Below are 230,686 nucleotides of genomic sequence, written 5' to 3'. Positions count from 1 at the left end.
CCTTTCGCACGGCCTTCCGCTATTCCCTTCGCACGGCCTTCCGCTATTCCCTTCGCATGGCCTTCCGCTATTCCTTTCGCACGGCCTTCCGCTATTCCCTTCGCACGGCCTTCCGCTATTCCCTTCGCATGGCCTTCGGCACGGCCTTCCTCCAGTCCCTTTTTCCATCCGGCCTCGCGGGCATCCTCCTCTACAATCCGGCTCACCCGGTAGCGGTCGAGTGCCTTGTCGTAGGCGATGCGGTCTTCCAGCGAGAGGTTGGCCACGGCAGCCAGTTCCTCCAGACGGTGGAACACTTGCTCCTTCAACGCGTCTGGCATTCGGTTCCAATGTTGCATATTCTTCAATGTATAAATCAGTTTGTCATAAAGTGTCTCACAATCCTTGAGCTCCTTGTGGAAATACGGGAACTGCAAGAAAATCTGCCGGAAATGCGGATTCACCACCTTCCCGCTTTCACGGTCGGCAATCACTGTGTCCGTACGAAACTTTTCTTCCAGTCCCGGCTCGCGGAAGTTCATCAGGAAGATACCGTACACGGTCGAGAGTTTGTACCTGGACCCATAGTTTTCCTGAGGCTCACTCAACAGGAAATCGTCCTCTTCCGTCTCCGCCTTTCCGGTCTGCAGCTCACGTTCCTTTCTCCGCTTCTCGCGCAGGTTCTCCACCTGCCGCCCGATAGCCCGGCACATGTAAAACAACGTCCGGTCCAGGAAATTGCTGTGGAAACGGTTCTGCATCTCCACGATGATGTATTCACCCGTCTCAGTCAGGCAGTACAGGTCGTAGATAATCCCCGCATCCGCCATGCTGTCCGAGTGGTTTTCCTTGTCCAGAAAAATCAGGTTCGCAATACGGTGCTCACCAGCCAGCAGCTCGTTCAACAACGTGATAAGCAGCTCCTTGCTGGCTGGCTGCCCGAAGATAATCTTGAATCCGATGTCGGTAAACGGATTCACAAAGTGGCCGCAAGTTAAATCCATGTCGTACAGTTCCTTTCAATGAATAATTAATAATGAACAATGAAAAACGGAGTCAATGAATAATGAATAATGAATAATGAACAATGAAAAAACGGAATAATCCACATTTCCTATTAATCACCCGCTATCCGCTATTCGCTATTCATTATTAATTATTCATTATTAATTATTAATTATTAATTATTTCCACCAGCTGCTTCAGCACATTGTCTTTTTTGTTCTTCATCTGCAGCACCATACGGACCTTGGTTGTTCCTTCCGACTCGATGGTCAGGTAGTCCAGCATGCCCACGTAGGGAAGCTGCGGCAATGCGGTCGCAATGGCCTGGAAGTTCACGTTCATATAGAACAGCTTACCCTTCACGTCCTTGGCCCAGCTGCAATCCTCCAGCGTCTGTCCCTTCACCTCGCTGCCGATCAGGCTCTCGCGGTTGGTCAGGTAGAAACGCTTGTCCTTCACGCCCAGCCAGATGGATGCCGGTCCGCGTCCCATGCCCAGTGCCGAGCCGTCCACAGCCACAAACTGATACGCATCCTTGCCCTTGTCCAGCAGACGCATCTGTCCGTTGGTCATCGCCAGCATCGGTTTCAGGTCCTCAAACGTACGCATGAACTCACTGTTCTTCACGTCGGCATACAGGATGAATCCCGGTGAGAACGACATCTCCGGCATGGCCAGCGCCACGTCACCGTCCACCGCCTTGAAAATCGCTTCAAAGTCGAGCGGCATCATCGAGTTGTCCAGCTCCTGACGCACCGTCGGGTTCTCGCGCAGCAGCTCGTACGCCTTTGCCCCGTCCACATGCGCGCTCAGCCAGCCCACCGTATTGGCAGGGAAGGTCTCCAGATACGCCCCCTTGATCGGGCCCGTCACCTCCTCCTGCTTCTTCAGCAAGTCCTTGTACACCTTGTTTTCGGTCATCATTTCCACCTCCAGCACCGCCTTTCCGTCCTGGAAATCCAGCGTGGAGAACGTCTTCAGGTCCTGCAGCTTCAGGTCGGCCGGCAGTCCCATGGTCGCCATGGACAGATACTGCTTCGGCATGATGTTCAACGAAGCCACCACGGCGATGTCCTCGTCGGCCTCCTTCAGCTTCTCAAAGTCGGGAGTGCCCGAATAGCCCTCTCCGTCCTTCTGCCGGAGCCACATCGAAGCCTGGTGCTGCAAGTCCTTCGGATTCCCGTTGGCCGCCAGCATCAGAAACGCATGCTCCGTCCATGCCATCAGCGCATCGCCTCCCACCGTCCAGCGGCAGCCGTCGCCGTCGGCCGGAGCCTCACACTGACCCTGCTCCTGCAACAGCCCCATCAGCTTCTCCAGCTTGTCCTTGTCGGCCATACGCACCAGCAGGCCGCCCATTTCCGACTGAGGCATCGCAAAGAAATACACCCGGTCGGTCAGCCGCAGTCCGCTTTCCTCCGGGTTCTCCATAATCTTGTCTACCAAGGCATCCGCCTTTCCCTTGAACGACGATTTCATCACCGCGGCCATCGACTGCTGCGTCTGCTTGTCGAGCGCACACTTCTCCGCCATTTCCTTCACATCCAGCGAAACCACCGTGGCCGCATCCTTCGGCAGCGCATTGGTGTACGGATTTTTTTCGCCACACGAAGCCAGCATCAAGGTCATACCCAGTGCCAGACCTCCCATCCATTTCCACGTCTTTTTCATACTCACTTATTTTTAAAGTTACACAATAATAGATAGTTCCTGTTTTTCATTCGCTGTGCGCCAGGTTCATCAGGTGCACGGCCACCAGCGCCGCCGTTTCCGTGCGCAGGCGCGACTTGCCCAGGCTCACCGCCTGAAAGCCCTTTTCCGCCGCCAGTGCCACTTCCTCCGGACTGAAGTCCCCCTCCGGACCAATCAGCACCACGGCATCCTCGTCGGACCGCAGCACGTCGCGCAGCAAAGGTTTTTCCCCTTCATAGCAATGGGCAATGAATTTCTGCCCCGTAAATTCCCGCTCCATGAAACGGCGGAAATCCGTCATCCCGTTCACCACCGGCTTGCGTGCCTTGAGCGACTGTTTCACCGCCGAGACCACGATTTTCTCCACGCGGTCGGTCTTGATGACCTTCCGTTCCGAGAAGCGGCAGTTCAGGAAAGTCAGCTCGTCGAAGCCGATTTCCGTGGCCTTCTCCGCCAGCCATTCCATGCGGTCCATGTTCTTCGTAGGCGCCAGTGCCAGGTGCAGATGCCCCTTCCAGAAAGGCTCCTGCCCCGTCTTTTCCAGCACCTTCACCACACACCGCTTCTGGGTGGCCGCCGCAATCGCCGCCCGGTAAAAGCAGCCCTTCCCGTCGGTCAGCGTCACTTCGTCGCCCACCCCGAGGCGCAACACCCGCAGGCAGTGGCCGGCTTCCTCTTCCGGCAACTCCTGCGTCTGTTCAATATCCGGTGTATAAAATACGTGCATATCGTTCTTGAATTTAGTCCGTTAATTCCCTTCCGCCTCCTGCTTCCGGGCGTCCTGCACCCGTTTCACCAGTCCGGCATACTCATAGTTCTCCGTGCGGATGGCCTCTTCCATCTCCTTCTCGAGCATCCTGTCGGTCATCATCTCCAGCAGCAACAGTTCCGCTCCCACATCCTTTCTGGAGATGCCCTTGTATTCAAACCCTTGCAGCAACTTCCTGTTCACGTAGAACGGAATTCCGGCCAGCATCGAAACCAGCAAGCCGTCCTCCAGCTGCAGTTCCATGTCGAACGGCGTGCCGTCTGCCTTCCGCATGTACAGCTTGGTCTGCAGCACACAATCCTTTTCGTCCCACACCACCACCTTTTCCTGCGTCAGGCCCAGCTGGCGGAAGGTCTGGATCATCCGGTAGGCCAGCGAGTCCTCCGTCTGTTCCGGGTCCTCACCGGCCAGCTGCAACAGCACGGCAGTGTCGGTTCTCACCATCGCCAGGATTTCCCGTGTGCCGCCTTTCTCCACCAGCATCACGGGACGGTTGTCGAGAGTGAACAGCAGATGTTCCATTTTTTCCTCCTGGCTCACAAAGTCTTCAAAAGACCCGTCCTCCAAAATCTTGTCCGGCTCAATGGCCTTCACCTCCTTGAGCTCCATTTCTATCAATTCCTCTTTCATACCATCTTAAAGTTAACGTTTAACGATTTCATGCTTATACTTGAAAATCAATGCAAAAGCCACAGCCACCACCAGTGCGTAACCCGCGAACACGAACCACGCACAGCTCCAGCCTTCCACCTGCGGCGCCGTAGAGTTGAAGTCCACGAAACGGTTCACCACCGCCTGTGCGCTCAGCGTGCCCACCGTCGCCCCGATGCCGTTGGTCATCAGGATGAACAGTCCCTGCGCGCTCGAACGGATGGAAAGGTCCGTCTCCTTGTCCACGTAGAGCGAGCCCGACACGTTGAAGAAGTCGAACGCCACGCCATACACCAGCATCGACAGCACGAACATCCACACCCCGCTGCCCGGGTCGCCCAGTCCGAAGAGTCCGAAACGGAGCACCCATGCCACCATGGCGATGAGCATCACCCGCTTGATGCCGAACCGTCCCAGGAAGAACGGGATGAGCAGGATACAGCACGTCTCACTGATTTGCGAGAGCGAGATCAGCAGGTTGGCATGCTGCACGCCGAACGTGTCGGCATATTCCGGAATGGCGCTGAAGCTCGTGATGAACGGATTGGCAAACCCGTTGGTAATCTGCAGCGACACGCCCAGCAGCATCGAGAAGATGAAGAACGTGGCCATCTTGCGGTCCTTGAACAGCAGGAACGCCTTCAGTCCCAGCGCCTCCACCAGCGACTTCTTCTCCCCCTTGCGGCGGCTCACCGGACACTCCGGCAGCGTCTGTGCATACACCGCCAGCACCACGCCCCACAGCGCACACGTGAAGAACTGCATGTAGTTCGACTGGAAGCCCAGCAGGTCGACCAGCCACATCGAGCAGATAAAGCCGATGGTGCCGAACGTACGGATGGGCGGAAACGCCTTGATGGTGTCCAGTCCCGCCTTGTCGAGCGCCGTATACGCCACCGAGTTCGACAGGGCCAGCGTAGGCATATAGAACGCCACACTCATGGAATAAAAGGCGAACAGCGCCGGAAACTCCACCTGCGACCCCGTGGTCATGGCATAATAGCCGGCCCCCGCCATGAACAGCGCCGCCAGCAGATGGCTCAGCCCCAGCAGGCGCTGCGCCGGAATCCAGCGGTCGGCAATGATGCCCAGCACCGCCGGCATGAACAGGGACACAATGCCCTGCATCGCATAAAAGATGCCGATATGTCCTCCCAGTCCTACCCCGGCGAGGTACGTTCCCATTGAAGTGAGATACGCTCCCCACACGGCAAACTGCAGGAAGTTCATGACAATCAGTCTCATTTTCATATTCATATACTCATCGATTAAAGGTTATTTCATCATCGTCGCCAGTGAGGCCAGCATCGTTGCCAGTGAGGCAAACGAAGTCGCGTTCGAAACCACGGTAGCGAAGTTGAACTTCTTCGTCTTGTTCGGCACCACGATTTCACATCCCGGCTCAATCTGTTTTCTGCCGCTGCCTTTCACCTCCGCCACCTGTCCGTTCATGTAAATGATGAACTTCTGGTTCTTCTTGGCGTTGGCCGAATAGCCCCCGGCCTGGCTCAGGTAATACTTCACGCCCTTGCCCTGTGCATACGACACCGTGTTGGGCATCATCACCGCTCCGTTCACCTTCACCGTATTGTTGTATTCCGGCACCATCAGCACGTCGCCCTCGCGCAGCACCACGTCGGCGTCGCCCCCCGGATGAGCCAGTGCCTCCTCCAGGTCGATGCCCACCGTGAACGTGCTGTCCACCTTCAGGCCCAGCGCGTTGGCCAGGTTCTCGCCGATTTCCCGGCGCACCATCCGCACCACGTCCTCCATGCGTCGCAGCTCCTCCTCGTTGGCCACCCGGCGCAACTTCGCCCCGCGCACATACGCATGGCGTGTCACCCCTCCGGCCCGCTGCACCAGACTGCTCAGGCGTTCACTCTTCGTGTTCAGCGCATAGTCGCCGCCGTAGAGCACCTCGCCCTCCACCGTCACGTTCAGCTGCTCCGCATAGCTCGGACTGCGGCGCACGTACACCTGGTCGTAAGGCTGCAGCTCGAAGCCCGGCTGCCCGTCCACCACGAAACCGTCCTTCAGGCCGAACGAGAAATTCTGCCCTATCCTTTCCGGTTCCTCCGTGCTCTTCGGGTCGCGGATACGGCGTGCCACATCCACCCGCACCAGCGAAGCCGACTCCTTCAGTCCCCCCGCCGTAATCACCAGGTCCTCCAGGGTCAGATGGTCCGCATACGGGTAACTTCCCGGCCGGTTCACCTCGCCGCTGATGCTCACCCGTCCCAGATCCTGCAAGTCGTGGATGCTCGGAATATACAAAATGTCATTCTTCTGCAAGGCAATGTCGGGCGACGTCCCGTTCAGGATGCCCTCGATGTCGACCGGCAGCACCTCCCGCGTCAGGTTTTCCCGCTCGCGATACAGCACCGCGCGCCCCGTGAAAGCCTCGCCCAGCAGTCCGTCGGCCTTCTCCACCAGCTGCCGCACCGTGTTGAGCGAACCGCTCAGCTCGTACAGCCCCGGGTGATACACCGCCCCTTTCACCTCCAGACGGTTGTCGAAACGGTTCAGGATGGAATCCACCGTCACCACATCGCCGTCTGACAATATAAACGTCGAAAGATTCGTATCGTCTACCGTCTTTACCGAAAAATTTTTTCCGTTTTTCCGTAACACGCTGACACTCTTCCGGTAAGCATCCGAAGAAAATCCTCCGGCATATTTCAACAAGGTAGCCGCCGACTCGCCGTGCTTCATCTCGTACCACATCGGCCGCTTCACCTTACCCTTGATTTTCACCAGTTCCTCGAAGGTAGGCACCATCACCACGTCGCCGTCCTGCAAGCGGATGTCGTCGCGAATCTGCCCCTTCAAAATATAGTCGTACACGTCGAGCCGTGCCACCGTCCGTCCGCCGCGGGCCACCTGCACATTGCGCAGGCTGCCGATGTCGCTCACCCCTCCGGCCACGTACAAGGCATAAAACACCGTGGAGAGCGACGACAGCGCATACGTGCCCGGCGCCACCACCTCGCCCATCACGTTCACCTGGATGGTGCGGATGTTGCCCAGCGTCACCTGAATCTGGTTGCCCGCGTCGGCATAAATCCGGCCCAGCTCCTGCTTCAGCACCCGCCGCGCCTCCTGGATGGTCATCCCCGCCAGGTACACCGGTCCCACGTTGGCGATGTTCACGTAGCCGTCGGGCGAGATTTCCAGCCGCATCGTGTTCTGGCTGGCCCCCCACACGTCCACAATCAGTTCGTCGCCCGGTCCCAGCGAATAGTTCTCCGGCGTGGCCATGCTCAGGTTCGGCTGGAAAGTCAGCTTCTCCTGGTTGAAGATGTTCCGTCCGAATACCTCGTCCTCGCCCGTGGGAGCCGCCTTCAGCGATTTCCGCCGTTCCATACTCTGCTTCATGCCGTCGGTCCACAGGCTGGCACCCGCCTCGCCGGTCTTTCCCTGTGCCGCCGCCGGAGCCGTCTTCCGTGTCCGGCTGCCTGTATCCGTGGCCGGAGCAGCTTCTTCCGTGGCACCCGACGCCGAGTCCCCCGCCGCACCCTCGTACTGCGATTTCAACCGCAGCAGCTGATCCTGCGTGGCACCCTTGGCCAACAGTTCCATGGCGATGGTCTGCTGGTCTTTTCCCGCCTGAAGCGCCTGCTGTACATATTCTATCACTTGGCTGTCCGTCATTCCGCTCTGGGCATAGGCATGGGCCGTCCCCAGCAGAAAGAAGCACAGCGCCAGTCTAGCGAAGTGTTTCTTCATTCCGTCTATTTTTTAGTTTTATCGACAAAGATACAGTTTTCCCCCTAACCACCAAACCTCAGCCCCTCTCTAATTTGCAAAAAAAACGCGGTTCAAAGGGGCTAAATCGGCCTTCGCGCGGGAGAAAGTATAAATAGTGTTAATACCACGCAGATTCTTGTGCAATTTATATGTTTCATAACATAAAACCCTTACCTTTGCACTGTGTTTTTCATGGTATTAGATTTAAGGTTAATGAAGATTGGGAGTCTGGGAAGATTCCCTTTTTTTATGCCCGCTTTTCAGACAGAAGAACAAAATAATGAATAATGAAAAATGAATAATGAATAACGGGAGGGGGATGCACGCGCACAAAAAAACTTATGTTCTTTTGTTCTTATGTCTAAAAAAATTACTCACGTTTTTTTATCACCCGGTTGAACCACACATTCAGCAGCGTCCAGAGCGCGATATCCGCCAGCAGCACCAGCGTGTTGTCCAGGTAGCGGATGGCCACCATCGTAAACACGAAGAAGCATGCCGACATCAGCTGGATGGTCACCATGGCCCCGCGGGGAGAGAAACCCATCGCCAGAAACTTATGATGGATGTGCGTCTTGTCCGGCAGGAACAGCGGCTGCCTGTTGCGCGCACGCCGCAGCACCACCCGCACCACGTCCAGACACGGCACCAGCAGCACACTGAACGACACCAGCAGCGGGTTGTCCTTCAGCGCCGGCAGCATCACCGGGTCGTACATGCAATAGCGCACCACGAAGAAACTCAGGATGAAGCCCAGCGTCAGGCTCCCCGTGTCGCCCATGAAAATCTTGCGCCCCATCTCCGCCCGTCCGAACACATTGTACGAGAAGAAAGGAATAATCACCCCCACCGTCACGAAAGCCAGCATGGCATATATCCACTGGTTCAGCTCCACGAAGAGCACCCCGAACACCAGCAGCGCTACCATGCTCAGCCCCGACGCCAGTCCGTCGATGCCGTCAATCAGGTTCACCGCGTTTGTGATGAACACCGTGAGCAGCATCGTCAGCGGAACGCCCACCGCCGCCGGAATCATGCCCAGACCGAAAAGCCCGTAGAAGTCGTTGATGTACAAGCCCGACAGCGGAATCATCGCCGCCGACAGAATCTGAATCACGAACTTCCGCCGGTAGCGCACCCCCACCAGGTCGTCGCCGATGCCCACGATATACAGCAGCGTGAGGCCGCCCACCAGGAACATGAACTCGCAGGCCACCCGCTCCACGTGCATCTCGTCCGGACCGTTGCCCGTCACCACCCGCAGCGCCGTGAACACACACATCGCGAACAGGATGACCGGGAAGAACGTCACTCCCCCCAGCCGCGGCACCGGCCTTTTGTGCACCTTGCGCGCGTCGGGCACGTCGAACAAGCGTTTCCGCATTGAGATAATCAAGATATTCGGGATAATCATCCGCCCCATGGCCACCGCCGATACAAAAGCAAGAAGTACGATATACAGATTCTCCATAAAGAACTAGAAGTGAATATTTTTGCAAAGATACACCATAAAATTGAATTTGCAACAAAAAAAACGGGAGCCATCACAGCTCCCGTTCCACATCAAAGCAAGGACAAGCCTTGGTCCATTCCTCCGGTTCCACCACTCCGTCGCCGTCCAGGTCCGGGCTCAGGTCGCGATGCCCCACCACCCTTGTAATCGTGGGGAAATCCTCCTTCAGCACCCTCACCAGCACCCGCAGCGAGCGCTTCTGCAGCTCCGTCCGCGTGTCCGCCGGCCAGCCCTTCTCGTCCAGTCCCCCTTCGTAGGCTATGCCGATGCTCCGCGCGTTGTAGCCCCTGGCGTGCGCCCCCTCACGCTCCACCGGCCTCATGGTACAAATCTGACCGTCCCTGCGCACATAATAATGATACCCGCAACACTTGAACCCCCTTTTCCGGTGCATCCTCGTCAGCTCGGCAGGCGAGAGCGGGGAATCCGCCCTCGTAGCCGTGCAGTGGATGACAATCATGTCAATTTTTCTCATCACAATCCAGTTTTTTGCCGACCAGGATGCAAAGCAGACACTTCAGCACCCTGATTACAATCCATTTCACCCTTGTCACTCTCATCGTTGCCTCCTAAGATTAAGCCCCCATGCCGTCTTCTTCCTCATCTTTCTTGGCATACTTCACCGGCACCTTCTCGAACGCCAGGTTGTTGATGGCCTCCTGCATCACCGTGCCCGGACGGAACAGCACACGCACCTTCTCAATCAGCGAGTCGGAGAAAGTCTCTTCCGTGTCGGCCCCCTCGCCGCTCAGGCTCAGCTGCAACGAGCCCAGACCGCCCAGGCGCACGATTTCGCCGCCCTGCAAGCCTTCCGACACAATTTCCTCCATCGCCGTGAGCACCGCCATCACGTCGGCACGGGTCACGGTACACATCTGCTGGATACGTTCCGAAATCTCGCGGATGCCCATCTCGCCGCGTGCCTGCGACTGTGCATAATATTTCACTTCACCACTTTCACGGTCTGCCGGGTTCACACGTCCTACTACTGAATAAGTCACTGTCTTTTTCATAAATCAAACAATTAAGAGTTAATAGTTAATAGTTAAAAATTAAAAGCGAAAAGTCCAGAACAAAGAACAAAGACTGAAGAATCAATAAAACCAGGAAACGCGCGCCCATTCCTCATTATTCATTTTTCATTCTTCATTATTCATTATTTTTCGTTTCTGAGACAAAGATACGACCTCCCTTTCCCGGCAAGTAGAGATACGACGACCTGTGAAGACATTCGAAGAAAAAAAAATCCGCAACCCGTCAGAACAAGTCCACTTCCACGCTCGTGTTCGGCTGGCTCGCCTCCCCGTGACGGTTTTTCGCCACAATCAGCCCGCAGCGTTTCGGGTCGCCCCCACGCTCGTTGCGGTGCAGCATAATCACCAGGTCGGCATCCTGCTCAATGGCCCCGCTCTCGCGCAGATGCTTCAGTTCCGGCCGGTGGTCGAACGTCTGCTCCACCTGGCGGTTCAACTGGCTCGCCACGATGACCGGACACTCCAGCGAACGGGCCAGCGCCTTCAGCCGGCGCGAACACTCCGCCACCTCCTGCTCGCGGGTACGTCCCGTCCGGGCCACAGTGCCCAGCAGCTGCAGGTAGTCCACCACCACCAGATCCAGTCCCCAGCGCGACTTCACCGTCTGAGCCCCGGCACACAAGCGGTCGATGCTCACATACGGCGTGTCGTCCACCATCATCCGGCATTCCGCCACCTCGTCGCCCACGCGGCACAGGTCGTCCACCTCCTGCTCCGTCGTATATCCGCCCTTCACCTTCCGGTAAAGCTCCGGCGCCCGCATCATCAGCACCCGTTCGCCCACCTCCTCGCTCATCATCTCCAGCGTGTAGAAAAGCACCTTATACCCCTTTTCCGCCGCGTGCAAGGCAAACTTCAGCCCCAGCTGCGTCTTTCCCATCCCCGGCCTTCCCGCCGTGAAAATCAAGTTGCCCGGCTGCCATCCGCCCGTTATGCGGTCCAGTTCCGGAACCCCCGTCGGGATGCCCGTCACTCCGTTCACGCTCCGGCCCACCCGTTCCCTGATGCGCCCGCACGTCTTTTTCATCACCCCCTTCATGTCCAGCAGATGCTCCTCCAGCGGCGAATTCTCCTCCAGCTTCTCCAGGTCGGCCATGAGCCCCAGGAGCACCTCATACACATCCTGCGTCCGGTCGGTCACCTCGCCCAGCCGCCGCATCATGCATTCCGCGATGGAGCGTCTCAAATAAAACTCATACAACACCCGCACGTGCTCCCACAAGTGCGCCGAGCTGGCCAGGTTCGCCGTCTTGAGCGTCACCTCGTAGGCTCCGCCCGCCTCTTCCAGCTTGCCCATTGCCGCCAGCTCCTGCGTCACCATGATGATGTCAGGCTCCAGCCCCTTGGCCGACAGAGACTCGATGGCCCTCCATATATACCGGTGCTTCTGCTGGTAAAACATCTCCTCGCGCACAAATCCCTCCACCTCGTGAAGCGACACCGGCTCCAGCATGACCGCGCCCAGCACGGCATTTTCCACCTCTTCCGCATGCAACAGGTTCAATTCCAGACCTGTCATTTCCTTTTTCTTGAAATCCTTCTTTTCCATCACACATTCTTTTTTAAATAATCGTCAATATTTTCCGGCATCAGAAACGCCTTGTACTTCAAATAATTCGGGGCCGACTTCACGTACTGCACGTCGTTCAGCGAGCGGAAATAGCCCACCATGTTCTCCATGGCCATCCTCCGTTCGGCCCCCGTCATCCGCGCCCATTCCAGGGTTGTGGCATAATAGTCCGTGGCCTCCCGTCCCAGCAGTCCGTAATACTTTTTCCAGAAGGCATAGCAGTCCTTCCGCTCGCCCGTGGTGAGCGGCTGCCCCTTTCCGCCCGTCAGCGCCTCGTAGAAACACATCGTCAGTTTCGACTTCACGCCCGGCACCATTTCCAGTTCCACCACTCCCATCCTGCGCAAGTTGTAGAGGAAGCGCCTCACCAGCCACTGCGACCATTTGAAGCGTTCCGCCAGTTCGGCTGCGGTAAACACCAGCTGCCCTCTTTTCAGCCCCTCCTTCGGCTGGTCGCAGAACGCACTGTGCACGAACAGATACAGATACGCCTGCGCCAGTGTGAACGGCTGTTCCATGTTAAGCACTTCATTCAGCAAAGCCCTCGGCACCACCAGATAACCCTCGGTTCCGATTTTCGTAAACCTCGAGTACAAAAAGTTGTTAATTTTCATTTTGTTTATTTATTTTTAAGACGAAATATTCCCTACCATCGAAATGTGCTGTGTTTTTCTTTTTTGCAGATATATGTCACAAAACGATATGCCAAAAAAGATAATCAGTTCTATTTCGAACTTCAAAAAGCATTTTTGCAAACACTTTCATACAACGCGGAAACCAGTTGATTTCCGTTTGCGCTTGCAAAGATTGACAAACTTTTTCTAATACGAAAATATTTTTGGAGTTTTTTTCAAGAAAAATTTTACTTTGCGACAAGAGGCCCGCAGCTCCTCCGGCCGTCCGTTTTCCCCTCCGAAAAAACCTGCAAGGGTCCGCACAGAAGTCACCCCGAGTCAATTCGCTAACCCACAAGGCATTAACTTACGTATTAACAAATTTTGGGTCAGGGTTCGCTCACAGGGGCCCGCGCCCTCCATTATTATAATAATTAACTCCTCCATTTAAAAAGCCTGGAAATTTTGAGAGAAAGGCCGTAAAAGCCGCCTTGCGACTTTTTTTACGGCTCGCCTAAAAATTTTACGATGAGCGCCACTTCCGGCTTGAGATAAAACTTCCGGTTCTTGTCGTAGCCCGCCGCTTCGAGCGCCTTTTCCAGTTCCGCGCAATGCTTTATCCAGCGCGACAATCCCTGTAAAGCCCCCTTTTTGTCCGCCTGCGGAAAATAGAGCCGGGCCAGCTCGTTTTTGCGGTACACCCGGAGGCGGAAACCCGTCTCCTCGTCCGCGCCGGCCTCCCTGTTCAAGTTCTGTTGCATCCTGTTCATGTCATTATCCGTTTTTGATTTACAGTATAAATTTACTTATTTTCTGCCGGATAGACAAATTTTCAGTCCGGTTTTTCGGCCGATTTTCCCACTTTTTTCCGCCCTCCGGACCCCCGGAAAACGCCAGTACGTTTCCCTTCAAACGCCCGTGCGTTTTCCCCGAAACGCAAGTACGCTTTCTCCCAAACGCCAGTGCGTTTTGACACAAACACAAAGAGGTTCAGGCCATTCCCTGGCCATTTTTTTCAAAAATCCGTCATTTTTTGTTCAGACATCAAAAAAGAAGCAGAAAAGTGTCAAGAAACGTTGCACAACACCGAAATATACCCTATTTTTGCAGGGTTATTACTCACACTGTGGATTACCCTCCCGGAACAAGCCAACTGGGACAGGTAACGGCGAAGCACGCCCCACAGGCACCTATACATCATTAAAAAACAAATTAGTTACACAAGCGAATATGAGATTACACAAAATTGCCTGCCTGGCAGTGGCCTTGACCCTGACAGCCGGTTGCACTTCCTACAAGAAAGTGCCCTATCTGCAAGACCCTGAAGTGGTAAACAACTACGGAAAAGAGATTCCGCTCTACGATGCCAAGATCATGCCCAAGGACCTGTTGAGCATTACCATCAACACCACCGACCCGCAGGCATCCGCTCCGTTCAACCTGACGGTGCAGACCCCGCTGAACGCGGCGCTTACCAACATCAATACCACCACCCAGCCTACCCTCCAGCAGTATCTGGTGAACAACAAGGGTGAAATCGACTTCCCCGTGCTGGGACGTCTGAAGGTGGGCGGACTCACCAAGAACCAGGCGGAAGACCTGATTCGCGAGAGACTGACTTCTTACTTGAAAGAGGCCCCCATCGTGACGGTGCGTATGGCCAACTACAAGATTTCCGTGCTGGGTGAAGTGTCCCATCCGGGTACCTTCACCGTGAGCAACGAAAAGGTGAACGTGCTGGAAGCCCTGGCCATGGCGGGCGACATGACCGTGTATGGCGTGCGTACCAATGTGAAGCTGATTCGCGAGGATGCCGACGGCAAGCGCGAAATCAAGGAACTCGACCTGACGAAGAGCGACCTGGTGCTGTCGCCCTACTTCTACCTGCGGCAGAACGACATTCTCTATGTCACTCCGAACAAGACCAAGGCCAAGAACTCCGACATCGGTAACACCACCACCACGGTGATTTCGGCCACTTCCATTCTGGTGTCCATTGCCAGCTTGATTGTTAATATTCTCCGCTAACCCATTCTCAAACTTCTTATAGAAATTTCTGTTATGACTGAACAAACAACCTCCCATAATCTCACTCCGGAGAACCCGGAAGAAAAGCCTTTCAACCTTTACGAACTTATTTTCAAATACCTGGCCTACTGGCCCTGGTTCGTAGTCAGTGTGATAGCCTGCATGGTGCTGGCCTTTGTGTACCTGCGCTATCAGGCTCCGGTGTATAATGTAACCGCCAGCGTGCTGATTAAGGAAGAAGATTCCCGCAACCGCTCAATAGGAGCAGCAGGTGATGCCTTGGAAGCCCTACAGAGCATGGGCGGCTTTTCCATGAGTAATAACTTCGACAACGAAGTGGAAATCATGAAATCACGCACCCTAATTAAGAAAGTAGTCACCCATCTGGGGCTGTATATTTCCACCGGTGAAAAACGCTTTTTTGGCTATAATGCGCCTCTCTACAAAACTTCACCATTAGAAGTGTATATGTCACCTGAAGAAGCTGACAAACTGGAAGGAGGAATTAAACTACATCTTACCTATACCCCCGACAATCGACTGAATGCCAAAGCAGAATACATACTCAATGAAGAAAAAGAGGAAATTGAGAAGAGTTTCGACAAACTGCCGGTCGTCTTCCCAACCCCAGTCGGTGTAATTAGTGTAACAACAAAAGATTCTCTGTTGACTGAATGGCGAAAAGATAACGATGGCGAAATTAAATTAATTACAGCAATAAACTCTCCTACCGCCGTAGCCAAGGCATACGGAGAGATGCTAAACGTAGAATCTACCTCAAAAACAACCACCATTGCCCAGATAGCCGTAAAAAACACGAGTCGCCAACGCGCCATCGATTTTATCAACTGCCTGGTGGCCTTCTACAACCAAGACGCCAATGATGAAAAGAATGAGGTTGCCATGAAGTCGGCAGAATTTATTGAAGACCGCATCCAGATTATCAATCAGGAATTGGGAACTACCGAAACCCAGCTGGCCGACTTTAAACAAAAATCCGGCTTGACCGATTTGACCAGCGATGCCAAACTGGCCTTGGAAGAAAACTCGAAGTACGAACAAATGCGGATTGAAAATCAGACGCAAATCCGGCTGGTAGAATTTCTGCGCGAATATATCAATAATCCGGCTAATGCCCACGAAGTGATTCCTGCCAACGTAGGTTTACAGGATCAGGATTTAAGTAAACTAATTGACCAATACAACTCCATGCTGATTGAGCGCAAACGCCTGTTGCTCACCTCTTCCGAAACCAATCCGGCAGTGGTAAATATGAACACCGGCATTGAAGCTACCCGCCACAATGTGCAGACCACCGTAGCCAGCGTCTTGAAAGGACTTCAAATCACGAAGGCCGATTTGGAACGCCAAGCACGGAAGTATGAGGGCCGCATCAGCAGTGCGCCCCAGCAGGAAAAGGAATTTCTGAGCATTGCCCGCCAGCAGGAAATCAAGGCCCAGCTTTATATCATGCTGCTGCAGAAACGGGAAGAAAATGCCATCACCTTGGCAGCTACCGCGACTAATGGCCGTATCATTGAAGAAGCCTTGCCGGATAAATCTCCTGTTTCACCCCAAAAACAAATGATTGCGTTAGCTGCCCTTGTGTTCGGCCTTGCCATCCCGGTAGGTTTTGTGTACCTCCGCGACTTATTGAAATACAAGATTGAGAACCGTGAGGATGTGGAACGCATCACCACCGTAGGCATTCTGGCCGAATTGCCCAAATGCGCCACTCCCGAAAAAGGTGCCATTGTGATTCACGAAAACAAGAACGACATTATGGAAGAGACCTTCCGCGGCCTGCGTACCAATCTGCTCTTTATGCTGGGTAAAGACGACAAGGTCATTCTCTTCTCCTCTACCCAGCCGGGGGAAGGAAAATCTTTTGTGGCAGGTAATACGGCAGTCAGCCTCGCCTTCCTGGGCAAGAAAGTGATTGTGGTCGGTATGGATATCCGCAAGCCCGGTTTGAACAAGGTGTTCAACCTGAGCCGCCGCGCCGAAGGTATCACCAACTACCTGAGCGACCCCGACAATGTGAACCTGTTCGACATGATTCAGCGTTCCGACATCAGCCCGAATCTGGATATCCTGCCTGGTGGACCCGTACCTCCTAACCCGACCGAACTGGTAGCCCGCGATGTCTTGGTACACGCCATCGACCAGCTGAAATCCCGTTACGATTACGTAATTTTGGATACTGCTCCAATTGGTATGGTGACCGATACCGCCATCATTGGCCGTGTAGCCGATATGTGCGTCTATGTCTGCCGTGCCGATGTCACACCCAAAGCCGGTTACGAATACATCAATGTATTGAAAAACGAACATAAGTTCCCGAAACTGGCTACCGTCATCAATGGTATTGATATGAGTAAGCGTAAGAATAGTTACGGATATGGATATGGTAAGAAATATGGTTATGGGAAAGGATATGGATACGGATATGGATATGGATATGGATATGGATATGAAGCAAAAGGAAAAAAGAACCAACAACATAAATAAGAGAAAAAACAGTTTTTCCATCTAAACTCTCAAAATAGAATGCTAACTAAAACAATCAATGAATCAAAATACTTCTGTTAATAACAAGCGCATAGCCAAGAATACACTACTACTCTACATCCGCATGTTTATTACAATGGCGATAGGGTTATTCACCTCGCGTGTTGTCTTAAACGTGCTTGGAGTATCTGATTATGGAATCTACAATGTAGTAGGAGGCGTAATAACCATGGCCTCTTTTTTAAATAGCGCAATGGTTGCTTCCACCCAAAGATTCATATCATTTGAATTAGGCAGAGGAAATATAATGCGCTTGAGCAGGATATTCTGCACTTCCATAAATATTCATGCTGCAATAGCTTTTATTTCTGTAATTTTAGGTGAGACTTTAGGTTTGTGGTTTGTAAACACCCAACTAAACCTACCAGTAGAACGTATGTACGCTGTTAATTGGGTATATCAATGTTCAATTTTAACTTTTATATTTACTGTCATCAGTGTACCATACAATGCATGTATTGTTGCTCATGAAAAAATGAACGTGTACGCATATATCAGTATTTTTGAAGTCATAATGAAACTTGTAATTGTCTATGCATTACTCGTTTCCTCCATAGATAAACTTATTTTGTATGCCATTTTATTAGCTTTCGTTGCCATTACCGTCCGATTTTTATATTCAATGTATTGCCAACGAAAATTTGAAGAATGTAAATATCAATTTACTTTTGATATGGAACTATCAAAACAAATGTTCTCATTTGCAGGATGGAGTGTATTAGGCAACATGGGAGTCTCATTAAAAGATCAAATATCAAATATTATTTTAAACTTATTTTTTGGACCCACCGTCAATGCGGCTCGAGGGATAGGAATAAATGTTTCTTCACTAATAAATACTTTTTCCACAAATTTTGCTATGGCTATAAACCCACAAATAACCAAACAATACGCCAGAGGGAATTTACATGAAAGCCAGAAACTTGTTTATGCGGGTGCAAGATTCACTTTTTTCCTGTTAAGTGTAATTTCTATTCCTGTGATTGTAAATATAGATTATTTGTTGAAGTTATGGCTTGGAATTGTTCCTGAATATACTTCCGCTTTTATGGTGTTATCCATATTAGCGTGCTTACTTTATTCATTATCGGGCTCTGTGACTACAGCTATTCAAGCAACTGGAAATATAAAATGGTTTCAGATTGGAGTGTCTATCATTATGTTTTCTGAATTACCTGTCGCTTACATTCTACTACAACTTGGATGTAAGCCCTATACCGTAATGTATCCTACAATTTTAACTTATACAATAGCCGTTTTCTTCCGATTTTTCCTACTTCATCGGATAATACCTTCGTACAATATCCACACATATCTGTTTGATGTTGTTCTACGGTGCATTTTGATATTCTTAACAAGTTGGGGTATCTCACAATCTATAGCTGATAATCTTACCGACAATCTACCCAATTTGCTTATTACGACTTCTAGCTCTTTTATCATCACTGCTTTACTTGTTCTATTTTGTGGACTGAAAAAGAATGAACGTAGTATGCTAATTCAAAAAATAAGGAATATAAAGTTTAAATAAATTAACATGCTTAAGTCCTCTAAACAAGATAGTTTTGTCTTACAATTCTTTCTGCTCATTCTTGCATGTACGAGTATCTATGGTATTTATGAATATGTAGGTGGAGTTTTATCAGGAAAACTGATTTGGTTTTCTGCTTTGTTTATAATTTATTTTTATTTGAAAAAATATAAAATACCTACTACTTCAATGGTTTATATTTTATCAATAGTAATAGGTTTCTTTTTTCAAAAGATGGCACATGTCTCTACTGAAGACTCTTTCAATAACACTATTTTAATCCGCATAATTCCTGTTATGCTTTTAGCTGCTGCCCAACAACAAGCGAGAATTCCAAGACCTCTCATATTTTTATTTTTTATATTTTTCTTTGTGGAATGTAGCATTGCGTTATATGAAAAAGCCACATTAACACATTTTATTAATTACAAAAGTGCGGAAAATAATGCGGCAACTTCAGCAATCATGTTAGATGAGTCTACATTTAGAAGTTTTTCTTTAATGTTTCATCCTCTTTACAATGCAAATACTATTTCTATAATCTTGGGGTTTTTATTATGTTCAAATTTTATAAAACCAATATACAAATATTTTCTGATTTTTATGGGTCTTGCTTCCTTATGGGCATTTAACTCAAGAGGCGCTTTAATTATATGGGGAATAATTTTAGTTTATAGAACAATCTTATATAAAGCTAAAATATGGTATATCTTGGTGATAGTAGGTATCTTATATTTCGCATTACCACCATTAATAGAATGGATTGCGTATTCTGGACTACTGGGAAGATTAACAGATTTTGACTTTTCGGATAGTTCAACAATTACTCGTTTTGAAGCCTTTGATACCTTTTTTAACAGGCAATGGTCTCTTTATGAAATCTTATTTGGAGGACAAAAGATATGCTACCCGGGAACAGACCTATTATTGGAGAATGGTATTTTACTTGATCTTGGATATTGGGGTTTCATCGTAGGAACAATAAAAGTAGTTTGCGAAATTATGATAACATATCATGCCGTAATTAATTATAATTTACGTGATAGAATCCTTATAATGATAGCAACCTGGGGAGTAGCATTTATGAATAACAATTCATTTCAAACATGGTTAATGGTCATGTTTGTGATAGCATGTGTTGCTTTAAATAATTACATGCCGTATAGGATGGTTTCAAAGAATAATAGATAAACATAAAAAATTTGAACTTATAACATGAATATTTTTTTTTATATCCAGCATGTAATGACACGTCTGTCACAGTTTTCTTTTAAAGTCTTTTTTAAAGTTATACAGAAACCTTTTTACAATGCAAGTTATAATTATGAAAACAAATTTTCGTGCCATGGACTCCTAATAAATAGTTCTATAAGACTTAGCGGAAAAGGAAATAGGATTATGATAGAAGATGGCGTTATTCTAAAAAATGTAAAAATTAAAGTATCAGGTAAGAATAACTCACTTGTTATTTGTAAAAATGTAAAATTTTATAATAAGTCAATAATATTGATAGAAAACGAAAATAACATGTTAGAAATTGGTAGAGATTCCGATTTTCAAGGATGTTCCTTCATTTTAAGAGAATACGATACAAAAGTAACAATTGGAAAGGACTGTATGTTTTCATCAAATATATTTGTACGCAACGGCGACTCACATACTATCTATAACGCTCATGGAGTTAAAATTAATTATGCTAAGGATGTGAAGATTGGGGATAAGGTATGGATTGGCTATGGGGCGACAATTTTAAAAGGTAGTGTTATTGGCAATAATTCAATAATTGGGACACAAAGTGTTGTTGCTGGATTAAAAGTCCCGAATGGAAGCATAGTAGCTGGAAATCCAGCAAGAATATTAAAACAAGAAATATATTGGGGAAGAGAACGAATTAAATAAATTCATATTATTGATGCTTATGAATGTTATAAAACTCATGTTTACCGATTTCTCTAGATGGAGTAAATTCCGCACAGAATTGATGGGAATAACAATGTGTGGCATTATTATTGACCATATAATGGGGCGGTTAAATGCCCACAATGTAGTCTTGGATTTTATTTCCAAAGTCTTACATGTAGAAACTTTTCTTTTATTATCAGGCTTCGGACTGTTTTATTCCATGAATAAAGGATGTAAGATTATCCCTTTCTATCTTAAGAGATTTCAGCGTGTTTTATTTCCATTTATGGTAATGGTCTCACCATATCTGATATATGAATTCTTTATCGAGAAATATTCGTTATTGAGATTATTTCTTAAGGTAACAAGTTTGGACTTTTGGTTTAATGGCAATTATATTGGAGCATGGTATGTGGCTTTTTCTTTAGTTCTTTATTTGCTTTTTCCTATTTTTTATAAATGTGTGAACAGGAAAAGATTATTATTTTCTTCAATAAACACTCTTGTCTTAATATTTACTCTCATTGCAGTAAATATTTTAATTGAATATTATTTTCCCCTAAAATATTCTCAAATTGAAATAGCATTAAGACATTCTCCCATCTTCATTGTTGGAATTTATATTGCGAGATTTTCTCTTGGAAATATTAGCAAAAAAACTATTGCATTATATTGGTGCGGAGTTGTCTTCATTATATTGATATTAAAACTATTAACATTGAAATATGGAGAATGGATTAGTGGTTCTTATTACAGTGATATGAAACAGTTATTTTATTTACCATTAATTTCAATGATATTCTTTTTGCTATATAAGTTTAATTTGGAAAACATACTAATGAAAGGTTTTAGATGGATGGGGCAGTATTCATTGGAAATTTACATACTTCACATTGTTGTTTACAGATTCGCTGTAAGTCTTACAGGATACCAATATTTGGAAAATATCGTAGGTGACACTGCTGCTGTATTATCGACTGTAATAGTGTCTTTAATAATTTGCGTTCCCATACATAATTTTATAGAAAAATTAAAAAGTAAAATATGAAAGAAGAAAATTTTAATATAACGTGCAGTACTGATGACAAGTATGTCCAACATTGTATGGTTATGCTTTGTTCACTTTTTGAAAATAATACAGAGAAAAATTTTTTCGTACACATCTTAATAAATTGTTTATCGGAGAATAATCAAGAGCAATTACGTTCACTTGCTACTCGTTATGGTAATGAGGTCTATTTCTACAAAGTAAACGAAAATATTTTAGATGGAGTGAAGTTTAGAAATAAACGTCCATTAACAAAGGCTGCTTATTACAGACTATTATTACCGTCAATTCTCTCAGAACTGAAAACCGTTTTATATTTAGATTGCGATATTGTTGTATTGGGAGATGTCAGTGAGCTATTTCACATTGATTTATCAGACTTTGCATTGGCTGCCTGTTTAGATCCTATGCCGTTTTCGGATACTCATCGTCGTCAAATTAACCATCCTGTTGGTACAAAAACTTTTTGCTCAGGAATGATGTATATAAATCTTGATTATTGGCGTAGTCATGACAGCGAAAGGAAATGTCTGGACTTTGCAAAAAAAGAACGAACGCCAGTATACCTACACGATCAAGATGTGTTCAATTACGTTTTTAGAGATCAATGGTTTCTATTGCCTCCCAAATGGAATGTATCGCCAATGGCAAAAAATATTTTTTGGGAAGGTTATAAGATGTTTGATTACGTAGAGTATTATACTCAACCACAAATATATCATTATTGTGCCCATATAAAACCATGGCAGAATCTTATGTCTTTAAAAAGAAGTTACTACTTAAAATACCTTAAATTATCAGGCTTTAAATCTCCCAAAATTGAAGAAACGACCTTAAAGGAAAAATTGAAAGCCTTGTTTTGGTGCATCGATGTAGTTTACTGGAAAAATATAGATCCCTATTTACCTTTCATTATTTCAGGCTTGATTAAAGAATTCATAAATATGTACAGATTGATGAAAATTTGCCTTTTTAAAATAACAAACAATAGACAAAAATGGATAAATCAAGTAAAATATTTTAGATATGAAAAATTCTTAAGATAATTAACATTAATAATAGGCATAAATACATACGAAATGTAACAATTAATATACAATGAGACTTTTATTTGACTTCATCACTACCCAACATTTCATAGGTGGCGCCGCAGAGTATATACGCAAAGTGTTTTATTCTCTCTTAAAAGAAAGTAAAGTATCAACATCGGAAATAACTTTTTATGGCTTAATAGACTCTTCAATAGGGAAATATGCTTATGATGATTTTTCTCCTAAAGCTTTACAAGCTTTAGGAATTTATGTCATTGACATTAAAAACCATACGTTGGCAGAGATTATTCAAATAAATAAAATTGACAAGGTTTTTATTGGTGCAGGGCAATATTGGACAAAATATGATGTGAAAAGTTTGACATGTCCAGTTATTTGTGTTATACACGACTTATGTGATGAAGAATATTTTTATAATAAGTTATCTCATTTAATATTCTTCCAACACATTATTAAATATATGCTTTTCAAAATTCGTATTCTTCTTAGTGGAGGTAAGCCACGGAGGATTAAAGGAGTTGAGTGCCTATTAAAGACATTAATATCCAACCCAAATGCGAAAATAATAACGGTGTCAAACTTCTCAAAATATTCAATAAAATACTTTTATGATATCCCTGACAATAAAATATCCGTGTTATATAGTCCGCATCGTATTTCAAACTTAAATAACAACATAGAAAATGAAGTATTAAGAGAATTGATAAAAAGCAAAAAGAGATATTATCTGATGATAAGTGCTAATAGAAAAAATAAAAATGCTTATAAAACAATTGCTGCTTTTAAGCGTTTTGCCGAAAATGATGGTTATAACAGTTTACTTATCACTGTAGGTTATCCCAAATCCGAGTATACCAATCATGTCGTTCTTCCATATTTGAGTGAATCAGATTTAGCTAATGCTATGAAATATTGTTATGCATTTATATTTCCTTCTTTTTTTGAAGGCTTTGGTTATCCCCCCCTTGAGGCTATGATGTATGGTAAGCCAATATTATGTTCAAATGTAACATCTATTCCTGAAATTGTAGGCGATGCATCCATATCATTTTCACCATTCTATACATCAGACATATATAGGGCTTTATGCTCATTAAATGAATTAAATTACAATGAGGTTGCTGAAAAATCAAAAAAGCGATATGACATCATAAGTCTAAAACAACAAAAAGATTTGCAAAAACTTTTAGATTTAATACTTCAGCGTAATAAATGACTTTTGAGATAATAAGTTATACAGAATTTAACAATTTAAATAAAACAAATAAAAATGGAAGTAAAAGCAAGGGTAATCGCAATGTATTTACCTCAATATCACCCTATACCAGAAAATGATAAATATTGGGGTAAAGGATTTACCGAGTGGAGAAATGTAGTCTTAGCAAAACCGTTATTTAAAGGGCATTACCAGCCACGAATACCGGCGGATTTAGGCTTTTATGATTTGCGTATTCCTGAGATTAGAGAGGCACAAGCAGAAATGGCCAGAGAAGCAGGCATAGAAGGTTTTATGTATTGGCATTATTATTTTGGTAATGGTCGTACGTTACTGGAGCGTCCATTTCATGAGGTTCTAAACTCCGGGAAACCAGATTTTCCATTTTGTTTAGGGTGGGCAAATCATTCGTGGCAAACGAAAACGTGGCAGCATAAATCTTTCCAAAAGCAAGAAATGATCATGGAAATGCTTTATCCTGGAAAAGAAGATTATATAAACCATTTTAACTATTGCCTTCCTGCATTTAAGGATTCTCGCTATATCACAGTTGATGGTAAACCTTTATTTACTGTCTTTGCTCCTACATCAATTCCTAATTCCAAAGAATTTATAGAAATCTGGCAGAATTTGGCTATACAAAATGGATTACCGGGAATTCATTTTGTAGGAAACCTTGTAGGACGTACAACAACTTTACAGCAATTGCTAGATTTAGGGTATGATGCAGTAATAGACAATAGAATGTGGCAAGCCGAGGCTGCAGTAATGGGTGCAAGCTGGAGACGTCGCTTAAAAACATTGTTTTCCTACAAACTGGGAGCATCATTAGCCAAATTTGATTATGCTAATATTATCAAATATTGGGAGACTGATGAATTTTATGATGAAAATGTATATCCAACAATCCTTCCTGGATATGACAGATCTGCTAGGGCTGGTAAACATGGTGTAATTTATTATAACTCCACTCCAAAACTTTTTAAAGAGCATGTGCATAATATTCTTAAATATGTAAAAAACAAGCAGGATGAACATAAAATTATTTTCTTAAAATCATGGAATGAATGGGGAGAAGGAAATTATATGGAACCTGATTTAAAATATGGGCATGAGTTCATTAAAGCGTTAGCCAGTGAAATTAAATGACAATGACGAAACACCCCAATATATCGTATACCCTTACACACAATTTGTGTTTAGGGTGTGGTCTCTGTGCAGACGTTTGCCCAACTAACTCAATAACCATAAACACTGATAATGGTGAATACCGCCCCCAAATTAATTCAACAACCTGCATAAACTCTAAAGGTTGTCATAAATGTAGTATGGTTTGTCCTGGTGTAGGTTGCAGTATTATGTCTATTTCAAAACAACTCTATGGGCAGGAAAGGACTATTTACGATTACAAAATTGGCTATTATTTATCTTCATATTATGGTTACGCAACTGACACCGAAACACGGTGGCATGGAGCCTCAGGAGGATTACTTTCTGCTTTTATTGCATTTTTGCTTGATAAAGGTTACATATCAGCGGCAGTTGTTTCAGAAAATGATTTAAAGTCACCTTTTCTTAACAGAACAATTCTTATACACAAAAGTAGTGAGTTGTATAGAACACGAAGTTCCAAATATTGTCCTGTAAAATTTAACGGTATTATTAAGCAAGTTAAAAAGGAAAAGGGAAAAGTTATTATTGTCGGCTTACCTTGCATAATGCAAGGATTTCGCAAATATGAGATGCTTGATAAAGATTTTAAAAGTCACATTTTAGGCTATATAGGTTTATATTGTTCGTGTGGAAGGACATTCAATCTTACAGAGTATGTATTTAAAAAAAATAAAATTGATAAGGCTTCTCTTTCTTATTTTCAATATCGAGATGAAGGGTGTTTGGGATCAATGGTAGCTATTGATAAAATGGGCACAACAAAGATTCCATTTCAATTATATTATCATCCTCTAAAGAGTTTCTTTATACCAAATAGGTGTTTGTTTTGTACAGATCACTTTGCAGAAATGGCAGATATCGCTTTTGGAGATATTCATGTAGGTAAATTTAAGAAAGATACTGTAGGAGTAAACTCAGTAGTCATTCGAAAATCCTTATTTGATAACTTGTTAAAAGAAGCGAATTTAGCCGGATATGTTGAAATATCACCATTAAGTAAAGATGAGCTGATAAACTGTCAAATCGCAATACGATTGAAGAAAGGACGAGTAAATGGAGTTTTTGCATTTTGTAGAATGTTGGGTATAAAATTGCCTAAATATGATGTGACATTAGTTCCTACTATGCGATTAAAATCTGCTCTATATTATTTATTTGCAAAATTTCAAATGTTTATTGGTAAACATAGATATCTTTGGCCAATTATCTCATTATTTACAAAAAAAGGAAAGATATGTTAAGAAATGAAGAAAAAAAATGTAAAGTAGGCGCTGTGATTATCATGCACCCAGGGCATAATAATTATGGAACTTCATTACAAGGTTTGGCTACAGTTAAGTTCTTGCAAAAGGAAGAAATCTCTTTTGATATCATTAGATATAACAAAAAACGTACGTTGTGGGATATAATAAGTACAGGCCCTTTTCTGTTGATGAGTGGTGCTTTAAAAAGTATTCAGCGTAGAAAATATAAAGAAAAGAGTATAAAAGAACATCCCGTTTATAGAGAACTGCTGAAAATAAGAACAACTAAAATTCAAATATTTAAAGATAAATACTTTGAACCATTATGCAAATATTATACAGGATATAAGAATTTGCACAAAGGCTCATTGAATTATGATGTTGTGTTTGTGGGTAGCGATCAGGTATGGAGCCCGCTCAGTTTATATTCTAAATTTTATAACCTACTTTTTGTCGATAAATCGGTCCCTACATTTTCTTATGCTTCGAGTTTTGGGGTATCAAACATTTTAAAATGGCAAATAAAAGGTACACGAAGGTTTCTTAATAAGTTGGACTTAATTGGTGTCCGTGAAATTCGTGGAAAAGAAATTGTCGATAGCTTATCCAATAAAAAGGCTACTGTTGTTGTTGATCCTACATTGCTCTTATGTCGTAAAGATTGGGATGAGATTGCAGATATGTCTTTGAAGAATTATTCAGAACCTTATATTTTTTGCTATATTTTAGGTCAAAGAGATAGTATCCGAGAACAAATTAATAAACTAAGAAATAAAACAGGCTATAAGGTAGTTTTCTTGCGGCATGTGGATGATTATTATGAACCAGATGAGAAAATGGGGGATTATGCTCCATACGACATTGATCCAATAGATTTTATTAATTTAATTCGTAATGCAAGTTATGTAATTACCGATTCTTTCCACTGTACCATTTTTTCAATTATATTTCATAAGCAATTTAGCGTATTTTATAGAGTAGATCCATCAAGTCCCAGATCAACACATTCACGAATTCAAAGTCTTTTAATGACTTATGGCCTGATTGATAGATTGGGGGAGAACGGAATGCTAGATAAAATTGACAATCAGATAGACTATAAATATGTTGATAATCAAATAAATAGACTGAGGGAGAATTCTATATATTTTTTTAGAAAAGGTCTTAATCTTCCATACATAAATTAATAAGTGATAAGTAATGACACATTTTAATCGCAACCTTGTACAAAAACTTTTTATTGGGATTGCAAAAGCACTTAATTTTATATATCGAGCTATCGATAGGTCACTAATGTATCTTCAGAAACCAAGATTTAGGCGAATTGGACATAACGTTACCTTTTACCCATTGTCTTCATATTTTATATATGAAAATATTGAAATAGGTAATGACGTACAGATAAATCATGGTGCTAACTTTGAAACATGGATAGCAAAATTGTATATAGGAAATAAAGTCCTATTTGGCCCTAATGTAACTATCCGCGGAGGAATCCATCCTTACTATAAAGTAGGTCAGTTCATTTTTGATATTCCTGAATCTGAAAAAAATCCAGAAGATGATAAAGATGTTCATATTGAAGATGACGTTTGGATTGGATGTAATGTCACTATTTTGAAAGGAGTCACTATTGGTCGAGGAGCAATAGTTGCAGCAGGTGCAGTTGTAACCAAATCAGTTTCACCATACACCATTGTCGGTGGTGTTCCTGCAAAGAAACTAAAAAACCGATTTGCTTCAATCGAAGAAACTATTGAGCATGACAGTAAATTATTTTCTAATAACAGAATAAACGATTGTGACTTAATTTCTGAATATAACAAGATCGTAAAATGAAAATCGTATTAGTAAATTATAGATATTTTTTCTCTGGTGGTCCTGAACGTTACATGTTCAACATCAAGCAACTACTTGAGGAACGTGGTCACGAAGTGATACCGTTCAGTGTTAAGCACAATAGAAATGAGAAGACCCCTTACGAGAAATACTTTCTGTCCCCGATAGGAAGCGGTGACGAAGTGTACTTCAGCGATGTGCAGAAAAGCAGGAAGAATTTAAGAGACATGTGGAAAGGTTTTAGCCGCATAACATATTCTTTCGAGGCAAAAAAATGTTTCAAGAAACTTCTGAAAGATGTCAGACCAGATATTGTATACGTGCTGTATTTTCAATCAAAAATATCATGCAGCGTGATACAGGCCGCTTATGAGATGCACATACCAATAGTACAACGCATTTCCGACTACTCTTTGTTGTGTCCTTGTGGCATGTATTTTAGACAAAGTACGTGCAGTATATGTGAGCTATGTACGCAAAAATCGAAATGGAATGCGGTGAAAAACAAGTGTGTCTACAACTCTGCGCTATATTCGTTTATAAAAGCTCTGGCAATAAAGGTACAAGACTTTGTGGGCATACGCAGAAAGATTAGCAAATTTGTGTTTCCATCTACCTTCACAATGTCCAAATTCATAGAAAACGGATTTGACCGCAACAAGCTTGTACACATCCCCACACTGTTCAACGACACCACGCTACGTTCCGACTTGGAAATACAATATAAACCTTTCGCACTGTTCATCGGAAGGACTGACCCTGACAAAGGGTTGAAGACTTTGCTGAAGGCATTTATCGGAACTGACTACAATCTGAAAGTCATAGGCTTCTCAAGTGTGACAGGTTATCAAGACAAACTGAAAAAATACCTGCAGGGCAAAAAGCACAACATTGAATTTCTTGGGAAAAAGAACTTCTGTGAGATACAAGAATATCTAAGCAAATGTCTGTTTACAATTATACCGTCAGAATGGTACGACAATCTACCAAACACTCTACTTGAAAGCTACGCAATGCGAAAATGTGTAGTTGCAACAGACATCGGAAGCCTGACTGAAAATGTAGAGGAAAACAAGACGGGGTTGCTATTCAAGTACAAGGACGTTGAAGATCTGAAGTCAAAAATAGAATATCTTTTCAGATATCCAGAAAAGGCTGAGGAATTTGGCAAAAATGCTAGAACCTTGATTGATACCAAATTCAGCATCAATAGTCATGTGGATTCATTGCTAAATCTCTTCAACGACGTGTTGAATTATAACAAAAAAACTGAGGTACGCTTACCTCATAATCACTGAAAATAATGATAACAGGCGTTTTATTAAATTAATTGAAGAGCTAAATCATCAATGATTAAATATATGAATGATAAAACAATATTATAGCCATGCAAATTAGCTGTATAACAACGTTATACCTAAGTTTATCTGCATCATATCCCTTAATATCATTAAAACCCAATCAACTTTATTTATGAAGATAGCATTTATCAGCACTCGAGGTATCCCCAATAACTATGGAGGCTTCGAACAATTTGCAGAATATATATCAGTAGGATTAGCCCAACGTGGTCATGAGATTGTTGTCTATTCCCCTCATTTCCATCCCTACAAGGAAAACAATTATAAAGGAGTACGTATCAAACACATTTACAGCCCTGAAACATGGATGGGAAGTTCTGTTGGTAGTTTTTTCTATGATTTTTTCTCACTGAAAGATGCATTGAAAAATGAAAAATTTGATATTATCTACGAGGCTGGATATACAAGTATTGTACCAGCATACATCTGGTTCAATGTAAAAAATATAAAATCCCCTATCTTTACGACCAATATGGATGGACTGGAATACAAACGTACGAAATTCAACAAATGGGTACAGAAATTTGTATTTTGGGAAGAACGGATGACTGTAAAACATAGCCATTATCTGATAGCTGACAACATGGGGATTCATGACTATTATAAGGAAAAGTATGGAAAGGAAAGTAAGTTCTTAGCATACGGAGCAGATATTCATAATAACTATAATGAAGGATTCTTAAAAGATTTTGGTTTAGAAGCAAACAACTACTATTTACTTGTTGCCAGATTGGAACCAGAAAACAATATCACAATGGCAATAGAAGGTTACCTTGCTTCTAAAGAAAATGGGAAACGCCCACTCATTATTGTAGGAAAGACTAACACACCACACGGAAAAGAATTGGTTGCAAAATATGGACATGAAAAATCCATACACTTTGTTGGAGGAATTTATGATTTTAATAAACTAAATTCTATCCGTCATTTCTCTTATGCCTATTTCCATGGACATAGTGTAGGAGGAACAAATCCATCATTATTAGAAGCCATGGCTTCTGACTGCTTTATCATAGCCAACGACAACATTTTCAATAAAGCTGTTTTAGGAGCCAACGCACTATATTATCCAAATGAAACCACTATAACAAATCTACTAAATAACATTGATACACTGACACAAACACATAAAAAGACTTTTATTGAAAAGAATCTTGAAGTTATCCGCAAAGAATATTCTTGGGAGAAGCTTGTAGATGAACATGAAAAATATTTCTTTGAATTGCTAAAAAATCAATAATATGACATCACCTAAAAAATATTTTTATGAAATAAATATAGCAAAAGGGATTGGCATGTTACTTGTTATCATAGGCCATGCTTTTCCTGATGCTGAAAAAGAATTTTATCTTGTAGGAGGGAGAGACTCATTTGCTTCTTTTATAGAAAATCTTATTTATTCTTTCCACATGCCTCTTTTTATGCTATGCTCAGGTTTTCTTTTCCTCCCTAAATTAACAAAGGAGATAAATATTAGAGTAGAAATATCAAAAAGATTTCAACGCTTAATGATTCCATATTTCTTTTACTCCATCATTGTTTATATCCTTAAAATTTTTTTTAATCAATATGCAAATCACCCTATCCAAATACAAGATATTTGGAAAATTCTCATTTGTGAAAGTCCAAGTGGGGGAGTGTGGTTTTTATGGACACTATTCGTAATAACCTTATTTTGTGTTATTATGAAACGAATAGGAATAATATATATCAGCATCATAAGTATATTAATATATATAGCTCCATATCCAGAAAAATGGATGGAATTCAAAGCTATACAACATTTTTCACAATTTTTATTGTGGTTTATTGTAGGAGGGTTATTAGCAAAATACTATGACGCCGTTAAATATCTCTTACAAAACAAATACATATATATAAGTTCATTCATTCTACTAATAATATTCCAATTCTTTTCATCAAATAAAGAAATCTTAAATATATCTTTTGATGCAATAACTACCCTTTCGGGAATTATTGCAAGTCTAGGATTTTCTTATCTAATAGTTTCTTTTTCAAAAGAGAATAAATTATATCAAATATTTGATACTATTGGGAAATACAGTATGGAAATATTCCTTCTTAGCTATTATATTCAGGTACCTCTTCGAGTCTTATATATAAACTTTGGAGTTTTAAACTATGTTCCGTATTTCATTTTTGTCATTATAAGTACTATTGCAGGTATTATTATCCCTATTATTATAGCACAAAAATGGATTTATAGAAGTAAAATATTAAGTAAATTACTTTTAGGTAAATAAAGATAATAAACAAAGCTTTATCAACATCAAAAGATTGTATGATAATACTATCTTTAAATGTTATAAATCAAATAACAATATATTATGAAAGGAATTGTATTAGCCGGCGGCAGCGGCACACGCCTCTACCCCATCACCAAGGGAGTGAGCAAACAGATGCTCCCCGTATTTGATAAACCGATGATTTACTACCCCATCTCGGTACTGATGCTGGCAGGCATCCGTGAGATTCTGATTATCTCTACGCCCTACGACTTGCCGGGATTCCGCCGCTTGCTGGGTGACGGCAGTAATTTCGGCGTGCGTTTTGAATATGCTGAACAGCCTTCACCCGACGGACTGGCTCAGGCTTTCATCATCGGGGAAAAGTTTATCGGCAATGATTCTGCCTGCCTAGTATTGGGCGATAACATCTTCCACGGAAATGGTCTGAGTGCCATGTTGCGCGAAGCGGTTCGCACCGCAGAAGAAGACAAGAAAGCCACGGTATTTGGCTACTGGGTAAGTGACCCCGAACGCTACGGTGTGGCAGACTTCGACAAGGATGGTAACTGCCTTTCCATTGAGGAAAAACCGCAGCATCCGAAATCAAACTACGCGGTGGTAGGTCTGTATTTCTACCCGAACAAGGTGGTTGAGGTAGCCAAGAATATCAAACCATCTGCGCGCGGAGAACTGGAAATCACCACGGTGAACCAGCGGTTCCTGGAAGACGGAGAACTGAAAGTACAGACTTTGGGACGTGGTTTTGCTTGGCTAGATACAGGTACGCACGACTCACTGGCAGAGGCTTCTACTTACATTGAAGTGATAGAAAAACGCCAGGGGCTGAAAGTGGCTTGTCTGGAAGGTATCGCTTTCCGCAAGGGATGGATTACAGCAGACAAACTGCGCGAAGAAGCACAGCCGATGTTGAAGAACCAGTACGGACAATACTTGCTGAAAGTGATTGACGAAGTGGAACGGACGGGGAAAGAAAACCTAGACTAATGAATAATTAATAATGAATAATGAAGAACGTGCCTAGTTCTTCAGTAAAAGACTTATCTATTGAAATGGAAGTAATTAAAACAGCTATAGAGGGCGTGGTGATTATTGAACCGCGTATCTTCAAAGATGCCAGAGGTTATTTCTTCGAATCATTCTCGCAACGGGAATTCGAAGAGGAAGTGGGCAAAATCAATTTTGTGCAGGACAATGAGAGCATGTCATCCTACGGGGTGATGCGGGGATTGCATTTCCAGCGTCCGCCTTATACACAGAGCAAACTGGTGCGCTGCGTGAAGGGTGCCGTGCTGGATGTGGCTGTAGACATCCGCAAAGGAAGTCCGACCTACGGGCAGCATGTAGCGGTAGAACTGACGGAAGAGAATCACCGCCAGTTCTTCATTCCTCAGGGCTTCGCCCACGGATTCGCCGTGCTGAGCGAAACGGCTGTGTTCCAGTATAAGTGCGACAATTTCTACCATCCGGAAGCAGACGGGGGAATCAGCATTCTGGACAACTCACTGGGCATTGACTGGCGCATTCCGACCGAACATGCCATCCTGAGCGAGAAAGACACGAAACATCCGCTGCTGAAGGACTTTGATTCTCCATTCGAATTCGGAGCTTTCTAAAAAGGATAATTGATACATTATTTTCATTCTTAATTCTTCATTAAAATGAATATATTAGTGACAGGCGCCAACGGACAATTGGGTAACGAAATGCGCCTTATCAGCAAAGATATGACCGACCACTTCATTTTCACGGATGTGACGGAAGTGGAAGGTGTGGAAACTACCCTGCTCGACATCACCAATCTGGATGCCGTAAGGGAGATGGTAAAAACCCACAAAGTAAACTGTATTGTGAACTGTGCCGCCTACACGAATGTGGACAAGGCGGAAACGGACGTGGATTTCTGCCGGACGCTCAACGCAAAGGCGCCGCAAAATCTAGCCCTCGTCATGAAGGAAGTGGGAGGTCTGCTGGTACACGTGTCTACAGACTATGTGTTCGGCGGTGACCCGTACAACGTTCCTTGCCGGGAAGACCAGAAGGGTACTCCTACCGGGGTGTACGGACTGACCAAGCTGGAAGGAGAAGAGAACATCAAGGCAGCCGGATGCGACTATGTGATTATCCGCACGGCGTGGCTGTATTCTGAATTCGGCAAAAACTTCGTGAAAACGATGCTGAACCTGACAGCGACCAAACCACAGCTGAAAGTGGTGTTTGACCAGGCAGGTACTCCGACCTATGCCTACGATTTGGCAAGAGCCATCGAAGCCGTACTGAAGGACTATGCCAAGGAACAGCCGGCATCGGCCTACAGCAAAACGGGCATCTATCATTTCAGCAACGAAGGGGTTTGTTCGTGGTATGACTTTACCAAGACGATTGCCGCCATGGCGGGCCACACGGAATGTGACATCCAGCCTTGCCACAGCAACGAGTTCCCCAGCCCGGTGAAACGTCCGGCTTACTCCGTGCTGGACAAGACCAAAATCAAGGAGACTTTCGGTTTGCGTATCCCCTACTGGACGGATTCGCTGAAAGTATGCATCGAGCACCTGACAAAGAATAACTAACCCTTAAACCATCTTTATTATGAGTACATTCAAACGCAACATACTGATTACCGGCGGTGCCGGATTCATCGGCAGCCACGTGGTTCGCCTCTTCGTGAACAAATATCCGGAATACCGTATCATCAACCTGGACAAGCTGACGTATGCAGGTAATCTGGCGAACCTGAAGGACATCGAAGACAAGGAAAACTATGTGTTCGTGAAAGCAGACATCTGCGACTACGAGAAGATGCAGGAAATAATGCAGCAGTATCACGTGGACGGCATCATCCATCTGGCAGCTGAAAGCCATGTGGACCGCTCCATCAAGGACCCGTTCACCTTTGCACGCACAAACGTGATGGGCACGCTGTCCCTACTACAGGCGGCCAAAGTGTACTGGGAAAGTCTGCCGGAGAAATACGAAGGCAAGCGTTTCTATCACATCTCTACCGATGAAGTGTACGGTGCCCTGAAACTGACGCATCCGGAAGGCGTGGAACCGCCGTTCACTACCACAGCTTCCTCAGCCACTCATCATCTGGCCTACGGAAAGGATTTCTTCTATGAGGACACGAAATACAACCCGCACAGCCCCTACTCTGCCAGCAAGGCCAGCAGTGACCATTTCGTTCGGGCCTTCCACGATACATACGGCATGCCGACCATCGTGACGAACTGTTCGAACAACTACGGACCGTATCAGTTCCCGGAAAAGCTGATTCCGCTGTTCATCAACAACATCCGTCACCGCAAGCCGCTGCCGGTATACGGCAAGGGCGAGAACGTACGCGACTGGCTGTATGTGGTGGACCATGCACGGGCCATCGACGTGATTTTCCATAACGGCAAGATTGCGGAGACATACAACATCGGCGGTTTCAACGAATGGAAGAATATCGACATCATCAAGGTAGTCATCAAGACAGTAGACCGTCTGCTGGGACGTCCGGAAGGAGCCGACATGGACTTGATTACGTACGTAACCGACCGTCCGGGACACGACATGCGTTATGCCATCGACTCTACGAAGCTGCAAAAGGAACTGGGCTGGGAACCGAGCCTGCAATTTGAAGAGGGCATCGAAAAGACAGTTCGCTGGTATCTGGATAACCAGGAATGGATGGACAACGTGACGAGCGGGGACTATCAGAAGTATTATGAAAGTATGTATCATTTAAAATAAAATGAGTATGCTGACAAACAATATTAACTTAAACGGAAAAACTATCTTTATAACCGGTATGGCCGGCTTTATAGGAAGTTATTTGGCATTAGAGCTTTTAAAGAGAGAAAACAATATTCGTATTGTAGGTATTGATTCTATTACGGATTACTACGATACCTCTTTAAAAGAAGAAAGACTGAAAAAACTGGAAGCATACACCAACTGTACTTTCATTAAAGGAAACATTGCCAACAAAGCATTAATTGAGAAAATCTTTAATGAATACAAGCCTAACATCGTGGTAAATCTGGCTGCCCAGGCAGGAGTCCGCTACAGTATTACCAATCCGGATGCCTACGTGGAAAGCAACCTGATTGGCTTCTATAATATTCTGGAAGCTTGCAGACATTCGAATCCACAAGTAGAACATCTGGTATACGCTTCTTCATCGAGTGTATATGGAAGTAACAAGAAAGTTCCATACAGCACAGATGACAAGGTAGACAATCCGGTCAGCCTTTATGCCGCTACTAAAAAGAGTAATGAACTGATGGCGCATGCCTATTCAAAACTGTATAATATACCTTCTACTGGATTGAGATTCTTTACTGTTTACGGCCCAGCTGGAAGACCGGACATGGCTTATTTTGGATTTACCAATAAATTACGTGAAGGGAAGACAATCCAGATATTCAATTACGGTCATTGCAAACGTGATTTCACCTATATTGATGATATCGTAGAAGGGGTAATCAGAGTGATGCAACATGCACCGGAAAAGAAGAATGGCGAAGACGGTTTGCCTATTCCTCCCTATAAGGTATATAACATCGGAAATAACCAACCGGAAAATCTGCTGGATTTTGTCACAATTTTACAGGAAGAACTGATTCGCGCAAAAGTATTGCCAGAAGATTATGACTTTGAGGCTCACAAGGAACTGGTTCCTATGCAACCAGGAGATGTGCCTGTAACCTATGCCGACACAACTCCGCTGGAACAGGATTTTGGATTCAAGCCGTCGACTTCATTAAGAAACGGATTAAGAGCTTTTGCTGAATGGTATGCTTCTTATTATCTTAAAAAATAATGAACTATGAGAGATTTTAAAGATCTTCAAATTGCCGTAGCAGGTACAGGCTATGTAGGCTTGTCCATCGCTACCCTATTATCACAGCATCACCACGTGACAGCTGTGGATGTAATCCCTGAAAAGGTAGAGAAAATCAATAATCGTATTAGCCCGATACAAGATGATTACATTGAAAAGTATCTGGCAGAAAAAGAACTGAACCTGACAGCTACACTGGACGGAGCTACAGCATATAAAAACGCAGACTTCGTAGTGATTGCGGCACCTACCAACTATGACCCCGTGAAGAATTATTTCGACACGAGCCATGTGGAAGAAGTAATCGACCTGGTGCTGGAGGTGAACCCGGATGCAGTGATGGTCATCAAGAGTACCATCCCGGTGGGATACTGCCGGAGCCTGTACGTGAAGTATGCGGAAAAATTCCGCAACACTCCTGCCCTCGCCGGAAAGAAATTCAACCTGCTGTTCTCGCCGGAGTTCTTACGCGAAAGCAAGGCGCTGTATGACAACCTCTACCCTAGTCGCATCATCGTAGGCTATCCGAAATTCATTGACGGACGGGATGCAGAAAACGAAGCTATCAAAGCCATCGCAGGAGAACATCTGGAAGAAAAAGCCAAAGAATTTGCAGCCCTGTTGCAAGAAGGTGCCATCAAGGAAAACATCGACACGCTGTTCATGGGCCTGAAAGAGGCAGAAGCGGTGAAACTTTTTGCCAACACGTATCTGGCACTGCGTGTGAGCTACTTCAACGAATTGGATACGTATGCCGAAGTGAAGGGACTAGACACACAGGCCATCATTCAGGGTATCTGTCTGGACCCGCGTATCGGTACGCACTACAATAACCCGAGTTTCGGATACGGTGGTTACTGTCTGCCGAAGGATACCAAACAGCTTCTGGCCAACTATCAGGATGTACCGGAAAATTTGATTCAAGCCATCGTAGAAAGTAACCGTACACGTAAAGACTTCATTGCAGACCAAGTGCTGAAAAAAGCCGGATATTATACAGAAAATGCACAATGGAATGCCAACAATGAGCACGAAGTTGTTGTAGGTGTATACCGTTTGACCATGAAGTCAAACAGCGACAATTTCCGCCAGAGCAGTATTCAGGGAGTAATGAAGCGTATCAAGGCCAAAGGTGCTACGGTAATCATCTATGAACCGACACTGGAAGATGGAACGACCTTCTTCGGTTCGAAAGTGGTAAACAATCTGGAAGAATTCAAAAAACAGAGCAATGCCATCATCGCCAACCGATATGATGCTTGTCTGGATGACGTGAAAGACAAAGTCTATACACGTGATATCTTCAGAAGAGACTAAACATTAGGGAACCATATCTTTAACAATCAGAAGTGTCTGTATTTCCAACGGGGAAATTCAGGCACTTCTGTGGTTTTAGCAATAATAAAAATCTTGTTTTAACGGAAGTTATGACACAAGAAAACCCTACTCCCCAAGGGGAACACTCCACCGAGACAACAGACTCGCCTTTAATTTCCCTTATACCTATCCCCGATCTGGCAATTAACCATGTGAAGGTTGATTTCCTAGAAGCTGATGACGGGAAACTTCCATCGCGGTGAGAGCTGCGTCGCCATGGTCGTTTAGAAAGGTTTAACACAAGTAGTTACAATGATAACAAAGAAAAAAACCTATTCATTAGGAAATGCAGAAATAAATTTGTTTTTTTGCACGAGAACCAAATCAAAAAAAATAAAGCATTATGGGAAGAATTTCACAAAAACTGGATTTTCAATTGGATGGTAACGGCAATGGAGAAGTCACTTATTCTAAGTACACGTTCGGAATCACCATTCAAGCGCAAGCCGAGATTCTCCAACCGAAAGGGAATTATCAAGTAGAACTGTTTGTCAACGGCAAATCCAAATTGTCCAAAGACATTTCGGACAATCAAAGCATCAGTGCCAAGATCAAGACATCTTTCTGGAAGACAACCCAAATCAAGGTCACGATTCATTCGGACAATGTGCGCAATCAAAAGGGTTCTATCCAATTGGACGCAAGTTATTGACGCCTGTCCTGGCTTTTATATAGGGAAAATGTAAGCGGACAAATACACCTTTTACACCTTGAGGTTTGATTGTAGCTTTGCGACAGCGAATACAATCAAACCTCAATTATTATGAATAGACTGGAATTTGAAGAATTGGAATTGCAGGTACAACAAAGCGGCCTGCCGTTGAAGTCGTACCTGCAGCAAATAGGTGTAAGTTATTCAACCTATCATTACTGGCGTAGAAAATGTTCAGTTGACAGGAACAGTGTTAAACAGGAGCTGGCTCCCATCAGTCTTAAACAGTCAGTCATGGAATCGTCCCCTGAAGGACAAGTGCCGCATGGCGTGGCCGTTCTGTTTCCCAACGGTCTTCGTGCCCACTTCGGAAACGGGTCAGAAGAGATACTGATGGAGCTGTTCACCCAAAGTCTTCGAGGACGGAAAAATTACCTCTTCTGCGGCAACCATGAGGCAGCGGCTAATATGTCGGTCATCTGTTCCCTGCTGGCCACCTGTAAGGCACATGATGTAAACCCAAGGGATTATCTGAATGATGTCATCGCCCGAATGCCCTATCACAAAAAGGCTACTCATGAGGAACTGCTGGAACTGCTTCCACATAAATGGAAGCTGCAACATCCGGAAAGTGTACTGACAAAACAAGGGGAGGAATCCGGAAACCACTGCTGACTGCAACATATAGGTTCAACAAAATAATAGCGACTGCAACTATTAGGTTTATAGTGACAGTCGCTATTGTTGTATATAAAGTTCAATACCTGTAGTTTAACGAATGCTTACAAAGTATCATGATCAGCATGATTTCTGCCTTTGACAGGGTTGAGACACAGTGATATGGGTGTTTCATACGGGGTTTAAGCGTATATTTTAACATCATTGCATCAAAAAAAACTGCAAAATCATCTGCCATACAAAATAATTTTATAACTTTGCTTTCGGTAATCACTGCGATTATTGTTTGTAAAACTCTATAAATCAGTATTATAAAGTTACAACAATTTTCACCAATCACCAAATTTACAACAACTTACATTTCGTCGAACTCACGTTAACATTATAGAATATCATCAATATGAAGAAAATTAAAGATTTATTATCCGAATTAGTTGTTGCTAAAGGTCCAGTGGCAGGAGACTATTCCGAGCATGTATTCGATGACCTACAGAAATTTTACGACCAAAGTTTTTTGCCGACAGGTGTGTGGGTACGTCAGGGAGACGTTATAGACTCCATCGAACTGACATATGGAAAAAAGGACTTTGCCCGTGGGAAAAGTCCTTTTTTCCATGGTGGGCCCAATGGCTATGATGCCTATTTTGAGCTGCCTATTGGTGATTTCATCCGTAAAATTGAGGTGGAATATGGTAAGTATCCTTTTTCACTGAGGCCGTCTCAGAGAACTAAAGATCAGATTATTCGTATTCGTATCACGACCAGTTCCGGTCTTGTTTCTAGCTGGTATGGCAATATATGTGGTAAAGGGGAACGCTTAAAAGGTAAACTCTTTACTATTGATGCAGGTGAGAATAATGTTATCTGTTGCTTATATGGCAGCACCGGTTTAAAAAACATGGAACTGCATAACTATCTACAGTCTGTGGGTGTACATTACATTTCATTCCTTGACGCAAAAAAAATACTTGGTCAATGATAAGATTCTTATCTGATATCAGATTCATAATACTGTTTGCGTTGCTGGTCGTTCCTTTCGGACAACCAGCAGCACAGATTGTTCGTGACACTCTGGCTATTATCAGCCTGAACGACTTTCATGGGTCTTTTGTCGAAAACAACGATATTCCTGGGGCGGGCAACGTATATTCTGCTATTAACGACCTAAAAAAGCGTTATCCTGCCAATATAGTTCTTTCAGATGGTGATAACTTTGGCGGAAGTTATTTCTCAGTTTTAACTAATGGAGGCTTACTACCTTCCTACTTCTCTACCCTTGGCATAAAATACTCAGCCATTGGCAACCATGAGTTTGACAATGGACAGGATTTCCTTAGCACCCTCGGCCGTGACACGATTCATTATCTTTGTTCAAATATTTTCTACGATGATACAGAAAAACTTCTTTCTTGTGCCAAGCCGTCAGCACTCATTGAAGTGATGATGCCTGATGGCAGTATAGGAAAGATAGGTTTGATTGGTCTCGTTGAAGCTGAGGCTAAAAAACAGTCAAAGGCCCAATACGTGAACAACCTGATTTTTTCTGATGCGTATGAGGCTTTACTAAAACGTGCTTCTGATACCCTCACCGCACAAGGAGCGGATTTTCAGGTATTGTTGGCTCATGTCGGTACAGCCATGGGACCTGACAAACGCCCGCAATGGACAAACACGTCAGTGGGGAAAAAATTACGTTCACTTCCACAAGCCATAAAAGGTATAGCTAGCGGTCATTCCCATCAGGTCGTTTGCGGTTATATGTATGATAACATTCCTGTAGTGCAAGGAGGAATCTCTGGCAAGTATATCGGTGTCCTTCGTTTTGCTTATGACAGGCAGAGCCACACATTTAAACCTGTCGACCCAATGGTGGTAAAGACAGGAGAACGCCCGGATGACAGTGCGGGTAGAATCAATATAGACAATACTCTTAACAAAATATGTTCTCACACGAAAATTGAGACCATAGACCTTTGCCTTAATGACACGCTAGCCCTCGTAAATGATACGATAATCCATAGTCGTAATGACAATAAAAGGCAGACAATGCTTGGCACATATGTCTGTATGGCGTATGCTGATGCATATCGTCGTGCAAAAGGACTGACAGACGATGTCCCAGTTCTGGCTTTCAGTCATTTCGGTAGTATCCGCCGTTCTCTTTACCCGGGTTATGCCACTGCATTGACTATAGGAGAACTTCTGCCCTTCAGTAACCATCTGCGAGTATACATGATGAAAGGGAAGGAAATATTCAAGCTCATAGAAGCGGGAATTCATAATTCTTTTGGATGTATACAGATGAACAATCTGGTAGTAGACACCATGTATTATGAAAATAAGACAAGAGTATTGAATGTTTATTATAACGTGCCTGACAGGGAATCGATAGCCTTGAGCAAGAATAAATTTTACCCAGTAGTAGTTGACGAATATATAGCTAACGGGGGAGACAATTACCCCAAGGCACTGTTCCCAGAAAACGAATGGGACAAGACGGTCTCTTTAGACGGGACGACCGAGGCTTTTCTAAAATTCATGAAGAAGATATATTACGATAAAAAAGAATCTTTGTCTTCGCAATCGCCTTATAAGGCTCGACTAAAATATTATCAAAATGGCTACTGACATCCGAAATTTTGACGCATCATTTCTTTTACCATTGGTTTTAACTGAAATCAAAGACATCAACCAGCCCACAAGTCAGATTTACTCTCTTGACCAATATGTAGACCTTGTCAGAAAGTACAATGTTTTTACGCTTTGCGACTCAAGCCTGGCTTTAAGTACAACGGAAAGAGAGTTGGAGAAGTGTGTCTATAACATAAAAGCTTCAACTATCGACTATACGTCACTGTTGAATAATCTCAGAAATCTGCAGACACGCTTATTGAACGAGAATGGCTATTGGATAGAAGTGTTTTTTCCAATCACCTCAATGATTATATATTATCTATACCGTAATTGGTCAACCAAAGATTCAGAGCGTGACAAAAATCTTGACGTTCTTTCATCCCGACAGGTCCTTAAGATGATAGGCGCAGAACTGGAAGTGCTTTTGAAAGGGGAACAAGCAAGATTCTGTAAAGCAATGAGACCGAAAATTAAAACCGGTCGAATAGCTATTCCCGAAGAGTTCATTTTTGCATATAAATACTATTATATCGACTTGGATGGCAAACGTCATTCACAATATAATAGCGAGAAAGAAAGGGATTCGGCTGTTGACAAATATCTTGCAAAATGCTATCTCAATTCTTGTGATTCTTCTAATTCGCTATCCTATACTAGTAATCTTATTGTTAAAAGACTTGTTGATGTAAATGTTTATGCAATTTAACGTGAGTTCGACGAATTCACAATAATGCAAGCTGTGTGTCAATAGTGCTCATAACATTGATACACGGCTTCTTAGGGAAGCAGCAATATGCAGCAATTGCACTCAAGAGGTTGACAATAAAATTATCAAAAGTTCTATACCTTGAATGCTCAACCTGTGCTATCTTTTTAAGTTCGTCATTAACGGTTTCTATAATGGCCCGTTTCCTGAGGAGTTGTTTGTCAGAAAGTGACAGCAATGCTCCTTTCATGTTGCTTTTCAAATTGGTTATAAGGTAAGCATCCGATAAAATAAGCAAATCGGACATAGATACCCAGAATCTCTTTTGACTCCCTGAAAGGTATAGGAAACGCCGTTCCCAGTGTAACTTTTGACTATGCAGGCGGGGATATTTGGCCATACAGTGGACCATACCTTTGTGGGGAACGTGGATCCCGTCATGGACGAGATTGAAGCCATCAAGGAAGTGCAGGCAGAGAAGCAGAAGAACAACGTCAAAGAACAGAATGTAGCACAAAAGAATTGAGATTTGAATAAAAATAGCGGTATCTTCTTTTGGTTTCGTTATTTTTCTTAGTATAATGGTAAATAATAGAATTTTATTATTATTTCTGTAAGTAGACTATCACAAGTAGTAACAGAAATCGACCGACAAAATGCTCGTGAAGCGCATCTGCGAGAAACTTCATTGTCGGAAGGAGATGTGAAGACCGCTATTGTCAGCCTGAGCAACATGGTGTAGATGAATGGAACCGAGTACCACTACCCTAAGAAAGATACGGCTTCCAGAGACAACAATGAAGGCGGAGAAGGCACGTTCGGCTAAGCCGAGCATTAAGAGTGTGGTCGCCATTCGGGTGGCTGCTCTCCAAAGAGGTTTAATTGAGTAATAATCTTAAAAAATTGATGGATATGTACGAGGCAAGACAAAATAAGGAGAAGGTTAGTAGGAGGATTGATAGTGCTGATGGTAGAGCGAGGCAGAGAGTGAAAATAGATAACAAAAGAATTTTGCGCGTTCAATTGATGCCTTCCTGTACCACTTTACAAGCAAAAAAAGATTTGACTTGTCATACAACAATATTATATGTTAATAAGGGGATTGGAATATTCTCTGCTTCTGCAGATGGTATGAACGATCCTGATGACTGCAAAGTAGTAGTTAATAAAATCAAGAATCATCCTCAAACGAAAGATTTAAAAGTAGACCAAAGGGCAGATCATTCGAATCAACCTGGGCAATGTGCAGAGCCACATTCTTTAGCGAATGCGTTAGAAAAATTGGAAGAAACCGATAAGATTATAGAAATTACACAAGGTCCTGCTAGATTTATAAAGGATTTTTATGATTATGGAGAAAAAGAAAGACTTGACGATCAGGAATTTAAACAATTACAGGCTAAATTTGGATATAAAAATCATCAATTTTGGAATGAAGTAAACAAAAGGAAAAAGTTGCAAGCAAGAAAGAGAGGAGAAAGAGTATTTGCAAAGAATAAAAAAATTGATGATACTTATCCACCTTGCGACACATGTAAGCAATGGTTACCACAATTATCAGACATCGGGAAAAAAGAAAAAGAGGAGTATTATAATGATATTAGTGCAAATGAATATAGTGCTGAAAGCGATAGATATGAAAAATATTCCAGTTCCGTTGTGGCGGATTTGTAATCCGGCGGTAATGAGTATAAGGATTTGCAATCCGCAACCATAAAGCAACCACATCTTTTGATAAAAACGGCTGCGTCTCGGCAATCTGCAAATTCATGCAAGCATGATTTGTCGTTGCTCTCGGCTTGTGTATTTTTTTGACATGCTGAAAGGGAATTTTCACTCTCTGCGAATGCATCAAGTGTCAGCCCGTTTTTTCCGAAGAGCGAAGGCTTACCCTTATCTCGCCCCAGCGACCGTATAACGGAAGTGAGCGTTCATAATGTAACAGAAATGTAACATCTACTCCGATTATTCCATTCAAATTGAAGGTATCATACGTTTTTAATTATTTATCGCTGTTTTTTCTTTGTCTAATTAGAAATAATATTGACATTTGCTCATGGAGATACTTCTGAATTGAAGATGTTATAGAAACATAATTAAAACAAGATATATAAATCTTATCAGGAGGGGTTAAAACAGAATGATGAATATTATCTTAGAATACCAATTAATTATTCCTAAATAGAATTAGGAATATCGTGAATATTTAATTTATTAATTAACTTTTAAACTTAAAATCGAATTATGAAAGTAGGTGAAACTTTTACAATTGAACGTGAGTGTAATCCAAGTACGGGTTTTTATTCAGTTCCAGTCCGTTTATCGGGTAATGTAGCCCTATTGGGAATTGATGTGATTAAACCAGACTTTCAAAAATGTGGAGAGCCTAATATACATCGCTATACATTCCAAGTCATTGCTCCGGGTAAAGCGGAAATTCAGTTTGCTCAGTATTGTCTTCATAAAGTTGAAAATGTTATTTATGAAGATGTGAAGTCTTTTGATGTTGAAGCAGATGGTTTAAAAAATAGCACTTGCGGAGGATGGTCTGATTATGAAGATCTCACAGACGAGGATATCAAAATGTTCAATGAGGCAATGGCTGGACATCTGGGAGTAACTTATACACCTTCGAAAGTTTCCAAACAGATTGTGAATGGAATTAAATGCCGTTATGTATGCATAGGTCGTCTTGCTACATTGGGCAAAGAGACATTCCCTGCAATAGTAGAGATTTATTATCCTACTGATGGTAGTAAGCCAAGTGTGGAAATTAAAAGAGTTCTGCTGTAACCAACAGTTTAACTAATTTAAAGTATACATTTATGCAGCCGCTGTTATAAATTTATAGCAACGACTGCTGTATAATTATCGGAGGCTTACATATTTTAAGATCGGCTCCTTATAGTTAACTGATACTTATGTTAAGAGATTCGGAACTGCAATCTTTGACCTGTCACATTAACAAACACCAAATCTCCGGTAATCATCAAATCGTCTTCCATTCCATAACCGTCGAGAGCATTGTCAAGCATAATGTAAGCGTCTGAACCGTCGGTAACCACGGTGTCCTGTACTTCTCTTGTGGCAAATACTTTGGAGAAATTCTTTTCGGCACCACCATCAGACTGTCTTATAGACAAGTTCTGAGCGTATTGAATTTCAATACCTCCCCTAAGAGTAAGCATCCGATAAAATACACATTGTAAAGCCCTCCACCCTTCCGTTACTTTGCCAATAAAAAAGCCATGAAACGAATAATGAGTAAAGAAGAGTTCCTGTCTGTTTATGAGTAAGCATTCGGAAAATCTGAATGATGTCATCGCCCGAATGCCTTATCACAAAAAGGAGACTCAGGAGGAACTGCTGGAACTCAAGAGGAGGAAGCCGGCAACCGGTGCTGACTACAACATATAGGTTCAACAAAAGAATAGCGACTGCAACTATTAGATTTATAGTGACAGTCGCTATTGTTGTATATATAGGTTTAACACCTGTCGTTGGCCGAATGCTTACTACTAACGAAACATTTTTTAAAAGAAAAACAATCAGATTAATTATTTTTTTCTAACTTAGAAACGTAATTAAAGCAAAACTACAACTTTGAAACACTAATAACCATATGAGAATACGTAGAAACAAAACACAGGCTGAACCAAGGTCTTCTGAAATCCGTATATTTGATGTCGCCGAGTTTTCCAAATATGACGGTCCCGGAATCAGAGTGGTCGTATTCTTCCAGGAATGCCCGGTACGCTGTGACTGGTGCCATTCACCACATTCGCAAAGTTACCAATCTCCTTTACTATACAATGAAAACCTCTGCTCGGGATGCCGGCGTTGCGAATCCGCCTGCCCCCATCAGGCGCACTCTTTTCCACAAGGAAAGCACAAAATAAACAGAAACTTATGCACTCAATGCGGCGCCTGTATAGAAAGCTGTCCGGCCAGCACAAAGGGGGTGAAGGGAAGCGCATTGCACCTGCCTACACAAACTCTTTTTGTGAATGATTTGTTTGAGCAAATAGAACCATACCTTGCTTTTACCAAAGAGAAAGGCGGAATCACACTATCAGGAGGAGAAGCACTCATGCAACCGGAAGCCACAGCAGAACTGCTTTCTTTATGTAAGGAAAAAGGAGTTCATACAGCAGTGGAAACCTCCGGCCTGCTTCCTTTGGAACGTTACAGAAAAATATTGCCACTCGTAGATCTCTGGCTTTTTGGAATGAGGGTTATCGTAGGAAAAAATGAAATACGTCATGACCAGCAAATAGAACAGGTACTGAAACTTCTGAAGTCTGGAAATGCCAGAATCCTGCCTCGGATTCCCATGATTCCCGGATTCTTTGACCGGGAAGATGTGTGGAACAGTATCGGGAAATTATTGCTGCAGTACGATATAAAAGAAATAGCCCTGAATCCCTGGAACCGGAATTATACGCATTACTATCAGGAAAGCGGTTTGCCTCTACGCATGGCACCTCCGACTGAAGAGGAAATTAAATCGTGCGAAAATAAAATGAATCTTTTTACGAACCATTATAAACTACAGATTTATGAAAACTGAATTCGCTCACGAAATGTCACCCAGAGTTAAAAAACTCTATGACCAACTGATTAATCGTGCCCTCAACGACCGTTCTGAAGAATGGTTTACACCTGAAATGTTTCAGAACGTTATTGAAGATAAAGATCCGAACGAACGTTTCCCGCTTTGGGATCCCATTGAAAAGTGTTCGGTCATTGTACGTAGAGCCCTGGCCATAAACCGAATGCTCATTGCCATGACAGATGAGCAAAACAGCCGAAAGACACACACTGCCGAAATTGCCGACGGTGACCTGTTGTTAGGTAATATGCCCATGGGATCCAACGGACTGGGCAAAATGTTTCCACGTTTCCTTACTGAGGACGAACTGCGCGCCGGATCAATTACGAACCGTAATGCCGCTTCTCTGTTCGGACACAACACCATGAACTATGAGGAACTCTTACGAGACGGACTGCAAGCAAAAATCAATGATTGCATCAAAAAACTGGATCAGCTCGCTCCGACCATCAATAAAATGAAAGAAGAAGAGGCCGAAGCAAGAAAGGTATACGAAGATATAAAAAACAAGGTACCGAAAGAAAATACTGAGCGTAAAAATGCCTTACGCACCTTGCGTGAAAAAGACACGGAACTGATTTCACAAAAACGTAAATTCGATTTTTACTGGGCCGTAAAACTTTCCTGCAAGGCCGTTCTTGACTACGCACAACGTTTCGCGGTCCTGGCGGAAAAGAAAGCTGCCCAGTATCCTGACGGAACAAAAGAGCAAACGGAATTACTGGAACTGGCTCGCATTGCCCGTAAGGTTCCGGCACAGCCTGCTGAAACATTCCATGAGGCAATGCAAAGCATCTGCTTTTTCCACATTGCGCTCCATGCCTCCATGAACTTTATTTCTTTGGGAAGACTGGATCAGGTTCTGAATCCTTATCTGCAAAAAGAAACAGACAAAGAAAAGGCTCTGGAAATATTTGAATGCTTTATCCTGAAATGCGCGGCACGCCTGAACCTGACTTCTAATTTTCTGATCAAACAGGATCATGTGGATTATGCAACCGTATTGGGTACCCATCCTTATTATATCGACCAGAAAGCCGGAGTAAACAACTTTCTGCAGAATATAATCGTTGGTGGAAAAAAAGCAGACGGATCGGACGCTACCAACGAATGTACTTATTTTATATTACAAGCTATCGAGAATGTTAACCTGCCGGCACCGGGTATCTATGTACGCATTCATAAAAACAGTCCTAAGGAACTGATCAACAAAATAGCCCGGTCGCTGTTCCGTACCAGGAACAATCCTTCGGTACTTAATGACGAAGTTATGATACCGGCTCTTTACCATGCACTGATGCAGGACGAAAAGAATGTACCTGAAGTACAAAAGAATATGATGGAACTGGCTAACGACTATTGCGTAGACGGATGTTGGGAACCGATCCTAAACGGTAAATCTGACTGGACCTTTACCATGTTGGTAGGACTACAGGCCGTAGAATCTGCCTTGAACCAGGGAGCATCCCTGAAAAAAGACGAGGCTCTGTTCCGAGGAGCAAAAGTATCGCCCACAACCCCCGTACCTAAAAGCTTTGACGATTTGATGAAATACACAGAACAGCATCTGCAGTTTTTTGTAGACCAGGCCGTCATGTCGCTCTTTATGTATTACATGATTGATGAGAACGCTGCTCCTTCTCCTCTATTCTCCGCATATCTTGAGGGATGCATGGAAAAAGGAGCCGACAAAGCCTCTGGCGGTGCCAACCATAATCTGGCCGGAGTGGTACTCGGAGCTGTACCGGATATGGTCAATGAACTGGCAGCCATCCAACTCTGGGTATTTGAAAAGAAGAAATATTCTTTAGAACAGGTGTGTGAAGCCATCCGAGAGAATTTCGGAGTTGACAATAATAACCTTTCACCGGAAAAACTGGAACTTTACAAATCGATCCAAGTGGACTTTGATACAAACTCTCCAAAATTCGGAGATAATGATGTAGATGCAGACCGAATAACCTGTGATATTCTGGATATGTTCTACCGATGTGTGGAGAAATCCGCTTCCTTCGGCAAAAAACTATTCCAGGATGAAGCCCCGGAACGGGAATGGAGACGCATCGCTTCCTTACGAGCCTTGGCCGGATATTATGGTTTGCCATTGGGCATGACCTTCAATATCAAAATGAAAATTACAGCCGGATTCGGAACCTTCGAACAATATAATTGGCAAGGCCGGAGTGCGGCCGCTTCTCCCAATCGGCTTACGGGAATGCCTATAGCCCCCAACTTCTCACCGGTTCCCGGTACAACTCATGCGGGAATCATGGGAGTAATAAACTCTTTGTCTAAATTCCGACTGGAACGCTTCGCCGCAGGAACCATTACGGACATCTGTCTGGAAGAGGACAATACGACACCGGAAATCATCTCTGAAATACTTTGGGACTTCATACGCAAATATGGAGCGATGATGACAATAGCTGTCGGAAGCAGCGAAAAATATAAGGAAATCTATGAAGCCGTAAAAGAATCCATGAACATGGATGGAGCAAAAGCAGCCCAAAAACTGGCTCCTTATGCCAATATCAATGTACGCATCGGAGGTTGGCAGACACCGTTTATCACACTGCCTCTGGATCATATGGAAAACTATATCAAACGGCCTGTAGAAAAATAAACTCTTTTAAAAAAAACAATAAATTTACAGAATCATGAAAAAAGGAACCAACAAAGTATGGGCGATATTGTTCGCAACCGCAACATTGTTCGCCTGCCAAAACACTCCGAAAACAGATCCTCTGCCCTCATGGAACAACACCGAAATCAAACAGCAATTGATTGAATTTATAGGTGATAAAGCCTCCGCCATACCGGAAGAGGACCGGATCGCCGTATTCGATATGGATGGAACAATAGCCTGCGAGACACCGCTCTGGTTTGAAATAGCCGTAGCTGCTCAGAAAATGGCAGAAAAGGCAAAAGAAAATCCTGCCTTACTGAATCTGACCGAATACCAATACGCACAAAAATTATCGGAGAACCCCAACGATACTACCGTCCTGAATCATTGGAATGTTAATGGTGTCAATTATATGGATTCCGTGATCATGAAAGCTTTTGAACAAATAGATCACGAAACGTATATCCAATATGCCCATAAATTTCTGACCGAAAACAAACCATACAAATATGGAAAGCATTACGCGGACCTGTTCTATCAACCCATGCTGGAACTCATCGATTATCTTAAAGAGAAGAAATTCCAAATCTACATCGTATCCGGATCTGTTCAAGGAGTGGTATGGAGTATCTGCCCGCAAACAATAGGACTCGACCGGCAACATCTGCTGGGAACAAACCAGACCATACAACCGGTATATACACAGAACGGAACAGAATACCGCATCCAGAAATCTATCTACCAGCCTAAAAATGACGGCAATGGAAAAACTTGTAATATTTACAGCCATCTGGGGAAAACACCGGTTATGGCAGTAGGAAACACCACTGGAGACTTTGGTATGTTCCATCTGGTTTCTACCAGCAAATATCCTCATCTGGCCATGATGATCAATCATGATGATGCCGAACGGGAATATGCCTATGAACCTTATCACGGCACCGCCGTACCACATTGGAAGGATTCTCTTCGAATCAACCACTGGCTTCAGGCTGACATGTCTAAAGAATTCAAGACTGTATGGATGAACCGGTCTAAATAAGCCGGACAAAATAGAGCGAATAACTTTACGCAAGCTTCCGGTAAAGTACGTATTGCAAAATAGAAATAATCAGTCCCGATTCGGTACGATTCATTCAGATTCGTCTCCGAGTCGGGACTAATGGAATAAAATGATCCCATTATCCCCTACTTTCTCAATCACCAATCAAATAATTTTCTTAACCAGTTTACAAAAGTCATACACAATTCTCCATCTGTACTTAATATCTGTTTCGTAATCGCTGTCCCCATGGCTGTACCAGGTTCATCTTGCCATGCCAGCCACGATGAATACGAGCTTTGGAATGATGTGCCTTTTTATAATTGTTTATTCCTTCCGTTTCAATCGCAGACAATACTTCATCAGCTTTGGTCAACAATACATCTTTTTCCGGCTCTGGAATCATAAAAGATATAAAATCCTCCAACATGCCGTTCAATAGATTGTTTGGCATTATCCGTAATCCGAATATAATCTGCTCTTCATCATCGGGAACACATATCAATTCCTTCTCTGGCAAATTCTCCGTAACAGATGAGTAGAATCCGCTTTTTGACAAGATATTACGTATCGAAGTAATGCCCTTCTAGGTTTTCATCAGCATCCACAATTACTCCCAATCGTTTCAGAGTATTCGTGCTTTTCAACATTGTAGGAAGTGATAATATAATTTGGCTATACGAGTTTTTGGCTATGACTTCAAATGTCTCTTTTAGACTTAGCTTTTGAGCCAGATTCCAGATTACGTGTTGGTCGTTCTTTCCCTCTATGAAATACAAAATTGTCTATTAACTTTGCATCATCACTTCTAAGGCAAACTGGCCTCAGACACACTCTAGCGACTGTAACTATTAGATTTATAGTGACAGTCGCTATTGTTGTATTATATATAGGTTTAACACCTGTAGTTTAACAAATGCTTATGTGTAGCTTACTGGAGGCTTACGCTTCATTTCATATACAGCTTTGTCTGGTTCCACGCTCCCGAAACGTCGTCGGGTACGAAATCCTTTTCCGGGTCGTCCTTGTATTCCGCCCACTGCGACTTCGACCATACGAAATTCTCGCCCTTGAACGGGGCCACGCCATAGCGCATCCAGAAAGATACGCACCCGCCTTGCTCGCAAGAAGTGAACGTCAGACTGTCGAGCAGTTCGCACACCTTGTACGCAGAAAATGCCTTTGCGTCAACAGCACCGTCAGGAATTGTCTTCGGGTATTCCGTGGTGCCTGTGCCGATGTCCCAGCGACCACAAATGGAAAGCGGCTCGTCATCCGAAATGTAGGTTATCAACTCCTTGGCATCCTCCATATTCTTCACTTTACCAATCATGTTGAAGAACTGGACACGGCGCATGGGCCTGTTGTCAGTGGATGCCAAGTCGTATGCGATTTTCTTAATGACAGGGTAATTCACCCCCAAGATGTACTCACCCGTCATCAGGTGATTGTCGTAATCAAGGTTCATATCGAACTCTTCGCCGGTAGAGAACATACCTGTCAACGATCCGTCTTGTCCGCTCCTCAACATGCCGAACCGCTTGTAACTCATTTCAATCAAGGCCATCTCCTTTTTCCTTGCGTCTATGACCATGTAGCCGTTCAGGTAGGTGCCTGTGTTGTCGGCTGAAAGGTATTCATAAAAGTCGTCTATGCTTTGGGCGAACATCTCAGCGGCGGCAGAACGCCAACACAACCACACGCCCTCTGCAGTCGGCTTGTTGTAAGAGTACCTGTGCGTGGTTTCGTTGAAGCATATCCCATGACCGTTGAAACCAAAGTCCATGTTGCTGCCCACTTGACCGAAGCAGTAAGAGTTCTGGGTGATAAACTCGGGATTTTCATCGCCAATGACGTATGATATTGTATGCGATTGCGAGAGGAAACCGCACCAACTGTTATGCGTCCAGACGATGTCGCCGCCCAAGGTACGTTTGGCAAAGGCCGAACAATGGTCAGGCTTTGTCAGGCCGTATGTGCTTTCCAATGAACTGGCCGCAACATCCATCAAGTCCATCTGCGTGTTGATGAAATAGAGATCGCCGAAAGTCACCTCATCGTCGCCGTAGCCTAACTTCATGCCTTGCTGTGGCGTGTACACGTCTTTTTTCACTTTGTCCAAGTCTCTGTAATGTTCCAATGTCAATCCGTCAAAGACACCCCACAGGCGGAAGAACAATCTCTCTATCGCCATGGCACATCTGCCCTTTAACGGATCAAGCCTGTTCCCTTCAATCCATTTGATTGTATGGTTATAATTGACCGTCAACAGGCCTGAGGCTCTCTCCAGCTCGGTAGTTGGCGGAAGTTGCTTGGGAAATGTGTGGCCCGTGTCACATAAAAACGAGTTCTTCCATGTGTTATTACGTGCGGCCTTTATCATGTCAACGCCTTGCAGCTTGCCCTGAATGAAACCGGCGTAATATTCGTTCAGAAGTACCAAAAAGGGATGGCGACATATAATACTGAAATTCCAGCAGTTATCTGTCATTGCTGCATAGCCGACGCAAAAAGCATTCAGCATGTACTTTCTTTCTTGTAATTTCTTCTCCATATTTTATAGAATTAAGTTATTAACTAATACTTATGTTAAAAGAGTCGGCACTGCAATCTTTGGCCTGTCACATTAACAAACACCAGATCTCCGATAATCATCAAATCGTCTTCCATTTCATAATCGTCGAGAGCATTGTCAAGCATAATGTAAGCGTCTGAACCGTCGGTAACCACGGTGTCCTGTACTTCTCTTGTGGCAAATACTTTGGAGAAATTCTTTTCGGCACCACCATCAGACTGTCTTATAGACAAGCCCTGACCGTATTGAACTTCAAGACCTCCTCGAAGAGAAATCTTCAGGTTGTTACCAATTGCTTCAATCATGATATGTGAGTTAAGGTATAATGGCTTATCAAGCATTCTCTTGGTAAAGTAACCAAGACATGAAATAATTCCTGAGCCACCATTGGAACATTGTGTTTCGTAGGATGTAGGGGATGAAGTAAGCCCGAATCTTGTTGCATTATATTTAGCGGCTTTGTTGAAATCTTCTGTTACATCAATTTTAGAGAAAGGTCTCAACAGAATCTGCTGTCCGGCAAGGTCTTTGCCTTTACAAGGCAAGTTCAGAGTAAAAGATTCGTTAAGAGATGGGTTAATTACATATAAATGACCGTCCTCGTGTGCAAACTGTATCATTGATTCCTCTCCATTGTCGTTCGTTCCAAGGCTTACCTTATAACAGCCTGAAGAAACACCATCGTTTGCAGAATTTCCGAATACAGCTTTAAAAGCTCCCATTGCTGCTTTACCTATTGTGGGTTGTGCAGATTTAATCATGTCAAATACACCATTGGCGATAGCCTCATTGTAGCGTAATGTTTTAAAATCCTTTTTTCCCATTTTTTTAGTTTTTAATGTTCAAATAATACTTGTTGCAAGCTTATGCATATTCCGGCGGATACCCGTTCAATCCCCAGTTAGTATTCAGTATCATTGGCAAATTTAAGATTTATTTCTTAAGCTTCTCCTTTGAGGTGAAATTTTATTGCCTTATGCAGGCTTCTGCAATGAGTTCGCTTTGGAACACATCATATCAAGTGCAACGAGAAGCTGGCTGGTCAAGATAAATGCTTTCCGGTTGTAGCGGTCATCTATGATCTGTTTATTGCTTGCCACCTGCAAGGCAAACTCTTCCTGTCAACTTTATACTGGCTGACAAGAAGAGTTTGCTGTTTTATGAATCTACAATGTTACTTTATCGGAGGCTTACAGAAAAGGTATCGGCCTCACTTATTTCACTAACCCCGTCATGCAATAAGGGTTCTCATTGAAAGCTTTCCAGTCTTTTTCCAATTGTTCTTTACACTGGAGTAATATTTTAGCGTTGCTTCCGTTAGAGAATTTGATGTCGGCTTCAATCTTTCTTACATACTTAAGCAGATTCATGCACACCGAATACTGTCCTGCGGCAATCAGAACTTCTGGAATATTATTCTTGAAATCCTCGCTTGTGAACCATAGAGTGGTGCCGAAACCAAGAGCCTTGGCTGAATTTTCCTTAAGCTTATCCGACGGATTGAACATATCACAGTTCTGTTGGGCAACGGTAGAATTGATAATATTGGCAATAACCCTTCCGTTCCATTTGTCATCTCTGTAAACCCTGTCATAGCTCAGTCCCCTCACGCGCTTCATGAAAATGGACTGTGTAAGAAGCATCAGGCAATTCAGCCTGTTGGCCAGGAGAGTGACAACCTCCGAAATTCTCAAATCCATCAGATAATCGGTTTTCCCTTCCATGACAGTGCCTTTCAGAAGATTGTCAATCCACTTTCTCATAGATTTGAGAGGGAAAAGCCTTTTAAGCTTGATTCTTCCTATAAGTTTTGGCATAGAAACTGTGGAAGGTGAGTATGGAGTAAACTTTCCGGTAGATACATCAGAAATTATAATAAGGTCGATTACCGCTCTGTCGTCAGGAGAATTAAGTTTCTTTTCCAACTGCTGTTCTGCAAGAAGAATTGAGTCAATGCCCTGGTTGTCATCTATACCGCCATCCATGATGCCGATTTCAGGCAGTTTATCCACTCCCTCCACACCGACAAGATTAAACGTATCCGGAAACATCATAGGCTCAAAACCACCCGGAAAACAAGAAGAACATGCCAGAATATCCCCCAGTTTGATGCGTCTTGCTATATTACGCGGAATACTGTACTTTCCATTACCTACAAAGCCATATTCAAATTTCTCGGTAGAATCTACCTTATCGGTAAACTGGAATCTGAAAGGCAGGCCGTTGTTGAAATCGGTGGCATTTGCCGCAATCTGATGCAAGTTGTCATTTCTTTCTACATAATCCATCAGCAAACCGGCCTCTGCACCGTGAAACAGTTTATCGTTATATACAGCGGCCATAGCCTTGATAAGAGAGTCCGGATTGGAAGATAGCCGGGAAAGTCCGTCTGTTACCAAATCTTCATTTGTAAGAAAATGATACAGTTCGCTCCAGATTTCAGAGTTTTCAACGTTTCCGTTTTCTGCCTTTTTCATCATGTAGAAGAGGCCTGTAATGGAACCGCCTGAAACTGTAGAAATTGCTATAATAGAATCTATAAGAGATTTTCCACCTATTTTAATGGAATCCATGTACGACAGGACCCCTAAGTGGAATGTAGCTGCCCTATATCCGCCTCCCGACAATGTAAGGGCAACATTCAGTCTGTTGCATAATGTATTGTCCATAATAAATGTATTAATCAGGTTTAATATATAATGACGTGTAAATATAGTGTTTTTTTATTTTCGTAATATCAGAAAATATTTTGTTTAAAAAGAAAGAGGCTTCGATCATGATATGTGAGTTAAGGTATAATGGCTTATCAAGCATTCTCTTGGTAAAGTAACCAAGACATGAAACGAGAGCTGACGAAATAGATTGGGAAAATTTGAAACCGCTTTTCAACCTTTGTAGTGTCAGGACAACGGTCGTCCCGTCATGCAATCCGCTTAATGTGTGGGTTCACTACCTTATAAATGAGTGTTTATATATGGATATACGGGTTTATCGGAGGCACACGAAAGAATGGATATATAAAGAGAAGATAACTGAGAAAGTAAGATAAAAAGCGAGAAGGTAAAAGCAAAGGGACAAGAAGGAAATTAACTCTTCACTTTTATTTTTCAATAAATGAAAAGTATGTTTCATTCCGTATTTTTATTACCTTTGTGAATAATCGTAGAAAATAAAAATGCAACTTACTCATTTCTTTTATAAAGAATCTCTCATCGGGACAAGGGACAGTGAGAACTTCTACCTTATTTACAACGTAGGAAATGACCAAACCGTAATGAGCAAGATGCTGAAAGAAGCTCCACGCCTCCTGAACAACGGATATGACTTGATTGTGGGACTGAATGACATGTACTGTGACAATTATCATATCTGCGTAAAGAACAGACAAATTGACTCAAAAGTAAATGAAAAATTCAAAAACACGCGAAATGATATTATTCATAAACAGGGACTTGACAAAGTGATGAAATCGCACTTTGCCATCATGGAGGTGGAAGCTTGGTTCTTAGGCATGTACAGTTACCTGCAAAAGATAACGGACGTTTCTGACAACAATCGTACACGTTAAATATTTAAATAGAGAACAATATGGGAGAATATAAGACACCCGGCGTTTACATCAAGGAGAAAAACGCTTTCGGAAACTCCATAGTGGTAGCCGAAACCGCCATCCCGGTATTCATCGGGCTGACCGAAAAAACACAGAATGGAACGGAATCCTTACAGAACAAGCCTGTCCGGATTTCATCGATGCTGGAATATGAACTGTATTTCGGAGGACCGCAGATACACCGCTTTGACATAGCTGTAACGGATGCAGTCACGGAATCGGCCACAGCTTCAGTGAAATTTGGAGAAAAAATACTTCAGGCGACACTGAACAACAAACATTGTACGCTGTACTATCACATGAGGCTGTTCTTCGCAAACGGCGGCGGCACCTGCTATATTGTGTCGGTGGGCGATTATGCCACGGGTACCCTCGACAAGGATATCGTGAACAATAGGGTATTGCCTGCGCTGGAAATGGAAGCGGGAATTACCCTGCTCGTCATTCCCGAAGCGGTGGAAACAAACGGATATGCCGACTTCTACACGACCATGCTGTCACACTGCGCCGCAAACAACCGTTTCGCCATTCTGGATGTGCCCCAAAACGGGAATATGGAAGACTTCCGCACCAAGGTGGGGAACAATTTCCTGGCCTATGGAGCCGCCTATTATCCGTGGCTGGAAACAACGGTTTTGTCGGACAACGACATTGACGGGGAGGTGATGAACCTGGATATCTCCAAAGATTTTAAAACCGGCAATGACCAGCTTGATGCTTATATACAGGGAGAAACCGACGAAATAAAGAAGAATGACAGCGACGGGCCTTTGCATCGCAACAACCTGCACAATGCACTGATGCAGAACCTTCCTGAATACAGGGCGCTGGCAAAGAAAATCAAGGACTACCTGAACCTGCTTCCGCCTTCGGCAGCCATGGCCGGACTATACAAAATGGTAGACCAGACCCGCGGCGTATGGAAAGCGCCGGCAAACGTCTCACTGAACTACGTGGACAGACCGGCGAAAGACCTTGACGATGACGAGCAGGCCAACCTGAACACCCCGATGACGGGAAAGGCAATCAACGTGATACGCATGTTCCGTGGAGAAGGCGTAAAGGTGTGGGGAGCACGCACACTGGACGGCAACTCGCTGGACTGGCGGTATATCAACGTGCGACGTACGGTGAGTTTCCTGGAGATTTCGGTGAAGAACGCCGCACGTGCCTACGTGTGCGAGCCGAACGACGCGAATACCTGGAGCAACATGAAGAGCATGATAGAGAATTTCTTGCGCATTGTGTGGAAATATGGCGGACTGGCCGGAGCCACTCCAGAAGACGCATTCGAAGTACATGTGGGATTGGGCGACACGATGACGGGTGATGACATACTGGAAGGTATCCTGCGCGTCACCGTACTGGTGGCAATGACGCATCCCGCCGAATTCATCGAAATCACTTTCCAACAGCAAATGCAGAAGAGCTGATAAAAACAGATAATCAATGGTATGACCGATAACGAATATCTATCTCGAACGTAGACGACATTTCCTGCAGCGAGGTGTCGGGCCTGGAAACGGTATTCGAGGAAATCACTTATCGCGCAGGCGACAGTCTGGTGTTCACCCTGCTGAAAATGCCGGGACTGAGAAAGACGGGCGACCTTTTATGAGAGATTCTTGTTCTTGGAAGATGGATTTCTCCGCGAAAAGGTGTAAAAATCAAAGAAAAAAGCCGATATTCGCAATTACAAACTTCACAAAGAGAACAAGGTTATACACAAATATGGAAAGAAAAACAGCACTAATCACGGGTATCACAGGACAGGACGGTTCCTTCCTGGCTGAGTTTTTATTGGAAAAAGGATATGACGTACACGGCACCATCCGCCGCTCGTCGGTAGACTTCCGCGAACGTATCGCGCATCTGGAGGGGAAACCGAACTTCCATCTGCATTATGCGGACCTGACGGACTCGATGAGTATGCTACAGGTGGTGAGCAAGGTGCGGCCTACGGAAATATACAACCTGGCGGCACAGAGCCATGTGCAGGTGAGCTTCGACTCGCCGGAGTTTACGGCCAACGTGGATGCCACGGGGGTGCTCCGGGTGCTGGAGGCGGTCCGTCTATGCGGTCTGACGGACACGTGCCGCATTTATCAGGCGTCTACTTCGGAACTTTATGGGAAGGTGAAGGAGGTACCGCAGAACGAGAACACGCCGTTTCATCCGTACAGCCCGTATGCGGTGGCCAAACTGTATGGTTACTGGATTGTGAAGGAATACCGCGAGGCGTATCACATGTTCTGCTGCTCGGGTATCCTGTTCAACCATGAATCGGAACGCCGCGGGGAGACGTTCGTGACGCGTAAGATTACACTGGCAGCGGCACGCATCGCACAGGGAAAGCAGGAGAAGCTGTATCTGGGCAATCTGGATTCGCTGCGTGACTGGGGGTATGCCAAGGATTACGTGGAATGTATGTGGATGATTCTGCAACATAAGACGCCGGAGGATTTTGTCATCGCGACGGGCGTGCAGCATTCGGTACGGGAATTCTGCTACCTGGCTTTCAAATATGTGGGCATCGAACTGGAATTCAGGGGTAAGGGTATCGACGAAAAGGGATACGACAAGGCGACCGGCAGGTGTCTGGTGGAGGTGAGCGAGGATTTCTACCGCCCGACGGACGTGGTGAACCTCTGGGGTGACCCGACCAAGGCCAGAGCGGAACTGGGATGGGACCCGAACAAGACTTCTTTCGAACAGCTGGTGAAGATTATGGTAGACTCGGATATGGCGAAGGTGGCCGTGGAAAAGGCGGGAGAGAAAATCCGCACGAACCTGGCAGAATATCTGGAGAAAGGAATCGTGAAATAATTAATAATTAAAAACGGGATTTTTCTACTGAGAAAGGGAGGCTTTTGATTATGTTGGACAAATCGGCAAAGATATATGTGGCGGGACACCATGGACTGGTGGGTTCTGCCATCTGGAACAACCTCAAGCAGAGGGGATATGACAATCTGGTGGGCCGCTCGCACAAGGAACTGGACTTGCTGGACCCGGTGGCGGTAAGGGAATTTTTCGACCGGGAGAAGCCGGATGCGGTGATTCTGGCGGCGGCGCATGTGGGGGGCATCATGGCCAACCTGCAATACCGTGCGGACTTCATCTACCAGAACCTGCAGATTCAGCAGAACGTGATTGGAGAGAGTTTCCGCCACGGGGTGAAGAAGCTGCTCTTCCTGGGAAGCACGTGTATTTATCCGCGCGAGGCGCCGCAACCGATGAAGGAGGAGGTGCTCCTCACCTCTCCGCTGGAGTATACGAACGAACCGTATGCCATCGCGAAGATTGCGGGGCTGAAGATGTGTGAGAGTTTCAACCTGCAATATGGCACGAACTACATCGCGGTGATGCCGACGAACCTCTATGGTCCGAACGACAACTTCCACCTGGAGAACAGCCACGTGCTGCCGGCCATGATTCGCAAGATTTACCTGGCCAAATGCCTGAACGAGGGCGACTGGGAAGCAGTGCGCAAGGACATCAGCCTGCGTCCGGTGAGCGTAATGCGCAACGGCGAGAAATTTGTGGTGGACGGCACATCGGACGAGAAAGACATTACGGAGGTGCTGGCGCACTACGGCATAGCTGCCGAAGCGGTGACCCTCTGGGGTACCGGAAAGCCGCTGCGTGAGTTCCTGTGGAGCGAGGAGATGGCGGACGCGAGTGTGCATGTACTGTTGAACGTGGACTTCAAGCAGACGTACGACGGCTCGGTGAAGAATGCCGACGGCATCACGGAAGTCCGCAACTGCCACATCAATGTGGGTACGGGCAAGGAGCTGTCCATCCGTGAGGTGGCGGAAAAAATCATGAAGGAAATCGGCTTCAAGGGGGAACTGCGCTGGGATGCGTCGAAACCGGACGGCACGCTGCGCAAGCTGACGGATGTGAGCAAGCTGCACAGCCTGGGGTGGCACCACAAGGTGGAAATAGACGAGGGTATCCACCGCCTGTATGAGTGGTACCTGAAGGGAATTTGCATTAACCATCAAACGGTTTGAATAAAAAAGATGAAAAGATATTGTCAGACACTAGAGCTCTATGACGACAAGGAGCTGATTGAGGCCTACGTGGCAGCACATGCGCACGTGTGGGAGGAAGTGAAGGCGGGCATCCGCGAAGTGGGTATTACCGACATGCAGATTTACATCGACGGGAACCGTCTGTTCATGATCATGGACACGACGGACGATTTTGATATGGAACGGGATTATGCGCGGCTGGCTACCCTGCCCCGTCAGGCAGAATGGGAAGCGCACATGGCGAAGTTCCAGAAAGCCGCGCCGGGTGCCACCTCACAGGAGAAATGGAAACTGATGGAACGGATATTCAAGCTGTAAGTCAATTAATAATTAAAAATTAAAAACGAGTGGGTGTTTTCCATTCACTATCATTGTTAATTCTTCATTATTAATTATTCATTCTTCATTCTTCATTATTAATTGGCTAAAATGAAAAAGTTACTGTCATTGCCACCGAATCTGGTGGAATGTTTTCACGATATCATGCACGCGGACCACAAGGAGTGGTTCTGCACGTCGGACCCGGTGGGAAGGAAACTGGGTTCGGGAGGAGGTACGGCCTGGCTGCTGGATGCCTGCCGGAAGGAAGAAGGTGACGAAACCGGACTGGCTGACTGGCTGGCGAAGGAGAAACGTATCCTGCTGCATGCGGGGGGACAGAGCCGGCGGTTGCCGGGCTATGCGCCTTCGGGAAAGATTCTGACGCCGATTCCGGTGTTCCGCTGGGCACGGGGGCAACGGCTCACGCAGAACCTGCTGTCACTACAGCTGCCGCTGTACGAGGAAATTATGGACAAGGCGCCGGAACGACTGCACACGCTGATTGCGAGCGGCGACGTGTACATCCGGGCTACCCAGCCTTTGCAGGACATTCCGGACGTGGACGTGGTATGTTACGGCTTGTGGGTAGACCCGGAACTGGCAAAGAACCACGGGGTGTTCGTGTCTTCGCGAAAGGAGCCGGAGAAGCTGGACTTCATGCTGCAAAAACCGAGCGTGGAGGAAATGGCGGGGCTGATGCAGGACTACCTGTTCCTGATGGACATCGGCATCTGGCTGCTGAGCGACCGCGCCGTGGAACTGATGGTGAAACATTCCACAGATAAAAACGGGGACGTGACGTTCTACGACATGTATTCGGAGTTCGGACTGGCACTGGGGGCGCATCCGCGCATCGTGGATGAGGAGCTGAACGGCTTGAAGGTAGCTATCCTACCCCTGCCGGGCGGTGAGTTTCACCATTACGGTACGAGCCGGGAGATGATTTCGTCGACACTGGCGGTGCAGAACTGCGTGGTGGACCAGCGGGCCATCATGCATTACAAGGTGAAGGCGCATCCGGCCATGTTTGTCCAAAATGCGGAACTGCAGCTCAAACTGACGGCAGAAAACGCAGAGACTTGGATTGAAAACAGCTTTATTGCCAAGGGGTGGCAGCTGCACAGCCGGAACATCATCACGGGGGTGCCGCGCAACGACTGGGCGTTGAAGGTGCCGGAAGGGGTGTGCATCGACGTGGTGCCGATGGGCGAAACGGAGTTTGTGGCCCGGCCCTATGGTTTCAACGATAAATTCAAGGGAAGTCTGAAGGAGGCCTCTACCCTCTTCCTGGGCCGTCCGGTGACGGAATGGCTGGCGGAAAGGGGGCTGGCCGCGGAAGATATCAGGGGGTATGAAGACCTGCAATCGGCGGCCGTCTTCCCGGTGACGGACTCAATAGCAGACCTGGGCACGGTGCTGCAATGGATGACGGACGGCGGACAGGGTGAAGCCGGGCAGGCCATCTGGCTGAAGGCCCGGAAGGTGTCGGCCGACGAGATTTCAGCGTACGCCAACCTGCGACGCCTGTTCGCCCAGCGGGAGGTGTTCCGCAAGGAGAACTGGAGCCTGCTGGCCCGGAACGAGGAACGGAGCGTATTCTATCAGGTGGACTTGCAGGAGGCAGCCGAGGAATTTGCCAAGGGGGGCATCGCCTTGCCGGGAGAACTGCCGGAGGGGTCTCCCCTGCTGAAACGAATCAGCGACGCGATGTTCCGCGCGAAGGTGCTGGAACTGGAAGGGAAACCGGAGGCAAAGGCGATGGAGGAACGGGCGTTCGGACTGATGCGGCAGGGACTGACCGGCACGATGGATTACCGCCAGCAGCCGAAGCTCTCGGTGTATGCCGACCAGATTGTGTGGGGCCGAAGCCCGGTGCGCATCGACATTGCGGGGGGATGGACGGACACCCCGCCCTACAGCCTGATGGAGGGGGGAAACGTGGTGAACCTGGCCATCGAACTGAACGGACAGCCGCCGCTGCAGGTGTATGTGAAACCATCGAGGGAACACCGCATCATCCTGCGTTCCATCGACCTGGGAGCCATGGAGGTGGTTTCTACCTACGAGGAGCTGAAGGATTTCTGCAAGGTGGGATCGCCGTTCTCCATTCCGAAGGCGGCACTGACACTGGCTGGGTTCCATCCGGATTTCTCGACGGAGCATTTCGACTCGCTGGAGGCGCAGCTGAAGGCGTTCGGCACGGGCATCGAGGTGACGCTGCTCTCGGCCATCCCGGCGGGTTCGGGACTGGGCACAAGCTCGATTCTGGCGGCCACGGTGCTGGGGGCGCTGAATGACTTCTGCGGCCTGAACTGGGACAAGCAGGGCATCGGCAGCCGTACGCTGGTGCTGGAACAGCTGCTCACCACGGGCGGCGGATGGCAGGACCAGTATGGAGGGGTGCTGCATGGCGTGAAGCTGCTGCAGACGCAGCCGGGCTGGCACCAGGAACCGATGGTGCGCTGGCTGCCCGACTATCTCTTCACGGGCGACGAGTACCGCAAATGCCATCTTTTATATTATACGGGGCTTACGCGCACGGCCAAGGGAATCCTGGCGGAGATTGTGCGGGGAATGTTTCTCAACTCGAACCGCCACCTGCACCTGCTGGAGCAGATGAAGGGGCATGCCATGGATATGTACGACGCCATCCTGCGGAACGACTTCGAGGGCATGGGCCGGCTCATACGGAAGACGTGGAAGCAGAACCAGCTGCTGGACGAGGGTACGAACCCGCCGGCGGTACAGGCGCTGACGGAGCGGATTGACGACCTGTGTCTGGGCTACAAGCTGCCGGGAGCCGGCGGAGGGGGCTACCTGTACATGGTGGCCAAAGACCCGGATGCGGCGCTGCGTATCCGCCAGCTGCTGACGGAAAACCGCCCCAACGACCGGGCACGCTTCGTGGAAATGAGTTTGTCGGACAAAGGGCTTGAAATCAGTAGAAGCTGACATGGAAAAGATTGGATGGGCGCTTCACTCCGGCAGGGACTTGCTTTTCTGCGAATTATTCGCTTTCTTTGTGCAACTATTATGACCTAGAAATATGAGCAACTTACATATCGCTGTAGCCGGTACAGGCTACGTGGGCTTGTCTATTGCGACTCTGCTGGCACAGCATCATCGGGTGACGGCAGTGGACGTGATTCCGGAGAAGGTGGAGAAAATCAACCACCGTATCAGTCCGATTCAGGACGAATATATCGAGAAATATCTGGCGGAGAAGGAACTGGACCTGACGGCTACTCTCGACGGGGCGGCGGCCTACAAGGACGCGGACTTCGTGGTGATTGCAGCACCTACCAACTATGACCCGGTGAAGAATTATTTCGACACGAGCCATGTGGAGGAAGTAATCGACCTGGTGCTGGAGGTGAACCCGGATGCGGTGATGGTCATCAAGAGTACCATTCCGGTGGGATACTGCCGGAGCCTGTACGTGAAGTATGCGGAAAAGTTCCGCAACACTCCTGCCCTCGCCGGAAAGAAATTCAACCTGCTGTTCTCGCCGGAGTTCCTGCGCGAAAGCAAGGCGCTGTATGACAACCTCTACCCCAGCCGCATCATCGTGGGGTATCCGAAACTGATTGCGGGACTGAAGAAGGAAAATGAGGCCATCCAGGCCATCGCGGGAGAAGATCTGGAGGGAAAAGCGCATGAGTTCGCGGCATTGCTGCAGGAAGGAGCCATCAAAGAGCACATCGACACCCTGTTCATGGGCCTGAAGGAGGCGGAAGCGGTGAAACTGTTTGCCAATACGTATCTGGCCCTGCGTGTGAGCTACTTCAACGAGCTGGACACGTATGCCGAGGTGAAGGGGCTGGACACACAGGCCATCATTCAAGGTATCTGTCTGGACCCGCGCATCGGCATGCATTACAACAATCCGAGCTTCGGCTACGGAGGATACTGTCTGCCAAAGGATACCAAGCAACTGCTGGCCAATTATGCGGATGTGCCGGAGAACCTGATTCATGCCATCGTGGAAAGCAACCGCACGCGAAAGGATTTCATCGCAGACCAGGTGTTGAAGAAAGCGGGATATTATGATTACTACAACCGGGGGGATTATAATCCGGCCAGGGAGAAGGAATGTGTGGTCGGAGTGTTCCGACTGACCATGAAATCGAACAGCGACAATTTCCGTCAGAGCAGTATCCAGGGGGTGATGAAGCGCATCAAGGCCAAAGGGGCTACGGTGATTATCTATGAACCGACGCTGGAAGACGGCACAACGTTCTTCGGCTCGCGGGTGGTGAACAACCTGGAAACTTTCAAGAAACAGGCGGATGCCATCATTGCCAACCGCTACGATACCTGTCTGGACGACGTGAAGGAGAAGGTGTACACACGGGATATTTTCAGGAGGGATTGAGCCACGGGTCTCACAGCCGCGTGCCGACGCTGGAAAATATATTTTTTGCAATGTAGGCATTTTTTATGTCAAAACATATAAAGAAGCACCTCTCAATAAAAATTCTGCAGTAAATAGATATGTTTTACGGCTTTCTTTCCTACCTTTGCTGGCGAATAGTAGAAAAAATATGAATTTATCTAAATCTATTTTACTTCTTTTTCTTGCCACCCCAGTACTGGCGCAAGAAAATTCCCAGGAATTCCAATATCGAGTAGAGATGTCGGGAACAGTGTCGACGGGCACGTATGCACCACTCTGGCTGACGGCCAACCGGTTTGGTATGGAAAGTGAGAAACCTAACAGCGGGTACTTGAGGGCTGGATTGGAATGGCACAAGCCTCTACGCAAGGGATGGCGGATTGATGCCGGACTGGACTTGGCGGGAGGAGTGAAACAAACCTCGGACTTCTGGATTCAGCAGGCATACGCGGATTTCTCATGGAAAATGCTGACTCTGAGCGTAGGAAGCAAGGAGAGAATGGGATTTCCGCTGGAAAAGAACAGTGAACTGACCAGCGGCTGGATGGCTGAAGGCCCGAACATGCGGCCGATACCACAGATTAGAGGGGAAATCAAGGACTATCTGTCCATACCGGGCACCCGCCAATGGCTGGCTTTCAAAGGGCACCTGGCGTATGGTATATTTACCGACGGACACTGGCAGGAGGATTTCTGCGGAGTGAACCAGAAATATGCCAAAAAAGTGATGTATCACAGCAAATCATTGATGTTCCGGCTGGGAAACAAGGAGAAGCTGCCCGTAGAGTTTGAGTTCGGTCTGTTCATGGCCACCCAGTTCAGTGGCGACCAATACCAGAAACTGGCCGACGGAAGCTCCAAGCAGATTACTGACATGCCCGACGGACTGAAATCGTACTGGCATGCCTTCTTCCCTACCGCGGGGGGCAGTGATACCCCGGAAGGTGAACAGGTGAACGTGGAAGGGAACATGCTGGGAAGCTGGAATTTCGGCCTGAACTTTTACGCAGGCGACTGGAAAATCAGGGCTACTTTAGACCACTACTTCGAGGATCATTCGCAGATGTTCTGGGAATACGGACGATGGAAAGACGGACAGCTGGGCATCGAGGTGTATCTCCCGAAAAACAAATGGGTATCGGCGGTGCTTTGGGAAGGTATCAGCACGAAGGATGCTTCCGGCCCGATTCTGTATGACGGCTTCTGGGGGTCTTTCTCCGACTCGCAGATGAGCGGCGGAGACGATTATTACAACCACTATATTTATCAGGCATGGCAGCACTATGGACAAGGAATCGGAAACCCGCTGCTGGCAGGGCCTGTCTATAATCAGGACGGAAGCATCTGCTTCAAGAGCAACCGGATGAAAGCGCAGCATGTGGGCATCTCCGGCAATCCGTCGGAAGAATGGAAATGGCGGCTCATCGCCTCGTATGCACGGCATTGGGGAAGATATTCCAGTCCCCTGGACAAGGTGCGCAAGCAGTTCAACAGCATGGCCGAAGTGACTTACCTGCCCCAATGGGCCAAGGGCTGGAGCGTAAGTGCCGCACTGGGAATAGACCGTGGAAATTACTTGGGAAACAGCACAGGGGGAATGATTACACTTAGAAAAACTGGAGGACTTGGCAAATGAAAAGAGGAACATATATTATAATCATGATGGCCATCGGACTGGCAATGGCCTTTAGCGGTTGCAAAAAGGCACCGATAAACTCCGATGTGGAAGGACTCTGGATACTGGAACAGTTCACCCTAACGGAAACCGGGGAAACCGTGAAGTGCGAAAGATTGTACTACAGCATTACGCGCATGGTGACGGAGGTAGCCGAAAAGCAAGGCAGTAAAGGCTATGGAGCCTATATCGGACGCACAGAATACCGGAACAACGAAACGCAGCTGGTGGTGAAAGACTTCAAAGTACGAAAATCGACCAGTGATACGGGAGAGGATGCACCGGTAGAAAAGCTGAAGCATTTCGGTATCGACAACCAAAAGGAAACAGTGTTTGAGATTGTTAAATGTAACGGGGAAAAAATGACACTGGAATCAGACTATGCACGTCTGGAACTGACCAAATTTTAGAATTTTCTCAAATTTCTTTTCGCAAACATGGAGGAAAAAAGAAAAATGTTTTTATTTGTAGAATAAACCCTTAAACTATTCAAATGATATGAAAACAAGGTATGATTCATACAACGAATGGGTAGGCCTATTCGTAACAACTTTCGAAACACTACTGGCAGGAGTGCTTTTCTTCTTTTTTAATGAGTGGGTAAAGGATACCCCATGGCATAAAGCCCTAAATGTGCCGCATTATCAAGCTATTCTTACCATAATGCTATGCTATTTCATCGCCTCCCGTCAAATCGGAGTCATTCTCTATAGACGAAAGATTTACATCTATCAAATCATCACCCGAATATTTAAAACGGTGGTCTTATTCGGAATCATTTCGGGTATCGTGCTGGAGATAGGAAAATTCATGGATACCCTTTCACTCTTTTATCTGATTTATATACTGATTCTGTTTCTATGCATTGGCATATTTAGACTTTCTCTACGTGCGATGCTGAAAAGATATCGTTCAAAAGGTGGAAACGTACGATACGTGGTACTGGTAGGTAGCGCAGACAACAACTTGGAGCTATACCATGAACTGACCGACCAGGATTGGACAGGATATCGGGTAAACGGATATTTTGACTATCAGCCGAATCCGAACTTTCCCAAGGAATGCCCGTATCTGGGTACCCCCACAGAAGTGATGAAATACCTGAATGAGAACAAAAACAACCATTACCTGTTCTGCTGTCTGCCTTCGAAAGACCATGAGATAATACGTCCCATCATCGATTACTGCGAGAACCACTTGGTACATTTCTATAGCGTGCCCAATATCCGTACATACCTGCATAAGCGAATGTATTTCAACATGATAGGGAGTGTGCCTTACCTGAGTCTGCGGGAAGATCCGTTGAGCCAGACAGGCAACAAGATGCTGAAAAGGGCGTTCGACATCGTATTCTCATTGCTCTTCCTTTGCACTATCTTCCCCTTCATCCTGATTATCGTAACGATTATCACGAAGCTGACCATGCCGGGACCGGTGTTTTTCAAGCAGAAGCGAAACGGATTGAACGACAAGGAATTCTATTGCTACAAATTCCGCAGCATGAAGGTGAACGCGCAGGCGGATACCTTGCAGGCCACCAAGGATGACCCCCGAAAGACACGCTGGGGAAACATCATGCGAAAGACGAACATCGACGAGCTGCCGCAGTTTATCAATGTGCTGAAAGGTGACATGAGTATCGTCGGACCACGACCGCACATGCTGAAACATACAGAAGAGTACTCCAAGCTTATCAACAAATACATGGTGCGTCATTTCGTGAAACCGGGTATCACAGGATGGAGTCAGGTGACAGGTTACCGCGGCGAAACCAAGGAGCTGAAAGACATGGAAGGCCGTGTGAGAGGTGACATCTGGTACATCGAACACTGGAGCTTCGGACTGGACCTGTTCATCATCTACAAGACGGTGGCCAACGCGATACATGGAGAAAAGAATGCATACTAATAACTACTAACTATTTTATTAAATAAAAACCGATATGATTATAGCTGTTGATTTTGACGGAACGATTGTGGAACACCGATATCCAGAAATCGGAAAAGAAATTCCTTTTGCAATAGATACTTTAAAGATGTTACAAAAGGAAGGCCACAGATTGATTTTGTGGTCGGTCAGAGAGGATGAGCTGCTCAATGAAGCGGTGGAATTTTGCCGTCAGCGAGGATTGGAGTTCTATGCCGTAAATACAAACTATCCGGAGGAACAAACCGGACATCAATATTTCTCCCGAAAGTTAAAAGCGGATGTGTTTATCGACGACCGCAATGTGGGGGGACTCTTCGACTGGAACAGTATTTATCGTATCATCCATTACCGCATCAAATTGGCCGACCTGGTGGATGAAACACTTGACGACAAGCTCGGTGAGGCTGTGGAAAAGAGAAAACAAGAAAAGAAGAAGAAACAGAGCCTGCTAGGGAAATTGTTCGGATAACTGCAGGTTGTCACACTGCACAACAATCGCCCTGACCGACCTGGCGATGATATGAATCATATAAAAAGCTGTTTCCTGCCTGGAGCCATCCGGCAGGAAACAGCTTTTTCTTTCCGTTTTATATGAAATTCATTCTACATAGAGCACCAGTCCCTTGAGGTATTCTCCTTCGGGATGGTAGATATTGACCGGATGGTCGCCCGGCTGTGTGAGCTGGTGAAGGATGCGCACGCTGCGTCCGCTCTGGGCGGCGGCGGTGAACACGGCATTGCGGAAATCCTGCTTGCTGACTACCTGCGAACAGGAGAAGGTGAAGAGAATGCCGCCCGGACGGATTTTCTCGAAAGCCTTGGCATTGAGCTTGGTGTAGCCGCGCAAGGCATTGCGGAGGGCGTCACGGTGCTTGGCAAAGGCCGGCGGGTCGAGAATAATCAGGTCGTACTGGTCGCCCATGCGGTCGAGGAACTTGAAGGCATCTTCCGCAAACGCCTGGTGACGGGTGTCGCCGGGAAAGTTGAGGGCCACGTTCTCGTTGGTCAGGTCGATGGCCTTGGCGGAACTGTCCACGGAATGTACCAGATTGGCTCCGCCGCGCATGGCATAGAACGAGAAGCCGCCGGTGTAACAGAACATGTTGAGCACATTGCGGCCCTTGGCATAGCGTTCCAGCAGGGCACGGTTCTCACGCTGGTCGACGAAAAAGCCGGTCTTCTGCCCCTTGAGCCAATCCACGTGGAACTTCAGGCCGTTTTCCATCGCCACGTTCTCCGGACTGCCTCCCTTGAGGAAGCCGTTTTCTGTGGCCAGCAAATCCGCCTTGAAAGGCAGTGTGGTTTCCGATTTATAATAGATGTGCTGGATGACGTCGCCCATCACCTCTTCAAGGGCATCGGCCACCGCCATACGGTCGAGGTGCATGCCGGCAGAGTGTGCCTGCATGACGGCGGTATGGTCGTACACGTCGATGATGAGTCCGGGGAGGTTGTCGCCTTCGCCATGTACCAGACGATAGGTGTTGTTGCGGGGATTGCCCATCAGGCCCAACGCACAGCGGAGGTCCTTGGCCACCCGCAGACGGCGTACCCAGTAGTCATGGTCGATGGGTTCCTGGCGGAAGGACAGCACGCGCACGGCGATGCTGCCTATCTGGAAATGTCCGCAGGCAATGAACTCCTTCTTCGAGGTATAGACATCGACCACCTCACCTTCTTCCGGTTCACCTTCCACACGGGCAATGGCGCCGGAGAAAACCCAAGGATGGAAACGCTTGAGCGATTCTTCCTTTCCGGGTTTGAGAAATACTTTCTTATAGCTCATTTGTATGGTTTAAGTTATTAATCGTCGAGAATATTTTCGGGGGCTTCGGGGCGTATCACCCGGTATTTTCCTGTGCGGCGAAGCTCTTCCAAGTACTCATAGATGCGCACACAGGCCCAGGCATCGGTCGCGGCATACAGCTGCTGCGCCTCGGTCAGGGTGTCGGCCTCCCAGTTGGACAGGCGCTGGCTCTTGGAAATCTTTTCGTGGAAAAGGAGGGCATAAATCTTCTGCAAGCTCTTCTCCTCCAGTCCGAAAGCCGTGACATAATCCTGCAGCTCCACCCAGTTGCCGGTACGCGGGTCCTTGCGGTTGCGGCGGCGCAGCATGGCAAAATCGTCCTTCAGCGAGAGACCGATTTTCAGCACGTCGTTCTGCAGGAACTCTTCCAGGAAGTCGGGCAGGCCCAGATGGTTCAGACGGAAAAGGAAGCACGTGTCGTAGGTGGACACCTGCAGCAAGGCCACCTTGTTGACGGCACCTTTCCGGAACGACGGGCGGGTTTCGGTATCCACCCCCACCAACACATGGGTATTCAGGTAATCAATGGCCTTGCGGGCTTCCGCCTCCGTGTAAATCACAAATATGCGGCCGGGAAAGGACACTTTGGGCAGTTCGGCAACAAACTTCTTGTCTATTTTGCTCTGTAGTTCTACCATTTCAATTCGCACATTTTAGGGTTATTCCTCCTCGCCCATGTCCAGGCCTTCATACAGTTCTTCTTCGGTACAGTGGTCTTCATACAGCGGGGATTCGTCTTCCGCCTCCTCATGGGCCAGCTGACGGTATTTCACGTCGTGCAGAGCCCGCATCACGTTCACCAGGCGCTGTCCCCAGAACTCGGCAAACAGTTCGCGGCAGATGGCCAGCGAGTCGTTCATGGTCTGCTCCAGTCCCAGCTGGAATACGCAGATGAAATCCTTGAGCGGCTGATAGATATCGGCCAGGCACTCGGAGATGTTCTGATGGATGGGCGTATCACTATAGGCCATGTCGTCGAGGAAAACTTCGAGATAATCGTCGTATTCGCCCAAAAGGGAGGCCACCGAGCCACGCAGCACCTCGTAGTCGGTTTCGGTCACGAAGGTTTCAGGGTCGGAATCATCCATCCGCTCACACGCGGGAAGCAACGAAGCTTTCAGGTATAAAAGAGGAAGGAGTTTCAGGGACTTGTCTACGAAATCGCGGCGCTTCATGTCGGAAACCCGCTCCATAAACCCACAAAACTCGGCGGCCACTGTCACGAACTCGACCGCATTTTTATCAAATATCACTTGAGAGTTTTTTTCTTCCATAATCACGCTAATTGAAGTGCAAAGGTACAAAAAAAATTTCTCAGTTCTAGTTTTATTCGTACATTTGCATGAATGTTTAGCTAATTTGAATCACCATGCAAACTAAAAAAACAGATACGAGCAAAAGTGAAAAAGCGGTAGCCATGGCCGGAAAAACATGGACAGTGCTAAAAAGTGAAACCACTTCATTCATCATAGGGTTATTGTGCGTCATCTTCGGCGTGTACATGCTACTGGCTTTCAGTTCCTTCTTCTTTACCGGGGGAAACGACCAGAGCATCCTGACGCATCCCAACCCGTCGGAACTGCTGGAAACGGGCAACCGCATCCAGAACTATGCGGGGGCCAGAGGGGCCCAGCTGGCACAGTTCCTCATCAACGACTGTTTCGGGTTTTCGGCTTACTGCATCATCATTTTTCTGGTGGTGGCGGGCATGAAACTGATGAAAGCGTATCAGTTCCGCATCCGCAACTGGTTCCTGGGCTGTGCCACGGTGATGATTTGGTTCTCAGTCACCCTGGGATTCGCGTTCGGCGGCGTAATGGAAGATTCCTTTATTTATCCGGGCGGACTGCACGGCTACAATGTGAGCCGCTGGATTTGTTCGCAAATCGGTACACCGGGACTGATTCTGGTGCTGCTGGCGGTAGCGATTCTCTTCGGGGTGGCCCTCACCCAGCAAACCATGGGCGTGGTGCGCAAGGCCTTGCATCCTAGCTTGAAGAAAGGTGAAAGCATCGCTGATGCAGGAACTTCACAGCCCGACACGGCTTCCCGCCAGGAGGAGGTGAAAGCAGAAACCGTCACGGCTCCGCTGACCGACCCGGAAGAGGAGAAGAAGGAAAAGAAAGAAAGTTTCTGGAAGAGCTGGACGCACCGGAAACAGAAAGAAGATAAGAAGGAAAACGAGGCCGGAAAGAAAGAAGAACCGGCAGCGGAAACGAAAGAGGAAACGGAACCGGCTCCGGTGAAGGAAACGAAGAAAGAAACGCCCGTAGCTCCACCGAAGGAAGAAACTTCCCATGCCATCGACCTGCCCATTGAACCGGAAGAGAAAGAAGAAGCACACCCTTTTGAGGTGGAGCCGGTTCGGAAGGAGGAAGAAAAGGAAGAAGAACCGGCGTTCGAGGTGAGCAACGATACCAAGGAAGAAGACCAGGCCTACAAGGGCGACATCACCCAGCCGTATAACCCGCGACTGGACCTGGAGTTCTACCGCTTCCCTACTCTCGACTTGCTGAATACCTACCAGAACGAAGACCCGGACATCGACATGGAGGAACAGAATGCCAACAAGAACCGCATCATCAAGGTGCTGCGCAGCTTCGGCATCGAAATCAGTTCCATCAAGGCCAGTGTGGGCCCCACGATTACCTTATATGAAATCACGCCGGCCGAAGGGGTACGTATCTCGAAAATCCGTAACCTGGAAGACGACATCGCCCTGAGCCTTTCGGCACTGGGTATCCGTATCATTGCCCCGATTCCGGGCAAGGGTACCATCGGTATCGAGGTACCGAACGCCAACCCGCACATCGTACCGATGAGTTCCATCCTGACGAGCAAGAAGTTCCAGGAAACCACGTTCGACCTGCCGGTGGCGCTGGGAAAGACCATCACCAACGAGGTGTTCATGGTGGATTTGGCCAAAGCGCCCCACATGCTGGTGGCCGGTGCCACAGGTCAAGGTAAGTCCGTCGGTCTGAATGCCATCGTGACTTCCCTGCTCTACAAGAAACACCCGAGCGAACTGAAGTTCGTCATCATCGACCCGAAGAAGGTGGAATTTGCCATCTATGCGCCAATTGAGCGTCACTTCCTGGCCAAGCTGCCCGACGGAGACGACGCCATCATCACCGACGTGACGAAGGTAGTGCAGACGCTGAACTCGCTGTGCGTGGAAATGGACAACCGCTACAAGCTCCTGCAGAGTGCGGGATGCCGTAACATCAAGGAATACAATGCGAAATTCATCAACCGCCAACTGAATCCGGAGAACGGGCATCACTTCCTACCCTACATCGTCATCATCATCGATGAGTTCGGCGATTTGATTATGACCGCCGGCAAGGAAGTGGAACTGCCTATCTGCCGTATCGCCCAGCTGGCCCGTGCGGTGGGTATCCATGCCATCATCGCCACCCAGCGTCCGACCACGAACATCATCACGGGTACCATCAAGGCGAACTTCCCGGCGCGTGTGGCCTTCCGTGTGGCTTCCATGATGGACTCCCGTACCATCCTCGACCGTCCGGGGGCCCAGCAGCTGATTGGTAAAGGTGATATGCTCTACCTGCAAGGCAACGATCCGGTGCGTGTGCAGTGTGCCTTCGTCGACACGCCGGAAGTGGAACGCATTGCGGCCTTCATCGGCAAACAGCAGGGATATCCTACGGCCTTCATGCTGCCGGAATACGTGGACGAGAATGCCGAGGCCAGCGGCAGTACGGCCGATGTGGACATGAACCGTCTCGACCCGCTCTTCGAAGAGGCTGCCCGCCTGGTCATCTACCACCAGCAGGGGTCTACTTCCCTGATTCAGCGTAAGTTCTCCATCGGCTACAACCGGGCCGGCCGTATCATGGACCAGCTGGAGAAAGCGGGCATCGTGGGACCGGCCAACGGCAGCAAGGCGCGCGACGTGCTCTGCCTGGACGAGAACGACTTGCAAATGAGAATGAGCAGCCTGAAAGACTGACACAGGCTGCCCTTATCCGTACAACCTAATAAACTGATTGGATATGAGAAAGATTTTTCTGGTCGTCCTGCTCATGGGAATCGCCTGGCTGCAGGCAGCAGCCCAGCAGGATGCCAAAGCGGAAAGTATTTTAAATAAGATGGCCGACACGTACCGCAAGGCGGGCGGCGTCAGCCTGAGTTTCGGAGGCACACAGCGCGGCAAACTGTTGCTGAAAGGCGACAAGTTCTACCTCGAAAGCGGAGGTATCCGGACGTGGTTCGACGGCAAGACGCAATGGAGCTACGTGGAGCAGAACGAAGAGGTGAACGTGTCCACCCCTACCCCCGAGGAGCTGCAGAGCGTCAATCCGTATGCCCTGCTGACTTCCTACAAGAAGAGCTTCAACTACCGCTATGTGGGCGAGAAGACCCGCCAGGGCAAGCGGGGACAGGAAATCCTGCTCACCCCCAAGGCTTCACAGGATGTGAAAAGCATCACGCTGAATGTAAAGGAAAACGGTTCGCCGGTCTACATTGCCATCCAGCTGCACAACGGCGAGAAACAGGAATTTCAGATTTCGTCGTACCAGACGGGCGTGAACCTGCCCGATGCGACGTTCCGCTTCAACAAGCAGAAATATCCGGAAGCGGAAATCATTGATTTACGATAACATTCACATCCGAGTCGTTCAGAATGGAACTCTGAGCCAGGTAAGAGGGGGTTTCGGCATAGATATACATGACGCTGCCCCCTTTTATCGTATCGATAATCGGACGTGCCACGGAGGTAGGGAGGGCCGGACAGCCGAAACTGCGTCCCAGTCGCCCGCCGCGCTGAGCCACTGAAGGGTCGGCATAAGCAGCCCCGTGCACCACGATGGCCCGCTCACGGGCCCGGTCGTTGATGCCTTTCTCCAGTCCGTCGAGCACCAGCGAATAGCCGTTCTTCCCCTGATAGGTAGAGGCCGTCAGGTAGAAACCCAGCGAACTTTTATAAGAGCCATATTCATTGGAGAACGAAGTGGCATAATTCCCTCCGCTGTTCTTCCCGTGCGAAACAACCGACGAATAGAGCATCCGGCGATGCTTCATATCGAACACGTAGAGCCGTTTTTCCGTGGAGGGTTTCGAGAAATCAATCAGCGTCAGCACCTCGCGTTTCCGCCCCTTGATGCGGTTGTAGCCCGTCACTGCCAGCTTGAACGCCTTCCAGTTGACCACCCCCTCCAGCTGCATGGCGTGATAAAGCGACGTCACCTCGTCGGCTGCCTTCACCGCAGCTGCCGGATTTTCAGGAGAAACACACTCCCCCTCTGCCGTGAAATATGCGCAGGGGAAAGACAGGAAAAGTGCCGAAAAAAGAAATTTCAATATAGAATTGTGCATGATTTTGACCACCTAAGAATATTCGGCGGCAAAGGTACGGATTTTCCGGGCAACCTCTCCCTGAAAGAGAGTTAATTTTATAGAAATCACTCGATTACAATCACCAGCGAGCGTTCCGTCGGGGCCCAGTCGTAAACAAACTTGGCATGCGAGGTGGCATTCCGCACACACATGTGCGAACGGGGCGTGGTGCCCAGCGACCAGCTGTACTCAATCATGGCCGTCCGCGGCACATTGACCGGCACGCCGTGGATATAGGCTCCGTTGGTGAAACGGCTCGCGTAGGGCGCATAGCCTCCGGTGGCCGAGGAACCGTCTTTCAGAAAGACCATGCGCGACTTCTTCTCCTGCACCACGAACATGCCGAGAGGTGTTTCCTGCGCATACGGCGGACGATGCATGCCCGTAGTGGCCGGATTCATGCTGCGGATGGCCCAGGTACCTTCTTCCAGCCGTTCCAGCGTGGCGATGTTCTGGTCGCCCCGGTCTACCACCACCACCCGATGAAAGGCCGTGCTGTCGGCCAGCAGCTTGACATAACGGCGGGGCACCAGCCATTCGCCCTCGATACTCACCGGCGACACGCGGTAGAATCCTCCGCTCTCGCCCCGCAAGGAAGCCAAGGCCCCGTCGCGTCCGTAGCGTTCGGGCACCAGCGTATCGGTCGGCAGGTAAAGCGGCACCGACTGGTAGCGCTCCACGCCCTGCGTATCGGCAATGCGGCGGTACACGTTGCGCACATAGCTCCGCACCAGCGCCGCTTCCTGGTTCCGGTTCTTGTAGTTCTGGAAAACGGCCCAGCGGGCAGCCTCATGTTGCAGGTTCTCAATGAAGGCCAGACACTTGCGAATCACGTCCCACTTGAACGAGCGCACCGTGTCCTGATACGGATATTCATCCTTCAACGTATATTTGTCGAAAAGCAGTTCCTTGACCAGAATAATGTCGGCACCCGTCAACGGTTTGCGCTCAAACGGGAGCACCGCTTCCACACTGTCCGGCGCAGCCTCTTCCGACACCACCGACTGTTCCACTGGCTGAACCAAGCCACGGTCTGCTTCCTCCTTGCATCCGAAAAGGAGGCACACCAAGCAGAAAAGGCCGACCAAACGTTTCATAAGATGAAGATTACAGGTTAGTAACAAAGGTAATAAAATTTATTAAAAAACCACAGGAAATGGCCAAAAATCAGCACTTTTACCGAAGAAAAAAATTCCGGTTTCAATTCCATCCACCCGTTATCCGTCCACGGGACGGACGGTTTCCATTTCCTTCCGCCGCACGCGGAGTGCTCTCCTCATTGACGGACGGATGCGCAGCCGCAGCAGGCAGTCACTCGTCCACGAAACGGGCCGTCTCCACTTTTTCCAGCCGCGCACGGAGCTTGCCCATCATCGACTTGCGGATGCGCAGCCGCATCAGGCAGTCCATATCGTACGACTGTTCCAGAATCTCGGGCGATTCCTCCTTGACGATGCGCATGATATCGTTCATGAAAGGATATTCGAAAGCCACGGCCACCTCCTCGTCGACGGTCTTCTCGAGCACCGGAGCCTCCTCCAGCGCCAGGGCAGCCGCCGTGCGGTAGGCCACAATCAGTCCGCTCGTGCCCAGCTTGATACCCCCGAAATAGCGCACCACGATGACCAGCACGTCGGTCAGCTCGTGCGAGTTGATTTGTCCCAGAATCGGCTTGCCCGCCGTTCCCGAAGGCTCCCCGTTGTCGTTCGCCCGGAAATCCTTCCGTTCCGGCCCCAGCATGTAGGCATAACACACGTGGCGCGCGTCGTAGTATTTCTTCTGGTACTCCTCCAGGAGCGACTTGACTTCGGTCAGGGTACGCACCGGCAACGCGATGGCGATAAACTTGCTGCGCTTCTCGGTATAAATGGCCTCGGCACGCGCTCCAATGGTCTTATAGGTATCGTCTTGCATGGCTTTTGTCTTTTTTCAGGACGCAAATTTAGTGATTTTTCGCTCATCTTTGCCCCGAAAACACTATCTTTGTCCACACATTAACCCCTATAAGAAACTAATGGCATGAAAAAATTACAGAAACTGACTTACTGCATGGGGCTGGCGGCCCTGGCTGCTCCTCATGCACAAGCTGCCACTCCCGCTTCCGAGAAACCCAACATTATCTTTATTCTTTGCGACGACATGGGCTACGGCGATTTAGGCTGCTACGGACAACCTTTCATCCAGACTCCCTGCATCGACCAGATGGCCCGCGAAGGCATGCGCTTCACCCAGGCCTACGCCGGAAGTCCCGTGAGTGCTCCGTCGCGCGCCAGCCTGATGACCGGCCAGCACAGCGGACACGGCCACGTGAGAGGCAACAAGGAATACTGGAGCGGCGAGGTGTGGTACGGACAGAACAAGGAATATGCCGTGACGGGACAGGAGCCCTACGACCCGCAGCACATCATCCTGCCGGAAATCATGAAGAAGAACGGTTATACCACCGGCATGTTCGGCAAATGGGCGGGCGGCTACGAAGGCTCTACCTCCACTCCCGACAAACGCGGCGTGGACGAATACTTCGGCTACATGTGCCAGTTTCAGGCTCACCTCTACTACCCGAACTTCCTGAACAGTTACAGCCGGGCCGCAGGCGACACTGCCGTGACCCGCATCATCCTGGAAGACAACATCCGCTATCCGATGAGTGGCGATGACTACTTCAAGCGTACGCAGTACTCGGCCGACATCATCCACCGCAAGGCCTTGGAATGGCTCGACAAGCAGGACGCTTCCCAGCCTTTCTACGGTTTCTTCACCTATACCCTTCCGCACGCCGAACTGGCCCAGCCCAACGACTCCCTCCTGAAGAAATACAAGCAGAAATTCTTTGAAGACAAGACCTGGGGCGGACAGGCCGGTTCCCGCTACAATGCCAGCGACCATACTCACGCCCAGTTTGCCGGCATGATCAACCGACTGGATACCTACGTGGGCGAAATCCTGGCCAAGCTGAAGGAAAAAGGTCTCGACGAGAATACGATTGTGATTTTCAGCAGTGACAACGGTCCTCACGAAGAAGGCGGGGCCGACCCGACATTCTTCGGACGCGACGGCAAGCTGCGCGGCCTGAAGCGCCAGTGCTACGAAGGCGGCATCCGCATCCCGTTCATCGTCCGCTGGCCGGGCAAGGTGAAAGCCGGCACAGTGAACGACCATCAGCTGGCCTTCTACGACATTATGCCGACGTTCTGCGAGCTGCTGGGCGACAAGCGTTTCCCGAAGAAATACCTGAACAAGAAACTGGAAGGCGACTGCTTCGACGGCATCTCCTTCGCCCCCACCCTGCTGGGTAATGACGCCACCCAGAAGTCGCACGACTTCCTCTACTGGGAGTTCCACGAAACCGACCAGATTGGTCTCCGCATGGGCGACTGGAAGATGGTGGTCAAGAAGGGCGTGCCTCATCTCTATAACCTGGCCGACGACATCCACGAAGACCACGACGTGGCTGCCCAGCATCCGGAACTCGTAGACCAGATGAAGCAGGTCATCCTGCGCGAACACCGTCCGAACGACCTGTTCCCCGTGACCTTGCCGAAATAAGACTATTTTGAAAAAGAAGAGCCTCCCCGAAACCACGTAAGGCTCACTTTCCCGACCCTAAAAAAACGCCTTGACGTTCCGACTCAAACGCACTTGCGTTTCAATCCAAACGCCAAAGAGTTTCAGACAAAACGCACTTACGTTTCAACCCGAACGCAAGTGCGTTTTTTTCATCTCCTTTCCGACGGATTCTCCCCGCATATCCGCAAAAAAATCCTCTTGTCTTTAGCCGTCTTCACGAGATACAAGACTAAAACAAGAGGATTAAAAAAGATAACGTAATCACATCAGGGCTGTTCCTCTTCCACGAGGCCACAGCCCTTGATTTCTTTCCGAGGGAGCATCTCACTCCAGCTTGTGAATCACCAGTCCCGAACGCAGTTTCGGTTCGAACCAGGTGGTTTTCGGCGGCATGATGTTGCCCGTATCGGCAATGTCCATCAGCTGCTTCATGGATACAGGATAAAGAGCCAGCGCCATCTTCATTTCGCCGCTGTCCACCCGTTTCTTCAGTTCACCCAGTCCGCGGATACCGCCCACGAAATCGATGCGCTTGTCCGAACGCAAGTCCTTGATGCCGAGAATCTCGTCCAGAATCAGGTTCGAGGAAATCGTCACGTCGAGCACCCCAATCGGGTCGTGGTCGTCGTACGTGCCCGGTTTGGCCGTCAGGCTGTACCATTTGCCATCCAGATACAGCGAGAAATTGTGCAGGGCCGCCGGCTTGTAGATGTCCGTTCCCTTTTCCTCCACCACGAAGTTCTTCTTCAGCGCCTCCAGGAACTCCTGCGGCGTCAGTCCGTTCAAGTCCTTCACCACCCGGTTGTAGTCGATGATGGTGAGCTGCTCGGCCGGGAAACACACCGCCATGAAGTAGTTGTATTCCTCATCGCCCCGGTGATTCGGATTCTGGGCCGCCTTTTCAGCCCCCACCAGTGCCGCCGCCGCACTCCGATGATGTCCGTCGGCAATGTAGAGCGAAGGCATCTCCTTGAACGCCTCCGTGATTGTGGCGATGTCCTTGTCGTCGTCAATCACCCAGAACTGATGGCCAAAGCCGTCGTCGGGTGCCACGAAATCATACACCGGCTTCTGTGCCGTATATTTCGCCACCACCGCATCGAGCACCTTGCTTTCCGGGTAAGCGAAGAACACCGGTTCGATGTTCGCATTGTTCACCCGCACATGCTTCATGCGGTCCTCTTCCTTGTCGCGTCGCGTCAGCTCATGCTTCTTGATTACTCCGTTCATGTAGTCGGGCACGTAAGCCCCCACCACCAGGCCATACTGCGTCTTGCCGTTCATGGTCTGGGCATAAATATAATAACACGGTTTGTCGTCCTGCACCAGCCAGCCCTTTTCCTGGAACATCCGGAAGTTCTCCACCGCCTTGTCGTACACCCGCGGGTCGTGCTCGTCGGTACCTTCCGGGAAGTCAATCTCCGGCTTGATGATGTGATACAATGATTTCTCGTTGCCTTTCGCTTCGGCGCGCGCTTCTGCCGAGTTCAACACGTCGTAAGGACGGGAAGCCACCTGCTCCACCAGCTCCTTCGGCGGACGAATCCCTTTAAATGGTTTAACTGTTGCCATAATGCTTGAAATTTCGTTTGAAAAACAATACTAACGTCCGAAACGCATAAAGGAAACATACCAGTGCCATGCCGCACAGGAATCCTTCCCAGAAATCATCCAGAAACGACCTGCACAAAGAGTTCACCAGCAGCAAGGAACTGCCCATTCCCAACGGAATCAGCAAATGCCGTTCGTCACTCGTCAGTTTCATTTATGCGTAAAACAGAAGTTATTTTTTATTTACACGGAATTTCTCACAACCATCCTTCAGGAAGCCCACAATCTGACGGGCCGCTGCGATGCCGGCATTGATGTTTGCCTCTGCCGTCTGTGCACCCATCTTCTTCGGCGTAGAGAAATAACGTCCCGGGAATTTGGCTGCAAATTCTTCATTGGCCACCGGCATGATGTCCGTCACATACTTCAGGTCCGGACGGTCTTCCATCAGCTTGATCAGTTCCGCCTCGTTGATGACCTCCTTGCGGGCCGTATTCACCAGCAGCCCGTTTTTCGGCATCCGGTTCACCAGCGCATAATTAATCGAGTTCTTGGTTTCGGCAGTGGCCGGAATGTGCAGAGACACCACGTTGCAAGTGGCATACAGTTCTTCGGCTGAATCCACCGGTTTCACGCCGTCGGCCTCCATCGCTTCCTTCGGGCAGTAGGCATCATACGCATAGATGTCCATGCCGAATCCCTTGGCGATACGCGCCACATTGCGTCCCACGTTGCCATACGCATGAATACCCAGCTTCTTGCCCTTCAGCTCCGTGCCCGACTTGCCGTCGTAGAAGTTACGCACCGCCATCACCATCATGCCGAAAGCCAGTTCGGCCACCGCATTCGAGTTCTGACCCGGCGTATTCATCACGCAAACCCCGTGCGCCGTAGCCGCCTCCAGGTCCACATTGTCGTATCCCGCGCCGGCACGCACCACGATTTTCAGTTCCTTCGCCGCATCCAGCACCTCCTTGTCGATGATGTCACTGCGGATAATCACCGCATTCGCATCCTTCACCGCATCGAGCAACTGCTGTTTGTCGGTATATTTCTCCAGCAAAGCCAGTTCATAGCCTGCACCTTCTATCTCTTTCCGGATACCGTCTACTGCCACTTTGGCAAACGGTTTCTCTGTCGCAACCAATACTTTCATAATATTCGATTTTAAAGAAAACAAGGACGTGTTTTTGTATCTCCCACGCCCTTATTCTCAGATATAACAACAATTAATGCATTTTCTCAAATTCCTGCATGCAGTCGATGAGCGCCTGCACACTTTCTACCGGCATGGCATTGTAGCAAGAAGCACGGAAACCACCTACCGAACGGTGACCCTTGATGCCCACCATACCTTTTTCGGTAGCGAACTTCAGGAAGTCGGCCTCCAGTTCCTTGTATTCATCCGCCATGACGAAGCAGATGTTCATGTACGAGCGGTCTTCCTTCACCGTCACCGTACCCCGGAACAGCTTATTGCGGTCGATTTCCGCATACAGCATGTCGGCACGCTGTTTGGCACGGCGCTGCATTTCTTCCACACCGCCCTGTTCCTTCAGCCAGCGCAATGTCTGAAGAGCCGCATAAATAGGCACTACCGGCGGCGTGTTGAACATAGAACCTTTGTCCACATGCGTCTGATAGTTCAGCATGGTCGGGATATGACGGGACACCTTGCCCAGTGCCTCGTTCTTCACGATGACGAAAGTCACACCCGCAGGCGCCAGGTTCTTCTGCGCACCTCCGTAGATACAGATATACTTGGACACATCCACCGGACGGGAGAAGATATCCGACGACATATCAGCCACCATCGGCACGTTCACATCCAAGTCGGCATGCAGTTCCGTACCATAGATTGTATTGTTCGTCGTGATATGGAAATAATCCGCATCGGCCGGCACTTCGTAATTCTTCGGGATATACGTGTAGCCATCCTTTTCGGAAGAAGCCACCTCAATCGTCTCGCCGAAAGCTTTGGCTTCCTTCATGGCCTTCTTGGCCCATGTACCCGTGTTCAGGTAAGCCGCTTTCTTTTCCAGGAAATTATAGGGAACCATACAGAACTCCAAGCTTGCACCTCCACCCAGGAACAATACCGAGTATCCTTCCGGAATATGCAGCAGTTCCTTGAACAGCGCAACCGCTTCGTCCACCACCGGCTGGAAGTCTTTCGCGCGGTGACTGATTTCCATCAACGAAAGTCCTGAACCATTAAAATCAAGAATAGCCTGAGCTGTCTTTTCTATCACTTCGCGAGGCAAAATAGACGGTCCCGCATTAAAATTATGTTTCTTCATTGGAAGTTTGTTTTGGTTAAACAATCATTTTAGCTAACACTTGCGAATTTAGTGATTATTTTTAGACTTCCAAAAGAATTCGTGATAATTTTACACGCTTATCGGATTTTAACTTTCAAATTATGCAAGTAAAGGTTATTTTGATAACATATTGACACGAGAATGGAAAGCCATGGCAGGGAGGACACTCGCGCGACATAGCAAAATGCGAAGCAGCCCTCACCGCCGGAGGGCTGATGTGACACAAAGTTATTATTTTGCCAGTTCTATCAAAGTTTTTACCCCCTTAATCTTTTCATTTTGTATGAGTTTTAACGTTTGCTTGGCCTTTTTCCGTGAAATAGCCGCAAACGCATAGTGATCTTTCACGTCTACACGGCCCACGTCCTCCCGGCCCAGTCCGCCTTTTTTGGAGAGGAAACCCACGATGTCAATCTTGTTGATCTTGTCCTTCTTCCCCTTTCCTATATATAAGGTGACAAATTCCGGCAAGGCAGGCTGCGGTGTCTTTTCCGGCAAGGCGAACTCTTCGAGCGGCTGCGGCACATAGTCGGGGATACGTTCTTCGGCATGCAGAATGAGGAAGGCATTTCCCTCCGCCTCCCAGCGCGCCGTACGTCCGTTGCGATGAATGAACCCGTCCTCGGCCACCGGCAAGTGATAATGCACCACGTGACGGATGTCCGGAATATCCAGTCCCCGGGCGGCCAGGTCGGTCGATACGAAGATATGGCAGCTCCCGTTGCGGAACTTATACAACGCTCGTTCGCGGTCGTCCTGCTCCATGCCGCCGTGGAACGTCTCGCAATACACCTTCATGGAGTGCAGGTACTTCCCTACCCGGTCCACACTCTCCCGGTGGTTGCAGAACACCAGCGTCGATTCGTTGCCCAGCGTACACAGCAGCTTGTAGAGCGTCTCCAGCTTGTCCTTCTCCGGCGAGGTGACCCTATAGAGCCTCAACCGCTGCGATACCGTCTCCTCCGGATTCAGGAAATCCAGCTTCTGCGTGCGGTTCATCCCCGTGAAGCGCGGAATCTCCTCCGCATCGGTGGCTGACAACAGGAAGCGGCGGCGCAACGACGGCAGCTTGCCGATGACCTCGGCCATCTCGTCCTGGAAGCCGAACTCCAGGCACTTGTCAAACTCGTCGATGACCAGCGTACGCACCGTGCCGGCCTCGAAATTCTCCTTGTTCAGGTGGTCGTTCATACGTCCCGGCGTACCGATAATCACGGCCGGCGAGATGCCCTTCATGGTGCGGTGTTCCTCCATGGCCGGGCGACCGCCGTAGCAGCTCATCACTGGGAAGCCGGTTCCCATGGCCTTGAACACCTGCTCAATCTGCAGGGCCAGTTCGCGCGAAGGCACCAGCACCACGGCCTGCACGCCTTCCACTCCCTGCTTCAGCGAGCTCACCAGCGGCAACAGGTAAGCCAGCGTCTTTCCGGAGCCGGTGGGCGAAAGCAGAATCAGGTCGCTGCCGTCTTTCCAGGCATCGATGGCGGCCTCCTGCATGGTGTTCAACTGGTCAATCTTCAGGTTGGATAGTATTGTTTGTATGTCCATAATTCTTGGGGTTTTGTGGGTTAGTTAGCAAAGATACGGAAATTTGTATTATACCGACATTTATACCGTCATTTAAACCGACATTTAAACCGTCACTCCTATTGTTATTATCTCATCCACCTTCTCCAAGGGATTCTAAAGAAACGTGAACACCAATTTATGACCGGCCGCAGACAATCCCAGTTCCGACTTTGTACGTCCGCCACATGGCTCGCTACGAAAATTGGATACATCCTTCTGAAAACGCTGACGTTTGAATTTTAGTTTCATTCTGATTTTCCTTTCTTTTTCAAATTGTCCAACATCTTGATTGAATCAAGATAATTCTGTTCTACGTCACTGATTGTACGCTGTTTGTATTTACGATATTCATTCGTAGCATGTTCCATCGCTTCTGCATGTGAAACTAATCATGTCCAGATTATAAAATGGCATCTCTCTTTCTACCTGTCTGGAACCTTCGATGCGAACCTGTCGGAAATTCCGACAGGTTGAATTTTCGTCGAGCTCCTGCTCTTCGTAGATATGTTTAATATGTTCCACTACATTGGTCCTCGATGTCTGATATAGTTCAGCAATCTGTTGCTGTGCAAGCCACAAGGTTTCATCTTCCATCCTGACATTTATTTTAGTTTACTCATCACTGGATGTATAAATAATGATTTTATTTTCTTCCATACGCATTTCTTTAGATACCCTGCTTATTGACATCAGATGTCTATCATCACTTATGAAGAATCAGTTGTCAAAAGCAAGAATATAAAATTAAAATCTCATCCACCTTCTCCAAGGAATTCTAGAGAAACGTGAACGCCAATTTACGACCGGCTGCGGACAGTCCCAGTTCCGGCTTTGCACGTCTGCCACATGACTTGCCACGACGACCGGATCCTCTCCGTTGCGCACGGCTTCACGAAGCACACGGGCCACTTCCCTCTTGTCTGTATATTCCGCATCGCCAAATCCTTTTACGGTTTCCAATATCTTCATTATATTGCAGGCATAACCTACAAACGTGCCAAACTCCGGATAGGTGATGTCTTTCAGCGTACAATCCCCGTCAAACAAGACGATGTTGTAGATGGGTAGTCGGGCAATCTGCTCCGACTGCTCTTTCAAGGCTCTAATATGCCCAGCATTCTGCATGATAGGATTATAGAATCGGTATTTCTCCTGACCGTAATTTAGAATCTGCGTCCAATAGCGTTGTCGGGCATTTCCAAACAGCCAGCCACTGTAGTCTTTCACTTCTATCACCACCAATCCCTGTGGAGTAGCCACCACAAGGTCTATCTGGGAATATCCCCCACCCTTTTTCTTCACATACAAGTCATGAAAGATGGCTTTGGGATGCACCCCTTTCTTTAACATCTTGACGATGAGTTTCTGCTCTGATCTTGTCCCTCTTGTGGGAGAAGAAACGGAACAAAGCAGCTTCCTGTCTCTTCGGTGATTGAGATAGGAAACGATGGCAACGACTATAATTAATAAAAGTAGTAGATATTCCATAAACAGCTTATTTTTAAAGGTCTTCTATTATTCATCGATTTGTATTTTTCTTTACTAATCATTTCTTTAAAGGCAAGACCAATCCTTTTATGCCATCTTCTATCACATTGTGCTGACTACAACATATAGGTTCAACAAAATAATAGCGACAGTAACTAGTAGATTCATAGTGACAGTCGCTATTACTATATATACAAGTTCAATTCCTGTAGGTCGTCGAATGCTTACAAAGCAAATTCTTCTTTCATAAAAAAACGGTGTTAACAAAGTTAATATTTTATTTTACTCTTTGCTGACACAGTTTAATTTACATCCTCATTACAAATGAACGACTACAAAATAAAATTTATAATTTACATTAAACTATCTATAGCTGCTAATTTTACTTTTTTCGATATTGATTGAAAAAATACGATTTACATTCAATAGTGTTTTTATCTGAAAGAAGTTAACATCTTGTGCTACCATAGCTGGACCAAGAATAATAGACTTTAATTGAAATGGAAATGAATTAGCACCATTTCCAAACAAATCTTTCTCTACATAAGGAGTCATAACATTATTATCATTATTTATATACCAGCCGGTAGGTTTATCGCTCTCTAAATAATAACGATATTCATCCTCATCTACGTAATCTTTATGTTTAATAGAATGCTGATTACTGAGCATTTTATTAAAACAGAAATTTATATTTTTCTCTTTAAGAGCTGTCATAAGTTGATTAATTTTTAAAATCAGTTCATCGTCCTCTGCCACATATTTAATTTTTCTCAAAGGATTATCTTGTTGAGAATTAGGTGAGAAAACCAGACAAACCCCTCTTGCATTATCACCATATAATCTCCACATATTCAAATCATCCTTCTTACCGGAGAAAGAAGTAATAAATTTTCTATTTGCCAATAGATATTCATCCCCTTCTTCCTCTATTGACTCCCTAAAATTTTTAATAATATCTGTCATGAAATTCACCTCTGTTTTATCATTCATCCCTACAATAGAATTGATTCTCATCTTACCTGATGTAAGAGTAGCCAACAGAGTTTGAAAAGAGGTATATTTTACCACTTCTTTATCTGTTTCATCATTAGCAAAGAAAGAATCAGCTATTTTTGTCTCTATATTTTGCCTCAAAAAATAACAATCTTTACTCCAATCATAACATACATCGTCAGACAAAATATTTATATCAAAAATTGCATTTATGTTATCTACAATTATTTGCTGTACTTCTTCTTTTTTATTTTGGGTACAAAAAAGAATAGATAACAGATTCTCTATTAAAACATCTTTACAAGATGTATTCAATCTTTTGTTATATAAATCAATTTTACAATCATGGTTTACAATTATTTCCCAAATAGGCATATCATATTGAGTTGGAACAATAGATATAATTGTTCCACCGAAAAAAGCTTCAAAAGAAATATATAACCTATTGTTAAGATATAAATCCGTAATCATAACACCTTTATATCTAATGGCGGTGTCATACTCAATATCATAATCCTTCAAATCTTTAAGAAAGTCTATTGTGCAATCAAGTATATTATTATAAGCTGCTAACTGAGACTCTACCTTTCTTTTAGTCCACTTTGCACGAGATGATTCCAAACATATATCCAAAAGGCGTATTTCATCGATATTTTCAATAACATTTCGAGCTAAATAGCATGAAATTCGCTTTTCAAGTTCCACATTTGATATTAACTGATCATCATCTAACTTTCGATGTATAATACTTGATGAAATACCTGTACACTCTGTCAACTCCTCAGTTAGTTCCGAAAAGCCACTTTCTATTAAAACTCTTGCACTTACAGGTAACCCCGTCCTCTGCAATAGAGCACTTAACTCAAATATTTTGTCATACTCTGGCAACACAAATCTTTCTTCAATAACTTGCTTATAATCTTCGGAAGCTCTATACAAAAACAAATTATCAATCATAATTATTTTTTATGCTATTATTTACCAGATTTTTATTTTTTAATGGACCATACATTTACAACATCATTTTCTGAATGATCATTTGTGTATTGGCATAGAAAGGAACATCAGTCTTGCCTAAAATAGTAGTCGGCAACGTAGAAAATTCTGCCAGATTGTCCATAGGCACAAGCACCGTCTTTGCTCCGTTTTCCGACAAGATGGAAACCTTGTCACTGAAATTGATAGCACGTTCTATAGCTCCACCAATAGATATATTACCAATAATACCTAAAGCAGGCTTCAGGTTCTTGCTGAATACAGATGAAATGATAGCAGCAAAAACAGCTCCACCAATTCCGCTTTGTACAGTAGAACCTAATAAAGCTGTTACCTGAACCGTCACATCCATGTTGGCAAACGAACGTTGTTGAGAAAGCAACATCTTCTCATTCGCTCTCATATAGTTATACGTATTCTTAATATCCTCTTTGACGGCTGTTGAATTCGTTCCGCTAATATTAAGCTTTCCATTGCCTGCCATTGTGATTACCTCTATCTTTACCAAAGCAACCTTATCCCCATCCGAAGTAGCAGAATAACAGGTGCCAGGAGGCAATGGAGAATCACCAATCAGCCCATTTCCTCTTTCTTCCGGCACAGGAACAAAAGTTTCTTCCTGAGTTTCTTTATCAATGTAAGAGAAATTAGTATCCCAGAACTCCATTCCGCCAATACGTTTCAACTGCTCTTTTACCCTTCTACGCATTTCAATTGCCCACTCCAAGTAAACACGTACATCTTCCTTGGTGTATTTTCCATCCGGATGCAGCAACTTGATAAGTCCTGAAACAGTCTTACGAACCGGTTTCGTATCGCGCTGACGCATTTGTGAGCCTAGCGTAAAATACTCATCTATGGCATTCGTATAATTGTCCTTTCTTAAAGCATGAAGCATTTCACTGAAGAAATCCGTACTAAAACCAAAATGATTAGTAAAATTGGCTGGTGCAAATTTCATAATTTCCCATCCCGGCAAGAAGAAACCTATACGATCAAGGAATGCCGTATCATTTGATATTTTATCGGAGAAAGGACTAAATAAATGACTTGTCTGCAATACAGTTTCCACAGGCTGATTAATATTACCATTCAGAATAATAGAAGCATTAGCTGATTTTTCTCCTGATTTTCCGGCTCTTGAAAACGAACCGGATTCCATATAATCCTTCATCAACGGTACCACTTCTCGGTCTTTAAACAACTCATCAGTCGATTCATCAAAACATACAGCATCCCATTTACCCATTGCTCCAATTTGACCATTGGAGTTATTCACAAAAAGAGAGGCAGCGGTACCTTGTCCACCAGATACCAACATGGAATATGGCGACAATTCCTTGAACACGTATGATTTACCAGAACTTCTAGGACCGAGTTCTGCCATGTTAAAGTTAGCTTCTACCAAGGGAATAAAACGTGAAAGAAGAAGCATCTTCATACGTTGTGTCATTCCTTCTGATTCCGGTTCATAACCAGCACTACGCAATAATACGTTCAACCACTCTTCATTGGTAAAATTCTTTCTGCTGTTTATTATTCTGGACATGTCAAAGTTCGATAACTGGATAGGACGAACTTTTGATACTACAAACGGATACAATTTACTACCAATAGCCAGCGTAGAATCATACGTTATATCTACGATAGCCCATATTCCACCCATCATCATCTTTTCATGTTCCGTCACAATCCTGTCATCGATATTGGCATCACGAATATTCAGGTTTGAAAGTTCTGCCCAATATTTATCCTTAGAAGCATCCAGACGGACAGAAATCTTATCTATCACCTTGTAAGATCCCTCTTCCCTTATTTTGGCTTGTATCAGGTTTGCCTCATCCGGATTGACATAATGCTTACGGAGCACGTTTTTCACATTCTCAATTCCTTCCGTTATTTTCTGTGCATCATCCGTACTGCATGAATTAGCGAGCAGGTACTCCAGTACAAAAACCGGTACATTCGCCCCACCTTTTACCGAGCGAACCACATCTTTTCTAACTACATATCCCTGAAATAAATCCAGTAACTTTTTATCTAATTCCAACATAATGCCATCTTTTAAAATAAGTCATCCAAATCTCGTGATACAGATTTTCTCACATCGCAGAAATCCACTTGCTGTTGTGTCTGAATATCTACAACCACTACCTTCACATTTTCCGTTGCAGCCAATGCAAATTCCGCTTCTTGCATAGATGAAGGGGTCATTCTATAAACCGAAGACGTACTCATCAAAGTTCCATTTCCATAAATCTGAATCACCACCTTTCTTTCTGCCTTAAACAACGTATTCTCTACACTTTCGGCCTTCAGCTTTACCGTGAAATAAGTTCCCGTTACATTCTGTAAAGCAGATTTGTTTACAATAGCTACTCCTAAAGACTCCTGATTATCATTTGCAAACTCATAAGCCGGAACAATACATTCCTGAGGAGTAAATCCACCATGCGCGTAACCGTATGCACCTTTTGAAACAAACGGTTTGTCTGATTTTGTATAATACTGGTATTGACTATCCTTATACTTCTGATTCCGTACAATTATATTTTCATTGTCCAAGGTATCATTTGCCAAACAAAATCTTTCCTCTGATTTAATTATATCCCCAGCTGGAACCGGAATCTTGTCTGCCTCGTCCAGAATTCCAGTTATCACAAATCCATGATCAGCCGTAAGATAGACCTTACTATATCCCATACTGAAGAGCTCATTGATTTTTTCTGAAACAAACACCTCGTATGCATTTATATCTTTCAATCCGGCCAGTTGTTTCTTTTCGCCCACCTGATCTATATCCCCGAACATCAATACCAACTTATTTGACGTAACTCCGCTGTTGAGCTTTTCCAGTTGAAGAATCTCTACATCAGGGATCACAGCCTTCAGGTTACTATACCTCGTTTGGGCTATGTCTTCCACTTCCGCACAACCAAAAAGCGAACTCATGCCATTTTCCGTTACCGATGGTAGTTCTGCAAAAGCCATATTCCTCATGCCTTTTACTTTTAGCTTATCTGCTATGGATTCTGCTATTTCAAGCCTTAACCCATCACAAACTATAACCACCTTCCGGCCGTTTCCAGAAAGTTTATCTGCTATAAAATTTCTTTGAGTTGGTTTATATTCACCTATAAGCCCAAACCAGCGGTCAAGCAATTCTTTATTATATTGTTCATATCTGTACTGATAGGGACGCAATAGTTTTTCTTCCTGAAGCCATGCCACATACAGATGTCTTATGGCAGAATCCAAAGGAGCAAAATGCGATTGATAATAAGTTGCCAGTTGAGAAATGGTATTAATTTCATAAAGTTTCCCATTCTCAAAGTCAAGCAATACTTTTACATCCTTCAACCATCCAGCCTTATATGCTTCTGCTTTCTTACTCTTGGTCCGATTGTGAACATATTGCTGGAATCCGATAATATATTCATTATTTTCCAATGCAGCACTAAGTTGCTTGAAATACAGTCTGTCCAGCTCTATCAGACAATGATCCGGATGGGTATCCAATACAGACACTCCTTGAGGAATCTTATATTTTTCAATATAATTCAACAGGGGTTCCCTCATTGAGTTACTGTCCACACACTTATAATAGATTTTCAAAAGTCTGTCTGATATGTTATTATGAATCAGTCCGTCAAATATCGTATCGGCTACCGACTGTGCCAGAACTTCCACTGGTTGCTTTGTCTGTGGCTTTGAGATAAGGCTATAAACTTCCGATTCAAAAATCGTCCAGACATCTCCATCCATATTCTTTTTAGTCTCTTTTGGGTGATGTAGCAAATCTATTATCAGTCCGTCTGTATCCAGCGGCTTAATTATTCCCTGACTAACCCCATGCCACCAGTTCAAGTCTTTTCCTTTGCTTAATTTGGCAGCCATCAGAAGTTCCTGCTTTCCTAGTTCTGTATTTTCCTTTATCCCCTCAAACAGATGCCTTCTGATATACGCCTCCATATCATCCAACACAACACAACCATAAGTCTCTGCATATTCCAATAAAAAACATAAGGAATCCGGCGTATTCTGCTTATAGAATACTACCTTCTTGCCAATACAGTCTTTTTCAGCCTTGTATCTCGCCTCGATCTCATCTATTTCCTTATCGCCGGTATTGATAACCACTACATCCGAAGGCAAATAATCCAACAAGAATCTACCTTCTCCTAAAGCATCTGTCACCACCACACGGTCGTGTACAGCCAATACTTTATCTATATCGTTTTGAAACCATCTATCAATCATGATTTTCTATGTTTAAAGCTTTATCTCTTTCACTTCTCTCTTTCAAAATCGATTTTATCTCTTTCTTTATTCTTAATTTCAAAAGAGAAAACACATCTAATAATCAACATATTACGACTCACCTCTTTTATTTCTCTCTTTCAAAATCAATTTTATCTCTTTCTTTATTTCTAATTCTGAAAGAGAAAATATTATTTCTTAAGCCTATATTTTGTCCATCTGTTTTTACCGGTTGTCTCCAAAATACCGTCTTTTATCATATTATCTAATTGTTTCCACAATTTCTGATAACTAATCTCATCTCCAATTCTTTGCTGAATATCCCTTAAAGAAGCACATTCATAGATTTTTAAATCTTCGATGATTAATTCCCGTATTCTATAAGGTTCTATTCTTTTCAAGGATGTCTGTCCTTTATAACCACTTTCTTTCAGTATACGAGAACAAACCCGATATTCCTTTCCCTTCTTTCTACCCGAAGTTTCTACGATACTCTCATCCACCAACTTATCAAGCCACGGAGAAAGCTCATTCCGATTCTTCAGGTTCAGCAATTTAATCAGATCTGCCGCTGAAATGCTTTCATGCTGGGCTATCAGTCCTAAACAGATAATTTGCTTCTGACGGAGTTCTGTTACCTGCATAGCATAGCGAATCACCTTAATGGCTTCCTGACTAATAATGCGTCTTCCTACTATGGCCTTCACATAATCATCTCCTTCCTCCACTTTCGGAATCTGTTTTCCATTAGAAAGCAGCACTTCATACATCTTATCATAGCCGGAACCTTCACGCTCCATCATTTGCAGGGCATAGCAAAGATTGGCAAAATGCTCATTTCTCTTTACCGTTTTATGAAGGATATTCTGCGGAGTAACTCCCAATGGCAATGCTCCGGGATTGACCACTTCGATTCTGTCCGGGTAAATATTGATAAAAATATCTCCTCTCACCGTATAAGGACGATGTACCAACGCATTGCAGGTCAACTCTCTGACTACCGCTTCGTCATACGCAGGAATTTCCTTTCGGAACAATCCGTCGCTGATCTCATTGCTTTCCCTCCAAACAGGCACATTGTTCCATATCGCTTCAATGATTTCCTGAGGATTCTTGGTAAAGTCATCAATCAGGTATTTCCAGACCTTATCCCCATACTGGTCAAACTGAATACACTGCACCACAGGCGCATTCATCAGTCTGCCTCGTTGCGATTGAGTTCCGATAAAAAGCACTCCCAGGTTGGTCATTTTGTCCGACTCTTCCACTGTCAGGAAATAATAATCCAGCAGTTCCTTATCCTCTTTCTGTTTTACGAAATCTGACACACGGTTTGAATTCCGCAAATTTTGAAGCAGCATTTTTAATTTCTCCTTGTCAGCATCTTTCCAGTTCCATTTGCTTTCCTCATCCTCCCAACGATAATACCCTTTTTCTGCTGAAAGGCGGGTTATGTCATCCCCCGTAAGCGGAACACTATTGTCGCTTACTCGTATGAAATATTTACCGGATGTAGTAGACGCCGAAGAAGTACCACGGGCTATATGCAAACGGATATACTGCCCGCCGTTATCATGCGTCCGGATTTCAGCATGGGCAGATACATTCAGCGTCTTACCACTGATTTTGTTCTCCAAATTAATGGCTATATCTTCTGAGACCTTCTGGTCTGCCGGTGGTGCATCCGCATCATCTTCTATGCCATAGTCTATCACACCTCCCTGAGCATTACTGAAAGCCACACAGTCTTTCGCCACTTCGTTCCAGTCTGCACTCTTTCCCGTAATCTCACGAAGAGACTTTTTATCGTATAGTGAATTCTCCTTCATACTTTTTCTTTTTAGTTATCCTATCACCAGTCCGCATTCAGATATTTTTTGAGTTGTCCGGCATTCAGCACCTCATAGCTCAACAAGCCTGCTTTCTGCAACGGAGCAATGTTCTTGCCCACACCGTCATCCAATTTAGGATCATAACCGCTTGCCAACAGTTCATCTATCTTTTCCGCAAACACTTTCAGTTCTTTCAGCTGCTCTTTCAGTTCTGCTGCTTCAAGCTGACCATTGGCAGTGCTAACATCTATACCCGAAAGACGGTCGTTCAAGGCTGTTTCCCTATTGGCTATATAGACACTCTTGATGCGGAACACGGTATCACGACTCCATTTATAGATACTGATATACAGTTCTATGGCATGGTGCGGACCACTTGTCAAATGCCAGATAAACGGAGTCTTTGGCAGATACATAAAGAGATTCAGATGATCACTCAGCTGTTTGAAGAACTTATCCTGCAAATATTTGTCCAATGGTGTTCCAAGCAACTGAATAATCTGTGAGATCTGTGCCGAATTATATCCGCGCTCCACCAATTCCTGCTCAATACGACCAGCCAACTGTTCTTCACCCATACGCTCCGTCAAAGGGATTACCCCATCATCATCTTTCGCCAAGACACTACGGATTACATCGGTTATCAGTTCAAAAGCCAATACCTGCGTACGTTGCGGCGGCAATATACCGGCATTTTTAAACTGATACCATACTTCTATCGGATTCCTCTTATGCTTGATGCAGAATTCTTCCCATCCGTTGTTATTCTGATAGAGTGATTCAAAATCATCGATATGCGGTTGATCTTCATTAATCTCCAAAGATTCGATATGCTCCCACACTTCTAGAGAAACAGGAAATTCTGTATTGGTTGACAACCATTCTTTATAGGCTTCTTTGGCTTGTGAGGAAACGCTGTAATCACCAACTGGAAGACCTTCTTTATCAAAAACCATTTGACAGTCATGAGTTGAAAGTTCATAAACATCAAATATTCTACTATTTATTATTGATTCATTTAATAAGCTGAGTGATAAATATCCATTACTCATCACATAGAATAAAAACAATTCAATATCAATATTATGAGTATATTTAATTGGGGAATATTTAAACTCTTTATCTATAATAGAATATGAATCAATATGCTTTTTTATAGATACATTTTGCAGTGATAGAGCAGATACTAATTCTTCTATTCTTTTTGAGGGAATGACAAATGGTACTCTTTGTAAATCTCCGACCTGCGTGTTAACTGTTGGGTTCAAGCACTCTGCAATATAAAAACAAATCTTTGAATTTAAGAATGCTAATAGATAATATTGATTGGAATATACATCTGTAGGGAAAATACATGAGCCACCAACATCAAACAAACAATCTTTCGGAAATATTCTAAATGAAGTCCCCTTAGATCCACTTCCTGAGTATGTTATTCCTGATTTGAAATAATAATATTTATTCCTTAAAACACCATTTTTACTAATATAATCTACTATTTCTGGTTCCCAATTTAAGTATAGCCATAAATTTCCTGACCACTTAGAAAATGGGCCGCCTTTAGAGTAAGGATAATATAACTGACTAGAACCTTTTATTTCCCACCAATAACGAAGAAATCTATTATTATTAGAAGTTTGAATACCAACTCTAACATCAACAACATCATCTAAGATTAGTCCCGAAAAGAAACTTCTAAATTCATCCGAAATCCAATAAATAAAAGGATAAGACTTTATCTCTTTTAGTTTTGATTGAGGTAATTGATAGACACGGTCATTCTGTCTTCCATTACAGAAATCAGTATATGCTTGGCTTAACACATCCTTCTTAAACTTTTCTTGTAGATTTGTAGTGATATTAAAATACACACCAGCATCCTCATTGGACAAGGATTTATCCAATGTATAGAAAGTTGCATCCAACAATATACCAGGACCAAAAAGATTCACTCGATCTAAACCATAATCTACCATCACGTTGATATGTGTTTGTCCTATCAAATATTTTCTTACATCTTCAAAAGTCTTAATAAACATAAAAGTATGAGGATGAATCATTCCCACTTTACCATCATCCCCTGCCAGTTCACAGCATCTTTTGATAAAACAAGCATAAAGATTGGAGTTAAACTTCAAAGGCTTAGAATAATTTGCCCCCACAAACTCTTTCAATTTTACCCCAAAGTCCGCACTATCCGTATAAGGGGGATTGGCTACAGCCACATCAAATTTCATACTTAGAATATCCAAAAATGTAATGGCATCGTTCGCCTTTGCCAATGAATATTCATTGCTGCCTTCACCCGTCCACTGATGAACCTGATTGCGCAAAGTTGTAATTAGCTGATGCTTGAAATCAAACATATTCGCCTTCCATTGATTAGCAAACATATCAGAAGAGTCTACCGGCAGCAGGGCATCCAACTGTTCTTCCACACGAATCAGAGAGCCAAACTTATAAGCAGCACGTAAATCTTCCCAAATAGAACGGATTGTCTTTTGTTGTGCTTCATTCCAGTCTGAACCCCACATAAAAGCAGCCTCTACCTTGTCATATTCCGGAAGCTCAAAATGCGTACTTACTACATGCGTATAGGCAGGCATAGCTCCTCTGCGTCCTTTCAGTTGCATAGCCTTGATAAACAAAGCTATTTGGGTAAGCTGTACGGCTCGTTCATCCAAATCTACACCATAAAGGTTGTTTTCCACAATCAGTTTCGGTATATCCCTGCGTGAATAATCGGCATCATACTGGTCAATCTGATTCAGATACAAATCATAAAATAGTGAAAACGCATAAATCAAAAAGTTTCCGCTACCGCAAGCTGGATCTATCAGCTTGATTTCTTCTAGTTTCTTTGGATGACGCATTTGTGAAGTGGGCGCATTGGCAATCAAGTATTTCACCTTACCATTTTCATCGTAAATAAAATTACTGTCCGGATACATTTCCAAATACATCTTACCCAACGTATTGTCTACCAAAAACTTGACAACCCACTGAGGAGTATAAACTTGGCTCTGTAAAGAAACCTTGTCATATTCAGTATCGGCACCAGATTCTTTAAAGGCAAATTTCTCTACCGTATTAAAATTCTCATACATCCAACCCAATATATCGTCGCCTTTCCAAATAGCAGCACCGCAATCCGCATCTTGTTCGATCTCATTAAAAGCCGTAATAATTTCAAACAATTCATCAGCTGTAGGCAGCATGGCGTATGCATAATCCGGACTATACAAAGGAATCTTATAACTATCAGAAAGTTCCTGAAATTTATCTTGCAGAAAATGCTTCAAGCCCATACGTTCCGCATTTCGTTCTTCCGTATGTTCTTCCAGCCATTGTTTATGCGCATACGAAAGGTTTCCATGCTCCACACGACAACGGATTACTTCCGGGAAAAGTTCCCTGTCTTCCATCACCTTCAGAGCTGCCAAACGATTGAAAAGCGTGAAGGTACATTCATTGATGGTCTCCTTTCTCGCTTTCGCATAGTCATTACCTAACGCCTGCTTATGCGTTTCAATAATGGATTCCAACTTGTTTCTCTTCTCTCTGCTACTGGTTGAAGCTTTTTCCGGAAGCTCTTTTTCTTCCGCTGCTTCCAGCCCCAAGCGGGAGAAACGGTTATCAATGGCCTGCTGTATCAGGCTACGTATATGGAGTACATGATCGATTAGTTTCATATCTATTCTTTATTACTATCTTTCATTCTTAATTATCAAAATTCAAAATATCATCCTCACCAAACATGTTCAACATTGCCAACTGTTGTTTTAACCAAGACCTATATTCAGCCACTGAAACAATACCTCTCGGCAACTTTGCCTTCATATTGCGATGTATTGGTTGAGGTTTCGGCATTGGCTTATCTTCAGAAGTTGGGCCATTGGGTTGCTTGGGAATATCAGGCTTTTTCGGAGTAGGATCTTGAGTCACAATCTCTGTATCCCACAAACTTACTTCCTGACTAACAATACCCAGATTCGTAATCTTATACTCAATATCGCGCAACAACATGCCAGTATTACTACATTTCACACTCCACTTATCCAAACTTATTTTAACCGTTGCATATTGCTTCCACGATTTTTCCAAGTCTTCTATTTTACGATAGAGTCTGACATTCCAATCTTTAGGATATTGGTCTATTTGCTGCTTCAGTTCCTCTGTTTTTGTGAATAATGCTATAACTTCTCCACTCAATAATTCAGCCTTATGCTTCATTACTTCGTAATAAATATCCTTAATGTCCTGAGTCAGTTTTTTCATTAATGGAGCATTGGCCACCAAATCCTTTTCACGCGCTTCTTCAAATTGTTCTTTTTTGCCACGAATCAAGTTCATGTCATTCCCTGTCTTGTCAAATTCTTCCGCCACATTTTGAATGAAAGCACGTTCCTCCTCAATAGCTTTAAATTCATTATCTATGAACTTTAGATCCTTTTGTACCTGCTCTACCGCATTGATATAATCATCTGCTTCCTGAAGGAATGTCCGTGCAGTAGCTATATAACTTACATCTGTTACAGCAGCTGTATATTGGAGAAATACATTACGTGCTTGAACAGAGCGCTTAAACAACTGCTCCATTTCATCATCCCCCATAATTCTGTCCTTCACCTTATCCATCATTCGTTTGGAAAGTGTACGGATGCAGTCCACCAACTCAAAATCATTTAAATTATAAGATGGAGCATTATCTCCGGTAATCTTCTTATACTGACAATCCTCTTTCAGAATCTCCACAATCTCCTGTCGCTCATTATAAGACAAAGATTTCATAACTGCCTTGAACGATGCTTTTGCAAAATTGCGGGTATTATCAAAAATCTTAGCAGCAAGTGCATCCGACACAGAATGATAATCTTCACCATTGTACTTCGCAATTAATTTATTGCCACGGAACAAGGCAGCAACCGAGGTAATGATCGTGCCAAACTTATAACCGGTAGGAGGTGCAGAAAGATCCTCTTCCAGTTTATCTCCCGTACAGTACGACTTACATTTCTCTAGAATCTCTGTAGATACACTTAAATTCTCGCCGATAAACTTTCCAGCAGAATCAAAGAAACGGAATTCCTCCGAACCGCCAAACATGGTGGCCAGCTGTGTACTGTTCGCTGTAAGCACTTTCACCGCCAACGAATCGGATAAGGACACATTCAATCTTTTATAGAAAATATTTCCAAACATCTTGCGCTGGAGAGATTCTATTTCTTTCTGGTAATTGGCATCAGTCAACTGATAGGTATTAAACAGATAGACTACAGTTCCTTCCGTATAAGATTTATTGATCAACTCTGTAAGGAATCTCATTTTTTCTTCTTTGGTTGAAACAATATTGTTTACCACCTTCTTCTCTTCTGCCGTATGATAAGTCTTCGTTTCAATATAATCTATCTTCAACAATTCCTGCGCACGATTAAAAATCTCTGTTCCATAAACTGAGGAAGGAATTATGCTCATTATACCTTTCTGGCTCTGTGTATCCTGCTTTACAGAAGCCACAAGCTGTGCATGGTCTTCATGAAAGACATCAAAGAAACTGACCTTCATATATTTTTCACCAGCATTGGCGAAGTTTTCTCCAAGGGAACTTTCTACACAAAAAGGTACAGCTTGTCCATCTGAAGTAAGTGTCTGCGAAATCTTGATAATTTTCTGCTGTTTCAATATTTTGGTTACTTCGGCACGTACGCGATAGGCTTCCGCAGAAAATGAATTCATATCATCTATAATCTGCTGTTCTATCTGACTCGTAATACGATACTGGTTATCAGATGCAATCAACACATTTCGCTCAACTAATATTTCCAGTGCTTTCTTTACCTCCGCAAGTACATTATAATAGTCTTCCGGTCTGCGAACATACGATTTGGTAATATTTTCTATTGTGGTATACGCATTGGCTTTTTCTAAGAAATGAATAGTCTGCAACAAAGCCCGACCTTCTACATACTTCATTCCAATCTTGTTAATGTAATCATCGGCCTGCTCATAACGCATACGCAACGCTTCCGGAATATTCTCTTCTGCCTGTCGGCACAGCTGGGTAGCATTGACATGTGTAAATACATCCGCTTCTGTCATGGCTTCTTTTTTTAATACATCAAATACAGAAACCAACATACCACGGGTACCAATCTGAGAAGTTACGGTATCTCTTGATCCGAAAAGAAAATATTGCAATAACTTGAACTGATGTTCATAGAACGGATAATAATCTGCGTAAGTGTGTTCATCTTTGGTGACATTCAAGGAAACACCTGCAATATGGGTTATATCCTGAATCATACCGTTGTTCTTATGATAATAAGCTTCCAACTGTTCTTTTCCAGAATCAGTCTTAGCCAACAACCGCTTACGAATAATTGTATCAATTTCTTCTGCAGCTATAGGAATACGGGTCTTAAATCTGGCTTCCACCTTATTAAGCTGATGAATATTCAGCCCAGATGCGTTCAACACATCATTAAAGGCCTGTTGTGCAATACCCACTGTCCATATCCTGTTACCAAGAGAAGACAAGGCTTCTGAAAGTCCTTCCAAATCCAATAAGTTTATTTTTTTCTGACTTAATGCCTCACTGACCTCATCAATAAAGAACACAATCTTCTTTTCCGGATAAAGCTCCAGATAAAGCATCAAATCATCCTTCAATTTGGTAGCATCGTAAGTTTTAATTTTTTCATCAATCAACTTACGGGTTTCCTCATATTCATCTTCTGCCATAAACGTAAGAATGGCTTTCTTTAGAGCTGAAACAGCTGACATTTTCTTCCTTATGTCATGCCAATCTTTACCTGCATTCTGTTCCTTTACTGTAGCTAAGAATTTGTCATATTTGTTTTCAAGCATCAGATTGAATTCCATCATACCAATCCAGTTACTCAGAAAACCTAATGACAACAAGAAATGGCTCATGGCCATGTACGAAAGCCCATAACTTGAATCCACTTTGGCACAGTCGAACAATGTAACCTGATAATCCGTCTTATCCAATGAGCGAATCTGATTTTCCAGGATTTCCTTATTCTTGAGTCCTATCAATTTAGGCATAAACCGGTCACGCATAGAAGTCCCCTTAATAACCGGATTAGCAATCAGGAAACCTATCATTTTCGCAAAATAAGATTTACCGGAACCATAAAAACCGCTAAGCCACACGCCAGATTCCTTCATATCAGAACAGAACACATCCAAAAAATCAGATAAATGTTTGGCAAGACTTTCTGTAAGGATAAAGCCATCCAGTTCCTCTTTTATATCTTCCTCATTTTGCGAATTCAAATCAATGACATTCTTTATGTCGTTCTCCAATTCTATGGAGAGTATATCTTTTATCTTACTCATAAGAATTTATTTACTTTATTACGATACAGCGGTACTTGGAAGCAATCTGCTTGCCCAAAAACTTGATAGTATCTTTATCAACTATTATCGCGGGATAAAAAACAATTAAAGGTAACTGAGCACGCATTACTATCTGATGCTCCATTATATTAATATTGGAGAAACCCATCCCATAAATGGCACCTGTATGAATCAGAACGGGTATTTTATGAGATTGATAAGAAGTTTCTATCCTATTCATTACATAACAAAAGAAAGTTTCCTCATAAAAATTATCGCTAAAGAAGACTTCATTGCCAAATTCCTTATAATTCTCTTGAAACTGCTCTAATCCTCGTTCGGAAACAAACTCAGTAAAAAGAGACCTTAAATCGATAAAAGAATACGTACCTGAATTGAAATTCTCTTTTGCATACGCAATATAAGCATCATCATCTTTAGGGGAATAAACAAAAAGAATACTTCTTCCCCCATTAGCTTTACCTGTGATACGCGCTATATCTGTTTTAAGCACTTCTCTTAGTTCTCCAAACAAACGATTATGTTCTATCTGAAATGTGCTATTCATGTGCTATCAAATCTATGGTTACGTCCTCTCCCATCTGGCTTATTTGCCAAAGGGAAAGATATTCTACTTTTTTTAATCTCTCAATAATTGTTTTCTTATCCATAAAGCTAAAAACCGCAAAAGGATTCTCTAAAGTACGGTTTTCAGGACATGTAACGATCATCCAACGAACAAAATAAACAAATAACTGTCCTGTAATAATGGGATGACATATCTCCTTGGTCGTTTTGCCATCTACCAAGTCCATTTTTTTGAGTATTGTCAGATATTTAGATGCCGTTATCTTCAGCGTTTCTTCCGACCAGTTCAATTCTCCGGATTCGGTTTCCTTAATATAATGCAATAAACTCAATATATCTATGGCAGAAAGAGATGATCTTCCCTGATAAACCGCCTTCATAAACACGTCTTTAGTCACTTTAGCAAAAAGTGCGTTACCATACACCAGCTGCCAAAATAAGACAAGTAACTTTTCCTTTAAAGAAAAATTATCTGAACCGATAGCAGAAAGAAACATATCTTTCTGATCATCATTGGCAAACTGAAGAATGGACTCTTTTATAGCTGCCAAAAATCGATTAAAAGTTTTATGCGTCCTGAAAGTAAACGCTCTCTCTGATTCAGGTTTTTGTCCGGTATACTCACTAATAAAGTCAAGCATTACTGCATAATCAGGTACTCCACCAAGAATATTTATGTCAGAGTCATATTTAACCATTTTTCCCCTCTTGACCATTTTCACATTACTTTGGGAGTATTCAACAAATCCTGTACATTCACTTCAAGCAAAGATGCTATTTTTATCAAAGTTTCCAAATCTGGCTGAGAAGAATTGGTACACCACTTAGACACAGTTGAAGGGTTGATTCCTAACTGTTCACTCAACCATTTATTGGTACGTTTCTTTTCAACAAGAACCAATTTCAGTCTATTTATATCTTGCATAAAGTCATTATTGTTATTATGAGCGCAATTTAATGAAAATTTTTCATCTTCTCAAAGAAAAAGATTAATTTTGTTAGGACAAATAAACACTTAATAATTATCATCATGAACAAACTACTATTTTTCTTACACAACAACCGGCTCGTAATCATCCTTTGGATTCTTTACATCTGTTTCAGACCTATATGGGAAAAGTTATTTTCAAAATGGATCATAGCTCCCTTTCTATCTCAATTTTCATCCGACTGGTGTACTTCTCTTTTATTCCTTATCGCATTTTTAGGTATCATCGTTTATCATATCGTTTCCATCAGACAAAAAGAAGTACATCTCAATAATAAAGCTGTAGGCATATCTTTATTGATTTTATTCATTTGGGGGTATTATAGAGACCCTAACACAGCCGCCCATCTTAAACTTTTTTCTTCTTTGTGCTACGTAGATATCATTCCATTTCTCTGCATCCATACATGTCTTAACTATGGAATTTCAAGAAAAAAACAACCTGCTCCAATTATCTCAACAGACGGTTTCTATATAGACCAACCCATAACCCAAGCGGAACAAGATCTATTAGGCCGTACAACAAATGCAAAAGACGCAGTGAACAAATTATTAGCCACCAATGCCGACAACGAAGCATTTACATTCGGTATTATAGCCTCATGGGGAGAAGGTAAAACATCATTTATGAAACTAATGGAAGAATATTTATCTCAGAAATATAAGTCTGAAGTCATCATCATAAAATTCAATCCGTGGATATATCGGAAAGAATCCAATCTTACCAATATCTTTTTAGATGAACTCAGCCATAAGCTTGAATCTTATAGCAGCAGGCTATCCAAAGGACTAACTCAATATGCAAAAATGCTTTCAACCATAGATAATGGAAGTATCCAGTTTTTAACAAAGCTATTTATTTCATTCTCTGCTAAAACAACTGCAGAACAATACACTCTGCTTAAAAGCGAAATAAAAAAGATCAATAAGAAAATCATTTTTTTCATTGATGACATAGACCGGCTTAACAGCAACGAAATGGAAGAAATGCTACGTTTAGTACGCAATACCTCCAACCTGCCAAGCATGTACTTCATTTTAGCCTATGACAAAAGATATGTAGTTGACACATTAAATACACATTACTCAACTCATAGTCTGAAATACTTGGATAAGATTCTACAAGAAGAATACGAACTTCCACCAGCTACAGGAGAGCAGCTAAAACATATTTTCTTACTCACCCTCAAGAGCCAACTAAATGACAACGAATACAATCAAATTGAAAAATTCACCAATGAAAGGCCATTGTTACAGATCAATCTTTTTAGTTTTATAAAAACCATACGAGCGATAAAACGCATTGCCAATCAATTTGTTTTCAGTATCAGAAAACTTCATGGAGAGGTAGACATTTGTGACTACCTTACTTTGGAACTATTCAGACTACGCTATCCGTTCATCGTAAAACTATTCGTTGAAAAGAGAGATGAAATATTAATTTACAAACAAAACCTCCAAAAGGTCGTCTATTTCAATGGGAAAAATGCTCCACAAGAAGATGAAACGAAGAATAATATTCTTTTCAAAAATAAATATTTTAACCTGATAGAATATATCACTCAACATCAAAAAGAATTGTATATAAACGAACATGATATAAATAAAATCTCTGAATTTCTTGATTCTTTATTCGGGGAGTACAAATCCTGCAATATAGGCAGTATTAATGACCCGACTTATTTGAATCGCTTTTTTAGATTCTCAATTTTAGACTCCGAAGTTTCCGAGAAAGAATGGAGTGAGCTCTACAAATTACCTTTTGAAGAAATGAAACCCACTATCAGAGAATGGACGCCAAACAAATATTTTTCCTTAACGACTAGAATCCAAAAAGAAAATCCAAAAGAGAAACAAGATATTTACAAGCTACTTCATCTCTCATTTTATTTGGAGCGTTATCTAACGAACAGATCTTTTATCGTTTTGAATTTATAGATAGGCTCTTACAGTTACTCTATGATCAATCTCCAGATAAAGACCAATTTTCAGAAGAAGACCGTAAAGAAATGTATGCCTGTCTAACAGAAAACGGTATCAATCACTATCAAATACACTACCTGTTTTCATTATTTAAACATGGTTCCTACAGCGATGACAACATTTTCACGAAAGACGAGGTTATCAAAATGCAAAATGATATATTCAAGCAATTTCTTAACGAAGGGAACCACACTATGAACGAGATTGTAGATTGCTGGAGAGATACGGCTTATCAAGAATTTAAACCTAACGGAGATGGAAAAGGACATGTTGAATATCTACACAGCATAGAATCCAAACAATTAATGAAAGAATACGCGACGAAGCATTTTGAAGCTTTTATTCCTCGAATCATTACTTATTTCAGTCCCAATATAAATTCTCAGTATGCTGTAAGTGAGATATCCATACGGCTTTGGGATACCTGGGAAAACTTTTACAATTACGTTATCAGCATCGATAATGATTCACCAATTATAACCGAATTCAAAGAATTTATATCTAAATTTAAAAACGAGAATTATAGCTATTATGTATATTTCAAATTTAAGCATATTAAATTGAAAGAAAATTAAACCCGTAGAATTAACAGCCTTCCCTCAAAAACACCATAATTTTGAGGGGAGGCTTATTCTATATTTTCCCCACTCCTACCAAAATGTCACCATCCCCCACTCCCTCTCCAAAACCACTTTCTTTTCTCGCCCCGCCGCCCATCCGCTCAAAATCCGCAAGCAGAACCGCTTATCAAACACCAAAAAGAAACACAATCACACAAACGCCCACACTAAAAGCAAGCAAAAAAGCAATTCCAACACCACCGCTCACAAAAGCCAAAAGCAAACCCCTCAAAAAGACAATCCAAAACAATCCATCAAACCCCACCAACTAGAAAATATCCCACCCAGACAGCCGTTCAAATCCAACAAACACCCTCCCCAATCCCTCTCAAAACCCATACACCCCAAAACGCAAGGACGTTTCCTCTCAAACGCAAGTGCATTTCACTCCAAACGCCGAAGAGTTTGCTTCCAAACGCAAAGGCGTTTCACCTAAAACGCAAGCCCGTTTTCCGCCCCAAAATCTCCCGAAAATTCCCCATCCTACCTCCAAAAACGCCCCAAAATCCCTAAAAACAAGAAGAACACGCCTCCAGATTCCCCCAAACCTCTCCATTTCGCACCCCAGCTACCCCCTCCAGAAGCCTCCTGAAAGGGGTTCCCTCTCCCAATCCCCTAGGAAATCCCCACAAAAGCAGAATCAGAAAGACACCCAAATCACGACACAAGCAGCAAAAAGAAGCCAAACTGCACAAATCTGAATCATCCCAAAAATCTGCTACAAGGCCCAAGATTCCCCCCCGGAGCAAGCCTTCGTTTTTCCCCTCCCCATCCTACAAAATGCACGAAAAAGTTTGCTCGTTCCATAAAAAGTAGCGTCCTTTGTAATTGTAAATTCACAAAACTATGGCAGACAATTACATTGAACGACAATATGAAGCGTATCAGGCACGGAAAGCGGCCTGGGAAAAGGAACGGAAGTACAAGAAGAAAAAGCCGACGGCCCCGACGGAAACTCCTCAACGGACGGGAGGTTTCCTGAAAAATCAGGTGAAGAAGGTGGCCGCCGTACACGACTTGTCGGGGGTGGGCCACGTATCGCTGATGGCGGTCATCCCGGTGCTCTCGTCCATGGGATTCCAGGTGTGTCCGCTGCCCACGGCGGTGCTGTCCACGCACACGCAGTACCCTTCCTACTCCTTCCTCGACCTGACGGAGGAGATGAAGCACATCATCGCGCACTGGGAGAAGATGAACGTGCACTTCGACACGTTCTACACGGGCTACCTGGGCTCGCCGCAGCAGGCGCAGATTGTGGAGGAGTTCATCCAGAAGTTCCGCGGCGAGAACGACATGGTGGTGGTCGACCCGGTACTGGGCGACAACGGGCATCTCTACAAGGGCATCACCGAGGAGATGGTGACGGAGATGCGGAAGCTGATCCGGCTGGCGGATGTCATCACGCCAAACCTGACGGAGCTGTACTACTTGCTGGACATGCCGTTCCGGGAGGAGCTGACGGATGCGGAACTGAAGAAGGCGCTGAAAACGCTGTCGGACCAGGGACCGGCCATCGTGATTGCCACGAGCGTGCCGGTGAGCGGTGACCCGCGCTCGACGTCGGTCTATGCGTACAACCGCTTCGGCGACCGTTACTGGAAGGTGACTTGCCCGTATCTGCCGGCGCACTATCCGGGCACGGGCGACACGTTCACGAGTGTCATCACGGGCTCGCTGATGCAGGGCGACAGTCTGCCGATTGCGCTCGACCGGGCTACGCAGTTCATCTTGCAGGGCATCCGGGCGACGTTCGGCTATGAATACGACAACCTGGAGGGGATTATGCTGGAGAAGGTGCTCCACAACCTCGACATGCCGATTCAAATCAGCAGCTACGAGCTGGTGGAGTGACGCGAAGGATATCAATACAGCACCTGGCTCACGGGGAGTTCCACCTCGCCGAAGGAAATCAGGGCGTTGAACAGACGGATGTGCCGGTAGCTTCCGAGGGAGGCGGCCGGGATGTCCGTTTCTTTTATCTGTCCGGTGTCGAGGAGGTGGCGGCGCTGGGTTCCTTCCAGCAGGGGACGCGCGGGGGTGTGCCACTCGCATCCGTCCCAGAGGGCGATGTTGGCGATGGAGGTGTCGGTGAGGAGTCCGTGGCGGACGATGAGCACGTCGTCGGCCTGGCCGCGGAGGGCGAAGGCTTCGTCGAGCACGCGGCGGTCGGCCCGTTTGTAGCGGTAGTCGACGTCGTCGCGCACCACGAGTTGCAGACGGTGTACGGGGCGGACGCGGTAGGGAAAGTATTCCACGCGGACCACGTCGCGGGCGTAGGTCAGGCGGCAGCGGGTGCGTTCCGTGTAGGCTTCCGGACGGAGGTAATCCGTCACGTGGAGGTCGGGCACGGGGCCGAAGAAGGCACGGCGGGTGTCGTTCAGGCGGCGGTCGTGCAGCGGGGCATGCCACACCTTGCCGTCTTCAATGCGGAGGGTTTCAATAAAGAGGCACATAGACTTTCTGTTTCATTTCTTCGTATTCGTTTCGGGCTTCGCTGCGGAAGGTGATGCCTCCCCCGCTCTTGAACTGCTTCGTGCCGTCCGTCTGCTGTTCCAGGAAGCGGATGAGCACGGCGCTGTCCAGGTGGCATCCGTCGAAGTAGCCGGTCACGCCGGTGTAGAAACCGCGGTCGTGGGTCTCGGCTTCGCGGATAATCTGCACGGTGCGGGGCTTCGGGGCGCCGGTGATGGACCCTGCGGGCAGGAGGCTGAAGAAGAGGTCGCCCAGCCGTGAGGGATAGTCTTCGGGCAGGCGGCCGCGGATTTCGGAGCTCATCTGGAGCAGGGGTCCACGATGGGTGTGCAGCTCGTCGAGGTAGCGGTAGCGGGTCACGGTCACTTCGGTGGCGAAGCGGCTCAGGTCGTTGCGGATGAGGTCGGTGATGGTGGCGTGCTCGGCGGCTTCCTTCGGGTCGGCCAGCAGGCGTTCGCGGGCGGCGGGCAGCGTGGCATCCATCGTGCCCTTCATGGGATGGGAATAGATGAAGCCGTCGGCTATCCGCACGAAGGTTTCGGGCGAGAAAACCACGAAGCGGCGGTGCAGCCAGAGCTTGTAGGGGGCGCAGGCGTGGTCGAACACCTGCCGCAGGGTGAGGTCGGTGTAGACGGGGGTGGCGCAGGTGTAGTTCACCAGGAAGGAGTTGCCGCCGTGCAGGTGACGGTGTACGAGGTCGAACCCGCGGCGGTAGGCCGCAAACGACATCGGGCGGGAATCCCAGCGGAAGGTGGCGGGATACGGGGTGCGGCGGTCCTCCTCCGGCACGTTCGTGGCGCCTGGAAAGGCGAACAGCAGTTCCGAGGGCGGCAGGCGGTGGGGTTCTTCCACCAGGCATTGCTCGCCGGCATAGTCTATCAGGAAAAAGAACGGACGGCCTTCGCCTCCGAAACGGTTCATGCGGGCGGCGGCTTCCTCGCGTCCGCAGAAAGAGAGGGTATCAGTCATTTCGTTTGGTTTTGAAGGAACAGAGATAAAGGGTCACTCCCACGGCCACGGCGAGCATCATCGCCTTGAGCCAGAGGGCATCGAACACCAGGAAGATGCAGTGAAGGGAGGTGAGCCACAGCAGGCTCAGTGCGATAATCTTGGCACGCAGGGGGATGGCGCGCGACTCCCGGAAATCGCGGATGTAGGGGCCCAGCAGACGGTGGTTCATCAGCCATTGGTAGGCTCTCGGCGAGCTGCGGAAAAAGAGGGCGGCCGACAGCAGCAGAAAGGGTGTGGTGGGCAGCACGGGCAGAAAGATGCCGGCAAGGCCCAGGGCCAGCGACAGGAATCCGAGGGGCAGGTAGATGTATTTCATGGCGCAAAAATACAAGCGAAACGGCACATGCACGGCAGGAGTTTAGTTAATAACCTCAAAATTGGCGGGGCATCGGGAGGGGAAACTTGGCGGAAAGGAGGAAAATTGGCATATTTGTAACCGTTACAATCTTGTTTGAATCTTGTTTAACCCCTTAACTGAAAAAAATCATGAAGAAACTATTCTGGACTTTCTGTCTGCTGGTGTGGAGCCTGGTGGGCTTCGCACAGGAAAAGACGTACCAACTTTCGAGCCACATTCTGGACATCCAGCAGGGACAGCCTGCGGCGGGTGTGAAAATCAGTCTCTCGCAACTTCAGCCCGACGGCAAGACCTGGGCACTGCTGGAAGAGAAACTGACGGACGAGAACGGACGGGTGAAGGATTTTCTGGAGGGAACGGATGCCCACAAGGGTATCTACCGCCTGACGTATCACGTGGCGCCCTACTTCGAGCGGCTGCAGCAGCCGTCGTTCTACCCCTTCATCGAGGTGGTGTTCGAAATCAAGGACAGTAAGCACTACCACGTGCCCATCACGCTTTCGCCTTACGGATATTCTACGTACAGAGGGAATTAAGAAAGAATGGGAGCCCGGTCAGGCTCCCATTTTCCGTGTCTTGCGGGTGCAATAGCGCTTGCACTGGGCACAGATGTCATAACCCAGCATGGCCCCCAAGATGAAATCCTCTTCGGGCGTGAGACGGTTCAGGGGGCGCGTCACCATCAGGCGGATGGCGTCGATGCACTCTGCCTTGCCGAAAAAGAGATTGATGCGCTCGTCGTCCACCGGCTGAATCACAAACTGGATGCGCTGGCTTCGCAGGCGTTTCACGGCAAAATCTTCGTAGCGTTTGTTCGTGGTGTACAGCACCATCTGTCGCACGCCTTTCTTCAGCTCATAGATATGGTTGAGAAAGACTTTCAGTTCCACGGGATGAATATCAGGGGTCATCATAGGTTACGGATTTAGAAGAGAGATTGTGGGAAATTTCCTTAGGCCAGTTCGGTTTGGAGCTGTGCGGCCCATGCGCTCACACGGTTGTCGGTCCGGTCGCTTTCGTTCACATCGTCGAGGGCCAGCCCTACGAACAGTCCGTCGGCTGCGGCCACGGAAGCGGAATAGGTGTAACCGCTGTCGTCCACGGCGCCCACGAAGGTGCAGCCGCTGTCTTTCAGGCCTTCATAGAGGAGGCCCATGGCGTCGCAGAAGGTGTCGGAATAAGACTCGGAATCGCCACAGCCGAAGAGGGCCACGACCTTGCCGGAGAGATGGGCGCCTTGCAGCACCTTGAGTCCGTCGTACCAGTCGTCCTGCAACTCGCCGTCGCCCCAGGTGGAGGTGCCCAGAATCAGGGCCTCGTAACTTTCGGCCAGGGCCGTATCGAGCTTGGTCACTTCGTGTACGTCTGCCGGGGCAATGCCCAGCTTGTCTGCTATCAGGCGGGCCACCGACTCAGTGGTGCCGGTGGTGGAGCCATAAAAAATACCTGTTTTCTTCATTATGCTACATGTTTGATTTGACACGGCAAAGAAACGGCTTCCGGCGCGGATTTGAAATACCTAAAAATTGGGATTTTTATTCCTTCACCACAAACAAGACATCAGACAAACTTCGGTAGGAGTTCTTTTTAAAAGAAAAATTGATTTCTTTCAAAGAAGTGGAATTAAAATTATCCAAATACGTATTGACCAGTGGTTCTATCAATGAAAAGGCCCGCTTCATCTTCCACGACTGGCTCATATCTGTCGTATCCACAAGTATAATAAACAACCTGTTTTCTGCTCCAAAACGCATTTCACCCTGATGAGCATACAGCCATGTCATAAGTTCCATTGTGTCTGCCCGTGCATCGTCTACGACTTCCTTGCGTGTAGTCTTCAGCATATTTAAAATATCCATACGACCCAGTTCTTGTAATTTTTCCGACAAAGCATACATCTGTTGAGCTTCTGAAAATGTCTTGTCAACGCTCACTCCTGCCTCGCCTGCCTTTTGTTTCAACCAGGCAAGTTCATTCTTTCCTAATTTCTCCCTTAATTTCTCATTCATGTATTGAGAAGGAAAGAAGGTGACTTTTAAATCAATAGGGGTATCGTCTATAAAGAAATCTACACTCTTAATTTCACCAACAGCCGAAACAACTCTCCTATGACGTTTGAATAAGGACTCAATCAGATATGAGGTCCAGTTATTATACCAACTTATCTGGACGTAATTCCATGCATTATGAGCTATTTCGGCTTGCTTCCTTTCCAAATCCTCATATCGGCTGAGAGCCTTGACATACCTACTCACCAAATATTTGTCTAATGAATTATTCTGGTCGCCACCCCACACATAATATTGTATCCTATACAAATCCTCCTTCAATCTGTCTTCATCAATATTCATGGCACGATACCATTCATGATTTCTTATTCTCAAATAAGCATCAAGCAACAACATCGCGTCAGACCTGCTTTCCAACAATTCAAACAGTTCCACATTCTGTGCGGCAAGAGTCGTGGCATCAAGTTTTATTCCAGTATTTTCAAGAAATTGTTTTATCTGCTTTCCCCGACATACAGCCCGCACTTTTAGCCAGAGTAACCCATTTGTATTATTATTGAACGCATACAAGTTCTGCGCCCTGAATTCTTTATCCCACTTTTCAAAATTAGTCATCTTACAGAATATTTACTTGGTTGTACACACAAAAAGGATTTCATGACTACCGGCCACACTACCTTTACCTCCACGACCCGCATGATATACTTTTCTTTCGACTTTTACTTTACGATAAGGCTCAATCATTTGTATCATCGTATCTATGTCCGGAAAACTCCGGTCATTGTAGCTGACAAGCCATACAGGAATATGGGCTGCACGCTCAAACATCAATTGCAAATTTCCAAGTGCTTCACTGTTCTTGTCAAATCCACTATATTTTTTAGGCTCATACCGCTTGGTCCCATTTACGAATTCTTTGTCCTTCCAATATTCTACAAACGTCTCCAATAGATGGTAAAAAGACTGGTAATCTGCATGACTGTTACAATAGGGTGGATCAAAATATACTAAGTCTACATCTGTCAACTTAGGAAGAAGATCCAAAATATTCTCATTGTAGCTGACATTCTTCTGAAAATTGTCAAACACAGCTGCATTATATTCAGGGAGCAACTCCATAAACAATTCTTTTAAAGGACGTATCAGACTCCTGTTTCGCTTGATACGGGCAGGATCTGCGGCATATACCAAAGCCTGAGTATGTGCAAAATGCCCCATTGTAACCTTTCGTGTCATACTCCGACACATTACTGCCAAAGCCAAGGCTTGTTTATAAGGATTATTCAATCGGGAAACATTGCTACGAAAACCATCGGCAAAGGCAGCTTCCTCTGAAACAAAAAATAAGCCAGAGAATAATTTTTCCATCAAATTAAACTCCACAGGATTGGTATTTCCCGAAAAAAGAATATCTATATCTTCTTTTTCAAGCGTATGTCCTGGATTCTCAATCAATGCTTTTCCTATCATGTTATTGAAATTCAGAAAATCATTCGTGATAACCCTTTTCCCCATTTGTTTAAACATATATGCGACAGACTGCGAACCTGAAAAAGCATCTAAAACGGTTTCCGCATTATCTGGAATATATTGAGCAATCCATCCTCTATGAATATATTTCGCCCCTAGATATTGAGGTACAGGGAATTTATAGTCTAAATATTTTGTTTCTGTGAAAAGCATACGAATTATTTTATATGCAAAAATACGTGTTTTTACTAAACATTAAAAATGAACAACAGAATTCTCCAAAATTTTTAGGGGCGGTATCTGCGGGTTATTTGCTAACTTTGGGCAGAAAAACGAAAAGGCCGACACTCCGGCAAAAGGAATAAACCATGAGAAAGAAGGAAGAAAAGAATACCATTATCGAAATCTGCCCGGTGCGGAACGTGATTGCCCGCTTCGGCAACAAATGGGCTTTGCTGGTCATTCTGATTTTAAGCGAGCACGAGGTGCTGCGTTTCAGCGAGCTGGGGAAACTGATTCCGGATGTGTCGTCGCGGGTACTGTCGGGCACGCTCCGTACGCTGGAGGCCGACGGACTGGTGAACCGGAAGGTGTATCCCGAGGTGCCGCCCAAGGTGGAGTACAGCCTGACGGAGACGGGACACTCGCTGGTGCCTTTCATCGTCCAGCTGACCGACTGGGCACAGAAGCATCTCAAATCAATCATGAAACACCGGGAGGAGTTCGAAGCTGCCGAAGAAGAGTAGCAGCTTCTTTCCTCGCGGAAGAATCACTTGCTTCCCGGTGCAGGCAGCATGCCGAGCTGCATCAGCATGCTGAAGAGGTCGGGCACACCGTGTTCGCGGACAATCTTGCCGTCTTTCAGCTCGTAGATGTTCATGGCCGTCACACGGACGGGTTTGCCGGTGGCGGGCATGCCCATGAAAGGCTGGGTCTGGGTGCCGCTCATCGTGAAACGAATCATCACCTTGTCGCCTTCTGCAATGACTTCTTCGGCTTTCCACTGTACATCGGGCATGGCACCGCGCATCATGCGGAGCACGTCCATATAACCTTCAAAACCGTGCAGCGGCTCCGGTGATGTGGGGGCATAGAAAATCACTTCGGGGGCAATAATGGCTTCACCTACCGAGCGGTCGCCCGTGTTGATGAAGCGGATAAACTGTTGCATGACTTGTTTGTTTTTTTCCAGGACGGATGCCTGTTCGGGAGTTACTTCATTTTTCATCATCTTACTTGTTTCTTTAAAGGGTCGGGCCGCGGAAGTTTCCGGTGCAGGAAAGGCATGCCGGATGTGCCCTTCCGCAGCATTTACGGTGCAAACTTAGTGCTTTCTTTCCTGACAGACAAGAGGTTACATTTCTTCCACCTAGTAACCTTTTTCTCACTTTTACTGGATGTCAGCCGGTTGTGGAAAGAAAAAATTTTTTGTCTGCAATCCGGAAAATACCCTCTGCAAAAAAAGCCTAAATCTGCCGGACGTAACCGGCTCGCAGTGAACATTGGTAACCTCGCGGTAACCTACTTACGGGGAGGTGCCTTCTTGCAGGAGCGGAAAGAAGATGGCAACTTTGCCGGTGAAATCATTAAAACAGTTACACTATGAAACAGATTCAGCAAATTGCAGCAGGCGCACATTTTTCCGCCGTATCCACAGGTTCATTCAGCGAATTGAACGAGTATGTATTGCCGGTAGCTCCGGAAATGGAAATCCAGGGAAAGGTGTTCATGGGACAGGCGTTGCAGGCCACGGGCGCGGAAATCTCGTTCCAGTCGTTCGCCCCGGGAAAGGAGACCGGCTTCCTTCACACGCACCAGACGCACGAGGAACTGTATATCTTCGTGAGCGGAAAGGGAGAATTTCAGGTAGACGGGAAGGTATTCCCCGTGGCGGAAGGAAGCGTGGTGCGCGTGGCTCCCGAAGGCAAGCGCTCGGTGCGAAACAATGGTACGGAACCGCTGGTGATGATTTGCGTGCAGTACAAGGCGAACGCGTTCACTGCGCAGGATGCCACCGACGGACAGATTCTGCAGGAGCCGGTGAAGTGGTAACCGGAGCGGCTTCCGCCAGACTCACAGGGAGGGGCTGAAAGACCTCCCCCTGACTGCCGGATAAGTGTGCTAAATGTACTTTGTGGGGAAAATACCGACTTTCAGGACAGAAAATCCGACTTTCTGAAAAACGGACGAACCGCATTTGTGACTTACCTTTGCATGCACAAAATGAATTGCTTATGCGTACTTATCCGACACTCCCTCATTGCTTCCGCCTGCACTTCCGGCTGATATACGGCTGCCTGTGGGCTTTGCTGCTGGGAGGATGCGACATGATTGAATATCATCCGTACGACCTGGACATCGACGGGGAGACGGACGTGAACCGCCGCCACATCGAACAAATCGAGGAGGCTACCCGGGGGAAAGAGGAAATCCGGTTTGCCGTAATCAGCGACACACAACGCTGGTACGACGAGACGGAGGATGCCGTGGAGGCGCTGAACCGACGGGGCGACCTGGACTTCGTGGTCCACACGGGCGACTTGTCCGACTTCGGCCTGAAGCTGGAGTTCGAGAAGCAGCGCGACATTCTCAACGGACTGAACGTGCCTTACGTCTGTCTGCTGGGCAACCACGACTGTCTGGCTACGGGACTCGACGTGTACCGTAAAATATTCGGCACGGAGGATTTTGCCTTCACCGCCGGCAACGTAAGGTTTCTCTGCCTGAACACCAACGCCCTGGAGTTCGACAATTCGTCGGCTGTGCCCAACATCCAGTATATCCGCGATGAAATCGACAATGTGCCCGAGGGGGTGGAAAAAACCGTGGTGGCCATGCATGCGGGCCCCTTCTCCGAGCAGTTCAACAACAACCTGGCGGAGTATTTCCAGTATTACCTGCGGCAGATGCCCGACCTGCAATTCTGTGTCTACGGCCACGGACACAACATCAGTGTGGATGATTTCTTCGACGACGGCATCCTGTACTACGAATGTACCTGCGCCAAGAAGCGTGCCTACCTGTTATTCACCCTTAATGCCGACGGCTATGCGTATGAAGTGGTCGATTTTTAAAGGGATACTGGTGGGAGGACTGGTCGCGATGGCTCTCCTGCCCCTGCAGGCACAGAATGACTCTGTCGCCCCGACCGTCAGGGAACGGCGGTGGGACCAGCGCACGCACCTGCGCTATGAAGGATGGGAACGCCTGAAACCCACTCACCTGAAATGGCAGTACGCCGGAGGAATGGGACTCAACTCAGTGGGCGTGGGCTGGGATTACGGACGCCGCTGCCAGTGGGAAACGGACTTTCTAGTGGGTTTTCTCCCGTCGAAATATGCCGAGAAGTTCCGGCTCACCTTCACCGTGAAGCAGAACTACATACCCTGGAGCATCTGCTTCAAGGAGCACTGGATGGCGGAACCCTTCTACTGCGGACTCTACCTCACGACCATTGCGGGCGAGGAGTTCTGGAAGAAGGAACCGGGACGCTATCCCAACAAATACTACAACTTCAGTACCAAGGTGCGGCCTTACCTCTTCGTGGGGCAACGGTTCGGATTCAGTCCCCGCCACGAGCTGGTGCGCCATGTCTCCCTCTTCTACGAGCTGAGCACCTGCGAGCTGTACCTCATCAGCAAGGTGACCAACAAGAGTCTCTCGATGCGCGACATTCTCCGCCTCTCGTTCGGCGTGAAGGTGCAGCTGTTCCGGGAGCACCGTTGATTGCCTGCAAAAAAAGGTAAAAAAGGCACGGCAGCTGTCCGCCGTTTCAAAGTTTTCGTTACCTTTGCCAGAAAGTAAACAAAGGGGTGCCCCAAGGATGCGTCCGGGCTGAGATTATACCCTACGAACCTGATGCGGTTAATACCGACGAAGGGATTGTTGATTCCAGCCTCTATTTCTTTTCCCTTTCGGGACCCGCCTCTTTGGTTTACACTAACACTGAACGATTATGAAAGTACTGGTAAACAACAAAGAGACTGAACTTACACAAGGTCAGCACATTGCCGCACTGGCACAGCAACTGGAGCTTCCGGCACAGGGAGTGGCCATCGCGCTGCATAACCGCATGATTCCGCGTGCGGAATGGGAACACACCGTCCTGAAGGAGGGCGACAGTCTGGTCATCATCAAAGCCGCTTGTGGAGGATGAGGCCATGGACATGAATCATTTCAAGCTGCAGTTCATCACGCATTTCACCGACACGTATTCGTATCTTGACTCGGCCCGCATGGCCCTCGAAGGGGGCTGCCGCTGGGTACAGCTGCGCATGAAGCATGCCTCCGACGAAGAGACGGAAGCCGTGGCTGTGGAGGTACAGAAACTGTGCCACACGTACGGGGCCACCTTCCTCATCGACGACCGGGTGGAACTGGTGCGCAAGCTGAAGGCCGACGGGGTACACCTGGGCAAGAACGACATGCCGATAGCCGAAGCGCGGAAAATCCTGGGCAGGGACTTCCTCATCGGGGGCACCGCCAACACGTTCGACGACGTACGGGCCCACTATGAAGCCGGTGCCGACTACATCGGTTGCGGCCCCTTCCGCTTCACCACCACCAAAGAGAAGCTCAGCCCCATCCTCGGCCTCGAAGGATACCGTTCCATCGTACAGCAAATGAAGGCGGAAGGCATCCACCTGCCCATCGTCGCCATCGGGGGCATCACCCTGGATGACATCCCCGCCATCCTGCAGACCGGTGTGACAGGCATCGCCCTGAGCGGCACCATCCTGCGGGCAGAGAATCCGGTGGAAGAAACGAGAAGAATCGTGAGTCAATTAAAAATGAATAATGAATAATGAAAAACGGAGGACGAAGAATTTGTGGTTGTGTTCATTTTTAGACAGAAGAACAAAAGAAACAAATTTTTCAACTCCTCTTATTTTCAGACTTTCATCGCAAACTCGCACGCACTTTTGTACGTCAAAGAAGTTTCATCTTTACAGCAAAGAATAAACGAGTAAAGGAACGCAGACCCAAACTCCACACCCCTCCCCACACAGCGATTTCGCCCAAAAGGAAGAACAAAGCAAAAAGCGAAGTAAGAAATAGAAGCGCAAGCAAAAGCTCCACCTCCCCACAAAGCGATTTCGCCCAAAGGGCGAAGAGCGAAGAGCAAGCCAGCGAAAAAATCCCGTCCTCAGCTTCAAGGCGAAAAGCGAAGAAGCGGAGCACGGCGAAAAGAAGCGCAGGCTGTTTGAGCGAAGCGAGTTCCTGCGCTTCCGCCGGGCGAAGCCTCGCAGCCGCCTTGAAACTGCAGACGGCGGTTTTTCTTTTTGTTACCTTTTTCTTTTTGCCGCCAAAAAGAAAAAGTAAAAGGAAAGCCAAAAAGAAAAAGTAAAAGCAAAAACAAACCAAAAACATATATAGAACAATGAAGAAACTAATGATTGCGGGAAAAGAATTCGACTCCCGCCTGTTCCTGGGAACAGGAAAATTCAACTCCAACCAAGTCATGGAAGAAGCCATTCTCGCTTCCGGCACCCAGATGGTGACCGTCGCCATGAAACGCATCGAACTTGAGAACAAGGAAGACGACATGCTGAAACATATCATCCACCCGCATATCCAACTCCTTCCGAACACCTCCGGCGTGCGCACCGCAGAAGAAGCCGTGTTCGCCGCACAGATGGCCCGCGAAGCCTTCGGCACCAACTGGCTGAAACTGGAAATCCACCCCGACCCGCGCTACCTGTTGCCCGACTCTACCGAAACCCTGAAGGCTACGGAAGAGCTCGTGAAACTCGGTTTCGTGGTATTGCCCTACTGCCAGGCCGACCCGACCCTCTGCAAGCGTCTGGAAGAAGCCGGAGCCGCTACGGTGATGCCGCTGGCTGCCCCCATCGGTACGAACAAGGGATTGCAGACCCGCGACTTCCTGCGCATCATCATCGAGCAGAGCAACGTGCCGGTGGTAGTGGATGCCGGTATCGGAGCTCCGAGCCATGCCGCTGAAGCCATGGAGATGGGTGCCGACGCCTGTCTGGTGAACACCGCCATCGCCGTTGCCGGAAACCCGGTGGAAATGGCCATCGCCTTCAAGGAGGCCGTCATCGCCGGACGCCGTGCCTACGAAGCCGGACTGGGCGTGCAGGCCGACAACCTGGTGGCTTCCGCTTCCTCTCCCCTCACTTCTTTCTTGAATGAGTAAATCCTGATTTTATCAACCGGTAAGGGACTTTCCCCTACCCGCAAACAAACCCGATTTATATGGAAAAAGAAAAAGACCCAAAAGCATACGCCCATGCCGAGAAAGCCTACATGCAGGGCACCTTATTCCCCTTCATCAAGGTAGGCATGCAGAAAGTGAACCTCACCCCCACGGTGACCGTAGTCGACGGAAAGAAGGTAATGACCCCCAACGACCCGGTGTACGTGTACGATACCAGCGGTCCGTTCAGCGACCCGAACATCCAGATTGACCTGAAGAAAGGACTTCCGCGCATGCGCGAGAGCTGGATTACTTCCCGCGGCGACGTGGAACAGCTGCCGTCCATCACCTCGGAATACGGCAAGATGCGCCGCGACGATCCCTCGCTCGACCACCTGCGCTTTGAGCACATCGCCCTGCCCTACCGCGCCAAGGAAGGCCACAGCAGCACGCAGATGTACTACGCCAAACAGGGCATCATCACCCCGGAAATGGAATACGTGGCCATCCGTGAGAACATGAACTGCAAGGAGCTGGGCATCGACACCTACATCACGCCGGAGTTCGTGCGCGATGAGATTGCCGCCGGACGGGCCGTGCTGCCTGCCAACATCAACCACCCGGAATCGGAACCGATGATCATCGGCCGCAACTTCCTGGTGAAAATCAATACCAACATCGGCAACTCGGCCACCACGTCGAGCATCGACGAGGAAGTGGACAAGGCCGTGTGGAGCTGCAAATGGGGCGGCGACACGCTGATGGACCTGTCGACGGGTGCCAACATCCACGAGACACGCGAATGGATTGTGCGCAACTGTCCGGTACCGGTGGGCACCGTGCCCATCTACCAGGCACTGGAGAAGGTGAACGGCAAGGTAGAAGACCTGACATGGGAAATCTACCGCGACACCCTCATCGAGCAGTGCGAGCAGGGAGTGGACTACTTCACCATCCATGCCGGTATCCGCCGCCACAACGTGCACCTGGCCGACAAGCGTCTGTGCGGCATCGTGAGCCGCGGCGGAAGCATCATGAGCAAGTGGTGCCTCATCCACGACCAGGAATCGTTCCTCTACGAGCACTTCGACGACATCTGCGACATCCTGGCACAGTATGACGTGGCCGTGTCATTGGGCGACGGGTTGCGTCCGGGCTGTATCGCCGACGCCAACGACGAGGCACAGTTTGCCGAACTCGACACGATGGGCGAGCTGGTGACCCGTGCGTGGGCGAAGAACGTGCAGGCCTTCATCGAAGGTCCGGGACACGTGCCCTTGCACAAAATCCGCGAGAACATGGAGCGTCAAATCAGCCACTGCCACAACGCACCGTTCTACACCCTCGGCCCGCTGGTGACCGACATCGCCCCGGGATACGACCACATCACCTCGGCCATCGGTGCCGCACAAATCGGCTGGCTGGGTACGGCCATGCTGTGCTACGTCACCCCGAAGGAACATCTGGGTCTGCCCAACCGTGAAGACGTGCGTACGGGTGTCATCACCTACAAGATTGCCGCCCATGCGGCCGACCTGGCCAAAGGTCATCCGGGCGCACAAATCCGCGACAATGCCCTGAGCAAGGCCCGCTACGAGTTCCGCTGGCGCGACCAGTTCCACCTGAGCCTCGACCCCGACCGTGCGCTGGAATACTTCAACGAGGGACGTCACACCGACGGCGAGTACTGCACCATGTGTGGTCCGAACTTCTGTGCGATGAAACTCAGCCGCGACCTGAAAACAATTAATAATGAATAATGAAAAATGAAAAACGAGTGGATGACTTCCTTTTCCAGGGAGGCATCCATCCGTGGATTTGGCAAGATGAAGAACGACAGCGTCATCAACCGGAAAGCGACGGAGTTTGCCTTGCGCATCATCAAGGCATACCAGTTTCTCACCACCGAGAAGAACGAGTATGTCATGTCCAAACAACTGCTGCGTAGCGGCACGGCCATAGGAGCGCTGATACGGGAAGCCGAGTTTGCCGAAAGCAAGAATGATTTCGCCCACAAACTGCACATCGCGCTGAAAGAAGCCAACGAGACCGACTACTGGCTCCTGCTGTTGTCGGAATCCAACTACATCGAGAAAACAGCGTACGATTCCATCCAGTCGGACTGTACCGAACTCATCAAACTGCTGGTCAGTATCATCAAAACCGCCAAGTCCAATTCATAAATGCATCAGGCCACCGTTTTTAATTATTAATTTTTAATTATTAATTACTGAAATGTTTAGTGACGAATTAGAAAAAATAAGCTGGGAGGAGACGACCAAGGCCATCTACTCCAAAACCGAGGCCGACGTGATACGGGCACTCGGAAAATCACGGTGCGACGTAGACGACTTCATGGCACTCATCTCGCCGGCTGCCGAAAAGTTTCTCGAACCCATGGCACGCCTCAGCAAGAAATATACCGAAGAACGGTTCGGACGTACCATCTCCATGTTTATTCCGCTCTATATCACCAACTCGTGTACCAACTCGTGCGTGTACTGCGGCTTCCACATCAGCAACCCGATGGCCCGCACCATCCTCACACCGGAGGAAATCGAAAACGAGTACAAGGCCATCAAGAAGCTGGCTCCGTTTGAGAACCTGCTGATTGTGACGGGCGAAAACCCGGCCAAGGCGGGTGTGCCTTACCTGGCCAAAGCACTCGACCTGGCCAAACCGTATTTCTCCAACCTGAAGATTGAGGTGATGCCGCTCAAGACGGAAGAGTATGCCGAACTGGTGCACCACGGACTGAACGGTGTCATCTGTTTCCAGGAAACGTACAACAAGGCCCGCTACAACGTGTACCATCCGCGCGGCATGAAATCGAAGTTCGAATGGCGTGTCAACGGATTCGACCGCATGGGACAGGCCGGCGTACACTCCATCGGCATGGGCGTGCTCATCGGACTGGAGGACTGGCGTACGGACGTGACCATGATGGCTTACCACCTGCGCTACCTGCAGAAACATTACTGGAAGACGAAATACAGCGTGAACTTCCCGCGCATGCGTCCGGCCGAGAACGAGGGTTTCCAGCCCAACGTCATCATGAGCGACAAGGAACTGGCACAGGTGACTTTCGCCATGCGTATCTTCGACCACGACGTGGACATCTCCTACTCTACGCGTGAACCGGCAAACATCCGCGACCACATGGCTACGCTGGGTGTCACCACCATGAGTGCCGAGAGCAAGACGGAACCGGGTGGTTACTACACCTATCCGCAGGCCCTGGAGCAGTTCCACGTGAGCGACGAACGTACCGCCGTGGAAGTGGAGAAGGCCCTGAAGGCCGTGGGACGCGAACCGGTATGGAAAGACTGGGACGCTTCGTTCGACCACATGGCACAGACCTTTGCCCAGGCGGCTCCGGCCCGCTGAAAAGCCCTCCGGAACATCCTTTGAGAAACGCCTTTACACTCGTCTGAAAACGCCGAAGCGTTTGGATAAAAACGCAAGTACGTTTTCCCTGAAACGCAAGTACGTTTTACTTGAAACGTAAGGGCGTTTTGTTTGAAACGCAAGGGCGTTTTCCGAGCATACGCAGAACCCCTTTCAGAAGGCATCCGGAGGCCATTTTCCCGACTTCCGGGTGCCTTCTGTCATTTTACTCACCCTTTATCCCCTTTTCACCTTATGAAACTGACCGAAAAAGAAGCTGCACGCTACAACCGACAGATTCTGCTCGACGAAATCGGCGAGGCAGGACAACTCCTTCTGAAACAGGCCCGCGTGCTCATCGTGGGAGTGGGCGGACTGGGTTCGCCCGTGGCCCTCTACCTGGCCGGTGCCGGAGTGGGCACCATCGGACTGATTGACGACGACACCGTGAGCGAGACCAACCTCCAGCGGCAGGTGCTCTACAGCGAGCCTGAAATCGGGCTCTCCAAGGCGGAACAGGCCAAGCTGCGCCTGCAAGCCCTCAACTCCGACATCCGTGTGGAGGCCTGGAACGAACGGCTCACCCCGCAGAACGCCGAATGTCTCATCGCCAACTACGACATCGTGGTGGACGGATGCGACAATTTCCGCACGCGCTACCTCATCAACGACACCTGTGTGCGGCTGGACAAGGTGTACGTGTACGGGGCCATCCGCGAGTTCGACGGACAGGTTTCCGTGTTCAACTACCAGGGCGGTCCCGACTACCGCACCCTCTTCCCCGACGAGGAAGGCATGCTGGCCATGCCCCATCCGTCGAAAGCCGTGCTGGGTGTCACACCGGGCGTAGTGGGCTGCGTGGAAGCCAACGAAACGATGAAAGTCATCCTGGGCAGTCCGCACGCACTGAGCGGCCGACTCTGGCACATCGACCTGAAAAGCATGGAAAGCTACGTCATCTCGCTGGTGTAAAATCACCCAGCACAGCGAAACTTACGACAACCGTACGGGTCTGACCGACTACGGAACCATGCCGAACAACTGGAAATAAGCGAGTCCTGATTTTTGCATAATTCTCCTTCCCCTGCCGGTGAAAAGTAAAAAAAAACACACCTGGCAGGGGATTTTTCAAGTCCGGATGCTCGTTTTCTCCTATTTTATCTTATCTTTGGCAGCATAACCTTTTATTTCAGAAACTATGCTACTTAAAATTTTAAATCATTTTCTCGAGTTATGCTTCATTATCGGGCTCTTTTACGGCCTCAAGAATCAAGAAGCGTTTCTGCAATACACCATTTGTGTGCTGGCACTGCTGATTCTCTTACAGCGTATATTCATTGATTTTTTCTGGAAAAAAGAAAACAGCTGACACTTTATTCATCATGTACACAAAACGGCTCACCGACATTCTGCTGGTATTCCTGAGCATCTTCTGCCTTGCCAGTTGCAATCACGACGACGTGAATTTTCCTACCTTCACATTCAATGAAAACGGAGAATGTGAGCCAGCGTCTCTCACTCCCATTTCTTCCGCCCGCTTCGAGGAAGCCGTGGTGGGATACGGATGGAAACACGTCCACACCTACGAAATCAATCCCGACGGCACTTGCCAGACGCAGGATTATTACAAAGACTTAGATGGCGCCGGGCCAATCCAATATTATGTGGAAAGCCACTCGTCCCTGAAAGCATACATGTACGTGGATGCCTATCCTGCATCGGGGTTCCGGACTTACACCTATACTTACTCGGACGAGAACCGTCTGCTCGACGGCCAGCGCACGGTGTTCCAGCTACTCTCCGTCAACGGCGACACGATGGAGCTCCTCGTCCACCTGGGAGTGCGGGCAGGAGGGACCGATATCTACGGCTATTCCATCTACCAGCGGATGACGGCGCAGGAACTGGAAGAAGTGCAGAAAACATATCACACAGACTTGTCGGACATCCGCGAACTGACCGTATCGGTACAGGAAAATCCGCTCATCATCTCCGGAAAAGAAACGGAATTCGACGTGCTGAGCAGCAACGGTCCTTTCATTTTCAAACCAGCCAGAGAAGGCAGTTGCGAAATCACCTCACAAGAGAACCACGTCAAAGTCAAACTGCTGAGCAACGGGGTATGCCTCACGGGATACGACCGCTTGCGGCACTGTGAGGTAGTCATCTTCTCTACCGATGAAGAGCTGGAACCCGAAGGTACGGACATCTACGACTTCACGTACACGGAAATCACCGTAAATCCGAAAAAGCAGCTCTTTGCCCCCGACGGTCACGAAATCTCCTACGACCTCGGCAGCATGGAAGTCACCCCGCGCAAAGAATACACCGGAAGTATCCTGAGCCAGTATGCTCCCGTAGCCCTGCTTGCCGTGGACACAAACGGACAGGCACGCTATCTGCGCATGAACAGCGGCAAAATCAGCTTCAAGGATCTTCTTCCGCAAGAAGAGCTCGACCAGCTGACGGAAGATACAGACGGGGCCTCTCTCACCTACAAGCTGGAACTGATTACGCCCGACTGCGAAGTGTTCCAGGTTCTGCCTTTCAAAATCACCTATAAAAAATAGTGCAAGTTTCATGAAACTTATCCGCCTGCTTCCCATATTGCTTGTCATCGGACTCTCCTGCCTGACGAGTTGCCAGAAAGAAGACCTCCCGCCCGCCGACAACGAGCGGACGCTCTTCATGTACCTGCCGTGGTCGACCAACCTGACGAGTTATTTCTACCAGAACATCGCCGACATGGAGGAAGCCATCGCCCGCAGGGGACTGGACCGGGAACGGGTGCTCGTCTTCCTGTCCACCAGTGCCACGGAAGCAGAACTGTTTGAAATCACCGTACACCGCGGCACCTGCACCCGGCGGACTGTGAAGGAATACACCCGCCCTGCCTTCACCACCGAAGCCGGGCTCACGGGCATCCTGAACGATATGAAGCGGGCCGCCCCCGCCAAGAGTTACTCCCTGATTGTGGGCTGCCACGGCATGGGATGGTTGCCCGTAGAACCGCGACAGGCACGGGCTTCCACGAAGTTCACCTACCACTGGGAGTACACACCCCTGACCCGCTTTTTCGGGGGGCTGACGGCGGAATACCAGACAGAAATCACCACTCTCTCCCGCAGTCTCTCGCAGTGCGGGCTGAAGATGGAATACATCCTTTTCGACGACTGCTACATGTCCTCGCTGGAAGTGGCCTACGACCTGCGTCACGTGACCCGCCACCTCATTGCCTGCCCCACGGAAATCATGGCCTACGGCATGCCTTACGCCCGCATCGGGGAATACCTGCTGGCCGAGAATCCCGATTACGGCGCCATCTGTCAGGCTTTCCACCGGTTCTACTCCAGCTACACGTATCCCTACGGCACCATCGCCGTGACCGACTGTTCCCGGCTGGACGACCTGGCGCTCCTGATGAAAGACCTTCATTCCCGCTATTCACTGGATGACTTGCAAACGGCTTCCCTCCAGCGCATGGACGGCTATTCTCCCGTGATTTTCTATGATTTCGGCGATTATGCCCGTGCCCTTTGCGGCGATGATGCAAAGCAACTGGCCCAGGTGGAAGCCCTTTTGGGACAGGTGGTTCCCTACAAGGCACATACGGAAAAGTTCTTCAGCGCCTCGCTCGGCCCGCTCTCCATCGCCCATTATTCCGGCATCACCACCTCTGCCCCCAGTCTCAGCAGCAAGGCGAGAACCTATCCGCAGACTTCATGGTATCGGGCAACACATTGATTCACTTCCCGCCCGTACCATAAAAATAAGCCGCCGTAGCACCTCCATCCACCAGAAAATCAGACCCGGTGATAAAGGCTCCCCGGTTGCTCATCAACAGTTCGGCCACATTCGCCACCTCGTCGGCCGTGCCGGGACGATGCGCCGGACACTGGGCGAACATCTTCTTATAGAACTCTCCACGCACCCCGTTGAACTCGTCAAGTGCCAGTGGGGTGACAATAATTCCCGGAGAAATGGAATTCAGACGGGCGCCCCGTTCTCCCCATCTCACTGCCTCCGCCATGACGCGCTTCACGTTGCAACGCTTGGCCAGTTGGTAGGCATGGAGCGTATCGCGGATGTGCGACGGTTGCAGCACCTCCAGACTCAGCAATTCTTCCGTCGGTGTGCAAGCCAGCTGTGCATCGATTTCAGCACCAAGGGCCGGCAAGCGGTGTCCGGACTGACTGGCTATCGTCACGCCTGCCCCTCCCGGCCGGATAATCTTTCCCACTTCTTCCAGCAATACCGCCGTACCGTACAAGTCGACTTTCAGGATGGTCTCTATCGAAGCTTGCGAAGGGGACACCCCTGCCGCATTGACCAGCATGGCTATCTCTCCATATTGCTGTGCCGTCTCAATCAATCCGAGGATTGAGTCGCGCGACGACAAGTCCATCTCCACCGGAAGCACATCGAATCCGGCACTATTCATCGTATCGGCTACGGCCTGCGCATTTTCCATCCGCTTGTCGCCGACCACAATCTTCATTCCATATCCCATCCGCCGGGCTATCGCCATACCAATTTGTCCGGCACCCGTAAGCAACATTACCTCTTTTTTCATCTCACTCACTTTTTTAATATTCACAGAAGTCCGCTCACACATCAAGCCATATCCATAATCTGCTTGTCTCCCATATACACTTTCAGCTTCACATCCGGACGAAACAGGTTACGATAGTAATCCTGATTGTTCTTGTCCGATTCCGTCGCATAACGGTCTACCAAATCTTTCAAAACCATACGGCTTTCCATTTCCTGTGTCATAACTCAATTCTGTTTATCGGTTAATTGTCACTGCAAAAGTAATCCCTACCGTTTTATCCGTAGGGATACAAAACACAGATTTACTGCATGAAAACACAGATTTCACGAGCGGCGGGAACCAGAAACCGGAATCCTTTCGTACTTTTGCCGTCAGAAACATACGAACCGATGAAAACCTTCTTATTGAACATTGAAACCGTCACGGAGTACGACGACATGCTCGGCGTAGAAACCCTCCATCCGCTGGTCAGCGTAATCGACCTTTCGAAGGCCAGACCGATGCACCACCTACGCCACACGTTCAGCTTCTACGTGGTCTTCCTGAAAGACGAGAAGAACTGCGACCTGATTTACGGCCGCCAGCGATACGATTACCAGAAAGGGTCGGTGGTCTGCCTTGCACCGGGACAGGTCATCGGCATAGAAGATACGGGCGAAACGTTCCAGCCGAAAGGCTATGCGCTGTGCTTCCATCCCGACCTGATTCGCGGTACCCACCTCGGACGCACCATCAAGGAATACACCTTCTTCTCGTACGAGGTGAACGAAGCCTTGCATCTCTCGGAACGGGAGCGCCACACCTTCATCGACTGCCTGCTGAACATTCAGGAGGAACTGCATCATGCAATCGACCGGATGAGCAAACGGCTCATCACCAACCACATCGAACTGTTGCTCAACTATTGCCTGCGCTTCTACGAACGGCAGTTCATCACCCGGCAGGATGCCCATCGCGACATCCTGACCCGTTTCGAGACCTTACTGGACCGGTATTTCACGGGCGAAAATGCCGCACTGAAAGGATTGCCCAGCGTGAAATACTGTGCCGCCGAACTCTGCCTGTCGTCCAATTATTTCGGCGACCTCATCAAGAAGGAAACGGGCAAGACCGCCTTGGAGTACATACAAGACAAAATCATCGGCATCGCCAAAGAACAGCTGCTTCTCCCCTCGGAATCCATCAGCCAGATTGCCTATCAACTGGGCTTCCAGTACCCGCAGCATTTCACCCGTGTGTTCAAGAAAGCCACCGGAATGACTCCGAACGAATACCGGAGCAAGACGGATTACAAATAATAAATATTTCAATCCGACACAAAGAAGAACCACAGAATTCACTACATTTGCAGAAACCAAACCCGATTGCTCTATGAACCGCAGACTACTACCCGTCACGGTGTTTCTGACGCTGATGCTGACTTCCCTGCTGGCCGGGCGCCACAACTACCGCGTGACAAGAGACGAGATAACCGCCGACCTGAACCAAGCATTGGCCCAGACCTTACTGGAAAAGAAAGACCCGATTGTGACACAGGATACGATACGGGCCTACAAACAGCTCCGGCAGACGTCGGGCGGACAGGTGCTCATCGCCGTGTCCGACGAACGTTTCTGCCGCCACCTGAAGAACCCGCGACTGAAACAGGCGGCTTTCCTCACCTTCGACGTGATGGACGGCGACTACCGGGGCAGCTCGATGGACGGACAGGCCATCTGCAGTGACACGCTGGTGGTCCGCAACGGACGGGCGGGCGAAACGCTGGCCCTGAAAGGGTACACCCGGCTGTCGGCAGCGGCCGTATTCAGCATGTCCGACCAGCGCTTGCCCGGCGGACTGATGGCGGCGGCTTTGCTCTGGGCCATCGGCTCGATGCTGTACTTGCGGAAGCGGGAAAAGGAGAACCCGATGCTGCAACCTGCCGAAGGAAGCGTACTATCGGCTGAAGGGAGCACACAATCTGCCCAGGACTTCGGGGGACTGACTTACTCGGACGCGGACGACCGTTTCTACGCAGCCGACCATACGCCCATCCGCTTCACGCCCATGCAGCAGCAACTGATGCGGCTTTTCTGGCAGGCTCCCTCCCACTCGCTCACGAAAGAGGAAATCTGTGCCGTGCTCTGGCCCAAGAAAGACGATGCCAACGACACGCTCTACACCCTTATCCGCCGCCTGAAACCCATCGTGGAGGAGCATACGCGACTGAAAATCGTGGCCGACAGAGGGCGGAACTATTCACTGGAAATCAACGAATTGAAAGACTGACAGCGAATTGTCAGGCAAATGTCAGCGTCGGTTTTTGACGCCTTCGCGACAGCCCCCTACTTTTGTTCCTGAATTTTACACACAGGAACAAATGCAAACACTCAGATTACTTTTCCAGCAGGGAGCCGGAAGCCGGCTTCCGCTGACCATCTCCCGATTCAGGGCCATCCTCTTCCTTCTGCTACTGACCCTCCCCGCCCTCGCGCAAGAGGTGGAACCCACCGTGGAACTGGGCGAGGTGGAGGTCAAGGCCGACCGGATTATCAAGAAGACCGACGGAATGCTGCTCTATCCCTCCGAACAGCAGAAGACTTCTTCCCGCTCGGGCTACAGCCTGCTCCAGCAACTCACCCTCCCGAATATCCGTGTGGACGAGGTGGGACACACCATCTCGGCCATCGACCAGCGGGGAAGCGTGCAAATCCGCATCAACGGCATCATCGTGGACAAGGCGGAGATGCTTTCGCTCGACCCGAAGAGCATCCGTACCATTCATTTCATCGACAACCCCGGCGTGCGCTACGGCGACGGCATTGCCTACGTCATCGAAATCACCACCCGACGGGCGGACAACGGATACACGCTGGGCACCTCGTTCACTCAGGCGCTGACGACCCGCCAGGGCGACTACACGGTGTATGGCAAATGGAACACGGGAAAGAGTGAGCTGTCGTTGAACTACAGCATCGGTTACCAGAACTACAGAGACTTACGGACGGAGGAAACCGCCCACTACCACCTGAACGACGGGTCGGTCTATACCATCCAACGCAACGACCTCGCCTCGCGCAACCAGAGCCTGAACAACCAGCTGAAGCTGACCTACAACCTGGCCGACTCCACCCGCTATGTGTTTCAGGCTTCGCTGAGCGGCGACTTCAGTCACGTGCCAAACAATTTCAATCAGAAGCAGATTGTGGACGGAGAGCAGACCTACACGGCCCTCGAACAGCAGCAGAGCCGGAGCGGGAGTCCGGTGCTCGACCTCTACTACTTCCAGCAGTTCACACCCCGGCAGTCGCTCACCCTCAACGCCGTGGGCACCTACATCGGCACCCGCTCCTCGGACAGCTACGACGAAGGCTCGCCCTACCGTTACGACGTGGACGGACGCACCTACTCTCTCCTGAGCGAGGCCATCTACGAAAACCGGTTGAAGCCCTTCACCCTGTCGGCCGGCCTCAACTACAGCCAGAAATACACGAACAATGAATATACGGGCGACGTCTCGGCTGCCACCCCTATCCACCACAACCGCGTGTACCTGTTCTCCGAAATCAAGGGACTGTGGGGCAACCTCCGCTATTCGGCAGGCATCGGGGGCAGCTACCTGCACTACCGCCAGCAGGCCCATTCGTATGACTACTGGAGCTTCTGCCCGAAAGCGGCCCTGAGCTACAACTTCACCCACGCCCTGCAACTGAGCTACAATTTCCAGATGAGCGAACGCACCTCACGGGTGGCCATGATCAGCGACGCCTCCATCCGCAACAACCGCATGGAGTGGACCGTGGGGAGTCCCGACCTCAAGCCCAACCGGGAGATGTATCACCTCCTGCGGCTGACGTACACCGACAACCGTCTGCAAGCCAGTCTGGAAGGTTTCTACAAGCAATGCCTTCGTCCCAACATGGCGGTGTATGAACGCACGGCCGACGACCGGTTCATCTACACCCAGCGCAACCAGAAGGAGATTGACGCACTGAACGCCATGGCCTACGCAAGCTACTGGCTGGTGCCGGAAAAGCTCTCCGTCACGGCCTACGGAGGACTGTTCCGCTGCTTCAACTTCGGCCAGGACTACACGCACTGCTACACGTCCTACTTCGTCACGGGGGCCGTCAACACCTACCTGGGCAACCTCTCCCTCCATGCCTACGCCGACAACGGTTCCCGCTTTCTGGAAGGGGAAACCAAGGGATACAGCGGGGGCGACATCACCTTGAAGGCCGCCTACAGCTACAAGGACTGGCAGTTCGCCCTGATCTGGCAACAGCCCTTCCAGCACAAATACAAGCTGTTTGAATCGGAAGTCCTGAACCGGAACCTCCAGAAGCACACCGCCCTCTACAGCGGCGATGCCTGCAACCTCGTCAACCTGACCGTGACGTGGCGCCTGACCAGAGGACGCAAGTTCCGCGACGTCGACCGCTCCATCCAGCTCAAAGACAAGGATACGGGGATTATCCGATGAAAAGATGCTCAGGCGGGAACATTTGCTCGCCTGAGCATCCTTTTGAGGAGAACCGCATGGGAGATAAAAACCATCCGCCCCTACAGGCTAGAACTTATAGCCCAACATGATAAAGACAGAATGTGTGCGTTGCTTTTCTCCCTTCTCGAATTTCTCATAAGCATGGTGTGCATGAGGATTCCCATCCAAAAGATAATAATTAGAGCAATTATACCCCAAGGAAAGGACCAAACGGTCTATAATTGCCGTCACACCGACCGCCCCGCTCCAATACAGCCAACCAGAATCTTTTGCCCCTCTGGCGGGAGGTGACAGAATGACTCCCGGCAAAGCAAACAAATGAAAATCCAAGTCCTGCGATTCCAGATGCCACAACGAGGGCGTACGCAATAATAAGGATGGCTTGAAAATAAACCGGGCACAATAATCGTCCTCATAAAAAGAATCGCCTTCCCTTCTGCCCCAATCAGACCATTCCTTAATTTCTGAATCAAAACCGACAGAAGCTCCTATACCCGCATAAGAAACCGGCAGCCAATGAACGCCTCCCATAAATTCCCAGCCGTTAGTGTTCAGTCCTCCGGCAAAATTCATTTCCCATTTATAATTTTCCTCATATTGCCGGTGAGGGTTCTCACTCTTTTTTTGTGCAAAGCAAAATGACTGGCACATACACATAATAAATATCGTCAAGTCTTTAGTTCTCATAATTTCGATTTAAATAGTTCGTGATGCCCGCCTTCTTTCCAACGTGCCCAAATTTTCAGTCTAGTCTTGCTTGGAGAACAGATTCTCCTGATGTGGCAATAAAAATAGTTACAAAAACCAATGTACCCTCTCTTCCAGCGTTTTTTTTCATATTAATAACAAATTCTCGTCGACCAGACCGTGACGTGGCGCCTGAGCAAAGAATGTAGGTTCCGCGACGTCGACCGCTCCATCTGCTAAAGGATAAGGAATAACGATAAAAAAATTCTCAGGTAAGTATTTCGCTTGCCTGAGAATTTTTCAATGAGCTGCACGCTGTAACCACCGGTTGCAACTGCTCCCCAATACGATGCCAAGGAACACGCTCACCATGGTACACCAATCATCGGCAAGGCCCATCCATTGTGTAACAAACAGACTGAGGCTGCACACTACGGCTGTGACCACCAAGCTCCACAATAACGGTTTCATTTTCATAGGCATTTATTTTGATTACAACCGTAAAGATACGAAAAATCGCTTAAGCAACAACTTTGTGAAAGGGAAATAATTATTTTGATGAACTTATTTTCCTGAATCACTCCGATAGGATCAGGGAACCTTGGCGGCACGCTCGAAAGTAATCAGGAAGGCATACCTCACTTTCTCCGGCTTTCCGCTCTGTCTGCCCGGTTTCCATCAATCTGTGATTTCAAACCGCACTTGCATGGAGTAATGCTTTTTTATCGTGCGGAAGCCATCGAACGAAGCGGCATCAGACGCACGGACATTACTCTGCGTACTGAAAAGCGAGGACATTCCTGCATTGCCATCCTCTACAATACGAACCACGTCCCCCAGTTTCTTTCCCAGCGCCTCCACCAGATAAGCGGCCTTCCGTTGTGCAGCTTTCAATGCTTCTATTTTACCCTTTTGATGATAAAGCAACATATCCTTGTTTTCCAACTCTCCGATGCGCATGGTATTCACTCCCTTGGTATCGATACGCTTCACGATTTCATCTATCTGTTTGAAATCGGTCAGTGTGATATCGTATTTCTTGGAAACCAGAAAATCCTGTCCCTGTCTGCGCCAATAGTCCCCCACCTCTTGTGTGCGGACCGCTTCTTTCGGAATGTCCACATCGACCAGTACCTTCCACAACTGCCGCTCTATCTGTTCCAATGGCACCTTTGTGCGATATTCCTCCGGCTTGGACTTACCGTCGAACTCTTCTTCGAAATACTCCCGGATTTCAATGAGATAATGAATCTTGTTCGGCACAATCTCTATTTCGGAGGTACCCGTCACCTCGATATAACGGTCGTTCACTTCCTGGGCTTGCAACGTACACGCTGCAAACAAAGCCAATACCCCTAGCCATAATTTTGCTCTCATAACATGATAATTTTTCAGTTCAACGATTCTTTTCGGACATCTCTTGCAGAATCACCTTTATCTGGTGTGGCCTTCTCCTGCAAAGTCATAGTAAAATTCCGATATTCACCCGTGTACTTTCCATTGATAAAAAGCACCTCCCATGGATAAATGGATTTCAGTGTTTCTTTGAGGGCAAGAGCCAGCGGGTGATTCCCGTCGTTTATCATTTTCCGCGAAGTACGCAGAAAAATGAAACGTATGTCACAGTCTACGAAGTGACCGTCCTCCGTCGTCTGAAAATCACTTAGCGAAAAAAGGAACCGTTCTCCACGGTATTCAGGAAACCGCTCCCAAGGAAACCGACGCACAATCTCCCCATATGCCTTTGTCAGATTCAGTCCGGCTCTCCGGTAATTATGATAAGTCTGCGTTTCCATCACTTTACCGTTCCGGACGGTCAGTACCTGTTCCGTTTCCATGTTACGGTCGAAACCGTCATGCACGTATCTCACCAAATCACCTTTTCCGGCCCGAAGTTCCCCACTGAACCAGCGGGCTTGAATCGTCCCCGCCCGACAATAGGCCGCAAAAATCGGCTGCAAGTCCTTCACCTCATACACCCGTGTAGATTCCTGTTTACCGACCTCTTCATAGACATCCGCCTCTACCCGTTGCAGGCAAAGATACCCGTCACGCACCTCCCAGAAAGCGGTATATCCGCTATAATTGCCCGTGGACCGACTGACATTTTCCGGAAGAAAATCTCCCATCCGCCTGCACAGCAGGGAATCGTAGTCTATGGGCTTTGCCATCAAGACCCATTTCTTTCCTTCCAGGCGAATCACATCGCCCGATTGCCCTGTGGCCTTAAGCGGCAGCACGGCGAGCCACAGCAGGATACACAGCACCATCTTTTTCATACGCATCTGGACTGTAAGGTAAATCTTGTTCTGAAAGATACGAAAAAGAAACGGTTTTTCAAAGCTGCGGAAGAAATTAGCCGGACGCCTCTTCGTTTTCCCAGGGACATCCTTCTGATGTGTACGTCTCCCTTCCCGGAGACGTATGTTTCCCGAGGCAGAAACGTACGTTTTACGGCAGGGAAACATACGTTTTCCTTGTGGGAAACATAGAAAACGCCTTGAAGAATTCCTTACTCATTCAAGACGTTTCCAGCTTATCCGTAACACGGAGAGAAGCCCTTTAATAACCGAAAGGAACCCATCAAGAACTCGTGAACAAAAGCTTGTGTACAAAAAACAATACTTGCAAGATGGATGAAAAACTTTTGGCCTTCAAAAATAAAATAGATAATTTAGGGGCGAATGATTGAGTGTCAAAGTGACAGAATTAATGATTTCCATAAACCTACAAGAAAACAACTTTCTAAAATGACTATTATATGAAAATGGATGCATTTAACACATATATGTCCAACATACCTACTGAATTTTTTAAGAGCTTATGCCTAAAATATGGAAGCGTATATACCTATAAAAAAGGAGAATATATCTCTAAGGAAGGAGAGATATTTCCTTACTGGGGATATATAGAATCAGGTATTATAAAATACACTTGCTACAACGTGACAGAAAAAAAAGAATATAATACAGGATTTTCCTTTGCAGGCGAATTTATGGCTGATTATCCCACATGTCTTTATAATATCAAGTCTGAGATTTCCATACAGGCTTTGACAGCTAGCAGAATATATATTTGCCATTCTGAGAAGCTGAAAGAAGAATTTGAAAGAAGCATGGAAAATCAATATATAGCACGTATCGCAGCGGAACAAATGTGCTTTCAAACCTATTCAAGATATGCCGATTTTTATAAGTTGACCCCCGAGGAACGGTACAGACAACTGATTAAAAGAAGCCCGGATTTATTTCAACTCATCTCTATAAAAGAGGTTTCGTCTTACTTGAGAATAACACCCACCCACATGAGCAGAATAAGAAAAATGGTAAGTTTTGACAAGTAAATCTCAACATATGTTGAGATTTTATTTCTAAGATGAATGAACTTGAAACATTATACTACTTTTCAGAATAATATACTGTATTTTTAAAGAAAAAAGCAGTATAAAGAAATCAAGCCTTATATTTTGGCACGTATTATTTCTTCAATTTTAATAGTATATCCAGCATAAGTATGAAATCAGTATTAAAGAAAATAAATATCCTCTTGTTCCTGTTCATAGCTTATGGCTGTATAGAAAAAGAAGGATATTATGATTATAATCAACAAGTCATTATATCTAATTTAACAGCAAACAAATGGGAACGAAAATACCATGACAAATTAGACAATGGAACAGAAATGGATATACATGAGATATATTCATTTTCTGAAAATGGTAGTGGCTCTCATCAATCAATAACAACCTATATGAATGGAGATATAGAAAATAATACATCATATTTTCATTGGTCTTTTACAACACCCAACTTTAAATATATATACTTTGATTATCCTTTATTTTGGGAGATACGAGAACTTTCAAATGATAATTTATCAATTATTGAAACTTACAGAGACCCAATCTCTGTTCCTAACCAACATTACAGGGATTTTCAAGAATATCATAGTTTAAAGCCATAAACTGAAATAGGAAGTGACCATGTTGGTGGCTTCAGTGATACTGACGATACGTGATATCGGGTGTCATTACGTTACATCGGCAAGGGAATTCCGACAACGGGAAAACAGTGGAACAATGGCTGATACAGGAAAATGCGGGCTAAAGAAAATTCTGCGGACAAATCAGGAATAAGGTCATAAAACACTTGGTCATAAAAAAGAAATCCGATAATTTAGAGGCGCATCTCGATTTTTTGAAGTGCTAAAATAAATTTTGTCAGAAATTTTCAAGAGATAATTACGAATCTATAAACCAAAGTAATATGAAGACAAAGAATTTAGTTGGAATGTTTATGCTGTTCCTTTTGACATTCACCTTTATCAGTTGTGATAAAGAAAATGAAGAAGGCAGGAAAATAACTGACTACAAAGAGTATGTTCTGACTGTCGCATCGGAAATGAAACCAGGTGTAATGTGGTCAGATGGGTATAATTATCTTAAAGAAGTGTATCCAGTAAAAAAAGAAAATACCGAAGAGTGGGAAGCCTTGGGATATATTGATGGATTTGAATTTGAAAAGGGATATGAGTATAAAATCAGAATTAGTGAGACAAGTTATTTGGATCACAGCATGGGGCAACCTGCCTGGACGGAGTATGACTTACTCGAAATAATATACAAAGAGAAAAAAGGCTCCGAAGGGTTACCGAAACACTTTATTCCGGAAACATTCTATAAAAACAAATTTCTACCAAAGTACAGATATGCGGTAGAAGCGGATAATAAAGAAGTCATTGAAGAGGATTTGAATAACAACTCTATTCTGCCATTGGACTATCATTATATGCTTTATCGAGGAGAAGACATTTCTTTAAGATGGATTGCGATAAAAGATGATAGTAATACTCTTGGACCGTGTATTATAAAAAGCGAAAACAAAGACCCTGAGAAAATGCCTGAATCCTATAAATTACTACCTTTGGAAGGGAATGTTAACGGATTTATGGGATGGTCATTCTTAGACGAAGAAGGTAACGAAACAAACTATCCTTCATTTGACGTATTTGTGGGTCGTACAGCCAAATCAAAATCTTTCATGCCATCCCCCAATACAGTGTATTTATATAAAGACCTTACTGAACATTATAAGAACAGATTTCCCGAAGCTGGTGTAAAAACGGTTGTGGTTTCTTATACTTTTGGTATCAACTAAAATAGAACCTCCGAATGGGTAACTTGCCGGGGCATCAGCTTACAAAAAAAGTTTGTAAAAAACATACCGTGAGCTATGCCGGGTACATGACAAGCAGAAAACGATAGGGAAAATAAAAGTAAATACAGAACTATAAAATAGTAACATGGAAATAAGGCTTATTACTTCTAACAAGAAACAATTCTTGGATTTGCTGTTGTTGGCAGATGAGCAAGAGAGCATGATAGACAAATACCTGGAACGTGGTGAGATGTTTGCTCTCTATGATGATGGTCTTAAGGCAATCTCTGTGGTTACGTGTGAAGGAGAAAGTACATACGAAATAAAAAACATAGCCGTTTATCCCTCTTACCAACGCAAAGGATACGGGAAACGGCTGGTCGATTATCTCTTCAGATACTATCAGGACAAATGTTCCGTCATGCTTGTCGGTACAGGAGATACGCCTTCTGCTCTTTCTTTCTACAAGCATTGCGGATTTCGTATCTCACATCGATTGAAAGACTTCTTCATAGACAATTATGACCAACCTATTCATGAAGATGGGAAACAGCTTACCGACATGGTGTACTTGCGGAAAGACTTCTCATAATTCATGTTAGATATAGTCTGTAAAATATATAGATTCCCCTACTAGTTTCCCGATTTTAACGGGACATTCATGTACCAGCTATAATGTAACTGAACAAAAGGAGACAATACAGGATTTTCCTTTGCAGGTGAATTTATGGCTGATTATCCCACATGTCTTTATAATATCAAGTCTGAGATTTCCATACAGGCTTTGACAGCTTGCAGAATATATATTTGCCATTCTGAAAGGCTGAAAGAAGAATTTGAGAGAAACATGGAAAGTCAATATATTGCACGCATCACAGCTGAACAAATGTGCTTTCAAACCTATTCAAGATATGCCGATTTTTACAGGCTGACCCCAGAAGAACGGTACAGACAACTTATCAAAAGAAGCCCGGATTTACTTCAACTAGTTCCCTAAAAGAAGTTTCATCTTACTAGAGAATAACACCCCACCCACATAAGCAGAATAAGAAAAATGGTAAGTTTTGACAAGTAAATCTCAACATATGTTGAGATTTTGGTTTGTAGTCTGCAATTGAATAAGATATATTGTTCTCCATATATACTTTATAGTACCTTTATGTATGAAAAAACAATAGTTATATGAAAACAATAAGTTTATATGGAACACTGATGCTGTTCCTTTGTGTATTTAGCTTTTATAGCTGTAAAGATGATGACCAAACACCACAGTTTGAATTTACACCGGAATCATTAAATCAAACGGTCTGGAAAGGAAATATAGCTGATCCAACCTATAATGGTGAAGTCGGTATAAATTTTGAGACTAAGGATGCAGGAGTCATAAATTGCGTAGATCCAGAGAATCCGGAATATACGATAGTTGAAGGTTTTACGTATGAAATAAAAGGGAAATACATTTATTTCAAGAACTCTATTATACTTAAAAGCCAACCATGGAGTTTGATAGAAATATCTAAAAACCAAATGATACTCAAATACAATCTGGTTGATATAAAACCTCAATATCAGTCAACATTGGAACTTACAAGAATTGATTAGTTAATCTGACAAGAAAAGCGGCAAGAAATTACTTTGTCGCTTTTTTATTCCAATTCCTATTCAAAGTCAAATGCGTCTCCTTAATAAAAAGCTTATGGGTACTTTAGGTTGTATAAATGAGCTGATGCGGAGGGACAAAGAAAACCGAGAACTTCGCAAATTAAATAGGGATAGAATTAAAAAACATTAATAAGTGCCTTGTTTTTATTGTGCTGGATTTTATATCAATGTTTTTTTTAATAAACAAACTTCTATAAAAGCAATATGAAGACAAAAAATTTATTTGGGGTACTGATGTTGTTCCTGTTTGCTGTTACTTTTATCAATTGTGATAAAGATGATCTGACAGACAAAGTAGAAATTGTAAAAATGTATGTTTCTGCGGAAACTGATACTTATACACCCTGGGGAAGTGAGACTCCTATAGAGTGTATGCTTGTTAAAGAAGAGGGAAATGCAAGCTATTCAAAACTTCCTTTCAGTGGTATAGACGGATTCCAGACCAACCATTTCGATACAATAGACTGAGACAAGCAGTACACCACCAACCTTGCTGAGGCCATTCTCGTGAAGTGAGAAAAACGGTCGATGGTAGCTTATTTCATTCATCTCTATAATTCCAAATCAATTATAAAAACTATATTTGTATGTTTCTGAAGCAAATTGATAAAGAATGAAAATAACATTAGGAATAGTAACTTCCAGAGAACTTTCTAGTCTTAGCTTCTATGATGATGCTCTCTATGCATTTGAGAGCGTACTATCAAAAGGGTTACTTGGGTTTAATTCTGATTTAGTGGAAACAATAAGTATAAGGCTTATATGCTTGTCACCTAAGTTCAGTAAATTCTTTCAAGCACATCGTCCTAAATACTATGAGGATAAAACTCTGAAATATAGAGGTTCTGTAACTCCTGAGGTAAGAATGTATAAATGTCTCACGGCAGATTTTGTGGTGGATTTCGAAGGCTATTTTAAGTTGACTACGAAAGAAGAATGTCTTAAATATTTGGCTCTCTCATTCATAGATTTTTTAAAGACTTTAAAATACCCGGTCAAATTGAAGAAATTCGAAAAAGAGAAACTGCTTCAGGCTGTCAGAGACATCTTTATAGAGAACTCCATCATATCAGAGCAGGAAGGCGTATAGTTCACCTGAATCGAATCAATGCAATCATTTGACAAACCGTGTCACCTTAAATGCGGACATGTCAGCAAGCAACCTCGATGATGTAATTCTCGTAAAATGAGAAAAGCTGTTGTTGGCAGATGAGCAAGAGAGCATGATAGACAAATACCTGGAACGTGGTGAGATGTTTGCCCTCTATGATGATGGTCTTAGGGCAATCTCTGTGGTTACGTGTGAAGGAGGAAGTATCTACGAAATAAAAAACATAGCCGTTTATCCCTCTTCCCAACGCAAAGGATACGGAAAACAACTTACCGACATGGTGTACTTGCGAAAAGGTTTCTCTTGATTCATATTTTAGGAAAACCCGAAATACAGAAGTGAGCTTCTTTTAATCTTATAATTCTTTTATCTTTCCTATTGGAATCGACCAACCGGATAAAAGAATCCCGATTTCCAAACTTTGCATACAATTCTGCACGCCATTCGTCGGGGGATTTTGAAAATAGCTTTTGAAAACGCAGCACATCCCAATACCTGATTTCTGTATCTATCTCTTTTTTTGCTTTATCCATTAACTTCCTGTCATCTAAAAAAAGAGCCAAGGCAAGTTTGAACTCAAAAATACGGTACAGATTAATCGGATTATGTTTCGGGATTAATGAAGAAGATAGTTGACCAAGCCATTTCCATACATCACTGGCTGCAACTTTATCTTTGAAGAATACCCCAAACTGCTTCCCGGCAAACTCAGAAGCACTTTGAAACAATCTGTCATGAGATGCATAATCTATAAAAAACTGGGCTCCATTCTTTCCCCAAAGCTCAGTGTGAAAAACGGGAATGTTTCTTTTCGGTATCGAATCCTCCCATAATGGCAAACATTCGAAGATAATACGATATTGTTTTGAAAAGATTTTATCAATCCTTAATCCCCACAAAACGATATCAGCCTTCATATATAAAGTAGAAGGTGTATAAGGAGATAAAATAGGAAATCTCTCTTGCCAGTCGTCAATTATTTCTTTTTTTACCATGATATTTAAAACCGCTATCGGAAATTGGACATTGGCATGTAAAGATACAAATTCCGGGGAATTTAAATAGGGAGAAACCGCAGATTCTATGCAAAAAAATTCTCCCTTTATCACACTATCTCATAATGGCAGACGCCGCCCCCGACTGCTCGCCGACCTCGTTCCCTCGTTTCACCTTCTTGCCGTATCCGAATGTATAAGTGACCGACAGATTCAGACGCTGATGAAAGTTGTTGCCCTCCACAAGCTGGGTTTCGGAATAGAGAGAAGTCGACAACAGATTCGTGGCACACAGCCAGTCCTTCCGGAGCAGGTTCATTCCGCTGACACGGATGTTCCAGTTGGAACGGCTCCATCCGGCCAGAACCTGATAGAAATCACGGTCCTTATAGATTACGCCCCGGTTACCCTGTACCGTAAGGCTTCGGGTCTGATAGGCTGCCTGAAAATAAAAATCACCCCAATAATAAGTGGCAGAGGCATTGCAGTAGAACGGGGACTGCGAAATGTCGAAAAGCCCCGTCATGCGATAGAAGGAGACCGAGGGAGAGGCCGCCAGTTGCAGCTTCCCGTTGAGCAGTCTGTAATTGAACGAAAGGCCTATCTGTGTCCGGTTGTATGCCCCATCCGTCTCAAACGTACGGAGCAGGGCCTTACCGTCCTGATAAGTCTGGTAAACAGGCACATACAGGTCATATTCGCCAAAGTACTGCATAAATGCCGAAGCAGAGAAGGCGCTCGTCGGTATCCAGTTGTAGGACAGGTTGAAGGTCACTTGTCGGGAAAGGCCGATGGTGGGATTTCCCGTATAGTACATCAGCTCGTTCTGCTGAAGGACGTTCGGCGTCTTTTCACTGGCCCCGGGATAGTTTGCCCCGAAATGGAAGAACGTACGGAACGAATATTTTTGTGAGGGAGAGAAACCTGCAGACAAGTTCAGCAGCGGATAGACTTCCGCCACAGACTGGTCGTTAATCTGGTTCTTTTCCCACTGCAGGGCGGCATCGGCCCGGACGTTCCATCGGGCATTCGAGAAATTATAGCCCAGCGCGGCACCGGCATAGGTGTCTGAAAAATCGTTATCGTAGGGCGATGTACCGGAATAGCTCACATCGTTGGAGGTCGAGCCGAACCATGCCCGCAAGAAGGCACTCTGCTTGTCGGCTATCTTCTTGAACAACGTGGCACTTCCCCGGAACTGCCAGACATCCTCCCTTGAAATGTTCGCAATGCGGGAACTGCCCGGCAATGAAGTCTGATAAAGATACGAATAATTCGTGTGACCATAATTCATGCCCGGCGATACGCTGAGATCAAAACCGCGGGGAAGGATGAAATAATAGTTACCCGACCAGACAAAATAACGGCTGGTGGACGGCTCGTTTTTATAGTAAGAATAATCGGTGCTCTGTCGGGGAACAAACGACAGTATGCCCTTCGTTTCCGACAGTGGAGTCTGGTCAAAATTGAAACCGACGGTATTGGCTATCTGCATTTTGTCGGTGTCGTAGATGGCCCGGAACGTGACCGGATACTGGTTGTACTTGAGGCGGGCACTCTCCAGTGTTTCGTTTCGGGTCATCCGATAGGCTTCTCCCGCTTCATTCTGCAGACTGTAGATTCCCGAAACGGAATTGCCCGAATGGCTGATATCGTGATTGGAAGCCCCCGCATATAAATCGTAGGTCATCCGTTTATGCACGAACTTGGAGTAGACCGAAGCCCGGCTTGAGAGTTTGCCTATCAGAAAGTTTTCATTCAAGGTCGCCTTGGTATAGCCTCCGTATTCGTATTGCTGTACAATGAAATTGACCACATGTTCCTTTCCCTGGAAACGCGGGTCGGCCGGAAAGTCGAGGTATTCCACCCGTCGCACATCGGAAGTGGATATTCCCTCCATTTCTTCTGCCGAAGCAGGAATATAGTTGATGTAGATGGCCACATTCTGTCCGCTAGGCGTGGTGACCGTATTGTCCATCAGGTTTATGTTGATTTGAGGGATGGCGAGCTGCTTCAGAAGGTCTATCGCATTTTGTGCGGAAGTTTTCTGGCGGGCTGTCGGAGTGAAAGTGGAAGAGGAAGCATCAGTACGGTGCATCCAGGCTTTCACCACCACTTCCTTCATCTCGATGGTAGACAGGCTGTCGAGTGTCTGGCTTACGCCTTTTATGGGGAGAATGCCTATCAGGCACATCATCACCCCCCAAAAGGCTTTCTGTGTTTTTTCTGTCATATCTGTGTGTAGTGTAACAATCTGCTTCTCAACAACAAAAATAAGAAAAATTGTTGTATGATAGTCACGCATCATACCACATTCTGAAAAAACTCTAATTTTACAATAAAAGGACAGGTATTGGAACACTTTTCCGTCTGTTTCTTTTATATTTGTCATTATACAATAAATAATTCTCACTCCGCACAAGATGGAAAATTTCAGACTTAAAAACAGATGGATGTATGGAGGCTACATCATCCTGTGGTGGGTCCTCGGAGGACTGATATTCTATTGCCTTCTGAACCTAATCACCCAATCCCCTAAAGAGGAAGCAGACTTCCTGTATCCTTATTCATCCTATATGCTGAGCGGAATTCTCATCAGCTGGATGCACAGCCGCACTTATTACGTCGTAGGGAAGGACATACTGCAGATACGTACTCCTTACGTCCTTCTGAAGACGCTGGTCTTACACGATATCGTACAAGCAGTGCATTATGACTCCACCCGGTTCAATGCGCGCCATGGGTGGTACAACGTATGCCTGACCCTCCAGAAAGGAAAGAAGGTCTATCTGTATGCGAAAGATGGGGAAAAACTCATCGCGCTTCTACCTTCACTTCCTGAATGTTCCGCAGCTCGTCACTGAAGTTGACGCCAATCCGGTAGACCGTGCGGCTGTCTTTGGTAAAAGGAGCGTCATAGCCTTTCTCCCGAATCTGTGCCAGCGCCTCGTCCGCACTGCCGTTCAGCTTGAATTCCATGACGTACACGTAGTCCTGCGTCTGGAGCACCAGGTCAATCCGCCCGCGGCTCGTGTGGTATTCCACCTGCACGTAGAAGCCCATCAGCTTGAAGATGATGTACAGAATGTTCTGGTAGTGCACCTCGCGGTCGCGCGCCAGCTCGTAGGGGATGTCGGCAAACATCGTCTTCAGGCGGTCGAAGAAATCGTCCACCTTGCCCGCTATCACTTCCTCCACGAAGCACTGAATCTCCCTGTGTTAAACAACTCGTAAATCAAGGCAGTTTTATCGACATATTCGTAACCGTTCCAAAATCACTTTCTCAAAGTTCTGCACTCCTACCGGATATAGCTCGCTCATAACCACTGGATTTTGATTCTACTGCCAATGTAGTAATTTTAGACGAACATTCAAACGAACGGAATACAGGGAATGGAAAAATCAGATGGACCATCACTTGTTTTCTGCAAGAACAATTTTTATCTTTGTATAAATCCATCACCTTAAATGACTATTCAACACACTTGAACAATGAACATACACGAAATTATAAACGACATTTTTAAGATTATCCTTAATATTATACTCTTCATGATGGCTGCCTTTACCATCGTGAATGTATTTACGAGCAATTACACACTTGGAAGTATCTGCTATCGGTTATTGATAGCCATTCTATGTATCGCTACAATTTTCAGCAAGAAATACAGATATATTGGGCTTACCCTCATTTTATTATTGATGTTCATTGCCTGTCTTGTCACAAAATAATAACCGCCATGGGAACATTAGGATGCATCCACGACATGATGCGGAGGGACAAGGAAAACAGGGAACTCCGTCAACGCAGCCGGGAGCGTATGAAAGAAACGCGCCGGCGAATGGGCGAATGCCGCCACACGGAAATTCCTCCGACACTTTCCGTGGAAAAACTGGAGAAGATAAAGAAACAGACACAGGAAAAAGAACAGGCCGACCGCAAACAGACCTTCAGAATCACCTTGTATGTGGGACTGATTGCCCTGCTCCTACTCCTGCTTTTAGGAATCTTTTTCCGATAAGCACCTGATTTTCAGCCCCTACGAAAATAAATATCCACGGGCATTAGGAATATTACAAAGAGGTTACTAAATTTGCGCCACAATTTGTGTAATCGCATGAAGTTAATTTTGATAACAACCCCTACCTATTTCGTAGAGGAGGACAAGATAATCACCACTCTGTTTGACGAGGGACTGGACATTCTCCATCTGCGTAAGCCCGACACAGCACCGGTTTATGCGGAACGTCTGCTCACCCTCATTCCCGAAAAATACCATAAACGTATCGTCGTACACGACCACTTCTACCTGAAGGAGGAATACAAGCTAAAGGGTATCCACCTGAGCCACCGCAACCCGATTGTCCCCGACAATTATTCGGGACACGTGAGCGCATCGTGCCATACCTTCGAGGAGGTCATCGCTGACAAGAAGATATGCGACTACGTATTCCTCAGTCCGATATTCGACAGTATCTCCAAGGAAGGATACCATGCGGGATTCACGTCCGAAGAAATCCGTGAGGCGGCTGCCAAAGGAATCATCGACAAGCGGGTGATTGCCCTGGGAGGTGTGGACGAGGACAATATCCTCCAGGTAAAAGACTTCGGCTTCGGAGGAGCTGCCATCCTGGGCGGACTCTGGAACAAATTCAACCCGGCTTCCGATTACAATTATCAGGAACTTATCGCTCATTTCAGGAAATTGAAACGGCTGGCCGACTGAGCCGCCGATGAATTTTCTGCCGGAAACGTTTGTCCGGCTTAAAGAAATGGCGTACTTTTGCAGAAAATAAGGCAATATTATCTATTTTACAATGAGCGCAAAATCACCTTTTAAGGTATTCTCCGGAACAAACTCGAGATACCTTGCAGAAAAAATCTGTAACAGCTTGGGCTGTGAACTTGGTAACATGAACATTACTCACTTCGCGGACGGCGAGTTTGCCGTTTCTTATGAAGAGTCCATCCGTGGACAGCATGTATTCCTGGTACAGTCCACTTTCCCCAACTCTGACAACCTGATGGAACTCCTGCTGATGATTGACGCTGCCAAGCGTGCATCTGCCAAGAGCATCATTGCCGTCGTTCCTTACTTCGGATGGGCTCGTCAGGACCGCAAGGACAAACCGCGTGTATCTATCGGTGCGAAACTGGTAGCCGACTTGCTGAGCGTGGCAGGTATCGACCGTCTGATTACCATGGACTTGCACGCCGACCAGATTCAGGGTTTCTTCGACATTCCGGTAGACCACTTGTATGCATCTACTATTTTTGCTCCTTATATCCAGTCGCTGAACCTGGAAAACCTGGTTATCGCTACGCCCGACGTAGGTGGTTCAAAGCGTGCCAGCACTTACGCAAAATACCTGGATGTGCCTTTGGTATTGTGCCACAAGACACGTGAAAAAGCCAACGTGGTAGCTTCCATGCAGATTATCGGTGACGTGAAAGACAAGAACGTCATCCTGATTGACGACATGGTGGATACAGCCGGTACCATCACCAAAGCTGCCGACATCATGAAGGAAGCAGGTGCCCGCTCGGTACGTGCCATCGCTTCTCACTGTGTCATGTCGGGTCCGGCTTCTGAACGTGTACAGAACTCTCAGCTGGAAGAAATGGTATTCACTGACAGTATTCCTTACTCTCTGCGTTGCGCAAAGGTAAAACAGCTGTCCATCGCCGACATGTTTGCTGAAACCATCCGCCGCGTGATGTCGAACGAATCTATCAGCTCACAGTACCTGATTTAAAAATATAACCGGACACTCTGCACAAGAGATGGTCTGATACGATAAAGGATTTGCAGCCCGGTTTCCGCATCGGTCTGCAAATCCTTTTCCTTTGTCTTTACGCATCTTTTATCTTGATTTTTCTTTGCCCATGAAAATCCTCTGGCTCGACCTGAACAGTTCGTATGCGCATGCCTCCCTGGCGCTTCCGGCCCTGCATGCCCAAGTGATGCACGACCCTTCCCTGGAGTGGGGAGTGGTGTCGGCTACCATCAATGAAAACCCGGGAATGACGGCCGGGGAAGTGGTGCGCCATGTGCCCGATATCGTGGCGGCTACCTGCTGGCTCTTCAACCACGAGGTGCTCATGCACGTCATCAGCCGGGTGAAGGCCATGTTGCCGCGCTGCGTCGTGGCACTGGGCGGTCCGGAGTTTCTGGGGCCCAACGAGGACTTCCTGCGTACCAACCGCTTTGTCGACTGTGTGTTCCGGGGCGAGGGGGAAGAGACTTTTCCGCAGTGGCTCGCCCGCTGGCAACAGCCGGACGACTGGGATGCGGTCACGGGGCTTTGCTTTCTGGATGCGGAAGGCCATTACCACGACAACGGGCTGTCGCGCGTCAGGGCGTTCGACAAGCTGGTCAATCCCGAACAAAGCCCGTTCTTCAACTGGACCAAGCCGTTCGTGCAACTGGAGACTACCCGCGGCTGCTTCAACACCTGCGCATTCTGTGTGAGCGGAGGAGAGAAGCCGGTGCGCACGCTGTCCATCGAGGCCATCCGCGCCCGCGTCCGACTGATTCACGAAAAGGGTATCCGGAACATCCGGGTGCTCGACCGTACGTTCAACTACCAGAGCCACCGGGCCAAGGCCCTGTTCGACCTCTTCCGGGAGTTTCCCGACATGCGTTTCCACCTGGAAATCCATCCGGCCCTGCTTTCGGAGGAACTGAAACGGGAACTGGCTTCCATGCCCAAGGGACTGCTTCACCTGGAGGCGGGCATCCAAAGCCTGCACGAGGAAGTACTGACCGTCAGCCGACGGGCCGGGAAACTTTCCGATGCCTTGGAAGGACTGCGTTACCTCTGCTCACTGGACAACATGGAGACGCATGCCGACCTGATTGCGGGGCTGCCGCTCTATCACTTGTCGCAGATTTTCGACGACGTACGCACGCTGGCTGAATACCGTGCGGGAGAAATCCAGCTGGAATCGCTGAAGCTGCTGCCGGGCACGGAGATGCGGCGCCGGGCCAAGGAGCTGGGCATCTGCTACTCTACCCTGCCGCCCTACGAGGTGCTTCAGACCCGCGAAATCACTCCCGACGAGTTACAGACCGCCCGCCAGCTTTCGCGCCTGCTCGACGGATTCTACAACGCAACGGCCTGGCAGGAAGTCACCCGCCGCCTGATTGTGGAAGAACCCGACTTCCTGACGCGCTTCCTGAACCATCTGATTCAAATCGGGGTCATCGACCAGCCCATGGGACTGGAACGCCGGGGCATCCTGCTCTACCAGTTCTGCAAGACACACTATCCGCATTTCCTGACGGCCATGAGCCGGGCCTGGATTGAGGCCGGCATGTCGCTCAAGAAGGAACCGGCCGAACGGGTACGCACGAAGCACGTCACTCCGCCCGAAATGTGGACGGTCTGCACGGGCACTTACCGTGACGACCTCCGCCTGTGCAAGCTCCCCGCCCCCGAAGAAAGACGCTGCTACTGGTATGGCTTCGAGACCGAAAGCCAGCAACTCCGCCCGGTGTTTACAGCCGTGAGCGAGGAATAAAAACCACCTCTCGCCCCCATACGATACGCTTACCCGTGTCCGTAGCGTGCCGGAATACGGTTCATGAAAGACCACAGACCGGGTCAAGCCTTGGCAAGCGTAGCATACTCGCATCGGCAAAAAAAGACAGGAACCGTCTGTAAACTCCCTGAAAAGCACCCCGAGAGAGGGGGAAAATCGTCCCGGAACATTAGGAAAATTGGCGGGCAAATTATAACTTTGCCCGAATTTTCAACTAGACTATGTATATATTCCGATCGATTCACGAAATTATCAATACCATTGCGGCGGCCAGGGGACTGCTTACGGAAATGTTCGAGAAGCGAAAGACGCTCAGTTTCCGTTATTCCGACGCACTGGCACTGCTCAAGGACGATGAAAACCGGTTGAAACTGCTCATAGAGAAGGAAGTCATCCGCCAGAACGGAAACTTCGTGGAACTGGATGCCCGCTTTCTCGACTTCTTCGAACTGCTCCTCGAGGCGAACGAGGACATCAACACGGCCATCATCGACGAGAACATCGCTTATCTGCACGAACTGATGGACTACTACGAGAAGGAGCAGATTGTCTCGCGCAAGGAGAGTTATGTGCGCAACATCAAGATTACGTTCCAGAAGATTGCGCGTACCACTCTCCGCAACATCATGAACCTGCAGAGCAGCATCGACAATGCCTTCAAGCACGAACCGACTTACCAGATAAAGATTGCCAAGCTGGAGAACCTCGACAAGAAACGGATTCACATCCAGCAGCTGATTGACACCACCGAAAACCTCATCCTGCACGAGGAACGGCGGTTTTTCCAGCAGGCTACCGACGAGGAGCTGAACCGCATCCTGCTGGAACTGCGCAGTGAGCTCCAACTCTCGGCCCACAGCCTCATCCGGGCCCAGCAGGACATCATCAACTACCTGAACCAAATCAAGAGCCAGGTGATACTGGTAGAGAAAATCCGGAAGGTGAAGTACCTGCACGACCAGTTCGAGCTGCGGTCGCGAAGCAACCTCTCGGAGGTGCTCGACAAGGAACATTCCGTGCTGCTGGAGGGCACCGTGCCGTCTTCGTTCAAGCTGTCACTGCCCTATCTGAGTACCGACGAGGCACGCCCCGTCATCCTGAAGGTGCTGCACAACCTGCAATACCGCGAGATTATCCGCAGCCACGAGGCGGGGGCCTTCAGCGAAGAAGACATGGAATCGCCGGCCATGTACCAGGAGGTCATCGACCTGGAAGAGACCTTGGGCGACTATATCCAGGCACAGGCGCAGGCCCGCTGGAACGATGCCTCGGCTCCGGAAGAAGACCTCTTCCACTACCTGATGCACTACACCTTTGCCCGCGAGGTGGACGAGCAGGAACGCACCACCTTGTTCTGCCAGATGGTGTCGCTCTACGAAAACCGCCTCCGCATCAGCGACGAGTTCGGCCTGTACCACCAGTACGAGTATGCCAAGATTTACCCGGCGCACTCGTAACCCGCATTCATCCCTATACATTTGACTTATGGAACTGAACATACAAATACCTGACAATACCGCGGCCCTGTTCGACTGTCTCCAGAAGGGACAGTTCATCAGTTCGAACAGCTGCAACGAAGCCGTGCGCGACATGTACGACCAGATAGACGACCATTTCGAGGCCCTGTCGGTCTACTTCGCCCAAATCGGCTACACCCTGGAACGGGGCAACGAATACTTTTACTTCTCGCGGATGGAACCGCGTACCACGCTGGAACAGAAAATCATGCGTGCCTACTACTGGATTGACGTGCTCGACCTGTTCAAGACCTACGACGAGACCTTCGGCGCGGGCTTCCGCTTCCAGCCCGAACAGATTCTGGTGGAGGCCAACCTCAACGTGATGCTGCAAAACAAGCTCGACGGCCTGCGCAAGCATTTCTCCGACAAGGACGTGCGCAAGGACGTGCTCGACAACATGATTCGCCAGCTCACCAAGGAATCTTTCCTGGAACTGGAGAACGAGAAAACCAACACCTACAAGGTGATGAGCTCCTGGCACTACCTGGAACGCCTGATTGAAAGTATCCAAATTTACGACGACACTGAAATGGAAGACAATGAGAAACCTGAATAGAATCATCTTTATCAACAGCGCCAACATTCCCTACGCCGACGACATCTACCTGGACGGGAATGTGCATTTCATCGGTACGCAGGGAGTGGGAAAAAGTACCGTCCTGCGCGCCATCCTGTTTTTCTACAACGCCGACACCCAGAAGTTAGGCATCCCCGTGGAGAAGCAGAGCTACACGGAGTATTATTTTCCCTACTCCAACTCCTACATCATCTACGAGGTGGCCACCGAGCAAGGCCCGTTCTGCATCCTGAGCTTCAAGTCGATGGGCCGCGTGTGCTACCGTTTCATCGACTCGCCCTACCGCATGGAGTTCTTCGTCGACGAGCACCGCACGGCCTACAGCGGCAACGACCGCATCCGTGCCGCCCTCGACCAGTATGGCGTGGACTACTCGCGCATCATCTATACCTACGACGAATACCGTAACATTCTCTACGGCAACGGCGCGGGCCCCGAGATGAGCCGCTACTCGCTCATGGAGAGCAAGCAGTACCAGAACATCCCGCGCACCATCCAGAACGTGCTCCTCAACTCGAAACTCGACGCGGAATTCATCAAGAAAACCATCATCTCGTCCATCAACGAAGACGAGACGGCCATCGACCTGAACACCTACAAGGAGCACCTGAAGAACTTCGAGACCCGTCTGCGCGACATCGAGGAGTTCCAGAAGCGCGAAACGCAGAAACAGGCCAAGGAAATCACCTCCCTCTCGGCACAGGTAGCCCGCCAGCAGACGGCCCTCGTACAGGGTTGCCGCGAACTGGCCGCCACCTTCCGCCTCACCGAAAGCCAGTTGCCCAAGGCGGAGGAACGGAAGCACAAGGCCGAAAAGGAACGTGCCGCCCTCCTCAGCCGCCGTCAGGAACTGCAGGAACAGTCGCGCCAGCGCTGCGACAAGATGCAGGAGGCACTGGCCATCCTGAACAACGAACTGCAGAAGGCCCAGCAGAAAGAAAAAGAATATGCCCACCGGCAGATTGAGGAAATCAAGGAACGGGCGGCCCGCAAGGACGAATGGAAAAACAAGCAGCAGGGGTTGCAGGAAGAACAGCGCATCCTCACCTCGCACTATACGGAAATCTCCACCAAGTACAAGTCGCTCATCCAGAGCCTCGACGAGCAGTGGAACCGCATCCATGAGGCCAAAATCAAGCAGCTCGAGGGACTGAACAACACGTTCAACACCCGCATCGAGGAAGCCCGCCGACAGCACGAAGCGGCCACCGAAGCCCTCTATCAGGAGTACGAACAGCTTTCCCAGCAACTGCATCCGGAACGCAGCGGCAAGCAGAACGAACTGACCGCCCTCGACTACCAGATGCAGCTGTGCCGCAAGGAAACCTTCTTCGAAGCCGAGCAGGAGGAACTGAAACACCGCATCCAGTCGTACACGGGCCTGCACATGAGCAAGAAGAACCGCATCAACAACGCCCAGCTCGTCATCAAGGAACTCACCCTGAAGTGGGAAGAGGAATTGCAGAAGGGACTGAAGGAGAAAGACGAGGCCCTGATGCAGCTGCAGGCCGAGCACTTGCAGCTCCGCCCACGCATGGAGGAACTGGAGACCTTCCTGAAAAACAGCAAAAGCACCCTGCAAGGCTGGCTCAAGGAGCACAAGAAAGGATGGGAAGAGAACATCGGCAAACTGTGCGACGAGTCCATCCTCTGGCAGACCAACCTCTCGCCGAAGATAGTGGACGAGGGCACGTCGTTCTACGGCATCTCCATCTCCCTGCAGGACATCGAACGCCACATCCGCTCCATCGACGACTATCAGGCGGAACGCGACAAGGGCGTGAAGCGGCTGGCGGAAATCCAGGCCGAAACCCTCCGTCTGCAACAGGAAAAGGAGGCTTTGGAGGAACAGCTGAAGGCCAAGTACCAGCCCCGCATCAAAGAGCAGAAAGACGTGATTTCGGTGCAGGAATACGAGCTGGAGAAACTGGAACAGCAGTACCAGAAAGACATGCTCGACCTGGACGACTGGAAGAAGAAGGCGGAAGCCGAACGTGCCGCCAAGCTCCGGAAACTGGAGGAAGAAAAGCAGCGCATCGCCGCGGAACTGCAAGAGATTGACGGCAAGCTGAACAACCTGAACCGCGAGAAGAGCGAGAAGCTGAACCGGCTGAAGCAGGAATGGAACCGGGTGCAGCAGGACATCGCCCGGGAGAAGGAAACACAGGCGGGCAGCATCCGTCTGGAAGACCAGGAGGAACAGCAGCGCATCGCCACGGAAAAGGCGGAATACGAGCGCCAGATGAAGCAGGAACTCCACTCGCAGGGGGCCGACACCGAACGTCTGCAACAAATTGGCAGTCAGCTGCGGGACATCGACCGCGAACTGCAGTTCATCAAGGAGCACGCCACCCTCCTCATCGAGTACGAGAAAGACAAGCGCGACCTCATCGACCACATTCCGGAATGGAAACGTGAGCAGGAGGAACAGAAACGTCAGCTTGGTCAGGAAAAGGACAACCTGCGCCGGGAGACCTCGGGCTTGCAGGAACAGATTGACGCCCTGCACAAGGAACTGCAGCAGGCCGAGCAGGAAGTGACGCAGTTGCAGGCCAACCTGGAGGCATACGGCAAGATTCCGGCCTACGACTGGTACAAGCCGCATCAGGACATTTTCAATCCGGAACACCCCGTCACGGTGGAAATCCACACGCCGCGCACCTGTCTGGAACTGATTGACGAGCTGGGACGCACGGACAGCCAGTACATGACACTGCAGAACCGCCTGCGCAAGGAAGTGAACCTCTTCACCGGCCATTTCGACGAAGACAACACCTTCAAGTTCAAGACCAAGTTTACCGAGGACTGGGAGTACCTCCGCTTTGCCGAGGAGCTGCACGACTTCGTGGAAGAGAACAAAATCAGCGAGTTTGTCCGCCGCATCAACAACGAGCACTCCGACATCTTCAAGCGCATCAGCATGGACACCTCGATGCTGACGGCTTCGGAAGACGACATCCAGGACCTCATCGGCAAGGTGAACAAGGGATTCCAGACGTGCAACTTCGTGGGCGTCATCCAATGCATCGAGATGAAGGTGGAAGAGAGCAGCAACCGCGTGGTGAACAGCCTGCGTGCCATCCAGAAATACTACAACGAGCATGCCTACGACCTGGCGCCGGGCACCAACCTCTTCTCGTCGGAAAACGAGCAGCTGGTGAAGCAGGAAGCCATCGCCCTGCTCCGCGACTTCATCAAGGAGATTCACGCCTACCGCTACGACAGCATCCGCCTGTACGACTCGTTCGAGCTGCGTTTCCGCATCATCGAGAACAACAACGACACGGGCTTCGTGGAGAAACTCTCGAACGTGGGTTCGGAAGGAACGGACATTCTGGTGAAAGCCATGATCAACATCATGCTGCTGAACGTGTTCAAGGAGGGGGCTTCGCGCAAGTTCAAGGACTTCAAGCTGCACTGCATGATGGACGAAATCGGCAAGCTCCACCCGAACAACGTGAACGGTATCCTGAAGTTTGCCAATGACCGGAACATCATCCTCATCAACGGCTCGCCCACAGAACTGAACCGCGATGCCTACAAGCATGTGTACCTGCTCACCAAAGGGGCACAGAGCAAGACGCGCATCGCCCGGCTCATCTCCGACCAGAAGCTGTAAACGGCAATCTCCGTCAGAACTCAAAGCAGATTCAATAGCGGTATCCTCGGGGTATCGCTATTTTTTATGTCAGAAACGTCCCGGTATTTTCCAGCAAACGCCATTTTCATTTTTATGTTTCCGGTTCGGGAAACATAGGTTTCTCTATCGGGAACCGTACGTTTCGCGGGCGGGAAACCTACGTTTCTCATACGGAGAACGTAGAAAATCGGACGGCGTTTTTCGATAAATGCTTCCTCGGTTTGCACTATCTTTCCATAAAATAGGCCGCACCTCGGAAACGCAAGCTGGAAAACTTCATTTTCCGCTTGCCGCTTCACTCGGTTTGCACTATCTTTCCATAAAATAGGCCGCACCTCGGAAGCGCAAGCTGGAAAACTTCATTTTCCGCTTGCTGCTTCGCTCGGTTTGCACTATCTTTGAAAAAAAGTATTCATTATTCATGCTTAATTATTCATTCGCCCCATGAAGTACCCTATCGGAATACAGAGTTTTGACCAGATTATCGAAGACGGATACGTCTATATCGACAAGACTGACTTGGTCTATCAACTGACACATGAAGGAAAAATCTATTTTCTAAGCCGCCCGAGACGCTTCGGAAAAAGTCTGCTGGTGTCCACACTGGAGCACTACTTCCTTGGGCACAAGGAACTGTTCAAGGGACTGAAGATAGACCAGTTGGAAAAGGACTGGAATGTGTATCCCGTGTTTCATGTGGACTTCAACGGCTCCAACTTCACCCAGGCGGGCGTACTGGAAGAACGGCTGGAGGATTACGTGTCCGATTGGGAAACCCATTACGGACTGACTTCCGAAGCCGACCGGCTGGACGTGGGAGGACGGTTTATCAAGGTGCTCCGCGCGGCACACGAGCAGACCGGACGACGGGCCGTGGTACTGATTGATGAATACGACAAACCGATTCTGGACGTACTCGATGTGGACACCGGTCTGGAAGACCGACACCGCAACGTGCTGAAGGCCTTCTACTCCGTCTTCAAGGGAGCCGATGCACACCTGCAGTTCGTCCTGCTGACAGGAGTGACCAAGTTCTCGCAGGTGAGCGTGTTCAGCGGGTTCAACCAGCCGGACGACATCAGTATGGACATACATTACGAGACTCTCTGCGGAGTGACCCAGGAGGAGCTGGAACACTATTTTCCCCAGCCCATCACTGACATGGCCGTGGAATATGGCTGCACGCCGGAAGAGATGAAGCTACAACTGAAACTGCAATACGACGGGTATCATTTCAGTAAGCGAATGACGGATATGTACAATCCTTTCAGTCTGCTCAACGCCATGAAAAAAAATACCTTGGGCGATTACTGGTTCCGTTCCGGCACGCCCACCTACCTCATCCGGCTCCTCACCCATTTCAACGAGAACCTCAACGAGCTCACCGGAAAATACTACCGCCCGGAGGAGTTCATCGACTACAAGGCGGATGTGGAACAGCCCCTGCCCATGATTTTCCAGAGCGGATACCTCACCATCAAGGGATACAACATGCGCATGAACAAGTTCCTGCTCGACTTCCCCAACAACGAGGTAAAGAACGGCTTCCTGACCATGCTGGCCGCCTCCTACCTCAAGCCCAAACAGCGCGTGGAAGGATGGGTGGACGAGGTGGTGGAAACCTTGGAAGCGGGCGACACGAACACCCTGCGCACCCTCTTCACGTCTTTCCTGGCCAGCATCCCCTACACCATGCGACGCAAGGAGGACGAGACCGAACGCGAGCGCTATTTCCAGTACACCTTCTACCTGATTATGCGGATGGTCAGTGTCTATACGGTCTATGTGGAGAAGGCACAGAGTCAGGGACGGGTGGACTGCATCGTGGAGACACCGCAATATGTCTATATCTTCGAGTTCAAGCTGGACGGCACGGCAGAAGAGGCCCTGCAGCAGATAGAGGAAAAGGGCTATGCAAGGGAATATGCCTCCGACTCACGCACGCTTTACAGGATAGGTGCCAGCTTCTCTTCCGAAACAGGAACTATCGGTGACTGGAAATGTATATAAACTTATTTGCTCCTTCGCTCGGTTTGCACTATCTTTCCAGAATATAGGCTGCACCTCGGAAGCGCAAGCTGGAAAACTTTGTTTTCCGCTTGCCGCTTCGCTCGGTTTGCACTATCTTTGAAAAAAGTATTCATTATTCATTCTTAATTATTCATTCGCCCATGAAGTACCCTATCGGAATACAGAGCTTTGACCGCATCATCGAAGACGGATATGTCTATGTTGACAAAACAGACCTGATTTACCAGCTTGCACAGGAAGGAAGCATCTATTTTCTGAGCCGCCCACGCCGCTTCGGGAAAAGTCTGCTGGTGTCTACCTTGGAACACTATTTCCTGGGACACAAGGAGCTGTTCAAGGGACTAAAGATAGACAACTTGGAAAAGGACTGGCACGTGTATCCCGTGTTTCATGTGGACTTCAACGGCTCCAACTTCACCCAGGCGGGTGTACTGGAAGAACGGTTGGAGGATTACGTGTCCGATTGGGAAACCCGTTACGGACTGACTTCCGAAGCCGACCGGCTGGACGTGGGAGGACGCTTTATCAAGGTGCTCCAAGCAGCACACGAGCAGACCGGACGACGGGCCGTGGTACTGATTGATGAATACGACAAACCGATTCTGGACGTACTCGATGTGGACACCGGTCTGGAAGACCGACACCGCAACGTGCTGAAGGCCTTCTACTCTGTGTTTAAGGGAGCCGATGCACACCTGCAGTTTGTCCTGCTGACAGGAGTGACCAAGTTCTCGCAGGTGAGCGTGTTCAGCGGGTTCAACCAGCCCAAGGACATCAGCATGGACCGACGCTACGAAGCGCTCTGCGGCATCACACAGGAAGAAATAGACCGTTACTTCCCGGAACCCATCGCGGAAATGGCACACGAATATGGTTTTACGCCGGAAGAAATGAAACAACGTCTCAAGCTACAATACGATGGGTATCATTTCAGCAAACAGATGACAGACGTATATAACCCTTTCAGCCTGCTTAATGCATTAGACAGCCAAAGTGTAGATGATTACTGGTTCCGTTCCGGCACGCCCACCTACCTCATCCGGCTCCTCACCCATTTCAACGAGAACCTCAACGAGCTCACCGGAAAATACTACCGCCCGGAAGAGTTCATCGACTACAAGGCGGATGTGGAACAGCCCCTGCCCATGATTTTCCAGAGCGGATACCTCACCATCAAGGACTACGACCGGGGTTTCAATACCTTCCTGCTCGATTTCCCCAACAACGAGGTGAAGAACGGCTTCCTGACCATGCTGGCCGCCTCCTACCTCAAGCCGGCCACGGAAACCGGAGGATGGATACGCAATGTGGTAGTAACCCTGCGGAAAGGCGACACGGACAGCCTGCGTACCCTCTTCACGTCTTTCCTGGCCAGCATCCCCTACACCATGCGACGCAAGGAAGACGAGACCGAACGCGAGCGGTATTTCCAGTACACCTTCTACCTGATTATGCGGATGGTCAGTGTCTACACGGTCTATGTGGAGAAGGCACAGAGTCAGGGACGGGTGGACTGCATCGTGGAGACACCGCAATATGTCTATATCTTCGAATTCAAGCTGGACGGTACGGCCGAAGAGGCTCTTCAGCAGATAGAGGAAAAGGGCTATGCAAGGGAATATGCCTCCGACTCACGCACGCTTTACAGGATAGGTGCCAGCTTCTCTTCCGAAACAGGAACTATCGGTGACTGGAAATGTGTATGAGAATAAACTAATCAACCTGCTATAATGATGATACAACAAACCACCTTTACCCTCCGGCCGCGCACCCGCGGCTTTCATCTGGTGACGGACGAGGTGCTGAGCCACCTGCCGGCACTGCCCAAAACCGGACTGCTCAACCTCTTCATCCAGCATACCAGTGCCGGACTGTCTATCAACGAGAACTGCGACCCGGACGTACGGAGCGACATGGAAAAAATTTTCAATAACCTGGTGCGCGAACGGGAGTCCTGGTACGACCATACACTGGAAGGCTGGGACGACATGCCCGCCCATGCCAAATCGACCCTGGTGGGTGCCAGCCTGTCCATCCCGGTGACCAACGGACGACTGAACCTGGGCACGTGGCAGGGAATCTACCTCTGCGAATTCCGCAACCACGGCGGAGGGCGGCGCATCGTAGCCACCCTCATCGGGGAATAACAAGGAGGGAGGAGTCCCTCGTCAGAAAGCGGGCTGCGGAGCGGCAAGGCTGAGACTGTCGGAGAAACATTTTCCGGCTTCTCCGGTCAGCACCACCCGCGACAGGTCGATTCCCTCGGCGGCTTCTTCCGAAATGACACCCTTGGCGGCCATTCTGCGGGCCACCAAGCGGAAGTGTCCTTCCTGGTTCTCTTTCAACCGCCCGCTGGCATCAAACGAGCTGCGGAAATGCTTCGGCTTCGGGATGATGGAAGCCAAGTAGATACATTCCTCCAGCGTCAGTTGCGACGGACGCTTCCCAAAATAGAATTCCGAGGCTTCCAGCAGACCATAGATTCTCGGCCCCCATTCCGCGATGTTGAGATACACCTCGAACATCCGTTCTTTCGAAGTCAGCCGGTTCTGCTCAATCAGCCACACAATCAAGGCTTCTTCCAGTTTCCGCGCGATGTTTTTCCGGCGGTTCAGAAACACATTCTTGACCAGCTGCATGGAAATCGTGCTTCCCCCACGGGCGAAACGGCGGGCTTTCAGGTCGTAGGCCATAGCCTGACGGATGGCGTCGGGCAGGAAGCCCTGATGATAGAAGAAACCGCCGTCCTCACTTTGCAGCACGGCCATGCGCATCAGCTGGGGCACACTGTCGAGCGGAAGGAAGTGGTTCCACGACGGTCCGACCGGAAACGTGCGTACCGGCATTTCATCCTCGTAGGCGGTATATTCAAACTCTTCCGACATCTTGCTGAGATTGGTCGTTCCATAGCCCAGAATCCGGAAATGCTCCGGACGCAGGTCGGAATGGAACTGCAGGCTGTCGGGACAGGCCAAGTCGGCATCCAGTCCGAAATCGTAGGACAGGTTGCCTGCCACCCGGATGCCCTCCAGATTCTCGAACAAGCCATGGGGTAAAGAGCCGAACAGCTCTTCGGCCGGGAAAGAAGGCTTGTGGATGGACGCAATCAGATGGGCGGGCGGTTCCAGGCGCAGGTAGGGATGAAACTGCAGACGGTTGAAACGCACCGTACTCGCGCTGTCCAGTTCCAGGGCATGCGGCTCCACGTTCAGATGGAAATCCAGTTCCCCCTCGTCCAGGTTGATGCGCTCCGGCGACAACCGGCGGTGGAACACGGCCAGTCCGTCCACTTCCGTTTTCCCGGACAAGACCAGTTTTCCGTTCTCCTTCTGCTGGGTGAAACTCAGGTAGAGGCGGTTGAAAGACACCTCCGCTCCCAGCCTGCGGCGGATATAAGGCACCATCAGGTCGGGGGCCTGAATGCCTACCGACACCCGTCGCTCGTCAGCATTGATTTCACCTTCGGTCTGCCAGTGCTGCGTGCGTGCACCCTCCACGAAAATGAGCCGGCTCTTGAAACGATGATGGTCAATATTGAATTCCGGCACGAACAGGCTGACCGAATCGCTGTCCTTCCGCTCTCGAATCCGGAGGTTAGTCAGCCGTCCGTCGGAAGGCAGCAGACGGAACACCCCGTCGAGCACCAGTTGCACCCGCTTGTCGTATCCCGCATGAGAATGGTCCTGCGCGGCCTCCTCCCCTCCCGTCCGGCTGCGGAACAGGAAGTCGTAGTTGGCCGTCTGATTCTCCTTCACGAAACTGACCGTCAGGCCGTCCATGTACACATTGCGCACCTCCACATTGCCCTTCAGCAGTTGCCAGAAGCCCAGGTCGAACGCTGCCGAACGAAGCGTCAGCAGCGTGTCCCTTCCCTCCGGCACCACCGACAGTCCCCCGAGGGAAAGCCGTCCGGTCCCTTCAAAGCGCAGGCTCTCATAATGCACATCCAGCCCGTAGCGTTGTTCCACCTGAGCAATCTTCTTTTCCGTCAGCCGGTTCAGGATACGGTTGCGGAAAATCCACAATCCGCCGGCCAGCAGAAAGAGGCACACCAGCAGGCCCGCACCCGTATAAATCAGTATCCGTTTCATAATGTTCGCGTCTATGCCACAAAGGTAAAAAATATTCGCTGAAAACCTTCGGAAAATTTCATCCGCATAATCCGCAATTTCAAGCCGATAGTCGCGCTCAGGCAACAAACAGGAACAAAATCAGCTTATTCTGTTTGCATTCAATCATTTCTGCCGCTATTTTTGAAAAAAAAGAAACATTTTTATTCACATTTCAACATATATCAGAGGCAAGACTAAAGAGCGGACACATCCCTTCACATTTTAACGGGATATTCCCTGTGCCTGCTATTTATTTACCTGCTTCAGGGGAATAAGCACATAAAAAGGAAATACTATGAAACAAATTGTCAAACTGTTTGGAATGATGTTCTGCGCCATGGCCATGTACGCCTGTGGAGAAAATGACGAGCCCACAATGAGTTCCCTTCAAGAGCAATTCATTGACGTAGAAAACGGAGAATACACAGAAGGCAGTCTCCCGGTAGGTGATAATATACAAATGATACAAGCTGCCTCATTCGATGAAACGGCCCTCCCTGGAGGAACCTCTTACCTTACCTTGAATGCCAATGAGGAACTCGATTATGTCAATATCGGTGTGCAGGGAGAAAGCGGATACCTCAAAGTGAAACTGGATGCCCCAGTGACCGCCCAAGGCCGTGCCACAGAAGAAGGAAAGATTTACATCTATACCATACTGGTACTGCTCAGCCAGAACCTGAATGAAAACTTCATCCTTGAATTTACCACCGTAAACAGACGAGGAGAAGTGTCGCCGAGATTCACAAGCCAGACCCACTATGTAGAGGCCGGGACCGGCGACTTGCAAGTCAATCTGCGTTTCAGCAATGAAAAAGATGTAGACTTGTATGTGGTAGAGCCCAATGGAAACATCATCTATTATGGCCAGATTTTCCCCTACTATTCAGAGCAGTATCAAATATTCAACGACTGGCTGGAAAACGGAAATTACTATGATGAGCCAGACATTGAATGGGAAAAAATCGGACTGGACATTGACTCCAACGCCGGATGTGATATCGACGGAACGAACAGTGAGAACATCTTCTTCAACACAGACTGCATGCAGAAAGGCACGTATCAGGTATGGGTAAACATGTATGCCAACTGTGACCCTTCCACTGCCACAAGCTATACCGTCAGGGCAACCTATAAAGGAAGTGCCGTCATCCCGAAATCAGGCTCAAACCCTGCTTCAGGAGTTTTCCCGGCAGGCACACCCGACAACAGCATTGATGATGAACTGACCGGAGCCACGAAAGTGATGGAATTTACCATCAATGAGGGTATCGAACCAGGAAGAAGTGCGGCCACTTCTCCGCAAAAGCATCTGCTGAAAACCGAATTCAACATGCTACTGGCAAAATAAAAATGTATCTTCATTCACTCTAACAGGACATATCTAATCTCTCTTTTCCGTTCCGTACGCTCAGGCACCTCCTTTTGCACGTTTCAACAGGCAGCCGGATACGTACGGAACGTTTTTTATGCACAAGAATCGCGACAGCAGTCATGAATATTCCAAAAGAAATCGTATCTTTACACCATAATCCATTTTATTAACTAAAAACTTTAGAATTATGGCAAGTAGAAAATCATTGAAAAAAACCGTCAACTATATCACCGAAGTGGCAGCAGGACTCTGCCTGGTAGAATCGGCCAATGCCAATGCGGAAAAACGGGAGGCTTACAGCCAGCTGTTTCTCCAGATTATCAACTTGCGCAACGACATCATCAGCCGCATCAGCCACACGGAACCGGGCAGCGTGAAACTGTTCTACAAGAAGCTGAGAACCGACTTCAATGCCGAAGTGGACAACGTGTTCAAGAAACTGGAAGAACTGGCCAAATAAGTGCGCATGAAACAAGCCATCTGCCGGTTTATCTACCACAAACTGCTGGGCTGGAAAGCAGAAGTGGATGTGCCCGACTTCAAGAAGTGCATCATCTGCGCGGCCCCGCATACCACCAACTGGGACCTGATTATCGGGAAACTGTTCATCACGGCCGTAGGCCGCCAGTCGGGCTTCCTGATGAAGAAGGAATGGTTCTTCTTCCCACTGGGCATCCTGTTCCGGAAGATGGGAGGGATTCCCGTACACCGCGACAAGCGGACGTCCATGGTGGACCAGCTGGTAGAACGAATCAAAAAAAGCGATACGTTTCACCTGGCCATCACCCCCGAAGGCACTCGCTCGGCCAACCCGGAATGGAAGAAGGGGTTCTATTACATCGCCCTGGGAGCCCAGATTCCCATCGTACTGATAGGCATAGACTATCAAAAGAAATGCATCAAGGCAGGGAAATACCTCATGCCGACGGGCGACATTGAAAAGGACATGAAGGAAATCAAGTCGTATTTCAAGGATTTCAAGGGGAAACATCCCGAGAAATTCACCGTGGGAAACATCGACTGAAAACGTATGCGAAAAACGCTTCGGCGTTTACTCCAAAACGCAAGTGCGTTTCAACTAAAACGTAAGTGCGTTTTGAGGAAAACGCAAGGACGTTTTGAATGAAACGTAAGTGCGTTTTTATCCAAAGGCCAAGACGTTTGAAAGAAAAGGGAAAGCCTCCTCATTTTCAACAAGTTGAGGAAGCTTTCCCTTTTTTATCACAAATGACGATAATCTTCTCGGAGTCCGGTTTATAAGCCAAACTTATATCCCACGGAAAGCGTCAGCATGTGATAGTGGGCGCCAATCACATCATTCTTGGCTTCTTTTCCCAAGGAGAGGTCGTATTGCAGCTTGGCATACCAGTGGTGGATTTCGATGCCTATATTGGAAGATACTCCCCAGTCAAAGCGGCGGGACTTTTGATAGAGGTAGAGATTGGAATGTCCATACTCATCCTCCCCATACACAAAACCGTCATAATACTGTTCATACATTCCCGGGAGGCTTCCCTCTAGATAGTAAGGATTACTGTCAAACTTGTTTTTCAGGCAGAAAGCCACGTAGGGTCCCACACCGAAAAACAGTTTGGTGTCTTTGCTCAGGTTCCATCTGAACTGGGCCATCACCGGTATCTGCAGGAAATGCCTTGTCTGTGACACGTTCTCTATCCAGGTGGAGCTTTCATTGCTGTAGATTCCCCCGTTGGAAATGGAATATCCCCTGAAGGTGTAAAACAAGCCCGATTCAATGCCGAAATGGCGGGTCAGATTGAAGTCGGCAGCTACCCCGATTCTCGCAGAAGGTCTCCACTCCTGGCCCCATCCGTATCTCTGTACGGCAGAAATACCTGCTTCGGGAGCCAATGTCACATTTTGTGCGTACACTCCGCACACGCTTGCCATCAGCAGGCAAGCCAAAACTACTTTTTTCTTCATCACTCTCTAATTTAGAATTTAAAAGTTGCTTTCGTATCCTCTTTTCTTTCGGAAAAGAAGAGAACGGCGCAAATATATACAATCAATATTGTATTTATATGGTGCGAGAGTGATTCTTTGTGGCTTTTTGGCGTCTTTTGAAGAAATTTATACCTAAACATTTCCCCATATTCAGAGATTCTCACAGCTTCGATACTCCTATGAAGCATACCTCCTCTTCCTGATTTTTCAAATTTTCTCAAGTATTTGTATAGGAATGCCTGTATATCCGGAAATCTTTTCCAGCGGAACCGCATCCTTTTTCATGGCCACTGCAATCTTTATGACGGAAGGCTGCACACAATCTTGAAACAACAAACCGGAAAGATGTTTTATAGCTTTCAGAAGTCTTTCCCGGTCCTGCTCCCGACTGAGATCCATACCACTGAACGCTGACACTCGGTGATGAAGTATCATATAATAGATTCCTCCCACAAGCAATGCTGACACAGCCACGATGTCTGTATCTGAATCAGAAAATAAATCTGCAAATCTCTGGCACAAAGGAAGAGTGTGGAATTCTCTCAACTGAGCGGTACGGCGGCTCGTTTCATTATCCGTGGCAATTTCCCATCTCAACAGCTCCTGCATAATCTTGTTGTCCCACAGAGAATTGAAAAGATTACATAAAATGTCTTCGTAATACGTTTCGTTATTCTCGCCCGAAACAGGAACTTTCACCACGCCGCTGAACCAGTAATCAAACTTCTTGACATATTCATCGATGAACGCATCCAAGTCCTTGTATCTCCTGTAAAACTGCACAGGCTCTATTTCCGCCTTCTGCATTATCCCTGTGGTAGTCAAACGGCTGAACCCGCCTTTTTCTATCAAAGTGGTAGCTGCTTCCAAAATCGATTTTTCCACGTCTTCCGCGCTCCTTCTTTTCCTTCGCTTTTCCATTTTCTTTCAAAACATTACTTTGTATATTTTTCAAGCATACCGCTCAGATTATCAGGTTGTAAAAATACCATTTTTTACCATATCTTTGCAATTCTCATTCCATCAAAATATTATTTATAAAAAGAAATATCTCAAAACGACATTTTTCAATCCCGTCGGAAACAAAACGGAGGGGCCGTCTTCATGCAATCTGAGACGGCCCCTCCGTGGGTTCTGCATCCATTTGAAATCAGGGACTTACAGCAGTGAAGCGATATAAGCCTTCATTTCGGGAACTGCCTTGCGGACTTCCTGATACAGCTTGTACTGTGCCAGCGTGCGCACGTAATTGTGCTCGGCATATTTCGTCTGGTAATAGGTATCCCCGTTGAGGTAATCGGCCAGGAAACGCACGGCCTGCATGTAGGGGAACAGCATCACGGCATAGGGCAGCATCTCGATTTCCAGCGGAGTGAGGAAACTCTTGGCCGATTCGATGTATCCCTTGGCAAAGGCCCGGAAAATGTCCATGTTGAAGTGAATCTTGTCCAGGTCGGGTTCGTCTTCAGGAGCGGTGTTGGCTGCCGAACGCAAGAAATCACCGAAATCGGAGAACACAAAGCTCGGCATGGTGGTGTCGAGGTCGATGACACACAACACGTGGCCGTCCTTGTCGAACAGCATGTTCGATACCTTGGTGTCGCAGTGGCAGATACGTTTCGGCAATTTGCCCTCACGATACAGACGTTCGGCCGCGCACATCTCGTCGGCATCCTTTTCGATATCGTCCACCAGCGACTGTACCTTTTCCAGACGCCCTGCGGCATTCTGGGCCACGGCCTCACGCAGCTGCTTCATGCGGAACTCCATGTTGTGGAAATCGGGGATGGTCTCTCCCAACTTTTCCGGAAGGTCGGCCAGCATGGCTTCAAACTCGCCGAACTTCACGCCCACCAGATAGGAAGATTCCGGTGTCACGGCCTCCAGCGTCTGCGATTCGGGAATGAACACGCATACGCGCCAGTAATGTTCCCCGTCGAAATAATAAGTCTTACCCTCGGCAGTGGGCAAGAAACGAAGCACCTTGCGGTCGATATCCGTTTCATGCGCCTTTTCCAGCTTCTCCCGGATATGGCGGGTCACGCACTCAATATTATGCTGAAGCAGTTCCACATTCTGAAAAACCTGATGGTTAATACATTGCAGAATGTAGTCGAACTCTTTCGAATCTGCTGTCTGTACCTTATAAGTACGGTTTATCAGACCGGACGTCAAAGGAATAATTTCCCCTACCTTCCCAACTCCTGGAAATTGTGAAATAATTTCATTAAGCGATTTCATGGTTATCAAATAAATTAGGTTTATAATATCATTTAATTAGAATATATACTTTATATTGCCTATTTCCAAAATATTCTAAGTTTCTTTCGCTGCAAAGATAGGGAAGTTTTACGGAAAACCGTCATTCCACAATCAAATTTTCTGTAAAATCTTTGCAATATCACAAAAAGTTTATAGATTTGTGCCCGTTAAAAAACTAAACTCTATGAAAGCCACCATGAAAACACTGGCAGCAATGATGATTTGCTGCTTCATTTCTGCCTTACACGCAGAAAATATCCAACGCCCGGAAAGCGAAAACTATATAAAAGGTGTAGAAGCACTCAACGAGGGAGACCCCGCCACCGCCTATACTTACCTGAACGCTGAAATCAACGAGCATCCGGACAACGGTTACGCGCACTGCTATATGGCGCTGATTTGCAACTTCTGCCAGGATACCAAACTGGCACTGGAGGCACTGAACTCAAGCCTGGAACTGATTCCGGAAGCCGACAAGGAATACCGCTCGTTTGCACACTACTCCAGAGGCGTGCTGCTCACCAACCTGAAAATGTGGGACCGCGCCGAAGAGGACCTGAACGAGGCTATCCGCCTGAATCCGCAGGACGTGGAGAACTACAAGTCGCGTGCACAGCTGTATCTCGAAACCGCACGCTACGAAGAGTCGTTCAACGACCTGACCCGCGCACTCGAGCTCGACAGCAAGGCCGATGTGAACGACCTCGTACTGCAGCTCATGGCTGTGGCTCCCAGCAATGAACTGATGGAGCGCATCACGGCCACATACCAACAACTTGACCAAGTCACAATCCATTAATAACAATCCAACGACTTGGATTTTCACCCTGAAAGCCATCTCACCCCCTGAGATGGCTTTTTTCATTTGCAGAAAAAAGAATGATTTACTACATTTGCAAAAAATCGGATTTTACTAACATTTTATCAACAAAACAAGAATGAATCGAACAAAAGGGCATCCAAAAGGACTTTATCTTCTCTTCGTAACGGAGATGTGGGAACGCTTCAGTTACTACGGCATGCGCGCACTGTTCATGCTCTACATGGTGCAGGCGCTGCTTTTCGACAAGGAAACGGCTTCACAAGTATATGGCAGCTACACGGGACTGGTGTATCTCACCCCGCTCATAGGCGGATACATTGCCGACCGCTACTGGGGCAACCGACGGTCGATTGTGGTGGGGGCGCTGACCATGGCACTCGGACAGTTCCTGCTCTTCCTCAGTGCCTGCTATTTCCATGAGGTGGCACTGGCCAAGTACCTGATGTTCTGCGGACTGGGCCTGCTGATTCTGGGCAACGGCTTCTTCAAACCAAATATCTCGACCATGGTGGGACGGCTCTATGCACCCGACGACAACCGCAAGGACTCGGCCTTCACCATTTTCTATATGGGTGTGAACGTGGGTTCGACCATTGCCCCACTGGTGTGCGGACTGGTGGGCAACACGGGACATCCGGAGGACTTCAAATGGGGATTCCTCTCAGCCTGCATCGGTATGGTGCTGGGTGCGGGGGTGTTCCAGCTCTTCAAGAACAAATACATCTGCGACCCTGACGGGAATCCGGTGGGTATGGTACCCCAGAAAACTGTCGCCGCCACTCCTGCCGCCGGGGATGCGCCGAAAAAGACGGGCACCGGACGTACGGCCCTGATGATTGGCAGCACGCTGCTGCTGACCCTGCTTTTCTCGGTCAACTGGGGGGCGGAAGGTGGTTCTCTCTTTGCCGGAGCCGACTGGATTGGCTCGCTGATTTATGCTACGGCCATCGTGATGCCTGTCATCATCATTACCGACCACTCGCTGAACCGGAAGGAGAAGGTGCGTATCGGGGTGATTTACATCATCGCCTTCTTCGTCATCTTCTTCTGGGCTGCCTACGAGCAGGCAGGGGCTTCACTCACCTTCTTTGCCGACGAGCAGACCGACCGCCACATCGGCAGCTGGGAGATGCCGGCCGCCTATTTCCAGTCGTTCAACCCCATCATGATTGTCACGCTGGCCCCGATTTTCGCCGCCGTATGGTCGTTCTTGGGTAAGAGGGGCATCGAACCGAGTTCTCCACGCAAGCAGGCCATCGGACTGGGATTGCTGGCCTTGGGCTATCTGTTCATCGCGTTTGGCGTGAAGGACGTGGAACCCGGCGTGAAAGTCAGCATGGTGTGGCTCACCGGCCTCTACCTGATTCATACCATGGGGGAACTTTGCCTGGCGCCCATCGGTCTGTCGCTGGTCTACAAGCTCTCGCCGGCCCGTTTCTCTTCCCTGCTGATGGGCGTGTGGTACCTCAGTACCTCGGCTGCCAACAAGTTTGCCGGACTGCTGAGCGGTTACTATCCCGAGCACGGAGTGAGCAAGAGTTTCATGGGCTACCCCATCGAGAACCTGTTCGACTTCTTCATGCTCTTTGTCTTCATGAGCGGGGCTGCAGCCGTGATTCTTTTCCTCCTCTCCGGCAAGCTCAAGAAAATGATGGAAGTATAAAAACTTCCTGCACATACCGACAAAAAAACGCGGGCCTCTCTACCAAGAAGGTCCGCGTTGTCTTTATAATAAGTTCCTATTTGAAAAAGCCGATTACTTCATCAGCTCTGCCAGTTTGGCCTCCAGGTCTTCCCCACGCAGGTCGCGTGCCACGATGGTTCCGTCTTTTGAAACCAGCAATGTAGCCGGAATGGCACGGATGCCATAGAGTCCGGCAGCTTCACACTGCCAGCCCTTCAGGTCGGACATCTGCGGCCAAGTGATGTTCAGGTCCTTGATAGCCTTCTTCCAGCTTTCGGCGTTGTTGTCCAAAGACACACCTACGATACCGAAACCTTTTGCCTTGTATTTGGCGTAGGCAGCCACTACGTTCGGCATTTCCATGCGGCAAGGTCCGCACCAGCTGGCCCAGAAATCAATCAGTGTATAGTTGTTGGCAGCCACGAAATCCGACAGCTTCACCGGATTGCCTTCCGGCGTATTCAGGGTGAAGTCGATGAACTTCTGTCCCACAGCCGTCTTGGCTACCGTTTCCACGTATTCCTTCAGAGCCTTCACTCTCTCGTCGTTGGCAAAGGCAGCCGGAATCTTTTCCAGCAACGGCTGTACCTTGTCCACTTCGAAAGAAGAGCTGAACATGGTCAGCAACTGTACACCGGCTGCGCTGCCGATGTTTTCAGACACCAGCTGATAGATGCGGTCCAGTCCTTCGTTTTCCTTCTGGTCGAGCACCTTCATGATGGAATCACGCTGTGCTTCCGTGAGCAGGGTGTCGCCTTTTGCCTTCTGATACATGTCGTTCATTTCCTTGCCGATACGCTGGTATTCGTCCATGAACTTCTGGTAAGTATCATTGTTCGGTGTACCCGAAACACGGCTTTCCATCGGACTCAGGTTCACCTGGATGTTTCCTTTTTCCACAAATACCATGGTAGCCATCCGGGTATCACCCTTCATGTAAGTCACATAACGGGATACGGCTACTGAATCCGGATTTCCCTTGAATTCAAACGTTCCGTTCTTCACTACGACAGAATCGAGGGCCTCAAAGCCTTCTGCCGTCTGTTTCTGCAAGAACACGGTGTCGCCGTCGGCTGCACCTTCGGCTGTACCTTTGATGGTAAAGCCTGCCTTTTCCTGACAAGCAGCCAGAGACATCAGTCCGGCTGCAGCAAATACTACAAATTTTTTCATCTTGTTATTATAGGTTTTATTCCGATTTGAAAATAACGGGGCAAAGATAATCGTTTCAGGGGAAATGCCTCTATTTTTACAAAAGAAAAAGCAGACAGCACAGCAGATAAGCGCCCCGGCACACCTCGTCGGGCAATCCCGCGTAGTGCGTCAATCCGCTAAAATCAAGCGAAGAGAAGAACAGGGTGATGAAGAGCAACACCACAAAATACGTGGCCCGGCACCTGTAGAGATAGGCCATGCCTTCCACCACATCACGGTCACTCAGATAAGAGTCGGAAGCAAAGCCATAGACGATAGACGGCAGAGCAATGCCCAGCGAGCACACGCCCCACAGTCCGTCGGCGAGCGGAGAACCTGCCAGCGTACCGATGGCGCTGCGCACCAGGTTCCACGGGCCGAAAGCCAGCAGGACACAAAGCCCCGCATAAGCCAGAAACGTCACCGTCGCCAGTCCCAATGCCCGCTTCTCCTTGCGGGAAAACTTGCGCGTGCCGCCCGCCATCCTCCGGCAGGCATTCCCCAGTCCGGAATGCACAAACAGTCCCACCCCGAAGAACAGACACACCACCACCTGAAACACCGGCGAAAGGAGATAATCGTCGAGAAGGGTACGCAACAGCCACCGCAGCCCTTCGTCGCTCAAGAGGCTGCGTACCCCTTCCCATTCATAAATGCTGCCCGTCCACGACAGCAGCGCCGTGAGCAGGAACAGCAGCAGGAAGCAGGTGGCCGGATGCAGACTGAATTTATTCCTCATCAGGTTCCAGGTTATCAATATCGAGGATGCGGAGCTCGAACGCCCGGGTCACCAGCCGGCAAGCATTCACCCCCGTCCGTTCGTCGGGACGGAACAGGCGGTTCACCAGCTCGTTCTGCCGTTTCTCGATGGATTTCACGCCGAAGGGCATCCCCTTCAGGTTGGTAATCATCTCCTTGGTGTAGCCCAGTGCCAGGTGACGCAGCAGGCGCTCGTCGTATTCGTCGATGTCATAGTCGATGATGGCTTCCTGCCGGCGCTGTTCCACTTCGACCGTCTGCATGAAGCGGGCCACGATTTTTTCCAGTATCGGTTCGTTGAACACCAGTTTCTTGCCATCCATCACCGCCTGCACGTCGGTCGCCGTCAGCAGTTCACCCGTCTTCAGGATGATACCCACGGCCCCCGCCCGGAGCGCGTCCACCCACAACTTCTCGTTGAGGATTTCTCCGGTAAAGATAAGCACCTTCAGTTCCGGCCGTTCCCGGTGCAGACGGGCACAGATTTCCACACCGATGGTGGTGGAGCCCCCCAGTCCCAGGTCGAGCAGCACCATGTCGGGCGTACACGTCTCCATCAGTTTCCAGAACTCCTCCTCGGTCATGGCCGTACCAATCACCTCGGCATTCGGTATCTCATGACGGAAAATCTCTTCCGTCCCCTTCAATTCCAGTTTGACATCTTCTACGATGACCACCTTAAACTTCTCCATGTTGTCTTGACTTTATATTTTTCTCATTCGTTATTTCTTGTTTCGTTTCGGCAGGGTAAACCACACGCTGAATCCCTTCCCTCCGCTCCACGGACAGGCATTGATGCGGCAGCCCCTCCGCCCGCCATACTCGTCATGGTCGCGGATAATCTGCTTGCACACCAGGTATTCCGTGCCCGAGAGATGCGAACCGTCGCCCGACGGACACATCCGCTTCTTGTCGGGATAGAACAAGGCATTGAGCACTTCCTGCGAGTAGGTGCGGCGCGTGTCGATGAAGTCCACCCGGACAAACCCGTCTTCCTCCTTCGCCTCCAGCCGCAACGTGCCCGATGCCTCCTCGCGCAGCGCCTCATCCATCAGGTTCTCCAGCAGGAAAAGCAACAGCACCCGGTCGCCCGTCACCCACAACGGAGGCACCTCGGCCTGCCATTCCAACGTAAAGTTCCGCTTGCGCATCATCTTCTTCAGGTATTTTCCAGCTCCTTCGGCCAGTTCCTTCACGCTCACCTCCGTACGGCGGAATGTCACCTCCTCCAGCTGCCGCGATGCACACGAGCTGAGCAGGGTAAATATATCCTTGTAGTATCCGACCAGCTCCGACATATTGTTCAGCAGCTCCTTCCGCTGCGCTGCCGTCACGTCACCACTCAGGCGGTCGGCCACCTGCTTGATGCGGCTCGGATAGTAAATCGTTTCATGCTTGATGGTAGACAGACAGTTGTCGAGCACCATGTTCTGCACGTGCAACTGGTTTTCCTCGAAGAGGGAGCGACGGGCCTCATCCTGTGCCAGCTCGATGTCGTGGAACTTCCGGTTGACCCGTACCACCACATTATACAACACCACTGCCAGGTAGTTGCACACCATCTCTACCAGCAAACGGTCTTCCTCGCGGCTGTAGGCACGGGCCAGTTTCAAGGCCAGTACCCCCACACAATGCTTCTCGCCTCCGGTCTCCACCCACAACGGCAGATAGCTCCATTTCGTAGCGCCCGTCCACTGCATCTGTCCGGTGTCATAACACCGCTGCAATCGTTCGCGCAATTCCTCCTCCCCTTCTTCCGGTGCAAAGCAGACAGTTTTCAGTCGGCAGGTCTCCTCATCGTACACTGCCAGCGCCATGTTCTCCAACAGAATCATCTCGTTCAGCTCGTTGAACATGCGGCGGAGCATCTTCTCCAGCACCTCGTCGCCCAAGGCCTCCGTGCCCGAAACCGCCGAGAAAAGTGTCCGGTTCACCACAAACACCTGCTCCATGTTGTAGCGGTAATGCAACCGGTGGCGCAGGTAGAGCGCATAATACGCAATCAGGCAGCCGCACACCAGAAGCACGAACAGCGACAAGGCAATCCGCTTGTTGCTGGCCGAGCGCTGCATCTGCAAGCAATACTCCTCGAGCGAGTTATCCTTGCTCAGCCGCTTGTAGAGCGACGCATAAGCTGCATTGTTATAGCGGTACTTCCGGAAATCCTTCACGGCCAGTGAAGCCACCGCCGCCTCGTTACGCACATCGAGCAAGATGAAATAATCCGTATCGAACGATTCGGCCAGCCATTCGAGTTCCGCCCCGTCGCCTTCCCCTTCCAGGCGGAGCAACGGCCCGTTCTTTCCCGAATAACGGAGGTAGTGGGCATTCATGTAATACAGCACACTGTCGGCCAGCACCAGTGCCGTGGCATGGTCGCCCTGCACGTTGCACTCATACACCCAGTTGGCATAGTCGTTGGCAATGGCCAGCAGACTGTCGTAAGGCGCCACCTTCCCGCTGTCGGCCACAGGCTCCACCGGTTTCCGGCCGGAGGAACAGGCCACTCCTACCAGCAGGCAGAAGCCCAGCCACAACAGACCCGCCATCCGCCGCGCCCCCTTCGGCAAGCGGAACGAGAAACGGCTGCCCTTTCCCAGCGTACTCTGTATGTCGAACCGGCAGACCGCGAACATACTGTTCGTCTTCCGGTATTTCTCGATGATTCCCTTGCAGTTCATCAGCCCGAACCCATGTCCTTTCTGACGCTGAAGCTCCGCCGCGTCGGCCGCCGTCTCCATGCCGATGGCCCCGGAGTCGTACACCTTCTCGCCCAGGATACGCGAACGGTCCTTCTCCGAAAGCCCCGGTCCGTCGTCCTCCACCGCAATCTCCACATAGTCGGGTGTTTCCTCCGCAGACAGGCTCACCCGCCCCCCTTCTTGCGTGTACTTGCGGGCATTCTCCACCAGCGTGTTCATCATGAAAAGGGTCAGAGCCTTGTCGGCCTTCACGCAAGCCGTGGTCTCGCCCACCGTGAGCGTCTGTTTCTTCAGCTCAAACGAACGGCGCCCCTTGGCGATGATGGCAAACAGCTCCTCCAGGTCGAAGTTCTCGATGTGGAGGCTCAGCGTGCCCTGCCGCATCTTAATCCACAAGGCCAGTATGTCGTTGTATTCATTGATTTTCGTCACCAGTTCGTCGATGTACACCAGTTTGCCGCGGCGCACCGCCTCCCCGCTGTCCGATGGCAGGGTACGGAGCTTGCGCACCTCGTTCACCATCCGGTCGATATAAGGCACAATCCCCGTCACGATGGACAGGCACGCCTTCTTCACCTCGTTCTGGCGCTTGTTCTCCATGAGATGCAGTTCGTGGATATACTGCTCCTTCTCCAGCCGCTTCTGTTCCTCATCGAGCGATACCAGGTTCATGCCGTGCTCCAGCGTCCAGGCCAGATAAGGCAACAACAGCCGGATGAGAGCCTGTTCCTCCTTGCGTACGGGAGCCGCCAGCCATATCCACAGCCGTCCCACCGTCACCGGCTTGCCCGGCGACTGAAGCTCGAACACCTGCGGAGTGCCCTCTTCCTTGCCCGACGGGACTTCCTCCGCCTCCCCTTCTCCGTCACAGAAGGTAATGCACACGTCGCGCACCCCGAACAGTGCCTTCAGCTCCGGCTTCATGACCTCGGCTACCGCTTCGGCCACCTCCTCCCGGCTCGTAGCCGAAGCAGGAACCGCCCCCGTAATCTGCTGGCAAAGCCCCAGCACCCGCTTCAGTTCCGTGAGGTACACCGTATTCTTTTGCCGCCACGAACGGTTCAGCCAGACAAACAGCACCACCAGCACCAGGAACCCCGCGGCCACCAGCCACAAGAGCACATTCAGCTGGCCCGTCTCCTTTTCCAACGCCGCATAGCGGCTCTCCAGTTCCTTGTCCTGCCGCGTGTAGTCCAGAATATCCAGGTACACGTTGCGGTTGTAGTCCGACTCCGCCTTGCAGCCCATGGCCGAGTACGTGCGGCTCAGCTGTTCCCGCAGACGGGCAATCCATTCGGGCACCGTATTGATACCCTCGTCGTTAATCCACTGCAGTTCGATGGAAGTCGTCCCCCCCGGCTGATACGCCTGCAGACGGTCGAGCGAATCCGTGCAATGATAATATTTCTCGTGATGCAGATTGACATAATTCAACGCCTTCTTCAGATTGACCAGCGCCTTTTCCGGCTGCCCGCTATAATTGTAGAAAGTGGCCAGCGTGCGATACGTTCCCGAAATCTGGTACCAGTCGCCGTAACGCTTGAACAGCCCCAACGCCTCCCGGGCAAACACCAGCGGCAGACTGTCCACCGGCAGACTCTCCGGATTGACCAGCCGCAACAGCCCCGCCCGCTTCTCGCTCAGCAGTTCCCGGTTGCTGCGGAACACCAGCAGTTCCGCCATGGCCTGCAAGGCATTGGCCTCGAAATAAATATACCCCCGGGCCTGCGCCACCTGCAGACACTGCACCAGGTAGCCGAACTCCCCAAGCGTCACCTCCTCGCGGGTAGGCGCCTCGTACATACCGCCAGAGCCCCGCATATACACATAATACAGCCACTGCGCCGTATCCGCCTTCAGGGCTTCTTCGGGCACCGCATTGATGGCCTCCAAGGACTCCTTGTCCTGTTGCAGATAATAATAATAAATTCCTGAAACGATGTAGAACTCCGAGACGGCATAGTTCAGCCGTCCCTCCAGTCCGTTCTTTTCCAGCGAAGAACGGTCCTCGTTGATACGCCGCAGACGCTGCATCGCGCTGTTATGATAATCATAGAACTCCTTGTTCATGGACGTACGCTGGCAGATTTTCATCATCCCCACGTCGGCCACCAGCCGTTCCAGCTCGTTCTTGCTGGCCTCCGAAGCCTTCCGGAACAAACGGGCCGCATGCTCGAAGTCCATCCGCATGAACGCACAGAACCCCATGTTGTTCAGGGCCTCCGCCCGACCCGACGCATAGCCGTCGGAACACTTCAAGGCTTCCGTAGCCGCCCGGGACGAGAGCGACAAATCCTTGTAGCGTGCCTCATACGCCACCCGGTTCAACGAATCCACCCGGGCATGCCCCCCATGAGACAACGGATGCTGGCACGAAGGCCACAGCATGGCGCACACCAGGCAAATCAGCCCCCACATCCCTATCTTCCGAATACTATTCTCCATAAACGCACGCGTACAAATCCAGACAAATGTACGAAGTTCCCCTCTAAAAACCACCCCGCCGTGTGATAAAAAAACAAAAGAGAGATTGCAGCGTCCGCACATAGGCCGGCATGCTGTAATCTCTCTCCCTCAGACATGAGTCCGTCTTGAAAACTATTTATTTTTTTGACTCTTCCAGAGATACCTTTCTAAATTCTTTCAAAACTTTTTCCAACTCCAAGGATGCCTTGCGGGCACGAGTTCCTGCAGCTTTGTTACCTTTTTCTGCCTGCAATTCAGCATCAGCTACCAAAGCAGCATTCAATTCTTTGATTTTTGCAATTAATTCGTTCATAATTCTGACTATGATTTTTGATTAAACATATTCAAAGTAAATACAAATCCCTCAATGTGATACTTTTACGAACTCTTTTTTTGCAAATTTTAATAGAAAAAAATCCACTTTGCGTATTTATACAGACTTTATGGACAGTTTTATGACAAATCGTGTTTCCGAGGTCACCCGGAAGCGATTATCCACCCGTTCATTGACCAGCCACACCACACGTTCCCCGTCGCATACCACCAGCTGGCACTCCTTGTCGAAACGGGAGAACTTTTTGTCGCGCAAATAGTTACGCACCGACTTGAAGCCCTTCATGCCGAAGGGTATGAACTTGTCGCCCGACCGCCATTTCCGCAAGGTCAGTTCGCCCTGCACAGCCGCCGCATCCACGTACACCACCTTATTATTATCCCGCGGCACCGCAAACGGAGGCTCCACCTCCATCCGTTCCTGCCGCAGTTCCGGCAAGCATTCCGTTTCCGCTCCTGCCGGACGGCGCACCAGCCGGTCACGGTCTACCAGCAATGTCCACTCCCGGCTATGGAACATCCGGCCCGGCTCCCCGTGCAACGCCCGAAACACATCGTCCACCTGCGCCGCATTGAAGCCCATCGGATGCAGCAGTTCGAACAGCAGGTTCTTCGCCCCCGGTTCGCGGCACAAGGCCGGAATGTCGATGGTCTCCCCGTCGGGCATCACCCGCCGCCGGGCCTCTTCCAGGGCCTTGTGATACACCACTGCCACGTCGGACAGGCGCCGGGCCGTCTCGGCAATTGTCTCGCTGACCGAAGGGTTAAGGGTTTCCAGCAACGGAATGACGTGCAGCCGGAGCTTGTTGCGCATGAACTCGTCCTGCAGGTTCGTGCTGTCGGTCACATAATCCTGTCCCAGCGCAGAAAGATAGTCCACTATCTCCGCCCGGCTCACGCACAAGAGCGGACGCACCACCTCGCCGTTCACGGGACGGATGCCCTGCAAGCCGTCAATGCCCGTGCCCCGCACCAGGTTGAGCAGGAACGTCTCCACACTGTCGTCGCGGTGATGGGCCACTGCCACCACCTTCGCCCCGCAGGCCCGGAGCCGTTCGGCAAACCAGCCGTAACGCAGTTCCCGCGCCGCCATCTCGATGGATATGCCCCGCGAAGCCGCATACGCCTTCGTATCGAAGTGCGTCACCTGCAACGGTACCCCCAGCCTTCCGGTCAGGTCGCGCACAAACCGCTCGTCGCGCACCGACTCCTCCCCGCGGAGGTGAAAGTTACAATGAGCCGCCTCGCACGCATACCCCAGCTGGAGCAACACCCGCAGCAATGCCACCGAGTCGGCCCCGCCGCTCAGCGCCACCAGCACCTTGTCGCCCCGGCCAAACAAGTGCTTCTCTTCGATAAACTGACTGACTTTCCTTGCAAACATGTTGCAAACATAGGGATAAAATGCGAAAAACGCTCCCCTGGAGATTGTAATTTAAAAACGGTCTAAATAACTTGCGAGAAAGAAAGCAATGCCGTATCTTTGCAAATGAAATAAAAACGATGCAAACAACATGAAACTTTCGGAATTGAAAACAGGTGAGAAAGGCGTCATTATCAAGGTCCTCGGACACGGAGGATTCCGGCGCCGCATCATCGAAATGGGGTTCATCAAGGGAAAGACCGTAGAAGTGGTGCTCAACGCCCCGCTCAAAGACCCCATCAAATATAAAATCATGGGCTATGAAGTCTCCCTCCGCCGGCAGGAAGCCGACATGATTGAAATTGTCAGCGAAGAGGAAGCCCGGCGCACGATGGAGACCGACACCTACCATGAGCCCATCTCACAAGGCATCCCCGTGAGCGACGAGGTGATGCGCAACATCGCACAAGGAAAACGACGCACCATCAACGTGGCGCTGGTGGGCAACCCCAACTGCGGAAAAACCTCGCTCTTCAACGTGGCCTCGGGCGGACACGAGCACGTGGGCAACTACAGCGGCGTGACCGTGGATGCGAAGGAAGGCTTCTTCGACTTCCAAGGCTATCACTTCCGCCTCATCGACCTGCCGGGCACATACTCTCTCTCGGCCTACAGTCCGGAAGAGCTCTACGTGCGCAAGCACATCATCGAGGAGACCCCGGATGTGATTATCAACGTGGTGGATGCAGGCAACCTGGAACGCAACCTCTACCTCACCACCCAGCTCATCGACATGAACGTGCGCATGGTCATCGCCCTCAACATGTACGATGCCTTGCAGCACAGCGGCAACCAGCTGAACTACCACAAGCTGAGCGAACTGCTGGGCGTGCCCATCGTGCCGACCATCAGCCGCACGGGCGAAGGCATCGACAACCTGTTCCACGTGATTATCGGCCTGTATGAAGGCATCGACTTCATGGGACAGAAAGACGAAATCAAGAACGAAATCCTCCGCGAGTTCCGCGAATGGCACGATGCCTACGTGCCCGACCACAAATACAAAGGAGCGGAAGACAACTTCACGGCCAAAGGCTTCATCCGCCACATCCACATCAACCACGGACCGGAAATCGAACGGAGCATCGACGCCGTGAAGAAGGAAATCAGCAAGAACGAGAACATCCGCCACAAATACTCCACCCGTTTCCTGGCCATCAAGCTGCTGGAAAACGACAAGGACATCGAGACGCGCGTCATCGCCCCGCTGCCCAACGGCAAGGAGATTCTGGCGGCCCGCGACAAGGAGGCGGAGCGCCTGCGACAGCTGGGCAACGACGACAGCGAGCAGTGCATCGCCGATGCCAAGTATGGTTTCATCTCGGGTGCCCTGAAGGAGACCTTCACGCAGACCAACCACGACACGGAGACCTTCACGCGGGTGGTGGACAGCATCGTGACCAACCGCTTCTGGGGCTACCCCATCTTCTTCATCTTCCTGTACATCATGTTCGAGGGTACCTTCGTGCTGGGTGAATACCCGCAGCGACTCATCGAATGGCTGGTCGCCCTCATCGGACAAGGAGCCGAAAAATTCCTCAGTCCGGGCCCGCTGAAAGACATGATTGTGGACGGCATCATCGGCGGTGTGGGAGGCGTCATCGTGTTCCTGCCCAACATCCTGCTGCTCTACTTCTTCATCTCGTTCATGGAAGACTCCGGCTACATGGCCCGTGCCGCCTTCATCATGGATAAAATCATGCACAAGATGGGACTCCACGGCAAGTCGTTCATCCCCCTCATCATGGGCTTCGGCTGCAACGTGCCGGCCATCATGACGTCGCGCATCATCGAGAGCCGCAAGGCCCGGCTGGTCACCATGCTGGTGAACCCGCTCATGTCGTGCAGTGCCCGTCTGCCCATCTATCTGGTGCTGATTGGGGCCTTCTTCCCGGGCAAGGCCAGCCTCATCCTGCTGTCCATCTACGCCATCGGCATCCTGCTGGCCGTACTCATGGCCCGCATCTTCACCAAGTTCCTGGTGAAAGGTGACGACACGCCCTTCGTGATGGAACTCCCGCCCTACCGCATGCCGACGGCCAAGGTCGTGCTGCGCCACACGTGGGAGAAAGGAAAGCAATACCTCAAAAAGATGGGCGGCATCATCATGGTGGCTTCCATCATCATCTGGTTCCTGGGTTACTATCCGAACCACGATGCTTACGCCACACAAGCCGAACAGCAGGAGAACTCCTACATCGGCCAGCTGGGAAAGGCCATCGAGCCGGTCATCGAGCCGCTGGGATTCGACTGGAAGATGGGCATCGGTATCCTGTCGGGCGTAGGCGCCAAGGAACTGATTGTAAGTACACTGAGCGTGCTCTACACCAACGACGGCGACATCGACTCGGTGAACCTCTCCGAGCGTATTCCCATCACACCGCTCGTGGCCTACTGCTACATGCTGTTCGTGCTGATTTATTTCCCGTGCATCGCCACCCTGGCCGCCATCCATCAGGAGTCGCGCAGCTGGAAATGGCCCGTCTTTGCCGCGGCCTACACTACCGTGCTGGCCTGGATTGTCGCCTTTGCGGTGCACCAGATAGGAAGTTTGTTCATTTAACCCTAAAAACCTACCCCTTATGAGTATGCAAGACCTTTTCGTATATATCATCGTAGCCGGCTGCGTGCTTTGGAGCGGCCGGCACTTCTTCCGTCAGGTCATCCGGCGGAAAGGACAGGCCGGCGGATGCGGTTGCACCGGTTGCAGCGGATGTACCGGATGCAGCGGATGTACCGGATGCGCCCTGCACAAGGATTTGGACAGCCTGAAAAAACGCACTTGCGCTTCCGATAAAACGCTTTGACGTTTCAGGTAAAACGCACTTGCGTTTCAAACAAAACTCCCTTACGTTTTCCATCAAACGTAAGGGAGTTTTTTATGCATCAAAATCAAACTGATTTACAACGAGTTACAAATCGCGGAAAATCCTTTTACTCCCGGCTCACCACCTCCACGCGGCTCAGTGTATGGTTCACCCGCTCCACGTGAATCTGCGTGGCAATCCGTTCGCGCAGAGCCTCCACGTGACTGATGATGCCCACCTTCTTGCCGCCAATCTGGTGCAGCCTTTCGAGCGACTCCATCACCGTGTTCAGGTAGTCGCTGTCCAGCGTGCCGAACCCCTCGTCGATGAAAAGCACATCCACCGACAGACTCTTCCGGTTGAGCGACGACAGTCCCAAGGCCAGCGCCAGCGACACCAGAAAACTCTCTCCACCCGAAATGGTGGAAGTGGGACGCTTCACCCCACCCTGGTACTCGTCGCGCAACAGGATGGTCAGTCCCCCCGGCGGACACTCCATCCGGTAGCGGTCGGTCAGGCGGCTCAGGTAATGGTTGGCCCCGGCCAGCAACTGGCGGAGCACATAACTCTGGGCGATGTTGCGGAACTTCTTCCCGTCGGCACTGCCGAAGAGGGCAGCCACTCCCGCCCAACTGTCCACTTCCTTCTGCTTGGCCTCTATCTGCTCCTTGAGTTTCCGGATGCGCTGCAAGCCCTCTTCCTGATGCGCCAAAACCTGCGCAATGGCCCCCAGACGGGACACCTTCGCCGTCAGCGCTTCCTCCCGGCGGGCCATCGTTTCTTCCACGACCTCCGGCGTCACCGCCTCCCTATTCTGCGGACGCTGCGCCCGATGCCCCTCCAGTTCGCGGGCCACCCGCTCTTTTTCCGCCCGGCACGCAGCCAGTTCGTTGTCCAGTTTCTGCAAGGTACGGCGGGCCGTCTGCACTTTCTCCACCTCCAGCCCCACCAGCTTCTCCAGGTATTCGCCCGAGATTTCCGGATGGGCCGCCAGGAAGGCTTCTACGCCCGCCCTCTTTTCTTCCGCCAGCTTGCGGGAAGTCTGCAAAGCCTGACAGACGGAAAGCACCGCCGCGTGCAAGGCATTCCACCGGGCCGGAAGCCCCTCGGGACACGGACCGTCGGGCACCGCCTCCCCGTCTGTCTCATTCCAGGCCGGACACACCGTCCAGATGGACAGCCGTATCTCCTCCACCTGATTCTGCTGCCCCGTGAGCGACTCCACCTGATGCGCAAGTCTTTCCTTCTCTTTCTGCCGTTCCGCATAACGGGCCACTTCCTCCTGCAAGCGGGTGATGAACTCCTCCCGGCCGGTCTGCCAGTCAGCTTTCCAGGGAACAAAAGTCACCAGCACCTCCCCTTTCTCCATACACTGGGAAACGGTGAGCCGCTCCCGCGCGAGGGCTTCCTCCAGCATACGGAGTTCCGCTTCCAAGCGGGACACGGCCTTGTCGGCCTCCTCCACCTTCCGGTGCCACTGCTCCCGGTCGGCGGTCAGCGCCTCGCGTGCCTTGGTCAGCCCGTTCAACCGCTGCTGCAGTTCCTCGGCCTGCTGCCACTGGGCATCCAGCCGGGCACAAACCTCCTGCTGTGCCTGTAACGCCTGTTCCACCTGCGCCATCCCGTCGGCTGTCTCCGTCACCGCGGCCACCAGTGGCTGCTGCTTCACCGCCGCCTCCGCCTGCCGGAAAGCCACTTCTGCCGCCGTTTCCTTCTTCGCTTCCATGGCTTCCTGCCGCGTCAGGGCACGCACCTCTGCCTCGGCCCGGGCCAAGGCCGCCAGAGCCTCTTCCGTCCGGCGGGCCTTTTCCGCCAGCAAGACACGTACCGGCTCCAGCAACGACACAAAGTGAGCCTCATTCTCCAGGTCCTCCTCCACCGGACGGCCACAGACCGGACACACATCGCCTTTCGACAGCTGGGCACGTGCCTCCCGCGCCCAGTCCGTACACGCCATCTGCTGCTTGTCGTACACCTGCTGCACTTCCTCCTTTTCCCTGCGGTACGCCTCGGCCTGTGCTTTCAGTTCCTCCACCGCCTGCTGCTGCCGACGGCCCTCGTCCTGCAAAGCCTTCCGGTTCTGCTGCACCTCCAGCCAGGCCTTTTCCTTCTCCATCCGGAGCGCCAGTGCCTCCCGCAACGCCTTCCAGTCGCCCAACCGAGTATCGGCTGCCTGCTTCTCCCGCCGGAGCTTCTCCGGCTGCAAGGCCTCCAGCTGCGTGCGGCAAGCCGTGACTTCCGCCTGTTTCTTTTCTTCTATCTTCCGGGCTTCCTCATACGCCGCCGCAGCCTTCTGACGTGCCTCGGCCATCTTCCGTTGCTCCGCTCCCTTGCGGTCCTGTTCCTTCCGGTAATCCTCCGTCACCTGAAGCGACCGCCGAATCTGGTCGGACAAGGCCGTGAGCGACTGTGCCGCCTCGTACACCGGCACTTTTTCCTGCACCCCGGCGAGGAAGTCCTCACACGCCGCCAGTTCCTTCCGGCTGCGGTCGCGCACCCGCTCCAGCCGGACATATTCCCCGTTCAGGGCATGATATTTCTGGGCCAGCCGGGCCAGCTCCTCTTCCGACGTGCGAATGCGCTGCTGCAAAGTCGCCTGCTCGATCCACTGGAAACGCACGTCGGCCGTACGGTCCCAATCTTCCAACAACGCCTTGTTGCGCCTGTAGCCTTCCGACTCCACCCGTTCCGTCACGGCCTGGAGCGCCTTTCCGGCCTCCTCCTGTGCCAGTACCAGCTTTTGCTCGTCGGTCATCCATTTCCGCAAATCCTGCCATTGCTTCAGTTCCTTGCGGAGTGCCGTGGTCTCTGCCGTCACCTGCGTCTGTTCCGCCTGCAACGCCGCCAGCTCTTCGTCGCCCAACAGCACGATGCCGCCCGTCTGTGCCTTCAGTTCCTGCAACTCGGCCTCTTTTTCGGTCTTCATCACATAAATTTCCCGGCTGATGCGCGAATAGATTTCCGTGCCCGTGAGTTTCTCCAGGATGTTCGATTTCTCTTCCTCCTTGCTCTTGAGGAACTTGGTGAACTCTCCCTGCGCCAGCAGCGTGGTCCGGCAGAACTGCTCGAAGGTGAGGCCGATGCGCCGTTCAATCTCCGCCCGCGTCTCCGTCGACTTGTTGGTGAGCGGGGTACCGTCCTGCAAGGAAAGGGTCCACACCACTTTCTGGATTTTTCCACCCGCCTTGTTGCGCGCCCTTGCCACGCTCCACACCGCCCGCAGGGCCTCCCCCGCGGCATCCGTGAACCACAGTTCCACCTGCGCCGACACACTGTCGCGCCGCATCAGCATGCGGGAATCGTCGATGCTCACGCCTTCCGTCTGCCCCGAGAAACTGTCATTCTCGTCCTGATAGCGTTCGTTGGCCGCCTGTTTCAGACGGGGCGTGGTGTTGTAGAGGGCCAAGCACACCGCATCCAGCAGCGTGGACTTGCCCGCTCCCGTCGGTCCGCAAATCAGGAAGATGGAATCCTCGCCCAACGGCCCGTGTGCAAAGTCGATGCACGCCTTTTCGATGGAAGCAATATTTTCGATAATGAGTTTCTGTAATTTCATGCGTTCTTATTCCTCTTCTTGGGTCTGCACCCGTTTCACTGCTTCTTCCAGCAGGTCGAGCATTTCCGGCGAAATGTCGCGCTGGAACTTGTCGCGATAATAGATGGCGGCCACCTGCGACGGAGAGAAGGTCTGCAAGCGGTCCACGTCGAGTTCCGTCGTGTCCTCGGTCGGTTCCGCCGTCTCCCGTTCCCACTTGTAACGGCAGAAACGGCACTGCTTGCCGCGGGTCAGTTCGTAGGCCCGCTCCATGCAATAGGCCGGAGGCACGTCCTGAATACGGACATGCAGCTGCACGTACAGCTTTTCTTCGTCGGGAAGGGCCTGCAAGACCGCCAAAGCCTCTTCCAGGGGGACGGCCTGCGCGGGCAGCACCTTCAAGGGCCAGAGGTTCCGCACAGGACACATACGCACTTCGGGTACGGCGCCGTGTGAGGCCAGTTCCACCACGCTCACGGAATGTCCGTAACTCTCGTCGAAGCTGACGGGCAGCGGAGAACCGCAATAGCGGGCCCGTCCGCCGGGCAAAGTCTGCGGAAAATGAATGTGTCCCAGGGCCAGGTAATCATACCCCTCGCCCATCAGACGGATGTCGGTGTAGTCCATGCCGCCGCGTCCGTCATCCTGTCCGGTAATGTCGCTTCCCGTCACGGCCAGATGGGCCATCAGCACCACCGGCAGTCGGGCCGCGTTCCGCTCCGCCACCCGGTCGAGCAAAGTCTGGATAAAGAAGCGCTGCCGGTCTTCGCGCGGCACCTCCTCGTCCAAAGACGGGAAGTTCTGCGGATAGACATGAGGCAGGGCCACCACATAGCCCCTCAGTTCCCCGTTTCCGTCCTTTACCTCCACGAGGTGACGCTCCAGGTCCACCTCGCCCGCCTCGTTGCGGCAGATGGAGCCGACCACGGTCACTCCGGCATACTTCCACAGGTTACGGCTGATTTCCAGCTTGGAACTGCTGTCGTGGTTGCCCGCCGTAATGACAATCTGCATCGACGGACACGTCTCGTGCAAGGCCACCAGGGCATCGGTATACAACCGCTGGGCAGAGGCCGAAGGGCTGCAGTAATGAAACACGTCGCCCGACACGAGCAACGCGTCGGGCTGTTCTGCGGCTACCCGGTCGCGCAGCTGCCGGAGGAAATCCCGTTGTTCCTCACTCCGGTCATAATCGAACAGCTGCTGCCCCAGGTGCCAGTCACTGGTATGTATGATTTTCATCCGGCTTACAACGTTTTAGGGGGATAAAGAGTGTTCCACCACGTCGGGTCATCCTGCAACCATTTGGCAAACCACGCAAAGATGGTGTTCTGCCACTGGATACGCTTCTGATAGTCCAGAATGTGATGGTCTTGTCCGTCCACTACCACCAGGGCCGTTTCCCGTCCCAGCAGTTTCAGGGCCGTGAACATCTGGATGCTTTCGCCCACCGGCACATTGGTATCTGCCGAACCGTGGAGGAAGAGCAGCGGGGTGTGTACCTTGTCGGCATTGAACAGCGGACTGTGGCCGACAAAGAGTTCCGGATTCTGCCACGGGTAACTGTTAGCACCCGATACCTCGCTGTAGGAATAGCCCCAATAGCCTTCGCCCCAGTAGCTGGTGTGGTCGCTGATGCCGGCATGCGAGATGGCAGCGGCAAACAAATCGGTCTTCGTCTGGAGGTACTGGGTCATGAAACCGCCGTAGGAAGCACCGATACATCCAATCTTCTTGCCGTTGACAAACGGATGGGCTTCCACAAACTTGCGGGTGCCTTCGATGATGTCGTCGGCCACATAGTCGCCGAAGGTGTTCACGTGGCGGGCAGAGAACTCCTGGCCGAAGCCGGTGGCTCCGCTCGGTTCCACCACATAGACCACATAGCCCAAGGCCGCATACGCATGGTGCGGATAACGGCTGCCGAAGTTCCGGCTGGTAGGACTGCATCCGCCGTAGTAGTTCACAATCATCGGGTATTTCTTGTCCGAGTCAAAATGAGGCGGCAGGTAGTAGCGTCCGCAGATGGTATCGCCCCGCGAATTGACAAAATCCCAGGCCTTGCATTCGCCCAGCAGCACGTCCTTCAGTTCCCCGTGCAAATCTTCTTCCAGCTTCGAGGCATCCTTCTTCAAATCGACCACATACAGGCGGTGCGCATTGGAGGCACTTTCCCCGTAGAACGACAGGGAAGACGCCTGCTCGGCCACGGAGAATTCCAGCACCATTTCTTCGGGCACATTCACCTTTTCGATGTGCTTCTTTGCCGGGTTCAGACGGAACAGGGAGATGCAGTCGCGGTCTTCCGCATTGAAGTAGACACAGTTGTCGGCCGCCGACCACACCGCCTGCATCACGTTCGGGTTGAACGTCTTGGTGAGCGGTTCAATCTGCTTGCTCTGCAGGTCCATCAGGTAAAGCTGGATGTCAATCATGCTCGGGGTCTGCCCTTCCTTCACGTTCTTGCCGATCCCTCCCAGACACTCCGGCGAACCGGCCAGCAGCGCCTGACGGCCGTCGGGCGAGAAGAGGGCGTTGATCAGGAAACCGTCGTCTTTCACCAGCTCTTCCACCTGCAAGGTCTGCACGTCCATCTTGTAAAGCGAGAACAAGGTGGTCGGACGCTTGCCCATGCGGTGGTTGGAAGCCATCATCAGCACATACCGCCCGTCGGACGAGATATCCGTGGCCCACACGTTCTTGTAGCCGAAGGTCAGCGGCTGGCAGACCCCCGTCTTCACGTCGAAACGCGCCAGATAGGTACGGTTGCGCCATCCCGGCTGACGGTCATCGGGGTCGATGAACTCATAGATTTCCTTCTTCTCTTCCGGACCTTTCTGCACCAGGGTAAACAGCAGGTAGTCTTCGGTGGGCGCTACCCGGAAACTACCTTCCGGCAGGTGGCTCACCCACACTTCCTCCTGTCCGGAGACAGGGTCCACCGTCACCAGTTCCCGTCCGGATACGCCCTGACGTACATAATAATACTTAGCGGAACGCGGCATCCAGTGCAGCGTCTCTTCCCGCGTAGCCAGCACCTTGCCGGTCTTCAGTTCCTTGACCTTGGTCTGCGAGGTAGTCTTTCCGCCTTCCTTCGTCACCGTATACGAAGTAATCAGGTATTTCCCGTCGGCTGAAAGCTCGGTGCCTGTGATACGGGTGCCGTGGAGCACATCGGCCAGGGTGAACAGACGCCCCTGTTCGGTACGGAGACTGAACACCCCGTCCTGCTTGGCATCTAGGCTCACTTTCGGCACACTCTGTTCGCCCGGCACGGAAAGGTATTTGATGACCACCTGATGGGTAGCCGGATCCAGCGACAGCGAAGTGTCTTCCACCCGCTTGCCGTCCACATACACCTGATAGTGGGAAGCCCCCTCCACCTTCAGCGACACCTGGCCGTAGTGCGTGTTCTCCAGCACGAAGCCCATGAGATGCAGGGCATAGTCGGACGAAGGTGTCAGCTGTCCGGCCTGCTTCACTTCCGCTCCGTCGAGCAGGGAAAACGACACCGGCGTGTCCAGCAGTGATTCCACCTTCCACGGTTTGGAATTAACGTCCACACTGTCAACCTGATAGGGTTGCATCAAGGTATAGGGACCTGCGTACTTGAACGAGGTCACCTCAATATTCTCGGCATTCACCAGCATGGCTCCGCAAAGAGAACATGCTATAAAAAGTTGCTTTTTCATCTCTTTTTTTCAGTTTATTGCCACAAACATAATCAAAAATCATCATTTTTTGTGTATGTTTGTAAAACATCTCACGAAACCGTTATGAAAAAAAAGTGTAGTTTATACTTTCTTTCCCTGCTGATGCTGGCAGGATGCAGTTCGGTGCCCCTCACCGGACGCAAACAGCTGTTGCTGGTTTCCGACCAGGAAGTACTGTCTTCCAGCCTGACCCAGTATAACAACTATATCAAGACTGCCCAGAAATCGACCAACGCGGCCCAGACGGCCATGGTGGTCCGGGTAGGGAAAAACATCGCCGCGGCCACGGAGCAATACCTGCGCAACCACGGAATGGCGGCAGATATCCAGGAATTCTCCTGGGAGTTCAACCTGGTGAAGAGCGACGAAGTGAATGCGTTCTGCATGCCGGGCGGGAAGATTGTGGTGTACGAAGGTCTGATGAAGCTGGTCTCCTCGGACGATGAACTGGCCGTGGTGCTGGGACACGAGGTGGCTCATGCGGTGGCCAAGCACAGCAACGAACGCATCAGCCAGCAGATGCTGACACAGTATGGTGCCCAACTGCTGGGACAGAGCCTTTCGGGCAAAAGCCAGATGATACAGAACGTGGCCAGTACGGTGTACGGCATCGGCTCGCAATATGGGGTCACCCTCCCCTTCTCGCGCAAGCACGAGTCGGAGGCAGACTACATGGGACTGGTGCTGATGACCATGGCGGGCTACAATCCCGACAAGGCGGTCACGTTCTGGCAGAAGATGTCGGCCAGCTCGGGCGGGAAAGTACCCGAATTCATGAGTACACACCCCAGCGACGCCCGCCGCATCAGCGACATCCAGAAAGAACTTCCGGCCATCAAGGCCCAGTACGGGAATAAAAAGTAACACCAAACCACATATCAGCCATGAAAAGAATTGTCATCGCACTTTTAGGCGTATCGCTGCTGGCCGGCGGATGCGGTACCACCCAGCCTGAACACACAGGAGCCATCGTAGGCGGTGCAGCCATCGGAAGCAACGTGGGAGGCGCCATCGGAGGACTGGTGGGCGACTCCCGTCACGGATGGAGGGGAAGCTACAGAGGCTCTGCCATCGGAAGCATCATCGGTACCCTGGCCGGAGCGGCCATCGGGGGTGCACTCACTGCCCCCAAGTCGCGTGAGGCGGAAGGCAATCCCCAAGGCTATCCGGCAGAACGCCCCGTGGAAGAGGTATACACCGAACCCTACAACAACTCGTCGGCCCTGTCGGCCCTATACATCCGCAACCTGCGGTTCATCGACGACAGCCGCGACCATATTCTGAACGGTGGAGAGAACAGTAAAATCATTTTTGAAATCATGAACGAAGGCAGCGAAACGGCTTACAACGTGATTCCCAGCGTGACGGAAATCAGCGGGACCAAACAGATACACATTTCGCCCTCCATCTTGGTGGAACAGATTCTGCCGGGCAACGGAGTGAAATATACGGCTACCGTGAGTGTGGGCAAGCGTGTGAAGAACGGCACGGCCACCTTCCGCATTGCGGTGACCGACACCCGCGGACAAATCTACGACCGCCAGGAATTTACCTTGGAGACGGCACGCTGACCTCCTTTCCCAACCAATCATCTGAATTAGACCACAATGGAAAAAGAACAATCGTTATGTAAAGAAAAGACACATGTGGAACTGAGCGAACCCAAGCACTACAAGGTGGTGTTCCACAACGACGACTTCACCACCATGGACTTCGTGGTGAAGGTACTCCAACTCGTGTTTTTCAAATCGCAGCTGCAGGCCGAGGACCTGACCATGAAAATTCATCTGGAAGGCTCGGCCACGGCAGGCATCTATTCTTATGACATCGCGCAGTCCAAGGCGCAGAAAACCACACAAATGGCCCGCGAGGAAGGATTTCCCCTGCGACTGACTGTAGAACCTGAAGACAATTAAACTGTAAAAAACCAATGAGTCACATCAAAAAATCTGTATATGTAGACAAAGCGCTGTCGTTTGCCCAGGGATTGGCATTCCGTTACCGCCATGAGTTTATCACCCCGGAACACATTCTCAGCGCGCTCTTTAACCAAGACCCTTTTGTGGAAGCTGTAGAAGAATGTTTCTGTCACATCCCCGTGCTGGAAGAAGAAGTAGACGAGTACCTGGCCCAGAAAATGGAACAGGTGCCGGAAGATGCAAACTACGAACTGCAGTTCTCGGTACAATCGAACCTGCTGTTCCAGAATGCATACGGTTTTGTGGAATCGTCGGGTTCCGAGGTGCTCGACGTACCCCATCTGGTGCAGGCCATATTGCTGTTGCCCGACTCATGGGCATGCTTCTTCCTGAAAAAACACCTGAAAGAACGGATTCCGGACTTTATCAGCCAGCTGGTAGTCATCTATGGAGATGACCTCAGCCTGGAGGAAAACGAAACGGAAGACGCGCGTGGTCCCTGGAAGAACTTCCTCACATGCCTGAACGATCAGCTGGACACCCACAACCCGCTGATTGGCCGGGAAAAGGAACTGGAGCGGACCATCGAGGTGCTGTGCCGGAAAGAAAAGAACAACCCGCTGCACATCGGCGAACCGGGAGTAGGAAAAACGGCTCTGGCCTACGGGCTGGCGGCCCGCATAGAAGCCGGCGAAGTGCCTGAACGCCTGCGGGGCAGCCATATTTATGAGCTGGATTTGGGAAGCCTGCTGGCTGGTACGCAATACCGGGGCGACTTCGAGCAACGCCTGAAAAGTGTCATGAAGAGCCTCAGCGCGGAAAAGAAAGCCATTCTGTATATCGACGAGATACACAACCTCATCGGAGCCGGACAAATCGGCGAAGGTTCGATGGATGCGTCGAACATGCTGAAACCGTACCTGGAACAGGGTGATATCCGCTTCATCGGATCTACTACCTACGAGGAATACAACCGGTACTTCTCGCGCAGCAAAGGCATGGTGCGCCGCTTCCAGCAGATTGACATCCAAGAGCCAAGCATCGACGAAGCTGTCCGCATCGTGGAGGGACTGAAGGAAAAATACGAAACGTATCACCACGTGACCTACGAACCGGGAGTCATCGAATATGCCGTCAAGGCCAGCGACCGCTACATCAGCGACCGCTTCCTGCCCGACAAAGCCATCGACCTGATTGACGAGGCCGGGGCCTACCGGGAAATCCATCCCACGGACGAAGGAGCACAGACGGTTGACAAGAAACTGATTACGGAGGTGTTGTCGCACACCTGCAAGATTGATGCGAATGCGTTCAAGGAGGAAGACAACGCTTCGCTGGAAGCCCTTTACGACCACATCGCCGGACAGATTTACGGACAGGACGAGGCCATCAAGCAGGTGGTGGAAGCCGTGCAGATGGCCAAGGCGGGACTGCTGGACGAGCACAAGCCGCTGGCCAGCCTGCTGTTTGTCGGCCCTACGGGAGTGGGCAAGACAGAGGTGGCCAAGGTACTGGCTTCGGAACTAGGTATCTCGCTGGTGCGTTTCGACATGAGCGAATACATGGAGAAGCATACCATCGCCAAACTGATTGGTTCGCCGGCCGGATACATCGGCTACGAGGACGGGGGATTGCTGACGGATGCCATCCGGAAAACGCCCAACTGTGTGCTGTTGCTGGATGAAATCGAGAAGGCACACTCCGACATCTTCAACATCCTGTTGCAGGTGATGGACTATGCGGTGCTGACGGATAACAAGGGGCGGAAGTCTGACTGCCGCCACCTGATTCTCATCATGACCTCGAACGCGGGGGCACAGTATGCGCACCAGGCGTCCATCGGCTTCAACAGCCAGGTGACCACAGGACAGGCCATGCTCCGCCAGGTGAAGAAAACCTTCAAACCGGAATTTCTGAACCGTCTGTCGGCAACCGTGGTCTTCCACGACATGAGCCGGGAAATGGCCATACAGATACTCGACAAGAAACTGCGCCAGCTGGACGAAAAGCTGGAACGTCGCAACGTCCGTCTGCATCTGACGCCCGAAGCCCACGAATGGCTGCTGAAGGAAGGCTTCAACCCGGAATACGGGGCCCGGGAAATGGACCGCGCCATTGCAGGCCATCTGAAGCCGCTGCTGATGCGGGAAATCCTCTTCGGCTCGCTGAAACAGGGAGGCGACGTCACGGTCACCGTAGCAAACAACCAACTGAGTATTCTCTCATAATCTGCACACCATGGTTTTCCAACTGACTAAAAAACTGGCTTTCCCCGACCCGCACTGGGGAGACCCCGACGGCTTGCTGGCCATCGGGGGCGACTTGTCGGTCGACCGCCTTATCCTGGCCTATTCCAACGGCATCTTCCCCTGGTATGCGTTCCGCCGGAAAGTCATCCAGTGGTGGTGCCCCTTGCAGCGTTTCGTCATCTTCCCGGGCGAGATTCACATCTCCCACTCCATGCGCACGCTGATGCATAAAAACACTTACAGGGTAACCTTCAACCAGGCATTCGAAGAAGTGATACGGAACTGTTCGAAGCTCCGCATCGACGAGGAAGGAGCCTGGCTGGGCGAGGAAATGATTGAGGCTTACATCCGCCTGTACGAGCAGAATCTGGCGGCCAGCGTGGAAGTGTGGGAAGGCGACAAGCTGGTCGGGGGACTGTATGGCGTGACCCTCGGCACGTGTTTCTTCGGCGAGAGCATGTTCTCGCTCGTGCCCAGTGCCTCCAAGCTGGCCCTAATCCGGCTGGCCCAACTGCTGCATGCCCACGGAGGCACCCTCATCGACTGCCAGTTTGAAACGCCCCACCTCAAGTCGATGGGCGGGCGTTACATCAGTTACGAGGAATACATGCAATACCTGAGAGCAGAATAAAGTCCATAAAAAAAGTCCGGTTCCCTTGCGAGAACCGGACTTTTTTATGAATGACTGTAAATAGCATCTTATTAATAAGCGCGGGCAAACAGCACACGACGTGCAGAAGGTTTGCCGGTCAGCATATCCACACCCGGAGTCAGGCTTTCTTCGTCGGCTTCGAAAGGCAGACAGCGGATAGTAGCCTTGGTTTCTTCCTTGATGCGGTCTTCCGTTTCCGGTGTACCGTCCCAGTGAGCCAGGATGAATCCACCCTTCTCAATCTGTTCCTTGAATTCTTCGTAAGTATCCACCTTGTAGATGTGTTCGTTGCGGTACTTCAACGCCTTCTGGTAGATGTTCTGCTGGATTTCTTCCAACAGGTTCTTTACGTATTCTTCGATGCCTTCGCAAGAACGGGTTTCCTTTTCCAGGGTATCACGACGCATGATTTCCATTGTGTTGTTTTCCAGGTCGCGGCCACCCATTACCAGACGTACAGGTACACCCTTCAGTTCATAGTCGGCAAACTTGAATCCCGGACGCTTGTTGTCGGCATTGTCGTATTTCACGGAGATGCCCATGCTGCGGAGCTTGTTGACGATGCCTTCCACCTTGGCGTCAATCTGCTTCAGCTGTTCGTCGTTCTTGTAGATAGGCACTACCACTACCTGAATCGGAGCCAAGTGCGGCGGAAGTACCAGACCGTTGTCGTCAGAGTGGGTCATGATTAAGGCACCCATCAAGCGGGTAGATACACCCCAAGAAGTAGCCCATACATAATCCAGCTTGTTGTTCTTGTCGACGAACTGCACGTTGAAGGCCTTGGCAAAGTTCTGTCCCAGGAAATGAGACGTACCACACTGCAAAGCCTTTCCGTCCTGCATCAGTCCCTCGATAGTATACGTATCCAAGGCACCGGCAAAACGTTCGTTGGCTGATTTCACACCCTTGATGACCGGTACGGCCATGTATTTTTCAGCGAAATCACCGTACACGTGCAACATCTTCTGTGCTTCAGCCTCTGCTTCTTCACGAGTGGCATGTGCCGTGTGACCTTCCTGCCACAAGAATTCAGCCGTACGCAGGAACAGACGGGTACGCATTTCCCAACGAACTACGTTTGCCCACTGGTTGCACAGGATAGGCAGGTCGCGGTAAGAGTTAATCCAGTTCTTATAGGTACTCCAGATGATGGTTTCCGAGGTCGGACGGATAATCAGCTCCTCTTCCAGCTTGGCTGCCGGATCTACAATCACACCCGAACCGTCTTCCGCATTTTTCAGACGATAATGTGTCACCACCGCACATTCCTTGGCGAAACCTTCCACGTGTTCTGCCTCACGGCTCAGGTAAGATTTCGGAATCAACAGCGGGAAATAGGCATTCACATGTCCTGTAGCCTTGAACATATCGTCCAGGATGCGCTGCATCTTTTCCCAGATGGCATATCCGTAAGGCTTGATTACCATACAGCCACGCACCGGAGACTGTTCAGCCAAGTCGGCCTTTACCACCAAATCATTATACCATTGTGAATAGTTCTCACTTCTTTTGGTAAGTTCTTTTAATTCTTTTGCCATAACTTTATGTAGTTATTTTATTTTTAATATCGATTGAGACCGCAAAATTAGTAAAAAAGATTCGTTTGCTCCTGATTTTGAAACAGGATTTATTCAAAACGAATGGATTTTGCAGGATGAATGTGACTGATGAGATAAGACGGCCCCACCAGCATGGCCACAGACACCAGCAGGGTGCAGACGTTCAGCAGCACAATCCAGCCCAGATGAAGCTCCACGGGAACCGCACTGACATAGTATGTAGCCGGGTCCAGCTTAAAGGGCTCAAAGAAATACTGGACGACGCAGAACGCCAGTCCGATGACATTCCCCCAGCACATGCCCCTCCCGATGAGGAAGACAGAGAACGACAGGAATATCTTCCGGATAGAAGCATTGTCAGCCCCCAGCGCTTTCAGAATTCCAATCATCTGCGTACGTTCAAGAATGATAATCAGCAAACCCGAAATCATGGTAAAGCCCGCCACTCCGGTCATCAGAATCAGGATGACCCACACATTCGTGTCGAGCAAGTCCAGCCAGGCAAAAATCTGCGGATAGAGTTCTTCCGACGTGCGTGAGCAATACACCGCCCCGTAACGGTCGGTCCGTTCCTGGATATGTGCCCGGATGGCATCGTTCACCGTATTCAAGTCGTCATAGTCCGCCACGGCCACTTCCACGCCCCCCACCTGGTCCGGTTCCCAACCGTTCAGGCGGTTCACCGTGTACATGTCCGTCACGAGAAAATAATCGTCGAAAGATGAAAAGTGTGTCTGGAAAATCCCGCTCACCGTCAGCCGGCGCGCCCGCACATTGTCTTCAATGTAATAGGTGTACAGCTTGTCGCCCACCTTCAAGGAAAGCTTGTCGGCCATGGAGCGGGAAATCAATACGCGGTTGCTGGCCACGGAATCCGTGAGCACCGGAATCTCCCCTTCCTGCAAATGCGCCTTCAGGTACGTCCAGTCGTATTCCTGAGCCACCCCCTTCACAATCATTCCCTGAAAATTATCGGCCGTCATAATCATGCCCGGCTTCGTGGAGTAACGCTGCACATGACTCACCTCCGGAATCTGCCGTATCACCGAAAGCAGGCTGTCATTGCCCACCACCGGGTTCATCTGGTAGAGCTGTGCCCCGTCGATGCTGGAGACCACAATGTCGGACCCCATGCCGATGACCTTGTCGCGTACCTGATGCTTGAAGCCGATGACTACGGCCACCGATACCAGCATCACCGCCAGCCCGATGGCAATGCCGGCCATCGCAATCCGGATAGCCGGCTTCGAGACCTCCTTCCCGCCTTCCCGGCTACGGTAAATCCGCCGTGCGATAAAAAATTTCCAGTTGCTCATCATTCATCCACTCTTCCCGGATAGGCTTCGAGTGCTTTACGCAGGATGAACAGCGCCCGTACCAGGTCTTCTTTCTTCAGTACATAGGCCACACGCACCTCGTTCTTGCCGCCGCCCGGCGTGGTATAGAAACCACTGGCCGGAGCCATCATGACGGTTTCCCCCTCGTAGTTGAAGTCGGACAAGCACCAGGCACAGAACTTCTCACAGTCGTCTACCGGCAGTTTGGCCACCGTATAGAAAGCCCCCATCGGTATCGGCGAATACACGCCCGGAATACGGTTCAGTCCGTCAATCAGGCACTTACGTCGTTCCACATACTCGTCGTACGTTTCGCGGGCATATTCTTCCGGTTCGTCGAGCGAAGCCTCTGCCGCAATCTGTCCGATGAGCGGCGGACTCAGGCGGGCCTGACAGAATTTCATCACGGCCTTGCGCACTTCCGGATTCTTTGTAATCAAGGCTCCGATGCGGATACCGCACTCCGAATACCGTTTCGATACGGAGTCAATCAGCACCACGTTCTGCTCGATGCCTTCCAGGTGGCAGGCAGAGATATAAGGAGAGCCCGTATAGATAAATTCACGATATACTTCGTCGGAGAACAGGAAGAGGTCGTACTTCTTCACCAGGTCCCGAATCTGGTTCATCTCCCGGCGGGTGTACAAGTAGCCGGTCGGATTGTTCGGGTTACAAATCAGGATACCCTTCGTGCGTTCATTAATCAGCTCCTCGAACTTCTCCACCTTCGGCAAGGAGAAACCCTCGTCGATGGTCGTCGTCACCGTACGGATAATTGCGCCGGCAGAGATGGCAAAGGCCATATAGTTGGCATAGGCCGGTTCCGGCACAATAATCTCATCGCCCGGGTTCAGGCAGCTCATGAATGCGAACAACACCGCCTCCGACCCCCCGGTCGTGATGATGATGTCGTCGGCATCCAAGTGGATGTCATACTTCTCGTAATACCCCACCAGCCGCTCGCGGTAGCTGCGGTAACCCTGGCTGGGACTGTACTCCAGCACCTTCCGGTCAATATTTCGAATCGCATCGAGGGCCGCTCGCGGAGTAGGCAGGTCAGGCTGACCGATATTCAAGTGGTACACATGAATTCCTCTCTCTTTCGCAGCTTCAGCCAAGGGCGCCAGTTTACGAATCGGCGACTCCGGCATTTCAGTTCCTCTGATGGATATTTGTGGCATATTTTATGAGTTTAAAAAATTCTGAATTGCAAAGATAAAGGGATTGACGAAATAAACCAACTTTGTGTTCAGAAAAACAGCCATCCGCTACCCGTAAAAAAGCCCTCCAAGGAAAGTTTAACGCCTTTTCAGGCATTTTCCATGTCTTCAACCCAAAAAATCCGTATGTTTGCTTCCGATAACCAAACATTCCATCTCACATGAATCTTTACCTAATTATATTTAATGCCGGAACTTATCGCACAGAGCAAGTTTACGACAAACACAAAGACCTCTTCGTCGAGCTGGAGAAACACTTCACGCTCCATCTGGTCAACTATACCGAAGCCGACCGCATACCCAGCAACGAATACAAGATGGTGTTCATCGCCAGCGGCGGTGTGGAAAGTGCCGTGGTGCGCTTTTTCAGCATCCTGCCCTATCCCATCACCCTGCTCACCGACGGCCTGAACAACTCGCTGGCCGCCGCCCTCGAGATCTCCGCCTGGATACAGTCGAGAGACATGAAGGTGAGAATCATCCACGGACCGGCGCCCGACATGGCCAACCAGGTGCTCCTGCACCATCAGGCCTTTGCTGCCAAACGGGCCCTGAAGAAGAAACGCATCGGTGTCATCGGCACCCCGGCTTCCTGGCTGGTGGCCAGCCATGTGGACTACCTGCTGGCCGGACAGCGCTGGGGAGTGATTTATACCGACATCCCCATCGAACACGTGGAAAAGGCCTTCCATGAGATAACCGACGACGAAATCGGCGTGGAAGCCTCCCTGTTCGCCAACCGTGCCAAGGGGATTCAGGAGGCCACTCCCGAAGAACTGCTGCGGGCCATGCGACTGTACAGGGCCATCCGCCGCGTGTGCGAGGAAGAAAAACTGGACGCCCTCACCCTTTCCTGCTTCTCGCTCATCCAGAGCCTGAAGACCACGGGCTGCCTGGCCCTCTCCCTGCTGAACGACGAAGGCATCCCTGCCGGATGCGAAGGCGACCTCCAGTCCATCATGACCCTGCTGATGGTGAAGGAACTCATCGGCCAGCCGGCCTTCATGGCCAACCCGTCCTTTGTCGACCTGGCCCGCAACGAGGTACTCCTGGCCCACTGCTCCATCCCCACGCGGATGGCCGAGCAGTTCATCATTCGCAACCATTTCGAGACAGAAAGCGGCATCGCCATCCAGGGCATCGTACACGCGGGCGAAGTGACCCTCTTCAAGTGCGGCGGCGAGTGCCTGGACGAATACTACCTGTCGTCGGGCCACCTCATCGAGAACACCAACCTGGTGACCTGCTGCCGCACCCAGCTGAAGGTACGGCTGGACAAGCCGGCCGATTACTTCCTGCACAACCCGCTGGGCAACCATCACATCCTGATACAGGGAAACTATGCCGACGTCATTCAGGAATTCATGCAACAAAACCGCTGCAAATTGCGAATTGACTGATTTTTCAAAACCATTTGTTCTCCCATTCAATTTATAATCGTATCTTTGTGTGAATTATTACAAATTGAAAAGCAAGAAAAATTATGATGCATAACTGGTTTGAATGCAAAATCCGTTACGAAAAAGTAGCCGAAAACGGCATGAACAAGAAAGTGACGGAACCCTATCTGGTGGACGCACTCAGCTTCACCGAGGCTGAATCGCGTATTATCGAAGAAATCACTCCCTTCATCAGCGGAGAATTCACCGTATCCGACATCAAGCGCGCCAACTACAGCGAGCTCTTCCCCAGCGAAGAGGAAGCAGCCGACCGCTGGTTCAAGTGCAAGCTCTATTTCATCACCCTCGACGAGAAGAGCGGTGCCGAAAAGAAAACGGCCACCAACGTACTGGTACAGGCTGCCGACCTGCGCGACGCGGTGAAGAAACTGGACGAAGGCATGAAGGGCACGATGGCCGACTACGTGATTGCTTCCGTGGCCGAAACCGCTCTGATGGATGTATATCCCTACTCGGCAGAGCCCGACGTGAAACCGGAATTCCCGGATGCAGACAAACGATGAACAAACACTTATCAGAACCATGGATATTCAGTCTAATTTAAATGAGGTACGGACACAACTTCCTCCCCAAGTGCGCCTGGTAGCTGTATCCAAGTTCCACCCCAACGAAGCCATCCTGGCGGCCTACGAAGCCGGACAGCGCATCTTCGGGGAAAGCAAGGAACAGGAGTTGAGCAAGAAGCAGGCTTTCCTGCCCGCCGACATCGAGTGGCATTTCATCGGCCACCTGCAGACCAACAAGGTGAAGTACATTGCGCCCTACATCGCCATGATTCATGCGGTAGACACCTACAAGCTGCTGGCCGAAATCGACAAGCAGGCCGCCAAATGCAACCGCGTGATTCCCTGCCTGCTGGAAATCCATATCGCCGAAGAAGACAGCAAATACGGATTTTCTTTCCAGGAATGCCGCGAGATGCTCGACACCGAACCATGGCGGGGACTGACCCATGTGGCCATCAGCGGCGTGATGGGCATGGCCACCAATACGGACGACCAAGCGGAAATTACCCAGGAATTTGAAAGTCTGCACCGCTTCTTCACGGAACTGAAAGACACGTATTTCGCGCACGACGACCGCTTCAAGGAGATTTCCATGGGCATGTCGCACGACTACCAGCTGGCCGTGAAAGCCGGCAGCACGATGGTACGCGTAGGCAGCAAGATTTTCGGAGAAAGAGTATATTAAAAACGAGAAGAATATGGCACAACTAAAAACAACTTTTGCGGGGTTAACCCTGAACAACCCGATTATCATCAGCAGTTCGGGCCTGACGAACAGCCTGGCCAAAATCCAGAAACTGGAAGAAGCCGGAGCGGGTGCAGTGGTACTGAAATCAGTTTTCGAAGAACAAATCAATATGCAGGCAGGCAGCATGCAGGGCTACGGTTCTCCCGAAGCCGACGACTACCTGGGCGCTTACGTGCGCTCTCATGCCCTGAACGAGCACATCGCACTGATTGAGGACGTGAAGAAGCACTGCAAGATTCCGGTCATCGCCAGCATCAACTGCTACAGCGACAGCGAATGGACCGACTTTGCACGCCTGATGGAACAGGCCGGAGCCGATGCACTGGAAGTGAACATCCTGTCTTTGCAGACCAGCAAGGACTACAAGCCGGGCAGCTTCGAACAGCGCCACATTGACATCCTGCGCCACATCAAGAAGGCGGTCCGCATCCCGGTCATCCTGAAATTGGGCAGCAATCTGACCAACCCGATAGCCCTCATCAACCAGCTCTATGCCAACGGAGCGGCTGCCGTGGTCTTGTTCAACCGTTTCTACCAGCCGGACATCCAGATTGACAACCTGACCTTCACCACCGCCAGTGTGATGAGTTCTCCTTCCGAACTGGCCGACCGCATCCGCTGGGCAGCCATCGCTTCGGCCGAAGTGCCGCAGCTGGACTATGCCGTTTCGGGCGGTGTGCATTGCGGAAAAGGTGTCATCAAGTCCCTGCTGGCCGGAGCTTCTGCCGTAGAAATATGCAGCGTCATCTACCAGCACGGCAACCAGATGATTGAGACCATGAAGAAGGAACTGGCAGAATGGATGGACGACAAAGGCTACACGACCATCGCACAGTTCAAGGGCAAGATGAATGCAGCCGCCGCCGGCGAAGTGAACCCCTTCGAACGTACCCAGTTCATGAGATACTACAGCAACCACGAAGAATAAAACGGCTTCGCGGAAACGCATAAAAAAGCGGATGCTTCCTTCCTTTTCCAGGTAGAAGCATCCGCTTTTTTTGTCTTCATTGGCCCGGCCTCAGCGTTTCAGCAGACCGATTTTCAGGTTCAGTTTGAAATAATACACCCCGTTTTCACGCTCCAGGTAGCCGTACTTGTCTTTCTCGGTGGAGCCTTTCTCCAGGCGGCTGTTCTGGAACAGGAAGTCGGCAAAGGTCTGGCGGAACGCCCGCTGGTAGCACAACATCTCGCCGTCGCCCGTCACGAACAGGAAACCGGCGATAGCCGAGTCGGTACCGTTGTACAGCTTGGCCGGACGCATACCCATGGCCAGCGCCAGCAGCAGCTCCTTCACCTTGTATTCATAGAAACGGTGCTTCGTAATCAGTTCATCCTTGATTTTCAGCGGATTCAGTTTCTTGAGTTCCTCCGTCAGGTCCGACACCTTCGTGATGCCGTCCAACCACATCAGGCGGGTCATTTCGGCCAACAGACGCCCCATGTGCAGGTCAATCATCGACAGGTTGCTGCGGAAAATCTTGTCGGCCACGTCGCTGTACTTCAGCACGCCGCCCAGCCGCTCAATCATCAGCATCCGCGACACCACGTCGTCTTCCTCCCCTTCCGCATTGATTTTGTTGACGGTAGGCGTGGCAAACTTCACACCCGTCTGCTCAAACTTGAAGTTGGCCGTGCGTCCGCCGTCGAGCAGCGGAATCATCATCCCCAGCCGGGAACGTACGCAGAAACCCGTGAGCGGGGCATCCACCGAATAGAACGCCACACTGAAATCCGTACGGTCGTCCGTGCGGGCCTCCAGGTCGAAGATGGCCACCTCGTCGAGGAACTCCTCCACCCCGTCGGGCGAGGTCACGTCGTCTTCCCGGCTCTGACGGATGGCGGCATAGATGAGCTCGGCCACCGTGGCAAAGTCCTCGCGCGGAATCCGCTTGTCGATGTTCTCCCCCTTCAAATGGATAGAATCCTTCTCCAGAATATACTGACGCGTACCGTCGTGTTCCTCGCGCTGCACCATCGCCACCGGAAGACGGAGCGTTTCGTTCTTCTTCACGTCGGGAGTTCCGCCGTACACGTAGCCGTCGGCCAGCAGCCGGAAAAACGCATACAGTTCCCCCCATTCTCTTTTCGTCGCTTCAAATGCCATAATCTCTTTATTTTTTAAGTGCAAAGGTAGTAAAAGAAGCGTTAACAAAAACGTTTCCGACAAAAGCAAATCCTAATAGATGTTATTAAACAGATTTTTTCGGGTATTTTGCTTGCAGAGAACCAGAAAATACGTACATTTGCAATGTGTTTTTCATAGTATTAGATTTAAGGTTAACAAAAGGTTGGAGTTCAGCGGAACTCCTTTTTTTATGCCCGTTCGCCAACACCCCCTCATCTTTCCTTTTCTCAGCCCTTCCGGAAGGCCTTTTCCACCCGCCGTTACCCCTAAAAAAAACGTCCTTACGTTTTGGTTCAAACGCAAGGACATTTCAAGTAAAGCGCAAGGACGTTTGAACCCAAACGCAAAGGCGTTTTCCCACGGGTGTCAAAGGCCCTCAAAAGTCTTCTTATTTCTTCAGCACACGGCGGATGAGCCAGTAGCCTCCCAGCACTTGCAGCAGCATGCCGGGAATGCCGATACGGAAATCCTGCAAGGCAGTGAACAGGCTGCCGGAGAGCATCCACTCGCCCAGCGTACCTGCCACCTGATAGAACAGCACCACGCCCAACAGCAACGGCAGGGTGACTTTCCGGAAGCGGGCAGCCACCAGTCCGGCTCCCACGGCCAGCAGGACGGATTTCAGCAGGATGGCCGGCAACACGGCAGGCGCAGGCATACCGAACCACCACGAGTTGAGCAGCGGCGAGAGCACCGCCGTCAGCAGTCCGGCCTTCCAGCCATATTTATAGGCCCCTACCAGGGTGAAGAAATAAATGGGCAGCCAGGTCACTCCTCCCTGCGGCACCAGGTGAAAAAGCTGGGGCAGGACGATGTTTCCGGCCACAAACAGCAGGGCGGTGACGTAGGTCTTCACGCGGCTGTAGCCCAATGTGTAAAGTTTTACGGTTGTTTCCATGTATAAGTCTATTTTTCAACGTTTGTTTTTTTCTTTTTCTGCGGCTTCCCGCATGCGGCTCACAAAGCTCTCAATCACCGGATAGAGTGCCGCGGGATTGTCCGACACGTCGCAGAGGGTCTCCAGCGGACAGCGGCCCGTGCGGGTGCGGTTGATGATGCAGGGCACTTCTTCCGCAAAGTCCACTTCCACACCCCCGTTCCGGAGCAGGCTCAGGGCCGGGGTACTGATGACCCGGGTCCACACGCGAGCCACGCCTCCCAGCACCATCAGGGCGGCAGCCCCTTTTCCCACGACTTTGTCGGCCAGCCAGGCCCCTTGCAGGAAATCCCGGTCGGTGCGGTACAAGTCATACAAGTCGGCCACTCCCCGGCGGGAGAAGGTGCGGGTCTCGTCCCCATGACGCACCACGCAGGAATAACCTCCCTCGTTCAGCAAGCGTATCAGTTCGTCCATCACAGCGTCTCTTGTTTCAGTTTCTCCACATACGCATCAATGCGGTGCAGTTCCTTGGGGATGTCGATGGACTGCGGGCAATGCGGGCTGCACTGGTTGCAACCGATGCAATGGCTGGCCTGACGGAGTTTCGGCACGCTGCGGTCGTAGCCCACCAGGAAGGCCCGACGGGCTTTCACGTAGTTCTCGTCCATGCGGTCTTTCGGCATGTTGCCCTCGTTCACGCACTTGTTGTAGTGTACCAGGACGCCGGGGATGTCGATGCCGTAAGGACAAGGCATACAGTATTTACAGTCGTTGCAGGGCACGGTGGGATATTGCAGCATCAGTTCCGCCGTGTCGAGCAGGAACTGGTTCTCCTCCTGGGTGAGCGGCACCAGCGGCGAATAGGTGCGGATGTTGTCTTGCAGGTGTTCCATATAGGTCATGCCGCTGAGCACGGTCAGCACCTTGGCCGGCGTACCGGCAAAACGGAAAGCCCACGAAGCCACACTGCCCTCGGGGTTTCGCTCCTTCAGGCGGGTAAACACGTGTTCGGGAATGTTCGACAAGCGTCCGCCCAGCAACGGTTCCATCACCACTACCGGAATGTCCCGGCTGCTCACCTGCTCATACAGATAATCCGCATTGACGTTGTTGCCCGAAGCATGCAGCCAGTCGGAATAATTCAACTGAATCTGAATGAAATCCCAGTGTACCTGGTCGTGCATGGCCAGTGCCCGGTCGAATTCCTCCTTCGTGCCATGGAACGACCAGCCCAGATGACGGATACGTCCGGCCTCGCGCTCCTTGAGCAGAAAGTCGAGCAGGCCGTTGTCCAGAAAACGTCCCTGCAACCCCCGCTTGCCGGGAGCCCCCAGCATGTGAAGCAGGTAATAGTCGATGTAGTCCACCTGCAGCTTCTTCATCGAATTGTGATACATCTTCACCCCGAAATCATAATCGGAATTGGAGAAGTTCGACATCTTGGTGGCCACGAAGAACTTCTCGCGCGGATGCCGTTTCAAGGCGATACCCGTGGAAGTCTCCGACCAGCCCTGCACATAGACCGGGGCCGTATCGAAATAGTTCACGCCATGCTCGATGGCATAGTCCACCAGCCGGTTCACCTCCTCCTGGTCGATGACGTTGCCGTCGCCTCCCGGAGCCGGAAGGGTGGGCCAGCGCATACAGCCGTAGCCCAGCAGCGACACCTTGTCCTCGTTGGGAGGAAACTGGCGGTAGGTCATCTTGCCCACGGGCACCTCGCCTACCCCCTGGCTGGTTTCTTTCTTATCGGGTGCACAGCCGGAGAGGGCCGCCGTGGCTCCCACCGTACTGATGCCTACTATCTTCAGGAAATCTCTTCGATTCATCTGTTTTTTCTCGTCCATTCTCTTTGCATATATAAAGGTAAGACAATTCAGTTAAAGCGTACGGTGACGTTCGTGGCCTTCCACGTAGATGGCGCTCAACGGACGGGCCGGACACAGGTTCTCACAGGCTCCGCAACCGATGCAACGGGCTTCGTTCACAGCCGGAATCTTCAGCGAGTCGGGGTTGGACGGGTCGGAAGGCACCATCGAAATGGCGTTCACCGGACAATGGCGGGCACAGTTGCCGCACTCCTGCTTGTCGGTGAGCGGGATGCACAAGTCTTTCACCCACACGGCATGCCCAATCTGGATGGAAGACTTCTCGGCCTTGTCGATTTTCAGGATGGCCCCTGCGGGACACACCTCGGAACAGCGCGTACACTCCGGACGGCAGTAACCGCGTTCGTACGACATGTAGGGTTGCATGAAGGAATCCAGGGAGCTGGAGGGCCGCAGCACCTCGTTCGGACAAGCCGACACGCACAGCTGGCAAGCTGTACAGTGCGATTGCAGGTGACGGAGTCCCTGTGCTCCCGGCGGTACAATCGGCGTATGGCGCACCGGCTCTTTCTTGTCGATGATATCGGCCAGTCCGCCGTCCATCTTGATGGCTTCCGCCTTCTTGGCCACCTGTGCCTTCAGCACCGACCCTGCCAGCAACAAAGAGCCGGCCAGGAACTCCCGGCGTCCGGCAGTGGAATCCGGTTTTCCGGCCACCGGAGCCTCAGCCTTTTCCGTCTTCTTTCCATACGCGAAACGGTAGCCGATGGCACCTTTATGACATTTGTCCAGACAGTCCATGCAAGCCACGCAACGGCTTCCGTCCACCGCATGGTTCTTCACGTCGATGCAAGCCGCCTTACAGTTGCGGGCACAAAGGGTACAGCCGTTGCATTTCTCCTTGTCGATGGTGATGCGGAACAAGGCAAAGCGGGAGAAGAATCCCAGCAAGGTACCCACCGGACAGATGGTATTACAATAGGTACGGCCGTTGCGTGCCGCCAGCACGATGACCAGCACCAGCATCACCGCCGCCACAATCAACACGGGCAGACTCTTAAGCCAGACCTCCACCGAATAGAACGCATAGCTGTCCATGCGTTCGGCCAGCGAAGCCAGCAGGTTGTTGCCCCACATCCACAAGGGTTGCAGGAAACTGTGGGCTGCACGGCCATACACCGCATACGGGTCGAGCAAAGCCACCAGGGCATGCACGCCCAGCAGCACAGCCAGCACATAGATGACCAGCACCCCGTAGCGCAGCCAACTCTTCGGTTTGGAATAGGTATAAGGCATTTTCTTGCGGCCTCTGGCCAGACGGGCCACCACATCCTGAAACACGCCCAGCGGACAAATCACCGAACAATACACACGTCCGGCTACCAGCGTGAGCAAAATCAAACACACGATTACTCCGGCATTCAAGGCAAAAAGCGCCGGAAGGAACTGAATCTTCGCCATCCATCCCAGCCATGCATGCAACACGCCCGTGAAGTCGACGAACAACAGCGTCACGAATACCAGGCACAACACTCCCAGCGTGCGCCTGACTTTTCTCCACATATTCACAGTAAAAGCATTTTTAGTTAGTTACTCTCATCTTTCATCACAATTCCGTGATAATTCTTCACAAAAATAAAAGGAAATCCGTTTGAACGTATCATTCTGATTCGCTTTTTTGATGAGAAAGCATAAATATAAGTTTATTTTGCGCGAATCAGATAACTTTCGGGACCAAAACCGGAAAAGACGTCAGAAAGATTGGTTATCTGAATTACAAATTCTAACTTTGTCTGACTATTTTGTAGCAAAAGACCAAAAACACATCATGACATACGCATTTATTACGGCAGCCGAAGCCGCTGCCACGATTCATCATGGGGACACCGTCGGCATCGGCGGATTTTCATCAGTAGGAACACCGAAAGCCGTGCCGGAAGCACTGGCCGCCTACGCAGAAGCACAACATGCACAAGGTAAAGAATTCAAGGTCGGCCTCATCACGGGAGGCGCCACGGGCAGTCAGGTAGACAGTGCCCTGGTCAAGGTACACGCCGTGTCGTTCCGCACGCCCTTCCAGTCGAACAAGGACATGCGCACGGCCATCAACCAGCACGAAGTGCAATATTTCGACCTCCATCTCTCGCAAATCGGACAAGACGTGCGCTACGGTTTTCTGGGGAAAATCCATGTGGCCATCGTAGAAGCCTCCGACCTCACCGACGACGGAGAGATTATCCTGAGCACCTCGGTCGGCATCTCGCCCACCCTGCTCCAGCAAGCCGAACGGGTCATCATCGAACTGAATGAAGCGCATACGGGCAAGCTCACCGGCATGCACGACATCTATATACTGGACAACCCGCCCTACCGGACGGAGATTCCTCTCTACCACGTGAACGACCGGGCCGGACGCACCAGCGTGAAAATCGACCCGAAGAAGATTACGGGAGTGGTCCGCACGAATGCCCGCGACCACATCGCCGCCTTCACGCCGCAGAACGAAGCCACCCTGCAAATCGGGCACAACGTGGCCTCCTTCCTGCTGCGCGAATGGAAGAACGGTGCCATCCCCAAGGAGTTCCTGCCCCTGCAGTCGGGTGTGGGAAACATCGCCAACGCCGTATTGGGTGCCTTGGGCGACGACCCGAACCTCCCCGCCTTCTCCATGTTCACGGAAGTGATACAGAACTCGGTCATCGACCTGATGCTGAAAGACCGTATCCGGTTTGCCACCGGCAGCTCGCTCACCCTGTCGGAAGACCATCTGGACACGATGTACGACCACATCGGCACCTTCCGCGACCGCATCCTGCTGCGTCCGCAGGAAATCACCAACCACCCGGAGATGATCCGCCGCCTGGGCATCATCGCCATCAACACGGCCCTCGAAGCCGACATCTTCGGCAACGTGAACAGCACGCACGTGTCGGGCAGCCAGATTATGAACGGCATCGGAGGCTCGGGCGATTTTGCCAGAAACGCCTTTTTGTCTATCTTTACCACCCCGTCGGTGGCCAAAGGCGGACTGATTTCGTCCATCGTGCCCCAGGTATCGCACGTGGACAGCACGGAACACGACGTGCGCATCCTCGTGACGGAACAGGGCGTGGCCGACCTGCGCGGGAAATCGCCCTCGCAACGTGCCCGCTGCATCATTGAAAACTGTGCGCACCCCGACTACAAACAGCTGTTGTGGGATTACCTGAAGCTTTCGGAAGGTCACTCCTGCCACACGCCGATGTCGCTGCGCCATGCCTTCCAGATGCACCTGGCCTATGCCGAGACGGGCGACATGCGAAACACCAAGTTTGACTAAAAAGAATGGAAAAATTTGACCTACACATCCTGGGATGCGGTTCGGCCCTGCCCACTACCCGCCATCAGGCCACCTCGCAGGTGCTCAACATCCGCGAGAAACTGTTCATGATTGACTGCGGCGAAGGCACACAGGTGCAGCTCCGCCGCGCCAAGCTGAAGTTCAGCCGGCTGAACCACATCTTCATCTCCCACCTCCACGGCGACCATTGCTTCGGGCTCATGGGACTGATTTCCACGTTCGGCATGCTGGAACGCACGGCCGACCTCCACATCCATGCCCATGCCGACCTGCAGCGTCTGCTGGAACCGCAACTGGAGTTTTTCTGCAAGGGGATGTCCTATCAGGTGGTGTTCCACCCCTTCAACCCGGGCGAACGTGCCGTGATTTACGATGACCGCTCCGTCAGCGTGGAGACCATCCCCCTGCGCCATCGCCTGCCTACCTGCGGCTTCCTCTTCCGCGAGAAGCCGATGCCCAACCATATCCGGCGCGACATGATTGATTTCTACGGCATCCCCATCTGCATGATGAACCGCATCAAGAACGGCGAGGACTATGTGCTGGACGACGGGACGGTGGTTCCCAACGACCGGCTCACCACTCCCTCCGACCCGCCGCGGGCGTATGCCTACTGTTCGGACACGGTGTACCTGCCCCGTCTGGCGGAACAGGTGGCGGGCGTGGACCTGCTGTTCCATGAAGCCACCTTCACCGAAAGCGAATCCGTCCGAGCCAAGCAGACCCTCCACTCCACCGCCGCACAGGCCGCCCGCATTGCCAGGGAAGCTGGAGTGAAACGCCTGCTCATTGGCCATTTCTCCGCGCGCTACGAAGACGAGAATGCCTTGCTGGAAGAGGCCCGCGCCGTCTTCCCCGACACCCTGGCCGCCGACGAGGGGCTGAAAATCTCGCTCTGAGACGTTAAAGAAAACTAACCTCATTAAACCGATTCCCCGGGAGATTGTCTTACCAGACAATGACGAACCCGCACACGCCATGAACAATTATAACGAAAAAGAAACCATACTGATGCTTCAGGACCCGTCGATGCAACGAAAAGGCTTCGAACGGATAGTGAAGGCCTACAGCGAACAGCTGTACTGGCAGATACGGCGCATGGTGGTTTCACACGACGACGCCAACGACCTGTTGCAGAATACGTTCATCAAGGCATGGACCAACCTGGACTATTTCCGCGGCGACGCCAAGATTTCCACCTGGCTCTACCGCATCGCCCTCAACGAGTGTCTGAACTTCCTGAACAAGCAGCGGGCCGAAAACCGCCTGTCGCTCGACGATGCCGACGCGGCCCTGGCCAACAAACTGGAGAGTGACCCTTACTTCAACGGCGACGAAACGCAGAAGCTCTTCCAGAAGGCCATCCTGCAACTGCCCGAAAAGCAACGCATCATCTTCAACCTGAAATATTTCCAGGAAATGAAATACGAAGAGATGTCGGAGATTCTGGGCACCAGCGTAGGGGCGCTGAAGGCGTCCTATCACCATGCCGTGAAAAAAATAGAAGATTTTTTTCATCAACATGATTAAACCTTTTTTACAAATTCGAATCTAACTTCCAAAGGAGGCAAAAATATGAAAAAGGAAGAAACAGACTTACTGAAGAGATGTGGAACCGAGAATCCTTTCACGGTGCCGGAAGGTTACTTTGAACGCTTCACGGAACAGCTGATGGAGAAGCTTCCGGAACGTGAGGCGCAGCCTGCACCCAAACTGACGCTGTGGACACGCGTCAAGCCGTGGGTCTACATGGCTGCCATGTTCTGCGGACTGATGCTCAGCGTACGGATGTTCGTGGGCGAAAAGCAGTCGCAGTCGCCTGCCGCCACCTCGGAGATGACGGATTTCACCGAAGTGCCCGACGAATACATCGACCCGATTGTCAACCAGACCATGATGGACGATTATACCCTATACCAGTATCTCACCGATGCAGATACGGAAATCTATAAATAAAGGAATAAGAATGAAAAGAACAATTTACACGCTCGTGCTCCTGCTGACGGTCTGCCTGACCGGCTTGCAGGCACAGAACGCCAAACTCAGCAAAGAAGAATTCCGCAACCGCCAGAAAGAATTTTTCACCCAACAGGCGGGACTGAACAACGAAGAGGCACAGAAATTCTTCCCGCTCTACTTCGAGTTGCAGGACAAGAAACAGGTGTACAACAAAGAGGCGTGGCAGAAACTTCGCCAGGGAAAAAATGCCAATACCACCGAGACGGAATACGGCAAGATTGTGGAAGACGTGATTCAGGCCCGCATCGCCACCGATGAGCTGGAGCTGGAATACGTGCGGAAGTACAAACAGTTCCTCCCGGCCAAGAAAATCTATCTGCTGCAAAAGGCTGAAATGCGCTTCCACCGGGAGCTGCTGAAGGGCTTCAAGCACGGCCAGAAAGGTCAGGAGAAAAGAAAATAAGGGTTCAGGCCGATTTTTTCGCCCCAAAAATTTGGAAAACAAAATTCTTTACGTACCTTTGCACCGCCTTCGAAAAACGAGGTACTCCTAAAAAGAGTTTTGGAGAGGTGGCAGAGTGGTCGATTGCGGCGGTCTTGAAAACCGTTGTACTGCGAGGTACCCGGGGTTCGAATCCCTGTCTCTCCGCTGAAACCTAAGACATCAGGTAGACAATTTAAGACAAGTCCCGTAAAATCAACGTTTTACGGGACTTTTTTCTATTTATCCGGTGGACAACCGAAAGACATTCAAATGCCCACTTCAGACAAAGTTCCGTTACAAAATCGTTACAGGAAAATCGGGAAAATCTTCTGTAACGATTTTCGATGTAAGTCCTTGATTTGTCGCTCATTGACGTTCAAATGTCTGCTTGTAACCCAATTATTAATTATTCCTTTGCAGAGGGAAGTCATTACACCCACTGTAACGGAGCTAAATTAAAAAAAGAAAAGAATCAGGTAAACAAAGACGAAACAATTCGTACTTTTGCATACAAGAGTTTGAAGGTTACGCAACACACAGAAAATAAAGTAGCTGATAATTAATTCGTAACTTATTACTACTATCTTAATTATGGATTAAAAATAACAGATATTTAATATCGAACGAATAATGTGCATACATAAATTTCAAAATATCATCCTTTTGCTGATGACTATTGTGGTATTTGCCGCTTGTGACAGAAATACTCCAATATTGGAGCAGATGGATATGGCCGAGAATCTTATGAATACCAAGCCTGATTCTGCCCTTACCCTATTGAAAAACATTCCGGTTACAAACAGGAAAAGTAAAGAGATAGCGGCAAGGTATGCATTACTTAAATCCATGGCATTGGACAAGAACTATATTGATACAACGACTTTCGATGTCCTTCAACCGGCTATTGATCATTATCTCAAAAAAGGTTCTCCTGACGAAAAACTTCGGACATATTATTATCAAGGCAGAATATATCAGAATCAGGGTGACGATGATTCTGCCATGCAATCTTTCTTGAATGCTATAGAATTGAGACAAAAAGTAACGGATTCATTGGTACTTGCTCATACTTTTGTTGCACAGGGTACGTTGTATTTTAAACAGTATAAAACAAATGAATTTATTCGGAATAATCTGGAGGCAGCAAAGTTATACGGAGTCATTGGCAAAGATATCTTTGAAATCAAGAGTTATACGAATGCACTTGATGGTTACATCATACTGAATGACAAATCAGCAGCTGATAGTCTCCTATCCATTTGCCAGTCTTTAGTAAAGAAGCATCCAAACGGTGAGGCTTATCTGTTCTCCTCCTACCTGTCTTATACAATAAATTTTGGTTCGCCCAAAGAGATAAAAGAGCTCTTAACTGAATATAAGGATATAGAACTAACGAATGATGATGCCATGAATATTGCCCAAGGATATTCAAAAATTGGAGAGTATGATAAAGCAATGAATATTCTTGCGGGAATAAGTCCTGCTGCGTTCACCATGAATTCATTAAAATATGCTTCGGTGAAATTTAATATTTTGGATGAGCAAGGCAAGTATAAAGAAGCACTACATTCATATAAAGAGTTTTCTGCTATGCTTGAGCGTTATCAGAGTGAATTAATATTTCAAAAAACTCCTATGATTTTTTAGCGGACACTAATGATACACCATTATGTTAAAGAATTTGTTTTATATCTGTTTGTTTTTTTTGTTCTGTAATACATCAGCAGCACAAAATTTTTTAAGTATCGTGGATAGCTGCCATTATTATCTGGATAAGCAAGATACTATGTCGTTTAATAAGACCTACATCAGAATTCTTGATGCTTATGAAAAAGAGTATGATGCAGAATTATATTCTATCGGTAAGGAATTAGAAGAGATGAGAATCGAAGATCAAAGTATAAGGCTGTTATTGATTGATGCTTCGAAGAAGAAACGGAATGTGGATAAAATAAGAAGGATAATGGACGGCATAGACCGGAGAAATGCTGTCAGAGTTACTGAAATCATTGACCAATACGGTTGGCTTTCTCCCGATGAGATTGGCTATGAGGCAAACGAGGCTCTGTTCCTTTGTATTCAACATTCCCAAGATTCTTTAATCCAGAATAAGTATCTACCTATACTGAAAGAAGCTGTCCAAAAGGGTACGGCTAAAGGTTGGCAATATGCTTTTCTGACGGACAGGTGCCTTATGAATCAAGGACAAAAACAAATTTATGGGACGCAGAGAATAACCAGGAATGGAGTTGATTATCTGGTCCCTCTACAAGATATTGATAAGGTCGATTCACTCAGAAAGGAAATAGGGCTTGAGCCTTTGAGTGAATATATGAAAGATTGCGGACTTAAAAACGGTTGGAGCAAAGAGTTTTACAAAAACAATATAAAACTACATGAATCAATTTTTAATTCATGGTTTCAATCGTTCAAGCGGAAGAAAGATTCTCATTAGTATTCCGAAATCAGCCTCAAATCGGCAGCGAAGCCCACGGCCTCAGTGAGGCGTTCTGTGCTGACGGAGTTCAGAACTATCCTGCAGGGTAGTGAAAAAGTCTCGCGAAGTATGTAACTTTACAGTAGAAAACTAATAAACATCATACAATGAAGAAGAAGAATATTAGAATTGCAGTGAAAGTTGCTTTATCCCTTTTGATTCTTTTGATATTGGGATTTATCGGATTGGTCATTTATGCAAAGTATTTCTATAATCGGGATGTAAAAGTAGTCTCTTATTATGCCGATGAACTATGTATTGGGAAAGAGGATTTTAAAGCGGAATTTGAAGAAATCTATCAAATTACCCTGGACGAGTACTCATTGTATCCTTCCAAGCATTTGCACATGGATAGTTTGCATGAAGAGTATTTACGACGAATAGAAAAAGAGGCAAACACACCTGTTGATTTTGGCAAGTTATTGAAAGAATATTTTGCAGCACTTAAGGCAGGGCATGCATCCGTTTATCTAAACGATTATACGGCCAATTATGCTCCATCGTATATTGAAGGAAGAGTTTTTATTGATAATCCTAATTCATATATGTGTGAGAATGGATTCCAAGATAAAGATGAAATTGTGAGTATAAATAAAACTCCGGTTGCAGAATGGATTGCCACGAATGAAAAATATACTCCTGCTTCTACCGAAAAATGCCGAAGATTGATGACCGCCCGTAAGATATTTCGTTCTTGGAGCGATACTACAGCAACCTATCAGGTAATTCGAAATCAAGATACGGTGAGCCTGACGCTCAATCTGAAAAAAGCATCTGCCTTTCATGAAAAACAAAACCCTACTGTGGAATGGACGGTATTACAGGATAGCATTGGATATATTCGCATATTGTCTATGATGAATCCGGTTGTTGATGAATTTGACAGGGCTTATCAACAGATAAAAGACTTTCCAGATTTGATAGTGGATGTCCGTGAGAATGGAGGAGGAAACAGTGGAAACGGTAAAAAAATATGCGAGTACCTCATCCATAAGCCACAGCCACATTGCGTATCGCCGGATTGGGAAATAACTCCTCGGAAAGATTCATATAAGGGTAAATTATTCCTTCTGACCAGTACATATACCTTTTCTGCCGCTGAAAGTTTCACATTGGATTTAAAAGAAAGTGGTGATGTGACAATTATCGGTGAAGGGACTGGTGGGGATACGGGAAATCGTCCGCGTACATTCCATACTACGAATGGAATTTATTTTCGTTTACCGACAAAAGAGGCATCTTTGTCACCACACGGATTCCCGATGGAGGGAAAAAGTATCATGCCTCATTATGAAGTTTGTCAGAAAGTAAATGATTTTATGAAAAACCGTGATACGGTATTGGAGTTTGCCTTAAAAATGATTGGTACTAATAATCAGTAATGAACTTGAGCAGGCATTTGTAGTGAAGCTTGACGGTATTGGCATTTTATTCAAATCCGGAAAAACAATCTGAGTTTATTATGTGGAATTCAGGGTATATAAAATGTCATTCAATCAAATTTGTTTCTGCTTTCCGAAAGCCTTAATTTTGCATGACTTCTACATCAAACAATCATGGAAAATTATATGGCAAAAGCAGCGGATGCCTTTCTGACAGGGCGTCCGTATAGCATACGTCTTGACTTCAAACACAAGGGCTTTGCTCTTTTCAACTACAACATGAACGAGCTTGGCAACCATCTTCCAGGCAGATTGGAGACACTTCCGCTGGAGGATTTTGACGTGGAGGATATTCCACTGTGCGGGGAACGTATTGTCCGAAAGAAAAACATAACAGACATCTTCTTCCATGACGAGAAGAGCAACCCGTATTCGGACAACCGGGTGGATATGAAGAAACTGAAAGCATACAACAAATACATCTATCCGCTTTCACTTATTCTGAATAGATAGAAATCTGTAAAATGGCAACAAAAAAAAGACTTGGCTCCATATAAAACAGGGGCTGTCTCAATTACAATTCTATTGAACTGAGACAGCCCCTCATCATTTATCACTTCAAAAAGGTCATTCCACTTTCTTCAAGGATTCGGCCACATATTCAAATTTACCGGCAGCTATCACCTTGTACTGAATCGTCCAGGTTACCGTAGCACTACCATCGTAAATTCCAAAATTAATCGTATAAATCACGTCGATGCCGTCCACCGGAGTGACAGAACCGTAAAGTGCTTCCAACGCATGCGGGAAAGCTTCCGGCAGACGCTCCCACATCAGTTTCTCAATGTCTGCATCACTCATGTCATTGTAAGTACCCTGGCCTTTCCATGCACTCACACGGAAGTCAAAATTATTCTGATAAGCTGAGCCACCATAATAATAATCATTGTTGCCATACCCTGTGACATATTTAGGATAATTTTCCTTTACCCAATCTGTGATTGCCTGATAGAAAGCAGAGACTTCTGCATTTCCCTTCTCTACCGGCAAATCGATTACCGTGCTGGGGTCATAGTTCCACTTGCCATTTGTCAGCACAAACTGATTAGTGAGTACCTGCACTGTAGTAGCGGCCCATTTGCCAGCCTGCATCATATAAGTAGCACATTTCACACTGTTACTCTTTCCGTCATAGTACTTGTAGGCCACCGTATACTGATCTTCTTCCTGTGCATAAGGATAGCGTTGTGACAGGTAAACAGGCAAATAATTGTCGGGAGCCATGGAGCTGTCCAAGTTTCCATAGTTGCTTCCCATAGCCTTATAGTCTGCCGCATCCAAAGAAAGAGCGCCGGTAAACAGTTTCCAGTCGGTTCCATTGAACTGGAAGAGGTCACTCACTTGAGTCGATTTCAAATCGCTGGTACCTGCCGCCTTTTTCACTACCACATTGTCAAGTTGCACAGTAGTCGTAGCATTCTTTGAATTGCCGTTGTAACGGAATGCAAAACAAACTTTCTTGCCGGCCAAGGTAGAAAGATCATAGTCACATACATTAGCCAATGTACCATAAGTTCCATCGGGAACCGGTATGTTCACGGCAGACGTGATGTCTGTCCACGTAGCGGCAGCAATGGCTTCTTTTGTAAAATCTTTCAGATTCTCACTGTAGAGCACTGACAGACGGCCACCCTCTGCCTTATAATTTCCATAACAAGCATCAAAAGTAAGTCTCATCCCCGATTCGATGGCCACAGCCGGCGTAATCATGTAAGACTCCAACTCACCGTCATGCTTAAAGGCACTCTGCTGTATGTAGAGATTGCCACTGTACGATTTAGCCTGCCAGGCATACGTACCTACGGTTGTCACATTATGCCATCCGTCAATGGCCACATTCTCACCGTTCGTCTGTCCGTCGAATCCCTCGCTCAGAGCCGGAGCGTCCCCGCTCGGTTCCTGTTCCGAATAATTGTAGTCCACCAGTACCATGTCTCCTTCCGCAGCAGCCGGATAATTTGCTTTCAAGATATCCGGTACATGCTTGGAAGCACTTTCCGCAGGAGTGAAGAACGAATTCTTGGCACCACCCCATGCCGTTTCATAGTCCTCATTGCTGACACTATAGATAGAGGCTGCATTAAGCGCCTTCTCCGTAGCAGTAGATGCCCTCCGCTGGTTATAAGTAACCTTGATTGCAGAACCGTCATCCCCCGTATACCAGGTAGCTGCCAGAAAAGCAGGAATATATTCCGTGCCCGGCAATTCATCTGTAAAGGTCAGTGAGGTCTTCAGTGCCGACAGCTCACCGGCAAGGCCGGCAGCTTCGGCAAGCGCCTTGTTGGTACTGTTGTTGGCAATTGTTGCATAATCTGCATCCGTCAGAGTATAGTCTTTCTTAAAGACATTGGTAGGGCGGGTCATTTCGTCCAGTCCCTCAAAGTTATCTTCATTATAATCGCAGGCCCCTAACATAAGCAACGATGCCATTGCGGGGATTATATAGTTTCTTTTCATAAATTCCACCAACTTTAGAGATTAAAAATTAAGTTTCAGTCTCACGCTGTAAGTACGGCCCCATGCGTAGAACACACGGGCATCCTTCCAGGTATGTGAAGCACCGTCAACGGCATCCGTGATATATTCCTGATTGAATACATTGTCGATGTTACCATAAAGTGTCGCACTGATTTTTCCGATGTTGAAACGATATCTGGCGCTCAAGTCGAAAACATTTGCATCCGGCATCTTCCATGGATCGTCATACGACTTCTCTCCGTTGGCCACCAAATCATTGGAGTTGAACGACCATTCCGCATAGTTCCGGCCATAATAGTTCCAGTCCACACCCACGCTCAGGTCTTTAGTAATCTTGGCATCCAGTCCCAGAGCCGCAGTAGTCTGAGCCGAGTTACCCACTTTCGTACCATTCAGATGGATGGTCATCGAAGCATGGTCTTCGGCCTGAATGCCGGAAGCATGTGTAATCTGTCCCTGGTTTGTCCAGCTCTTTACAGGCTGTCCGGTAGAATCATAGAAATAACCCTTGGCATCACAGTCCCAACGCCAGAAACCCATAGAGAACATACCACGCACATCCAGCCAGTTGAACGGTTTCGCCACGAAATCCAGTTCCACACCCTGATGAATCGCATTGACTCCACTCATGTTGATGCTGATACGGTCTACAAAAACACCTTCCTCATTTTTCAAATCGATACCACGGCTCATGGTCTTGTTCATCCACTTGGTGTGATACAGGTTCAGGTTTGCCGTCAGGAATTTGGAACGGAAGCCATAACCCAGTTCCGCCGAGAACACTTTCTCATTCACCGCATCCGGGTTGGTCAGGTTACTTGTAGTAGACTGCAGGAAAGCGCCTCCCGAGAAGAAAGGAGCACGGCTGATGTAACCGACATTGGCAAACAGGTTGTGATTTTCAGTCAGGTTGTAGTTCAAACCACCTTTCACTGTCCATCCCAGGAAATTGACAGTTTCTGATTTTGCATGAGCCGCATCATAGTAGAAGCGGTCGTAACGCCAGTAACCCGTATTTGAAATAGAACCGGCCACAAACGCACTCAGCTTATCCTTATTGTATTCAGCCTGTGCAAAGACCCCTTCCTGCACCGTATATCCATCGTAATCGCGATAAACCACATCACCTACCTGCAGCTTCTGATTGACGAAAGCACTGCCGGCAGCCGCAGCGGCATTGTTGGCCACCAGCACATTCTGGCGAGAAGAAGAGTCCACAAAATAGTCGCCTCCATAAAGGTCGCAAAGTTCATTGGTATGTACACCTTTATAATAACGGAAGTCTACACCCCCATAAAAGTCGATATTCTTACCGAATTTCGTCGTATAAGTAGAAAGCAAACCAATCCAGGTATGTTTGTTGTAAGACTTTGACATGGCCATTTTGGAACCGTTCTCGCTTTCCTGATTCAATTTATAAACCTCGTCGTAAGCAAACGTTCCATCCTCGTGACGGAAAGTCGTATTCAACGTACCATAAGAAGCACCGTACCAGTTACTCCGGTCGGTCGATTCCAGTCCTTGTCCGGCATATCCATATCCATTACCGATAGAAGCATAAAGCGCTGTACTCAAAGATGATTTTTCATCAATCTGCCACAAATGGTTCAATGAAAGCTGAGGTTTATGATAGGCATTGCGGGCAGACGTTTTTCTTTCCCCATTCAAGCCATAGCCATAAGTAGGGTTATACTTATATGGACTGTCCCCGTTCATATATTTCTTGGCAAGTGTCTGCCAGCCTTCGATGGTCAGTCCGTCGTTGTTGTTGCGCTGGTTGTGCCACTGGGGAGCTCCGAAAGCCGTAAACGACAGCTGATGATTGTCATTGATACGCTTTGCAATGTTGATGAACCAGTTGTAAGCTTCATATTCCGTACCCTGAATATATCCGTCAGCCCAAGTCTTGGCACCCAGCAGTGTCAAGGCCCATCCCGACTTGCTCATACCTGTCGACACATTGAACATGATTTTATTGTATCCGTCATTTCCCATCGCATAAGAGACGGAACCCCCTTTTTTGGCCTCTACCGAATTGGTCACAATATTGATAGAACCACCTACTGAAGGAGCTGACACTTTGGAGGCTCCCAAACCACGCTGCGTCTGCATGCTGCGGGTCACGTCAGAGAGTCCGGCCCAGTTGGACCAATAAACGCCACCCCATTCCATGTCGTTCATCGGCACACCGTTTATCATCACCGCAATGTTCTCCGACTCAAAACCGCGCATATTGATACGAGAATCACCGAAACCTCCTCCCTGTTTGGTGGCGTAGACTCCAGGCGTGGACTTCAGAATTTCCGGAAACTCCTTTGTCCCGAGTTTCTCTTCAATGAACACCGGCGCCACTGTCGATACAGCCACCGGAGTTTTACGGGCAATGGCCACCGAAGAAGTAACGACGACATCGTTCAACATCACGGCATCCGGCTGCATTTTAATCACGCCCAAATCTACAGAAGTGCCCTTCCGGGTAATCTTCTGCTTCAGGTCTTTGTAACCTACATACTTGAACACCAATGTAGAATTAGCAGCCACACTTTGCTTGAAGTAGCCGTCAATGTCGGTCACTGAACCTTGTGACAGACCTTCCACTATAACGGCGGCACCTACCAAAGGTTCGCCCGTCTCTGAGTCAACAAGCTGACCTTTCACTGTAGTAGTCTGAGCGAAAGCAGACACACTGCATACAGCCATCACAGCCATCAACAGGAAATGAATTAGGTTTCTTTTCATAATTCTGTTTTTAGTTAAAAGAATAGTGTTAATTGAACATTAATAAATGTTTCTTAGTGCAAAGATAATGAATATAATTCAAATAAATATTATATATACACAAGATTTTTCAAGAAAGACAAAACTTTCCTTTATCAATTTGTATATGCCTCCCTTACATTTTTAACGTTTTTCTTTTTCCAGAACAAAGCTTTCCTTATATTTACACAAACAATTAAATCTGAACCTACATGAAAAATAAAATGACCCTACTGGCATTGGCCGCCACCGCATGGCTGGCCACCGCAGCAAACACGCCTGTTCCCAGAAGCGTAGAGAACCCCTTCATCGAGTCGGCCAACACCATGACGCTCGACATTGCGAAAGTAGAACTGAGCGACACAGCCACGGTGCTCTATACGGACGCCTATTTCCGCCCGCACTACTGGATTAAAATCAGTTCCGAATCTTACCTGCAAGCCGACGGCAAGAAATATGCCTTGAAAGGTACGCAGGGCATCGAAGCCGATTCTCTTTTCTGGATGCCCGAAACGGGAGAAGCCTCCTTCCGGCTGAGCTTTGAACCCCTCCCCCGCGACACACGCTCGTTCGACTTCATCGAATCCGATTGTGACGAGTGTTTCAAGCTGTTCGGCATCGACCTGACCGGAAAAACGGAAGCCACCCTGCCGTCCGACATTCCGGCCGAAGTCATCCGTGCGAACGAGGCCGTACCTTCTTCCCTTCCCGCTCCCCTGTTCAAGATGGGTGAGACCGTGGTGCACGTCCATCTTGCAGGCTACCGGAAGGAACTGGCAAAGGAAGTGAATCTCTATGTCAATACCCTGCTGAACGGCCAGCAGTCTTACACCGCCCCCATCAATGCGGACACGGGTGAGGCTGAATTCAAGTTCTGGCAGTACGGTTCCGCACAGGCTTTTGCTCTTGCAGGAATAGGAGTAAACAAGTTCTGGCTGGCTCCAGGCGAAGAAATTGACTTGTATATCGACATGCACCAAAGCGGACAGATGCTCATGGACCGCCGGACGCAGGAGAAGCAACTTCCTCCCTTCAAGAGTACGCCGGCATGCTACGCCACAGGCACATACGCTGGACTGACCTCTCCCGCACTGTATCCGGATACACCTTATAGCATGGAGCTTTATTCAAGGGAATTTGCCGACTACAAGATGACGGCCGCCGAATATACCCAGCATGTCGTCCAACTTTACCAGTCACTCTCCGACAGCATCGCACAAAGCAGCCTGCCACCGGTGGGCAAAGAACTGGCCCTGCTGAAATTGAAACAGGAAGCAGTGGGAGCCATGGCGCAAGGCGACGCCCTCCGTACCTATAATTACCGGATGATACACAATCAGTGGGACCGCAACAAACCGCTGGACCTGAAGATTGACTCACTGACGGCCGAAAACCGCGCCGCATTGTGCAAGCTCTTCCCTATCGCCGACGAGCAACTACTGATGGGAGAAAATATCATGTACTATGCTTCTTGTTTCTCCAACCCACTCATTGCCTGGCCCGAGGAAGCGGGACTGAAAGGCACCTTCGCCGAAGACCTGCAACGGGTCTTTCCCTTGGTACAGAAAGCCGCGAATATCTCACTGACAGAGGCCGACCGGCACACGCTTGAAGGCGTACACAACCCGTTCTATCGGGATGCGATTCTGAAGATGCAGGAAAACGCACAGGCTGCACTCAAAGCGGTAGAGGGAAAAGCCGTCATCGAAAAGACACCAGACGTGCCTGTGGACAAGCTCTTCGAAGCCCTCATTGCCCCCTACAAGGGAAAAGTCATCCTGGTGGATTTCTGGAACACCTGGTGCGGGCCTTGCCGCATGGCCATCCGTGCCAACGAGCCGCTGAAGGAGCAGGAACTGAAGAGCGACAACCTGGTATGGATTTACCTTGCCAACGAAACGTCTCCCCTCGTCGCTTACAAACAGGCAATTCCGAACATCAAGGGGAAACATTTCCGCCTGAACGACGAGCAATGGAAATATCTCTGCGAGCAGTTCAAGATTGACGGTATTCCTTCGTATGTGCTGGTGGACAAGTCCGGACACTATCAGCTCCGCAACGATTTCCGCAACCACGAAGTCATGAAGGATACCTTGAAGAAAATGATTGAATAACCTCAAGTGTATCGAAGACGAAAGCGGCACATGCCGTAAATAGCCGAAAAAAGCCAACCCATTCACACACAAAACAAGGTGAACGGGCTGGCTTTTTTCTTTTGAGCGGCCAAAGAGTCACCCGCTTTGAAGGCCGTTTCAACACACAAAAGCAACCTTACTCACTTTCAAGCATAAAAACGGGAGCCTCGTGGATTTATCTTAAATAATAAGGTTTATGATAAGAGCAATAAGCAGAACCGTCGGTTGCCCGTTCTGTACAATTAGGATAGATACATTGGTGGCTCCCTAATATCATGTCCAGAATGGTTGAACACGAAGAGACTAGCAATGATACGCCCAAGCCTATCAACAGAATCATCATTTTCTTTTTCATGTCAGTTAATATATACAATCGACTACATTGATGCGCTCTACCCTACTTTATCCACTCCCGCCCCAGACTCAAGGTGCAGAGCGACTCGATGCGGATAGTGAAATTTCCCAGGCTGTTGGGCACATAAGGATACAAATCCGGATTCGTGCTGGAGTACGGGAGGTACTGCACCTTCATCTCCCGGATGGTACCCCGCTTATCGTAACGGCCATCGTTGTTGTCTACCATGTAGAGGGTATCAATCAGCCCGTTCTCATCGAACTTCACCCCCCATAGCGTTACAGCATGGGTAGACCAGGCTCTTCCGATATTCACAATAAACAAGATGCCCTGCTGCGAAGACAATGCCTGCTTGATAATCGCATTGAAGCGGTCGCGCATCAAATCCATGCCCACGTATTCCGCGCCCAGCGAATGGGAACCCAGCTGCGTACGGAAGAATCCGGCATGAGAGTCCGGCTGGTCAGTGTCATACAGCTTCCGATGGAACACCCCATTGAAGAACCAATTGATGGCTTTCAGCGGATAGTCCCCCCGATTGGGGAAACGGTTCTTGAACAGCTGGAAGACCTCGCTGTGCAGCATGTCGGCAGGTACCGCCTTCGGTCCCTTGTAGGCTTTCACAGCCTCCGTTTCACTGTTCTGCTGGAGCCACCAATGAATCAGGTTCGAAGTGGCCGCCGCCCAACACATCAGTCCGTCACCACGGGCCGACACGTCCGAAGGATTCACCTTGTTGCAGTCGAACCATCCACAGCCCTCCGTCCAAGGCAGCTGGGTACGGTCCACGCTCCACTGTCCGTCGGCAGGCTCCTTCACCCCATATACCCAGCGGGTGGTTCCCGCAAAGGCATCCGGTGTGTTTCCCTTTTGCAGGTTCAGCCGATACACTGTTTCCTTCCCTGCCTCCAAACGCTCGAACGGCTTCCCGTCTACAGTCTCAGGTACCTTCACCGTAGTTTCCTGTCCGTCAATACGGATGCGAATCCAGCCCTCGGCACGTAACGCCTCCGTCTCCTGCGGAGATACCAAAGCCATCCACTCCCCATCGGTCTGACGGGCCATCTTCACCCATTGATAATCAGACTGATTTTTCAGATTCCCATCGGACAGACTGAACGGAAGCTGGCAAGGCGTATACACCTTCACTTCCGCCTGCTGCAACTGTTCTTTGGAATACGAGGCATCCTTGCTCTCCAGCACCAGACGCAGCCGATGAAGCGCATGCTTGAAATGCAGCTGCACTTTCCCGCCCGCCTGCACACGGGCCTGTGCCCGCAGCAAATCCGAACGGCGGTATCCCACTTCCTGCTGGTCGGCAGCCAGCGCATGGGAATAATCGGAGGAAGACTGACTGCCCTGATGCAGACGAAGCGCAGGAGCCACGTGCCAGGCTGTAAACTCCACGTCCTCTCCCACTTCCGCCCAGTACAGCTCGGGCATCCACTTCCCGTTCGACAACCGAAGCGTGTAGTGCTGTGTGCGTCCGTCCTTCACATTGCGGGCATACACCACCACCGTATCTCCTTCCTCAAAACGGCCACTCCCGTCGGCTTTCATCGCGGCCCGCGAGCCCTCCAGCAGCATATCCCAGTCCACCCTGCCGGCTGGCGGTTGTTCCGTCCCGCTCTCCGGCAGATTCCTGTTACACGAAGTCACACAAAGCGTCCACAAAGCCACATTCACCAAAGTGGCGAGAAAGAAGATTTTTTTCATTCGGTTAAATTAAAGAGTATGTAATTTAAGTCTAGTTTGTATGAATATACAACAAGAAAAGCCTGAAAAGGATTTTGCCCGACTCCAGATTTTAATATTAATTAGGAGATTCCTCCGAACGGCTGCCTCTAATCGCTGCAAGCTCCCGGCAGAAATACCTCATCACATTCGTGCGGAGACCCCGACACGTGCGTGACGAGAGGTCGACACGTACGTGACGAGGTGTCGGCCCGTTCGTGTCGAGGTAAAAGTGCTTCAGTCTTACGCAAAAAAAGAAGAACAACATAAGAATAATCTTCTTATCTTTAGGGCACAAAAAACGAGAACGATGAACAGAGATGACTTACTGGAACTGAAAGCCCGCATGGAGAATGCGCTGGAAAATGACTTGCTGGAAGACGAGAGTTTCGATATCAACAAATTTGAAGAAGAAGTCTGCACGATAGAACAAGACCTGGAGGACTACCTGCCCGCAGCCCGCGATGCGGAACGCAAACTGATTGCCAGTATCCTCCGGCTGATTACCAAGGTAAAAGACGAATATGAATTTTTCGATGCGGAAGCAGAACGCAGCGCGTTGTTTCCCAACGGGGAGGATGACTATTGAGGCGTACACCGCATCTTCGCACATTGAAAAGAATCAAAATCATTAGCGTCCCTCTTTTAGCGAGACACTAATGATTCGGGTTATTTACATAACAAATGTATCATCTGATCTACCATATAGGGTTTCCACTCGTCAATCAGGGCATTGAATTCTTTATCCGACTCAAGAAAGCTTAAATCCTTACTGAGAAAAGGAAATGACAGAAGGCCATAGAATGTGTTGAACACGATTCTTAAAGGAAGCTGTTTTATTTCGCCCTTTTCCATGGCAGACAGCAGATGAGCGGCTATCTGATTAAGGAATTTATCCATATATATGGGCTTTACGACCTTTATAAAATCTTTTACATTACGATTTATCTCACGCACCACAAACAGAGGAAGGCAAGGATTCTTCTTGGCCACATCAAGATATGTATCTACAACTACAGTTATTTTCTCCGGGAATGATTTGTTGTCATCAATAAAAACATCTTGGATTTTAGGAATGAATGACTGTATAATCGACAAAAATACAGCCTGAAACATCCTTTCCTTTGTCCGATAGTAATAATGCAGGGTCGGACGATTAATACCCACTCTTGCTGCTATATCGCTCATACTTGTGCCGTCGAATCCTTTTTCAATAAAGACTTCTTTCGCTACAGATATAATTTTTTCTTCCAGAATATTATTTTCCATCTTTTGAATTATTTTTCAAGTTTATCTACAAACAGCAGCATACGGTTAATAATGTTCACTTCACTGACACCGCTGTCAAAGTCCAAAGATAATATATTAATATCAGGGACTAAAGTTTTTATTCTCTTTTCTATGCCTTTGGACACTATGTGATTGGCTATACAGCCAAAGGGTTGCAAGCTGATGATATTTTTTACTTCTTTCCCGGCCAATGACAACATCTCGCCCGGCAAAAGCCAGCCCTCACCGAACTGCGCATTCAGTGATATTGCCTTACGTGCCTCTCCTGCCAGCTCAAATATATCCTCAAAACGTGTAAAATAGCGGAACTTACATGCCACATCATTGAATTTGTCTATTTCTCTGCGGATTATCTTATAAATCCATCGGTAAACAAAATCAGGATAATCTTTGCTACCTATATTTGACATCACATTTACTTTTCCGTTTACAAAACTCTGCATAAAGAAGTCTGTCAATACCGGGGGTACTATCTCAATGCCACGGTCAGACAACCATGAAAGTAGATTTCTGTGCGCAAAAGTATTGAATTTCAAATATATTTCTCCAACAATGCCGACTTTAGGACAGTCCTTTTCCATACATATCCTGTTAAAATCTGCTGCGGCAAGAGAAAGGCAATTCAAGAGCTCTTTTGAACGGTTCTTACGAATCAGCTCATCTGCCATATTCAGATACATGTTCTTAAGTCTTTCTGCTTCACCTTTGTTTTTCTCCCTCACAACAGTTGCATAGTAGAACTTGGATATGCAGTCGCTGTAAAGAACAGCACGGAAAGCAACAGGCAACACTTTCAACCAATTTATCCTAAAAGCCGGTTGGTCATTCTTTATTGCCCCCGACATAGTGAGTGAAACGACCGGAGTGTTTTCATATCCGGCATCCACCAGAGCTTTTTTGATAATAGCTATATAGTTGCTGGCACGACACTGCCCTCCTGTCTGTGTCATGGCTATTACAGAACGGTCAGGATTGTATTTGCCACTCTTGAAGGCTTTGATAATGTCGCCTACAATAAGAGTAGCAGGATAACATATTTCATTGTTGGCATACTTCAGCCCCCATTCACATGACTGGCTGTCGCTTAGAGGAAGATTTTCAACATCGTAACCAGCTATTTTCATCACAGCCGGTATAAGAGGTGATATAAACGGCGTAAAGAATGGAACAAGGATTTTCCTGTGCCGGTATTCATTGTCATATACTGGTACAGTCTTGAAATCATGATGTGTGTGGCCTGTATGTCTGTTTTCTTCTGCCAGACGGATGCTCTCAATCAAAGAACGTACCCTGAGTTTCATCGAACCTACATTATTGACATCATCCAATTTCAAAAGAGTGAATACTTTCCCGTTTCTGATGAGAAGATCCCTGACTTCATCTACGAGAAAAGCGTCAGGCCCACAGCCGAATGAAGTCAGTTCTACAAACTGAATCTTTGAATCCTGTGCACATGCCCATTTTGCGGCTCTCAATATCCTGTTTGGGTATGACCATTGAGGAAGAAAATGAACACCATCCAGGTCTATATCCTTATTTCTCACAAAATCATCAGTGATTATACTGACACCCATATCCACAAGCATGTCAGACACTTTATGCTGAATCAGCATGTCTGTGTGATAAGGACGTCCGGCAAGCAGAACAACCATTCTGTTTTTCTCCCGTACATTGTGTAATATGGCCTCATTTCTGACAATAAGTTCATTCATAAACCGGTCCTGTTCGTCACATGCCTTATCAAAAGCAGCCTTTACTGTACGTAAATCCACACCAAGGGATGTAAGATATTTTTCGCATTGCTTGAAAAGCAACTTCCTGTCTTTAAAGTTAATGGCTGGAGAATCAATAGCCACACCGGAACCCTGGACACTTTTTATCACTTCGGAATAACCGGTAACAATCGGGCAGTTATAGCTGTTCTGTTCCTTGCCCTGACGTTCAAAGATGACAAAAGGCATGAATATCCTGTCGACCTTCTTGTCTATAAGGTTCTGTATATGACTGTGAACAAGCTTTGCAGGGAAACAGATATTGTCGGACATGACCATCCTGGCACTACATTCATATCGTGCGTAATTGGATACATCCGACAGCACGACCTTGATGTTACATGATTCCAGCAGGGTATGCCAGAATGGATATTCCTCATACATATTAAGGCAACGCGGAACACCAACAGTGAGCGTTGAATCATCAGCTATTGGCTTACGTGAGAAAAGCAGTTCATTCTTTATCTGATACATGTTCTCACCACGCTCTATATTTTTCTCACCGTTGGAGAAAACCCTCTCACACCGATTGCCTGAATAATAACGTTTCCCGTTTTCAAAATTGTAGCACATTACCGGACATTGGTTGTCACACCCTTTACAGTTCAAGGTGCGTGAGGTAAATCCCGCCATACTTATCATGGTTTCAAAAGGAATCTCACGACAGGAATGCTCACGGGCATAGAGGGCACATCCGAATGCTCCCATCAGCTCCGGTATGTTACATCTTGTAACTTTCATACCAGTATGAATCTCCAAGGCCCTTACCACGGCATCATTTCTCATCGTACCTCCCTGAACAACAAGATGATTTCCCAAAACAGAGGTATCTTTCAGCTTAAGGACTTTATACAAGCAGTTCTTCACCACAGAGTATGCAAGACCGGCAGCAATATCTTCCACCGTAGCACCTTCCCGAAGCACCTGTTTTACTTTTGAATTCATGAATACAGTACACCTGGTGCCAAGATCGGCCGGACACGTGGAACGGCAGGCAGCCTGTGAGAACTCCGAGACCGTATAGCCAAGTGTTTTGGCAAATGTCTCTATAAAGGAACCGCAACCAGAAGAACATGCCTCATTTATCTCTATTCTGTCGATTACTCCATTGTTTATAAAAATGGCTTTCATATCCTGACCACCAATATCCAGAATAAAAGATACATCCTTGTCAAAATGGTGTGCACCCATATAGTGCGCTATGGTTTCAACAATACCGTTATCCAATTGGAATGCAGCCTTTATCAGATCTTCACCATAACCGGTAGAACAACTTCCTTTGACAACAAGCTGTGTTCCTGTTTTACCGCATTCATCCAGCAGCCCCTTAAATCCTTTTTCTACAGTTTCAATAGGTTTTCCTCCATTGTTGCTATAGAACGAATAAATAAGATTTGCATCTGCATCGGTCACAATGATCTTGGTCGTTGTCGAACCTGAATCAATGCCTATATAAACTTCCTGTTTACCCGGTTTCAAAATTCCGGTATTCACAACATTCTTCCGTTTTTCCTCTTTCCACTTATCATACTCCTCAGAGTTGGGGAAAATAGGTTTAAGCCCATCTTTACGTACAACAGTTTCCACAGGTTTCTCTAAAATTGAGACAAGTGAAGACAATGAAACAATATACTCTTTCTCTACATGAGCAAGCGCTGCTCCCAAAGCTGGAAGCTGAGTTCCATTTTCCGGCAAGACAACATCACTGTCATGAACTGACAGATATTCAATAAAAGCCTTTCTAAGAGCAGGTATGAAAGTAAGAGGTCCGCCACAGAAGAGAATCGGAGTCTTCATATCATATCCTCTTGCCAGCGTTACCACCGTCTGTACTGTTACAGCATGAAAAATGGAAGCCGCAATATCCTCACGGCTTACATTCTTGGCTATAAGGTTCTGGATATCTGTCTTACAAAAAACACCACAGCGTGAAGCTATCGGGTAGACATGCGTCGCATTCATTGCCAGTTCATTCATTTCATCCACACTGACACCCAGAATAATAGCCATCTGGTCTATAAAAGCACCTGTGCCACCGGCACAGTTACCGTTCATACGGAGATCAACCGCTTCGGAATCCTTAAAGAAAACGACTTTAGCATCTTCACCTCCTATATCTATCATAGATACTATATCTGGATATTCCTTCTGAACAGCCTTCGTTGCTGCAACCACTTCCTGAACAAACGGGATGCCATATTTTTCGGAAAACCCCATTCCAACCGAACCCGTTATTCTTATAGTAATATCTTCATCATTCACTATAGTTACCAGCTCTTTAAGCATTGGAATAATTACATCCTTTGCCTTCGCATTATGTCTCTCGTACTTTGAATATATAATACGGTCGTCTTCATCTATGGCAACCATTTTTGCAGTAGTTGAACCTACATCTAGACCTATCTTAATCATATCTTATACATGTTTGACTTTTATTCTGACACAATTGTCAGACGCAAAGATACAAACATTTATTTCTACGCGAAAGAAAATGCAATGAATTTATTGATTTAATACTTTGTTATGTTAAATTTAAAAACGGACTTCTTTTTCCCCAAAAAATAGAGGCCACTTTCCTTACGGCATATAAAAGTATATGAAAATATTAGCGAGTCCGAAACTGTCGGATTCGCTAAAATAGATACGCAGTATTCAATCCTCGATTTGTTTTCCGACGCTACACCCCCATTGTGACAAATCATTTATATTGGGAATGACAGACTGTCCCAATTCCGTCAGTTCATATTCGACTTTCGGAGGGACAACCGGATAGACAATACGTCTGATGACTCCGGCCTTTTCCAGTTCCCGTACCACCTGCGTAAACATCTTGTTGGAAATCTTGCCCGTCACACGGCGCTGCAGCTCACTCGAACGCAATGGACCAAATTGCAAATGAAACAAAAGCATGGCCTTCCATTTTCCACCTATAATCTCCATAGCCAGCTCCAACGGACATAAATAGACCGTTCCGTTAAAAAAATATTTTTTACAAACATGCTGATTATCCATAAAATACACTTTTTGGTTACTACATTACTATTTTGTAAGTACTTGCAAATATAGGCATCATGACATAAATTCGCAATCTCAAAAGAAAAATGAAAAAAATTTGAACTCGTCATTCAGTTGCCGACCAACTGCTTGTCCAAACAGAAAGGGAAAAAATGAAAACATCAA

At 48.5% G+C, this 230,686-nt stretch carries 196 protein-coding genes, 1 tRNA gene, 8 pseudogenes and 1 riboswitch (2 of these 206 running past the window's edge); of the genes and pseudogenes, 116 read left to right on the top strand and 89 right to left on the bottom strand.

From position 1 onward, the window contains the following. From OIM59_RS05805 to OIM59_RS05750, 13 genes and pseudogenes are all read right to left on the bottom strand, one after another. On the bottom strand, nucleotides 1-983 hold the 5' portion of the coding sequence (locus OIM59_RS05805) for a PD-(D/E)XK nuclease family transposase (RefSeq protein ID WP_299168548.1). 139 nt of this gene lie to the left of the window's left edge; 983 of the gene's 1,122 nt are visible here — the first part of the coding sequence; it begins with the start codon at nucleotides 981-983; the stop codon falls past the left edge of the window. A gap of 169 nt (nucleotides 984-1,152) precedes the next feature. Then, nucleotides 1,153-2,655: a DUF4836 family protein gene (locus tag OIM59_RS05800; protein ID WP_303895670.1), complete on the bottom strand. Its 1,503-nt coding sequence runs from the start codon at nucleotides 2,653-2,655 to the stop codon at nucleotides 1,153-1,155. Between the two features lie 46 nt (nucleotides 2,656-2,701). Further along, a complete protein-coding gene (locus OIM59_RS05795) occupies nucleotides 2,702-3,403 on the bottom strand; it encodes a 16S rRNA (uracil(1498)-N(3))-methyltransferase (RefSeq protein WP_303895669.1) in 702 nt (233 codons plus the stop codon). Nucleotides 3,404-3,424: 21 nt separating this feature from the next. Then, the gene (locus OIM59_RS05790) at nucleotides 3,425-4,075 is read right to left on the bottom strand and encodes a hypothetical protein (protein ID WP_299168556.1); all 651 of its coding nucleotides are present in this window, start codon (nucleotides 4,073-4,075) and stop codon (nucleotides 3,425-3,427) included. A 12-nt stretch (nucleotides 4,076-4,087) separates the two neighbouring features. Continuing rightward, nucleotides 4,088-5,353 carry an MFS transporter gene (locus tag OIM59_RS05785; protein WP_303895656.1) on the bottom strand — a complete coding sequence of 422 codons (1,266 nt, stop codon included), beginning with the start codon at nucleotides 5,351-5,353 and terminating at the stop codon, nucleotides 4,088-4,090. Nucleotides 5,354-5,371: 18 nt separating this feature from the next. Beyond that, on the bottom strand, nucleotides 5,372-7,822 hold the full coding sequence (locus OIM59_RS05780) for an SLBB domain-containing protein (protein WP_303895654.1): 2,451 nt from the start codon (nucleotides 7,820-7,822) through the stop codon (nucleotides 5,372-5,374). A gap of 391 nt (nucleotides 7,823-8,213) precedes the next feature. Then, nucleotides 8,214-9,314 (bottom strand): MraY family glycosyltransferase, encoded by a 1,101-nt coding sequence (locus tag OIM59_RS05775; protein WP_299168560.1) that lies wholly within the window; start codon nucleotides 9,312-9,314, stop codon nucleotides 8,214-8,216. Between the two features lie 73 nt (nucleotides 9,315-9,387). Next, nucleotides 9,388-9,831, bottom strand: a complete 444-nt coding sequence (locus OIM59_RS05770; RefSeq protein ID WP_299168563.1) for an N-acetylmuramoyl-L-alanine amidase — start codon at nucleotides 9,829-9,831, stop codon at nucleotides 9,388-9,390. 100 nt (nucleotides 9,832-9,931) lie between these two features. Next, a complete protein-coding gene (locus OIM59_RS05765; RefSeq protein WP_299168565.1) occupies nucleotides 9,932-10,369 on the bottom strand; it encodes an HU family DNA-binding protein in 438 nt (145 codons plus the stop codon). Nucleotides 10,370-10,613: 244 nt separating this feature from the next. Further along, entirely contained in the window at nucleotides 10,614-11,417 is an 804-nt protein-coding gene (locus OIM59_RS05760) for a DnaB-like helicase C-terminal domain-containing protein (protein WP_303895651.1), read from the bottom strand. Nucleotides 11,418-11,594: 177 nt separating this feature from the next. Beyond that, nucleotides 11,595-11,909: pseudogene (locus OIM59_RS18695) on the bottom strand (DnaB-like helicase N-terminal domain-containing protein); the annotation flags it as partial. A gap of 29 nt (nucleotides 11,910-11,938) precedes the next feature. Next, entirely contained in the window at nucleotides 11,939-12,574 is a 636-nt protein-coding gene (locus OIM59_RS05755) for a hypothetical protein (protein WP_303895649.1), read from the bottom strand. A 503-nt stretch (nucleotides 12,575-13,077) separates the two neighbouring features. Continuing rightward, nucleotides 13,078-13,344: a DUF4248 domain-containing protein gene (locus tag OIM59_RS05750; protein WP_299168569.1), complete on the bottom strand. Its 267-nt coding sequence runs from the start codon at nucleotides 13,342-13,344 to the stop codon at nucleotides 13,078-13,080. A 460-nt stretch (nucleotides 13,345-13,804) separates the two neighbouring features. On the opposite strand from OIM59_RS05750, the gene OIM59_RS05745 reads away from it, so the two are divergent. The 24 genes and pseudogenes from OIM59_RS05745 to OIM59_RS05635 form a co-directional block, all read left to right on the top strand. Next, the gene (locus tag OIM59_RS05745) at nucleotides 13,805-14,602 is read left to right on the top strand and encodes a polysaccharide biosynthesis/export family protein (RefSeq protein ID WP_303895646.1); all 798 of its coding nucleotides are present in this window, start codon (nucleotides 13,805-13,807) and stop codon (nucleotides 14,600-14,602) included. Between the two features lie 33 nt (nucleotides 14,603-14,635). Then, nucleotides 14,636-17,113: a polysaccharide biosynthesis tyrosine autokinase gene (locus tag OIM59_RS05740; RefSeq protein WP_303895644.1), complete on the top strand. Its 2,478-nt coding sequence runs from the start codon at nucleotides 14,636-14,638 to the stop codon at nucleotides 17,111-17,113. A 58-nt stretch (nucleotides 17,114-17,171) separates the two neighbouring features. Beyond that, the gene (locus OIM59_RS05735) at nucleotides 17,172-18,704 is read left to right on the top strand and encodes a lipopolysaccharide biosynthesis protein (RefSeq protein ID WP_303895642.1); all 1,533 of its coding nucleotides are present in this window, start codon (nucleotides 17,172-17,174) and stop codon (nucleotides 18,702-18,704) included. Between the two features lie 6 nt (nucleotides 18,705-18,710). Further along, on the top strand, nucleotides 18,711-19,895 hold the full coding sequence (locus OIM59_RS05730; RefSeq protein WP_303895641.1) for a hypothetical protein: 1,185 nt from the start codon (nucleotides 18,711-18,713) through the stop codon (nucleotides 19,893-19,895). Nucleotides 19,896-20,102: 207 nt separating this feature from the next. Beyond that, nucleotides 20,103-20,603 (top strand): acyltransferase, encoded by a 501-nt coding sequence (locus OIM59_RS05725; RefSeq protein ID WP_303895639.1) that lies wholly within the window; start codon nucleotides 20,103-20,105, stop codon nucleotides 20,601-20,603. 19 nt (nucleotides 20,604-20,622) lie between these two features. Further along, complete coding sequence (locus OIM59_RS05720; RefSeq protein ID WP_303895637.1) at nucleotides 20,623-21,654, top strand: acyltransferase family protein; 1,032 nt, start codon at nucleotides 20,623-20,625, stop codon at nucleotides 21,652-21,654. Further along, the gene (locus tag OIM59_RS05715) at nucleotides 21,651-22,700 is read left to right on the top strand and encodes a glycosyltransferase family 8 protein (RefSeq protein ID WP_303895635.1); all 1,050 of its coding nucleotides are present in this window, start codon (nucleotides 21,651-21,653) and stop codon (nucleotides 22,698-22,700) included. The genes OIM59_RS05720 and OIM59_RS05715 overlap by 4 nt, the downstream gene beginning before the upstream one ends. Before the next feature lie 52 nt (nucleotides 22,701-22,752). Beyond that, entirely contained in the window at nucleotides 22,753-23,922 is a 1,170-nt protein-coding gene (locus OIM59_RS05710; RefSeq protein ID WP_303895633.1) for a glycosyltransferase, read from the top strand. Nucleotides 23,923-23,976: 54 nt separating this feature from the next. Further along, nucleotides 23,977-25,071 (top strand): glycoside hydrolase family 99-like domain-containing protein, encoded by a 1,095-nt coding sequence (locus OIM59_RS05705; protein WP_303895631.1) that lies wholly within the window; start codon nucleotides 23,977-23,979, stop codon nucleotides 25,069-25,071. Beyond that, nucleotides 25,068-25,250: pseudogene (locus OIM59_RS18690) on the top strand (NADH-quinone oxidoreductase subunit I); the annotation flags it as partial. The gene OIM59_RS05705 and the pseudogene OIM59_RS18690, both read left to right, overlap by 4 nt. Continuing rightward, a complete protein-coding gene (locus OIM59_RS05700) occupies nucleotides 25,251-26,336 on the top strand; it encodes a Coenzyme F420 hydrogenase/dehydrogenase, beta subunit C-terminal domain (RefSeq protein ID WP_303895629.1) in 1,086 nt (361 codons plus the stop codon). After that, nucleotides 26,330-27,526: a polysaccharide pyruvyl transferase family protein gene (locus tag OIM59_RS05695; RefSeq protein WP_303895627.1), complete on the top strand. Its 1,197-nt coding sequence runs from the start codon at nucleotides 26,330-26,332 to the stop codon at nucleotides 27,524-27,526. Before OIM59_RS05700 ends, OIM59_RS05695 begins: the two co-directional genes overlap by 7 nt. A 13-nt stretch (nucleotides 27,527-27,539) precedes the next feature. Next, complete coding sequence (locus OIM59_RS05690; RefSeq protein ID WP_303895625.1) at nucleotides 27,540-28,178, top strand: DapH/DapD/GlmU-related protein; 639 nt, start codon at nucleotides 27,540-27,542, stop codon at nucleotides 28,176-28,178. After that, the gene (locus OIM59_RS05685) at nucleotides 28,175-29,476 is read left to right on the top strand and encodes a glycosyltransferase family 4 protein (RefSeq protein WP_303895623.1); all 1,302 of its coding nucleotides are present in this window, start codon (nucleotides 28,175-28,177) and stop codon (nucleotides 29,474-29,476) included. Before OIM59_RS05690 ends, OIM59_RS05685 begins: the two co-directional genes overlap by 4 nt. Nucleotides 29,477-29,651: 175 nt before the next feature. Beyond that, nucleotides 29,652-30,779: a DUF1972 domain-containing protein gene (locus OIM59_RS05680; RefSeq protein ID WP_303895621.1), complete on the top strand. Its 1,128-nt coding sequence runs from the start codon at nucleotides 29,652-29,654 to the stop codon at nucleotides 30,777-30,779. A gap of 1 nt (nucleotide 30,780) precedes the next feature. After that, nucleotides 30,781-31,803 (top strand): acyltransferase family protein, encoded by a 1,023-nt coding sequence (locus OIM59_RS05675; protein ID WP_303895619.1) that lies wholly within the window; start codon nucleotides 30,781-30,783, stop codon nucleotides 31,801-31,803. 84 nt (nucleotides 31,804-31,887) lie between these two features. Continuing rightward, nucleotides 31,888-32,793 carry a glucose-1-phosphate thymidylyltransferase RfbA gene (gene rfbA, locus OIM59_RS05670; RefSeq protein WP_303895617.1) on the top strand — a complete coding sequence of 302 codons (906 nt, stop codon included), beginning with the start codon at nucleotides 31,888-31,890 and terminating at the stop codon, nucleotides 32,791-32,793. Nucleotides 32,794-32,858: 65 nt separating this feature from the next. Continuing rightward, complete coding sequence (gene rfbC, locus OIM59_RS05665) at nucleotides 32,859-33,422, top strand: dTDP-4-dehydrorhamnose 3,5-epimerase (RefSeq protein WP_303895615.1); 564 nt, start codon at nucleotides 32,859-32,861, stop codon at nucleotides 33,420-33,422. 45 nt (nucleotides 33,423-33,467) lie between these two features. Then, nucleotides 33,468-34,379, top strand: a complete 912-nt coding sequence (gene rfbD, locus OIM59_RS05660; protein ID WP_303895613.1) for a dTDP-4-dehydrorhamnose reductase — start codon at nucleotides 33,468-33,470, stop codon at nucleotides 34,377-34,379. A gap of 19 nt (nucleotides 34,380-34,398) precedes the next feature. Beyond that, nucleotides 34,399-35,544 carry a dTDP-glucose 4,6-dehydratase gene (locus OIM59_RS05655; protein ID WP_303895612.1) on the top strand — a complete coding sequence of 382 codons (1,146 nt, stop codon included), beginning with the start codon at nucleotides 34,399-34,401 and terminating at the stop codon, nucleotides 35,542-35,544. 7 nt (nucleotides 35,545-35,551) lie between these two features. Then, the gene (locus tag OIM59_RS05650; protein WP_303895610.1) at nucleotides 35,552-36,616 is read left to right on the top strand and encodes an NAD-dependent epimerase/dehydratase family protein; all 1,065 of its coding nucleotides are present in this window, start codon (nucleotides 35,552-35,554) and stop codon (nucleotides 36,614-36,616) included. A 6-nt stretch (nucleotides 36,617-36,622) separates the two neighbouring features. Next, nucleotides 36,623-37,954 (top strand): nucleotide sugar dehydrogenase, encoded by a 1,332-nt coding sequence (locus tag OIM59_RS05645; RefSeq protein ID WP_303895608.1) that lies wholly within the window; start codon nucleotides 36,623-36,625, stop codon nucleotides 37,952-37,954. Between the two features lie 403 nt (nucleotides 37,955-38,357). Beyond that, the gene (locus OIM59_RS05640) at nucleotides 38,358-38,666 is read left to right on the top strand and encodes a hypothetical protein (RefSeq protein WP_303895607.1); all 309 of its coding nucleotides are present in this window, start codon (nucleotides 38,358-38,360) and stop codon (nucleotides 38,664-38,666) included. A 423-nt stretch (nucleotides 38,667-39,089) separates the two neighbouring features. Then, nucleotides 39,090-39,341: pseudogene (locus OIM59_RS05635) on the top strand (transposase domain-containing protein); the annotation flags it as partial. A 112-nt stretch (nucleotides 39,342-39,453) separates the two neighbouring features. On the opposite strand, the pseudogene OIM59_RS05630 reads toward OIM59_RS05635, so the two are convergent. Continuing rightward, nucleotides 39,454-39,618: pseudogene (locus OIM59_RS05630) on the bottom strand (IS982 family transposase); the annotation flags it as partial. A 126-nt stretch (nucleotides 39,619-39,744) separates the two neighbouring features. Between OIM59_RS05630 and OIM59_RS05625 the strand changes: the two are divergent. From OIM59_RS05625 to OIM59_RS05615, 3 genes are read left to right on the top strand one after another with little or no spacing between them, the layout of a single operon-like run. Then, complete coding sequence (locus OIM59_RS05625) at nucleotides 39,745-40,323, top strand: hypothetical protein (protein WP_303895605.1); 579 nt, start codon at nucleotides 39,745-39,747, stop codon at nucleotides 40,321-40,323. Further along, nucleotides 40,320-41,972 (top strand): bifunctional UDP-sugar hydrolase/5'-nucleotidase, encoded by a 1,653-nt coding sequence (locus OIM59_RS05620; RefSeq protein ID WP_303895603.1) that lies wholly within the window; start codon nucleotides 40,320-40,322, stop codon nucleotides 41,970-41,972. Before OIM59_RS05625 ends, OIM59_RS05620 begins: the two co-directional genes overlap by 4 nt. After that, on the top strand, nucleotides 41,962-42,684 hold the full coding sequence (locus tag OIM59_RS05615) for a hypothetical protein (protein WP_303895601.1): 723 nt from the start codon (nucleotides 41,962-41,964) through the stop codon (nucleotides 42,682-42,684). The genes OIM59_RS05620 and OIM59_RS05615 overlap by 11 nt, the downstream gene beginning before the upstream one ends. A 16-nt stretch (nucleotides 42,685-42,700) precedes the next feature. Here the strand turns inward: OIM59_RS05615 and OIM59_RS05610 are convergent, their stop codons facing one another. Further along, nucleotides 42,701-42,991 carry a transposase gene (locus OIM59_RS05610; protein WP_303898174.1) on the bottom strand — a complete coding sequence of 97 codons (291 nt, stop codon included), beginning with the start codon at nucleotides 42,989-42,991 and terminating at the stop codon, nucleotides 42,701-42,703. Nucleotides 42,992-43,060: 69 nt separating this feature from the next. On the opposite strand from OIM59_RS05610, the gene OIM59_RS05605 reads away from it, so the two are divergent. The 3 genes from OIM59_RS05605 (at nucleotide 43,061) to OIM59_RS05595 (ending at nucleotide 45,477) form a co-directional block, all read left to right on the top strand. Next, nucleotides 43,061-43,210 (top strand): hypothetical protein, encoded by a 150-nt coding sequence (locus OIM59_RS05605; protein ID WP_303898324.1) that lies wholly within the window; start codon nucleotides 43,061-43,063, stop codon nucleotides 43,208-43,210. 386 nt (nucleotides 43,211-43,596) lie between these two features. After that, complete coding sequence (locus OIM59_RS05600; RefSeq protein WP_303895600.1) at nucleotides 43,597-44,358, top strand: hypothetical protein; 762 nt, start codon at nucleotides 43,597-43,599, stop codon at nucleotides 44,356-44,358. Nucleotides 44,359-44,928: 570 nt separating this feature from the next. Next, nucleotides 44,929-45,477: a protease inhibitor I42 family protein gene (locus OIM59_RS05595; RefSeq protein ID WP_303895598.1), complete on the top strand. Its 549-nt coding sequence runs from the start codon at nucleotides 44,929-44,931 to the stop codon at nucleotides 45,475-45,477. 131 nt (nucleotides 45,478-45,608) lie between these two features. Here OIM59_RS05595 and OIM59_RS05590 read toward each other — a convergent pair whose 3' ends face one another. Further along, nucleotides 45,609-45,827, bottom strand: coding sequence for a hypothetical protein (locus OIM59_RS05590; protein WP_303895596.1), 219 nt, complete (start codon nucleotides 45,825-45,827; stop codon nucleotides 45,609-45,611). Nucleotides 45,828-45,972: 145 nt separating this feature from the next. Here OIM59_RS05590 and OIM59_RS05585 point away from each other — a divergent pair, with 145 nt between their 5' ends. The 4 genes from OIM59_RS05585 (at nucleotide 45,973) to OIM59_RS05570 (ending at nucleotide 50,964) form a co-directional block, all read left to right on the top strand. After that, on the top strand, nucleotides 45,973-46,101 hold the full coding sequence (locus OIM59_RS05585; RefSeq protein ID WP_303895595.1) for a hypothetical protein: 129 nt from the start codon (nucleotides 45,973-45,975) through the stop codon (nucleotides 46,099-46,101). Between the two features lie 205 nt (nucleotides 46,102-46,306). After that, nucleotides 46,307-47,254: a glycyl-radical enzyme activating protein gene (locus OIM59_RS05580; protein ID WP_303895594.1), complete on the top strand. Its 948-nt coding sequence runs from the start codon at nucleotides 46,307-46,309 to the stop codon at nucleotides 47,252-47,254. Further along, nucleotides 47,244-49,919 (top strand): pyruvate formate lyase family protein, encoded by a 2,676-nt coding sequence (locus OIM59_RS05575; RefSeq protein WP_303895592.1) that lies wholly within the window; start codon nucleotides 47,244-47,246, stop codon nucleotides 49,917-49,919. The genes OIM59_RS05580 and OIM59_RS05575 overlap by 11 nt, the downstream gene beginning before the upstream one ends. 34 nt (nucleotides 49,920-49,953) lie before the next feature. Beyond that, nucleotides 49,954-50,964, top strand: a complete 1,011-nt coding sequence (locus tag OIM59_RS05570; RefSeq protein WP_303895590.1) for an HAD family hydrolase — start codon at nucleotides 49,954-49,956, stop codon at nucleotides 50,962-50,964. A gap of 158 nt (nucleotides 50,965-51,122) precedes the next feature. Here the strand turns inward: OIM59_RS05570 and OIM59_RS18685 are convergent. The 5 genes and pseudogenes from OIM59_RS18685 to OIM59_RS05550 form a co-directional block, all read right to left on the bottom strand. Continuing rightward, nucleotides 51,123-51,484, bottom strand: a pseudogene (locus OIM59_RS18685) (DUF3226 domain-containing protein). Nucleotides 51,485-51,527: 43 nt separating this feature from the next. Then, complete coding sequence (locus OIM59_RS18680; RefSeq protein WP_369695917.1) at nucleotides 51,528-51,743, bottom strand: DUF3226 domain-containing protein; 216 nt, start codon at nucleotides 51,741-51,743, stop codon at nucleotides 51,528-51,530. 170 nt (nucleotides 51,744-51,913) lie between these two features. Beyond that, nucleotides 51,914-53,518, bottom strand: coding sequence for a hypothetical protein (locus OIM59_RS05560; protein WP_303895588.1), 1,605 nt, complete (start codon nucleotides 53,516-53,518; stop codon nucleotides 51,914-51,916). A gap of 35 nt (nucleotides 53,519-53,553) precedes the next feature. Beyond that, nucleotides 53,554-54,363 (bottom strand): hypothetical protein, encoded by an 810-nt coding sequence (locus OIM59_RS05555; protein WP_303895586.1) that lies wholly within the window; start codon nucleotides 54,361-54,363, stop codon nucleotides 53,554-53,556. A gap of 390 nt (nucleotides 54,364-54,753) precedes the next feature. Continuing rightward, nucleotides 54,754-56,208 carry a patatin-like phospholipase family protein gene (locus OIM59_RS05550; protein WP_303895585.1) on the bottom strand — a complete coding sequence of 485 codons (1,455 nt, stop codon included), beginning with the start codon at nucleotides 56,206-56,208 and terminating at the stop codon, nucleotides 54,754-54,756. A gap of 506 nt (nucleotides 56,209-56,714) precedes the next feature. On the opposite strand from OIM59_RS05550, the gene OIM59_RS05545 reads away from it, so the two are divergent. From OIM59_RS05545 to OIM59_RS05495, 11 genes are all read left to right on the top strand, one after another. After that, nucleotides 56,715-57,107: a hypothetical protein gene (locus OIM59_RS05545; RefSeq protein ID WP_303895584.1), complete on the top strand. Its 393-nt coding sequence runs from the start codon at nucleotides 56,715-56,717 to the stop codon at nucleotides 57,105-57,107. 20 nt (nucleotides 57,108-57,127) lie between these two features. After that, on the top strand, nucleotides 57,128-58,582 hold the full coding sequence (locus OIM59_RS05540; RefSeq protein ID WP_303895582.1) for a phage tail sheath C-terminal domain-containing protein: 1,455 nt from the start codon (nucleotides 57,128-57,130) through the stop codon (nucleotides 58,580-58,582). A 298-nt stretch (nucleotides 58,583-58,880) separates the two neighbouring features. Then, nucleotides 58,881-59,975, top strand: coding sequence for a GDP-mannose 4,6-dehydratase (gene gmd / locus OIM59_RS05535; RefSeq protein WP_303895579.1), 1,095 nt, complete (start codon nucleotides 58,881-58,883; stop codon nucleotides 59,973-59,975). A gap of 50 nt (nucleotides 59,976-60,025) precedes the next feature. Then, nucleotides 60,026-61,168, top strand: a complete 1,143-nt coding sequence (locus OIM59_RS05530; RefSeq protein ID WP_303895577.1) for a GDP-L-fucose synthase — start codon at nucleotides 60,026-60,028, stop codon at nucleotides 61,166-61,168. Nucleotides 61,169-61,177: 9 nt separating this feature from the next. Then, nucleotides 61,178-61,507, top strand: coding sequence for an L-rhamnose mutarotase (locus tag OIM59_RS05525; protein WP_303895575.1), 330 nt, complete (start codon nucleotides 61,178-61,180; stop codon nucleotides 61,505-61,507). Nucleotides 61,508-61,618: 111 nt separating this feature from the next. Next, entirely contained in the window at nucleotides 61,619-64,462 is a 2,844-nt protein-coding gene (locus tag OIM59_RS05520) for a bifunctional fucokinase/fucose-1-phosphate guanylyltransferase (protein WP_303895574.1), read from the top strand. A 94-nt stretch (nucleotides 64,463-64,556) separates the two neighbouring features. Further along, complete coding sequence (locus tag OIM59_RS05515; protein WP_303895572.1) at nucleotides 64,557-65,885, top strand: UDP binding domain-containing protein; 1,329 nt, start codon at nucleotides 64,557-64,559, stop codon at nucleotides 65,883-65,885. Nucleotides 65,886-66,144: 259 nt separating this feature from the next. Further along, entirely contained in the window at nucleotides 66,145-67,542 is a 1,398-nt protein-coding gene (locus OIM59_RS05510; RefSeq protein WP_369695916.1) for a capsule assembly Wzi family protein, read from the top strand. Further along, nucleotides 67,539-67,991, top strand: coding sequence for a lipocalin-like domain-containing protein (locus tag OIM59_RS05505; RefSeq protein WP_299169297.1), 453 nt, complete (start codon nucleotides 67,539-67,541; stop codon nucleotides 67,989-67,991). Before OIM59_RS05510 ends, OIM59_RS05505 begins: the two co-directional genes overlap by 4 nt. Nucleotides 67,992-68,079: 88 nt before the next feature. Beyond that, nucleotides 68,080-69,489 carry an undecaprenyl-phosphate glucose phosphotransferase gene (locus OIM59_RS05500; protein WP_299169299.1) on the top strand — a complete coding sequence of 470 codons (1,410 nt, stop codon included), beginning with the start codon at nucleotides 68,080-68,082 and terminating at the stop codon, nucleotides 69,487-69,489. A 34-nt stretch (nucleotides 69,490-69,523) separates the two neighbouring features. Continuing rightward, the gene (locus OIM59_RS05495; protein ID WP_299169302.1) at nucleotides 69,524-69,979 is read left to right on the top strand and encodes a BT0820 family HAD-type phosphatase; all 456 of its coding nucleotides are present in this window, start codon (nucleotides 69,524-69,526) and stop codon (nucleotides 69,977-69,979) included. 129 nt (nucleotides 69,980-70,108) lie between these two features. Here the strand turns inward: OIM59_RS05495 and OIM59_RS05490 are convergent, their stop codons facing one another. The 3 genes from OIM59_RS05490 to OIM59_RS05480 are packed head-to-tail and all read right to left on the bottom strand — an operon-like array spanning nucleotide 70,109 to nucleotide 72,591. Then, entirely contained in the window at nucleotides 70,109-71,296 is a 1,188-nt protein-coding gene (locus tag OIM59_RS05490) for a class I SAM-dependent rRNA methyltransferase (protein ID WP_299169305.1), read from the bottom strand. Nucleotides 71,297-71,313: 17 nt separating this feature from the next. Beyond that, nucleotides 71,314-71,955, bottom strand: a complete 642-nt coding sequence (locus tag OIM59_RS05485) for a 3'-5' exonuclease (protein ID WP_072542369.1) — start codon at nucleotides 71,953-71,955, stop codon at nucleotides 71,314-71,316. Between the two features lie 21 nt (nucleotides 71,956-71,976). Further along, nucleotides 71,977-72,591, bottom strand: coding sequence for a DUF5063 domain-containing protein (locus tag OIM59_RS05480; RefSeq protein ID WP_288352557.1), 615 nt, complete (start codon nucleotides 72,589-72,591; stop codon nucleotides 71,977-71,979). A 143-nt stretch (nucleotides 72,592-72,734) separates the two neighbouring features. Between OIM59_RS05480 and OIM59_RS05475 the strand changes: the two genes are divergently transcribed. Both OIM59_RS05475 and OIM59_RS05470 read left to right on the top strand, forming a co-directional pair. Continuing rightward, nucleotides 72,735-75,290 carry a DNA translocase FtsK gene (locus OIM59_RS05475; protein ID WP_303898172.1) on the top strand — a complete coding sequence of 852 codons (2,556 nt, stop codon included), beginning with the start codon at nucleotides 72,735-72,737 and terminating at the stop codon, nucleotides 75,288-75,290. A gap of 43 nt (nucleotides 75,291-75,333) precedes the next feature. Next, nucleotides 75,334-75,942: a LolA-like putative outer membrane lipoprotein chaperone gene (locus OIM59_RS05470; RefSeq protein WP_072542366.1), complete on the top strand. Its 609-nt coding sequence runs from the start codon at nucleotides 75,334-75,336 to the stop codon at nucleotides 75,940-75,942. Here the strand turns inward: OIM59_RS05470 and OIM59_RS05465 are convergent. The 3 genes from OIM59_RS05465 to OIM59_RS05455 form a co-directional block, all read right to left on the bottom strand. Continuing rightward, nucleotides 75,926-76,645: a murein L,D-transpeptidase catalytic domain family protein gene (locus OIM59_RS05465; RefSeq protein ID WP_288352591.1), complete on the bottom strand. Its 720-nt coding sequence runs from the start codon at nucleotides 76,643-76,645 to the stop codon at nucleotides 75,926-75,928. The genes OIM59_RS05470 and OIM59_RS05465 overlap by 17 nt on opposite strands. Nucleotides 76,646-76,743: 98 nt before the next feature. Further along, nucleotides 76,744-77,775 carry a L,D-transpeptidase gene (locus tag OIM59_RS05460; protein WP_303895565.1) on the bottom strand — a complete coding sequence of 344 codons (1,032 nt, stop codon included), beginning with the start codon at nucleotides 77,773-77,775 and terminating at the stop codon, nucleotides 76,744-76,746. A 214-nt stretch (nucleotides 77,776-77,989) separates the two neighbouring features. Beyond that, the gene (locus OIM59_RS05455) at nucleotides 77,990-78,592 is read right to left on the bottom strand and encodes a YigZ family protein (RefSeq protein ID WP_072542364.1); all 603 of its coding nucleotides are present in this window, start codon (nucleotides 78,590-78,592) and stop codon (nucleotides 77,990-77,992) included. A 135-nt stretch (nucleotides 78,593-78,727) separates the two neighbouring features. Here OIM59_RS05455 and OIM59_RS05450 point away from each other — a divergent pair, with 135 nt between their 5' ends. After that, nucleotides 78,728-80,224, top strand: a complete 1,497-nt coding sequence (locus OIM59_RS05450; protein ID WP_303898169.1) for an arylsulfatase — start codon at nucleotides 78,728-78,730, stop codon at nucleotides 80,222-80,224. Nucleotides 80,225-80,569: 345 nt separating this feature from the next. Here OIM59_RS05450 and OIM59_RS05445 read toward each other — a convergent pair whose 3' ends face one another. The 17 genes and pseudogenes from OIM59_RS05445 to OIM59_RS05365 all read right to left on the bottom strand — a co-directional run bounded on the left by OIM59_RS05445 (nucleotide 80,570) and on the right by OIM59_RS05365 (nucleotide 104,133). Next, nucleotides 80,570-81,817: a DUF1015 domain-containing protein gene (locus OIM59_RS05445; RefSeq protein ID WP_299169316.1), complete on the bottom strand. Its 1,248-nt coding sequence runs from the start codon at nucleotides 81,815-81,817 to the stop codon at nucleotides 80,570-80,572. Continuing rightward, nucleotides 81,804-82,010: a hypothetical protein gene (locus OIM59_RS05440; protein WP_303895562.1), complete on the bottom strand. Its 207-nt coding sequence runs from the start codon at nucleotides 82,008-82,010 to the stop codon at nucleotides 81,804-81,806. Before OIM59_RS05440 ends, OIM59_RS05445 begins: the two co-directional genes overlap by 14 nt. Nucleotides 82,011-82,028: 18 nt before the next feature. After that, nucleotides 82,029-82,952 carry an NAD(P)-dependent oxidoreductase gene (locus OIM59_RS05435; protein ID WP_022352964.1) on the bottom strand — a complete coding sequence of 308 codons (924 nt, stop codon included), beginning with the start codon at nucleotides 82,950-82,952 and terminating at the stop codon, nucleotides 82,029-82,031. Between the two features lie 73 nt (nucleotides 82,953-83,025). Then, on the bottom strand, nucleotides 83,026-84,096 hold the full coding sequence (gene serC, locus OIM59_RS05430; protein ID WP_148329947.1) for a 3-phosphoserine/phosphohydroxythreonine transaminase: 1,071 nt from the start codon (nucleotides 84,094-84,096) through the stop codon (nucleotides 83,026-83,028). A 252-nt stretch (nucleotides 84,097-84,348) separates the two neighbouring features. After that, complete coding sequence (locus OIM59_RS05425; RefSeq protein WP_303895560.1) at nucleotides 84,349-85,665, bottom strand: DEAD/DEAH box helicase; 1,317 nt, start codon at nucleotides 85,663-85,665, stop codon at nucleotides 84,349-84,351. A gap of 135 nt (nucleotides 85,666-85,800) precedes the next feature. Further along, nucleotides 85,801-85,935, bottom strand: a complete 135-nt coding sequence (locus tag OIM59_RS05420; RefSeq protein WP_303895559.1) for a hypothetical protein — start codon at nucleotides 85,933-85,935, stop codon at nucleotides 85,801-85,803. Between the two features lie 138 nt (nucleotides 85,936-86,073). Further along, a pseudogene (locus OIM59_RS05415) lies at nucleotides 86,074-86,292 on the bottom strand (cell filamentation protein Fic); the annotation flags it as partial. A 138-nt stretch (nucleotides 86,293-86,430) separates the two neighbouring features. Further along, nucleotides 86,431-87,174 carry a nuclease-related domain-containing protein gene (locus OIM59_RS05410; protein WP_303895558.1) on the bottom strand — a complete coding sequence of 248 codons (744 nt, stop codon included), beginning with the start codon at nucleotides 87,172-87,174 and terminating at the stop codon, nucleotides 86,431-86,433. A gap of 363 nt (nucleotides 87,175-87,537) precedes the next feature. Continuing rightward, nucleotides 87,538-89,127 (bottom strand): DUF2971 domain-containing protein, encoded by a 1,590-nt coding sequence (locus tag OIM59_RS05405; RefSeq protein WP_303895556.1) that lies wholly within the window; start codon nucleotides 89,125-89,127, stop codon nucleotides 87,538-87,540. A gap of 55 nt (nucleotides 89,128-89,182) precedes the next feature. Then, a complete protein-coding gene (brxL, locus tag OIM59_RS05400; RefSeq protein WP_303895555.1) occupies nucleotides 89,183-91,219 on the bottom strand; it encodes a protease Lon-related BREX system protein BrxL in 2,037 nt (678 codons plus the stop codon). An 11-nt stretch (nucleotides 91,220-91,230) separates the two neighbouring features. After that, on the bottom strand, nucleotides 91,231-93,426 hold the full coding sequence (locus OIM59_RS05395) for a PglZ domain-containing protein (RefSeq protein WP_303895553.1): 2,196 nt from the start codon (nucleotides 93,424-93,426) through the stop codon (nucleotides 91,231-91,233). A gap of 191 nt (nucleotides 93,427-93,617) precedes the next feature. Further along, nucleotides 93,618-95,255: an ATP-binding protein gene (locus OIM59_RS05390; RefSeq protein WP_303895551.1), complete on the bottom strand. Its 1,638-nt coding sequence runs from the start codon at nucleotides 95,253-95,255 to the stop codon at nucleotides 93,618-93,620. Nucleotides 95,256-95,278: 23 nt separating this feature from the next. Beyond that, nucleotides 95,279-98,950, bottom strand: a complete 3,672-nt coding sequence (gene pglX / locus OIM59_RS05385; protein ID WP_303895549.1) for a BREX-1 system adenine-specific DNA-methyltransferase PglX — start codon at nucleotides 98,948-98,950, stop codon at nucleotides 95,279-95,281. 28 nt (nucleotides 98,951-98,978) lie between these two features. Then, the gene (gene brxC / locus OIM59_RS05380; protein WP_303895547.1) at nucleotides 98,979-102,620 is read right to left on the bottom strand and encodes a BREX system P-loop protein BrxC; all 3,642 of its coding nucleotides are present in this window, start codon (nucleotides 102,618-102,620) and stop codon (nucleotides 98,979-98,981) included. A 10-nt stretch (nucleotides 102,621-102,630) separates the two neighbouring features. Next, complete coding sequence (locus OIM59_RS05375; RefSeq protein WP_303895545.1) at nucleotides 102,631-103,188, bottom strand: hypothetical protein; 558 nt, start codon at nucleotides 103,186-103,188, stop codon at nucleotides 102,631-102,633. Then, nucleotides 103,181-103,906 carry a BrxA family protein gene (locus OIM59_RS05370; protein WP_303895543.1) on the bottom strand — a complete coding sequence of 242 codons (726 nt, stop codon included), beginning with the start codon at nucleotides 103,904-103,906 and terminating at the stop codon, nucleotides 103,181-103,183. Before OIM59_RS05370 ends, OIM59_RS05375 begins: the two co-directional genes overlap by 8 nt. A gap of 20 nt (nucleotides 103,907-103,926) precedes the next feature. Next, a complete protein-coding gene (locus OIM59_RS05365) occupies nucleotides 103,927-104,133 on the bottom strand; it encodes a helix-turn-helix transcriptional regulator (protein WP_303895541.1) in 207 nt (68 codons plus the stop codon). Between the two features lie 105 nt (nucleotides 104,134-104,238). Here OIM59_RS05365 and OIM59_RS05360 point away from each other — a divergent pair, with 105 nt between their 5' ends. From OIM59_RS05360 to OIM59_RS05350, 3 genes are all read left to right on the top strand, one after another. Then, on the top strand, nucleotides 104,239-106,134 hold the full coding sequence (locus OIM59_RS05360) for a P-loop NTPase fold protein (protein ID WP_303895539.1): 1,896 nt from the start codon (nucleotides 104,239-104,241) through the stop codon (nucleotides 106,132-106,134). A gap of 239 nt (nucleotides 106,135-106,373) precedes the next feature. Continuing rightward, nucleotides 106,374-106,754: a hypothetical protein gene (locus tag OIM59_RS05355; RefSeq protein ID WP_303895537.1), complete on the top strand. Its 381-nt coding sequence runs from the start codon at nucleotides 106,374-106,376 to the stop codon at nucleotides 106,752-106,754. Nucleotides 106,755-107,645: 891 nt separating this feature from the next. Continuing rightward, nucleotides 107,646-108,650, top strand: a complete 1,005-nt coding sequence (locus OIM59_RS05350; protein WP_299169348.1) for a pyridoxamine kinase — start codon at nucleotides 107,646-107,648, stop codon at nucleotides 108,648-108,650. An 11-nt stretch (nucleotides 108,651-108,661) separates the two neighbouring features. Here OIM59_RS05350 and OIM59_RS05345 read toward each other — a convergent pair whose 3' ends face one another. From OIM59_RS05345 to OIM59_RS05335, 3 genes are read right to left on the bottom strand one after another with little or no spacing between them, the layout of a single operon-like run. Further along, on the bottom strand, nucleotides 108,662-109,252 hold the full coding sequence (locus OIM59_RS05345) for an aminotransferase class IV family protein (protein WP_303895534.1): 591 nt from the start codon (nucleotides 109,250-109,252) through the stop codon (nucleotides 108,662-108,664). After that, nucleotides 109,236-110,240, bottom strand: coding sequence for an aminodeoxychorismate synthase component I (locus OIM59_RS05340; protein ID WP_303895532.1), 1,005 nt, complete (start codon nucleotides 110,238-110,240; stop codon nucleotides 109,236-109,238). Before OIM59_RS05340 ends, OIM59_RS05345 begins: the two co-directional genes overlap by 17 nt. Further along, on the bottom strand, nucleotides 110,233-110,598 hold the full coding sequence (locus tag OIM59_RS05335; RefSeq protein WP_299169354.1) for a YbaN family protein: 366 nt from the start codon (nucleotides 110,596-110,598) through the stop codon (nucleotides 110,233-110,235). Before OIM59_RS05335 ends, OIM59_RS05340 begins: the two co-directional genes overlap by 8 nt. A gap of 170 nt (nucleotides 110,599-110,768) precedes the next feature. On the opposite strand from OIM59_RS05335, the gene uraH reads away from it, so the two are divergent. After that, on the top strand, nucleotides 110,769-111,176 hold the full coding sequence (gene uraH, locus OIM59_RS05330) for a hydroxyisourate hydrolase (protein WP_299169357.1): 408 nt from the start codon (nucleotides 110,769-110,771) through the stop codon (nucleotides 111,174-111,176). An 18-nt stretch (nucleotides 111,177-111,194) separates the two neighbouring features. On the opposite strand, the gene OIM59_RS05325 is transcribed toward uraH, so the two are convergent. The 4 genes from OIM59_RS05325 to OIM59_RS05310 all read right to left on the bottom strand — a co-directional run bounded on the left by OIM59_RS05325 (nucleotide 111,195) and on the right by OIM59_RS05310 (nucleotide 114,332). Next, complete coding sequence (locus OIM59_RS05325) at nucleotides 111,195-111,554, bottom strand: DUF2023 family protein (protein ID WP_148329935.1); 360 nt, start codon at nucleotides 111,552-111,554, stop codon at nucleotides 111,195-111,197. A 38-nt stretch (nucleotides 111,555-111,592) separates the two neighbouring features. After that, on the bottom strand, nucleotides 111,593-112,099 hold the full coding sequence (gene fldA, locus OIM59_RS05320; protein ID WP_299169578.1) for a flavodoxin FldA: 507 nt from the start codon (nucleotides 112,097-112,099) through the stop codon (nucleotides 111,593-111,595). Between the two features lie 76 nt (nucleotides 112,100-112,175). Continuing rightward, the gene (locus tag OIM59_RS05315; protein WP_303895529.1) at nucleotides 112,176-113,264 is read right to left on the bottom strand and encodes a hypothetical protein; all 1,089 of its coding nucleotides are present in this window, start codon (nucleotides 113,262-113,264) and stop codon (nucleotides 112,176-112,178) included. A gap of 12 nt (nucleotides 113,265-113,276) precedes the next feature. Further along, nucleotides 113,277-114,332, bottom strand: coding sequence for a DNA adenine methylase (locus OIM59_RS05310; RefSeq protein WP_299169363.1), 1,056 nt, complete (start codon nucleotides 114,330-114,332; stop codon nucleotides 113,277-113,279). A 155-nt stretch (nucleotides 114,333-114,487) separates the two neighbouring features. Between OIM59_RS05310 and OIM59_RS05305 the strand changes: the two genes are divergently transcribed. Then, nucleotides 114,488-114,865, top strand: a complete 378-nt coding sequence (locus OIM59_RS05305) for a helix-turn-helix domain-containing protein (RefSeq protein WP_299169365.1) — start codon at nucleotides 114,488-114,490, stop codon at nucleotides 114,863-114,865. 23 nt (nucleotides 114,866-114,888) lie between these two features. On the opposite strand, the gene OIM59_RS05300 is transcribed toward OIM59_RS05305, so the two are convergent. Next, nucleotides 114,889-115,350, bottom strand: coding sequence for an ester cyclase (locus OIM59_RS05300; RefSeq protein WP_204476437.1), 462 nt, complete (start codon nucleotides 115,348-115,350; stop codon nucleotides 114,889-114,891). A gap of 371 nt (nucleotides 115,351-115,721) precedes the next feature. On the opposite strand from OIM59_RS05300, the gene OIM59_RS05295 reads away from it, so the two are divergent. From OIM59_RS05295 to OIM59_RS05275, 5 genes are all read left to right on the top strand, one after another. Beyond that, nucleotides 115,722-116,171, top strand: coding sequence for a cupin domain-containing protein (locus tag OIM59_RS05295; RefSeq protein WP_299169370.1), 450 nt, complete (start codon nucleotides 115,722-115,724; stop codon nucleotides 116,169-116,171). Nucleotides 116,172-116,446: 275 nt separating this feature from the next. After that, a complete protein-coding gene (locus OIM59_RS05290; protein ID WP_299169581.1) occupies nucleotides 116,447-117,193 on the top strand; it encodes a metallophosphoesterase in 747 nt (248 codons plus the stop codon). Further along, nucleotides 117,174-117,845, top strand: coding sequence for a hypothetical protein (locus OIM59_RS05285; protein ID WP_303895525.1), 672 nt, complete (start codon nucleotides 117,174-117,176; stop codon nucleotides 117,843-117,845). Before OIM59_RS05290 ends, OIM59_RS05285 begins: the two co-directional genes overlap by 20 nt. Nucleotides 117,846-117,917: 72 nt before the next feature. Beyond that, a riboswitch (TPP riboswitch) is annotated at nucleotides 117,918-118,018 on the top strand. Between the two features lie 56 nt (nucleotides 118,019-118,074). Then, on the top strand, nucleotides 118,075-118,275 hold the full coding sequence (gene thiS / locus OIM59_RS05280; protein WP_072542343.1) for a sulfur carrier protein ThiS: 201 nt from the start codon (nucleotides 118,075-118,077) through the stop codon (nucleotides 118,273-118,275). 4 nt (nucleotides 118,276-118,279) lie between these two features. Next, on the top strand, nucleotides 118,280-118,924 hold the full coding sequence (locus OIM59_RS05275; RefSeq protein WP_303895524.1) for a thiamine phosphate synthase: 645 nt from the start codon (nucleotides 118,280-118,282) through the stop codon (nucleotides 118,922-118,924). 124 nt (nucleotides 118,925-119,048) lie between these two features. Here the strand turns inward: OIM59_RS05275 and OIM59_RS05270 are convergent, their stop codons facing one another. Then, nucleotides 119,049-119,489 carry a hypothetical protein gene (locus tag OIM59_RS05270; protein WP_303895522.1) on the bottom strand — a complete coding sequence of 147 codons (441 nt, stop codon included), beginning with the start codon at nucleotides 119,487-119,489 and terminating at the stop codon, nucleotides 119,049-119,051. A 10-nt stretch (nucleotides 119,490-119,499) separates the two neighbouring features. Here OIM59_RS05270 and OIM59_RS05265 point away from each other — a divergent pair, with 10 nt between their 5' ends. From OIM59_RS05265 to OIM59_RS05235, 7 genes are all read left to right on the top strand, one after another. Beyond that, a complete protein-coding gene (locus OIM59_RS05265) occupies nucleotides 119,500-120,276 on the top strand; it encodes a thiazole synthase (RefSeq protein ID WP_072542340.1) in 777 nt (258 codons plus the stop codon). A gap of 59 nt (nucleotides 120,277-120,335) precedes the next feature. Then, nucleotides 120,336-122,036 (top strand): phosphomethylpyrimidine synthase ThiC, encoded by a 1,701-nt coding sequence (thiC, locus tag OIM59_RS05260; protein ID WP_303895519.1) that lies wholly within the window; start codon nucleotides 120,336-120,338, stop codon nucleotides 122,034-122,036. 66 nt (nucleotides 122,037-122,102) lie between these two features. Beyond that, a complete protein-coding gene (locus tag OIM59_RS05255; RefSeq protein WP_148329965.1) occupies nucleotides 122,103-122,459 on the top strand; it encodes a four helix bundle protein in 357 nt (118 codons plus the stop codon). Nucleotides 122,460-122,511: 52 nt separating this feature from the next. After that, a complete protein-coding gene (gene thiH, locus OIM59_RS05250) occupies nucleotides 122,512-123,663 on the top strand; it encodes a 2-iminoacetate synthase ThiH (protein WP_072542337.1) in 1,152 nt (383 codons plus the stop codon). 255 nt (nucleotides 123,664-123,918) lie between these two features. After that, on the top strand, nucleotides 123,919-124,635 hold the full coding sequence (locus OIM59_RS05245) for a HesA/MoeB/ThiF family protein (protein ID WP_148329964.1): 717 nt from the start codon (nucleotides 123,919-123,921) through the stop codon (nucleotides 124,633-124,635). Nucleotides 124,636-125,045: 410 nt separating this feature from the next. Then, entirely contained in the window at nucleotides 125,046-126,233 is a 1,188-nt protein-coding gene (locus tag OIM59_RS05240) for a hypothetical protein (protein ID WP_303895516.1), read from the top strand. A 10-nt stretch (nucleotides 126,234-126,243) separates the two neighbouring features. Continuing rightward, nucleotides 126,244-127,407, top strand: coding sequence for a clostripain-related cysteine peptidase (locus OIM59_RS05235; RefSeq protein WP_303895514.1), 1,164 nt, complete (start codon nucleotides 126,244-126,246; stop codon nucleotides 127,405-127,407). A gap of 1 nt (nucleotide 127,408) precedes the next feature. On the opposite strand, the gene OIM59_RS05230 is transcribed toward OIM59_RS05235, so the two are convergent. Both OIM59_RS05230 and OIM59_RS05225 read right to left on the bottom strand, forming a co-directional pair. Continuing rightward, on the bottom strand, nucleotides 127,409-128,236 hold the full coding sequence (locus tag OIM59_RS05230) for an SDR family oxidoreductase (protein WP_303895512.1): 828 nt from the start codon (nucleotides 128,234-128,236) through the stop codon (nucleotides 127,409-127,411). A 41-nt stretch (nucleotides 128,237-128,277) separates the two neighbouring features. Then, nucleotides 128,278-128,439 (bottom strand): hypothetical protein, encoded by a 162-nt coding sequence (locus OIM59_RS05225; protein ID WP_299169392.1) that lies wholly within the window; start codon nucleotides 128,437-128,439, stop codon nucleotides 128,278-128,280. 168 nt (nucleotides 128,440-128,607) lie between these two features. Between OIM59_RS05225 and OIM59_RS05220 the strand changes: the two genes are divergently transcribed. The 3 genes from OIM59_RS05220 (at nucleotide 128,608) to OIM59_RS05210 (ending at nucleotide 132,680) form a co-directional block, all read left to right on the top strand. Continuing rightward, nucleotides 128,608-129,516, top strand: coding sequence for an AraC family transcriptional regulator (locus tag OIM59_RS05220; RefSeq protein ID WP_299169588.1), 909 nt, complete (start codon nucleotides 128,608-128,610; stop codon nucleotides 129,514-129,516). A 73-nt stretch (nucleotides 129,517-129,589) separates the two neighbouring features. Then, nucleotides 129,590-130,486, top strand: a complete 897-nt coding sequence (locus tag OIM59_RS05215) for a helix-turn-helix domain-containing protein (RefSeq protein ID WP_299169395.1) — start codon at nucleotides 129,590-129,592, stop codon at nucleotides 130,484-130,486. A gap of 91 nt (nucleotides 130,487-130,577) precedes the next feature. After that, nucleotides 130,578-132,680, top strand: coding sequence for a TonB-dependent receptor (locus OIM59_RS05210; protein ID WP_299169397.1), 2,103 nt, complete (start codon nucleotides 130,578-130,580; stop codon nucleotides 132,678-132,680). Between the two features lie 87 nt (nucleotides 132,681-132,767). On the opposite strand, the gene OIM59_RS05205 is transcribed toward OIM59_RS05210, so the two are convergent. From OIM59_RS05205 to OIM59_RS05190, 4 genes are all read right to left on the bottom strand, one after another. After that, nucleotides 132,768-133,388: a hypothetical protein gene (locus OIM59_RS05205; protein ID WP_299169400.1), complete on the bottom strand. Its 621-nt coding sequence runs from the start codon at nucleotides 133,386-133,388 to the stop codon at nucleotides 132,768-132,770. A 300-nt stretch (nucleotides 133,389-133,688) separates the two neighbouring features. Beyond that, nucleotides 133,689-133,859, bottom strand: coding sequence for a hypothetical protein (locus OIM59_RS05200; protein WP_204476457.1), 171 nt, complete (start codon nucleotides 133,857-133,859; stop codon nucleotides 133,689-133,691). 207 nt (nucleotides 133,860-134,066) lie between these two features. After that, nucleotides 134,067-134,765 carry an SIMPL domain-containing protein gene (locus OIM59_RS05195; RefSeq protein WP_299169403.1) on the bottom strand — a complete coding sequence of 233 codons (699 nt, stop codon included), beginning with the start codon at nucleotides 134,763-134,765 and terminating at the stop codon, nucleotides 134,067-134,069. 14 nt (nucleotides 134,766-134,779) lie between these two features. Then, a complete protein-coding gene (locus OIM59_RS05190) occupies nucleotides 134,780-135,667 on the bottom strand; it encodes a hypothetical protein (protein WP_299169406.1) in 888 nt (295 codons plus the stop codon). 482 nt (nucleotides 135,668-136,149) lie between these two features. On the opposite strand from OIM59_RS05190, the gene OIM59_RS05185 reads away from it, so the two are divergent. The 8 genes and pseudogenes from OIM59_RS05185 to OIM59_RS05150 form a co-directional block, all read left to right on the top strand. Further along, the gene (locus OIM59_RS05185) at nucleotides 136,150-136,731 is read left to right on the top strand and encodes a Crp/Fnr family transcriptional regulator (RefSeq protein WP_299169408.1); all 582 of its coding nucleotides are present in this window, start codon (nucleotides 136,150-136,152) and stop codon (nucleotides 136,729-136,731) included. Nucleotides 136,732-136,901: 170 nt separating this feature from the next. Then, entirely contained in the window at nucleotides 136,902-137,351 is a 450-nt protein-coding gene (locus OIM59_RS05180; RefSeq protein WP_299169410.1) for a 4-hydroxy-3-methylbut-2-enyl diphosphate reductase, read from the top strand. A gap of 302 nt (nucleotides 137,352-137,653) precedes the next feature. Next, nucleotides 137,654-138,544 (top strand): DUF4377 domain-containing protein, encoded by an 891-nt coding sequence (locus OIM59_RS05175; protein WP_299169413.1) that lies wholly within the window; start codon nucleotides 137,654-137,656, stop codon nucleotides 138,542-138,544. Nucleotides 138,545-138,689: 145 nt separating this feature from the next. Beyond that, nucleotides 138,690-139,136 carry an N-acetyltransferase gene (locus OIM59_RS05170; RefSeq protein WP_299169415.1) on the top strand — a complete coding sequence of 149 codons (447 nt, stop codon included), beginning with the start codon at nucleotides 138,690-138,692 and terminating at the stop codon, nucleotides 139,134-139,136. Between the two features lie 590 nt (nucleotides 139,137-139,726). Further along, a complete protein-coding gene (locus OIM59_RS05165; RefSeq protein WP_299169417.1) occupies nucleotides 139,727-140,146 on the top strand; it encodes a hypothetical protein in 420 nt (139 codons plus the stop codon). Nucleotides 140,147-140,410: 264 nt separating this feature from the next. Further along, entirely contained in the window at nucleotides 140,411-140,674 is a 264-nt protein-coding gene (locus OIM59_RS05160; RefSeq protein ID WP_299169419.1) for a DUF4377 domain-containing protein, read from the top strand. Nucleotides 140,675-140,819: 145 nt separating this feature from the next. Further along, nucleotides 140,820-141,296: a hypothetical protein gene (locus tag OIM59_RS05155; RefSeq protein ID WP_303895504.1), complete on the top strand. Its 477-nt coding sequence runs from the start codon at nucleotides 140,820-140,822 to the stop codon at nucleotides 141,294-141,296. 106 nt (nucleotides 141,297-141,402) lie between these two features. After that, nucleotides 141,403-141,594, top strand: a pseudogene (locus OIM59_RS05150) (GNAT family N-acetyltransferase); the annotation flags it as partial. A gap of 31 nt (nucleotides 141,595-141,625) precedes the next feature. Here OIM59_RS05150 and OIM59_RS05145 read toward each other — a convergent pair. Both OIM59_RS05145 and OIM59_RS05140 read right to left on the bottom strand, forming a co-directional pair. Beyond that, on the bottom strand, nucleotides 141,626-142,312 hold the full coding sequence (locus OIM59_RS05145; protein ID WP_303895503.1) for a hypothetical protein: 687 nt from the start codon (nucleotides 142,310-142,312) through the stop codon (nucleotides 141,626-141,628). 115 nt (nucleotides 142,313-142,427) lie between these two features. After that, nucleotides 142,428-144,545 (bottom strand): hypothetical protein, encoded by a 2,118-nt coding sequence (locus tag OIM59_RS05140; protein WP_303895501.1) that lies wholly within the window; start codon nucleotides 144,543-144,545, stop codon nucleotides 142,428-142,430. A 190-nt stretch (nucleotides 144,546-144,735) separates the two neighbouring features. Between OIM59_RS05140 and OIM59_RS05135 the strand changes: the two genes are divergently transcribed. After that, nucleotides 144,736-145,176 carry a hypothetical protein gene (locus OIM59_RS05135; protein WP_303895499.1) on the top strand — a complete coding sequence of 147 codons (441 nt, stop codon included), beginning with the start codon at nucleotides 144,736-144,738 and terminating at the stop codon, nucleotides 145,174-145,176. Here OIM59_RS05135 and OIM59_RS05130 read toward each other — a convergent pair. After that, nucleotides 145,127-145,525, bottom strand: a pseudogene (locus tag OIM59_RS05130) (PD-(D/E)XK nuclease domain-containing protein); the annotation flags it as partial. The gene OIM59_RS05135 and the pseudogene OIM59_RS05130 overlap by 50 nt on opposite strands. A gap of 527 nt (nucleotides 145,526-146,052) precedes the next feature. Here OIM59_RS05130 and OIM59_RS05125 point away from each other — a divergent pair. The 10 genes from OIM59_RS05125 to OIM59_RS05080 all read left to right on the top strand — a co-directional run bounded on the left by OIM59_RS05125 (nucleotide 146,053) and on the right by OIM59_RS05080 (nucleotide 159,773). Beyond that, the gene (locus tag OIM59_RS05125) at nucleotides 146,053-146,334 is read left to right on the top strand and encodes a hypothetical protein (RefSeq protein WP_299169429.1); all 282 of its coding nucleotides are present in this window, start codon (nucleotides 146,053-146,055) and stop codon (nucleotides 146,332-146,334) included. Nucleotides 146,335-146,430: 96 nt separating this feature from the next. Continuing rightward, nucleotides 146,431-147,039, top strand: coding sequence for a thiamine phosphate synthase (locus tag OIM59_RS05120; RefSeq protein ID WP_299169431.1), 609 nt, complete (start codon nucleotides 146,431-146,433; stop codon nucleotides 147,037-147,039). A gap of 91 nt (nucleotides 147,040-147,130) precedes the next feature. Next, nucleotides 147,131-148,069 carry a ribose-phosphate pyrophosphokinase gene (locus OIM59_RS05115; RefSeq protein WP_022353719.1) on the top strand — a complete coding sequence of 313 codons (939 nt, stop codon included), beginning with the start codon at nucleotides 147,131-147,133 and terminating at the stop codon, nucleotides 148,067-148,069. Nucleotides 148,070-148,199: 130 nt separating this feature from the next. After that, nucleotides 148,200-149,837, top strand: coding sequence for a B12-binding domain-containing radical SAM protein (locus OIM59_RS05110; protein ID WP_303895495.1), 1,638 nt, complete (start codon nucleotides 148,200-148,202; stop codon nucleotides 149,835-149,837). Between the two features lie 242 nt (nucleotides 149,838-150,079). Continuing rightward, nucleotides 150,080-151,315: a hypothetical protein gene (locus OIM59_RS05105; protein ID WP_303895494.1), complete on the top strand. Its 1,236-nt coding sequence runs from the start codon at nucleotides 150,080-150,082 to the stop codon at nucleotides 151,313-151,315. Between the two features lie 28 nt (nucleotides 151,316-151,343). After that, on the top strand, nucleotides 151,344-151,934 hold the full coding sequence (locus tag OIM59_RS05100) for a hypothetical protein (protein WP_303895492.1): 591 nt from the start codon (nucleotides 151,344-151,346) through the stop codon (nucleotides 151,932-151,934). Further along, nucleotides 151,918-155,574, top strand: a complete 3,657-nt coding sequence (locus OIM59_RS05095) for an ATP-binding protein (protein WP_303895491.1) — start codon at nucleotides 151,918-151,920, stop codon at nucleotides 155,572-155,574. Before OIM59_RS05100 ends, OIM59_RS05095 begins: the two co-directional genes overlap by 17 nt. A gap of 465 nt (nucleotides 155,575-156,039) precedes the next feature. Continuing rightward, a complete protein-coding gene (locus OIM59_RS05090; RefSeq protein WP_303895489.1) occupies nucleotides 156,040-157,605 on the top strand; it encodes an ATP-binding protein in 1,566 nt (521 codons plus the stop codon). Between the two features lie 161 nt (nucleotides 157,606-157,766). Continuing rightward, nucleotides 157,767-159,332: an ATP-binding protein gene (locus OIM59_RS05085; protein WP_303895487.1), complete on the top strand. Its 1,566-nt coding sequence runs from the start codon at nucleotides 157,767-157,769 to the stop codon at nucleotides 159,330-159,332. A 27-nt stretch (nucleotides 159,333-159,359) separates the two neighbouring features. Further along, nucleotides 159,360-159,773, top strand: a complete 414-nt coding sequence (locus OIM59_RS05080; RefSeq protein WP_303898167.1) for a secondary thiamine-phosphate synthase enzyme YjbQ — start codon at nucleotides 159,360-159,362, stop codon at nucleotides 159,771-159,773. 21 nt (nucleotides 159,774-159,794) lie between these two features. On the opposite strand, the gene OIM59_RS05075 is transcribed toward OIM59_RS05080, so the two are convergent. Further along, nucleotides 159,795-161,717, bottom strand: coding sequence for a transglycosylase domain-containing protein (locus tag OIM59_RS05075; RefSeq protein WP_303895485.1), 1,923 nt, complete (start codon nucleotides 161,715-161,717; stop codon nucleotides 159,795-159,797). 316 nt (nucleotides 161,718-162,033) lie between these two features. On the opposite strand from OIM59_RS05075, the gene OIM59_RS05070 reads away from it, so the two are divergent. The 3 genes from OIM59_RS05070 (at nucleotide 162,034) to OIM59_RS05060 (ending at nucleotide 164,137) form a co-directional block, all read left to right on the top strand. Beyond that, entirely contained in the window at nucleotides 162,034-163,089 is a 1,056-nt protein-coding gene (locus OIM59_RS05070) for a hypothetical protein (RefSeq protein ID WP_299169455.1), read from the top strand. 211 nt (nucleotides 163,090-163,300) lie between these two features. After that, nucleotides 163,301-163,573 (top strand): hypothetical protein, encoded by a 273-nt coding sequence (locus OIM59_RS05065; protein WP_204477296.1) that lies wholly within the window; start codon nucleotides 163,301-163,303, stop codon nucleotides 163,571-163,573. A gap of 6 nt (nucleotides 163,574-163,579) precedes the next feature. Then, the gene (locus OIM59_RS05060; RefSeq protein WP_072543939.1) at nucleotides 163,580-164,137 is read left to right on the top strand and encodes a 1-acyl-sn-glycerol-3-phosphate acyltransferase; all 558 of its coding nucleotides are present in this window, start codon (nucleotides 163,580-163,582) and stop codon (nucleotides 164,135-164,137) included. Between the two features lie 230 nt (nucleotides 164,138-164,367). Here OIM59_RS05060 and OIM59_RS05055 read toward each other — a convergent pair whose 3' ends face one another. The 3 genes from OIM59_RS05055 to OIM59_RS05045 all read right to left on the bottom strand — a co-directional run bounded on the left by OIM59_RS05055 (nucleotide 164,368) and on the right by OIM59_RS05045 (nucleotide 167,316). Then, nucleotides 164,368-165,054, bottom strand: a complete 687-nt coding sequence (locus OIM59_RS05055; protein WP_299169470.1) for a porin family protein — start codon at nucleotides 165,052-165,054, stop codon at nucleotides 164,368-164,370. A 228-nt stretch (nucleotides 165,055-165,282) separates the two neighbouring features. After that, the gene (locus OIM59_RS05050; protein WP_303895482.1) at nucleotides 165,283-165,960 is read right to left on the bottom strand and encodes a TetR/AcrR family transcriptional regulator; all 678 of its coding nucleotides are present in this window, start codon (nucleotides 165,958-165,960) and stop codon (nucleotides 165,283-165,285) included. 273 nt (nucleotides 165,961-166,233) lie between these two features. Next, entirely contained in the window at nucleotides 166,234-167,316 is a 1,083-nt protein-coding gene (locus OIM59_RS05045; RefSeq protein WP_299169476.1) for a phosphotransferase enzyme family protein, read from the bottom strand. Between the two features lie 205 nt (nucleotides 167,317-167,521). Between OIM59_RS05045 and OIM59_RS05040 the strand changes: the two genes are divergently transcribed. Beyond that, entirely contained in the window at nucleotides 167,522-168,136 is a 615-nt protein-coding gene (locus OIM59_RS05040; RefSeq protein WP_299169479.1) for a tetratricopeptide repeat protein, read from the top strand. 139 nt (nucleotides 168,137-168,275) lie between these two features. Beyond that, the gene (locus OIM59_RS05035) at nucleotides 168,276-169,823 is read left to right on the top strand and encodes a peptide MFS transporter (protein ID WP_299169483.1); all 1,548 of its coding nucleotides are present in this window, start codon (nucleotides 168,276-168,278) and stop codon (nucleotides 169,821-169,823) included. Nucleotides 169,824-169,916: 93 nt separating this feature from the next. Here OIM59_RS05035 and OIM59_RS05030 read toward each other — a convergent pair whose 3' ends face one another. The 6 genes from OIM59_RS05030 to tilS all read right to left on the bottom strand — a co-directional run bounded on the left by OIM59_RS05030 (nucleotide 169,917) and on the right by tilS (nucleotide 178,682). Then, nucleotides 169,917-171,017 carry a TlpA disulfide reductase family protein gene (locus tag OIM59_RS05030; RefSeq protein WP_303895479.1) on the bottom strand — a complete coding sequence of 367 codons (1,101 nt, stop codon included), beginning with the start codon at nucleotides 171,015-171,017 and terminating at the stop codon, nucleotides 169,917-169,919. Nucleotides 171,018-171,093: 76 nt separating this feature from the next. After that, the gene (locus OIM59_RS05025; protein WP_303895477.1) at nucleotides 171,094-171,777 is read right to left on the bottom strand and encodes an AbgT family transporter; all 684 of its coding nucleotides are present in this window, start codon (nucleotides 171,775-171,777) and stop codon (nucleotides 171,094-171,096) included. Beyond that, nucleotides 171,767-172,489: a DUF5932 domain-containing protein gene (locus OIM59_RS05020; RefSeq protein WP_072542268.1), complete on the bottom strand. Its 723-nt coding sequence runs from the start codon at nucleotides 172,487-172,489 to the stop codon at nucleotides 171,767-171,769. Before OIM59_RS05020 ends, OIM59_RS05025 begins: the two co-directional genes overlap by 11 nt. 30 nt (nucleotides 172,490-172,519) lie before the next feature. Next, nucleotides 172,520-176,944 carry a DUF5113 domain-containing protein gene (locus OIM59_RS05015; protein ID WP_303895475.1) on the bottom strand — a complete coding sequence of 1,475 codons (4,425 nt, stop codon included), beginning with the start codon at nucleotides 176,942-176,944 and terminating at the stop codon, nucleotides 172,520-172,522. A 157-nt stretch (nucleotides 176,945-177,101) separates the two neighbouring features. Beyond that, a complete protein-coding gene (locus OIM59_RS05010) occupies nucleotides 177,102-177,278 on the bottom strand; it encodes a histone H1 (protein WP_007561922.1) in 177 nt (58 codons plus the stop codon). Nucleotides 177,279-177,395: 117 nt separating this feature from the next. Continuing rightward, nucleotides 177,396-178,682, bottom strand: coding sequence for a tRNA lysidine(34) synthetase TilS (gene tilS, locus OIM59_RS05005; protein ID WP_303895474.1), 1,287 nt, complete (start codon nucleotides 178,680-178,682; stop codon nucleotides 177,396-177,398). 130 nt (nucleotides 178,683-178,812) lie between these two features. Between tilS and feoB the strand changes: the two genes are divergently transcribed. Both feoB and OIM59_RS04995 read left to right on the top strand, forming a co-directional pair. Continuing rightward, nucleotides 178,813-181,284, top strand: coding sequence for a ferrous iron transport protein B (feoB, locus tag OIM59_RS05000; protein ID WP_299169499.1), 2,472 nt, complete (start codon nucleotides 178,813-178,815; stop codon nucleotides 181,282-181,284). Nucleotides 181,285-181,303: 19 nt separating this feature from the next. Continuing rightward, complete coding sequence (locus tag OIM59_RS04995) at nucleotides 181,304-181,528, top strand: hypothetical protein (protein WP_299169502.1); 225 nt, start codon at nucleotides 181,304-181,306, stop codon at nucleotides 181,526-181,528. 127 nt (nucleotides 181,529-181,655) lie between these two features. Here OIM59_RS04995 and OIM59_RS04990 read toward each other — a convergent pair whose 3' ends face one another. From OIM59_RS04990 to OIM59_RS04980, 3 genes are read right to left on the bottom strand one after another with little or no spacing between them, the layout of a single operon-like run. Further along, nucleotides 181,656-185,084 (bottom strand): AAA family ATPase, encoded by a 3,429-nt coding sequence (locus tag OIM59_RS04990; RefSeq protein ID WP_303895473.1) that lies wholly within the window; start codon nucleotides 185,082-185,084, stop codon nucleotides 181,656-181,658. 6 nt (nucleotides 185,085-185,090) lie between these two features. Next, the gene (locus OIM59_RS04985) at nucleotides 185,091-186,305 is read right to left on the bottom strand and encodes an exonuclease SbcCD subunit D C-terminal domain-containing protein (RefSeq protein WP_299169507.1); all 1,215 of its coding nucleotides are present in this window, start codon (nucleotides 186,303-186,305) and stop codon (nucleotides 185,091-185,093) included. Between the two features lie 5 nt (nucleotides 186,306-186,310). After that, nucleotides 186,311-188,755, bottom strand: coding sequence for a prolyl oligopeptidase family serine peptidase (locus OIM59_RS04980; protein ID WP_303895471.1), 2,445 nt, complete (start codon nucleotides 188,753-188,755; stop codon nucleotides 186,311-186,313). 84 nt (nucleotides 188,756-188,839) lie between these two features. Between OIM59_RS04980 and OIM59_RS04975 the strand changes: the two genes are divergently transcribed. From OIM59_RS04975 to aat, 5 genes are read left to right on the top strand one after another with little or no spacing between them, the layout of a single operon-like run. Further along, nucleotides 188,840-189,640: a M48 family metallopeptidase gene (locus OIM59_RS04975; RefSeq protein ID WP_299169514.1), complete on the top strand. Its 801-nt coding sequence runs from the start codon at nucleotides 188,840-188,842 to the stop codon at nucleotides 189,638-189,640. 20 nt (nucleotides 189,641-189,660) lie between these two features. Beyond that, complete coding sequence (locus OIM59_RS04970; protein WP_303895470.1) at nucleotides 189,661-190,347, top strand: glycine zipper family protein; 687 nt, start codon at nucleotides 189,661-189,663, stop codon at nucleotides 190,345-190,347. A gap of 36 nt (nucleotides 190,348-190,383) precedes the next feature. After that, on the top strand, nucleotides 190,384-190,692 hold the full coding sequence (locus OIM59_RS04965) for an ATP-dependent Clp protease adaptor ClpS (RefSeq protein WP_072542258.1): 309 nt from the start codon (nucleotides 190,384-190,386) through the stop codon (nucleotides 190,690-190,692). A gap of 14 nt (nucleotides 190,693-190,706) precedes the next feature. After that, entirely contained in the window at nucleotides 190,707-192,923 is a 2,217-nt protein-coding gene (locus OIM59_RS04960) for an AAA family ATPase (RefSeq protein ID WP_299169523.1), read from the top strand. A gap of 10 nt (nucleotides 192,924-192,933) precedes the next feature. Beyond that, nucleotides 192,934-193,575 (top strand): leucyl/phenylalanyl-tRNA--protein transferase, encoded by a 642-nt coding sequence (gene aat / locus OIM59_RS04955; protein WP_288352488.1) that lies wholly within the window; start codon nucleotides 192,934-192,936, stop codon nucleotides 193,573-193,575. Between the two features lie 71 nt (nucleotides 193,576-193,646). Here aat and proS read toward each other — a convergent pair whose 3' ends face one another. The 3 genes from proS to OIM59_RS04940 form a co-directional block, all read right to left on the bottom strand. Continuing rightward, the gene (gene proS, locus OIM59_RS04950) at nucleotides 193,647-195,137 is read right to left on the bottom strand and encodes a proline--tRNA ligase (RefSeq protein ID WP_022353111.1); all 1,491 of its coding nucleotides are present in this window, start codon (nucleotides 195,135-195,137) and stop codon (nucleotides 193,647-193,649) included. Nucleotides 195,138-195,226: 89 nt separating this feature from the next. After that, nucleotides 195,227-196,477: an ABC transporter permease gene (locus OIM59_RS04945; RefSeq protein ID WP_299169531.1), complete on the bottom strand. Its 1,251-nt coding sequence runs from the start codon at nucleotides 196,475-196,477 to the stop codon at nucleotides 195,227-195,229. Continuing rightward, entirely contained in the window at nucleotides 196,474-197,676 is a 1,203-nt protein-coding gene (locus OIM59_RS04940; RefSeq protein ID WP_148328017.1) for a pyridoxal phosphate-dependent aminotransferase, read from the bottom strand. Before OIM59_RS04940 ends, OIM59_RS04945 begins: the two co-directional genes overlap by 4 nt. Before the next feature lie 200 nt (nucleotides 197,677-197,876). On the opposite strand from OIM59_RS04940, the gene OIM59_RS04935 reads away from it, so the two are divergent. The 4 genes from OIM59_RS04935 to OIM59_RS04920 all read left to right on the top strand — a co-directional run bounded on the left by OIM59_RS04935 (nucleotide 197,877) and on the right by OIM59_RS04920 (nucleotide 201,357). Beyond that, the gene (locus OIM59_RS04935) at nucleotides 197,877-199,115 is read left to right on the top strand and encodes a fucose isomerase (protein WP_299169536.1); all 1,239 of its coding nucleotides are present in this window, start codon (nucleotides 197,877-197,879) and stop codon (nucleotides 199,113-199,115) included. A gap of 80 nt (nucleotides 199,116-199,195) precedes the next feature. Further along, entirely contained in the window at nucleotides 199,196-199,678 is a 483-nt protein-coding gene (locus tag OIM59_RS04930; RefSeq protein WP_139255735.1) for a DUF4494 domain-containing protein, read from the top strand. 19 nt (nucleotides 199,679-199,697) lie between these two features. Beyond that, a complete protein-coding gene (locus tag OIM59_RS04925; protein ID WP_303898165.1) occupies nucleotides 199,698-200,366 on the top strand; it encodes a YggS family pyridoxal phosphate-dependent enzyme in 669 nt (222 codons plus the stop codon). Between the two features lie 13 nt (nucleotides 200,367-200,379). Continuing rightward, nucleotides 200,380-201,357, top strand: a complete 978-nt coding sequence (locus OIM59_RS04920) for a dihydroorotate dehydrogenase-like protein (RefSeq protein WP_299169539.1) — start codon at nucleotides 200,380-200,382, stop codon at nucleotides 201,355-201,357. Nucleotides 201,358-201,447: 90 nt separating this feature from the next. Here the strand turns inward: OIM59_RS04920 and OIM59_RS04915 are convergent, their stop codons facing one another. The 5 genes from OIM59_RS04915 to OIM59_RS04895 all read right to left on the bottom strand — a co-directional run bounded on the left by OIM59_RS04915 (nucleotide 201,448) and on the right by OIM59_RS04895 (nucleotide 206,826). Then, nucleotides 201,448-202,533 carry an HpaII family restriction endonuclease gene (locus OIM59_RS04915; RefSeq protein ID WP_303895465.1) on the bottom strand — a complete coding sequence of 362 codons (1,086 nt, stop codon included), beginning with the start codon at nucleotides 202,531-202,533 and terminating at the stop codon, nucleotides 201,448-201,450. 409 nt (nucleotides 202,534-202,942) lie between these two features. After that, entirely contained in the window at nucleotides 202,943-203,452 is a 510-nt protein-coding gene (locus OIM59_RS04910) for an ECF transporter S component (RefSeq protein WP_299169544.1), read from the bottom strand. A 15-nt stretch (nucleotides 203,453-203,467) separates the two neighbouring features. Further along, a complete protein-coding gene (locus tag OIM59_RS04905; protein WP_303895464.1) occupies nucleotides 203,468-203,908 on the bottom strand; it encodes a DUF1893 domain-containing protein in 441 nt (146 codons plus the stop codon). After that, nucleotides 203,908-205,281 (bottom strand): aldo/keto reductase, encoded by a 1,374-nt coding sequence (locus OIM59_RS04900; protein ID WP_072542245.1) that lies wholly within the window; start codon nucleotides 205,279-205,281, stop codon nucleotides 203,908-203,910. Before OIM59_RS04900 ends, OIM59_RS04905 begins: the two co-directional genes overlap by 1 nt. A gap of 33 nt (nucleotides 205,282-205,314) precedes the next feature. Beyond that, nucleotides 205,315-206,826, bottom strand: a complete 1,512-nt coding sequence (locus tag OIM59_RS04895) for a 4Fe-4S binding protein (RefSeq protein ID WP_303898164.1) — start codon at nucleotides 206,824-206,826, stop codon at nucleotides 205,315-205,317. A 265-nt stretch (nucleotides 206,827-207,091) separates the two neighbouring features. Between OIM59_RS04895 and OIM59_RS04890 the strand changes: the two genes are divergently transcribed. The 10 genes from OIM59_RS04890 (at nucleotide 207,092) to OIM59_RS04845 (ending at nucleotide 215,438) form a co-directional block, all read left to right on the top strand. Next, nucleotides 207,092-208,582 carry a succinate CoA transferase gene (locus OIM59_RS04890; protein ID WP_303895462.1) on the top strand — a complete coding sequence of 497 codons (1,491 nt, stop codon included), beginning with the start codon at nucleotides 207,092-207,094 and terminating at the stop codon, nucleotides 208,580-208,582. Nucleotides 208,583-208,587: 5 nt separating this feature from the next. Next, nucleotides 208,588-209,502: a ribonuclease Z gene (locus OIM59_RS04885; RefSeq protein ID WP_303895460.1), complete on the top strand. Its 915-nt coding sequence runs from the start codon at nucleotides 208,588-208,590 to the stop codon at nucleotides 209,500-209,502. A gap of 79 nt (nucleotides 209,503-209,581) precedes the next feature. Further along, nucleotides 209,582-210,133: an RNA polymerase sigma factor gene (locus OIM59_RS04880; protein WP_072542241.1), complete on the top strand. Its 552-nt coding sequence runs from the start codon at nucleotides 209,582-209,584 to the stop codon at nucleotides 210,131-210,133. 45 nt (nucleotides 210,134-210,178) lie between these two features. After that, nucleotides 210,179-210,559: a hypothetical protein gene (locus OIM59_RS04875; RefSeq protein WP_299169561.1), complete on the top strand. Its 381-nt coding sequence runs from the start codon at nucleotides 210,179-210,181 to the stop codon at nucleotides 210,557-210,559. 10 nt (nucleotides 210,560-210,569) lie between these two features. Continuing rightward, nucleotides 210,570-211,025 (top strand): hypothetical protein, encoded by a 456-nt coding sequence (locus tag OIM59_RS04870; RefSeq protein ID WP_072542239.1) that lies wholly within the window; start codon nucleotides 210,570-210,572, stop codon nucleotides 211,023-211,025. Nucleotides 211,026-211,126: 101 nt separating this feature from the next. Next, nucleotides 211,127-211,211: transfer RNA gene (locus OIM59_RS04865), tRNA-Ser, on the top strand. A 504-nt stretch (nucleotides 211,212-211,715) separates the two neighbouring features. Then, complete coding sequence (locus OIM59_RS04860; protein WP_299172065.1) at nucleotides 211,716-212,693, top strand: tetratricopeptide repeat protein; 978 nt, start codon at nucleotides 211,716-211,718, stop codon at nucleotides 212,691-212,693. Nucleotides 212,694-212,715: 22 nt separating this feature from the next. Beyond that, nucleotides 212,716-213,501: a DUF6624 domain-containing protein gene (locus OIM59_RS04855; protein ID WP_303895454.1), complete on the top strand. Its 786-nt coding sequence runs from the start codon at nucleotides 212,716-212,718 to the stop codon at nucleotides 213,499-213,501. 149 nt (nucleotides 213,502-213,650) lie between these two features. Continuing rightward, nucleotides 213,651-214,925, top strand: coding sequence for a S41 family peptidase (locus OIM59_RS04850; protein ID WP_303895452.1), 1,275 nt, complete (start codon nucleotides 213,651-213,653; stop codon nucleotides 214,923-214,925). Between the two features lie 174 nt (nucleotides 214,926-215,099). After that, nucleotides 215,100-215,438, top strand: a complete 339-nt coding sequence (locus OIM59_RS04845) for a hypothetical protein (protein WP_303895449.1) — start codon at nucleotides 215,100-215,102, stop codon at nucleotides 215,436-215,438. A 114-nt stretch (nucleotides 215,439-215,552) separates the two neighbouring features. On the opposite strand, the gene OIM59_RS04840 is transcribed toward OIM59_RS04845, so the two are convergent. Together OIM59_RS04840 and OIM59_RS04835 are read right to left on the bottom strand one after the other, a co-directional pair. After that, on the bottom strand, nucleotides 215,553-217,442 hold the full coding sequence (locus OIM59_RS04840; protein WP_303895446.1) for a choice-of-anchor J domain-containing protein: 1,890 nt from the start codon (nucleotides 217,440-217,442) through the stop codon (nucleotides 215,553-215,555). A 21-nt stretch (nucleotides 217,443-217,463) separates the two neighbouring features. Next, complete coding sequence (locus OIM59_RS04835) at nucleotides 217,464-220,202, bottom strand: TonB-dependent receptor (protein ID WP_299172051.1); 2,739 nt, start codon at nucleotides 220,200-220,202, stop codon at nucleotides 217,464-217,466. Between the two features lie 230 nt (nucleotides 220,203-220,432). Between OIM59_RS04835 and OIM59_RS04830 the strand changes: the two genes are divergently transcribed. Continuing rightward, nucleotides 220,433-222,334 carry a thioredoxin-like domain-containing protein gene (locus tag OIM59_RS04830; RefSeq protein ID WP_303895444.1) on the top strand — a complete coding sequence of 634 codons (1,902 nt, stop codon included), beginning with the start codon at nucleotides 220,433-220,435 and terminating at the stop codon, nucleotides 222,332-222,334. A gap of 418 nt (nucleotides 222,335-222,752) precedes the next feature. On the opposite strand, the gene OIM59_RS04825 is transcribed toward OIM59_RS04830, so the two are convergent. After that, complete coding sequence (locus OIM59_RS04825) at nucleotides 222,753-224,426, bottom strand: IdeS/Mac family cysteine endopeptidase (protein ID WP_303895442.1); 1,674 nt, start codon at nucleotides 224,424-224,426, stop codon at nucleotides 222,753-222,755. 328 nt (nucleotides 224,427-224,754) lie between these two features. Here OIM59_RS04825 and OIM59_RS04820 point away from each other — a divergent pair, with 328 nt between their 5' ends. After that, nucleotides 224,755-225,033 (top strand): hypothetical protein, encoded by a 279-nt coding sequence (locus OIM59_RS04820; protein ID WP_303895440.1) that lies wholly within the window; start codon nucleotides 224,755-224,757, stop codon nucleotides 225,031-225,033. A gap of 80 nt (nucleotides 225,034-225,113) precedes the next feature. Here OIM59_RS04820 and OIM59_RS04815 read toward each other — a convergent pair whose 3' ends face one another. From OIM59_RS04815 to OIM59_RS04805, 3 genes are all read right to left on the bottom strand, one after another. Then, the gene (locus OIM59_RS04815; RefSeq protein WP_303895438.1) at nucleotides 225,114-225,713 is read right to left on the bottom strand and encodes a TetR/AcrR family transcriptional regulator; all 600 of its coding nucleotides are present in this window, start codon (nucleotides 225,711-225,713) and stop codon (nucleotides 225,114-225,116) included. A gap of 8 nt (nucleotides 225,714-225,721) precedes the next feature. After that, the gene (locus OIM59_RS04810) at nucleotides 225,722-229,918 is read right to left on the bottom strand and encodes an acyl-CoA dehydratase activase (protein WP_299172035.1); all 4,197 of its coding nucleotides are present in this window, start codon (nucleotides 229,916-229,918) and stop codon (nucleotides 225,722-225,724) included. 240 nt (nucleotides 229,919-230,158) lie between these two features. Next, on the bottom strand, nucleotides 230,159-230,518 hold the full coding sequence (locus OIM59_RS04805; RefSeq protein ID WP_299172032.1) for a helix-turn-helix domain-containing protein: 360 nt from the start codon (nucleotides 230,516-230,518) through the stop codon (nucleotides 230,159-230,161). Between the two features lie 155 nt (nucleotides 230,519-230,673). On the opposite strand from OIM59_RS04805, the gene OIM59_RS04800 reads away from it, so the two are divergent. Next, on the top strand, nucleotides 230,674-230,686 hold the 5' portion of the coding sequence (locus tag OIM59_RS04800) for an NADH:flavin oxidoreductase (RefSeq protein ID WP_299172029.1). 989 nt of this gene lie beyond the right edge of the window; the window shows 13 of its 1,002 coding nt (coding positions 1-13); the start codon lies at nucleotides 230,674-230,676; its stop codon lies off the right edge, out of view.

Source organism: Bacteroides mediterraneensis, from assembly GCF_025993685.1.
Taxonomy (GTDB): Bacteria; Bacteroidota; Bacteroidia; order Bacteroidales; family Bacteroidaceae; genus Phocaeicola; species Phocaeicola mediterraneensis_A.
The sequence above is the reverse complement of the archived record's forward strand: the minus strand, read 5'-3'. Positions and strand labels throughout refer to the sequence as shown.

Bases quoted from the DNA above. Each gene is read 5' to 3' on its own strand.
- OIM59_RS05800 (WP_303895670.1), bottom strand. From the start codon at position 2,655: ATGAAAAAGACGTGGAAATGGATGGGAGGTCTGGCACTGGGTATGACC.
- OIM59_RS05795 (WP_303895669.1), bottom strand. From the start codon at position 3,403: ATGCACGTATTTTATACACCGGATATTGAACAGACGCAGGAGTTGCCG.
- OIM59_RS05790 (WP_299168556.1), bottom strand. From the start codon at position 4,075: ATGAAAGAGGAATTGATAGAAATGGAGCTCAAGGAGGTGAAGGCCATT.
- OIM59_RS05785 (WP_303895656.1), bottom strand. From the start codon at position 5,353: ATGAATATGAAAATGAGACTGATTGTCATGAACTTCCTGCAGTTTGCC.
- OIM59_RS05780 (WP_303895654.1), bottom strand. From the start codon at position 7,822: ATGAAGAAACACTTCGCTAGACTGGCGCTGTGCTTCTTTCTGCTGGGG.
- OIM59_RS05775 (WP_299168560.1), bottom strand. From the start codon at position 9,314: ATGGAGAATCTGTATATCGTACTTCTTGCTTTTGTATCGGCGGTGGCC.
- OIM59_RS05770 (WP_299168563.1), bottom strand. From the start codon at position 9,831: ATGAGAAAAATTGACATGATTGTCATCCACTGCACGGCTACGAGGGCG.
- OIM59_RS05765 (WP_299168565.1), bottom strand. From the start codon at position 10,369: ATGAAAAAGACAGTGACTTATTCAGTAGTAGGACGTGTGAACCCGGCA.
- OIM59_RS05760 (WP_303895651.1), bottom strand. From the start codon at position 11,417: ATGAAAAAGACGTGCGGGCGCATCAGGGAACGGGTGGGCCGGAGCGTG.
- OIM59_RS05755 (WP_303895649.1), bottom strand. From the start codon at position 12,574: ATGAAAATTAACAACTTTTTGTACTCGAGGTTTACGAAAATCGGAACC.
- OIM59_RS05750 (WP_299168569.1), bottom strand. From the start codon at position 13,344: ATGAACAGGATGCAACAGAACTTGAACAGGGAGGCCGGCGCGGACGAG.
- OIM59_RS05745 (WP_303895646.1), top strand. From the start codon at position 13,805: ATGAGATTACACAAAATTGCCTGCCTGGCAGTGGCCTTGACCCTGACA.
- OIM59_RS05740 (WP_303895644.1), top strand. From the start codon at position 14,636: ATGACTGAACAAACAACCTCCCATAATCTCACTCCGGAGAACCCGGAA.
- OIM59_RS05735 (WP_303895642.1), top strand. From the start codon at position 17,172: ATGAATCAAAATACTTCTGTTAATAACAAGCGCATAGCCAAGAATACA.
- OIM59_RS05730 (WP_303895641.1), top strand. From the start codon at position 18,711: ATGCTTAAGTCCTCTAAACAAGATAGTTTTGTCTTACAATTCTTTCTG.
- OIM59_RS05725 (WP_303895639.1), top strand. From the start codon at position 20,103: ATGATAGAAGATGGCGTTATTCTAAAAAATGTAAAAATTAAAGTATCA.
- OIM59_RS05720 (WP_303895637.1), top strand. From the start codon at position 20,623: ATGAATGTTATAAAACTCATGTTTACCGATTTCTCTAGATGGAGTAAA.
- OIM59_RS05715 (WP_303895635.1), top strand. From the start codon at position 21,651: ATGAAAGAAGAAAATTTTAATATAACGTGCAGTACTGATGACAAGTAT.
- OIM59_RS05710 (WP_303895633.1), top strand. From the start codon at position 22,753: ATGAGACTTTTATTTGACTTCATCACTACCCAACATTTCATAGGTGGC.
- OIM59_RS05705 (WP_303895631.1), top strand. From the start codon at position 23,977: ATGGAAGTAAAAGCAAGGGTAATCGCAATGTATTTACCTCAATATCAC.
- OIM59_RS05700 (WP_303895629.1), top strand. From the start codon at position 25,251: ATGGTTTGTCCTGGTGTAGGTTGCAGTATTATGTCTATTTCAAAACAA.
- OIM59_RS05695 (WP_303895627.1), top strand. From the start codon at position 26,330: ATGTTAAGAAATGAAGAAAAAAAATGTAAAGTAGGCGCTGTGATTATC.
- OIM59_RS05690 (WP_303895625.1), top strand. From the start codon at position 27,540: ATGACACATTTTAATCGCAACCTTGTACAAAAACTTTTTATTGGGATT.
- OIM59_RS05685 (WP_303895623.1), top strand. From the start codon at position 28,175: ATGAAAATCGTATTAGTAAATTATAGATATTTTTTCTCTGGTGGTCCT.
- OIM59_RS05680 (WP_303895621.1), top strand. From the start codon at position 29,652: ATGAAGATAGCATTTATCAGCACTCGAGGTATCCCCAATAACTATGGA.
- OIM59_RS05675 (WP_303895619.1), top strand. From the start codon at position 30,781: ATGACATCACCTAAAAAATATTTTTATGAAATAAATATAGCAAAAGGG.
- rfbA (WP_303895617.1), top strand. From the start codon at position 31,888: ATGAAAGGAATTGTATTAGCCGGCGGCAGCGGCACACGCCTCTACCCC.
- rfbC (WP_303895615.1), top strand. From the start codon at position 32,859: ATGGAAGTAATTAAAACAGCTATAGAGGGCGTGGTGATTATTGAACCG.
- rfbD (WP_303895613.1), top strand. From the start codon at position 33,468: ATGAATATATTAGTGACAGGCGCCAACGGACAATTGGGTAACGAAATG.
- OIM59_RS05655 (WP_303895612.1), top strand. From the start codon at position 34,399: ATGAGTACATTCAAACGCAACATACTGATTACCGGCGGTGCCGGATTC.
- OIM59_RS05650 (WP_303895610.1), top strand. From the start codon at position 35,552: ATGCTGACAAACAATATTAACTTAAACGGAAAAACTATCTTTATAACC.
- OIM59_RS05645 (WP_303895608.1), top strand. From the start codon at position 36,623: ATGAGAGATTTTAAAGATCTTCAAATTGCCGTAGCAGGTACAGGCTAT.
- OIM59_RS05640 (WP_303895607.1), top strand. From the start codon at position 38,358: ATGGGAAGAATTTCACAAAAACTGGATTTTCAATTGGATGGTAACGGC.
- OIM59_RS05625 (WP_303895605.1), top strand. From the start codon at position 39,745: ATGAAGAAAATTAAAGATTTATTATCCGAATTAGTTGTTGCTAAAGGT.
- OIM59_RS05620 (WP_303895603.1), top strand. From the start codon at position 40,320: ATGATAAGATTCTTATCTGATATCAGATTCATAATACTGTTTGCGTTG.
- OIM59_RS05615 (WP_303895601.1), top strand. From the start codon at position 41,962: ATGGCTACTGACATCCGAAATTTTGACGCATCATTTCTTTTACCATTG.
- OIM59_RS05610 (WP_303898174.1), bottom strand. From the start codon at position 42,991: ATGTCCGATTTGCTTATTTTATCGGATGCTTACCTTATAACCAATTTG.
- OIM59_RS05605 (WP_303898324.1), top strand. From the start codon at position 43,061: ATGCAGGCGGGGATATTTGGCCATACAGTGGACCATACCTTTGTGGGG.
- OIM59_RS05600 (WP_303895600.1), top strand. From the start codon at position 43,597: ATGTACGAGGCAAGACAAAATAAGGAGAAGGTTAGTAGGAGGATTGAT.
- OIM59_RS05595 (WP_303895598.1), top strand. From the start codon at position 44,929: ATGAAAGTAGGTGAAACTTTTACAATTGAACGTGAGTGTAATCCAAGT.
- OIM59_RS05585 (WP_303895595.1), top strand. From the start codon at position 45,973: ATGAGTAAGCATTCGGAAAATCTGAATGATGTCATCGCCCGAATGCCT.
- OIM59_RS05580 (WP_303895594.1), top strand. From the start codon at position 46,307: ATGAGAATACGTAGAAACAAAACACAGGCTGAACCAAGGTCTTCTGAA.
- OIM59_RS05575 (WP_303895592.1), top strand. From the start codon at position 47,244: ATGAAAACTGAATTCGCTCACGAAATGTCACCCAGAGTTAAAAAACTC.
- OIM59_RS05570 (WP_303895590.1), top strand. From the start codon at position 49,954: ATGAAAAAAGGAACCAACAAAGTATGGGCGATATTGTTCGCAACCGCA.
- OIM59_RS05560 (WP_303895588.1), bottom strand. From the start codon at position 53,518: ATGGAGAAGAAATTACAAGAAAGAAAGTACATGCTGAATGCTTTTTGC.
- OIM59_RS05555 (WP_303895586.1), bottom strand. From the start codon at position 54,363: ATGGGAAAAAAGGATTTTAAAACATTACGCTACAATGAGGCTATCGCC.
- OIM59_RS05550 (WP_303895585.1), bottom strand. From the start codon at position 56,208: ATGGACAATACATTATGCAACAGACTGAATGTTGCCCTTACATTGTCG.
- OIM59_RS05545 (WP_303895584.1), top strand. From the start codon at position 56,715: ATGCAACTTACTCATTTCTTTTATAAAGAATCTCTCATCGGGACAAGG.
- OIM59_RS05540 (WP_303895582.1), top strand. From the start codon at position 57,128: ATGGGAGAATATAAGACACCCGGCGTTTACATCAAGGAGAAAAACGCT.
- gmd (WP_303895579.1), top strand. From the start codon at position 58,881: ATGGAAAGAAAAACAGCACTAATCACGGGTATCACAGGACAGGACGGT.
- OIM59_RS05530 (WP_303895577.1), top strand. From the start codon at position 60,026: ATGTTGGACAAATCGGCAAAGATATATGTGGCGGGACACCATGGACTG.
- OIM59_RS05525 (WP_303895575.1), top strand. From the start codon at position 61,178: ATGAAAAGATATTGTCAGACACTAGAGCTCTATGACGACAAGGAGCTG.
- OIM59_RS05520 (WP_303895574.1), top strand. From the start codon at position 61,619: ATGAAAAAGTTACTGTCATTGCCACCGAATCTGGTGGAATGTTTTCAC.
- OIM59_RS05515 (WP_303895572.1), top strand. From the start codon at position 64,557: ATGAGCAACTTACATATCGCTGTAGCCGGTACAGGCTACGTGGGCTTG.
- OIM59_RS05510 (WP_369695916.1), top strand. From the start codon at position 66,145: ATGTCGGGAACAGTGTCGACGGGCACGTATGCACCACTCTGGCTGACG.
- OIM59_RS05505 (WP_299169297.1), top strand. From the start codon at position 67,539: ATGAAAAGAGGAACATATATTATAATCATGATGGCCATCGGACTGGCA.
- OIM59_RS05500 (WP_299169299.1), top strand. From the start codon at position 68,080: ATGAAAACAAGGTATGATTCATACAACGAATGGGTAGGCCTATTCGTA.
- OIM59_RS05495 (WP_299169302.1), top strand. From the start codon at position 69,524: ATGATTATAGCTGTTGATTTTGACGGAACGATTGTGGAACACCGATAT.
- OIM59_RS05490 (WP_299169305.1), bottom strand. From the start codon at position 71,296: ATGAGCTATAAGAAAGTATTTCTCAAACCCGGAAAGGAAGAATCGCTC.
- OIM59_RS05485 (WP_072542369.1), bottom strand. From the start codon at position 71,955: ATGGTAGAACTACAGAGCAAAATAGACAAGAAGTTTGTTGCCGAACTG.
- OIM59_RS05480 (WP_288352557.1), bottom strand. From the start codon at position 72,591: ATGGAAGAAAAAAACTCTCAAGTGATATTTGATAAAAATGCGGTCGAG.
- OIM59_RS05475 (WP_303898172.1), top strand. From the start codon at position 72,735: ATGGCCGGAAAAACATGGACAGTGCTAAAAAGTGAAACCACTTCATTC.
- OIM59_RS05470 (WP_072542366.1), top strand. From the start codon at position 75,334: ATGAGAAAGATTTTTCTGGTCGTCCTGCTCATGGGAATCGCCTGGCTG.
- OIM59_RS05460 (WP_303895565.1), bottom strand. From the start codon at position 77,775: ATGAAACGTTTGGTCGGCCTTTTCTGCTTGGTGTGCCTCCTTTTCGGA.
- OIM59_RS05455 (WP_072542364.1), bottom strand. From the start codon at position 78,592: ATGCAAGACGATACCTATAAGACCATTGGAGCGCGTGCCGAGGCCATT.
- OIM59_RS05450 (WP_303898169.1), top strand. From the start codon at position 78,728: ATGGGGCTGGCGGCCCTGGCTGCTCCTCATGCACAAGCTGCCACTCCC.
- OIM59_RS05445 (WP_299169316.1), bottom strand. From the start codon at position 81,817: ATGGCAACAGTTAAACCATTTAAAGGGATTCGTCCGCCGAAGGAGCTG.
- OIM59_RS05440 (WP_303895562.1), bottom strand. From the start codon at position 82,010: ATGAAACTGACGAGTGACGAACGGCATTTGCTGATTCCGTTGGGAATG.
- OIM59_RS05435 (WP_022352964.1), bottom strand. From the start codon at position 82,952: ATGAAAGTATTGGTTGCGACAGAGAAACCGTTTGCCAAAGTGGCAGTA.
- serC (WP_148329947.1), bottom strand. From the start codon at position 84,096: ATGAAGAAACATAATTTTAATGCGGGACCGTCTATTTTGCCTCGCGAA.
- OIM59_RS05425 (WP_303895560.1), bottom strand. From the start codon at position 85,665: ATGGACATACAAACAATACTATCCAACCTGAAGATTGACCAGTTGAAC.
- OIM59_RS05420 (WP_303895559.1), bottom strand. From the start codon at position 85,935: ATGAAACTAAAATTCAAACGTCAGCGTTTTCAGAAGGATGTATCCAAT.
- OIM59_RS05410 (WP_303895558.1), bottom strand. From the start codon at position 87,174: ATGGAATATCTACTACTTTTATTAATTATAGTCGTTGCCATCGTTTCC.
- OIM59_RS05405 (WP_303895556.1), bottom strand. From the start codon at position 89,127: ATGATTGATAATTTGTTTTTGTATAGAGCTTCCGAAGATTATAAGCAA.
- brxL (WP_303895555.1), bottom strand. From the start codon at position 91,219: ATGTTGGAATTAGATAAAAAGTTACTGGATTTATTTCAGGGATATGTA.
- OIM59_RS05395 (WP_303895553.1), bottom strand. From the start codon at position 93,426: ATGATTGATAGATGGTTTCAAAACGATATAGATAAAGTATTGGCTGTA.
- OIM59_RS05390 (WP_303895551.1), bottom strand. From the start codon at position 95,255: ATGAAGGAGAATTCACTATACGATAAAAAGTCTCTTCGTGAGATTACG.
- pglX (WP_303895549.1), bottom strand. From the start codon at position 98,950: ATGAAACTAATCGATCATGTACTCCATATACGTAGCCTGATACAGCAG.
- brxC (WP_303895547.1), bottom strand. From the start codon at position 102,620: ATGAGTAAGATAAAAGATATACTCTCCATAGAATTGGAGAACGACATA.
- OIM59_RS05375 (WP_303895545.1), bottom strand. From the start codon at position 103,188: ATGAATAGCACATTTCAGATAGAACATAATCGTTTGTTTGGAGAACTA.
- OIM59_RS05370 (WP_303895543.1), bottom strand. From the start codon at position 103,906: ATGGTTAAATATGACTCTGACATAAATATTCTTGGTGGAGTACCTGAT.
- OIM59_RS05365 (WP_303895541.1), bottom strand. From the start codon at position 104,133: ATGCAAGATATAAATAGACTGAAATTGGTTCTTGTTGAAAAGAAACGT.
- OIM59_RS05360 (WP_303895539.1), top strand. From the start codon at position 104,239: ATGAACAAACTACTATTTTTCTTACACAACAACCGGCTCGTAATCATC.
- OIM59_RS05355 (WP_303895537.1), top strand. From the start codon at position 106,374: ATGAACGAGATTGTAGATTGCTGGAGAGATACGGCTTATCAAGAATTT.
- OIM59_RS05350 (WP_299169348.1), top strand. From the start codon at position 107,646: ATGGCAGACAATTACATTGAACGACAATATGAAGCGTATCAGGCACGG.
- OIM59_RS05345 (WP_303895534.1), bottom strand. From the start codon at position 109,252: ATGTGCCTCTTTATTGAAACCCTCCGCATTGAAGACGGCAAGGTGTGG.
- OIM59_RS05340 (WP_303895532.1), bottom strand. From the start codon at position 110,240: ATGACTGATACCCTCTCTTTCTGCGGACGCGAGGAAGCCGCCGCCCGC.
- OIM59_RS05335 (WP_299169354.1), bottom strand. From the start codon at position 110,598: ATGAAATACATCTACCTGCCCCTCGGATTCCTGTCGCTGGCCCTGGGC.
- uraH (WP_299169357.1), top strand. From the start codon at position 110,769: ATGAAGAAACTATTCTGGACTTTCTGTCTGCTGGTGTGGAGCCTGGTG.
- OIM59_RS05325 (WP_148329935.1), bottom strand. From the start codon at position 111,554: ATGATGACCCCTGATATTCATCCCGTGGAACTGAAAGTCTTTCTCAAC.
- fldA (WP_299169578.1), bottom strand. From the start codon at position 112,099: ATGAAGAAAACAGGTATTTTTTATGGCTCCACCACCGGCACCACTGAG.
- OIM59_RS05315 (WP_303895529.1), bottom strand. From the start codon at position 113,264: ATGACTAATTTTGAAAAGTGGGATAAAGAATTCAGGGCGCAGAACTTG.
- OIM59_RS05310 (WP_299169363.1), bottom strand. From the start codon at position 114,332: ATGCTTTTCACAGAAACAAAATATTTAGACTATAAATTCCCTGTACCT.
- OIM59_RS05305 (WP_299169365.1), top strand. From the start codon at position 114,488: ATGAGAAAGAAGGAAGAAAAGAATACCATTATCGAAATCTGCCCGGTG.
- OIM59_RS05300 (WP_204476437.1), bottom strand. From the start codon at position 115,350: ATGATGAAAAATGAAGTAACTCCCGAACAGGCATCCGTCCTGGAAAAA.
- OIM59_RS05295 (WP_299169370.1), top strand. From the start codon at position 115,722: ATGAAACAGATTCAGCAAATTGCAGCAGGCGCACATTTTTCCGCCGTA.
- OIM59_RS05290 (WP_299169581.1), top strand. From the start codon at position 116,447: ATGATTGAATATCATCCGTACGACCTGGACATCGACGGGGAGACGGAC.
- OIM59_RS05285 (WP_303895525.1), top strand. From the start codon at position 117,174: ATGAAGTGGTCGATTTTTAAAGGGATACTGGTGGGAGGACTGGTCGCG.
- thiS (WP_072542343.1), top strand. From the start codon at position 118,075: ATGAAAGTACTGGTAAACAACAAAGAGACTGAACTTACACAAGGTCAG.
- OIM59_RS05275 (WP_303895524.1), top strand. From the start codon at position 118,280: ATGGACATGAATCATTTCAAGCTGCAGTTCATCACGCATTTCACCGAC.
- OIM59_RS05270 (WP_303895522.1), bottom strand. From the start codon at position 119,489: ATGTTTTTGGTTTGTTTTTGCTTTTACTTTTTCTTTTTGGCTTTCCTT.
- OIM59_RS05265 (WP_072542340.1), top strand. From the start codon at position 119,500: ATGAAGAAACTAATGATTGCGGGAAAAGAATTCGACTCCCGCCTGTTC.
- thiC (WP_303895519.1), top strand. From the start codon at position 120,336: ATGGAAAAAGAAAAAGACCCAAAAGCATACGCCCATGCCGAGAAAGCC.
- OIM59_RS05255 (WP_148329965.1), top strand. From the start codon at position 122,103: ATGAAGAACGACAGCGTCATCAACCGGAAAGCGACGGAGTTTGCCTTG.
- thiH (WP_072542337.1), top strand. From the start codon at position 122,512: ATGTTTAGTGACGAATTAGAAAAAATAAGCTGGGAGGAGACGACCAAG.
- OIM59_RS05245 (WP_148329964.1), top strand. From the start codon at position 123,919: ATGAAACTGACCGAAAAAGAAGCTGCACGCTACAACCGACAGATTCTG.
- OIM59_RS05240 (WP_303895516.1), top strand. From the start codon at position 125,046: ATGTACACAAAACGGCTCACCGACATTCTGCTGGTATTCCTGAGCATC.
- OIM59_RS05235 (WP_303895514.1), top strand. From the start codon at position 126,244: ATGAAACTTATCCGCCTGCTTCCCATATTGCTTGTCATCGGACTCTCC.
- OIM59_RS05230 (WP_303895512.1), bottom strand. From the start codon at position 128,236: ATGAAAAAAGAGGTAATGTTGCTTACGGGTGCCGGACAAATTGGTATG.
- OIM59_RS05225 (WP_299169392.1), bottom strand. From the start codon at position 128,439: ATGACACAGGAAATGGAAAGCCGTATGGTTTTGAAAGATTTGGTAGAC.
- OIM59_RS05220 (WP_299169588.1), top strand. From the start codon at position 128,608: ATGAAAACCTTCTTATTGAACATTGAAACCGTCACGGAGTACGACGAC.
- OIM59_RS05215 (WP_299169395.1), top strand. From the start codon at position 129,590: ATGAACCGCAGACTACTACCCGTCACGGTGTTTCTGACGCTGATGCTG.
- OIM59_RS05210 (WP_299169397.1), top strand. From the start codon at position 130,578: ATGCAAACACTCAGATTACTTTTCCAGCAGGGAGCCGGAAGCCGGCTT.
- OIM59_RS05205 (WP_299169400.1), bottom strand. From the start codon at position 133,388: ATGAGAACTAAAGACTTGACGATATTTATTATGTGTATGTGCCAGTCA.
- OIM59_RS05200 (WP_204476457.1), bottom strand. From the start codon at position 133,859: ATGAAACCGTTATTGTGGAGCTTGGTGGTCACAGCCGTAGTGTGCAGC.
- OIM59_RS05195 (WP_299169403.1), bottom strand. From the start codon at position 134,765: ATGAGAGCAAAATTATGGCTAGGGGTATTGGCTTTGTTTGCAGCGTGT.
- OIM59_RS05190 (WP_299169406.1), bottom strand. From the start codon at position 135,667: ATGAAAAAGATGGTGCTGTGTATCCTGCTGTGGCTCGCCGTGCTGCCG.
- OIM59_RS05185 (WP_299169408.1), top strand. From the start codon at position 136,150: ATGAAAATGGATGCATTTAACACATATATGTCCAACATACCTACTGAA.
- OIM59_RS05180 (WP_299169410.1), top strand. From the start codon at position 136,902: ATGAAATCAGTATTAAAGAAAATAAATATCCTCTTGTTCCTGTTCATA.
- OIM59_RS05175 (WP_299169413.1), top strand. From the start codon at position 137,654: ATGAAGACAAAGAATTTAGTTGGAATGTTTATGCTGTTCCTTTTGACA.
- OIM59_RS05170 (WP_299169415.1), top strand. From the start codon at position 138,690: ATGGAAATAAGGCTTATTACTTCTAACAAGAAACAATTCTTGGATTTG.
- OIM59_RS05165 (WP_299169417.1), top strand. From the start codon at position 139,727: ATGAAAACAATAAGTTTATATGGAACACTGATGCTGTTCCTTTGTGTA.
- OIM59_RS05160 (WP_299169419.1), top strand. From the start codon at position 140,411: ATGAAGACAAAAAATTTATTTGGGGTACTGATGTTGTTCCTGTTTGCT.
- OIM59_RS05155 (WP_303895504.1), top strand. From the start codon at position 140,820: ATGAAAATAACATTAGGAATAGTAACTTCCAGAGAACTTTCTAGTCTT.
- OIM59_RS05145 (WP_303895503.1), bottom strand. From the start codon at position 142,312: ATGGTAAAAAAAGAAATAATTGACGACTGGCAAGAGAGATTTCCTATT.
- OIM59_RS05140 (WP_303895501.1), bottom strand. From the start codon at position 144,545: ATGACAGAAAAAACACAGAAAGCCTTTTGGGGGGTGATGATGTGCCTG.
- OIM59_RS05135 (WP_303895499.1), top strand. From the start codon at position 144,736: ATGGAAAATTTCAGACTTAAAAACAGATGGATGTATGGAGGCTACATC.
- OIM59_RS05125 (WP_299169429.1), top strand. From the start codon at position 146,053: ATGGGAACATTAGGATGCATCCACGACATGATGCGGAGGGACAAGGAA.
- OIM59_RS05120 (WP_299169431.1), top strand. From the start codon at position 146,431: ATGAAGTTAATTTTGATAACAACCCCTACCTATTTCGTAGAGGAGGAC.
- OIM59_RS05115 (WP_022353719.1), top strand. From the start codon at position 147,131: ATGAGCGCAAAATCACCTTTTAAGGTATTCTCCGGAACAAACTCGAGA.
- OIM59_RS05110 (WP_303895495.1), top strand. From the start codon at position 148,200: ATGAAAATCCTCTGGCTCGACCTGAACAGTTCGTATGCGCATGCCTCC.
- OIM59_RS05105 (WP_303895494.1), top strand. From the start codon at position 150,080: ATGTATATATTCCGATCGATTCACGAAATTATCAATACCATTGCGGCG.
- OIM59_RS05100 (WP_303895492.1), top strand. From the start codon at position 151,344: ATGGAACTGAACATACAAATACCTGACAATACCGCGGCCCTGTTCGAC.
- OIM59_RS05095 (WP_303895491.1), top strand. From the start codon at position 151,918: ATGAGAAACCTGAATAGAATCATCTTTATCAACAGCGCCAACATTCCC.
- OIM59_RS05090 (WP_303895489.1), top strand. From the start codon at position 156,040: ATGAAGTACCCTATCGGAATACAGAGTTTTGACCAGATTATCGAAGAC.
- OIM59_RS05085 (WP_303895487.1), top strand. From the start codon at position 157,767: ATGAAGTACCCTATCGGAATACAGAGCTTTGACCGCATCATCGAAGAC.
- OIM59_RS05080 (WP_303898167.1), top strand. From the start codon at position 159,360: ATGATACAACAAACCACCTTTACCCTCCGGCCGCGCACCCGCGGCTTT.
- OIM59_RS05075 (WP_303895485.1), bottom strand. From the start codon at position 161,717: ATGAAACGGATACTGATTTATACGGGTGCGGGCCTGCTGGTGTGCCTC.
- OIM59_RS05070 (WP_299169455.1), top strand. From the start codon at position 162,034: ATGAAACAAATTGTCAAACTGTTTGGAATGATGTTCTGCGCCATGGCC.
- OIM59_RS05065 (WP_204477296.1), top strand. From the start codon at position 163,301: ATGGCAAGTAGAAAATCATTGAAAAAAACCGTCAACTATATCACCGAA.
- OIM59_RS05060 (WP_072543939.1), top strand. From the start codon at position 163,580: ATGAAACAAGCCATCTGCCGGTTTATCTACCACAAACTGCTGGGCTGG.
- OIM59_RS05055 (WP_299169470.1), bottom strand. From the start codon at position 165,054: ATGAAGAAAAAAGTAGTTTTGGCTTGCCTGCTGATGGCAAGCGTGTGC.
- OIM59_RS05045 (WP_299169476.1), bottom strand. From the start codon at position 167,316: ATGAAATCGCTTAATGAAATTATTTCACAATTTCCAGGAGTTGGGAAG.
- OIM59_RS05040 (WP_299169479.1), top strand. From the start codon at position 167,522: ATGAAAGCCACCATGAAAACACTGGCAGCAATGATGATTTGCTGCTTC.
- OIM59_RS05035 (WP_299169483.1), top strand. From the start codon at position 168,276: ATGAATCGAACAAAAGGGCATCCAAAAGGACTTTATCTTCTCTTCGTA.
- OIM59_RS05030 (WP_303895479.1), bottom strand. From the start codon at position 171,017: ATGAAAAAATTTGTAGTATTTGCTGCAGCCGGACTGATGTCTCTGGCT.
- OIM59_RS05025 (WP_303895477.1), bottom strand. From the start codon at position 171,777: ATGAGGAATAAATTCAGTCTGCATCCGGCCACCTGCTTCCTGCTGCTG.
- OIM59_RS05020 (WP_072542268.1), bottom strand. From the start codon at position 172,489: ATGGAGAAGTTTAAGGTGGTCATCGTAGAAGATGTCAAACTGGAATTG.
- OIM59_RS05015 (WP_303895475.1), bottom strand. From the start codon at position 176,944: ATGGAGAATAGTATTCGGAAGATAGGGATGTGGGGGCTGATTTGCCTG.
- OIM59_RS05010 (WP_007561922.1), bottom strand. From the start codon at position 177,278: ATGAACGAATTAATTGCAAAAATCAAAGAATTGAATGCTGCTTTGGTA.
- tilS (WP_303895474.1), bottom strand. From the start codon at position 178,682: ATGTTTGCAAGGAAAGTCAGTCAGTTTATCGAAGAGAAGCACTTGTTT.
- feoB (WP_299169499.1), top strand. From the start codon at position 178,813: ATGAAACTTTCGGAATTGAAAACAGGTGAGAAAGGCGTCATTATCAAG.
- OIM59_RS04995 (WP_299169502.1), top strand. From the start codon at position 181,304: ATGAGTATGCAAGACCTTTTCGTATATATCATCGTAGCCGGCTGCGTG.
- OIM59_RS04990 (WP_303895473.1), bottom strand. From the start codon at position 185,084: ATGAAATTACAGAAACTCATTATCGAAAATATTGCTTCCATCGAAAAG.
- OIM59_RS04985 (WP_299169507.1), bottom strand. From the start codon at position 186,305: ATGAAAATCATACATACCAGTGACTGGCACCTGGGGCAGCAGCTGTTC.
- OIM59_RS04980 (WP_303895471.1), bottom strand. From the start codon at position 188,755: ATGAAAAAGCAACTTTTTATAGCATGTTCTCTTTGCGGAGCCATGCTG.
- OIM59_RS04975 (WP_299169514.1), top strand. From the start codon at position 188,840: ATGAAAAAAAAGTGTAGTTTATACTTTCTTTCCCTGCTGATGCTGGCA.
- OIM59_RS04970 (WP_303895470.1), top strand. From the start codon at position 189,661: ATGAAAAGAATTGTCATCGCACTTTTAGGCGTATCGCTGCTGGCCGGC.
- OIM59_RS04965 (WP_072542258.1), top strand. From the start codon at position 190,384: ATGGAAAAAGAACAATCGTTATGTAAAGAAAAGACACATGTGGAACTG.
- OIM59_RS04960 (WP_299169523.1), top strand. From the start codon at position 190,707: ATGAGTCACATCAAAAAATCTGTATATGTAGACAAAGCGCTGTCGTTT.
- aat (WP_288352488.1), top strand. From the start codon at position 192,934: ATGGTTTTCCAACTGACTAAAAAACTGGCTTTCCCCGACCCGCACTGG.
- proS (WP_022353111.1), bottom strand. From the start codon at position 195,137: ATGGCAAAAGAATTAAAAGAACTTACCAAAAGAAGTGAGAACTATTCA.
- OIM59_RS04945 (WP_299169531.1), bottom strand. From the start codon at position 196,477: ATGATGAGCAACTGGAAATTTTTTATCGCACGGCGGATTTACCGTAGC.
- OIM59_RS04940 (WP_148328017.1), bottom strand. From the start codon at position 197,676: ATGCCACAAATATCCATCAGAGGAACTGAAATGCCGGAGTCGCCGATT.
- OIM59_RS04935 (WP_299169536.1), top strand. From the start codon at position 197,877: ATGAATCTTTACCTAATTATATTTAATGCCGGAACTTATCGCACAGAG.
- OIM59_RS04925 (WP_303898165.1), top strand. From the start codon at position 199,698: ATGGATATTCAGTCTAATTTAAATGAGGTACGGACACAACTTCCTCCC.
- OIM59_RS04920 (WP_299169539.1), top strand. From the start codon at position 200,380: ATGGCACAACTAAAAACAACTTTTGCGGGGTTAACCCTGAACAACCCG.
- OIM59_RS04915 (WP_303895465.1), bottom strand. From the start codon at position 202,533: ATGGCATTTGAAGCGACGAAAAGAGAATGGGGGGAACTGTATGCGTTT.
- OIM59_RS04910 (WP_299169544.1), bottom strand. From the start codon at position 203,452: ATGGAAACAACCGTAAAACTTTACACATTGGGCTACAGCCGCGTGAAG.
- OIM59_RS04905 (WP_303895464.1), bottom strand. From the start codon at position 203,908: ATGGACGAACTGATACGCTTGCTGAACGAGGGAGGTTATTCCTGCGTG.
- OIM59_RS04900 (WP_072542245.1), bottom strand. From the start codon at position 205,281: ATGGACGAGAAAAAACAGATGAATCGAAGAGATTTCCTGAAGATAGTA.
- OIM59_RS04895 (WP_303898164.1), bottom strand. From the start codon at position 206,826: ATGTGGAGAAAAGTCAGGCGCACGCTGGGAGTGTTGTGCCTGGTATTC.
- OIM59_RS04890 (WP_303895462.1), top strand. From the start codon at position 207,092: ATGACATACGCATTTATTACGGCAGCCGAAGCCGCTGCCACGATTCAT.
- OIM59_RS04885 (WP_303895460.1), top strand. From the start codon at position 208,588: ATGGAAAAATTTGACCTACACATCCTGGGATGCGGTTCGGCCCTGCCC.
- OIM59_RS04880 (WP_072542241.1), top strand. From the start codon at position 209,582: ATGAACAATTATAACGAAAAAGAAACCATACTGATGCTTCAGGACCCG.
- OIM59_RS04875 (WP_299169561.1), top strand. From the start codon at position 210,179: ATGAAAAAGGAAGAAACAGACTTACTGAAGAGATGTGGAACCGAGAAT.
- OIM59_RS04870 (WP_072542239.1), top strand. From the start codon at position 210,570: ATGAAAAGAACAATTTACACGCTCGTGCTCCTGCTGACGGTCTGCCTG.
- OIM59_RS04860 (WP_299172065.1), top strand. From the start codon at position 211,716: ATGACTATTGTGGTATTTGCCGCTTGTGACAGAAATACTCCAATATTG.
- OIM59_RS04855 (WP_303895454.1), top strand. From the start codon at position 212,716: ATGTTAAAGAATTTGTTTTATATCTGTTTGTTTTTTTTGTTCTGTAAT.
- OIM59_RS04850 (WP_303895452.1), top strand. From the start codon at position 213,651: ATGAAGAAGAAGAATATTAGAATTGCAGTGAAAGTTGCTTTATCCCTT.
- OIM59_RS04845 (WP_303895449.1), top strand. From the start codon at position 215,100: ATGGAAAATTATATGGCAAAAGCAGCGGATGCCTTTCTGACAGGGCGT.
- OIM59_RS04840 (WP_303895446.1), bottom strand. From the start codon at position 217,442: ATGAAAAGAAACTATATAATCCCCGCAATGGCATCGTTGCTTATGTTA.
- OIM59_RS04835 (WP_299172051.1), bottom strand. From the start codon at position 220,202: ATGAAAAGAAACCTAATTCATTTCCTGTTGATGGCTGTGATGGCTGTA.
- OIM59_RS04830 (WP_303895444.1), top strand. From the start codon at position 220,433: ATGAAAAATAAAATGACCCTACTGGCATTGGCCGCCACCGCATGGCTG.
- OIM59_RS04825 (WP_303895442.1), bottom strand. From the start codon at position 224,426: ATGAAAAAAATCTTCTTTCTCGCCACTTTGGTGAATGTGGCTTTGTGG.
- OIM59_RS04820 (WP_303895440.1), top strand. From the start codon at position 224,755: ATGAACAGAGATGACTTACTGGAACTGAAAGCCCGCATGGAGAATGCG.
- OIM59_RS04815 (WP_303895438.1), bottom strand. From the start codon at position 225,713: ATGGAAAATAATATTCTGGAAGAAAAAATTATATCTGTAGCGAAAGAA.
- OIM59_RS04810 (WP_299172035.1), bottom strand. From the start codon at position 229,918: ATGATTAAGATAGGTCTAGATGTAGGTTCAACTACTGCAAAAATGGTT.
- OIM59_RS04805 (WP_299172032.1), bottom strand. From the start codon at position 230,518: ATGGATAATCAGCATGTTTGTAAAAAATATTTTTTTAACGGAACGGTC.